Genomic DNA, 226,837 nt, shown 5'->3' with positions numbered 1-226,837 from the left:
GAACAACGGGTCGTCGATCAGTGGCCGGCCATCGCGGACTTCCTGGCTGGCAATGCGCTTGAGCCGGGTGAGCAATGCCTTGTTCTGCGCGATCCCGCCGATGCTGGTGCGCTCGTGGGTCAACAGGTACTTGGCGCAGGTCCAGCCCTCATTCTCCTGCCCGACCCGATTCGCCACCGGCACCCGCACGTTGTCGAAGAACACTTCGTTGACTTCATGCTCGCCATCCAGGGTGATGATCGGCCGCACGGTAATGCCGGGCGTTTTCATGTCGATCAGCAGGAACGAAATGCCCCGTTGCTGACGCGCCTCGGGGTCGGTGCGCACCAGGCAGAACATCCAGTCGGCGAAATGCGCCAGCGTGGTCCAGGTTTTCTGGCCGTTGACCACGTAGTCATCGCCCTCGCGCACCGCACGGGTTTTCAATGACGAAAGATCAGAACCGGCACCCGGTTCGGAGTAGCCCTGGCACCACCAGTCCTCACAGGAAAGAATCCGCGGCAGGAAGTGTGCTTTCTGCTCGGCGGTGCCGAACTTGATGATCACCGGGGCAACCATTTTCAAACCGAAGGAGGATACTTTCGGCGCCCCGGCCGCGAAGCATTCCTCGTCAAAAATATGTTTTTGCACATCACTCCAACCGGTACCGCCGAACTCGACCGGCCAGCCCGGAGCCAACCAGCCTTGCCGGTTGAGCGTGCGCATCCATTGCACCAGATGCGCTTTGCTCAGGCGCTTGCCCAGGGCAATCCGCTCGGCGAATTCAACGGGTAGGTGATCACGAAGAAACGCGCGCACGTCCTCGCGAAACGCGCGCTCGTGCGCAGTGAAATCAATGTCCATCCATCCACTCCAAAAGCATTGGGGCTTACCCACAACCCCTGTAGGAGCGAGCTTGCTCGCGATGGTCGCCAACGATAACGCTGGCTTCCTGACTCCCCGCGGCGTTCTCGGGTTTTTTGCGAGCAAGCTCGCTCCTACAAGGAAATGACGGGGCTTATCAATCGAAAACAATCACCGAACGCGCCAGTTCACCGCGACGCAGCTCATCGAACGCCTCGTTGATCTGGTCCAGACGAATGCGCTGGGAAATCATTTCATCGAGCTTGAGCTTGCCGGCCATGTAGAAGTCGACCAGGCGCGGCATGTCGACCGGGAAGCGGTTGGAACCCATCAACGAACCCTGGATACGGCGTTCGTGCAGCAGTTGCAGCGGGTCCAGTTCGATTTTCAGGCCGGGCTTGAGCATGCCGATCACAGTGGCGGTACCGCCGCGCGCCAACATGGCAAAGGCTTGCTCGGCGGTCTGCTTGAGGCCGATGCATTCGAAGGCGTGGTGCACACCGCCACGGGTCAGCTCCATCACTTGCTTGGCGGCATCGCCGTCCCGGCCGTTGATCAGGTCGGTGGCGCCGAACTGTTTGGCCAGTTCCAGCTTCGAGTCGAGCATGTCGATGGCGATGATCCGCCCTGCTCCGGCCAGTGCCGCGCCGTTGATGGCCGCCAGACCGATGCCACCGCAACCGATCACGGCCACGGTTTCGCCCGGGCGCACTTTGGCGGTGTTGAATACCGCGCCGGTACCCGTCGTTACGGCACAACCGAGCAGCGCCGCACGGTCCAGCGGCATGTCGCGGCGGATCGCCACACAGGCGTTTTCGTGCACCAGCATCTGCTCGGCAAACCCGGACAGGTTGACGAATTGCGGCATCGGTTTGTGCACGTAGGTCAGGCGTGGTTCTTCATCCTTGTCGCGCTTTGTTTCCGGGGAAACGCAACGCGCCAGATGGCCGGTCACGCAGTGTTCGCAATGGCCGCAGAACACCGTCAGACAGGTGACCACATGATCGCCCGGCTTGACCGAGCGCACTTCGGAACCGACCTGTTCGACCACACCGGCAGCTTCATGGCCCAACACCATCGGGCCGGGATACGGAAACGAGCCGTCAATGACGTGCAGGTCCGAGTGGCACACCCCCACGGCTTTGGTGCGGATCAACACTTCACGCGGACCTGGTTTGCTGATGCCCACTTCTTCAATGACCAGCGGGGCTCCAACCTGATGGAATACGGCAGCTTTCATGACAGTTCTCTCGACAATGATGTGGGGTTCAGGCCGGGTTGGCCGCTGTACGCAAAACGGCTTTGGCATGGCTGAAGGTGCGGAAACCGTCGATGCCGTGATAGGCCCCCATGCCGCTCTGGCCGACGCCGCCGAATGGCAGGCCTTCGGTGCTGGCATGGCTCATCACGCCATTGAGGGTCACGCCGCCGGAGCAGGTACGGCTGAGCACCAGGGCTTCTTCGGCGGCATCGTTGCCGAAGTAGTACAAGGCCAGCGGACGCGGCCGCGCATTGATCTGGGCGATGACTTCGCTGAGGGTTTCGTAGGGTTTGATCGGCAGCAGCGGACCGAAGATTTCGTCCTGCATCACCTGCAGGTCGTCGCCGGGGTTGCGCAGCAGCGTCGGTACGATCTTGTTCAGCGGCGACTGGCTGAAGTCTTCAGCGCCGGCATTCAGTTCGATCAGCTCGACACCGGCGGCGCGGGCCTCGCTCAGGTAACCCTGCAAGCGCTCGAAATGACGGGCGTTGATGATGGAGGTGTAGTCGGGGTTGTCCTTGAGCGTCGGGAAGAACTTCGCCACCACGGCCTTGGCCACGCCGATGAAAGCGTCTACCGACTCTTGCGGGACAAACACGTAGTCCGGAGCCACGCACAATTGACCGGCATTGAGCAGCTTGCCGATCACGACCTTGGCCACCGCCTCGTTGAAGTTTGCCGAACGCGAGATGATCGTTGGCGACTTGCCGCCCAGCTCCAGGGTCACCGGCACCAGGTTCTCCGCCGCTGCCCGCAGCACATGCTTGCCGATGCTGGTGGCACCGGTGAACAGCAAATGGTCGAACGGCTGGCCGCAGAACGCCTGCCCGACGTCGGCACCGCCCAGGACCACCGCCACTTCGTCTTCGGCGTAGACCGAACGGATCAGCCGCGCGATCAGCGCCGACGTATGCGGGGTGAATTCCGACGGTTTGATCATCACCCGGTTACCCGCCGCCAATGCGCCGGCCAGCCCGCTGAACACCATGTAGCCAGGTACGTTCCAGGCCGTGACGATGCCCACGACACCCAGCGGCTGGTATTGCACCCAGGCTTCGCCGGCGCGGGCCCGACGTTGTTCCGGGCGCATCCATTCGGCCAGTTCGGCTTTGGTCTGCTGCAATGTCGCCAGTGGCGACAGCACTTCACTGCCCTTGGAGAAACCCGGGCTGCGATGACCGAAATCGGCGGTCAGGGCCTCGATGATGTCCTGTTCGTGATTGACCAGCAAACTGATGGCCCGGTCGAGCAACTCACAGCGCTCTTCAAGGGAATAAGGTTCGCGGTCCTGGAAGGCCGCGCGTTGTTTTTCCAGGGTCGTGCGGATGTCACAGCTCGTCGAACTCTCGATGGCGCTCATCACTACCTCTCTTGTTTTTGTCAGGCCGCGGCCACGGCCGGGCGGCAATGCACTGGGTCTGGCTGCATGGTTGATCATCGCGGACGCCGCGCCGCCACCCGGATCAGGTGGGTGGTATCACGGCGATGGATTCAGGCGAGGATGCCCATGGCCTTGGCGCTGTTGATGGCCTGGGTGCGACGGCAGGCGCCGAGCTTGACGTTGATGTTCTTGGCGTGGGTTTTCACGGTGTTTTCCGAAATGAACAAGCGGCTGCCCACTTCGCGTACCGACATGCCCTCGGCCAGCAACTTGAGCACCGACACCTCGCGAGGGGTCAAGTCGTCCTGGTAATCCGGCACACCAGCACAGAGACGAGTGACAGAGGCCTGGCCGGTTTCAGTGGGCTGTTCACGGGCCAGAATGCGATTTTTCTGCCGGGCAATCGGTGCCTGGTAAAAAGCGCTGTCGATCTTGCCCCACTGCATGCGCCGCTCGGCCTCATGCAGCAGCAGATGAGCCTTTTGTGGGTCGTGGTTGCGCGAGGCAATCTCCGCGAGCAGCAGATAGGCATTGAGTACAAAGGGTGCGCAGCAATCGCGGACCTGTAGCAACCCCGCCTGGATCACCACTTCGGCTTCGCTGCAATGCCCTTGTTGCAGCAGCAACTCGCCGCGCAGGAACAGCAGCCGACCGAGCAACGGATTAGGCTGTGACGGGACCGGGGCCAGCCGATCCAGCTCAGTGCGCAGCAATGCCTGGGCAAAGCCCGATTGTCCCCTGAGCATCATCAGGCGGACCCGGTCGGCATTGACCAGCACTTCCGATTCATGACTGCCCTGGCGTCGCGCCAGCTCCAGCGACTGATCGAGCAAGGTTTGAGCTTGTGCGAGATCGCCTGTATCCATGGCAAGGCGTGCCAGGATGCAATGGCACAACAACACCGACAACCAGTCCTCGCCCCCTAGATAATCAAGGGCTGCACGGCAATGCAGGCGCGCCGGCCCGGTATGTCCCCGCAATGCCTGCAAGGTGCCAAACAACGCCTGCCAGTTCGCCAACAGGCGTTGATTGCGTACCGGGTCGGGCAACGGCAAAAAATGCCCCAGACGTGCTAGACACTCGGCGGCTTCGTCCAGCCGCCCACTGAACAGCAAAGCCTTGGCGCACAGATAGATCAGACGCGGGCTGCTGTGCAGCAACTGCGGCTCGATGCGCTCGCGCCAGTCCATCAGTTTGCTCAAGTGCCGCTCACTGAGGATCCAGCTCAGCCACAGGCGCTCCATGTAATTGGCGGCCACTTCAGGTTGATCGGCACACAGTGCCTGCTCCACCGCGTCGTCGACATGCCCGAGCACACTGAGCAGCTGACAGGCCCGCAAGCGCAGCCGGTTCAACGGCGCACCGCTCAATTGGCTTTGCAGGGCTTGCGCCACCGCGGGTAGCAGGCGGAACCAGCCGGGTTGTTGCTCGATCGGGAACACAAAGGCCTGGCATTGCAACAGACTGTTGAACACCCGGGACGCTTGCCGGCCTTCCCATAACTGTTCGCAGAAGTCCGCACTGACGCGAGACAAATGTGCCAGCCCGCCCATCACTTCGCGCTGCTCTTCACTCAAGCGCGACAGCAGTTCACGTTCCAGGTATTGGCCGAGCAATGGCGATGGCTGGGCATGATCCAGCGAAAGCGACAGGCGAACACCGGCGCACCACCCGCCTGTCTCATGCCAGAGTTTTCCCCTGGCCAGCGCATCGGTGTGTGGCGCAAGGGCGTCAATCAGCGATTCGAACTCATCGGGGCGCAGGGCCAGTTGCCGGGCACCAAACTCCAGCAACTGACCGGTCAGCATCAGACGCGGCAGATTCCAGTCCGGACGCTGGCGACAGGTGACCAGCACCTGCAGTTGCCGGTTGTTGAGGGCCAGGAGTTGGTCGAACCAGTGGTTCAGGTCGGCGGGCATATCCACGGGAAGATCGTCGAACACCAAGCGAATCGGGCTGGATTCGTTTGTTTTTTCTGCCGACAGGAATTCGTTGGCTGCACGGGCCTCTTTGCGGACAAGCCCGCTCCCACAGTTGACCGCGTTCCCCTGTGGGAGCGGGCTTGCTCGCGAAAGCGATAGGTCAGTCGCCGGATTACTGGAATCAAGAAACGCCAATACCCCATCCGGTGCAGTATCAACCGGCAACCCAAGCGCCCCCGCCAACGTTGCAATAAAGCGCTCCAGCGTCTGCCGCTGTCCGCCCAAAGCCATCCAGACCACCGCCCCCTGCGGCGCAATGCCTTGCAAGTACTGTTGCAACAAGGACGTCTTTCCATACCCGGCAGGCGCACAAAGCAGTTGCAAGCGGCACTGCTTGCCCTCAAGTGCATCGATCAGATGCGGCCGTGGCACAAACATGGCGGACCTCGCTGATGGGGAGTAGGCACCATCATTGAGCCCGCCGCCGGATAACGCGCCACCCGCATCAGGTGGTAGGCGCCGCACAACGCACAACGCCCTGCGAACAGGGCGTTGTCTCACGCGGGACAAAGGGTCAGCGAATGCCGTCGTTGCGCAGCGCAGCCGGGGTGAAGTCGGTCATCTTCGCGGTCATGCCGTACGTCGTCGCATGCCTGGACTGGTTGGTCATCGCCAGGACGTTGTAGCGACCGGCAATCAGGTCGTAGATACCGAGCATGGAAAAGTTCGACGAACCGCGCTCGTAATCGTTGACCGCATAACCTTCTGCCACTCGCCACAGCTGACCGCGGCCGTCGTAGTGATCGACCTCGGCCAGTTGCCAGGTGTCCTCGTCGAAGTACATGTCGCGCTTGGCGTAGACGTGGCGTTGACCGGGCTTGAGCGTGGCCTGCACATGCCACACGCGGTGCAACTCGTAACGGGTCAGGTCCTGGTTGATGTGCCCCGGCTTGATGATGTCGTCGTATTTGACCTTCGGCGACTGCAACTTGTAGTTGTTGTACGGGATGTACAGTTCCTGTTTGCCCACCAGTTTCCAGTCATAACGATCCGGCGCGCCGTTCATCATGTCGGTGTTGTCGGCGGTGCGCATGCCATCGGATCCGTTGCCCGGGCCGTCATACGCCACTTGCGGTGCACGGCGCACGCGGCGCTGACCGGCGTTGTAGACCCATGCCAGGCGCGGTTCCTTGACCTGGTCGATGGTCTCGTGGATCAGGATCACGCTGCCGGCCATGCGCGACGGCGCGGTGATTTCCTGTTTGTAGTAGTACAAAACGTTATCGGCCTGCCCGGCATCGACGCCTTCCATCAATTGCGGGAAGGCCAGTTTGTCTTCGTACTCGACGATGGAATAGGAACCGTTGGTTTGCGGTGCCGCCTGGGCCGCGATACGTTCCATGTTGCCGCCGCGATAGCGGTTGGTGTGGTTCCAGTACACCTCCACACCGCTCTTTGGAATCGGGAACGGGTAATAGCGGGTCTGGGTGAAGTTCACCAGGCCGTTGCCGTCGGGGGTCAGCTCGGTGGTCACCGCACTCTTTTTGGCGAGGTCATAGATGTTCTGTGGCGACGCGGCCGTGCGTTGGGTCTTGTACACGGGGATCTTGTAGCTGTCCGGATAGCGCTTGAACATCGCCAGTTGCCCCGGGGTCAGCTTGTCCTTGTACTGCTCGACGTTGGCTGCCGTGATCACGAACTGCGGCTTGTCACTGGCAAACGGATCGCCAAGAAAACCATTGTCGAGCGGCGCCGCACCGGGCTTGAGGCCACCGGTCCAGGCTGGAATGCTGCCGTTGGCATTGGCCTCTTTCTGCGCCCCCAACGGCGTCAGGGTGGTGCCCAGCTGAGCCGCTTCCTGCGGGGTGACAGCGGCCATGACCCCAGTGGCAAGCAACGACAGACTCAGTGCGCCGGCGCGCAGAATTAAACGTGCGTTCATGTTCAGTTTCCTCTGGCAGGGTTGCATCAGAAATTCACGCCGAAACTCAGCGCGGCGTAATCGCGGTCGACGTTGGTATTGAAATCGCCACCGAAGTAGTTGGTGTAACTGAGGCTGGCGGTGTAGGTGTTCTGGTAGTCGGCATCGACACCGAGGCTGACCGCCTTGGAACCTTCATCGAAATTCGGGCCGTAGCCCTGGACGTCGTGGGACCAGGCAAGGTTCGGCGACAGGTTGATACCGGCGATCGCGTTCGGGTAATCGAGCTTGCCGCGCAGGCGATAGCCCCAGCTGCTGCTGGTGTAGAAGCCATCGCTGTTGCACTCCTGCGCCGGGTTGCTGGCGTTGGGCTGGCCCGCTGCGCTGCCACGGCAAGTGGCGGCACCCGCAGCACCCGGCAGTTCGCCGGAACCGAAGGCCGGGCTGCGACCGAAGCGCAGGTCCGTACCGTCCGCCTTGCCCAGGCCGTTGATCTTGTTGTAACCCACCTCGCCCACCAGGGTCAGGCGACTGGCACCGAACACCTGATCGAAGAACTGCGTGGCGGTCACCTGCGCCTGGGTCACCGGCATGCGTTTGTAGCCATTGACCTCGCCACCCAGGGTGCGCCCGGCGAAACCGGTGGTGATCAGGGGCGATGTGGCGCCGAAGGTCGCCGCGGACAACAGGTCGGCGGTGTTCAGTTGCAGCGGCATGTTCGGCCGGTAGCTGAGCTCCCCCCCCAGCGAAACGCCCGCGACGTTGGTCTGGAAGCTCAAGCCATACAGGCGAATGTCTTCCGGATAATCGATGAAGTAGCGGGCACTGCGCGCCGAAGCCACGCCCCCGGCCGGGTTGCTCATCTGGTTGATGCTCAGGTACGGGTTGCGGCTGTGATAGTTCATCGCATAGGCGCCGAACTCGGTGTCGTTCGCTTCCGGCACGTACCAGCGCAGGGCCAGGCCATACTGGCCGCTGTCGCGTGCATCGTTGTCGTTGAGGCGCGGGATAAAGGCGTCATCGGTGCCTGCGGCAATGGCCGCCAAACCACCGGTGTTCTTCGCCACGCCCGGTGGCAGGTCGAGACCGGCGATCACCAGGCGGTCGTCACAGCCTTGCGGTACACCGTCATTGCCAAAGAAGGTGCCGCAGTTGTCCACCACCGACTTGTCCCATTGCAGCTGGTAAAACGCTTCGGCGGTGATGTTGTCGGCCAGGCCCTGGGACACATAGAGCAGGTTGACCGGAATCAGACCTTCCTTGACTTCTGCACCGGGACGACGCAAGGCGGCGACGTCGATCGGGTTGATGCTGTTGATCGAGTTGCCGATGAAGGTACTCTCGCCCCAGCTCACCACTTGCTTGCCCAGGCGCACGTTGCCGACCTGATCGCCAATCGAGTAGTTGTGGTAGACGAAGCTGTCGAGGAACATCGCGCCGGAGGACTTGGCCGCGCGATCACGCCCCGAGTCGTTGATGTCATAGAACGGGCGGCTCTCATCCATCAGCTCGAAGTCATACCAGTACTTACCGCGCACGAAGGCACCGCTGTCACCGTACTTCAGCTCCAGGTCATGCACGCCTTTAAAGATCTTCGAGAAGGTTTCACCCTTCTTGAAATTCAGGCGGTTGTCGTCGGTGGTCCGGGAGGCGGACTCGCCACCTTTTACGCCCTGGGAGTTGAAGTTGGAGATGAATTGCTTGTCTGGATCAGCCGTCGACCAGCTTGCCCCAATCGACAGCGACGAATCGAAATTGCCCTGAATTTCCCCGATGTTGAAATCAACAGCGTGAGCCTGATTGCTCGCACAAGAGGCAACCATCACAGCGACGGCCAGCAGACTCGGCTGGAAGACTCCGCGCATTGTTTTTGTTGTCATGCGGTTTCTCCGGTTAAGGATTTAGTGTTGGAGCACCCATGCTAGTGGGGCTCCGGTCCGTCCCTCACACCCGAACGGGTGATTTGAGGGGGTGTTGGTCGCGAGGTTTCGCGCGGTGTAACAGCCCGGTGCAAGCCGGGCGTTACGCTCGGTGACATTCACCCGGTGAAGCTCGGTACGCGCTTGTCAATAAAGGCCGCCACGGCTTCGCGGTGGTCGGCGGTCTGGTGCGACAGCACCTGGAACGTCGCGGACATTTCCAGCAGCGTGTCGAGTCGGGTGTGCAAGGCTTCGCGCAGCAAACGCTTGGCCAGACGCACGGCGTGAGGCGGGTTGGCAGCAATCGACGCGGCGATTTCCCGTGCCGTGTCCAGCAACTGTTCGGCGGGAACAACGCGGGACACCAGGTTCCATTGCTCGGCCTGGCGAGCGTCGATCATTTGCCCGGTCAGGGTCAGTTCGGTGGCGCGGGACAAACCGATGATCCGTGGCAACAGCCAGGCGCCGCCGTCCCCCGGAATGATCCCCAACTTGACGAAGCTCTCGGCAAACTTCGCCTGTTCGGACGCCACGCGGATGTCGCACATGCACGCTAGATCCAGCCCCGCGCCGATGGCCGCGCCATTGACCGCGGCGATCACCGGGACTTCCAGATTGAACAGCGCCAGGGGCAGGCGCTGAATGCCGGTGCGATATTCCTGACGCAATTGCATGCCCGACATTTGCGCATAGCGGTCCATGTCGCGCACGTTGCCGCCGGAGCAAAACGCAGTGCCGGCGCCGGTGATGATCACTGCACGCACGCTGCTGTCGCGCTCAATGCGCTCGATGGCTTCGAGAAATTCCTGCACGGCACTGTTGCCGGTCAGTGGATTGCGTCGCTCGGGGTCATTCATCGTCAGGGTGACGACATGACCATCCTGTTCGTATTTCAAAAACGGGTTCATGGCTGATTCTCAAGCAGTGGGAAACGGGGTGACGTGACGCACGAATTCGCAGGCCGTGACGTTCGGCTGCGTCAGCAACGCCTGGCCGACAATCCCGTTCCAGTACGTTTCCGAACCTTCGCTGATGCGCCACTCGTGCAGGCGCCGGGTGAACAGTTGCAGGTCCAGTTCTTCGGTCACGCCGATGGCGCCGAACAATGCATGGCCGATGGCCGTGACTTGAGGCACCGCCATGCTGGTCCGCGCCTTGGCAATGGCCGTCGCCATCAACGGCGGCACCTGCAAATCGCCGGCAAACGCCAGTTCAGCGGCGATGCGCGAAGCGGCAACCTGCTCCGCCATCACACTGAGCTGGTGTTGCACCGCCTGGAACTTGCCGATGGCCTTGCCGAACTGCACGCGGTCGTTGCAGTACGCCAGCGTCATGGCGAGTGCCTGCTCCATGGCCCCGGCTATGGCGGCGGCGTGGATGGCGGCGTTGAACACCCGTACTTCCTCGCCGTTATTGCCGATGGCACTGCCGACTGAGTCCTGCGACCAGTACAAGGTGGCGCATTGACTGCCGTGAACGCCCGTGGGCTGACGGCGGGCCAGGCTGCAATCGAGCAGCAACAGCTCGCCTTCCAGATTGACCAGCGCAAAATCGGCCATCAAGCCAAACGCCACCCGTGGCACGCACAACAGGCCATCGGGCTGGCGATGGGCTGTACCGGCCAGGGTCAACATGCCGCTCGGCGGCGCGCTCGGGCAGTCACGCATCAACGCGCGAGCGGCAATGCTTTGCGCCGCCGGGACCGGCAGCGCGCAGCGACCGAAGGCGACAAAAATCGGCAGCAGTGCATTGAGCCCAAGGCCCGCTCCACCGGCGACTTCCGGCGTCAGCAATTCGAGAAAACCGCTGTCTTCCAGGGCGCTCCACAACGTCGTTGCGCTGTCTGCGCTTTCCACAGCACGGACCCGCGCCGGCGTGCACAAGTCGCTGAGGATCTTTTCAATGGCTTCAGTGAACATGAAGTATTTCCTGTTGGAGGTGCATCAACGCAGGCCAAGGCCGCGGGCGATCATGCCGCGCAGGATTTCCCGGGTGCCGCCGCGCAACGAGAAGGTCGGCGCGACCTGGTTCAGGTAGGCGACCGTGCTGTAGAGCGCCTCATCGACCGGTACATCCGGATCGGCGCTGATCGCCGCGGCAATCGCTGCCGGGATCGCCTGCTCGAATTCGGTGCCGATATCCTTGACCAGTGCGGCTTCCACCACCGGGCTTTCACCCCGTGCGAGCAACGCGGTCAGTGCCAGCGACAGGTTGCGCAGGCAGGTGAGCTGGCTGAGAAAACTACCGAGCAACGCAGTCTCCTGGGCCGTCGCGCCCGTGCGCCGCAATGTCTCGGCCCACAGGTCGAGCAACACGATGCTGGAGTAGAAACGCTCCGGCCCGCTGCGCTCGAACGCCAGTTCGGCGTTGACCTGTTTCCAGCCACTGCCCTCCTCGCCCACCAAGGCGTCTTCGCCGAGCAAGACGTCGTCGAAGGCCACTTCAGAGAAATGCGCGTCACCGGCCAGGTCAACGATGGGACGCACGCTGATGCCTGGCTGCTTGAGGTCGATGATGAATTGCGACAGCCCGTTTTGACGGTCCTCGGGCGCACCACTGGTGCGCACCAGGGCGATCATGTAGTCGGCGTGATGGGCGTTGGTGGTCCAGATCTTGCGCCCGCTCAGGCGCCAACCTTCCGGGCAACGGGTGGCACGGCTGCGCACGCTGGCCAGGTCCGAACCCGAGTTCGGTTCGCTCATGCCGATGCAGAAAAACGCCTGGCCGGCGCAGATGCGCGGCAGGAAAAAATCCTTCTGTGCATCGCTGCCGAACTTCAGGATCAACGGTCCGCTCTGGCGGTCGGCGATCCAGTGTGCCGCGACCGGAGCACCGGCAGACAGCAGTTCCTCCACCAGCACGAAACGACTGAACGCATCCAGCCCGGCACCGCCATAAGCAGCTGGCAAGGTCAGGCCGACCCAGCCGCGCTGCGCCAGTTGCCGACTGAAACCTGCATCGAAGCCGGTCCAGCTGCGCGCTCGTACATCCGCCGAAGCCCTTGGCAGATGCTCGGCCAGAAAAGTTTTGACCTCGGCACGAAAGGCTTCTGCGTGTGGCGGCAGCACGGTCAGGCGAAAGGCGTCGAGCAAGCTGCTCACTGGGCACCTCCACTGACTTTGCCGTACAGCGTCACCACGCATGCGCCGCCCAGCCCGAGGTTATGGGCCATGGCCAGGCGCGCACCATCGACCTGACGCTGCTCGGCGTTGCCGCGCAGTTGCTGGGTCAGCTCGTAGCACTGCGCCAAACCCGTCGCGCCCAATGGATGCCCCTTGGAAAGCAGACCGCCGGACGGATTGATCACGATCTGCCCGCCGTAGGTGTTATCGCCGTCCATGACGAACTTCTCGGCCCCGCCCTCGGGGCAGAATCCCAGCGACTCGTAGCAGATCACTTCGTTCTGGGCGAAGCAGTCGTGCAGTTCGCAGACGTCGATGTCCTGTGGACCGACGCCAGCCTTCTCGTACACCTGGCCCACGGCGGCGTGGGTCATGTGGGTGCCGACCCAATCGAGCATCGACGGTTTTTCGAAGTTGAAGGATTCAGGGGTATCGGTGGTCATGGCCTGGGCGACGATTTCCACGTCGCGGCGCAGGCCATGTTTTTTCGCAAAACGCTCGGACACCAGGATCGCCGCCGCGCCGCCACAGGTCGGCGGGCAGGCCATCAGTCGGGTCATCACGCCTGGCAGAATCACCGGGTCGTTCATCACGTCTTCGACGCTGAGCACCTTGCGAAACAATGCAAGCGGGTTGTTGGCGGCATGACGGCTGGCCTTGGCGCGCACAGCGGCGAAGGTTTCCATTTTCATACCGTATTTCTGTATGTACTCGCGCCCGGCACCACCGAAGGTACGGATGGCCTGAGCCATGCCATCCATATCGGCGGTGAGACCACGCAGGATCGGCAGGAAACGTTCACGGGTCGGCGGGCGGTCGTCCCAATGGGACTTCAACGCACCGGCCTGCATCTGTTCGAAACCCACCGCCAGTACGCAATCGGCCGAGCCGGATTCGATGGCCTTGCGCGCCAGGTACAACGCGGTTGAGCCGGTGGAGCAGTTGTTGTTGACGTTGACCACCGGGATCCCGGTCATGCCGACTTCGTAGAGCACGGTCTGGCCGCAAGTAGAATCGCCGTAGACGTAACCGGCGTAAGCCTCCTGGACCAGGTTGTAATCGATCGCCGCATCGGCCAGGGCGCGACGCACCGCTTCGGCACCCATCTGCACATAGGTCGGGCTGTCGCTGGGCTTGCGGAACGGGATCATGCCGACGCCGGCAACCAGTACTTTTTCGCTCATGGTGTCACCTGAAAAAATGCGGGGAAAGGAATCACAACTGGCGCGCGATGAGTTCGCGCAGCACTTCGCTGGTGCCACCGAAGACACGCGTCACGCGCATGTCGACGAAGGCGCGGGCGATCGGGTACTCCATCATGTAGCCGTAGCCGCCATGCAGCTGGACCATGTCGTCGATGCACTTCCACAGTGTTTCGGTGGCGAAGAGCTTGGCGATGGCCGACTCCTGCACCGTGAGGCGACGACGCATGTGCTCACTGATGTAGTGGTCGATGGTCAGGCGCACGGCCGTGGCCTGGGCCTTGATGTCCGCGAGCTTGAATTTGGTGTTCTGGAAGTCCCAGACGGTCTGGTTGAACGCCTTGCGGTCCTTCACGTACTCGACGGTCTGCTCCAGCAGGCGTTCGAGCTTGGCGGCGCAATACAGGGCAATCACCAGACGCTCTTGCGGCAACTCCTCCATCAGATGCATGAAGCCCTTGTTTTCTTCACCGAGCAGGTTTCCCACCGGCACACGGACATCGTCGAAGAACAACTCGGCGGTGTCGGCAGCGTGCTGGCCGACCTTGTCCAGCTTGCGGCCACGGCGGAAACCCTCGCGATTGCACTCGACCATGATCAGGCTGCAGCCCTTGGCCCCGGCACTCGGGTCGGTCTTGCACACGACCACCACCATGTCGCAGGTCAGGCCGTTGCTGATGAAGGTCTTGCTGCCGTTGATCACCCACTCGTCTCCGTCACGCACGGCAGTGGTGCGGATCGCCTTGAGGTCGGAACCGGTGCCCGGCTCGGTCATCGCGACGGCCAGTACGGTTTCGCCGGTGCAGATTTTCGGCAGCCATTTCTGCTTCTGCTCTTCGGTGCCCAGACGCACGATATAGGGCGCGACGATGTCCGAATGCACGCCCAGGCTCCAGCCCGAAACCCCGGCGCGGTACAGCTCTTCGATCAACACCGCCGAGTGCCCGAAATCACCACCGCCACCGCCATATTCGGTCGGCACGGTGAGGCACAACAGGTTATGGCGGCCAGCCTTGAGCCAGGTTTCCCGGTCGACCTGCCCGGCCTCATCCCACTGCGCCTGTTTGGGCAGGCACTCACGCTCGAAGAAACGCCGCGCGGTGTCGCGCAGCATTTCGTGGTCTTCACGGTAGACGGTACGGTTGATATGCATCGGGATCTCCAGTGGGTTGCCAGGCAAGGCTTGCGCCTGGTTCGTGAGTCCACTGTATTGACGCGGGTGGGTGGTGAAGCCACCCGGATCGGGTAGCGAATTGAAGGTGGTTGAACAGTGAAGTTCGGGGATGCAAAACGGCCCCCTGTGGGAGCGGGCTTGCTCGCGAAAGCAGTGTGTCAGTCGACGCAGATCTTGAATGTGGGTCCGCCTTCGCGAGCAAGCCCGCTCCCACAGGGTCTTGGTGGTGCAGTTATGGGGGTTACTTGCGCAGTTCGCGCTTGAGGACTTTGCCAGCGGCCGACAGCGGCAGTTCGTCGCGAAACTCAACGGTTTTCGGGCATTTGTAGGGGGCGATGAATTCGCGGCAGTACCTGCGTAATTGCTCGGCATCGACCTGGGCACCGGGTTTGCGCACCACCACCGCGTGCACCGCCTCGCCCCACTGTTCATGGGGAACGCCGATCACCGCGCACAGCGCCACGGCCGGGTGTCGCGCGAGGATGTTTTCGACTTCCGCCGAGTAAACATTTTCGCCACCGCTGACGATCATGTCCTTCAAGCGGTCGACGATGAACAGGTAACCCTGCTCGTCCATGTAAGCTCCGTCGCCGGTGAACAGCCAGCCATCGCGCAATGCCTTGGCGGTTTCCTCGGGCTTGTTCCAGTAACCCTGCATGATGTTCGGCCCGCGCACGATGATCTCGCCCACCGTGCCACGCGCAACTTCCTGACCTTGCGGGTCGACGATCTTCACGTTGACGCCCAGCCCGCCGCGCCCGACCGAACGCGACAGACCACTCTTGCGTGCCTGCGGCGTGTGATTGCACGGCAGATTGCTCGACACCACCGGGCAGGCTTCGGTGAGCCCGTAGGAATGAGAAAGCTCGAGATCCGGAAGCCGGGCCAATACCTGCTCCACCATTTCGCCAGCGCTGGGTGACGCACCGTAGGTCAGGCGTTTCAGGCTACTGAGGTCATGGCGATCGAAGTCCGGATGGGCCAGCAGCGCGAGGATCATGGTCGGCACCAACAGCGTCTCGGTGATCCGTTCCCGCTCGATCACCTGCAGCACCTGGGCCGCATCGAAACTCGACAGCAGCACATGGCTTTCACCGGCCATGAACTGAATCAGTGCCCGAGCCATGCCGGCGACGTGGAACAGCGGCGCCACGTGCAACAGTCGACCGTCACGGATCGGCGGCATGTCGACCATGCGCGGCATGCACGCCGACCACAGGTTCAAGTGCGACTGCATCACGCCCTTGGGAAACCCGGTGGTGCCGCCGGTGTACATGATGCAGGCGAGGTCTTCACCGCCACGCCCGGCATCCTCGACCGGCGCTGTCTGGCCAATCAATTGCTCGAAACCCAGCATGCCCACCGGCACTTCGCCCTCGCCTGCATAGATAAACCGTGGCGCATGGCGGGCACTCCTGCGGATCTGCTCGGCCAGTGGTGCAAAGTGTTCATCGACGATAAGGATGCCGGTACTGCAATCGTCCAGCGAATAGACGATCTCAGGCACGCTCCAGCGGATGTTCACCGGGTTGAGCACCCCTCCGCCCCACCACACGCCCATGATGTATTCCAGGTAGCGGTCGGAGTTGAGCGCCAGCATGCCGACCCGATCGCCAGCCGCCATGCCCAGATTCTGCAAGGCACCCGCCAGGCGAGCGACGCGGTCACCAAACTGGCGATAGGTCCGACGGCGATCACCGAAAACCGTCGCGAGCTGATCCGGATTTTGTTGCAGTGTGCGTTGCAGGCATTGGGTCATGTACATGGCATCTGGCCCTTCCAGGGGGTGAAGACGCCGTTGGCACGTAACACCAGGCGCTCGCCGACCTTCAACAGGCAGCTGGCGTTGATGAAGGTGCCGCCGCTCTTGAGCACTTGCACATGCGCCTCCAGCCAGTCGCCTTCGCGCACCGGACCGAGGTAATCGACGTTCAGATTGACCGTCACTGCCACCGACTGCGACACCGAATGGCGCCGCAAAATGACGCCGAACGCGCTGTCCGCCACCGTGGCGAGAAAGCCGCCGTGGGCGATGCGCACGTAATTGAGATGCTGCGGTTCGAGGCGCACCGCCAGGATCGGCAGCTCTTGATGCACATAAAAGTCGCCGCAACAGCGCAAAAAACCCGAGCGTTGTTCCAGCGCACAGAAGCCCTCGGGAATCAATGCGCCACCGTTCACTTGTGGCATCAGCTGACACCCCGATCCTTGCCGGCCCAAAACGGTTCGCGCAGATCGCGCTTGAGCACCTTGCCAGCACCAGACAGCGGCAACGCGGTGCGGAACTCGACCGACTTCGGCGTCTTGTAGCCCGCGATCTGCCGCCGGCAATGCTCGATGATCGCGGCGCCCGCGGCTTCGTGATCGGGCTTGAGCACGATCACCGCATGCACCGCTTCGCCCCACTGCGCGCAGGGAATGCCGATCACTGCGCAGGCGGCGACGGCCGGGTGACTGGAAATCGCGCTTTCGACTTCACCCGAATAAACGTTTTCGCCACCGCTGACGATCATGTCCTTGAAGCGGTCGACAATGTAGATATAGCCGTCGTCGTCCATGTAGGCGCCGTCGCCGGTGTGCATCCAGCCGCCACGCAGGGCCTGGGCGGTTTCTTCGGGTTTGTTCCAGTAGCCGAGCATGATGTTCGGGCCACGGACCAGCACTTCGCCGACCGTGCCGCGCGGCACCTCGTTGTCGTGTTCGTCGACGATGCGCACGGTCACGCCCAGCCCTGGCCGCCCGGCCGAGCGCAGGCGACCATTGGCAATGCCTTCGGCGCTATGGTTTTCCGGACCGTTGGCGCTGATCGGCGGCGCCGCTTCGGTCATGCCGTAGCCCTGGGTGAACTCGACGTTGGGCAACGCCTTGAGCGCCAGCTCCAGCAAGGGCACGGCAATCGGCGAGGCGCCGTAGGTGAGGCTGCGCAGGCAGCTCAGGTCATGTCTGGCGAATTCCGGGTGCATGATCAATACCTGAAGCATGGTCGGCACGATCAGGATGTCGGTGATGCGCTCGCGCTCGATGGTACGCATCACGTCCAGGGCATCGAAGGTCGGAACGAAAATGCTCGGCAGACCAAGCAGCGAGATCAGGATGACCCGCGACAGCGCCGCCAGGTGGAACATCGGCGCGATGTGCAGGGTCAGGGCATCCGCCGGCACCGGCACATCGGCCGCACGGGCCACGGCAGCGGTCCACAGATTCATGTGCGACTGCATCACGCCCTTCGGCCGGCCGGTCGTGCCGCCGGTGTACATGATGCTCGCCAGGTCATCACCGCCGCGAAAGGCGTCGTCCACCGGCGTAGCTTCACGAATCAGTTGCTCATAGGACAGCATGCCTTGGGGCAATGGCCCGTCGCCGATGTGAATCAGCAATGGCCGTACCTTGGCGCTGCCGGCGATGTCTTCGGCCATGGGCAGGAAGGTGTCGTCGATCAGCAGGATGCGCGTGTCACAGTCGTCCAGCGAGTAGACGATTTCCGGCACGCTCCAGCGAATATTAACCGGGTTGGCCACGCCGCCGCCCCACCAGGTCGCCAGGAAATACTCAAGGAATCGGTCGGAGTTCAGGCCCAACAGGCCGACGCGGTCGCCGGTCTGCATCCCCAGTTGCTGCAAGGCCCCGGCCAGGCGAGCCACCCGCTCGGCCAGTTCGGCATAGGTGCGGCGGCGGTCGCGAAAGACCGTCGCCACGGCATGGGGACGTTGCTGCAACACGCGGTGCAGGCCTTGGGTCAAATACATGGGGTTCTCCTGTGAATTATTGTTGTCAGGGCAGGACGAATGCGGCGCTTGCCTGTTGCGTCAGGTGCCGGTGTACTTCGGTGAACGCTGCTCGGCCTGGGCCATGCGCCCTTCGGCGTGATCTTCGCTGTCGCGCAGTAACCCCCAGTGCAGATGGGCCTGGGTGACGAAATCCCGGGGGGCGAGGTGGGCGGTCTGCAAGGCCAGGCGCTTGATCGACTGCACCGCCAGCGGGCCGTTGGCGGCAATGCGTCCGGCCAGGTCCAGCGCCGCTGGCAGCAGACGCTCCTGGGGCAGCAGCTCTATGATCAAACCGATGTCCAAAGCCTCCTGCGCGCCAATCGACTCTCCGGTCAGGGCCATTTTCATCGCGTGTGCCGCCGGGATCGCACGCAGCAGGTACTGCACGCCGCCGGCCGCTGGAATGGTCGCGTCGCACACTTCAGGCAAGCCGAAGGTAGCGCCGCACGAAGCGATGCGCAGATCGCATTGCAACGCCAGCTCAAGACCGCCTCCCAGGCAGGCACCATTAATGGCGGCAACCACCGGTTTCCAGATGTCCAGGTCGCTGAGGTCGAACAGTCGGCTGTAGCCGCCCTCCTCGGCTTCGGTCTCGCGACTCTTGAGGGTGCCGGCGACGAAACCCGAAGCGGCCAGCAGCGACTCCTTGTGGCTCGCGCCGCTGCAAAATGCACGCTCGCCGGCACCGGTCAGGACGATGACCCGCACCTGTTCGTCATCCTGGCAGGCGCCCAGGGTCTTGCGCAGGTGCATCAAATCGCTGAGGGTCAGCGCGTTGTTCGACTGTTGCGCATCGAGCGTGACAAGTGCCACGTGATCGATGATCTTGAACTGAATGGCCATGGATGACTCCTGCGCTGCACGGATCTTTATGTTTTTTCGGGGCGCACGCGTTCAGGCGCACCATCCCAGACCCAGCGCACGCAAGCGCTCGATGGCCGCTGTGTCGTAGCCCCAGTCGCGCAGTGCGTCGCCGCCGTGTTCGCCACGCTCGGGAGCGGGTTGCGGTTGCGCCGATGGCGTGCCCAGGAAACGCGGAGCCGGGACCGGTTGCACCACCCCGTCGACCTCGATGAAGCTGCCACGGGCAACGCCGTGGGGATGCCGGGCGGCTTCGACAAGCCCCAGCACCGGTGCAACGCAAGCGTCGCTGCCTTCGAACGCGGCCACCCACTGCTCGCGGGTGCGGCCCAGGAACGCAGCGGTGAATGCCTCACGCAGCCTCGGCCAGCCAGCCTGGTCGTGCTGATTGGGCAAGTCGGCGTTGGACAGTCCGAGAATTTCCAGCATCTGCGCATAGAAGCGCGACTCGATCGGCCCAATTGCCATGTACTGGCCGTCGCGGGTTTCGTAGGTGTCGTACCAGGGCGCACCGCCGTCGAGCAGGTTGCTGCCGCGCTGTTCTTTCCAGTGCCCGCCGGCGAGCAGGCCCCAGATCACCGAACCCAGTTGCGCCGCACCTTCGGTCATGGCCGCGTCGACCACCTGGCCGGCGCCGCCGCGCTGCACGTTGACCAGCGCCGCCAGCACGCCCATCGCCAGCAGCATGCCGCCACCGCCGTAGTCGCCCACCAGGTTCAGCGGCGGCACCGGTCGCCCTCCGGCCGGGCCGATGCTCGACAACACACCTGACAAGGCGATGTAGTTCAGGTCATGCCCGGCGCGGTCGGCCATCGGGCCGGTCTGCCCCCAACCGGTCATCCGCGCGTAGACCAGGCGTGGATTGCGCTTGAACGCGATGTCAGGGCCAAGACCCAGGCGCTCCATCGTGCCGGGGCGAAACCCTTCAATCACCACATCGGCACGTTCGATCAGTTCCAGCGCAGCGGCGACACTGTCCGGGTGTTTCAAATCGAGGGTGACCGAACGCCGATTGCGCCCGGTAATATCGGCACGTTTGCCTTCCAGCTTCGGCCCCAGGTCACTGGCCTTCTGCGGGCGGTCGATGCGCACCACGTCGGCGCCCATATCGGCCAACAGCATGGTGCCAAACGGCGCCGGCCCGATTGCCTCAAACTCCACCACCCGAATGCCACTCAGTACGCCCATTGCCAACGCTCCACTGTTCTGACGGAGCGCCACAGCACTCCTATTCTTGTGCCTTCCAGTAGATCAATCCGTTCATCGACGACCACCACCCACATCGGGTGGTGGCCGCCAAAGACAGGGTCATGCCACCCATGCTCTGGGTTACACTCGATGAGATTCGACGCACTCACAAAACAAAAAAGAATCGGACAGCCCCATGGATAAACACCGCAAGTCCAATGCATCGGACCCCCATGCCAGCCAGGTCTTCAATCCGGTTCAGTCCCCGATCGTCAGCACCAAACTGATTCCGCCGCGCAGCACCGGGCGCCTGATTTCCCGCGAACGCCTGCAGGATCAAATGCTCAAGGCCCGACGCCTGCGCTGCATCGTGCTCAAGGGGCCGGCCGGCTGCGGCAAGACCTCGACCCTGATCGCCTGGCGCCAGGCGCTGTTGCCGTTGGGGTTCGACGTGGCGTGGCTGACGTTGTCGGCGGACGACAACGAACTGACGCGTGTTCTTGACTACCTGCTGGCGAGCCTCGGCCAAATCGACCCGGGCCTGGTGCGGGACGCGACTCAACTGGAAGGTCGCGGCATCGACAGCGAAGCCGTTGAGCGCACCGTCATCACCCTGGTGCGCAGCATTGCCAGCCGTGGCCGTGAACTGGTGCTGGTACTCGACGACCTGCACCACCTGACCGACGTGGGCATTCACCAGGCCCTGCAATGGCTGATCGACTACGCCCCGGCCAACCTGCATCTGGCGCTGGTGTCGCGCAGTGCCGTGCCTTTGTCCCTGGCGCGGTTGCGCAGCCAGGAACTGGTGCTCGAGCTGAACCTGCGGGACTTGCGCTTCACGGCAGTCGAGTCAGAACAGTTCCTCAAGGCGCAGTTGGGCGAGGTCAATGCCCGTGACGCCAGGATGATGCATGAGCTGACCGATGGTTGGGTCGCCGGCCTGCAACTGCTCGCTGTCAGCCGCAAAAAGAACCGCCCGCCTGCCACCCCGGACGCCACGTCAGTGCACCCGCAGCTGCGGGACGATCAAGCCTTCGCCAAATTTTTCGAAGTCGAAGTGCTGTCTCACTTGTCGCCGACCGACCTCGACCTGCTGCTGCTCATGGCCGTGTGCAACCGATTCTGCGCCTCGTTGTGCGCCGCTCTCAGCGGCCACCCGCAGGCAGTTGCCGAAGCGAATGCGCTACTGACGCGCATGGAGCGGGACAACCTGTTCCTGATCCCGGTGGACAGCGCCGAACGTGAAACCTGGTATCGCCTGCACCCGCTGTTGCGCGAAACCCTGCTCAAGTATTTCGACTCCCGCAGCCAGGCCGAGCAACATGCGGTGCACGTGCGGGCGTGGCACTGGTTCCGTGACCATAATCACCTGGATGAAGCGGTGCACCATGCGGTCATGGGCGGCGACCCGGCTGCCGCCGCCGACCTGGTGGAGCAACACGCCGAGGCGCTCTACGCCCATGGCGACCTGCGCATGTTGATCGAGCTGGTACGGCTGTTGCCGGTCGAACAGGTACAGGCCCGGGTCAAGCTGCGCATCCTCAAGGCGCGGATGCAGCTGTATGCCCGGGATTTCGTGGCCTGCAGCGCCAGTCTCGAACAACTGTTTCGCGACGTTCCCGAGAGCGAAGTCCATGACCACTTCATGATCTCGCTGCTGCGTGCCTCCCTGGCTCTGCAACGGGATGACACCGACGCGGCCATGACGGTCCTGCCGCAACTGCTCAACCCGCCGCCGGGCAGCAACAGCGTGGCCATCGGCTCCTGCGCCAATATCCTGTCCTGGTTGTACATGCACCGCGGCGAATACGAAAAGGCCCGGCAGGTACAACTCGACCGGCCGAACCTGCTGATCAATGGCGAACCGCTGCTGGGGACCACGGCGGGCAGTCTTCAGGGCCGTTGCATGATTGGCTTGAGCCTGGCCCTTGAAGGCCAGATGACTCAGGCGGAAAGGGTTTACCGCGACGTGCTGCATGAGGCCGGCCAATGTGGCAAGGCCGGTGCCGACGCGACTTATCTCTCCGCCGCGCTGCTCGGCGAGGTGCTGTACGAAACCAACGATGTCGACGCCGCATTCAAAATGCTCTCGGGCTGGATCGACCTGCTCGAACGGATTTCGATTCCCGATTCCGTCCTGCGTGTGCTGCAAGTGTTATGGAACGTGCAGTGGCTGGCAGGTAACCATCAAGAAGCCCTGGCGTTTGTCGAGCGGCTGGATGAGTACGCGATCAAACTCGGTCTGGAGCGCCTGCAAGCCTACTGTCTGACCTGGCAGGTGCGCTGGTTGTTGATTCTCGGGGAGACGGCACAAGCCCAGGCCAAACTGGCGCGCCTGGAAGCCATCGATGCGCGTCACCCGGATGCCGGGCACACGGCCCTGAAGGAAATCCACATCCTGGCCGAGAATGCCCGCGCTCGCTGGCAACTGGTCCAGGGTGATCTGGACGGGGCTTGCGATCGCATAGAGCGATTGATCGAAACCTGCGACCGGCATCGTCGCCAACTCGGGGCAACGCGCCTGCTGGTGCTCAGCGCCGTGATCGAGTCCGAACGCGGCAACCATGAACGGGCACGGATCAAAATCATCGAAGCCTTGCGCCGAGGTCAACGCTTTGGCCTGGTGCGCAGCCTCCTCGACGCCCATCCGGATGGCTTGAAACTGATCTGCGATATCGCCGCCCGCGAAGTCCTGGACCCGGTGCTGGCGTTTTATGTCGAGCGCTTGCAGGCGGCCGAGGCCACGACCCCGGCGATCTCGAAGACCAAACCTGCGACAACGGCCACCAGCAAACCGTTGACGGCCGGGATCGAACCGTTGAGCGAGCGGGAAATCGAAGTCGTGCGCCTGCTGGCCCAGGCCCTGCCCAACAAGAAAATCGCCCGCGCCCTGGGCCTGTCCCCGGAAACCGTGAAATGGCACCTGAGCCATATCTACAGCAAGCTCGGCGTCAGCAGCCGCGATGAAGCGGTGGCCCGGGTGCGGGATCTGGAATCCCAGGATGGCAGCAACGTCCACCCCTGAAACCCTGTAGGAGCTGCCGCAGGCTGCGATCTTTTGACTTTGTTTTTTAAGAACAAGATCAAAAGATCGCAGCCTGCGGCAGCTCCTACATGGATTATGTGGCACCCCTCGGTCGCGTTTTTTGTCCCTGCCACCCGGCTCGGGTGGCGTTCGGGCCACGGGCCCCACCTATCGTAACCCTCAGATCACAGGCGCAGTCCGCGCCTTGCGTAAGCGCTCGGCCCAAGGCCGGCCTGCCATGTTTGAGGAGACTTGCGTGCACATCGCCCGAACCGTTTTCCGCGACGACCATGAGATGTTCCGCACCACCGTGCGGCGCTTTTTCGAACGCGAATGCCTGCCGCGCCAGGCCGCCTGGGACAAGGCCGGCCAGGTCGACCGCGAGACCTGGCTCAAGGCCGGCCGCGAAGGCTTGCTCGGCATCACCCTGCCCATCGAATACGGTGGCGGCGGCGGTGATTTCGGTCACTGCGCGGTGTTCAACGAGGAGTTCGCCCGGGCCGGCGTGAGTGGCGCCTACTTCGGCATGCATTCGGACGTCATCGCCCCGTACATCAATCGCTGCGGTAACGAAGAACAGAAACAGAAGTGGCTGCCGGGCATTTGCTCTGGCGAGACCATCCTGGCCATCGCCATGACCGAGCCCGGTACCGGCAGCGACCTCAAGGCCGTGCGCACCACTGCCGTGCGCGATGGCGACGAATACGTGATCAACGGCAGCAAGACCTTCATCAGCAACGGCCTGACCGCCGACCTGGTCATTGTCGTGTGCAAGACCGACCCGGCTGCCGGCGCCAAGGGCATCAGCCTGATCGCCGTGGAAGCCAGCCGTGCCGGTTTCAAGCGCGGGCGCAAACTGGAGAAAGTCGGCCAGGCCGCCGCCGATACTTCCGAACTGTTCTTCGACAACGTCCGCGTGCCCGTCGGCAACCGCCTCGGCGAGGAAGGCCTGGGCTTTACCTATCTGATGGGCGAACTGCCCCAGGAGCGCTTCTCGATTGCGGTGTCCGCCGCCGCGAAGCTGGAGCGCCTGCTGGAGCAGACCCTCGAATACGTGAAGGACCGCAAGGCTTTCAACCAGACCGTCTGGGACTTCCAGAACAGCAAATTCAAGCTCGCCGACATCAAGGCCCAGGCCACCGCCATGCGGGTGATGGTCGACTACTACCTGGGCGAGCACATGCGCCGGCGCCTGACCCTGGAAGAAGCGGCCATCGCCAAGCTCTTCACCACCGAGACCCTGTGGAAATGCATCGACGACATGGTCCAGCTGCACGGTGGCTACGGCTACATGATGGAGTACCCGATCGCCCGCGCTTTCGTCGACTCACGGGTCAATCGCATCTACGGCGGCACCAGTGAAGTCATGCGCGAAATGATCGCGCGCAAGCTCTGACCCTCTCAAACAACAAGGAAAACAACGATGAGCAATAAAGTGTTCGTTGCTGGCGTCGGCATGATCCAGTTCAAGAAACCGGGGACCAACGAGCCCTACGACGTCATGGGTGAACAGGCGATCCGCCAGGCCCTGGCCGATTCGGGTGTGGATTTCAATGACATCCAGCAGGCCTACGCCGGTTATGTCTACGGCGACTCCACCTGCGGCCAGAAAGCCTTGTACCGCGTGGGCATGACCGGCATTCCGCTGATCAACGTCAACAATAACTGCGCCACCGGCTCCAGCGCCCTGTTCCTCGCTCGCCAGGCGGTACAAAGCGGCGCGGTGGACTGTGCCCTGGCGTTTGGCTTCGAACACATGAACCCGGGTGCCTTGAAATCCGCCTGGACCGATCGCGCACCGGCCACCGAACGTGCCCTGGTGCTGGCCAACGAACTGATCGGCATGCCCGACCTGCCCAATGCCATCCGCCAGTTCGGCGGCGCCGGCTACGCGCACATGCACAAGTACGGCACCCGACTGGAAACCTTCGCCAGGATCCGCGCCAAAGCCAGCCGTCACGCCGCCAATAACCCGCTGGCGGTGTTCCGCAATGTGGTGAGCACTGATGAAGTCATGGCCGCCCCGATGTTGTGGGAAGGCGTGATGACCCGACTGATGGCCTGCCCGCCAACCTGTGGCGCTGCCGCGGCCATCGTGGTGTCCGAAGCGTTCGCGAAAAAGCACGGCCTGCGCACCGACGTATTGATGGCAGGCCAGGCGCTGACCACTGACCTGCCGAGCACTTACGACGCCAGGGACATGATCCGCGTGGTCGGTTTCGACATGACGCGCATGGCGGCGGATATCGCCTACAACCAGGCCGGCATCGGCCCGCAGGACATCGACGTCATCGAGCTGCACGACTGCTTTGCACAGAACGAACTGCTGACCTACGAAGGCCTGGGCCTGTGCGCCGAAGGCGGCGGCGAGCGACTGGTCAACGATGGCGACAACACCTATGGCGGTAAATGGGTGACCAACCCGTCCGGCGGCCTGCTCTCCAAGGGCCACCCGCTGGGCGCCACCGGCCTGGCCCAGTGCTTTGAACTGACCCACCAATTGCGCGGCACCGCCGAACAACGCCAGGTGCAGGACGCGCGCATTGCGGTGCAGCACAACCTCGGCCTGGGCGGCGCCTGTGTGGTCACCGTTTACCAGAAAAACTGACGTGCCCGCAGAGCTTAGGAGCCATTCAGATGATCGACAAAAAACACATTGGCAGACAGCTGCCTACGTTCCTCGTGACCGCCGAAGCCGGGCAACTGCGCTTCTTCGCCAAGGCCACCGGTGAAACCAACCCGGTTTACTTTGACGAACAGGCCGCACGCGATGCCGGGTATCCCAACCTGCCGCTGCCGCCGACCTTTCTGTTCTCGCTGGAGTTCCAGATCCCTTCGAACGCCTGGCGTGACGAACTGGGCATCGTCACCGCGCGCATTTTGCACGGCGAAGAATCCTTCCGTTATCACCGCATGGCCCATGCCGGCGACACGTTGCGCTTCGATGTGCGCATCGCCGACATCTACGACAAGAAAGGCGGCGCCCTGGAATTCGTGGTGCGCGAAACCCGGGTCACCAATCAGCACGGTGAGCACGTTGCGGACCTGCGCAGCGTGCTTGTGCAGCGCAACAGCTGAAGCGGAGAACACTGATGAATGCGATTAGCCTGGAAAAAATCAACGTCGGCGACACCCTGCCACCACTGGCCCTGCCGCCGATCAACCGCACCACCCTGGCCCTGTTCGCCGGTGCATCGGGTGATCACAACGCCATCCACATCGACACCGATTACGCCCGCCGGGCCGGCATGCCCGACGTGTTCGCCCACGGCATGCTGTCGATGGCCTACCTCGGTCGCCTGCTGACCCAGTGGGTCGATCAGCGCCAGTTGCGCGAGTTCGGCGTGCGCTTTCTCGGCATCACTCACCTGGGTCACCAGATCACCTGCACCGGCACGGTCGTCGAGCGTTTCGAGGTCGAGGGCGAGCAACGGATCAAGGTCGAAGTGCGCACCACCAATCAATACGGCGAGACCAAGATCGTTGGCGACGCCGTGATCGCTCTGTAAACAAAACTGATCACTGAGGAGCAACACCCCATGGCAAAACTCGAAGGCAAAGTCGCACTGGTCACCGGTTCCGGTCGTGGCATCGGTCAACAGATCGCCCTGAAACTGGCGAGCGAAGGCGCGCGCATCGTGATCAACGACCTGGACGCCGATCCGGCCCACGAGACCGCTGAAATGATCCGCAAGCTGGGTGGCGAAGCCGCCGTCTGCCACGGCAACGTCAGCGCCCCGGACTTCGGCGACCGCTACGTCAAGACCGCGATGGACAACTTCGGCGCCATCGACATCATCGTCAACAACGCCGGCTACACCTGGGACGACGTGATCCAGAAGATGAGCGACGAGCAGTGGTACGCCATTCTCGACTGCCACATGACCGCGCCGTTCCGCATCCTGCGGGCGGCCTACCCGATCATCAAGGCCCAGGCCCAGGCCGATGCGGCGGCAGAGCGCGAGGTGTTCCGCAAAGTGGTGAACATTTCTTCGGTGTCGGCCCTCAACGGCAACGCCGGGCAGATGAACTACTCCTCGGCCAAGGCCGGCGTCATCGGCATGACCCGTGCGCTGGCGCGCGAATGGGGTCGTTTCAAGGTCAACGTCAATGCCGTGGCTTTCGGTTTCATCGAAACCCGCATGACCAAGGCCGACGCCCATGCCGGCGCCACGGTGAACATCGAAGGTCGTGACATCCGTGTCGGGATCAGCCCGGAAGCCGCCAAGTCGTTCGCCCAACGCAACCCGCTGGGTCGTCCGGGCACCGTGCAGGAAGCGGCGGACGCGGTGTACCTGTTCTGCTCGCCGGAGTCGAACTACATCACGGCGCAGACCATCGCTGTCGCTGGCAATCTGCAATAAGCGAAACCGTAGGAGCGAGCTTGTGGTGGGAGCGAGCCTGCTCGCGATGGACGTCAACGATAACGCGCTTCATCTGATTGACTGGCGTTGTCGGGGCATTTTTCGCGAGCAGGCTCGCTCCCACAACAGCTCCATCGCCACACAATCCGTGTTTGAGTTTTGATGACCGCAGGATCACTCCCATGAACATGACTGAAAGCAACATCCGCCTGGCCGCCATCAAACTGATCTCGCGCAACGGCTTCGGCTCGATGAGCCTGCGCCAGCTCGCCACTGAAGCAGGCATCAACGCCTCGACGCTGTACCTCTACTACAAAGGCAAAAACGAACTGCTGCTGGAGCTGATTCTCGAGTATTTCCAAGGTGTGTCTCGGGAGTGGGCACGGCGTCGCCCCAAAAAATCCGCGACCGCCGATACCAAACTGCTCGCCTTCATCGCCTGCCACGTGCGTTATCACCTGGAACACCAGGACGAGGCCATGCTCGGCAACCTGGAGTTCAGAAGCCTCGCCGAAGAGGATCTGGAGCAGGTCCGCCAAGTCCGGCGCCAGTACCTGAGCGCCCTGCAGGAACTGCTCGAGCAAGGGGTCAAGGAAGGTTCGCTGAGCTGCGCCGAACCCAAACTGATGGCCCGCACCCTGTTCAACATGCTCACCCATGCCTGCGTCTGGTACCAGGCCGATGGTCGCTGGAGCATCGATGCCGTCATCCGCCATTACTCGGAACTGGTGTTGAAAATGCTCGGCGCCGCGCCTGTTCTGTCGCCCGGGATACCTGTCCCACGAGCCCTGATCACCCGCCGTCCGATGCCCGCGGAGGTACGTCCATGAGCGATCCCATGCAGCCGTTTTCCATGGCCGGCAAGACCGTCCTGGTGGCCGATGCCAGCACCCGACTGGGCGCGCATTTCGCCCGTCTGATCAGCCACGCCGGAGCCCGTGTAGCCCTCGGCGGCCAGCACCCTTCGCAGTTGGAGCAACTGGCGGCCGACCTGCATTGGGAAGGTGGCGAAGTCATGGTCGTCAGCCTCGACAGCGCCCGCAGACCGAGCATAGAAGCCGCACTGGACACCGTGCAGCAACGATTCGGCAGCGTCGATGTGCTGATCAACAACAGCGCCGAGCGCGAGCATGTTGCCCTGAACAATCACATCGTCCACTGCACCAGCCTGCACATGATACGGGCCGAACGCGGTGGCAGCATCGTCAACATCGACCCGCCGCCGCGCCCCATCAGCGAGCCGAACCCGTGCCTGCGCGCCAATAGCAGCCTGATCCGCATGAGCCGCGCCATGGCCCAGTCGCTGACGCCGCACCGCATTCGCGTCAACGTCATCGCGGCCGGTCGAGGCAAGGACGCCGTCCTGCAAGAACTCAACGGCCCCTTGTTACTGCTGGCCAGCGGTGCCGGCGCCAGCGTCACCGGCGCGGTGCTGCATATCGACGGCCACGCCACCTGATACGGGTGGCGTGTTGTTTCTGGCACCCCTTGAATATCGGAACCTGTCGCCCTGCGCGACGCCCGTCAACAAGGAGCCAGTCAGATGACTCGCATAAAAAAGTGGCTGCCGAAACTCGCCCTGGTGGCGACAACGGTCATGGCAATGGCGGCGAATGCCGCTGACAAACCCAACATTCTGGTAATTTTCGGCGATGACATCGGCCAGACCAACATCAGCGCCTATTCCATGGGCGTGGTCGGCTACAAGACGCCGAACATCGACCGCATCGCCCACGAAGGCATGCTGTTCACCGACTACTACGCGGAGAACAGTTGCACCGCCGGGCGCTCGTCGTTCATCACCGGCCAGTCACCGCTGCGCACCGGCCTGACCAAGGTGGGCGTGCCGGGCGCACCGATCGGCCTGCAAAAACGTGACATCACCATCGCCCAGGCGCTCAAGTCCCAGGGCTACGCCACCGGCCAGTTCGGCAAGAATCACCTGGGCGACAAGGACGAATTCCTGCCGACCAACCACGGTTTCGACGAGTTCTTCGGCAATCTCTATCACCTCAACGCCGAAGAGGAACCCGAGCGCCCTTACTGGCCCAAGGATGACCCGGACTTCGTCAAGTCCAGGACGCCGCGCGGCGTGATCCACAGCTACGCCGACGGCAAGATCGAAGACACCGGCGCGCTGACCGCCAAGCGCATGGAAACCATCGACGATGAAACTACCGCTGCGGCGCAAGCGTTCATCGAAAAGCAGGCCAAGGCGGACAAACCGTTCTTCGTCTGGATGAACACCACGCGCATGCATCTGTTCACCCATGTACGCGACTCGATGAAGGGCCAGAGCGGCATGCCCGGCAACGATTACGCCGATGGCATGCTGGAGCACGACGGCGACGTCGGCAAACTGCTGAAGACCCTCGACGACCTGAAAATCGCCGACAACACCATCGTCGTCTACACCACCGACAACGGCCCGAACCAGTTCTCCTGGCCGGACGCAGCGACCACGCCGTTCCGTAACGAGAAGAACTCCAACTGGGAAGGCGCCTACCGCGTGCCGGCGATCATCCGCTGGCCGGGTAAGATCAAGCCGGGCGAAGTGTCCAACGAGATGTTCTCGGGCATGGACTGGTTCCCGACCTTGCTGGCAGCCGCGGGCGAAACCGACGTGAAGGAAAAGCTGCTCAAGGGGTGGGCACCGACCTCGGGTGGCAACAGCTTCAAAGTGCACCTGGACGGCTACAACCAGTTGCCGTACCTGACCGGTCAACAGCCTAAAGGCGAGCGCCGCGAGTTCTACTACTTCAACGACGACGGCGTGCTGGTTTCCATGCGCTTCGACAACTGGAAAGTGGTCTTCGCCGAACAGCGCGAACCCGGTGGCTTTGCGGTGTGGAGCAGCCCGTTCGTGCCACTGCGTGTGCCGAAGCTGTTCAACCTGCGCATGGACCCGTATGAGCGGGCTGACCTGGTCTCGGATCAGTACAACGACTGGCTGGTGAAAAACTCCTACCTGATGGCCGCGGGTGTGGCCAAGGCGGCGCGCTTCCTGCAGACCTTCATCGAGTACCCACCGAGCCAGAAGCCTGCCAGTTTCAGCGTTGACCAGATTCGCGCGGCAGTCGATGCGAAAATCGAAGAGAAGCTGAAAAACCAGGCCAAACCCTAGGCGTATCGAGACCGCCTGAATGCCAACGGCCAACCCGCCCAGGTGAAATTAAGCTTGGGCTAAGGTTGCTTGTTTAGTCTTCGAGGCTTTCAGGTAGTCGAGCATTTCGAAGATGGCCCGTGTCGATACAAGCGCCAAACCGCCGTTCAGCATCGTGTTGGTGAACTACAAAACCCTCGATCTGACCAGGATCTGCCTGGACCTTTTGCGTGAGCCTGCACGCAAAGCCGGCATACCCGTCTGGGTGGTGGACAACGATTCGGCGGACGCCAGCGTCGAGTATCTGCGCTCACTGGACTGGATCAACCTGATCGAACGCGATGCCCCCACCAAAGAGCCGGGCCATATCGCCCATGGCAAGGCACTGGACATGGCGCTGGCCAGGATCAATACCGACCATCTGTTCCTGATGCACACCGACACCTTCGTCTTCGATGCCAACATCTTTGCGCTGATGATGGAGCACTGCGCCAGGGACCAAAACGTCATCGCGGTCGGCTGCACCGAGCAACTCAATCGCGGGTTACCAAGGACTGTCTGGCGCTTCACCTCACGCTTCGCAAAGCACCATTTTCGCCGCCTGAAACTGTCCCTGGGCCTGCGCTCAAGAGAGCCGAAGCCCTACACCGAGACTTACCTGAAAAGCTTTTGCACCCTGTGGAATTGCAGGCTGATGAAGCAGCAGGGTCTGCATTTCCAGATCGATGACCGGGTGCCCGGTTATGAGCTGCAGGACCGCGCGATCGGCCTCGGCTACAAGGTGGTTTTTCTGTCCCCCGGCAAAATCTTCAAGTACCTGGACCATGTCCAGGCCGGCACCGTCGCCGCCGCGGGCACTTATGGCCAGGGCCATCGCCGCACCCGGATGTACGAAAACATCCTCAAGCGTTTCAATTCAGCGAATACCTCCGCGTCCTGACGCGGGCCCAAAAAAGGTTCTCCACGCATTCCCGGGAAACTGTAGGAGCCAGCCTGCTGGCGATGGCCTCAAGCGCGCCGCGTTTATCCAGCTCACACGCGTAATCGTTAACGACCATCGCTGGCAAGCCAGCTCCCACAAAAGACCATGCCCACGCTGAAAATGGCGTGACCTCCAAACCAACGAAAGCCAAAAAAAAAACCCACTGACCGTCGCCGGTTCAGTGGGCTTTTTTTGATCCGGCGTCTAGTTACAGAGCCATATCACTCGCAGCACTAGCCTTCGGTGCCTTCGCATCCGTGTCGACAGTCACTGGCTTCACAGCCGGTGCAATCACCGCTGGTGGCGGAGTCAGTTCCAGCACCTTGGCGGTGTAGGCCCACTCTTGAGCAACCTTCTCGGGGTTGTTGTTCAGCTGGGTGCCGTAGCTCGGCACGATCTGGTGCAGTTTTGCCTGCCACTCAGGGCTCGCGACCTTGTCCTTGAACACTTTCTGCAGCACGGTCAGCATGATCGGTGCGGCGGTCGATGCGCCTGGGGAGGCGCCCAGCAGGCCGGCGATGCTGCCGTCTTGCGAAGCGACGATTTCGGTGCCCAGTTTCAGCACGCCACCGGCGGCTTCGTCACGCTTGATGATCTGCACGCGCTGGCCGGCTTGCCACAGGCGCCAGTCTTCAGCCTTGGCGTTCGGGAAGTATTCCTTCAGGGCGTTGAGGCGGTCTTCGTCAGACAGCATCAGCTGGCCGGCGAGGTACTCGACCAGCGGGTATTCCTTGATGCCGACCTTGGTCATTGGCCACACGTTGTGGGTGGTCGTGGTGGTCAGCAGGTCCAGGTAGGAGCCTTCCTTGAGGAACTTGGTGCTGAAGGTCGCGAACGGGCCAAACAGGATCACGCGCTTGCCGTCCAGCACGCGGGTGTCCAGGTGCGGAACCGACATCGGCGGTGCGCCCACCGAAGCCTTGCCGTAGGCCTTGGCCAGGTGTTGTTCGGCGATGGTCGGGTTCTCGGTCACCAGGAACGAGCCGCCTACCGGGAAGCCTGCGTATTCCCGGGCCTCAGGAATGCCGGACTTCTGCAGCAGGTGCAGGGCACCGCCGCCGGCGCCGATGAACACGAACTTGGCGTCGGTTTCGGTCTTGCTGCCGTCTTTGAGGTTCTTGTAGCTGACGCGCCAGCTGCCGTCTTCGTTGCGGGTGATGTCCTGCACTTCGCTGGACAGCTTCAAGTCGAACTTCGGCGTGGTTTGCAGGTGTGCAACGAACTGACGCGTGATTTCACCGAAGTTCACGTCAGTACCCAGCGGGCTCCAGGTGGCCGCGACCTTCTGGCTCGGGTCACGCCCTTCCATCATCAGCGGCACCCACTGCTTGATCACAGCCGGGTCTTCGGAGTACTGCATGCCGGCGAACAGCGGGCTCGCCTGCAGGGCGTCGTAGCGTTTTTTCAGGAACTTGATGTTGTCATCGCCCCACACGAAGCTCATGTGCGGCGTGGAATTGATGAACGAACGCGGGTTCTTCAGCACGCCTTGCTGAACCTGCCAGGCCCAGAACTGACGGGAGATCTGGAAGGCTTCGTTGATTTCAACGGCCTTCGGGATCGAGACCTTGCCGTTCTCGTCTTCCGGGGTGTAGTTCAGCTCGGCCAGGGCGGAGTGACCGGTACCGGCGTTGTTCCAGCCGTTGGAGCTTTCCTGGGCGACGCCGTCGAGGCGCTCGATCATTTCCATCGAAGTGCCAGGTTCCAGCTCGTTGAGCCAGACACCCAGGGTCGCGCTCATGATGCCGCCGCCAATGAGCAGTACGTCGACTTTCTTGGCTTCTTCAGCCTGGGCTGTCGTCATCCCCAACGACAAGGCCAGCCCCAGCAGGGCTGTGTTCACTTTCTTAAACATCTGTAGCACCTATGATAAAACGCCATCCACCCCTCCATCCTCATGCGCACAGCCCCGTGTTTCACGGCAGTCACGGATGCGGCACTCAAGGATTGCAGGGTGGGCACACAAGGCCGATGAACCGCATCGACCCCAGTTTTTTGTCCCTTCTGAACTGACTTTTTATCTTTATTGGCTTCAGCTACTTGAGCGACAGTGATTCGTTCGCCCGTCGCGAGGACAGGTAAACAGAATAGGTCAAACCAAGTTGTTGCGAAGAATATCACGACAAGGCTAACCCGCGCGTCTGTTCGCGACTGCGTGGTCCGGCATCAAAAGATCGCAGCCTTCGGCAGCTCCTACAGGGATCTTTGCCTGTCCGCGATATCTGACCACTGTAGGAGCTGCCGAAGGCTGCGATCTTTTGCTCTTCGGGAGGGGAACTATACTCACTGGGCTTTTTCCGCTGAGGCTTGAGGTGTTGTCATGAGCGATAAAGACGATCTGCGCAAATATTCATCCCAAGTGATCGACGGCGTCGAAGCCGCGCCCGCCCGGGCCATGCTGCGGGCCGTGGGCTTTACCGATGCAGACTTCAAAAAGCCGCAGATCGGCATCGCGTCCACCTGGGCCATGGTCACGCCCTGCAACATGCACATCGACAAGCTGGCGCTCGAGGCCGAAAAAGGCGCGAATGCTGCGGGCGCCAAGGGCGTGATCTTCAACACCATCACTATTTCCGACGGCATCGCCAATGGCACCGAAGGCATGAAGTATTCGCTGGTATCGCGCGAGGTGATTGCCGACTCCATTGAAGTGGTCACCGGTTGCGAGGGTTTCGACGGCCTGGTGACCATCGGCGGCTGCGACAAGAACATGCCGGGCTGCCTGATCGGCATGGCGCGGCTCAATCGCCCATCGATTTTTGTCTATGGCGGCACCATCCAGCCGGGGGCCGGGCATACCGACATCATTTCCGTGTTCGAGGCCGTGGGCCAGCACGCGCGGGGCGACATCAGCGAGATCCAGGTCAAGCAGATCGAGGAAGTGGCGATTCCCGGTCCCGGCTCCTGTGGCGGCATGTACACCGCCAACACCATGGCCTCGGCCATCGAGGCGCTGGGCATGAGCCTGCCCGGGTCCAGCTCCCAGGACGCCATTGGCGGCGACAAGGCCTCGGACAGTTTCCGCGCCGGCCAACAGGTGATGGAGCTGCTCAAGCTCGACCTCAAGCCCCGGGACATCATGACCCGCAAAGCCTTCGAGAATGCGATACGCGTGGTGATCGCCCTCGCCGGCTCGACCAACGCCGTGCTGCATCTGCTGGCCATGGCCAACGCGGTGGATGTCGAGCTGACCCTGGATGACTTCGTCGAGCTGGGCAAGATCTCCCCGGTGGTCGCCGACCTGCGCCCCAGCGGCAAGTACATGATGAGCGAACTGGTAGCCATCGGCGGCATTCAACCGCTGATGAAGCGCATGCTCGATGCCGGCATGCTGCACGGCGATGTGCTGACCGTCACCGGCCAGACCCTGGCGCAAAACCTCGCCGGCGTGCCCGACTACCCGGCCGGCCAGGACGTGATCCGGCCGTTCGACCAGCCGATCAAGAAGGACTCGCACCTGGTCATCCTGCGCGGCAACCTCTCGCCCACCGGCGCCGTGGCCAAGATCACCGGCAAGGAAGGCCTGCGCTTCGAAGGCACGGCGCGGGTCTATCACGGCGAGGAGGGTGCGCTGGCCGGCATTCTCAATGGCGAAGTGCAGCCCGGCGAAGTGATCGTGATCCGTTACGAAGGGCCCAAGGGCGGGCCGGGCATGCGCGAAATGCTCTCGCCGACCTCGGCGGTCATGGGCAAGGGCCTGGGCAAGGAGGTGGCGCTGATCACCGACGGGCGTTTTTCCGGGGGCTCCCACGGTTTCGTGGTCGGTCACATCACGCCGGAAGCCTTTGAAGGCGGGCCGATTGCGCTGGTCGAGAATGGCGACAGGATCATCATCGATGCGCAAACCCGGCAGATTACCGTTGATGTGTCCGATGCCGTGCTGGCCGAGCGCAAGTCGCGCTGGGTGCGGCCGCCATCCAAATACACGCGCGGGGTGTTGGCCAAGTATGCGAAGACCGTGTCCAGTGCTTCGGAGGGGGCAGTGACGGATAAGTATCTTTAGGCCATTGGTCCAGCGTTGTCTGGACTATTGCCATCGCGAGCAAGCTCGCTCCCACAGAGGATCTCCTTATGACGAAGATCCCTTGTGGGAGCGAGCTTGCTCGCGATGGCGTCCTGTCAGGAAACCTCTACCTCAAAGCCTGAACCGATCCACCGACTGCGACAACTGCCCCGCCAGGCTCGACAACTCATCCGTGGTCGAAGCCGTCTGCCCGATCACCTTGCTGTTGCCTTCGGACATGCCGGCAATCATCTCCACCTGATGGGCGATCTCGTTGCTGGCCAGGCTTTGCTCGCCGATGCAGCGTGGCGTCGAGGATCTCGCGGATGGCACTCTCGAAGAGGTTATCGACGGGGCCGCGCAGCCATTGAAGCCTATCCCCACAGATTGTGTTTTTTGCGACATGCAGCCGTCGCCGGTTGCTTTTGCAGCATGCCGCGCAGGGACACCAGCAACAGACTGGCAAACGCACCGGCGACCGCGATGGCCATGTCCTTTTGCGAATCCCACGGATCGTTTTGCGCGCCGACGAAAGCCTTCGCCGTGTCATTGCCCAGGAAGGTACCGCCGATCCACTCCACCAGTTCGTATACGGCGGAGGTCGACAGCATGATGTTCAGGGTCACGAAAAACAGCCAGAACCCGCGCAGCGGCGTCAGTCGCCACAGGACTTCGCGCACGGGATAAGCCAGCAGCAGCCCGTAGCTCAGATGCACCAGCCGGTCGTAGTGATTGCGGTGAACACCTGCCGCCTGGTCGAAACTGAAGCCCAACCACGCCGAAGACCAACGATCGTAAGGCACCAGGGAATAGGTGTAATGGGCGCCCAGTTCATGCACGCACAGAAAGGCAAACACCAGGGTGACGGACATTGTCGACAAACGAAACCGCCGAGAAACCGCGACCAAGGTTCCCACCAGCAACAGCACCAGCATGTTTTCCAGCGCCCAATCCACCCGGCTGCGGGGAGAAAAACCCGACACCACGACTATCACCACAAACACCATGAGCAACGTCAGGTCGTGCCGTATACGTTGGTTCGGCTGCATGGCTGGAATACCTCGAAGTCAGGACATCGCCCTTTTAACTTCGAGGCAAGGTCGCCGGGCAAGTTCGCTTTCTCCCTCCAGCGCATGATAAGTTGTACGATGACTGATGAATGCTCCTCCAGTCCTAGCGTATTCCCTACAACAACAAGGAAACACTCATGAAAAAAGCAAAAGTGCTGATTGGTTTTCTGTGCCTGTTCACCGGCTACGTCACCGCCACCCCGGCTGCCTCGGACAAGGACGTGGCCCAGGCCGTCGACCACCTGACCCAGGCCATGCTGCACAAGGACATCCCGGAACTGAACGCATTGACCGCCGAGAACCTGACCTACGGGCATTCCAGCGGCAAGATCCAGGACAAGCAGACCTTCATCGCCGACATCGAAACCGGCAAAAGCGCGTTCAAGACCCTTGAGATGCAGAACCAGACCATCACCGTCTCCGGCGATGTCGCGCTGGTCCGTCACCATTTCTCGGCGCAAGCGCTCAAAGGCACCGAAGTGGTGCCCACTGAAATAGAGAACTTCCAGATCTGGCAAAAGCAGGACGGTAAATGGCTGTTGGTGGGACGGCAGGCGTTCAAGTTCTGATATTCGCGTAAGAAGCTGCACCGCTGGACCTGTGGGAGCGGGCTTGCTCGCGAAGGCGGAGTCTCAGACACCCATGATGTCGACTGACATGCCGCTTTCGCGAGCAAGCCCGCTCCCACAAGGGGCTTTATGTCGTACCCGGAATTTGTGCACAGCAACATTCAACTGTGGGAGCGGGCTTGCCCGCGAAAGCGCTGGGTCAGTCAACACTTGTGCAAGCTGACACTCCGCCTTCGCGAGCAAGTTCGCTCCCACAGGGGATTTGCGGTGGTCAGCTGCCCTTCCACTCCCGCGGGCTCAGCCCGGTCTTGCGCCGGAACGCCCGGGCCAACGCCGAGGGGCTTTCGTAGCCGACTTCCTCGGCAATCAGCGCTATCGGCCGGCCCTCGCGCAGGCGTTTCTGCGCCAGGCTGATGCGCCAGCTCACCAGGTAATCCACCGGCGTCTGCCCGACAACCCGGCGAAAGTGTTCGGCGAAACTGGCCCGCGACATGTTGGCGGCGACCGAGAGTTCGGCCACGCTCCAGGCCTTGGCCGGGCTTTGATGCATAAGGCTCAGGGGCCGTGCCAGGCGCGCATCGGCAAGGCCGGCCATCATGCCCGGTTGCTGGCCCGTGGTGCTCAGGATGTGCCGCAGCAACAGAATCACCAGCAGCTCGAACAGGCGATCCATCACCGCTTCACGCCCGCAGGTACCGTCGAACGCCTCGTTGAACAGCCATTCCAGGGTCCCGGCCAGGGTCGGGATTTCATCGAGCTTGAGCACCAGGTAATCCGGCAGGGCCGCCGCCAGGGCATTGCCCGCACCGCCGTCGAAATCCAGGGTCGCGCACACCAGTTGCGTGCCGGATGCTTCAGACGCAAACAGACGATGTCGATAGGGCCGGGGGAAAAAGATCAGACTCGGCTCGGTCAGTTGCAGGTCCGGCTGGTCGCCCATTTTGAGCAGCAACTCGCCCGCCTGGAGCAGGTGCAAATGACCGCTGGCCTGTTGGCCGTCGTAGGCGACGGTGCCGCAGAACATACCGCTATGGAAAGTACCGGCATTGACGCCGAAATGGGTGAGCAACGTGGACAAGCGATCCATGACAAGGCTCCCGCAGGCAGTTCTGGACGATCTGTCGCATATCCTCGACGATTTGCATCCAATACACCAGACCTTCTCCCTAACATGAGCTCCGTACCCAGCGCATTCCGCGCCTCACACCACGGAGTATCACCATGACCCGCATTGCCCCGATCAGCCTGGAACACGCCACCGATGCCACCCGTCCGCTGCTGGAAGGCGTGCAGAAGAAAATCGGTTTTCTGCCCAACGTCTTCAAAGTCCTGGCCCACGCACCGGCCGTGCTGGCCTCATACCTGCAAAACTCGGCCGCACTGGGCAAGACGTCCCTGAGCGCCACGGAAAAGGAAGCGGTGTTCCTCGCCACTTCGCAAGTCAACGGCTGCGACTACTGCCTGGCCGCTCACACACTGTTTGCCGGCAAGGCCGGGCTGTCGAAGCAGGAGATCCTCAGCGCACGACACGGCGAGCTCAACGCCATTGCCACCCTCGCCCGCCAGGTCACCGAAAGCCGTGGGCACCTGAGCGTCGAGCAGATCGCCGCTGCCCGTAATGCCGGTATCGACGACGGCAAGATCATCGAAGTGATCGCCCATGTGGCTTCGCAAACGTTGACCAACTACCTGAACAACGCAGCCCTGACCGACATCGACTTCCCGGCCATCGACGCCTGAACCCATCTAGCGTAAATCCTGTCTGAAACATTCTGTCGGAGCGAACCGAAACCTGTGGGAGCGAGCTTGCTCGCGATCGCGGTGGTCCATTCAACATCAATGTCGTCTGGCCTGACGCTATCGCGAGCAAGCTCGCTCCCACAGTGATTTTGCTCAAGCGACAGATGTGCGCATGACGTAGCGATCAGGTATTGGTTTTCAGCTTGGTCCACAAGCGGGTGCTGAGGCGGGCGATGGCCGCGGGCAAGTCCTCGACGGTGAACAGCTTGTCCATCACGGTTTTCGGTGGGTAGATCGCCAGGTCCTGCTTCACCGCCGGGTCGACGAAGGCATCCGCCGCGCTGTTGGGGTTGGCGTAGTGGATGCTGTTGCTGATGTTGGCAATCACCTTCGGCTCCAGCAGGTAGTTCATGTAGGCGTAGCCGTTCTTCTCGTGTGGCGCGCTCTTGGGCATGACCACCATGTCCAGCCACAGGGTGGAGCCCTCGTCCGGGATCGAGTAGGCAATATCGATTCCGTTCTTCGCTTCCTTGGCGCTGGCGGCCGCCTGCACGATGTCGCCGTTGAAACCGATCACCACGCAGACGTTACCGTTGGCCAGGTCGCTGATGTACTTGGACGCGTGGAAATACTGGACGTAAGGCCGAATCTTTAGCAGTGCCTGCTCGGCTTTCTTGTAGTCGGCCGGTTCATGGCTATGTGGCGGCAGCCCCAGGTAGTTGAGGGTGATCGGCAGGATCTGCGTCGGGTTGTCGATGATCGCCACGCCGCACTCGCTGAGTTTCTTGATGTTGTTCTCGTCGAAGAACAGCTTCCAGGAATGGGTGACGTCGGTATTGCCGAAGATCGCCTTGATTTTCTCGACGTTGTAGCCGATGCCCGCCGTGCCCCACATGTAAGGGAAGCCGTACTGGTTGCCCGGGTCGTTGACCTCAAGCTTCTTCATCAGCGCCGGGTCGAGGTTTTTCCAGTTGGGCAACTGGCTCCTGTCGAGTTTCTGGATCGCGCCGGCCTTGATCAGGCGCGACAGGAAGTGGTTCGACGGGCTGACCACGTCATAACCGGTATTGCCAGTCATCAGTTTCGATTCCAGCACTTCATTGCTGTCGTGGATGTCGTAGGTCGCCTTGATCCCGGTTGCCTTGGTGAAGTCGGGCAAGGTGTCGTCGGCGATGTAACCGTTCCAGTTGGAAATATTGACCGTTTCGTCGGCGCAGGCGACAGCGGAAAAGGTCGAGATCAGGGCCACAAGGGAAAGCGTATTGACGCGCATGTTGAATCACCTTCGATGGGAAGTGCTGTTGTTCTTGTTGTGAAGTTCGTGTTGTTCAGACTTCGCTTCTGGCCCGGACCGTTTCCACACGCATACGCAGCATGGCACCGATGTCGAGCAACGGCTTGGGCGGCAGCCAGCCGGGTTGTGCCCGCGAGATGACCGATTGCAGCAGCGGTGAATCACCGCCCGAGGCCCACTCCGCGAGCAAGCGCCCCCACAATGTGCCCCGCGCCACGCCGGAACCGTTGCACCCGGCCACGGCGAACACGCCCTCCTCGACCTTGGTAAAGTACGGTTGTCCGGAGCGCGAAGCGCTGAGATGACCGGTCCAGGTGTATTCGATGTCCTGCTCGCCGAGCATCGGGAAACGTCGTTGCAACCCCAGCACGTGGTGTTGGCGACGAGTCGACAGCTCGCTCAATGACAAATCCCGGGAGCGGTATTCCGCCGTGTTGCGGATCATCACCCGGCGATCCGGCGTCAGGCGCACCGTGGCGCCCAATGGCCGGGTCGACAGCACACCCCAGGAAGCTGGCGCCCCCAGGGCTTGAAACTCTTGGTCGCTGAGGGGCCGCGTGAGGCTGGCGCTGAGCTCCATCGCGAAGGTGCCGCTGTCGTCTATCCCAGAACGAGGAATGAAGGCGTTCAGGCAGACCAACACCTGTTTGGCCTCAACGCAGCCGTCTTGGCCCCGGGCACGGATCCGGCCGTCGCCGAGGCGCTCAAGTCCTGCGATATCGCTGTTCTCATAGACCGTCACTGTCGGCAGCAAGGCATCGAGCAGGCCCTTCACGTACTTGGCCGGTTGCAGCAGCGCATTGCCATTGCCGCACCAGATTCCGGCACGGTAGTGGCGGGTGCCGAGTTTCTCGATCAGTTGCTCGCCTTGCAGGAACTGTGCGCTGGCGCCAACGGTCCGCAAGGTCTGCAACTTGGCCTCGACGTGGCTCAGCTTGCGTGGATCGCTGACGGCAAAGAAATAGCCCGATTCCCTGAGGTCGCATTCGATGCCCAGCCGGGCGATCTGCTTGCGCACTTCATCGGCGGCGGCGCGGCCGATCGCCGTATCCACTTGATAACCGGCGAACCCGGCGCTGCCCAACAGCTCGCCGGCGACGGGATGTTCGTGGGCCACCACAAACCCGGAATTACGCGCCGATGCCCCCTGCGCAGCCCGCTGGCGGTCGACGACCACAATGCGTGCCTGGGGGTGCATGTGCGCCAGGGCGTGCGCCGCACTGAGGCCGGTAATGCCGGCGCCGATCACCAGCCAGTCGGCGTGCTGCGTGCCTTTGAGCGGGTCGCGCAACGGAGAACTCCCCGCTTGCGCAATCCAGCCACAGATATTTTCCATGCGTCACCTCAGGTTCTTGTTCTGCGAACCGTCTCGATCAGCGCTTTATGCAAGATTCGCATAATTGGTTTTCGTGAACGGCGTCAATGACTAGAATCTAAAGGCTGATAACCCGGACAACCAACGTTATTAAATCATCGAGGCATTCTGAAAACGCATGGATAAACTACGCCACGTGCCTTCGCTGCAGGGCTTGCAGGCCCTGGTCGAGGTCGCCGGGTCGGGCAGCTTCACCCAGGCGGCGCAAAAGCTCTGCCTGACCCAAAGCGCCGTGAGCCGACAGATCCAGCAACTGGAGAGCCACTTCGGTGTCGCGCTGTTCGTGCGCAGCAGCCGCAGCCTGCAACTGACCCCGGAAGGCGACCAGGTGCTGGCCAGCGCTCGCACCATCCTTGAACAATTGAGGTCGCTCGAAGACCGGCTCGCGCCAAAGCAACGCCCGTTCCGCATTCGCATGCACGTGTCACTGGCGGTGCGCTGGCTGCTGCCCAAACTGAGCGATTTCTACCGGCATCACCCGGACATCTCCCTGTCCATTGAAACCGTGGCCACGGAAGTCGTGGAACCTGCCAGTGACAGCGACGCCTACATTCTCTATCTGCCTGAACCAACCACGGCGCCCGATTGCCTGACGCTGTTCGAGGAAGCCCTGGTGCCGGTGTGCGCGCCTGGGCTGGGCAACCCGACCCGGCCATTGGCTTCGCTGGAAGATCTGTCGGGGTTCGCGTTGCTGCACCGCTCCTGCGATCAACATGACTGGCAGGTATGGCTGTCGGCCAATGGCGGCAAGGCGTTGCAGGACTATCGGCATATCCCCTTCAACCTCGACGAACTGGCACTCGATGCCGCCGCACGAGGGCTGGGGGTGGCGATGACTGACATGACGCTGGCTGGCGAGTCGATCCAGCGCGGTGAACTGGTGATTCCGTTTGGTGAGCCCTTGAAGACCCGGGGGATTTACTCGTTGTGCCTGCAACCTTCGGCAGCCTCACATCCGGCGTGCGCACCGGTCATGCAGTGGTTCACTGCACAGACCACTGCATGACCCTGTGGGAGCGGGTGTACGCAGTATTCGTGAACAACCAAAATACTGTGGGAGCGAGCCTGCTCGCGAAGGCGTCGGGTCAGTCAACTTATCTGTTGAATGACACACCGCTTTCGCGAGCAAGCCCGCTCCCACAGGGTTAGCGGGTGTACGCAGTATTCGTGGACAACCAAAATTACTGTGGGAGCGGGCTTGCCCGCGAAGGCGTCGGGTCAGGTGACCATTATTTCTCTGACACTCCGTCTTCGCGAGCAGGCTCGCTCCTACAGTCAATCATCCTCATGCAACTTGATCCCGCGTTTATGCAACACATAAGGCACCACCAGCACCAGCAGCGTCAGGGCGAGAAAGAACGCCGAGATCGGTTGCGTGACGAACACCGTCCAATCGCCCTCGCCGATGGACAAGGCGTTGCGCAGTTGTTTCTCGGCCATCGGCCCCAGCAGCATGCCGACGATCACCGGAGCGACGGGGAAGTCGAACCGCCGCATCAGCACCCCGCCCCAGCCAATCGCCAACATCAGCAGCAGGTCGAAGGATGAGTGGCGCATGCCATACACGCCGATGGTGGCGAATACCAGGATGCCGGCGTTCAGGTACGGCCTGGGGATCTGCAGCAGTTTGACCCACAGCCCCACCAGCGGCAGGTTCAACACCAGCAGGATGACGTTGCCGATGTACAGCGAGGCCACCAGCGTCCAGACCAGGTCGGCGGAGGTTTCGAACAGCATCGGCCCCGGTTGCAGGTTGTAGTTCTGGAACGCGGCCAGGAGGATCGCCGCGGTGGCGGACGTCGGGATGCCCAGGGTCAGCAACGGCACCAGGGATCCGGTCGCGCTGGCATTGTTGGCCGCTTCGGGACCGGCGACACCTTCGATGGCGCCCTCGCCCTTGTTGGCGGAAAACTCCTTGGGGTACTTGCTGAGCTTGCGCTCGGTGGAATAGGACAGAAAGGTCGGAATCTCCGCGCCGCCGGCCGGAATCGAACCAAACGGAAAGCCGATCAGCGTGCCGCGAAACCAGGCAGGCACCGAACGTTTCCAGTCGGCGCGGCTCATCCATAACGAGGTCAGGCGATGCCGCCCTTCGTTCGATGGCGTTTGATAGAGCAAGCTGTACAAGGCCTCGCCCACCGCAAACAAACCGACCGCCACCAGTACCACCTCGATACCGTCCACCAGTTCGGGAACGCCCAGGGTGTAGCGGGCAATGCCCGAGGTCGAGTCCAGGCCGATCAAACCGATGGTCAGCCCGACGCCCAGCGAAGCAAACCCTCGCAGCATCGAGGCGCCGAGCACCGCCGACACGGTGGTGAACGACAGCACCAGGATCGCGAAATATTCGGTCGGACCGAAATTCAGCGCCAGCCTGGCCACAACCGGCGCAAACAGCGTCAGCAGAACCGTGGCGATGGTGCCCGCGACGAAGGAGCCTATCGCCGCCGTTGCCAACGCAGGGCCGGCGCGGCCGTTGCGGGCCATCTGGTTGCCCTCCAGGGCCGTGACCATGGAAGACGATTCACCCGGGGTGTTGAGCAGGATCGAGGTGGTGGAACCGCCGAACTGCGCACCGTAGTAAATACCGGCGAACATGATCAGTGCGCCTGTGGGGTCGACCTTGGCGGTGATCGGCAACAGCAGGGCCACCGTCAGCGCCGGACCGATCCCCGGCAGCACGCCGATGGCGGTGCCGAGCAGGCAGCCGATGAACCCCCACATCAGGTTGATCGGGGTCAGTGCCGAGGAAAACCCCATCGCCAGGCTTGAAAGAATGTCCACGGTGTCTATCTCCTTTCAAAGCCAGATGTTGATCAGCGACGGCAGGGAAACCCCCAGCCCGGCGTTAAACAGCCAGTAGATCGGCAGGGTCAGGGCAATACCGATGGCCAGGTCCCGCAGCGGATGACGGCTGCCAAAACCCCGCGCCGAACAGGCGAACAACAACCCGGCGGCCAGCACAAAACCGATGAGGTTGATCAGCAGCGCCACCCCGACAAGCCCGGCGGTCACCCAGGCGGCGCCGGTTTTTCCTCCGGGCACCGTGCCCGTGTCGTCGTTATCCAGCTCGCGAAAACCGCCGCTGAGCGCTTGATAGCTCAGCAACAGACCCACAGCGCCGAGAAACGCCGCCACGATATAGGGGTAAACGTAGGCCGGGAGGATGACGAAACCCATTTCGGGAGGAAACCGGTAGGCACCCAACGCCAACATGACGCTGATGGCGATCAGGCCGATGCCGACCGCCAATTGCGTCGGCACCACTGCGCGCAGTGTGGCCATCTCAAAGCAGCCCGACCTTGACCAGCATGGCGCGCAACCGCACGTGTTCTTCCTCGACGAATTTGCCGAACTCATCGCCGGTCAACACGCTGGGCGTCCAGGCGTTGGCCTGGATATTGTCCTGCCAGACCTTGCTGTTGGTAGCGGCCACCACAGCGTCGATCACCTCTTTGCGCTGCTGCGGGGTAAGGCCCGCCGCACCGTAAACGCCGCGCCAGTTGCCGATCGTCACGTCATAGCCGCTCTCCTTGAGGGTCGGTGCGTCAATGCCGGGAACACGCTCCGGCGCGCCGATGGCCAGGACACGGAACTGACCGCTCTTGATGTACTGGCCCAGTTCGGCGAAACCGCCGGTGATTACCTTGAGCTGGCCGCCCAGCGCCTGGGCAACCACCTCGCCACCGCCACCAAACGCCACGTAGTTCACCTTGTTGACCGGCACGTCCAGCTTGCCCGCCAGCTCGGCAATGCCGATGTGATCCACCGAGCCCTTGGAGCCGCCGCCCCAGGTGATGCTCGTCGGCTTGTCCTTGAAGGCTTTGATCAGGTCATCGAGGGTCTTGTATTCCGATTCCTTGCGCACGGCGATCACGTTGTACTCGGTGAATAACCGGGCAATGGGCGTCACATCCTTCAGGCTGATCTGCGGTTTGTTCTGTTCGATGCCCGCGACCATGATCGCCCCGACCACCAGCAACGCATTCGGATCGCCCTTGGTGCTGTTGGCAAATTGCGCCAACCCCAGGGTCCCGCCCGCCCCACCCTTGTTCTCGAAGGTCACGGCCTTGGCCGTATTGGCTTCGACCATGGCCTTGCCCAGCACACGGGCGGTCTGGTCATAACCACCGCCCACCGAGCCCGGGGCCATGAATTTCACGGTATCGAGGGCGAAGGCCGGTGCGACAAGCACGGCAGCGGTCAAACCGGCGGCCATGCAGCGACTGAAACGACGGATCAAAGCGGACATGGGCATCTCCTGATTGCGTTGTTTTTATAGGTGCCGCTTGCCCATCGAGGTGTTCGAAGAGCATGGGCCTGCAAACAAGCTTAGGCCATGGATCCGCGGGTTGCTGCGCCCCCCTGTGGGAGCGAGCTTGCTCGCGATGGTCGTTAACGAATACACGGGGCATCTGTATAAACGCGGTGCCTTTGCGTCCATCGCGAGCAAGCTCGCTCCCACAGGGGATTGCGGTGTTGCAGGGGCGTTTCATTACAACTTTGTAATCGAGTTGTTGGTCAGCTGTCCGGATCACACCGTTAGCCTGAACTCACTGCCAGGCCAACCACCGGCAGCCACCTCAACCCTGAAAAGAGAGATTCGTCATGAAACTGTTGATCGCCGGCTTTGCCGCCCTGCTCGCCACCGGTTCGGCGTTTGCCGCCACCCAGTCCACCTCGCCAATCATCCACGACCAGGACGGCTTCTATGTCCCGGTGGAAGTGGCCAAAGTGCTGTCCATGACCGACCTCAACGGCAAGTGCGGCATCGTGCCCGCGCAGTTCAACTACCTCGACCACCAGGGCCGCGAGCATCAACTGAACTATCAGGTTCAGGGTGTGAACTGCCTTGGCGAGAACTGAGCGGATGCCTGCCATCACCGCCGACCGGGCTACACTTGCGCCATTGATGCGCCCTCGTAGCCCGACCGAACCAGGCGGATTTTCCATGAACATCCTCGTAGTCGAAGACGAACCCAAGGCCGGCAATTACCTGCTCAACGGCCTGCAGGAACTCGGATACACCGTGAACCTGGCGCGCGACGGCGTCGATGGCCTGCACCTGGCCCTGGAACACGACTTCGATGTAATCGTGCTGGACGTCATGATGCCGAAGATGGATGGCTGGGAAGTCCTGCGCCGCCTACGCAAGGAAGCCGACACACCGGTGCTGTTCCTCACCGCCCGGGATGACATCGCCGACCGCATCAAAGGCCTGGAACTGGGCGCCGACGATTACCTGATCAAACCCTTTTCCTTCGCCGAACTGGTGGCGCGCCTGCGTACCCTGACCCGCCGTGGCCCTACCCGGGAAGACGAACACCTGCATGTCGACGACCTGCAGATCGACGTGCTCAAGCGTCGCGTCAGCCGCGCCGGCAACCGCATCACCCTGACCAACAAGGAATTTGCCCTGCTGCACCTGTTCGCCACGCATCAGGGCGAAGTGCTGTCACGCTCGATGATCGCCTCGCGGGTCTGGGACATGAATTTCGACAGCGACACCAATGTCGTCGATGTCGCGGTGCGCCGCCTGCGCCTGAAAATCGACGATCCGTTCCAGCTCAAGCTGATCCACAGCGTGCGCGGCATCGGCTATCGCTTCGACACTCAACCTTGAATGCCCCCATGAATGCCATGACGCCGCTGCGATCCGCCTCTCGTCTGAGCCACTCCCTGACCCTGCGCCTGGCGCTGGTGTTTGCCCTGCTGGCGTTTGTCTCGCTGGCGCTGCTGGGCGTGGCGCTGTACCGCGACCTGGAGCGCGAGTTGATCCATCGCGACGACATTGCCCTGATCACCCGCATCGACCAGTTGCGCACCTTCCTCAACGACAGCAACACCCTGGACCTGATCAAGGCCAAACCCGCGCTGTTCCAGAACATGATGGGCAACCGCGAGGCCCTGCTGACCATCGGCACCCCGGGGCAACCGCCGTTGCTGGTGGTCAACCCGGGCAACCTGAAAATGCCGGTGCTGACCCCGGTGGCGATGGATCATCGACTGACCCTGGACGACGTGCAGCATTTGCCCAACGTCAACGGCGTGCCGTTTTCCGCCCTGGCGGCGACCATCGACTCCGGGGACCTGGGCAGCCTGCAAGTGGTGACCGGGCGCCTGATGACCGAACGCACCGCCGTGCTCGCCGATTACCGGCTCAACGTCTACCTGTTCGCCACCCTGGCCGCGATTCTGCTGGCGTTGTCCGGGTACGTGCTGGTGCATCGCGGCCTGCTGCCGGTGCGGCGCCTGGCCCGCCATACCCAGAGCATCGACGTCGGCAACCTCAACGAACGCCTCGACAGCCAGGGCGCACCGCTGGAGCTGCTGCCGATGATCGACGCCTTCAACGCCATGCTCGACCGCCTGGACAAAGGCTTTGTGCAATTGGGGCAGGTATCGACCGACATGGCCCACGAGCTGCGCACGCCGATCAACAACCTGCTCGGCGAAACCCAGGTGGCCTTGCAGCAGAACCGCAGCACCGACGCCTATCAGCAGTTGCTGGCCTCCAATGTCGAAGAACTTGAACGCCTGGCGCGCATGCTCGACAACATGCTGTTCCTGGCCCGCACCGATCCGCGCAGCGCCTTGCGCCAGCGTCAGGAACTGGATGCCGCCGACGAAATGCAACGCATGGCCGATTATTTCGAAGGCCCGGCGACCGACGTTGGCATCAGCATCAAAGCCCACGGCAGCGGCCTGATCTGGGCCGAGCCCATGTTGCTGCGTCGTGCCCTGGCCAACCTGTGCGCCAACGCCATCAAGTACGGCGCACCGCATTCCGAGCTGTGCATTCACGCCAACCCGACCGCCAATGGCATCCAGGTGCAAGTGCGCAACCACGGCCAGACCATCCCGGCGCAGCATCTGTCACGGCTGTTCGAGCGCTTCTACCGGGTCGATGAATCCCGCGAACGCTCGGCCCAATCCAATGGCCTGGGCCTGTCGATCGTGGCGACGATCATGCAACTGCACAACGGCGCCTGCCATGTCAGCAGTGCCGACGGCATCACCTGCTTCGAACTGTTTTTCCCGGCGCGGCAACAGCATGAGTAGCGCCCGGGCGAAAACCGGCCGGGCACTTTCGACAAAACATCGCTCAAGGGTGCGAGTCATGGCCTAACCTCATTGGCTAAGTGACTAACAACCCGTCGAGCTCGCCGATGTTCAATGTATGGAAGTCAATGATTTACGTCGCCTTCGCACTGCTGGCGGCGAGCCCGGGATGGCTGTCGGCGGCGCCCATGGCCGACACCCTTGCTCCCACCCCCACAGCCCCGGTCATCAGCATCTCCGACAGCGAATTGCTGGGGTTGCAAAACCAGCTGAACAGCCTCAAGCAGCAGGTTTCCCAGGCCAGCACCTACACCCAGCTGGAAAGCTCACAGGACATGGTGCTGGCGCTGATCCAGGATATTGAACGCCTTTCCACATCGCTGCTGCCAGGACAGGCGCAGTTGCAGGCGCAACTCAACGTGCTGGGGCCAGTGCCGCTCGACGAGAGCCCACAGGTGACATCTGGCATTACCACCCAACGAGACACCCTCGGCGAGCAAAAAGACAGGATCGACAACCAGCTCAAGACCCTGGCCGCGCTGAAAGTCAGTGCCGCCGAGCTGATCACCCAGATTGCCAGTATTCGCCGCAGCCTGCTGGAGGCGGAGGTGACCCAGCAGACCGCCAGCATCCTGAACCCGCGATTCTGGTCGCCATTGTTCAATCTTCCGCTCGATGACCGCCAACGTTTCAGCACCCTCGTCCAGCAACTCAAGGTCATGCACCAGGCGGCCTGGCAACCCGGTCAACGCGCAATCACCGCCTCCCTGCTGGTTCTGGCCCTGGTCATCTGGAGCCTGGGGCGAAAACTCGCCGGTCGGGGTCTGGCGTGGTTGTGCATTCATCGAATGCCCGAAGGCCGGTTACGGCGCAGCTCCCTTGCATTGGCCTCGGTACTGGCGACGGTGCTGAGCGCCGGCATCGCCCTGCAATTGCTGCACTTTGCCGCGACCCGGCAATTGCCCTACACCCCGTTGCTGGCCGACCTGGCGCAATACCTGGAAAAGCTGGCCTATACCTGCGTGATGATCACCGGGTTGAGCCGCGCGTTGCTGTCGACCAAACATCCTTCGTGGCGCCTGCCCGATATCGCCGACCCGGTGGCGCTGGCGATGGAGCCCTACCCCAGGCTGCTGGCAAGCCTGCTGCTAGTGCTGGTGACACTGGTGCAGATGAGCAACGTCACCGGCATGAGCGCCGAAGTGGTGTTGTTCGGCCGGGGAATCGTAGCGTTGGTCGTGGCACTGGTGATCGGCGCGCTGCTGTTGCGCGTCAGCAAGACCCGACGGGCGCTGATCGTTGCCGGTGAGACTCCCGAAGGCGTCACCACATCCGCCGGCCTGATTTATGTGTTTGCCGGCGTTGCCGTGGTGGTGTCCCTGTTCGCCCTGGTGATCGGCTACGTGACGATGGCCCGGTTCATCACCTATGAAATGGTGTGGATTTTCATCGTCTTCGCCGCGTTCTACCTGCTCACGCAGGTGTACCAGGACACCTGCGAATCGCTTTTTTCACCCAGGCAACCAACCGGCAAGGCGATCAAACAGCTGCTGGGCATCGGCAATCCACGCCTGGAGCAGATATGCACCGTGTTTTCCGGGGCGGGCCGCGCCATCCTGATGCTGGTCGGCGTCATTGCGTTGTTTGTCGGCGGCGTAGGTACGACATTCGGGCAACTGGTCACCAGCACCGCGGCCATTCTCGGTGGCGAAGGGCTGCGCAAGCTGAACATCGTCCCGGACAACTTGATGCGTGCCTTCCTGACACTGCTGATCGGTGTCTACCTGATTCGCACGCTACGCCGCTGGCTGGACGGCGAGTTCCTGCCGAAGACCGAGATGGACCCGGGCATGTGCGCCTCGCTGAGCACCCTGTTCGCCAACATCGGATACGCGTCGATCGTGCTGCTCACGCTGTCGTCGCTGGGGATCAAGTGGACCAACCTGGCCTGGATTGTCAGCGCCCTGTCAGTGGGCATCGGCTTCGGCCTGCAGGAGATCGTGAAGAATTTCATCTCCGGCCTGATCCTGCTGACCGAGCGCCCGGTGAAGGTCGGCGACCTGATCAGCATCAGTGGCGTCGAAGGCGACATACGACGGATCAACGTACGGGCCACGGAAATACAACTGGCCGACCGTTCGATCATGATCGTGCCCAACTCGCACCTGATTTCGCAGAACCTGCGCAACGTCACCCTCGGCGGCAGCGCCCAGGGCGTGGTGATACTCGAGCTGATGTTCCCGCTGGATATCGATCCGGAACTGGTGCAAAACCTGCTGATGGACAGCTACACCGAGCACGAATCCATCCTGGATAAACCGGCGCCGTTTTTGCGCTTCAGCCAACTGAAGCCGGAAGGCATCACCTTGACCATCACCGGCTACGTCGGCAGCCCGCGCACGGTCGGGGCGATCAAGAGCGAGCTGCTGTTTGAAATTCTCAAGCGGCTGGGTGCCGCCGGCATTGAACTGGCGAAACCGCCACCGGCAGCGAGTTGATCAAGGCCATGCGCGCCCAGGGCATCGCGATCGATGACGGGATGACCGCAGGAACGATGGACTCGCCGACGGCAAATCAGTAACGTAACCGGTGCTGCTTTCGACCCCACCAAAGCGAAAAGGGAGTTTGCATCGTGACCGAAGAGACAAAACCCAAAGGACCGGCTTCGTACTTCCCGTCAATCGAGAAGAAGTATGGGCAGCCGATCAGCCATTGGCTGGACCTGCTTAAAACCCTCAGCGACAAGAAACACATGGAACTGGTGGCCTGGCTCAAGACCGAACACGGCATGGGGCATGGCCACGCCAACGCGCTGGTTGCCTATCATTTGGCAACGGCCAAATAGCGCCGGACAACGCCATGCCCGCCCCCGAATCCACCCTCCTCGACAGCTGGCACCACAATGCCCGGGCCTGGATCGACGCCATCCGCACGGGCACCATCGAAAGCCGTCAGAAGGTCACCGACCAGGCCATCCTGCTGGCGGTGCTGGGGCGCCAGCCCGAACGGGTGCTCGACCTGGGTTGCGGCGAAGGCTGGCTGTTGCGTGCGCTGACGGACCGGGCCATCGAGGCGGTCGGTGTGGATGGCGATGCGACGCTGGTGGAGGCGGCGCGGGCGGCGGGCGCTGCACCGGTGCATCTGGCGAGCTATGAACAGCTGGCAGAGGCAGCCGTCGACATCGGCCGCGACTACAACCTGATCTGCGCCAACTTCGCCCTGCTGCATCAGGACATCATCCCCCTGCTCGGCGCCATGAACAGCCTGCTCGCCCTTGGCGGCGCGCTGGTGATCCAGACGCTGCACCCGTGGGCCGCTGCGGCGGGCGACTATCAGGATGGCTGGCGGCAAGAGACCTTTGCCGGATTCAAGGGCCAGTGGCAGCCCATGCCGTGGTACTTCCGTACCCTGTCCAGTTGGCTCAACGCGCTGGACATGGCCGGTTTCGTACTGGCCGGCTTGCAGGAACCGCAGCACCCGCAAAGCCCTGTGCCGCAGTCGTTGCTGCTGGTGGCCGAGCCGCGGCTGTAGGAGCGAAGAGGCCCGCACATTCGACATCAATGTTGCCTGACACTCCGCCTTCGCGAGCAAGCCCGCTCCCACAGGTTAAGGGGCTGTACGCAAAATCTGAGAACTAACCAGGTCACTGTGGGAGCGAGCCTGCTCGCGAAGGCGGCATGACAGACACCGGTGTAGTGACTGCCAGACCGCTATCGCGAGCAGGCTCGCTCCCACAGGTTCAGGGCTGTACGCAAAATCTGCGAACTACCCAGGTCACTGTGGGAGCGAGCCTGCTCGCGAAAGCGGACTGGCAGTCACTAAACCGGTGTCTGTTATGCCGCCTTCGCGAGCAAGCCCGCTCCCACAGGTTTCAGTGGTGCATCCAGCAAAGCGTCAGGCCCATTCTTTACGCAACTGACGCGCAGCGTTGACCATGTGCACCAGTGCCGCTTCGGTTTCCGGCCAGCCGCGGGTTTTCAGGCCGCAGTCCGGGTTGACCCACAGGCGTTCGGCGGGAATGCGCCTGGCGGCCTTGCGCAACAGGTTGGCCATTTCCGAGGAGTCCGGTACGCGTGGCGAGTGGATGTCGTACACGCCGGGGCCGATGTCGTTCGGGTAGGCGAAGGCTTCGAACGCGTCCAGCAACTCCATGTCCGAGCGCGAGGTTTCGATGGTGATCACGTCGGCATCCATGGCGGCGATGGACTCGATCACATCGTTGAACTCGCTGTAGCACATGTGGGTGTGGATCTGGGTTTCGTCCCGCACACCCGAGGCGCACAGGCGGAACACTTCGGTCGCCCAGTTCAGGTACTGCTGCCACTGCGCCTGGCGCAACGGCAAGCCTTCGCGGAACGCCGCTTCGTCGATCTGCACGATCCTGATCCCGGCGGCTTCCAGGTCCACCACTTCGTCGCGAATGGCCAGGGCCAGTTGACGGGCCTGCACTTCACGGGTCACGTCTTCGCGCGGGAACGACCACATCAGCATGGTCACGGGACCGGTCAGCATGCCCTTCATCACTTTGTCGGTGAGGCCTTGGGCGTAGCGGATCCACTCCACGGTCATGGCTTTGGGGCGGCTCAGGTCGCCGAAGATCACCGCCGGTTTCACGCAGCGCGAACCGTAGCTCTGCACCCAGCCAAAACGCGTGAAAGCATAGCCGTCGAGTTGCTCAGCGAAGTATTCGACCATGTCGTTGCGCTCGGCTTCACCGTGCACCAGCACGTCCAGGCCCAGGCACTCCTGCACTTGCACGGCGTGGCGAATCTCGCTGTGCATCGCTTCGGTGTATTCGGCCTCGGTCAGCTTGCCTTGCTTGAACGACTGGCGCGCCAGACGGATCGACGCGGTTTGCGGGAACGATCCAATGGTGGTGGTCGGGAACAGTGGCAGGTTCAGGCCGGCGCGTTGCCTGGCGATGCGCTGGGCAAACAGCGATTGACGCTGGCTGTCTTTGGCAGTGATCGCAGCCACACGCGCCTGAACAGCCGGCTTGTGGATGCGTGGCGATGCAGCCCGGGCAGCCTGAACGGCGCGGCTTTGGCTCAGCGCCTGGAGTACGTTCGGCGCCTCGGGCTCGTTGACCGCCTGAGCCAACAGAGCGACTTCTTCACACTTCTGCACGGCAAACGCCAGCCAGCTTTTCAGCTCGGCATCGAGCATGTCTTCGCGGCCCAGATCAACCGGGCTGTGCAGCAGCGAGCAGGACGGCGCGACCCACAGGCGATCACCCAGGCGTTCGTGAGCGTGCTGCAGGGTCGCCAGGGCGTTTTCCAAGTCGCAGCGCCAGACGTTACGACCGTTGACCACACCCAGCGACAGCACTTTATAGGCCGGCAGGCGGTCGAGAATGGTCGGGTACTGTTCAGGCGCACGCACCAGATCGATGTGCAGGCCATCCACCGGCAGGTTGGCGGCCAGGCCCAGGTTCTCTTCCAGGCCACCGAAGTAAGTGGCGACCAGCTTCTTCAGCGGGTCGCGCTGGATCAGGTTGTAGGCGCGTTCGAAGGCGTTTTTCCATTCTTGTGGAAGGTCGAGGACCAGGATCGGCTCGTCGATTTGCACCCACTCGACGCCCTGCGCCGCCAGGCGCTGGAAGATCTGGCCGTATAGCGGCAGCAGGCGCTCGAGCAATTCGAGCTTGTCGAACCCGGCGCCCTTGGCCTTGCCCAGCCACAGGTAGGTCAGCGGGCCGATGATGACGGGCTTGACGTTATGCCCCAGTGCGCGGGCTTCTTCGACTTCTTCGAACAGTTGATCCCAGCCAAGCTGGAACTGCTGGTCGGCGCTGAATTCCGGGACCAGGTAGTGATAGTTGGTGTCGAACCACTTGGTCATTTCCTGGGCGTGGGCGCCGCCGCAGCAGCTGTCGCTCACACCGCGCGCCATGCCGAACAGGGTCTGCAGGCTGGCCTTGCCATCGTGCGGGCGGAAACGCTCAGGGATCACACCGAACATCAACGAGTGGGTCAGGACCTGGTCGTACCAGGCGAAGTCGCCAACCGGCAGCAGTTCGATGCCGGCCTTTTTCTGCAAGTCCCAGTGGGTCTTGCGCAGGTCACGGCCAACGGCGCGCAGAGCGGCTTCATCGAGCTCGCCCTTCCAGAACGCCTCTTGGGCCTTTTTCAGTTCACGGTCGCGACCAATGCGCGGAAATCCAAGGGAATGGGCCACAGCCATGTCAAATAACTCCAATGCGTTCAATGGGGCCATTGTCGACAGTGCCAATGAGTGAGACAAACTCATTTTAATCGTGATGATCACAAGTTCTTCTCATGATCGGTAGCGCTGCGCAACCGGCGCTGGATGGACACCGGGTTCAACGCGCTCGTCCCCAGTGTGCGTAAGCCGGGCGTCGATGGCATCATCACCCGCTACGAAGTTTTCGATGTCCGCCCTCTCTGATCGACCAAGGAATAGTCGCGATGCGTATCAAAACACGGCTGGCCTGTGCAACGGTGCTCTACCCGCACGCCACAGCACAGACCACCGGGATCAATCCATGACGGCCATTTTCCGGCCGCGTCCGACCTTGATCTGTTTACTGCTGTTGCTGGTGCTGGTGTTCTGGCTGTGCCTGGCCCTCGGGCCGGTGAGCCTGCCGCTGGGCGATACCTTGCTGGCCGGGATGCGCCTGCTGGGGTTGCCGCTTGACGGGGGTGACACGCAGCAGGCGGAGCTGATCCTCGGTCAGATCCGCCTGCCGCGCAGCCTGCTCGGCATCGCCGTGGGCTCGGTTCTGGCGTTGTCCGGGGTGGCGATGCAGGGGTTGTTCCGCAACCCCTTGGCGGACCCGGGCCTGGTCGGCGTGTCCGGCGGTGCCGCGCTGGGTGCCGCCCTCGCCATCGTCGGCGGCAGCCTGCTGGGTGGCGTGCCACCGGTCATCGAGCCTTATCTGCTGTCGGTCAGCGCCTTCGCCGGTGGCTTGATCGTCACGGCGGTGGTGTATCGCTTCGGCCGCCGCAACGGGCAAACCGACGTTGCCACCCTGCTGTTGGCGGGTGTGGCGATGACGGCCATGGCCGGTGCCGGCGTGGGTCTGTTCACCTACCTGGCCGATGACGCGACCCTGCGCACCCTGACGTTCTGGAACCTGGGCAGCCTCAACGGCGCCAGCTATCCGCGCCTGTGGCCGTTGCTGATCGTCACCCTGGGCGTGGCGCTGTGGCTGCCACGTCGTGCGGCGGCACTCAATGCCATGCTGCTGGGCGAGTCGGAGGCACGCCACCTGGGCTTCGACATCGAGCGCATCAAGCTTGAGCTGGTGTTGTGCACGGCGCTCGGCGTCGGCGCGGCCGTCGCGGCGGCCGGCCTGATCGGCTTCATCGGCCTGGTGGTGCCGCACCTGATGCGCCTGCTGGTCGGCCCGGATCACCGGGTGTTGCTGCCCGCGTCGTTGCTGGCCGGTGCCAGCCTGCTGTTGCTGGCCGACCTGGCCGCACGCCTGCTGTTGGCGCCGGCCGAATTGCCGATCGGCATCGTGACCGCACTGATCGGCGCGCCGTTCTTTCTTTATCTGCTGGTACGAGGGCGTTCCTGATGCTGCGGGCAAACAACTTGCTGGTACGTCGTGGCAACCGCACGGTACTGGCGGACATCGATATCCAATTGCGCCCCGGTGAAGTGCTCGGCGTGCTGGGACCGAACGGCGCCGGCAAAAGCACCCTGCTCGGCGCCTTGTGCGGTGAACTGCCAACCAGCGAAGGCAGGGTCAGCCTCGACGAGCGTCCACTCGCCGACTGGCCGGGCCAGGAACGGGCCAGGCGCCTGGCCGTACTGCCGCAGAGTTCGAGCCTGAACTTTGCGTTCTCGGTCAATGAAGTCGTGGGCATGGGGCGCCTGCCTCACGCCAGCGGCCGCGTGCGCGATGGCGAAATCGTCGCCGAGGCGCTTTCAGCGGCCGATGCGCTTCATCTTGCCGGGCGCAGTTATCTGGCGCTGTCCGGCGGTGAACGCCAGCGCGTGCATCTGGCGCGGGTGCTCGCTCAACTCTGGCCGGGGGCCGAAGGGCAAACCCTGCTGCTCGATGAACCGACGTCGATGCTCGATCCGCTGCACCAGCACACCATTTTGCAAGCCGTGCGCGACTTCGCCGAGCGCGGTGCAGCGGTGCTGGTGATTCTGCACGACCTCAATCTGGCCGCACGCTACTGCGATCAACTGCTGTTGTTGCAACAGGGTCTGCCCCACGCCTACGGTCCACCGGCACAGGTGCTGACCGCCGAGGCGCTGGCGACGGTATATGGCCTGGAGGTGCTGATTCACCAACACCCGGAACGCGGCCACCCATTGATCATCGCGCGCTGATACCGTCCCCGTCCTTCGTTGATCGAGGGGGCTGCTGTCTATTCAAGGAGAACCGATGCGCTTTCTGTTGCTGTGTGCGTTCAGCCTGTTGGCTGCCTGCCAAACCCATTCTGTAACGCCGCCCCCGGCGCCGATTGCCCCGCAAGGGCGCGATCACGCCGATCTTGGCGTCATCCGCGAACTGGCCAGCGGTCGCACGCTGACCCCGCAGGAACTGGTCGAACGCCTGGCCGTTGCGCCGCGGGTTCTGGTCGGTGAACAGCACGACAACCCGGACCACCACGCCCTGCAACTGTGGTTGCTGCGCGAGCTGGCGGCACAGCGTGCCCAGGGCAGTCTGCTGATGGAGATGCTCAATCCCGATCAACAGTCCAAAGTCGATGCCGCGCAAGCCGCGACCCGCGCCGGCGAGCCGCCGGCCGATGCGTTCAAGGCGCTGGCCTGGCAGGCCAATTGGGACTGGAGCGTCTATGGTGCCCTCGTCACCTACGCGCTGCGTCAACCCTATCCGCTGCTGGCGGCAAATCTGGATCGCGCGCAGATCATGCAGATCTACCGACAGCGCCCTGAGTTGAATGGCGAAGCATCCACCACCCGACAGGTGCAGGCGACCTTGCTGGACGACATCCGCCAATCCCATTGCGGTCTGCTGCCCGAATCACAGATGCCGGCCATGCTCGCCGTGCAGCAACAACGCGACCGGCGCATGGCCGAGCACCTGATGGCCGCGCCGACGCCGGCGTTGCTGCTGGCCGGGGCCTTTCACGTGCGCAAGGATCTCGGGGTGCCGCTGCACTTGAAAGACCTCGGTGCCGGTGAAGGCAACGCCGTGCTGATCCTCGCCGAAGCGGGCAAGACCGTGACGGCCGAGAGCGCGGATTACGTGTGGTACACGGCCGCACAGCCGGAACAGGATCATTGCGCGAAGCTGCGTCGTTAATTGTGGTGAGGGGGCTTGCCTTCAACCTCCGGCGCGACACTATGTCACGCCTCTGCGCCGGCCCAATGGTCGTATCCACCCCGCCGCTACCGGCACAGTTTGTTAAGATCCCCACGTTTTTTTCGTCTGTACAGTCACCACGCTGTCAGTTTCAGCCTGTTCAACAGGATGCTTTTTTCCATGAGTACTTTGTATACCCGCCGAACTGTCCTGCAAGGCATGGGCCTGTTGAGCCTGGGCCTGCTCGCCGGTTGCGACGACAGCAGCAAGCTGTCGTTCAAGTACGGCAAAGACCTCAGCGACAAGATCATGGGGCGTAACTTCAAGCTCACGAACGCCGAAGGCGAAACCAGGATGCTGGGCAGCTATCGCGGCCTGATGCCGATGGTGTTCTTCGGTTTCACCCAGTGCCCGGCCGTGTGCCCCACCACGCTGGCCCGTGCCGCCCAGGCCAAAAAGCTGATGGGCCGCGATGGCGAAAGGTTGCAGGTGATCTTCATCACCCTGGACCCGGAGCGCGACACGCCAGAACTGCTCGACAAATACGTCAAGGCCTTCGACCCGAGTTTCGAAGCGCTGTACGGCACCCTGGAACAAACCGCCGCCACCGCCAAGGAATTCGGCGTGTTCTTTGAAAAAGTCCCGAGCGGCGATACCTATACCCTCTCCCATACCGCGACCAGTTATGTCTTCGACTCCCGGGGCAATCTGCGCCTGGGGCTGTCCGCGTCCCTGACGGCCAAAGAGTGTGCAGAGGACCTGCTCACCGTGATGGAGGTTTGCTGATATGAATGCCCCGCAGGCTAAGAACCGTTTCGCGCAACGCTGCAAGCAACTGGCACTGGGCTTGTCCCTGGTCGGCCTGGCCTTTCAGGTGTCGGCACAAACCCGGGTCGATGACGCCTGGGTCCGCGCCACCGTAGCCGGCCAGCCATCGAGCGGCGCCTTCATGACCGTCACCGCGAGCAGCGACAGCAAACTGTTGAGCGTGCAAACGCCAGTGGCAGCTCTGGTGCAGATTCATGCAATGAGCATGAAAGACGACGTGATGAAAATGCAGCAGGTGGACGCCGTGGCACTGCCGGCCGGTAAAGCGGTGAGCCTGGACCCCAATGGCTACCACATCATGCTCATGAACCTGACGGGCCAGATCAAGGAAGGCGACAAGGTGCCGCTGACCCTGACCGTCGAAGACGCCAAGGGCGAGAAAGAGTCGATCCAGGTTGAAGCCGTCGCCAAGGCGATTGGTACCATGGATCACGGCAACATGGCGCATGATCACAGCAAGATGAATTGATTTTCCCGTAGCGCCGCAACGTCAAAAAGATCGCACATTGCAGTTCAGGTAAAACACAGTACCTGTGGGAGCGAGCTTGCTCGCGATTTACGGCGGGTCAGTCAACATTGATGTTGAATGGTACGCCGCCATCGCGAGCAAGCTCGCTCCCACAGGAGTTGCCCAAAAAACATCCCGTGGAAATCCACCGTCACCGACAATTTCAATGCCCTCGGCTCACCCTGGGTCAGGTCATTGTTGGCGGCGAGCTTTTCACGTCAACTCAAACGAGCTTGAGCACGACGTTGATGTTGTTGCGCGTGGCTTTCGAGTACGGGCAGTACTGGTGCCCGGTGTCGACGATTTTCTGTGCGGTCTCACGGTCCAGCCCCGGCAGGCTGACATTGAGCCGCGCCTGGAGCAGGTAGCCGCCTTCATTAGTGCCCAGGTCGACTTCCGCATCGACAGCCACATCCTTGGGCAACGCCACTTTCAATTCCCTGGCTGCCACTTGCATGGCGCCGATAAAGCAGGCTGACCACCCGGCAGCGAACAATTGCTCGGGGTTAGTACCGCCACCGCCCGCACCTGGCGAAGAAAGCTTCACATCGAGGATGCCGTCGGAACTGCGGGAGGCGCCGTCACGCCCGCCGGTGGTGTGGGTCTTGGCGGTGTACAACACTTTATCGATCTGGTTCATGTTGACCTCCTGATTGAGTTGTAGAAAACCGGTTTAACACCCCATTCGATCGCCGGGATGGTCAATCAATATAGACGTCACCGGCCCGCCCTGCAGTCGATCCGACCGGCGCCCGCTTCTTCATTATTTGCGCGCCAACTTGTACCTGACGCAGTCCTCATAAAAGCTTTGCCGCACGGCAGTCGGCTTCAATCGCGACGAACTGTCATAAGTTTGCTCTGTAATACCAAGTGCCATCATGCGCATCCATGTTTTGGAGAACTTGTAGGCCTGGATTTTCTGCCGCGCGGCGTACAGAGAAACCCCTGAAAGCTTTAGTTCCTGTGCCCTTGCAGCAGTGCCCGCGCCCCAACTGCACATGTATTGATCCTGGGTGGCCAGTTCTTTGGCTTGCGTCGAATTGCTGATACCCGCAACAACTAGCGGAATTAACGCGATCCATATCTTGCGCATCTTGACCTATCTAACTAGTTGAAAATGAAGTAATTTTGCGGGGGATTTTTAAACTTGGGGGCCAGCATCGTGCCTTTTTTGCAAATGAGTGCAAAAAACGAGATGGCTAAGGCCATTTCTTGCGAGTTTTCAATCCTTTGCTATAGCTAAGACTCTCAATCGCCAACTAAGTGAGGCAACGGAATGTCAGTCGCAAAAAAAATGAGTGTGGGGCAACTGACAATGTTGACCGCAGTCAACATGTTGGGCTCAGGCATTGTGCTACTACCGACGAAACTAGCGGAAGTCGGTGCAATTTCGATTCTTTCCTGGCTGGTGACGGCCACCGGCTCCCTGGCTCTGGCCTACGCCTTTGCGCGATGCGGGATGCTCAGCCGCAAGACCGGCGGCATGGGCGGCTATGCCGAATACACGTTCGGTAAAGCCGGTAACTACATCACCAACTACACCTACGGCCTCTCACTGTTGATTGCCAACGTGGCGATCAGTATTACCGCGGTCGGCTATATACAGACGCTGTTCGGAATAAAACTTGATTCACTGCAAGTCGGTCTCGCGACCATTGCCTTGTTGTGGATCACCACCTTCGCCAACTTTGGCGGCGCGAGCATTACCGGCCGGATCGGCGCGATCACCGTCTGGGGGGTGATTGCACCGGTGGTGCTGGTGTCCACGGTGGGCTGGTTCTATTTCGACAGCAGCGTCTACGCCGCTGGCTGGAACCCTCATGACAAAGGCTGGTTCGAAGCGGCCGGTGCCTCGGTGGCGATCACCCTGTGGGCCTTCCTTGGCCTGGAATCGGCTTGCGCCAACACCGACGCGGTGGAAAACCCTGAGCGCAACGTACCGATTGCCGTGCTGGGCGGCACCCTGGGTGCGGCGGTGATCTACATCGTCTCCACCAACGTCATCTTCGGCATCGTCGGCAACGAAGAACTGGTCGCGTCCACCGCGCCGTTCGGCCTGGTGTTCGCCAAGATGTTCACCCCGATGATCGGTGACATCGTGATGGCGGCCATGGTGCTTGCCTGCATCGGCTCTTTGCTGGGTTGGCAGTTCACCATCGCTCAGGTGTACAAAAGCTCGGCAGACACCGGTTACTTCCTGTCGATCTTCGCCAAGGCCAACAAGGCGGGCACCCCGATTGTCGGCATGCTGGTGCTGCTCGCCGCACAGACCGCACTGGCCCTGCTCACCATCAGTCCCGACCTTAGCAAGCAGTTCGACACCCTGGTCAACCTCGCCGTAGTGACCAACCTGGTGCCGTACATCCTGTCCATGGCCGCGCTGATGACCATGCAGAAAGTCTCCAACGTGCCGGAAGGCAAGGCCCTGGCCACCAACGTCATTGCGCTGATCGCGGCGGCCTACAGCTACCTGGCGCTGTACAGTTCCGGTGAGCAGGCCCTGATGCTCGGTGGCGTCGCCACGATCTTCGGCTACACCCTGTTCGGCTTCGTCAACAACCGCCTGATTCGCCTCGAAGCACTCAACAACAGCGTACCGACGCAAACCGTCAGCGCGCAGCACCTCACTGCCGAGCCAGTGCCGGTGAACAATCTGAATAAAGCCACTCTGGAGATTCAAGCATGACGGACTATAAACACTCGCTGGGCATGCTGGCGCTACTGGTCAGCAGCCCACCGGACAAACGAACGGTGTTTGGCCGCGCCCTGGATCATCTGGTCAACGATGTAGAGGGACGTGGCGTCAGTGTTCTGGCTTCGGAAAGCCTCTCGGACGCCGCATCGATCCTGCGGTCGGACCCTGCCGTTCAGTGCGTGCTCATCCGCTGGGAAATGGACACCAGCGAAGGCCACGCCGACTGCATCAAACTGCTGGTCAAACTGCGCGAGCGCAACACCCGGGTGCCGGTGTTCCTGATCAGTGACCGTACCACCGCGTCGAGCATTCCGTTGCTGGTCATGCAACACGCCGACGACTTCATCTGGCTGCCTGAAGACACCACCGGTTTCCTCAGCGGGCGCATCCTGGCCGCCATCGAACGCTATCGTCAGGCGGCCTTGCCGCCGATGTTCGGCGCGCTGGTGAAGTTTGCCCGCACCTATGAATACTCCTGGCACACCCCAGGCCATGCCGGCGGCACCGCGTTTCTCAAGAGCACTGCCGGGCGCGCCTTCTACGAGTTCTTCGGTGAAAACCTGCTGCGTTCCGACCTGTCGATCTCGGTCGGCGAACTGGGCTCCCTGCTCGATCACAGCGGCCCCATCGGCCAGGGCGAACGTTATGCCGCCAAGGTCTTCGGCGCACACCGCACGTACTACGTGACCAACGGTTCGTCGATGTCCAACCGCGTCATTCTCATGGCCAGCGTCACGCGCAACCAGATCGCCCTGTGCGACCGCAATTGCCACAAGTCCGCCGAGCATGCGATGACCCTGTCCGGGGCGATTCCGACCTACCTGGTGCCGACCCGCAACCGCTACGGCATCATCGGCCCGATCCTGCCGCAGACCCTGAGCGCCGAAGGCGTGAAAGCCGCCATCGCCAACAATCCGCTGGTCAAGAAAGGCATCGACCCGACGCCGGTGCACGCGATTGTCACCAACTCGACCTACGACGGCCTGACCTACAACGTCACCCGCGTCGAAGAGTTGCTGGGCGAAAGCGTCGACCGCCTGCACTTCGACGAAGCCTGGTACGGTTATGCGCGCTTCAACCCGCTGTACAGCGGACGCCATGCCATGCACGGCAATCCGGCCGATCACGACAAGTCCAAGCCGACCGTGTTCGCCACCCAGTCGACCCACAAGTTGCTGGCCGCCCTGTCCCAGGCCTCGATGATCCACGTGCGCGACGGCCGTAACCCGATTGAACATGCGCGCTTCAACGAGTCATACATGATGCACGCCTCGACCTCGCCGAACTACGCGATCATGGCGTCCTGCGACGTCAGCTCGGCGATGATGGAAGCGCCGAGCGGGCAGATCCTCACCAGCGAGTCGATCGAAGAAGCCATCAGCTTCCGCCAGGTTCTCTCGCGCATGCACAACGAGATGCTGAGCAAGGACGACTGGTTCTTCACCTGCTGGCAGCCGCCGACCGTACAGGTGGGCGCCGCGACCGTGCCCTTCCATGAGGTCGATCCGGCTACGCTCAAAACCGACCCGAACTGCTGGGTCCTGCACCCGAATGCGGTATGGCACGGTTTCGGTGACATCGAAGACGGCTACTGCATGCTCGACCCGATCAAGGTGTCGGTACTTGCCCCGGGCATGGGCGACGACGGCAACCTGCTCGCCTCCGGTATCCCGGCCTGTGTGATCACGGCGTACCTGGGCCGCCAGGGTATCGTGGTCGAGAAAACCACCGATTTCACCATCCTGTTCCTGTTCTCCATCGGTATCACCAAAGGCAAGTGGGGCACGCTGCTCAACGCCCTGCTCGACTTCAAGCGCGACTACGACGATAACGCCGAACTGGAGCTGTGCCTGCCCGACCTGTACAACGCCAACCAGCGACGCTATGCCGGCATGGGCCTCAAGGATCTGGCCGACGAAATCTTCGCCGCCATGAAGAAACACAAGACCACCGCCAACATGTCCCAGGCCTTCGGCACCTTGCCAAAAGCCGAATTCAGCCCGGTGGAGGCTTACGAGAAACTGGTGCGCAACGACATCGAACTGGTCACCCTCGAGCAGGCCGCCGGACGCCTCGCCGCCACCGGTATCGTGCCGTACCCGCCAGGCATCCCGTTGCTCATGCCAGGTGAGAACGCAGGCCCCGCGGACGGTCCGCTGCTGGCGTATCTTAAGGCACTGGAAGCCTTCGACAAATCCTTCCCAGGCTTCACCCATGACACCCATGGGATCGAAGTCGAAGACGGCGTTTATCGGATGCTGGTACTGAAGTAAGTCCAGCAGGCTCACCGCAACCCCCTGTGGGAGCGGGCTTGCTCGCGAAGGCGTAGTGTCAGTCGACGCAATTGTCGAATGACAGGACGCTTTCGCGAGCAAGCCCGCTCCCACATTTTTTTAGATCGTCTTCACGCCAAAATCCCTATGGGCAAACTCAATCACCGCGCTCTATGATTGATCCCCATGACCACCACCGCTCCAATTCGCTCACCCTGCCCGCCCGGCGCCTGCGACTGCGGGCGTGACCCGCTGCTGGAAACACCGGGGGCCGACCTGCGCATCCTGTTTCTGACCCGCAACGAAGAAAAACGCCTGATCGAACGCCTGGAAAATCTGCAGAGCCTGAGCGATCTGGAGCACCTGCAACGGCGTATGCTCGAACAGTTGGGCATCCGCGTGGACATCGCCCCCGGGTTCAATGAGGTGCGCACCATGCGCGGCATCGGCATCCAGATCGGCGAACTGCCGGGGCTGTGCCGCAAGACCCGCGCCAACATCCCGGCCGCCATTCGCCGAGCCATGGAAAAGCGCCCGGAGATTGCCTACGAGCTGCTCAATGCCAACGACCTGTTGCGTGACGCCTGATGAAGCCCATTCTCGAATTCCCCCTCACCGACGAGATTCTCACCTCGTTCGCCCTGGCCATCGGCGCCGACTTGCAGGGCTACCGCAACCACATTTACCGGGTGCTGAATTTCCATGCGGCCCTCAGCGGTACCGAAGGCTTGCCCTCGGATGCCGTACAGATCGCAGCGGCGTTTCATGACCTGGGTATCTGGACCGATGACACCCTTGACTACCTGCCGCCCTCCATTGCACTGGCCACTGAATATCTCGACAGCCGACAACGCCCGCAACTCAAAGATGAAGTCAGTGCGTTGATACTCGAGCACCACAAGCTGCGCCGGTATCGCGGCGCCTGTGCCGACAGCGTCGAACCCTTCCGCCGGGCCGATCTGGTGGATGTGTCCCTGGGCCTGGTCCGCTTCGGCCTGCCCCGACGCTTCATCAAAACCGTGCAATCGACCTTTCCCGATCACGGTTTTCACTCGATGCTGATGAAGCTTTCAGCCCGCCAATTGCTCCGCTCGCCGCTGCGGCCGCTGCCCATGTTTCGCTGGTGAAACAGGCGTCTGTCAGCCAAGCGCTTTTGCGAACGGTCATTTCTGGCAAACGCCCTGAAGCACTCACTTTCTGACTATCCACTACTGGATATTTTGTAATTCAAACCTACGCTCTTGGCGGGGGAATACTAATTTCAATGACGGTTGGGGGCTCGTCTCGAAGTACTCACGCAAGTACGCAGGAGCTCTAAATGAACCGGACAACCTTATCCTCGATGTTTGCGGTACCGCTGTTGCTGTCTGCAATGGCGATTCCCGGCCTGACCCTGGCCGCCGACAAAGCCCCCAACATCCTGGTAATCATGGGCGACGATATCGGCTGGTCGAATATCGGCGTCTACAACCAGGGCATGATGGCTGGCAGAACACCCAACCTCGACCAGCTCGCCGCTGAAGGCATGCGCTTCACCGACTATTACGCCGAGGCCAGTTGCACGGCCGGGCGCGCCAATTTCATCACCGGCGAACTGCCGATTCGCACCGGCATGACCACCGTCGGCCAGGCCGGTTCGCCCGTGGGTATTCCCGCCGAAGCCGTCACCATCGCGACCGCGCTCAAGGCCATGGGGTATGCCACCGGCCAGTTCGGCAAGAATCACTTGGGCGACCTGAACGAGTTCCTGCCCACCGTGCACGGCTTCGACGAATTCTTCGGCTACCTCTACCACCTCGACGCCATGGAAGACCCGGCGCACCCCAACTATCCGCAAGAACTGCTCGCCACCGTTGGCCCGCGCAACATGGTCCACAGCTGGGCCACCACCACCGATGACACGACCGTGATGCCGCGCTGGGGCAAGGTCGGCAAGCAGAAAATCGAAGATGCCGGCACGCTCTATCCGGAGCGGATGAAAACCGTCGACGACGAAATTCGCGACAAGGCCTTCTCGTTCATCGACAAGGCCAAGCAGGACAACAAACCGTTCTTTGTCTGGCTCAACCCGACCCGCATGCACATCGTCACCCACCTGTCCGACAAGTACGAAGCCATGCGCAACTCGCAGAATGGCTGGTCGGAACAGGAAGCCGGCATGGCGCAGCTCGATGACATCGTTGGCGACGTGCTGGCGAAGCTGAAAAAAGACGGCATGGACGACAACACCATCGTCATTTTCACCACCGACAATGGTGCGGAAAACTTCACCTGGCCGGACGGCGGCACCACTCCGTTCGCCATGGGCAAAGGCACGGTCATGGAAGGCGGCTTCCGGGTGCCGGCAATCATTCGCTGGCCGGGCAAGGTACCGGCCAACCAGGTCGCCAACGGCATCATGTCCGGCCTGGACTGGTTCCCGACCCTGGTCGCAGCGGCGGGTAACCCGAACATCTCGGCGGAACTGCTCAAGGGCAAACAATTGGGTGATACCACCTACAAAGTTCACCTGGACGGCTATGATCAAACACCAATGATCACCGGCAAAGGCCCGTCGAACCGACATGAAATCTTCTACTTTGGAGAGAGTGCCCTGGGTGCAGTGCGCATAGACGACTACAAATATCGCTTCATTGACCAACCGGGTGGATGGATGGGGGCTAAAGTTGCTGTGGACGTGCCGATCCTGACCAACCTTCGACTCGACCCGTTCGAGCGCATGGGTTGGCCGGAAAATCAGGCCGCGCAGGGCTCGCAACAATACTTCGACTGGTTCAAGTACCAGTTCTGGCGCTTCGTATTCGTGCAGCAACAAGTCGCCAAACTGGCTGAAACAGCGATCGAGTTCCCGCCGATGCAAAAAGGTGCGAGCTTCAACCTTGACTCGGTGAAAGCCAAGATCGCAGCAGCGCGGGCCGAGATGGCCAAGTAAACAGCCGAATCCACGGGTGGCCGATACCGTCCACCCGTGTTTGAAATGGACATTTGCTGAGGTAGATACATGCCGACCAGAACACTTGCCCGATCTGCATCCGCACTACTCGCCCTGTGCTGCCAGCAAGCCTGGGCCGGCGGCCTGATGCTTTACGAAATCGGCACCGATAACACTGGCCTGGCCAACGCCGGCGCCGCGGCCCGCGCCCAAGGCCCCTCGACCATCGCCAGCAACCCGGCGGGCATGAGCTACCTGCCAGGCACGCAAATCACCGCCGGCTTGCAGGTGCTGTACGGCGACCTGAGCTTCGACCGCGACGCCGGCACCAACACCCCGGGCAGCGGCAGTGGCAACGCCCTCGACCCGATTCCCGGCGGCAGTTTTTTCATCAGCCATGAACTGGACGAGCACTGGAGCGTCGGCTTCGGCCAATACGCCGACTTCGGTCTGGCGGTCAATTACGACAACGACTGGTCCGGGCGCTACTTCGCGCAGAACGCCAGCCTCGGTGGTTTGTCGTTGGTGCCGAGCGTGGCTTACCGCTTCAACGAGCAATGGTCGGTGGGTCTGGGCGTCAAGGCCATGTACGGCATGCTGCAAGCCCAGACCGCGATTGACCGCTCGCCGTTCGGCTTTACCGACCGCACCGACGGCCAATTCAAGTACAAGGACCAGGATTGGGGCTTCGGTGCGAATGTCGGCGTGATCTACGCCCCGCAAGCCGGCACGCGCATTGGCCTGACCTACACCAGCCAGGTCGATCTGGACTTCGAGGACCGGCTGGACGTGAACGGCGATGGCCGACTGCTCGAGCGCGTCAACAACACCAAGACCGAACTCGATGTGAAGGTGCCGCAAACCGTCACCCTGAGCCTGGTCCAGCAACTGGACCGGCAATGGGCCTTGCTGGCCTCGGTCAACTGGCAGGACTGGTCAGAGTTCGGCGACATCGGCGTACAGGTCGACACCACGGCGGTCGGTGCGCAATCGACAACGGTCGACGCCAACTTCAAGGATACCTGGCACCTGTCCCTCGGTGCGCAATACCAGGCCACCGAGCAATGGCTGTGGAACGTTGGCGTGGCGTACGACAGCAGCGCCGTGTCGGACGGCAACCGCAGTGTGATCGTGCCGATGAACGAATCCTGGCGCCTTGCGACAGGGGCCACCTATGCGCTGAACAAGGACACCGATATCAACGTCAGTTGGGCCATGGTCTGGCTCGGCGACATGCCGGTTGACCAGACCAAGTCCGTATCCGGCAATCAGATTTCCGGTGAGTTCGACAATGCCTGGATTCAAGCCCTGAGCGGGAATATGACCTGGCGATTTTGATGTCTTGTAAACGAAAGAACGACGATTTTATCCAAGGAGTAGACACCACTATGAATCTGTCCCGAAAACTGCTGGTCGGCGCTGCGCTGGCAAGTCTGTTGCTAGGCGGTTGCACCTCGAAAGTGACTGAGAAGGAACAGTACTCAGGCTTCCTGTCCAACTACAACAACCTGCAGGAAGTCGAAACGCCGAGCGGCGGCACCGCGATGCGCTGGGTCAGCCCTTCGTGGAACCCGAATGCGTATGACACCGTGGTGTTCAACAAGCTGGAACTGTACCCGGCGCCCAAACCCGATGAGCGGGTCAACCAGCAGACGCTGACCGACATTCAGAACTACATGACCAGTAAGGCCAAGGCCACGCTGGGTCAGCGGTACCGTGTCGTGTCGTCCCCCTCAGCCGCTCCGGCGGGCTCCCGGCCCCTGATCATGCGCGCGGCAATTACCGGGGTGAACGCCGAGAACGAAGGCATGAAGTGGTATGAAGTGGTCCCCATCGCGGCCGTAGTCGGGGCAACCCAGGCAGCCACCGGTCACCGTGACCAGGACACCACCTTGTTCATCGAAGCCGAGTTCATCGACGCCAAGAGCAATCAGACCGTGGCCAAAGTGGTGCGCAAGGTGTTTGGCACTACCCTGGAAAATGAAAGCCAGAAGATTACCGCCAAGGACTTCAAGGCGGCGATCGATAAACTGGGTACCGACTTCCAGGCGTTCCTCAAGTAAGAACAGGTTGCTCGCGTAGGAGCTGCCGCAGGCTGCGATCCTTTGATCTTCAGGTTTTTGAAACCATAAAAAAGATCGCAGCCTCCAGCAGCGCCTATCGGCACAGGTCACTTCTTCATCCCCACCCGCCTGCGCATTTCGGCAGTGATCGCCTGCCGGGTCTTGCGCATGTCCGCCCAGGGCTCATCGCCGACTTCAGCCAGGCGTTCAAGCGCGTTGTGCAGGTTCCACTGATTGCCGCCCTTGAGCTCGGCAACCTCTTGGCGAAAGATCGGCATCGACACCGGCAGGCCCTCACGGGTGCGGACGGCGTAGGCGCAGATGGTGGTCGCACCCAGGCCGTTGCGCAGGTAATCGATGAAGATCCGTCCGACCCGGTTCTTCGGTCCCGACACCGCCGAAAAACGCTCGGGCAACAGCCTGGCCATGTGGCTGACAATGGCATGGCTGAAGTCCTTGACCTCATCCCAGCCGAGCTTGCGGCTCAGCGGTACCACCACATGGATGCCCTTGCCGCCGCTGGTTTTCAGAAACGCCTTGAGCCCCAGCTCATCCAGCACCGACAGCGTCAACTCGGTGGCCTCGATCATGCGTTTCCATGGCAGCGCCGGGTCCGGGTCAAGGTCGAGGATAAAACGGTCCGGCTTGTCGAAGTTGGCCGACGTGGCGTTCCAGGTATGTAACTCCACGGTACTCATCTGCACCGCGCCGATCAGCGCCTCGGCATTGTTGATCAGCATCATCGGCTGACCGGTGAGCTGCTTGTCCAGCGTGGCGATGCCGGGGATCGCCAGGTGCTCGGCATTCTTCTGGAAAAACAGCTCGCCGGCGATGCCGTCCGGCGCACGCACCAGTGCCACCGGGCGATCCTTGAGTTCCGGCAGGATCCACTCGGCGACACTCGCGTAGTACTGCGCCAGTTGCAGCTTGGTGGTGCCGCTGCCGGGGTCGATCACCCGGTCCGGGTGAGTGATGCGCACCTGCCCCGCTTCCAGGCCGACTTGCGAGGGTGCGGGGTCGGGCTTCTTTTGTGTGGCAGCGGTTTTTTTCGCAGTGGAGGTTTTCACGGTGTTCGCGCGCTCCTCGGTGATGTCGTGTGCCGGTTTGTCATTGCGCAGGCCATGGAACACGGCATGGCGCACCGAACCGTCCCGGGTCATTTCAGCGAAAGCCACTTCTGCCAGCAGCCTGGATTTGAGCCAATGCACATCCCTGGCCTCGGCACCGCCGGGTGGATTGACCACCGACGGTTTTTTCACCTGCAATGGCTTGAGCTGCTCATGGAGACTGCGCAGCGTCGCCTCGTTGAACCCGGTGCCGACTTTGCCGGCATAGCGCAAATCGCCAGTGTCGCGGTCATGCAGCCCCAGCAGCAGCGCGCCGAAGGCATGGCGCGAGCCTTTCGGCTCGGTGAATCCGACGATGACGAACTCCTGCCGATGCTGACATTTGAGCTTGATCCAGTCGCTACTGCGCCGGGAGACATAGGGCGACCCAAGACGCTTGCCGATCAAGCCTTCCATGCGCATCCGGCAGGCGCTGTCGAACAAGGCTTGCGGCTCCTCGCCAAACGACTGGGAGAAGCGCAGCAGCGGCTGGTCATTGGCCTTGAGCACAGTCGCCAGCGCCGCCCGACGTTCTTCGACCGGCACTTCGCGCAAGTCCACGCCATTGAGGTACGGCAGGTCGAACAGGTAGTAGAGAATGCCGTCGCTGCGCTGCGCCTCGAAGGCGTTTTGCAGCGCCTGAAAGTCCGGCACACCCTGGTCGTCGGCCACCACCATTTCACCATCGAGCCACGCCGATTCCAGGCCAAGCGCGACCAGGGCCTGGGCCTGTCCTGGCAGTTTGTGGGTCCAGTCGTGGCCATTGCGGGTGAGCAGCCTGACGTCACCGTGGTCGATGCGAGCCATGATCCGGTAGCCGTCGAACTTGATTTCGTAACTCCACGAGCCGTCCGGGACCCTGTCCACCAGCGTCGCCAGTTCCGGCTTGAGCAGGTTCGGCAACCTGGCTTTGCAGGCGCCGGTCAGTGGCGATGATTTTTCCTTGCTCGAGCGCTTGCCGGCTGGCTCGCCAGTCGCCGAAAAATCGCGCCTGTTATCGAGGTTGCGGGGCATGGCTCACCTGCTTCGCGCCAGGACGTCGGATGCAAACGTCTCTTAACCAAGCAGAGCCGGCGAGCGGCGCAATAATTCAATCGGCGTTGAAAAGCCCCGGACGGACGGGCTTGTGGCGCGGGGTGCGGCCGCGCTCCCACAATGACTTTCAGAGTACACAGCCTCTGCGCTCGGCGCGGATCAACCTGTGGGAGCGAGCTTGCTCGCGAGGCGGTGGCTCAGGCGCCAAGGATGTTGGCTGTGACGACCGCTTCGCGAGCAGGCTCGCTCCCACAGGGATTTTCAGCGCACGCAGAATCTGCGTTCGGCGCGGACCAACCTGTGGGAGCGAGCCTGCTCGCGAAGCTTTAGGCAGTACGCCTGGCCTGCTGCTCCAGACGCAATTGCAACTCTGGCTCAATCTGCAATGCCGCGGCCAGTGCATCCAGATAGTCGCGCTCGGCGTCCTGCTGGTCGTCCACCAGCATCACGCTGGCCAGGTACATCTCCGAGGCCATGCCGGGGTCGGTGGCCGACTGCGCCACTTCACTGGGGTCCAGCGGCTTGGCGACTTCATCGTCCAGCCATTGCTGCAATTGCGGGTCGTCGGTGTGACGGCCGATTTCAGTGCTGATCATGTGCTTTTCGGACTCATCGATCCGGCCATCGGCCTTGGCCGCCGCAATCAATGCCCGCAGGATCGCATGGCTGTGTTCCTCGGCTTCCGGGCCGGCGAGCAAGTCCACGGTGCGCGGCGCCTCCTGCGGTGCCGACGCCTGACTGCGTTGCCAAGCCTGGTACGCCTGGAACGCCATCATGCCGAGGGACGCCAGCGCCGCATAATTGGTGCCGCCACCGGAGCGGCTTTGGGGTGCCCCGCCCATCGGCGAACCGCCGCCCAGCAAACCACCGAGCAAACCGCCCAACCCTGCACCACCGCCACCCGCACCAGCACCGGCGCCACCGCCCAACAACCCGCCGAGCAATCCGCCCAGGTCGCCGAGCCCGCCCTGGGCCGACGCGCCACTGCCCCTCTGTTGCGCCATCGAGCCCTGGCCGGCGCGCAATAACTGTTCGAGCAGATCGCTGGTGTTCATGACGCTTGTCCTCTTGGAAAGAGTTCTATCCAGACAGGCAACGATAGACCTCGCAGACGAATGTGCCAACGCCGTTGGGCCGACGCACCCGCATCACTGCGGATTGTCCGGGGTATTTTTTTTAGCACGGCTAAGATTGATAGGTGGTGAACCTTATCCGCGGATACCCGGTCGATACCTGCAACCCGACCCGGTTTGCCAGCGCCCCCTTACGCGGGGCGTCAACTGGCTTGCTTCATTCACTGGAGAACGCCCCTGTGATTTCAACCCTGTACATCGCCAGACTCAAAGCATGGGGCGCCCATGGTTTTACGGCCACCGGCGTGGTCACCGCTTTCCTCGCCACGCTGTCCCTGCTGGATAACCAGCCGACCCATTGCCTGCTTTGGCTGGGTGTCGCACTGATCGTAGACGGACTGGACGGCGCACTGGCGCGCAAGGTCAACGTGCAGACGGTGTTGCCGAGCTTCGATGGCTCGATCCTCGACCTGGTGATCGATTACCTGACGTATGTGTTTATACCGGCGCTGTTCATCTATCGCTACATCCCGTTGCCGGATTACACCCTGTTGCTGAGCGTGTCGCTGATTCTGGTGTCGTCGCTGTTCTGCTTCTGCAATGTCAACATGAAGAGCAAGGACAACTATTTCCAGGGCTTCCCCGCCGCCTGGAACGTGGTTGCCCTGTGTCTGTACATCATCGCCCCGTCGCCGTGGATCACCTTCCTGACCATCATTGGCCTGGCCCTGCTGACCGTGACCCGGATGAAATTCCTGCACCCGTTCCGCGTGCGCCGGTTCATGCCGATCAACATTGCGGTGACGGCCATCTGGTTGCTGTGCAGCTTGTCGCTGGTGCTCAACCATCCAGTGATCAACCCGATGGTGATGGGACTCTGGCTGCTGATGTCGGCGTATTTCCTCGGTATCTGCTTCTGGCGCACGGCGCTGGAGTGGTTCGACGAATCGCGGCTCAAGTAGCCATGGCAGTCCATATCGTTCAACTGGGTTCGCCGCGTCGCCCCGACGAAGGCTTGCGCCTGGGCACGGTGCGCCGCCCTCCCCGTGGTGTACCGAAAGCCGAATTCGCCAGCCGGGATTTCTATGATGTCTGGCAGCCCTTGCTGTCACCCAGCGCGGAACTGGTGGCCGAGGCCAAGGCTGCGCAGGATGCCAAGGCCTGGGAGGTCTTCCGGCGCAAGTTCAAGGCCGAGATGAACCAGCCCGCCGCCAGCCAGATGCTGGACCTGCTGGCCGCGCTGTCTCACAGCACGTCCCTGGCCGTGGGCTGTTATTGCGAGGATGAGGCGCATTGTCATCGGTCGGTGTTGCGCGAGTTGCTGGAGGCGCGGGGGGCAGAAGTGATTTAAATGCCAAGACCACCACACAATCCCTGTGGGAGCGAGCTTGCTCGCGATGGCGGTCTTCCAGTCGCAGATGCTCTGACTGATACACCGCCATCGCGATCAGCCCCAAACAAAAACAGCACCTTTCGGTGCCGTTTTTGCGTCTTTTGCTTCAATGACAACCTGGAGATTCGCCCATCGCGTTATCTGAGTTCGAGTAGCACGTAGGTAATGGCCATCCAAATCAGGGTAGCGATCGTCATCACCACGTTGATCATCAGAAGACGCTTCAGCCGAGGTGGGAAGTTTTCGATATCGCCTGGGTCCACATCACCGAGGCGTATATATGCCCTCGGTCGCACTACCATCCCGGCAATTTTAGTAATCAGTACAAATCCCCCAAACCAGCCCTGCCCGCGCCATCCAGGGCCCCAAATGAAAATGTAGCGACTGTTTTTCAAGGCCTCCATCATGGCGTCCAGATGGCGGTGGCTCAGGTATAAGCAGTAAGCGATGTTCACAGCGCCCAGCATAATTGGACCGCCAGCAACAATAATTGCAATCCACGGATTCCAAGTACCGATGCTGGTCATGGCTGTGTTACTTCAAATATTTTCTCACCTATGAACTCGCCCCCCATGCTACCTGCTTCTGTCCCCACCCATGCGCTAATCCCTACGAAGGCCCCACCGCAGATAACACCACCTATTACCGTCGTAACTCCAAGTGCAAGGCAAATAGTGCCACTAATCAAAGGAGCTCCTGCTCCACCCGCTATCCCACCAATGGTCGACCCAACAAATTTCCCTCCTTCAGTAAATTTGACCTTCTCACAAGCGGTTCCAGAGTCACCAACACAAACTTCTTGAATAGCCAGCAACGACGAAACTCCACCAATACCAATCCCTATGTACCCCCCCGCCTGCATGTACTTCGCGGCCCGACTGGTCGCATCCACATGGGTCGCATAACCCGGTATCTGCCCTGGCGCACCGGCTTTGTCCCAGTGGTGCACCATACTGCGGCTGAAGATGCCGAGTATCGTTTTTAGCTTGGGGGGATCGCCCATAAACCTACTCAAATTTCATCAGCACATATCCTGCTAATGCCCAAGTTGCGCTACCAAAAAGCATCACCGCGTCGATTTGCAGAAGTCGTTTGAGATGAGGAGGGAAGTTTGCGACATCGATAGGGTCCACATCTCCAATGCGGATATACGCCCTCGGCCACATCATCATGCCGGCAATCTTGCTAATCAATATGAAGCCCCCAAACCAACCCTGATTCCGCAGGCCCGGCCCCCAAATGTAGATGTAGCGACTGTTCTGCAAGGCCTCCAACATGGAATCCAGATGATGACGGCTCAGATACAGAGTAAATGCAATACTTACACAGCCCAGCAAGATTGGGCCGGCCAGAAGCCAGAAAGCAAACCAAGACGACCAAAAATCCTCACTCATCATGGCTGTGTTTTTTCGTACAAGATCTCACCAACTTTCTCACCGCCTTCACCTAAGCCAGTCGTACCCATCCGTGCGCCAATCCCTATCACGGTCGCAACGCAGGCAACCGCACCAACTCCTGTAACCCCAAGCGCCAGGCAGATTGGACCGCTGGCAGATTGGGCTATCCTTGCACCTAGAGCGCCACCAACGGTAGATCCAACAAACTTTCCTCCCTCTGTAAATCGGACCCTCTCGCAAGCCGCTCCAGAGTCACCAACACAAACCTCCTGAACAGCCAGCAGCGAAGAAACCCCGCCAATCCCAATCCCGATGCCCCCCCAGCCTTCATGTACTTCGCCGCCCGACTGGTTGTCTCCACATGGGTTGCATACCCCAGTATCCTCCCCGGCGCACCAACCTTTTATCATTGGTGCACCAGGGTACGGTTGGAAATGCCGAGGGCCGTTTTTGGCTCAGAGTATTCGTCCGTCCGGTTACCTGAATTTCACTAGCAAAGTTGCAATCAATAGCCAAATGCCGCTACCAACCAACATCACTGCTTTGATTTGCAGAAGCCGTTTGAGATGCGGAGGGAAGTTTTTAATATCCACGGGGTCCAGCTCACCAATGCGGATTGATGCCTTGGGCATCATCACCATCCCGGCGATTTTTGCTACCAGCATGAGGCACCCACCCCCCCCCTGATTCCGCAGGCCCGGCCCCCAGATGTAGATATGACGACTGTTTTTCAGGGCTTCCATCATGGCATCCAAGTGACGGCCTAAGTATAGGGAGTACGCGATACCCACACCCCCCAGTAGGAGTGGTCCCCCAACAACAATTATGGCAACCCAAGGCGGCTACGTGTCGATCATGGCGGCGAGCCTCCGAACAATTTCTCCCCTACTAACTCCCCTGCAATACCACCACCGGTTGTACCCACCCATGCGCCAACGCCTATCAGGGTCGCGGCACAAACAGCGCCTACACTGCCTGTAGTTACGAACTTCATGCTGATATGGATCGCAATACTAAATGTGCAGTTGTTTGTCTGCCCGTTGCGTATTTCATGGACGCGCCCAATCCGTGATGCATTGTTTCAGGCGATCCGAATCCGTGCCGCTGCCTTCGCGGTGATCAATATCGCCGTTGGCATCAAGGTAGATGTCCGTATTTGGCCACTTTGGGGTTATGTTGACGCAGTGAGGACGCACGTTTTTGCTCCACCAAGAGATTTCCATAAAAAAATCATCGTCAGGAAACAGGAAGCCGTTATCGACTGCGCCTCCGCCGGGTTGCATCCCTCCCTTGTATATCCGGTGCTGGACATTCCAGATATACCTGAGCTCTTCCCTTCCATTTTCGGAGTAATGAACGGTTACGGTCGGAAGTGCAATATCCCAGTAGCTAATAGCCAAATACATACATGGAATCCATAACCACCTTCTATACCTTGGACCTGTTTTACGTACAGGTATGGACACGGATTCCATCCCCCCAATTTTCGGGTGCGACTGCAAGCACTTCGGCCATGATGATTTTAGCTGTCACCCCACCACCTGAATGTCGATTAGCGAGTTTCACACCAATACTAATCGCCACTCTATCGGCTATATCGTCAAATGCCCGTAGCCCATCAGATAGATTCGCCGTTAGATGCGGCCCGGGATTCTTCTTACGGTCTTCTAACCACCTTTTTGTGTCCGAACCTATTTGTTCAACTCCCGCGCCATCCAACAATACGCTTTCTGAAAACCCTCCTGCGATGCCGACGTACCCATAATGGATGTTCGACCAGATATCGTAGTAGTACTCGTACTTCCCCTGCTTGTGTCGAACGACACCGTTGTACATCGCCAGTAGCTTCGGCTTGTGATCCCACTCCATGTTTTGACCCACTTGTTTAGTCCAGATCGCCATCGCCTCAAGCTTCTTCGCCAACGCGATAGCGTTGAAATTCGGTGGCCCAGCCAGTCTGGCATACCACGGTAGTTCCAGAAATTTCCTTGCCGTCGCGCTACTGTCGTAGCTGATCAGCTCTTTCATTTGCAACACTGCGGGATGGTGGATGTTTCGATTCATCTCTCCAGCGATGTAGGCAGCAAGCTCTTCCATTTGATCTGGATGGTCACAGCCTTCGGTTGCACCGAGGTTGCCGAGTGGTGAGGGGGCTTTCCTTGCAGGATTCGGATCAGCCGGATTGAATTTTGTCGTCTCAGCTCTATCGGAATGACTTGCTGGCTGAACAGCGGCCCTTGGAGCACTCCGCACGGGGCTTGGGGTATTTTTATAGCTGGCCGTAAACACCGAGGGAATCAGTTGGGCCTTGCAGGGACAATTACTGCGACTATCAAGCGTCCCCGCCATAGCTCTACCATGGCTGATCTTGTGTGAAATTCCACCGACAATCCGATAAGTCTTGCCGTCCTTGCCACAGGTGACCCGATCACCTTCGCACGCATGGGCGACACCAAACATCATGACCCGAGTGTCACCATCCAGCACTTTGCCGCCGCAGGTGGTCTTGTCATCCAGGCCGATGAAATATCCTTTCTCCATTAGTTCTCTACTCCCTCTATGGAGGGCAGAAAATCCGCTCCCATGGGCACGCCTTCACGCACCACGTACATGCAAATGCCTTGGGATGTATTGATGATCTCGTCGCCATTACACAGACGACTACCGACCAGCGCCAGATGGCTATTCTCTTCGCCTGCTGTCGTTACGATCTGCGCTGTCCTGCCATCGGCATACACGACGAAATCGCCCTTCTGCGCTCCACGTACTTTTTGACCGCTGTCCAATATGAACTCAAGGGGCGACGTCGCTTGCTGGATCACCCCGCCGTCGCGGGTCTGACTGCCCTCGGATGCGACTCGGTAAATAGCGCGAGGTGGATGTGTTTCAACGTAAGCACGCTGTTGATCAATGATCGCCCGGGCGTCCTCGGCAAATTGCGCAAGTTGCTCCTCGGTGAAAGGTGAGTTGTCCAGACTGCGGAGAGTTTCAGGAGAGACTTCGTTGGTATACAAGGTGTACAGAGGTGCATTCATTTACAACGTCCTTATTGCCATCGATTGGAGTTGCCTTCCCTCTCGTCTAGGCAGAAGCGCTGAGCAGAGAGAAATTGGGCGACGACGAATAAGACGGTGGAACATATGCTGAAAGCAATCCAATGGCATAGCCAAATGAACGAATAGGAAATTTCGCAAAAGCACACAAACCATTTCCTACAGTGGTAGTTCCAAAAATTGATTTTTCGCGCGGTGGGCCAATGTCATGACCATGGATTTGGCGGATCATACGGAAGGTCCCAGGCGCAACGCCCTACTCGGCATTGCGCAAGTCATCATGCTGGGCGAGCTGGCGGTGAACCGCGCGCTGGACCAGCTTGACCCACCTGAATAACCGCTGCTGCCTTTGACCGACTCGCTTGACCTGATTTTCTGATCTCCGGTTACAGGAACAGGCACGAACAAAGAGGGCACCTTCGGGCGCCGTTTTTTGCGTGTAGGAGCGAGCTTGCTCGCGATGGACTCGAAAACACCGTGCGCATCCAGAAATCACGCGTAATCGTTATCGACCATCGCGAGCAAGCTCGCTCCTACAAGGACTTATGCAAGGCCATTAACGCCGCGTGATCACTACCTCCAGGTATTCACTCGGCACCACCAGCGACTTGTCACCCGCCCGGTTCATCCGGTTGATCAGCTCGGTCAGGTCCGCTTCCAGCGCCTTGGCGCCGTCCGCGGGCAGTGCGGCGAAGGCTTTGTGCACCGGTCCGTACCACTGGCGGAAGGTGTCGATGAAATGCGCTGCAGAGCGATAGCGGAAATTGAACGTGCGGCGCGTCACCTGCAGCAGAAATTCCCGCTCGTCGAAATGCTCGTGCAGCCAGGCTTCGGTGCCCCAGCGCGAGGGCGGATTCGCTCCCGGCGGCGGTGGCAGGTGCTGGCCCAGGGTCTTGAACATCTGGCCGACGAAACCTTCCGGCGTCCAGTTGGCCAGGCCGATCCGCCCGCCCGGGCGGCAGACTCGCGCCAGCTCCGCGGCGGCTTTGGGCTGGTCCGGCGTGAACATCACACCGAAAGTCGAAAGCACGGCGTCGAAGCTGTCGTCGGCAAAGGGCAAGGCTTCGGCATCGGCGACCTGGAAGGAGACGTTCAGGCGTTCTGCCCGGGCCCGCTCTTCGCCGCGCTCCAGCAAGGCGGCGACATAGTCGGTGGACGTAACCTTGCAGCCACGGCGCGCAGCCGCGAGGGTCGCGTTGCCGTTACCGGCGGCGACGTCGAGCACGCGCTCATCGCACAACAGGTCGCAGGCTTCGGCCAGTTGCTCGCCGACGATTTGCAGGGTAGTGCCGATCACGGCGTAGTCGCCGCTGGCCCAGGAGGCCATTTGACGGTTTTTCAAGGCAGTCAGATCAATGGGTGTACTCATGGAGGTAGTCTCTGGGTTGAAACACGAATCGGGCCTGATCGCGGTTACTCCGCAGTCGTCGGGTCGATGATGTTCATGACCTGGGAAATGCGGTTGGCGGGAAAACCACTGATCCTGGCATGCTCCTGGATCTGCGCCTCGTTCGGCGAGATGTACACGCAGTAGAGCTTGTCACCGGTGACATAGCTCTGCAGCCACTGCACCTCTGGCAACTCACGCAACGCCCGGCAGGACTTTTGCGAAGCGGCTTTCAAATCCCTTTCCGACAGAGCTCCGGCGCCCTGGATCTCACGTTCAATGACGAACTTAGGCATGGCAACCTCTCTTTGTTGTTCTGGATGACAGGGCGGCTCTCACCCTGTGATCAAACTATCGTCCTGACGGGCGCTGGCGTCCTGCCCGATCGTCGCCCAAGCCTGCCCGATCGTCCGGAGATTCCACACGGCGCGCCGACGCGTTCACAATCAGGAATCCTGTCACGGGGAAATCCCTATGGACGCTCTGTCACAGACCCTGCGGGTGGTGCACCTGGTCGGCGCGATCTTCATCAACGCCCGGTTCACCGCGCCCTGGTGCTACCAGTCGCCCAGCGCCGACACGGCCGCGCCGTTCCTGGAGCCCGATGCGGAACGAGTGGTGATCTTTCACCTGATCACCGATGGCGAGTGCTACGTCGAGCTGGGCGATGACCCGCCGCTGCTGCTGAGCGCCGGCGACGTGGTGATCTTCCCTCAGGGCGACGCCCATCGCATGTGCTCCCGACCCGGATTGCCCCCGGCCACGGGTGCGCGACTGGATGCGGTGCTGGCACGCCGGCCACGCCAACTGAGCTATGGCGGCGGTGGCGCGGTCACCCGCCTGGTGTGCGGCTACCTGGCGTGCGACACGCGCCTGGCGGGCATGTTGCTCAAGGGCTTGCCACCCGTGGTGCGGGTCAACGTGCGCGGTTCGAGTGCCGGTATCTGGCTGGAATCCTCCGTGCGCTACGCCCTCGCCGAAGCCCGCTCGCCCCGCCCCGGCGGCGAAGGGGTCCTGGCCAAACTCGCCGAAGTGCTGTTCATCGAAGTGCTGCGCCTGTACATGAACGAACAGGGCGAAGGTCGCACCGGCTGGCTGGCCGGTGTACGCGACCGCATCGTCGGCGCCGCCCTCAACGCCTTGCACAAAAAACCCTGCCACGCCTGGACGCTGGACGAACTGGCGCGCACCGCCAGTACTTCAAGATCGGTGTTGGCCGAGCGCTTCCAGCAACTGGTGGGGGTGTCGCCGATGCAGTACCTGACGCAATGGCGGATGTTGCTCGCCGCCAACCTGTTGCGCAGCAGCAACAACTCATTGACGCGCATCGCCGAGGAAGTCGGCTACCAGACCGATACCGCCTTCAGCCGCGCCTTTCGTCGCGAGTTCGGTGCACCGCCGGCGGCGTGGCGACGTGGTCAGGCGGCCTCGAGCCAATTGAGCGGTCACTAAACCAATGGGGGCGACAGTCCTGTCCGAGCCCGCTACTCTCGCTACCCTGCGACTGAACTTGAAAGGACTCATCACATGGCACCCCGCCTGGACTGGCTTGCTCGACATAGGCAGCACAGCAACACATTCGCTTCGTGGATCCACCGGCAGTTCCACTACGAATACGCCGGACAGCCCCTGCCCGACTGGCAACGGGAGTTCGCCGAAGGCCAAGACAACGGCGACTGGAAGTGCCTGATCGCCCTCGACCACAACGAACTGTTGGGCGGTGCAGCGCTGGCCAGGGCCGACCTGGCCCATCGCCCGGATCTGGGGCCTTGGCTCGCTTGCGTGTTCATCACTCCCGAGGCACGCGGCAAGGGCTTGGCGGAGCGTTTGATCGAAGGGATTTGCGCGCAAGCCAAAGCCAACGGCGAGAAGAGGATCTACCTGCACACCCAGGACCAGAGCGCTTATTACGCCAGGCGCGGCTGGGTGGTGCTGGAGCGTTTTCAGGCGTGGGAAAAAGATCAATGGCTCATGGCGCGGGACCTGTGAGCCATTGATCAAACGGTTCAAGCCGCTGGCGCGCTGGCCTTGGCCTCCTCCAGCAACTGCTGGATCACTTTCTCCTGCGTGTCGTAGCTGCCTTCACCGAAGTGGGTGTAACGCACCTGCCCCTTGGCATCGATGATGTAGTGCGCCGGCCAGTACTGGTTGTCGAAGTTGCGCCAGATCTCGTAGTTATTGTCGATCGCCACCGGGTAGGTGATGCCGTATTCCTTCACCTTGTCCCTGACGTTGTCGATGATGCGTTCAAAGCCGTATTCAGGCGTGTGCACGCCGATCACCAGCAGTCCGTCCTTTTCATATTTCTTCGCCCAGTCCTTCACGTACGGCAGGGTGCGCTTGCAGTTGATGCAGTCGAAGGTCCAGAAGTCCACCAGCACCACCTTGCCTTTAAGGGCTTCGTTGGTCAGTGCCGGTGAGTTGATCCAGTCCACCGCGCCGGACAACGACGGCATTGCGCCCTGGGCGTTGCCCATGGTGCTGTCGGCCTTGACCTTGCTGACCAGGTAATCGACGACTTTCGGCACGGTCTCCAGCACGTTTTTCTCGACACGGCTGACACCTTCCGATGAAGTGTTGGCCAGCAACAGGTCGTTGGCCCCCGTTGCGATCACCGCCGTACCGGCCAGCACCGCAACCCCCGCGCCCCGGCGCAGCCAGCCAGTGACCGGAATCGACGGTTTCAAGCGATTGACCAGGCCACGCCCGGCAAAGATCAAGACGCCCAGGGACAACGCACTGCCCGCGCCATAGGCCACCAACAACAGACTGGTACCGGCGTTCGCGCCCTGCAGCATGGCGCTGGTGAGAATCACCCCGAGGATCGGCCCGGCGCAGGGTGCCCAGAGCAGCCCGGTGGCGACACCGATCATGATCGACGCCAGCGGCCCGGACATCTTGCGCGAATTCGGGTCGATGCGATTGCCCAGCAACACGAAGGGGCGCGCCAGCCAGTCACCGACCCGGGCGGAAATCAGCGACAGGGCGAACAGCACCATGACGAACAGGGCGACGTGGCGGCCGGTGTTGCTGGCCTGTATCACCCACTCACTGCTGACCACCGCCAGGCTGGAGACCATGGCGAAGGTCAGGACCATGCCGCCGAGGGTCAGCAGGATCGAGGCGCGTGTGCGGTCGGCCCCGGCGAACAAAAATGGCACGACCGGCAGGATGCACGGGCTGAGGACGGTCAATATGCCGCCCAGGAAAGCGATGAGTAACATGGGATCACCTAATACAATTCAGAGGGCGACACACGATCATTGTGGGAGCGGGCTTGCTCGCGAAAGCGTACATTCAGCCAGCGATGATGCGGCTGACACGCCGCCTTCGCGAGCAAGCCCGCTCCCACATTTGAACGGTGATGTTTGGCTTCAAGCTGTCTGTTCATCCAGCAACTGTCCCTGAGGCGTGCGGCTGGCACCGTCTTGTGCCAGCAAGCCCTGGGTGCCCTGCTCTGCCACTGGCGTCAGCTGGAAGCAGGTGTTGCTGGCGCAGGCGCTCTGCTCGACAGCGGCGTTGGCATGAGCCGCAGCACCGGCGACGGAAAAGGCGATGGCGGTGAGAAAGCGGGAAACGTTTTTCATGATTTCCTTCCTGATTCAATGGGATTAAGCGGTCGTTGATCGCAGCACTCAGTTTTCCGAGTTGCAGTTGTCGGCGAACTTGCTGTAATCCAGCACCTGGGTTTTCGACTGGGAGTCGAGGTACGTCAGCCGTGCATTGACCACACCGCAGGAAGGCGTAGCGTCCTCGGTCAGCGAAACCACTTTCCTGATGTCAAGATGGCTGCCGTAGGTGTAGGTTTTTGGCGCAACATCGGCTTCGGCGCGGGCCGACAGGGTGCAGATGTTCAGGGCGGCAAACAGGCAAGCGGCATAGATGGCTTTGGTGTTCATGGCGAGTTCCTCAAGGTTTCAACAGGTCGTTGGATCATTGGGCCGAGGCGGTCTGGTTTGCCTCGATGGAACCTATTAAAAGCCTGCGAGGTATCTCGTCTGTGTCGGGAATCGGCGTGAATCAATCGGTACGTATCAGAACCGCTTGCAGATACAGAGCAATACAAAAGCCCCGGAAATCGGCTTTTTTGCCTTCGTGTGTATCCGCAGGCAGGCCGGATACACTGCAATACAAAGGGCCACAGGCGACCCCGCCCAGGCTCGATAGACTGTGTGGCATTCCCCATTTACCAGAGGTCTGGCCCAATGGATCACGTTGATCACATCCTCATCGTTGACGATGACCGCGAAATCCGCGAGCTGGTAGGCAACTACCTGAAGAAGAACGGCCTGCGCACCACCGTCGTGGCGGATGGGCGGCAGATGCGCGCGTTTCTGGAAACCACCCCGGTGGACCTGATCGTGCTGGACATCATGATGCCGGGGGACGATGGCCTGCTGCTCTGCCGCGAATTGCGCGCCGGCAAACACAAGACCACGCCGGTCCTGATGCTCACCGCGCGCAACGATGAAACCGACCGTATCCTCGGCCTGGAAATGGGCGCCGACGACTACCTGGTCAAACCCTTCGCTGCCCGTGAACTGCTGGCGCGGATCAACGCGGTGCTGCGACGCACTCGCATGCTGCCGCCGAACCTGGTGGTCACCGAAGCCAGCCGCCTGCTGGCCTTCGGCCGTTGGCGCCTGGACACCTCGGCCCGCCACCTGCTCGATGAAGACGGCACCATGGTCGCCCTGAGCGGCGCCGAATATCGATTGCTGCGGGTGTTTCTCGACCATCCGCAACGGGTGCTCAACCGCGATCAATTGCTCAACCTGACCCAGGGCCGCGACGCCGACCTGTTCGACCGTTCCATCGATCTGTTGGTCAGTCGCCTGCGCCAGCGCCTGCTCGACGACGCCCGCGAACCGGCCTACATCAAGACCGTGCGCAGCGAAGGCTATGTGTTTTCCCTGCCGGTGGAAATCCTGGGCGACCCATCATGACGCAGGCGCTGCATTGGCCGCGGACCCTGGCTTCGCGGCTGTCGCTGATTTTCCTGATCGGCCTGATCCTCGCTCAGGCATTGTCCTTCGGAGCGCAGTACTACGAACGCTACGAATCCTCGAAAAACACCATGCTCGGCAACCTGGAAACCGATGTTTCCACCTCCGTTGCCATCCTCGACCGCTTGCCCGCCGATGAACGAGCCGCCTGGCTCAAACAACTGGAGCGGCGCAACTACAGTTACCTGCTCAACGAGGGTTCGCCGGGCACGCCCATCCGCACCGACATGCCCGATGCGCCCATTGCCATCGCCTCGATCAAGGACGCCATCGGCCACGATTACCCGATGACCTTTACTGAGATTCCCGGGCCGAAAAAACACTTCCAGGTGCACCTGAACCTGGCGGATGGCAGCCCGCTGACCATCGACCTCCGCCCGGCAATGGTGCCGCTGTCGCCCTGGCTGCCCTTCGTGTTGCTCGGGCAACTGGCACTGATGCTCGCCTGTTCCTGGCTGGCGGTCAGAATTGCCATCCGCCCCCTCACCCGCCTCGCCGAGGCCGTCGAAACTCTGGACCCCAACGCCCACCCCGTACTCCTGGACGAAAAAGGCCCGACCGAAGTCGCCCACGCCGCCAAGGCCTTCAACGCGATGCAGGCACGCATCGCGGCGTACCTGAAGGAACGCATGCAATTGCTCGCAGCGATCTCCCACGACCTGCAAACCCCGATCACCCGCATGAAACTGCGCGCCGAGTTCATGGACGACTCCAGCGAAAAAGACAAACTGTGGAACGACCTGGGCGAGATGGAACACCTGGTGCGCGAAGGCGTCGCCTACGCCCGCAGCATCCACGGCGCCACCGAAGAAAGCCGCCGCACCGACCTCGACTCGTTCCTCGACAGCCTGGTGTTCGACTACCAGGACATGGGCAAGGACGTTCAACTCACAGGCAAGAGCTCCACCGTCATCGACACCCGCCCCCACGCCCTGCGCCGGGTACTGGTCAACCTGACGGACAACGCCTTGAAATTTGCCGGCGCTGCCGAGTTGCGCGTGGAAAAACAGGCCGACGGCAAACTGTCGATCAAAATCCTCGACCGCGGCCCGGGAATTGCCGAAGAAGAACTCAAGCACGTGATGGAACCCTTCTACCGCGTGGAAAACTCCCGCAACCGCAGCACCGGCGGCACCGGGTTGGGGTTGGCGATTGCCCAGCAACTGGCGATAGCGATTGGAGGGGCGTTGACCTTGAGCAATCGGGAAGGTGGGGGGTTGTGTGCGGAGCTGAGATTGCCGGGGTAGAGGGATTGGCTTGGGGGTGAGGATGTTGGGCCAGCTGTAGAAAATGTTCGGCTGCAAGGCCGCCTTCGCGGGCAAGCCCGCTCCCACAGTGGTTCGGCGTATGTCTGAGAGAGATTGGTCGATTGGCAGGCCGCCATCGCTGGCAAGCCAGCTCCTACCTTTGATTTTTGACAATGTCGAAAGGACGGAAGATCAAGATCAAAAGATCGCAGCCTTCGGCAGCTCCTACAGTGGGTCGGCGTACACAAACGCTTTTCACCACTCAACAGGCCGAGCGTTAGCTCGCCTGCAGCTCTTGATCTACCCGCCCCCTCGGCAGGCTGAGCGCAGGTGTTCATCCGGGGATGGGCGCGCAGCGCCGTTCGACGCAGTCGAACTCATTGCATGCAGGTCGAAGCGAAGCCGACCGGAGGGCAATGCCCCCGGATGAATGCCGCAGCGAAGGAACCCCGAGCCTCAGCGAGGGGCCGTACGTAAGGGGCGAGCGCTTTTGGTTACTTTTAAGGCGCTTGTTAAAAGTGACTCGCCGTAAGGGCGAAACCGCCAGCCGCCGTTACCGAAGAAACGGATATGTACTCAATCAACAACCCCCAAAACCCCCTCCCCATGCATCTGCCGCAACAACACCAACCCACCCTCGAGAAACTCCGAAGACCCCACCGCCCCAGCCTCCACCGCCAACCCCTGCAACAGCTCACGCCCGGTCAACTCGGGAAACTCGCCAACAAGCAGCAACAACCGCCACGCCAACGGACTCAACTCGGAAAACTTCACACCCCAGTCCTCGGCGCGACGCACCAGCAACAACGTCGGCTGAGCCGGCAAAACGTCCGGCTGATAATCCGGCCCCACCCGTTGCACCGGCCAGGCATACGCCAACGGCCAGGCCAGCGGCGACACCTGCAACGGTCGATCCAGCAACAACGCCGCGTCACCCGCAGCCAAAGGCTCGGCGTCGGACTGTTGCAGCGCCATTTCCACCCACTCGTAATGCGCCAGCTCCACCATGAACGGCGGCCACGGCCCATCGACCAACGCCAGAGGTTCACTGGCAAGAAACTCGACAAACTCCTGGGCGATCTCACCGAATTTCGGCGTGCGGGCGCGGTAGTCCCGCAGAAAAATCCGCACCAGCGAACGCCAGTGTTCATCGCCCAGAATCTTCACCAGGACCGGAAAGGTTCCGCTGAGCAATGAAGACAGATTGGCGAACACCAGATCGCGATAAACCTGTGCCCGCGCCGGGTCCATTTCGGTGGGTGGTGCGTTGTGCTCAGGGTCGCGCAGATACAGGCCCATGGTGGTTTGTTGCTGCACAAGGCTCGACTTATCCACGGTTCATCCCCTCCTGCTGCAGGCGGCGAATGGTCTGCAGTTCCGCCACCAGTTCGGCGAATGCCGGAAAATTGAAATCGCGCTCCAGCAAGGTCGGCTGCGCACCGAACCGGGCGTAGGCCCGGGCCAGCAACGACCACACCGCCGGTTTCACCGAAGCGCCATGGGTATCGATTTTCAAGGTATCGGACTCATCGAAATGCCCGGCGATATGCATGGCCACCACCCGTCCCGCATCGATACCGGCGAGAAACGCCTGGGGATCGAAACCGTGGTTGATCGAGTTGACGTAGACGTTGTTGACGTCCAGCAACAGGTCGCAATCGGCCTCGCGCAACACCGCATTGGTGAACGTCACCTCGTCCATGTCCTGTTGGGGCGCGGCGTAGTAAGAAACGTTTTCCACTGCCAGGCGCCGACCGAGGATGTCCTGGGCCTGGCGGATGCGCGCGGCGACGTGGTGCACCGCTTCTTCGGTAAACGGCAGCGGCAACAGGTCGTACAGGTGACCGTCATCGCTGCAGTAACTCAGGTGCTCGCTGTACAGCGGCACGTGGTAGTGATCGAGAAAACCCCGGACTTCCTGCAGAAAATCGACGTCCAGCGGCGACGGCCCGCCCAGGGACAGGGACAGTCCGTGACAGGACAACGGATAACGCTCGGCCAGTGCCCGCAGCGCCGCACCATGGGCGCCGCCAATGCCGATCCAGTTTTCCGGCGCGACCTCCAGAAAATCGAAATGACCGGCCGGGGCCGCTTGCAGGTCTTTGAGTAAACCGCGGCGCAGGCCAAGCCCGGCGCTGGCTTTGGCTACAGGGGGAATGGATGTCTGCATGGTATCGATCTCGCATGTGTCCAATGGCGCGGACCGGTGCCCGCCTTGAGACACAGTTAATCGAAGGGGTGTATCGGGACTGTGTTTGGCTGGGGCTGGAATAAGAGGTCATTGTGTCAAGAAGGGGTCTGGATACAGTGGGATACACACGATCCTTGCAGGCTCCGCTGATCCTGTGGGAGCGGGCTTGCCCGCGAAGAGGCCGGCACATTCAGAAGCGATGTTGGCCGAGCCACCGCTTTCGCGAGCAAGCCCGCTCCCACAGGGGTTTAGTGTCAATCATGAGGACTTTCGTCGCTCCAGACAGCAGTACACACGCCCCGGACTAGACTTAACGCACACAGGACCCGCTTGGTGCCCTGCACATCCCCACGACCACCGCCCAGCGGCGCATGCCTCGCCAAACGATGCCTCTGGACCGTGATCCTGCCAAAGGAGCACACGTGATGGACGAGGCCAGACTCAACGATTTCATGGGCAAACTGGTGAATGACATGGGCGGCGCGGCGATGCTCGCCAACGTCATCCTCGGCGAAGAGCTCGGCCTGTACCGGGCGATGGCCGACAGCCAGCCCATCACCCCCGAAACCCTCGCCGAGAGAACCGGCTGCAACACCCGCCTGCTGCGCGAATGGCTCAGCGCCCACGCTGCCTCCGGCTACATGGAACACCAGGACGGCCAGTTCCGCCTTCCGGAGGAGCAAGCCCTGGCCCTGGCCATCGAAGACTCACCGGTCTATATCGCCGGAGGCATAGGCGTGGTCGCGTCGTTTTTCCACGACAAGGACAAGCTGGTCAACGCCATGCGCGGCAACGGCGCCCTGCCATGGGGCGAGCATCACCCGTGCATGTTCAGCGGCACCGAGCGTTTCTTCCGCCCCGGCTACAAAGCCCATTTGATCGCCGAATGGTTGCCGGCCCTCGACGGTGTGGTGGCCAAACTGGAAGCCGGGGCCAAAGTGGCGGACATCGGCTGTGGTCACGGCGCCTCGACGGTGATCATGGCCCAGGCATTTCCCGATTCGCGCTTCGTCGGCTTCGACTACCACGCGCCCTCCATTACCGTCGCCACCCAACGGGCCGAAGAAGGCGGTGTGTCCGGCCGGGCCAAGTTCTTCCAGGGCACGGCAAAAAGCTACCCCGGCAACGACTATGACCTGGTCTGCTACTTCGACTGCCTGCACGACATGGGCGATCCGGTGGGCGCGGCCAGACATGCCTATGAATCGTTGAAGGAGGACGGCACGGTGCTGCTGGTCGAGCCCTACGCCAATGACTTGCTCGACGACAACGTCAACCCGGTCGGACGCCTGTTCTACGCTGCCTCGACCTTCATTTGCACGCCGAACTCGCTGTCCCAGGAAGTCGGCCTCGGGCTGGGTGCCCAGGCCGGTGAAGCGCGGTTGCGCAAGGTGTTCAGCGAGGCCGGGTTCAGCCGTTTTCGTCGGGCCACGGAGACGCCGTTCAACCTGATTCTGGAGGCACGTAAATAACCCCCGAGGGTTGTAGGAGCTGCCGAAGGCTGCGATCTTTTGACTTTGCTTCATAAAAACAAGATCAAGAGATCGCAGCCTTCGGCAGCTCCTACAAAAGGCCGTGCCAATCTGCGTCCCCAGAGTGCTGAAAATGCTCGACAGCCTGATCCACGAACAACTCGACCGCCTCCATCAACGCATGGCCAACGCGCCGTTTGCAGTGCTGACGGGTGCCGGCATCAGCACGCCGTCGGGCATCCCCGATTATCGTGACAACCAGGGCGTGCGACGGGGCCGGCAGCCGATGATGTACCAGGAGTTTCTCTCAGCCCCCGAGTCCCGGCGACGCTATTGGGCGCGGGCGATGCTCGGCTGGCCACGGGTGCGCCTGGCGCAGCCGAACGTGGCCCACGACACCCTGGCCCGGCTGCAGGGCACGCGACAGATCAGCGGGTTGATCACCCAGAACGTCGACACCCTGCATGACCAGGCCGGCAGCCATGACGTGATCGAACTCCACGGCAGTTTGCACCGGGTGTTGTGCCTCGATTGCGGCAGGCTTTGCGAGCGCGACTCGATCCAGCGCTTGATGGAAACCCGCAACCCCTACCTGGCCGGCGTCGACGCGGTACAGGCGCCGGATGGCGACACCCTGCTCGACGCGGCCTTCGAGGCCCGTTTCCAGGTCCCGCATTGCCCCCATTGCGCCGGGGAACGGATGAAGCCGGATGTGGTGTTTTTTGGTGAAAACGTCGCGCAAGCCACGGCGGCCAAGGCGATGGCGGCCATTGAACAAGCGGCCGGGTTGTTGGTGATCGGGTCTTCGTTGATGGCCTATTCGGCGTTTCGCCTGTGCCGGGCGGTGGTGGATCAGGGCAAGCCGTTGATCGCGATCAACCTGGGCAAGACCCGGGCGGATGACATTCTGGATATGAAGATCGAGGGGTCGTGCGAGCAGCTCTTGCCCTTGTTGGCCCAACGCCTGTCTTCCTGATCAACCCAGAAAACTGTGGGAGCGGGCTTGCTCGCGAAAGCGGTGGGTCAAACCACATTGATGTAGCTGACACTCCGCCTTCGCGAGCAAGCCCGCTCCCACAGGGGCCGGCGCTCATGTCAGAGAAGCTTTTCCCCAAATTTTTCCTCTTTCAGCACATCAAACAACGCCTGCGCCGCCGCCGACAGCTCCCCCCCCGGCAACGTCAACACGCCAAGCGCCCGCTCCACCACCGGATCGCGCAAGGTAATGCAGCGCGCCCCCAGCTCACGCATCTGTCCGGCACACAAGGCCGGCACCGCGCTCACGCCCAGGCCGCTGGCGACCATGCGCCCGACCGTCGCCAGTTGATGGCTTTCAAACTCCACCGACAGCTTCATGCCGCGGGCCTGCAGGTGCTCTTCAAGCATCACCCGCACGGTGGAAGGTCGCTGCAAGGTAATGAACGGCTCCTTGAGCAGGGTCTGCCAATCGATGTCATCGAGTTCGGCCAGCGCTGAATCCAGGGGCACCACCGCCACGAATCGATCGATGTACAACGGGGTGAATTGCAGTGGCGAACTCTGGGTCGGCTCGAAGGCCACCCCCAGTTCAACCTGGCGGTCACGGACCATTTCCAGCACCTGCTCGTTGATCACGTCATTGACCGTCACGTTGACGTTCGGGTAGCGGGCGCGGAAGGTCTTGAGAATCGGCGGCAGCAGGTTGCCAGCGAACGATGGCATCGCCGCCAGGGTCACGCGACCGCGCTGCAGGGTGAAGCGTTGACGCAGCTCGTCCTCGACATTGTCCCAGTCGGCGATCAACCGGCGCGCCAGCGGCACCAGGGATTCGCCTTCGGCGGTGAGCGCCACGTTGCGCGTGTTGCGGGTGAACAGGCGCCCGCCGAGCCCCTCCTCCAGCGCCTTGATGGTCAGGCTCAGGGCCGATTGCGACAGGTGCAGGCGTTCACAGGCCACGGCAAAGCTCAGGCTCTGGGCCACGGCGAGAAAGGCGCGGATCTGTTTGACGGTCATACTCGGTCCCTCCAGGGTCTTGTAGGAGCTGCCGAAGGCTGCGATCTTTTGATTTTGATCTTGCCCCCCAAAAACAGGATCAAAAGATCGCAGCCTTCGGCAGCTCCTACACATTGTTGAGTTTTATATATTAATCGACCTTAAAAATCAACTTAACAAATGAATACTTCGGCGAGACACTCCATCCCATTCGGCTAGCCAGCCGCCCACAAAGAATAAAAGAGGTGCATATGGCAGGTTTCGACAAGCGCGTCAGTTCCTATGAGCAAGCGTTGGCAGGTCTTGAAGACGGCATGACCGTGATCGCTGGCGGCTTCGGCCTGTGCGGCATCCCGGAAAACCTGATCGCCGAGATCAAGCGCAAGGGCACTCGCGACCTCACCGTGGTCTCCAACAACTGCGGCGTCGACGGTTTCGGCCTCGGCGTACTGCTGACCGACCGCCAGATCAGCAAAGTGGTGGCGTCCTACGTCGGCGAAAACAAGCTGTTCGAAGAGCAACTGCTCAAGGGCGAAATCGAAGTCATCCTGACCCCGCAAGGCACCCTCGCCGAGAAAATGCGCGCGGGCGGCGCCGGCATTCCGGCCTTCTTCACCGCCACCGGCGTCGGCACTCCGGTTGCCGAAGGCAAGGAAGTGCGCGAATTCCATGGCCGCAAGTACCTGATGGAAGAGTCCATCACCGGCGACTTCGCCATCGTCAAAGGCTGGAAAGCCGACCATTTCGGTAACGTGATCTATCGCCACACCGCCCAGAACTTCAACCCGCTGGCCGCCACCGCCGGCAAGATCACCGTGGTCGAAGTCGAAGAAATCGTCGAACCCGGCGAGCTGGACCCGGCGCAGATCCACACCCCTGGCATCTACGTCGACCGGATCATCTGCGGCACGTTCGAGAAGCGCATCGAACAGCGCACCGTGCGTAAGTGATCCCCTGCCCCCGGACCGAATGAAGGAATAACGACAATGGCACTTTCCCGCGAACAAATGGCTCAACGCGTCGCCCGCGAAATGCAGGACGGCTTCTACGTGAACCTGGGCATCGGCATTCCGACCCTGGTCGCCAACTACATCCCTGAAGGCATGGAAGTCATGCTGCAGTCGGAAAACGGCCTGCTGGGCATGGGTCCGTTCCCGACTGAAGAAACCATCGATGCCGACATGATCAACGCCGGCAAACAAACGGTGACCGCGCGCATCGGCGCTTCGATCTTTTCCTCGGCCGAGTCCTTCGCGATGATCCGCGGTGGTCATGTCGACCTGACCGTACTGGGCGCCTTCGAAGTGGACGTGCAAGGCAACATCGCCTCGTGGATGATCCCCGGCAAGCTGGTCAAGGGCATGGGCGGCGCGATGGACCTGGTGGCCGGCGCAGACAACATCATCGTCATCATGACCCACGCGTCCAAGGACGGTGAGTCCAAGCTCCTGTCGCAATGCAGCCTGCCGCTGACCGGCGCCGGTTGCATCAAGCGCGTGCTGACCGACCTCGCCTACCTGGAAATCGAAAATGGCGCATTTGTCCTCAAGGAACGCGCACCTGGCGTCAGCGTCGAGGAAATCGTCGCCAAGACCGCTGGTAAACTGATCGTCCCGGACCACGTTCCGGAAATGCAGTTCGCTGCCCAGTGAGGAATCATTCCATGCAAGAAGTCGTCATTGTTGCCGCCACGCGCACCGCGATCGGCAGTTTCCAGGGTTCCCTGGCCAATGTTTCTGCCGTTGACCTGGGCGCTGCGGTGATCCGCCAGTTGATGGCGCAAACCGGCCTGGACCCTGCGCAAGTCGATGAAGTGATCATGGGCCAGGTGCTGACCGCCGGCGCCGGGCAGAACCCTGCGCGCCAGGCCGCGATCAAGGCCGGCCTGCCCTTCGCCGTACCGGCCATGACCCTGAACAAGGTCTGCGGTTCGGGCCTCAAGGCCCTGCACCTGGGCGCCCAGGCAATTCGCTGCGGCGATGCCGAGGTGATCATCGCCGGCGGCCAGGAAAACATGAGCCTGGCCAACTACGTCATGCCCGGTGCGCGCACCGGCCTGCGCATGGGCCACGCGCAGATCGTCGACACCATGATCAGCGATGGCCTGTGGGACGCGTTCAACGACTACCACATGGGTATCACCGCCGAGAACCTGGCCGAGAAGTACAGCCTGACTCGCGAGCAGCAGGACGCGTTCGCCGCCGCCTCGCAACAGAAAGCCGTGGCCGCCATCGAAGCCGGGCGCTTCGTCGATGAAATCACCCCGATCCTGATCCCGCAGCGCAAGGGCGATCCGCTGTCCTTCGCCACCGACGAGCAGCCACGGGCCGGCACCACCGCCGAATCCCTGGGCAAGCTCAAGCCGGCCTTCAAGAAGGACGGTTCGGTGACCGCCGGCAACGCTTCGTCACTGAACGACGGTGCCGCCGCCGTGATCCTGATGAGCGCCGACAAGGCCAAGGCCCTGGGCCTGCCGGTACTGGCGAAAATCGCGGCCTACGCCAACGCAGGCGTTGACCCGGCGATCATGGGCATCGGCCCGGTGTCGGCCACCCGTCGTTGCCTGGACAAGGCCGGCTGGAACATCGACCAGCTTGACCTGGTTGAAGCCAACGAAGCCTTCGCCGCGCAATCTTTGGCGGTGGCCAAGGACCTGGAATGGGACTTGAACAAGGTCAACGTCAACGGCGGCGCCATCGCCCTGGGCCACCCGATCGGTGCTTCGGGTTGCCGCGTGCTGGTGACCCTGCTGCATGAAATGCTCAAGCGTGACGCCAAAAAAGGCCTCGCCACCCTGTGCATCGGTGGCGGTCAGGGCGTGGCACTGGCGCTCGAACGGGCTTAAAGCGTTCAACAGACGGCGCGGGGACCCACGAAGATCTGTCGCCGTCTGGACAACTGTGGCGAGGGGGCTTGCCCCCGTTGGGTTGCGCAGCAGCCCCAGAATCTCGGCAATAGTCGAGTACTTTGGGAGTGCTTCGCACTCCAACGGGGGCAAGCCCCCTCGCCACATCCTGGTTTTTTTATCCCCGTTTTTTCAGGTGGACCGAGTCATCGTTCTTCGCGAGCAAGCCCGCTCCCACAGTGGACCGCGCTCGTCTGGACAACTCGGTCAAATGTGGGAGCGGGCTTGCTCGCGAAGGGGCCCGACGAGTCACCCCAAAAACTGCAGAATCAACCCACTGTCCGCCCCCACTGATCACCACAAAGCAAAGTCTACGCAGCCATGCCCAGCATCTGCTGCCCTGGAAGCCTGGCAGCTCAACATTACAAGCAGCCACAGACCATGGCGCAGCGGTGGTTCATGGCAGGTTGGCCTCCTCGCAGATGCCCAGGAAACGTAGGCGCAAAAGATCCTTTCGTACAAATTACGAAGCCTGCATGTATACAAAATCCGCACACAGATAAAGCAATCTAGCCGATGCAATGTTACCGTAGCCACCTCACAGAGGTCGGAGACATGCGCGTGTTGATCCTCAAACTGCTGGTAATCCCAGGCTTCCTGCTGCTGATTTCCCTGGCTGGCAAACGCTGGGGACCGAGCGTGGCCGGATGGTTGTCGGGATTGCCGGTGGTGGTCGGACCGATCCTGTTGTTCCTTGCCCTTGAGCAAGGCCAGGCGTTCGCTGCGCAATCGGCCACGGCGGCGCTGTCAGCCATGTTCGCGATGATTGCGTTTTGCGTGACCTACGCCCAGGTCGCACAACGGGCCGGATGGCCCCTGGCGTTGATGATCTCGCTGGTGGTCTGGACGCTGGTGGCGGTTGCCCTGTCGCTGATCCCGGGATCCCTGGTGTTCTCGCTGTGCGCCGCCGCGACCGCGCTGCTCGCCGCGCCTTATCTGTTCCCCGCCGTGCAACCGGTGCTCAGTGGCCCGGGGCCGAAATCCGACAAGCTTGTGCTGCGCATGGTGGCCGGTGCATTGCTCACCTTGGTCGTGACGCTGCTGGCCAGCACCGTCGGCGACCGCTGGAGCGGCCTGCTGGCGGTGTTCCCGGTATTGGGCAGCGTGATGGCGGTGTTCTCCCAGCAAACCCGTGGCCCGGCCTTTACCGCCGCGCTGTTGCGCGCCACGGCCACCGGCATGTACTCGTTCGCCGCGTTTTGCCTGGTATTGGCCCTGGCCCTGCCGTCGATGGGGATGAACGCTTTTGTCCTGGGCGTCGCGGTGTCGGTGGCCATGCTGGGGGTGACCAAACGCTTGCTGGCGCGGCCGGTTGGCCCGACGACGGGCGCTGGAGGAACCGTCAAAGCACCGAAACACGTTCGATGAGGTACGTCTGAAAGAATGCAGGGGGCCGCTCGCGGCCTAGAGGGACGGTGCGGCGTTCCGACAAGCCCCCTCGCCACAGGAAAGCGACCTCACCGCAAGTGACCGCTCGGTAGAGCACTCTGGAATGCAGCACAACCTCCATGGGATGATCACGCCCCACCGCGCGCCCATCCCTGGAGATTCCGATGTTTTTGTTGAGTAAAAAAGCCCTTGTCCTGCTGCTGGCAGCCGCTACCGGCCTGGGGGCTTTGAATGCGCAGGCCGCCAAGGCCACTTCCAGCGATGCGCCAGCCCGGAAAGTCTCGATGCTCGGCAGCAAGTTCACCTTCAACCTGCCCAAGGGTTTCATCGCCAACCCGCTGCCGGCCAGCCCGGACGGTGCCAGCGGCACCCTGTACAGCAATGAAACCACCAAGACCGTGGTGATCGCCGCTGAAAACACCCTGCCCAACGGTATCAGCGTCAAGGACAACGACGGCGGCTTCCTCGACGGTACCGTGGCCGACTTCGATGCGGCGCAACACAAATCCCTGCCCGACTACAACAAGCTCAGCGAGAAAACCCTGACCCAGAAATCCGGGCTGGGCCTGCGCCAGATCGACGGCACTGCCACGCAAGGCGGTGGCATGACCCTCACCACCACACTGATGGCCGCCTCCGGCACCCGTATGGCGGTGATCCAGGTGATTTCCCGCCCCGGCGACATGGCGGCCCATGAAACCCTGATCAAACAGATCGTCAGCGGAAAATAAGGCTCAGGGGTTAAGACGCTGCAACCAGGCGCTCAAGTCCTGGATCTCTTCGGTGCTGATGCTGTGGCCGACACCAGGGTAGCCGTGAAACTCGGGGTCGAGTGACACGCTCTGCAACAGGCTGTTGGCTTCAGTGCCGTCGCTGTAGGGAAGACGTTTGTCCTGCTCGCCATGACCAATGAAAATCGCCAGCGACTGACGCTTTTCATCCGGTTTGAGCTCGGACTTGAGCACCGGCAGAATCCGCCCGCTCAACGCAGCGATCCCGCCGAGCGCTTCGGGATGCCGCAAGCCCACTTCGTAAGACATGATCGCGCCCTGGCTGAAACCGACCAGGAACACCTTCTCGGGCTCGGTGTGATATTTCTTCGCGGCCTGTGCGACGAAGTCCAGCAACAACTGGCCGCTGGACTGCAAATCATCGGTGTCGCCGTTATAGGCCCCTTCGCCCTTCTTGCGGAACCACTGATAGCTGCCCGCCTCCATCACCAAAGGTGCCCGTACCGACAGGTAGGTGTAGGACGCGGGCAAGTTGTCCTTGATGCCGAACAGGTCCTGCTCGTTACTGCCGTAACCGTGTAGGAAAATCACCAGGGGTTGAGGGTTCGAATCGGTAGTGGCCTGCGCCAGGTACTTGAGTGGCAGGTCGGTTTGCAGCGGGGTTTGGGCGTGGACGGCAGTGGATGCCAACAGCGTGAGCAGCGCGAGAATCTTCAACATGGGTCTTCCTTCACGGAATGCAGGATTCGCGCAAGAGCCTAACACTGTGCAGTAGGCAGGAACATCTCGGGTGTGGCTGATGCCGCCTTCGCGAGCAAGCCCGCTCCCACACTGGACCTGTGGCGTTCACAAAACCTGTGGGAGCGGGCTTGCCCGCGAAGAGGCCCGAGCAGCCTGCAAAAATCTTCGGCTCAGTCGTTGATCAGCTTCCCCACCCGAATCGGTTCGCGCCCGGCGACTTTAGCCTGCCAGGTACCAGGTTGGGTGTAGCGCCCACGATCGATGGCGAACAGCACGCCACTGGTGCCGGCCTGCACGGTGGTGACCTTGTCGTTCAACGGGTCAACCACCTCGAACAGCGCATCGCCCTTCTCCACCCATTCCCCGGCTTCACGCAGGAAACTGACCACGCCGTGATGCGGTGCGAACAGGTATTGGGTGCCTTCGAACGGCATGCCTTCACAACAGTCGGCCGGTGCCGCCGGCCAGGTGCCGGAGATGAAACCCTGCTCGGCGAGGAAGCCGAGAATGGCCTCGCAATTGGCCCGGGCCTGGTCGACCCGAGTGTCCCCCATGCTGCCCAACTCCAGCGTGGTCGCCAGGTTGGCCGGGGGAATCGCCGCCGCCGGGAATGCCCGGGCCAGGCGTAACCAGGGCGAAGAACAGGACTCGTCGAACGAGCTGCCGCCGGAGTCCTCACACAACAGCGCCACGCCAGCTTGCAAGCGCGCCGCCAGGGATCGCCATTGTGGCCAGTGCTGCGGCAACGCATAAATGTGGATCGCCGCTTCGAAATCGCAATGCAGGTCGAGGGTGATGTCGGCGTCGCAGGCATGGCGCAGCAACAGGCGGTGCATGGCTTCCAACTGTGATGTCGCTGCCGGCAAGTCGTCGAGCACCTGGCCCATGGTCTGGCGAATCAACGCGATGTTGGCCTGGGCATCGCTGCCGAAGCGATCACCGACCCGCTCGGCCACCGGCGCGCTGAGTTCGACGAACGAGCGGTTGAAGTTCTTGCCGCTGCCCAGCTCGAAACGCCCCATGTGGCTGCCTTGCAGGTGCTGGTCCAGGCCAATGGGATTGGCCACCGGCACCAGTTCGATCACACCGTTCAACTGTCCCTGTTGCTCAAGTTCGGTCAGGCGCGTCTTCAACTCCCAGGCCGTGCGCATGCCCGGCAATTCGTCGGCATGCAGGCTGGCCTGGATGTACACCTTGCGCGGCCCCGCGCCATAACGAAACACGCTGAGGGTGCGCTCAGTGCCCAGGTGGCTCCAGGGAAGTTTGTGATCGATGCGTTGCATGGACGGACTCCTGATGTCTGCACGGTGAAATCACCTGTGGGAGCGAGCCTGCTCGCGAATGCGTCAAGCCAGCCAACATGGATGTTGAATGTACCGGCGCCTTCGCGAGCAGGCTCGCTCCCACAGGGATCTTTGTGCTGAAAATGATTGCACAAAAAAAATGGCAGCCGCGTCAACGGCTGCCACTTTCTCGAACGGCTGGATTACTCGCCGTAAACGTCAAACTTGAAGTACTTGTCCTGCACTTGCTTGTACTTGCCGTTGGCGCGGATCTCGGTGATGGCTTTGTTGAACTGCTCGGCCAGGGCGGTATCGCCCTTGCGCACGGCAATGCCGGCGCCGCCACCGAAGTATTTCGGATCGTTGTACTCAGGACCAACGAAGACAAAACCCTTGCCGGCGTCGGTTTTCAGGAAACCGTCGTCCAGGTTGACCGAGTCGGCCAGCAGCGCGTCAACGCGGCCGGAGACCATGTCCAGGTTGGCTTCCTGCTGGGAGCCGTAGCGCACCAGGACAATCCCCGCCGGTTGCAGCACTTCAGTGGCGAAGCGGTCGTGGGTACTGGCACGCAGAACACCGACTTTCTTGCCCTTGAGTTCGGTCAGCGGGTCCTTGACGTCGCTGCCTTCCTTCATCACGAAGCGCGCCGGGGTGTGGTAGTACTTGATGGTGAAATCGACGTTCTTCTTGCGGTCGTCAGTGATGGTCATGGACGACAGGATGGCGTCGATTTTCTTGACCTTCAGCGCAGGGATCAGGCCGTCGAACTCTTGCTCGACCCAGGTGCACTTGACCTTCATCTGCTCGCACAGGGCGTCGCCGATGTCCACGTCGAAACCGGTGAGTTTGCCGTCAGGGGTTTTCATCGAGAATGGCGGGTAGCCGGCTTCGATGCCGATACGGATCGGCTTGGCATCGTCAGCCACGGCGGTCAGGGACAACATCGACAGTGCCAGGGCACCGAACATCACTAGCTTCTTCATTTATAACTCCTGTGTACGGAGGCTTTTATTGGCAGCTTCGATTGGCAGCATTCGGTCCTCGTTTTGTAAGCGGAAACCGAAGTGGCCGGCAGTCTAGAGCGGCTACAGGAGGGCAAATTACGCCAGGACGACAAAAACTTATAAAAAAGTGGCACCGTGATCGAGTCATTGCGGTGAACGCGCCATGAAGGCGCAACGTCTGTCGGACAGATCGCATTTGCAGACCAGACCTACAGGCTTTTCGACGCCATCAGACGCAACGGGCCGGCTGGCGATACCGGGTGTTTTACGGCACATTGAGCGCCCTTGAGTCCCATCGAGAGTAGCGCGATGCCCACGTTGAACCTGATCCAGCACCACCCCGCCGAAGGCCCGGGGGCCATCGCCTTTTGGGCCGAGTCCCGAGGGCTGACGCTGAAGGTGTTTCGCGCCGACCTGGGGCAGTTGCCGCCCGTCAGCGCCGATCCGGTGATCCTGCTGGGCGGGCCTTATGAATCCAACGCCGGCCCGACCTGGCTTGCGGCCGAACGGCAATGGCTCAAAGGCAGTCTGGATCTGGGTGGGGCCGTGTTCGCCATATGCCTGGGGGCTCAGTTGCTGGCGTTGAGTCTGGGCGGCAATGTACGGCGCATGGACCGCAGCGAAACCGGATGGACCACGGTGAGCTTTATCGATGGGCAAGCGCTGAAGGTACTCGAGTGGCACGAAGACGCCATCGACCTGCCGCCTGGCGCGCAGTTGTTGGCCAGCAGCGAGCACTGTGTGCAGCAGATGTACCGCGCCGGGCCGGCGCGGCTGGGGTTGCAGTTTCATCCGGAGTGGAACGCCGAGTCGGTGGCCACGCTCAATGCGCATTTTGGCGATGAGTCGCCATTGCCACGGGGGGTGCAGGACGGTGCGGCCTATGCCGAGGTGATGGCGTGGTTGCAGGCGACGCTGGATGAGTGGTGGGCGGCCGCTGCCTGTCGCTGATCCAGATCAAAGCACATTCCTGTGGCGAGGGGGCTTGCCCCCGTTGGGTTGCGCAGCACCCCCCAGAATCTCACTAATAGTCGAGAGTTTTGGGAGCGCTTCGCACTCCAACGGGGGCAAGCCCCCTCGCCACAATGATCATTGGTGTTTGGGTATCAGCATTCGCAACCGATCACTTTACGGGCCGGCCGCTGCTCGGTGGCACTCAACTCAAACCCTTCATCCAGCCACCCGGTCACGCCGCCGATCATCTCCTTGACCGGATAACCCAGGGCCGCCAGCTTCACCGCCGCCTTGTTGGCGCCGTTGCAGTGAGGCCCGGCGCAATAGACCACGAACAACGTGTTTTTCGGATAACCGGCCAAACCTTTGGCGGTCAACAAGCGCCCGGGAATGTTGATCGCTCCCGGTACATGCCCGCGCTCGAACGCCAGCGGGCCGCGCACATCCACCAGAATGAAATCGACTTCGCCAGCCTGCTGGCTGCCGTAGACGTCGGAACAATCGGTTTCGAACGTCAGACGGTTGCTGAAATGCATCAGGGCGATGGCCGATGGGGCGGCGGGAATTTCGCGAACCAGACTGGTCATGGGCTGTACTCCAAAGAGGCGGTGGGTGTGAGGAGACTTTATCCGCCCGGCATTTGCGGCTAAAGTGGCGCACAAGACACCGATCGGGAATTTTCCGCCAAATGCATCCCAACCCGGCAATGGTCGCGATTCTGGCCTACGACGGCCTCTGCACATTCGAGTTCGGCATCGCCGTGGAGATCTTCGGCCTGCCACGCCCTGAGTTCGATTTCCCGTGGTACGAACATCGTATCGTCGCCGTCGATCAAGGCCCGATGCGTGCCATGGGTGGCATCCAGGTCCTGGCCGACGGCGGCATGGAATTGCTCGCCGATGCCCGCACCATCATCATTCCCGGCTGGCGCGACCGCAGCGCCGCGGTCCCCGCAGAGCTCATCGACGCCCTGCGCCAGGCCCATGCGCGTGGCGCACGGTTACTGTCGATCTGCTCTGGGGTGTTCGTCCTCGCCGCCACCGGGTTGCTCGACGGGCACGGTGCGACCACGCACTGGCGCTACACCTCGGAACTGGCCGAGCGGTTTCCCGGCATCCTGGTGGACCCGGACGTGCTGTATGTCGATTCCGGCCAATTGATCACCTCCGCCGGCAGCGCGGCAGGCATCGACGCCTGCCTGCATCTGGTGGCCCGGGACTTCGGCACGCAAGTGGCCAATTCCGTGGCCCGCCGCCTGGTCATGTCGCCGCAACGCAGCGGTGGCCAGGCGCAATTCATTCCGACGCCGGTCAGTCCTACACCGCGCAGTGATCTCTCCCGCGTCATGCAGTGGGCACGTGAGCGCTTGCACGAACCGCTGGAAGTGCGCGACCTGGCCAGCGAAGCCGCCATGAGCGAACGCACCTTCCTGCGCCGCTTCACCGAAGCCAGCGGCCAGTCACCGAAAACCTGGTTGCAGCAGCAACGTCTGGGACGCGCCCGCGAACTGCTGGAAAGCAGCGACCAGAACACCGAGCAGATTGCCGAACGTTGCGGTTATCGCTCGGTGGAAAGCTTCCGGGTGGCCTTCCGAACCGTGGTTGGCGTGCCGCCATCGGTGTATCGGGAGCGGTTTGGGCGTGGGGGCAGTGCTGGTTTTTGAGGTGCTTTCAAGGGCCTCTTCGCGGGCAAGCCCGCTCCCACAGGTTTTGTGTTGTTCACACCATCCCTGTGGGAGCGGGCTTGCTCGCGAAGGGGCCAGACCGGGTTAGCCAACTCTCAAGGCTTGCGCAACAAATAGGTATCCATGATCCAGCCATTGGCCAGCCGCGCCGCCTTGCGCACCCGTTCGATTTCATCCGCCACATCCTTGAGCTTGCCACTGATCAGGATTTCATCCGGCGTCCCCAGATAGGCCCCCCAGTAAATCTCGGTGTCCTGATCCGCCACCTGATGGTAGGCATCCTGAGCATCGAGCATCACCACCAGGCTGTCGGCATCGCTCACCTGCCCTGCCGCCAACCGCCGGCCCGTGGTGATTTCAACTGAGCGGCCAATCTGGTTCAGCGCCACCTTGTGCTGTGCCGCCAGGGCCTGGACGCTGGTAATGCCGGGGATCACCTCGAACTCGAATTCACAGGCGCCCGAGGCCTGAATCGCCTGAAGGATACGGATTGTGCTGTCGTACAGCGCGGGGTCGCCCCACACCAGGAAACCACCACACTGGTCGTCGGACAGTTCTTCATTGATCAGCCGTTCGAAGGTCTGTTGTTTGGCCAGGTTCAAGTCGTCGACACTGCTCCTGTAGTCCACCTCACCGCGCTCGCGCTCGGGGCTGTGGGCCTGGACAAAACGGTAAGCGTGGTCGGTGATGTAGCGTTCGCAGATTTCGCGCCGCAAGTCGATGAGCTTGTCTTTGCTCTCCCCCTTGTCCATGAGGAAAAAAACATCGACCTGATTCAGCGCCTTCACCGCTTGCATCGTGATGTAGTCGGGATTGCCGGCGCCGATGCCGATGATCAGGAGTCTTTTCATCACAGCAGGTCCTCGGGGTCGGTGCTCGGCAAGCGCAACCGCCAGCGGCCATGGAACCTCAGCTCCACCGCCGACAGGGGTTCGACGTCGATCAGGCTGGACGATGCGCCCTGTAACACGTGCGTCAGCGCGGCGCGAATGACAAAGGGATGGGTAATGGCAACGATGTGCCCCGGCGTCGACTGCAACGCGGTCAACCACGCACCCACCCGTTCGCCCAATTGCACCAGCGACTCGCCACCGTGGGGGGCCGAAGCCGGATCTTCCAGCCAATGCTCGAGCGCCCCGGGGTCGTTTTTTTGCAGAGCGCCGATGCGCTCACCACCCCAACGCCCGAAGTCGCAATCTTTCAGTGCATCGACAACTTCCGGTGCGCTGCTGAAAAGCTCAGCGGTTTGCCGGGTGCGCAGTTCCGGACCGCAGACAAGGCGTGGAACGCCCTTGAACTGATTGCAACGCGAAAGCCTGAGCGCTTGCCAATCCATCTCCAGAGGTTCGTCCAATGGAAAACGCGCCAGTTTCTGTGCGACGGTTCGAGCGTGACAAATCAGGGTTAAACGGGTCGCCTGCACCAGCAATCACTCCAGGGATGGAAAGGAACAACGGCGTCAGGGGGAGCGCCATCGTGCAATTGTGCCGCAAGCGAGCAGGCCTTGGGGGTAATGCCGATCAGTTAAGCCCCGGACATTGTGGGAGCGAGCTTGCTCGCGATGGCAGACTGTCAGGCACCCCTTGTTTGACTGTCCAGCCGTCATCGCGAGCAAGCTCGCTCCCACAAGGTTTGCGGTGATCAAACGCTTAACTGACTGGCATTAGGCCTTGGGGGCGTTTAATTTTCCTGTTTGACGCGGGCTCCGTCAGGCATTTCCCGGCAGACTTTCTGTTATCGCTGACTGCAACCAAGGCAATTGCCTACAAGACTTTGCGACATCGGCGTAGCCCCTTGCTGCTAGCACTTCGCCCCTTTTTCGGGCACGGTCGGACCATGCGAAAATTAACTAGACAGGCAGCACGCGATAATTAAATACTCTTTTCAACGGACTGTTAAAACATGTGCCACGCTCATCCAGCAGGAGCCCGGATGCCCTTTCTCCAACACCCTATCAATGTGCCAGGCCCGGCAACACCAGCGGCCGAACCGTCCGTTCCTCGTTTAATGCAGGCAATCCAAGGAAGCATCTGACAAGAAAAAAGTGGCGCCTGACAACGATCAGATGTCCACCGAATAAATGTGTGGAAAAACCGACAGTGATAGTCAGGTTCGGCTCAAACCGCCGGATCGTTTGATACAGGAGTGTCTCCATGCTGGTCTTGCGTCCAGTCGAGTTGGCCGACCTGCCAAGGTTGCAGAAGCTGGCTCGTGAAAGCCTGGTGGGCGTCACATCCCTGCCCGACGATAGCGAACGGTTGCGCGAAAAAATTCTCGATTCCTGTGCCTCGTTCGAGAAAGACGTCGAGGGTCATGGCCCGGAAAACTATTTCTTTGTCCTCGAAGACCCGACGACGCAGCACCTGGTCGGCTGTTCGGAAATCCTCGCCACGGCGGGGTACGGCGAGCCGTTCTACAGCCTGCGCAACCGGCACTTCACCAGCGCCTCGCGGGAACTGAACATCGAGCACGGTGTACCGGCCTTGTCGTTGTGTCACGACCTCAGTGGCCACACCTTGCTGCGCGGCTTCCATATCGATGCCGCACGGGTACGCACCGCCCATTCCGAACTGCTGTCGCGGGCGCGCCTGTTGTTCATCGCGGCCCACCCCCGGCGTTTTTCCGCAACGGTGATCACCGAAATCGTTGGCTACAGCAGTGAGGAAGGGCACTCGCCATTCTGGGATGCGGTGGGCAAGCATTTCTTCGACCTGCCCTACGTCGAGGCCGAACGGCTTTGCGGCCTGCAAAGCCGCACCTTTCTCGCCGAACTGATGCCGCAGTATCCGATTTACGTGCCCATGCTGCCCAAAGCGGCACAGGACTGCATCGGCAGCATCCACCCCGATGGCCAGGAGGCCTTCGATATCCTCGAGCGTGAAGGTTTCGAAACCAACAGCTACATCGATCTGTTCGATGGCGGCCCGACGCTCTATGCGCGCACCTCGGGCATTCGGTCGATCACCCACAGCCAGTGCGGCCTCACGCAGCCTGGCCCGGTGATTGATGCCCGGGGCAGCTATCTGGTGAGCAACGAGTCCTTGACGGATTATCGGGCCATCGTCGCCGATCTCGATTACATCGCCGGGCAACCCGTCACGCTGGACACGGCCATGTGCACGGCGTTGAAGGTCACCGAAGGCAGCCCGGTCAGGCTGATCGCCCTGTGAGTGCCCGCCTGGGTCAACGCCAACGCCCGAACAACCATGAACAAGGAACAGCCGCATGATTGTCCGACCGGTCCAGATCACCGACCTGCCCGCCTTGTTCACGCTGGTGCGCCAGGCCAGCCCCGGACTCACCAGCCTGCCGGCCGACGAAGAACGCCTGGCCTACCGGATCCGCTGGGCCCAACGTACCTTCGCCGGGCAGGTCGATCGGGCCGATGCCGATTACCTGTTCGTGCTCGAGGACGACGAGCAGCAGGTGGTGGGCGTCAGCGCCCTGACGGGTGGAATCGGTCTGCGCGAGCCCTGGTACAACTACCGGGTCGGGCTGACGGTCAATGCTTGCGCGGACCTGGGTATCCAGCGCCAGATCCCGACCCTGTTCCTGAGCAACGAATTGACCGGGCAATCGGAAGTCTGCTCGTTGTACCTGCGCCCGGATCAACGCCAGGGAAGCAACGGCCGTTTGCTTTCGCTCGGGCGTTTGTTGTTCGTGGCCGAGTTTACGCAGCTGTTCGGCAACCGGCTGATCGCCGAATTACGCGGCAGTACCGACGAACGAGGCGGCTCACCGTTCTGGGACAGCCTCGGCCGGCATTTTTTCAAGATGGATTTCAGCCATGCCGACCACTTGTCCGGGCTGGGCAACAAATCGTTCATCGCCGAACTCATGCCACGCCAGCCGCTGTACACCTGCCTGCTCACCGAACAGGCCCAGGCGGTGATCGGCAAGGCCCACCCGAACACCGAGCCGGCCCTGAAAATCCTCAGCGCCGAAGGTTTTGCCCACAACGGCCATATCGATATCTTCGACGGCGGACCGGTCATCGAGGCCCCGGTTTCCGGGATCCGCACCGTGTGCGACAGTCGACCGCTGCAACTGGCCATCGGCTCGCCGGACGCTAACGATCCGCTCTGGCTGATTCACAATCGGCGCCTGGAAAACTGCCGCATTACCTGCGTCCCGGCCCGACTGGCGGGCAACAGCCTGGTGGTCGATCGCCTGACCGCCAAGCGCTTGCAGCTGCAGCCCGGCGACTCGGTGCGCGCCGTGCCGCTGCTCAACCAGCGGCACCAGGCCGCAGCGGCGTGACCTATCAGCTTCCTGTCTCAGGCGTCAATCTGGCTTACCCGGCAAATTCGTCATCATTCTGCCCCTGCGCGCGTGATAGCCTTTTATCTCTTCGGCGTTGACACTTTTGCTCAAGCCCTTCCATTCCATTGGTGGAACTCATATGTCCAGGCTTTCCCATCAAGATTTGCGCCGCAATTTTCGCCAACTGTTCGCCTCCAACACCTGCTACCACACGGCCTCGGTGTTCGACCCGATGTCGGCGCGCATCGCCGCCGACCTGGGCTTCGAAGTCGGGATCCTGGGTGGCTCAGTCGCCTCGCTGCAGGTGCTGGGCGCCCCTGACTTTGCCCTGATCACCCTCAGCGAGTTCGCTGAACAGGCCACCCGCATCGGCCGCGTTGCCCAGTTGCCGGTGATTGCCGATGCCGACCACGGCTACGGCAATGCGCTCAACGTCATGCGCACCATCGTCGAGCTCGAGCGGGCCGGCGTCGCCGCGCTGACCATCGAAGACACCCTGCTACCCGCGCAGTTCGGCCGCAAATCCACCGACCTGATCACGGTCGCCGAAGGCGTCGGCAAGATCCGCGCGGCACTGGAAGCGCGCTGCGATAAGGAAATGGCGATCATCGCCCGCACCCACGCCGGGATTCTGCCGGTGCAGGAAATCATCAGCCGCACCCGGCAATACCAGCAAGCCGGGGCCGACGGGATCTGCATGGTGGGCGTCAAGGACTTCGACCATCTGGAGCAGATCGCCGAGCACCTGAGCGTGCCGCTGATGCTGGTGACCTACGGCAACCCGCTGCTGCGCGACGACAAGCGCCTGGCCGAACTGGGTGTGCGCGTGACCATCGACGGCCATGGCGCCTACTTCGCCGCGATCAAGGCGACCTACGACAGCCTGCGCGAACAGCGCCAGATCCTCACCCAGACGTCGGACCTGAGCGCGACCGAACTGACTCACACCTACACGCAACCTGAGGAATATATCCGCTACGCGGAAGAGTTCATGAGCGTGAAGGAATGACGGTTTAACCCGATACACCGCCTTCGCGAGCAGGCTCGCTCCCACAGTGGATCTGCGGTGAACACATCATTTGCATCCACCAGTGATCATTTGTGGGAGCGAGCCTGCTCGCGAAGAGGCCATCACAGCCAACATCCATGCCGCCTGACACTCCGCCTTCGCGGGCAAGCCCGCTCCCACAGGTCACGCCGAGTCGAGCAGTTCGCGATGGGGTTTGCCATTGCCGCAACAGATCACGCGGTTACGCCCGGTGGTCTTGGCTTCGTACAGCGCATGATCGGCGTCGTTGAGCCAAAGCGTGGCATCGGTATGCGTCGGGTCGAATGACGCCAGGCCAATGCTCAGGCTGACTTTCAGCGCCGGACTCTGCTCGTAGCCCAAGGTGGCGAAGCGATCACGCAGGGCATCCATGACCATGGCGGCGCGGTTCAGGGGCAGGTCCGGAAGGATCACGCAGAACTCGTCACCGCCGTAGCGCCCGGCCACATCGGTCGCTCGCAGGTTCTGCCTGAGCATTTTGCTCAACTGACGCAGGACGATGTCACCGGCAACATGGCCGTAGGTGTCGTTGATGGCCTTGAAATGGTCGATGTCGATCAGGGCAATCGCCCCGCCTTTTTGCTGGCGTTTGCAGCGCTGGAACTCGACTTCCAGCTGGTCCTTCCAGGTGCCATGGTTGAACAGCCCCGTCAGGCTGTCGGTGCGGCTCAGAGCCAGCAGTTCACGCTTCTGACGGCCGAGGGTATGGGCCTGGCGGAAGCAGATCCAGCCCAGCGCCAACGGATACAGACACAGCAAGGGCAAACAGGCATAGAGCTGCAGCGGGCTGGTCGCTGGAATGAACGCCGGGGCGAAAATCTGCAAACCGACACCGATGCCCAGCACTTGCGCGGCCGTCCCGGCCAACAGGAAGCGCATGCCACCGATGGCCACGTTGTTCATGGCCATCATGGAAATGGTGGTCGCGCTGGGCAGTGGGTTGAAATGCATCGCGGCAATCCAGAAGCCGCCGAGAAAGGCATCGATCAGCAGATTGCGGTGTTCGGCGTGATAAGGCCTTTTCGCCCGACGCGCCCATTGGTAAGCCACGTGCGGCCAGACCAGGCCATTGAACCACATGAAACCCCATACCCAGGGCGCCGGATCGAGTGGATACATCGCCGCGCTCACGCACACCAATCCCAGGGCCAACCCCAGGATTCGCGATGTATAGAGCCTCCTGGCCAATGAGAACGCCTTTCCTCCCGCTTTTTCCATAAGGCCTCTGTGCCACTCGACGAAATGCGATAACAGCCTGTGCCTGTGCGCTGGAGTCTATCAGGGCGAGATTAAATAGCCATCACCGGCTGGCGGGCTGAATATCGCGACATCACCCTCGCATAAAAGCAAAAGCCTCACCCCAGAAACGGCTATACATGAAAGAAGGGGTTGATCAATGACCATAAGAGGAGGCCCATTGCAGACCTTTCAAGTATTGATCATCGGCAGCGGGTTTGGCGGCCAATGTGCAGCAATCAATTTGCTCAAGGCCGGCATCGACGATTTTCGCCTGCTGGAGCGGCGGGATTTCTTCGGCGGCACCTGGTGCCAGAACACCTACCCCGGCGCGGCCGTCGACGTGCCTTCGCCGCTGTATTCGTTGTCTTTCGCGCCCTATCGCTGGACGCAGATGTTCGCCGAACAGGCCGAGCTGCATCGCTACACCCGCCACGTGGTGGAACACTTCGGCCTGCGCGACAAGGTGGAACTGGACGCGAATGTCGAACGCATCGAATGGGACGACACCAGCAAGCGCTGGACCGTCTACACCGCCGGCAAGGGCACGTATTGCGCGCAGTTCCTGATCAACGCGACCGGGCCGCTGAGCCAACCGGTGGTGCCGCGCTTCGAGGGACAGGAGCGTTTTCAAGGTAAAACGTTTCACACCAACAACTGGGATCACGGCTACGACTATCGGCAAAAACGCGTGGCCATCGTCGGCAGCGGCGCCAGTGCGGCCCAGGTGATTCCGGCCATTGCCCCGGATGTCGGGCACTTGCATGTGTTCCAGCGCACGCCCCACTGGGTGTTGCCCCGGGCTGACCGCAGCTTTGGCCGTTTCCAGCGCTGGCTGCTGGGACTCAAGCCGGCCTACAAACTGCTGCGCTGGGGGATCTACTGGCAGTTCGAAACCCGGGTGATTGCCTTCAAGTATTCGAAGCCGGCGATACACATGGTCCAGCGCCAGGCCCTGCGCTTTCTCAAACGCCAAGTGCCGGACGCCGAACTGCGGCGTCAACTGACGCCGGACTACACCATCGGCTGCAAACGGGTGATCCTGTCCAGCACGCTGTACCCGGCACTGGCGCGGCGCAACGTGACGCTGCATAGCCGCGAGCAAGGCATCGCCGCCATCGACGAAACCGGCATCGTCACCCTGGATGGCCAGCACATCGACCTGGACCTGATCGTCTGGTCCACCGGTTACGACGCCACCGACGGGGTGATTTCCTACCCGGTCACGGGAAAAAACGGCACCCGCCTCAAGGAGGTCTGGGCGCAATACCCTCGGGCCTACCTCGGCACCGCCCTGCCCGACTTTCCCAACCTGTTTATCGTCACCGGGCCGAACACCGGGATCGGCCACACCTCGGCGCTGTTCATCATCGAATCGCAGATGAATTACATCCTCGACTGCATTCGCACCTTGCAGGCTCAAGGTTTACGCAGCATCGAAGTTCGCCATGAGGCGGAACGTACCTACACTGAAATGATCCACCGGGAAATGGAACGTACCGTGTGGAAGTCCGGTGGTTGCCACAGTTGGTATCAAAGCAAGAGCGGTCATGTGATTGCGATGTTTCCGGGGTTCAGTTTCAGCTTTCATCGCTTGACCCGAGCACTGAAACCCGCCGATCACATTTTGTCCTGAGCAGATAGAAGGGAGACGCGTGATGCTTTTGTTGTTCGTGGTTCTCGCAGTGTTCGTCGCCTGGAGCTGGCTGACCTACCCGGCCATCGGCTACTGGCTCTATGACTTGAGCATGGCGGCCGAGGCCAAGCTGTACCGGCTGCATAAAATCGTCGTGCCCATCCCCGAGATGACCGTCTCGACCTGGCAAGGCGGGCCGTACGAGGCCACCAGCAGTGTGCTGATGCTCCATGGTTTCAGCGCCGACAAGAACCTCTGGCTGCGTTTCGCCCGGCACTTTGTCGGCAGCCACCGGGTGATCATCCCGGACATCGCCGGCCATGGCGAAACCGGCTTCAAGGCCGGCGGCGGCTACGACATCCCGCTGCAGGCCAAGCGCATGATCCAGCTGCTGGATGTGTGCGGTGTCGAGAAAGTCCATGTCATTGGCAACTCCATGGGTGGCTACATGGCGGCATGGCTCGCGGCCAATTACCCGGAGCGCATTGTGTCCCTGGCCCTGATCGACCCGGCCGGGGTCACCTCGCCCGAGCCCAGTGACCTGGAGCGGCATTTGGCCAAGGGCCACAACCCGTTTCTGATTCATTCGCGGGAAGAATTCCGGCGTTTCTACGCCATGACCATGGCGTCCCCGCCCTGGGTGCCGAAGCTCGTGCTCGATGCCGTGGCCCAGCGCTATGAACAGTCCCGCGAGGAGCTGGAAGAAATCTTCCGCGATTTCCGCGCCAGCCCGCCGATGGAGCCCCGCCTGCCCGACATCACCGTCCCGGCGCTGTTGCTGTGGGGGCGCAAGGACCGGCTGATCGACGTCAGCAGCGTGGCGGTCTGGAGCAAGGGCATCGCCGACCTGCGCGTGCATATCTGGGACGCCATCGGGCACATGCCCATGGTGGAAGCGCCCTCCGGTTCGGCGCGCCTGTATCGGGATTTTTTGGCATCACTGCGCTCGGAGAGTCCACAGGATCAACGGCTCCACTAGGTTTGTAGTCGTTTGCAGTCGTTTGCAGAATGAAGTTCGTCAGAAACTTCGTTTGTCGGCGTCGTTCAAGGCTGCGATCTTTTGACCATCCTTTACGTCACCGCGCCAGGAATCCTGTTCATGAACCACCCGAACTTCGTCAGCCCTGACCTGATCCGCCAACGCTTCTCCAAAGCGATGTCCGACATGTACCGCGAGGAAGTGCCGTTGTACGGCGCGTTGATGGAACTGGTGGAGCAGACTAATCGTCACGTGCTGCAAAGCGATCCGCAGATCCTGCAACAGCTCACCAGCACCGGCGAAATCGAGCGCCTGGACCTGGAGCGCCATGGGGCGATCCGCGTCGGTACGGCCGATGAGCTGGCGACCCTCGCCCGCCTGTTTGCGGTGATGGGTATGCAACCGGTGGGTTACTACGACCTGACACCGGCCGGCGTACCGGTGCATTCCACGGCGTTTCGCGCAGTGCATGAAGCGTCCTTGCAGATCAGTCCGTTCCGGGTATTCACTTCGCTGCTGCGCCTGGAGTTGATCGAAGACCTGGAACTGCGAGCGTTCGCCCAGTCGATGCTCGACCGGCGCTCGATCTTCACCGCCCAAGCCCTCACGCTCATCGAGCGTGCCGAATCCGAGGGTGGCCTGACCGAACCGCAAGCCCTGGAATTCGTCGAACAGGCCCTGGAAACCTTCCGCTGGCACCACAGCGCCACCGTCACCGCCGAGCAGTATCAGAAGCTCAGCGCCCAGCATCGGCTGATCGCCGACGTGGTGGCGTTCAAGGGCCCGCACATCAACCACCTGACGCCACGGACCCTGGACATCGACATCGTCCAGGCGCAAATGCCCGCCCACGGCATTACCCCCAAAGCGGTGATCGAAGGTCCGCCCCGCCGCCAGTGTCCGATCCTGCTGCGCCAGACCAGTTTCAAGGCCCTCGACGAGCCGATTGCCTTCACCGATCAGAACGAAGCTCGCGGCAGCCACAGTGCCCGTTTCGGCGAGATCGAACAGCGCGGAGCCGCCCTCACGCCAAAAGGCCGCGCACTGTACGACCGCTTGCTCAATGCCGCGCGGGACGAACTCAAGGACTTCCCTAACGAAGCCAACGCCGCGCGCTATAACGCCCTGATGGCGCAGCATTTCAGCGAGTTTCCCGACACCTGGGAAGGCATGCGCCAACAGGGCCTGGCTTACTTCCGCTACTTTGTGACGGAAAAAGGCCTGGCGGCGGGCAACCTGAAAAATGCCGCCCTGGAAGACCTGCTCGGCAGCGGTTACCTGCGAGTTGAACCGTTGGTGTACGAAGACTTCCTGCCGGTCAGCGCGGCGGGGATTTTTCAGTCAAACCTGGGGGACGCGGCGCAAACCCGTCACGGCGTGCACTCCAATCAGCAGGCGTTCGAAAAGGCCCTTGGGCGTTCGACGATCGATGAGTTGGCGTTGTATGCCGAGAGCCAGCGGCGTTCGATCGAACAGTGTTTCGCGGCGTTGGCCGATGTTGTTCCAGCCGATGAAAAAGGCTCTTCACGCAATCCCGGGCAACACCGATAACGCAATACCTGTAGGAGCCAGCTTGCTGGCGATGGACTCCAATGCGCCGCGTTCATCCAGTCCAAACGCGTTATCGTTGACGACCATCGCAGGCAAGCCAGCTCCCACAAAGGACCGTGCCCACGCTGAAACTGTAGGAGCCAGCCTGCTGGCGATGGACTCCAGTGCGCCGCGTTCATCCAGTCCAAACGCGTAATCGTTAACGACCATCGCTGGCAAGCCAGCTCCCACAAGGGACCGCGCCTACGCTGAAACTGTAGGAGCCAGCCTGCTGGCGATGGACTCAAGTACGCCGCGTTCATCCAGTCCAAACGCGTTATCGTTAACGACCATCGCAGGCAAGCCAGCTCCCACAAGGGACCGCGCCTACGCTGAAACTGAAACTGTAGGAGCCAGCTTGCTGGCGATGGACTCCAGTGCACCGCGTTTATCCAGATCGCCCGCGTTATCGTTAACGACCATCGCTGGCAAGCCAGCTCCTACAGGGGACCGCGTTCATCCAGCCCAAACGCGTAATCGTTAACGACCATCGCTGGCAAGCCAGCTCCCACAAGGGACCATGCCCACGCTGAAACTCCAAACAAAAACGGGCGACCCGCAGGTCGCCCGTTTTTTTTTATATCCGAAACTTTCAATACAACCAATAAAGTGTTCGCCCAGTGCGATGGCCTCGGCAATCCATGCACTGGTAAAGAGCCGTACACTGGGCGAACGGAAAGCATTTTAGTAGATGAGAATCAATATGTCCGCACTGCAAAGATGAAATTTATCGACACAATGTTTAAGGAAATGTCGACTTGAATACGAGGCTGCACAGCGCTTTAAACGCGCCAGTTAAACGCTATGAGCTGATTATTCCTGTACAAGACTTTTACAAAAACAATCAGCCCATATAACTCAATCTCAATGCTTGCTGGTCACCGTCAATATGTCGGTGTAAACCACGTTTACGCTTTGTCCGACTTTCAAGTCCTTGAGTTTGGCCTGGACTTCAGGTCGCTTGACGTCAACCGTCTTGGACTTGCCTTCCGGGTTTTCAAAAGTCACCTGGTGTTTTTTCAGGTCGATGTGGGTGATTTTCAGCTGCACTTTCACCTGACGGTAAGCTTCGCCGCCGGGGTTGTCGCTACCGGGTGCTGCGCGCACTTCGCCAGTGGCTTCGGCAGTGCCCGGCAAGCCTTTGTCGACATCGGTGTCGAGGAAGGCGGCAACGGCGCTGGTCACCCTGATGTCAACCGTGTCGCCGGCCTTGAGGTTGTCGAGGTTTTTCGCCTTTTCGGTCAGTTGCACAGGGAATTCATTACCCTGCGGGCCTTTGAGGACCACGATACGGTTTGCGGTATCGACCGAAACGACTTGGGTGGCGACCTGATCGACCACTACAACTTCAGACAACGGGAGTTCGGCGGCAACCGCACCGAAACTGGCGGCAGACAGCAAGGTTGCGAGGGTGATGGCTTTGGTCAGTGCGTGGCGTTTCATAGGCAGAACTTTCCCTGTGATGAATGACAACAGACGGCGTTGACGCAAAGCGCAATGCCATGTGTGCGATGAGCATAGACGCTGTTCAGCGAGTGGTCGCAGCAGGCCGCTGATTTTCTAATACCCGGTCATTTCCAGATAGCCGTTCCCTGCATGACTGCCACTGAGGCGCACCGGGCCTTCCCAGTACGGTATGCGCAAGTCCATCCACGCCTGAGGATTGAGCGCGCTGATGGTGATATCGAGGTGTCTGGAGGGGATTTTGATCGACCAGCGCACGGGCATCTCGCGCCCGGCCACGCTGGCCCTGTCTTGCGGTGTGAGGCTGATGTCGCTGGCGTGCAGCAACTGTGTCTGCCCCCGGGCGTCGATCCAGGTGCCAGTGAGGTAAGGCTCGCCGTCCTTTTGCCGCATGCGATACAGCATCACCTGCTCGCCGCTGTCCAGGTGCAGGGAGAACCAGTCCCAACCGCTCTGGTTGGCCGTCAGGGGCTGGCTGCTCCACTCACGGTCGAGCCAGGCCGGGCCACTGACCTGAAAGGTCTGGCCGTCGATTTCCAGGGCGCCGCTGGCCTGGAAAAACGGCTGACTGTAGTAATAAGAGGCCTGACCCTGTTCGGACTTCTGGCTGAACCCCTTGTCCCCTTGCAGCACCAGCGGACCTGTCGAGGTCAACCGCAGCCTGTAGCTGAAACGCTTGTCGCGGGCGCTGAGCAGCAGGTCGGCCAACGGATCGTCGGCTGTCGCCTGGCTGCTCAACTGCCAGTCGTCGATCCATGCATTGAACGGTGCAACGCTGACACCGGCCTGACCGACGCCGCCACGGGCATAGCGCTCAGCCGCGTGATGCACCGTCGCCGACGTCACCGCCGCGTGACCGAGCCAGATCGTCTGGTTCTGCCAGCCGGCTATCTCGGGGATAGCTTTCAAGGCACTGCGGAACAGCGTCCATTGCGCGCCGAACTCATGCCCCTGAGCGTCCTTCAGATTGGCGGTGATGTACCACCATTCGATGCGAAAGCCATCGTGGGGGCCGTGATCCGCCGGGAAGCTGAACACCCGACCGGGCACCACCTTGGTAAACGCAGCGGCCTGGTTGCCCAGCCCGGCAAAACCTTTTTCTACCGGCGCCGGTTGATCGCAGCCATTCAACAGCAGCGCCAGCAGCACCAGGAGCAAGACGCCGAGATTAATTTTCATGGGTAAAGGTGCGCAGCAAGTCCGCCGGCTGCGTGCGGTACAAACGCAACAACGGCCAGGCCGAAGCCAGCAATGTCGCCACCAGCGCCAGGCCCATCAATTGCAACAGTTGCAACGGAAACACCCGCAACGGCAGGCGCCAGCCAAAGGCCTGCACATTGATCACCGTGTCCAGGCACCACGCCAGGGCGATGCCCAACGGCAACGCCAGCACCAGGGTCAGCAGGGCCAGCAACCAGGTTTGCCCGAGGTTTAGCAACATCAGATGCCGGCGCGTCACACCCAGCGCCCACAGCGGCGCCAACTGCCCGAGACGGCTCTGGCTTTGAGTCAACAGGCTGATGAACAGCGCCACGCCGGCCACGCACAACGTCAGGCTATTGAGCGCAGCGGTGGCGGCGAAGGTGCGTTCGAAGACTTGCGTGGACCAGCCCTTGAGCCGCGCCTGATCGACGATGCGGCTGTCGTCCAGGGTAAAACGGGCCTGCAGCGCCGTGACGAACGCCGGGATCGACGCCGGTTCGATGCGCAGGTTGAAGCGGTTCGGTGTCAGTTGCGGCCAGCCGCGCAACAGGTGTCGGATGTTGACCAGAATGTGACCCTTGGGATTGCCGTAGTCGGCGTAGATCCCGACGATCCGTGGCGACCACGGGCCAGTGGGAGTCGGCAGCGTCAGGTGGTCGCCCGGTTGCACGCGCAGGCGCCGGGCCAGTTGTTCGCTGAGCATCACCGCATCGTCCTTGGCCAGTCGTTCCCAAGGATTGTCGCCCAGGGCTTCGAGCAACGGCCAGTGCTGGCGGTAGGTCGGGTGGTCGATGATCCCGGACAGGTCCGTCGGCCAACCCTGCAACTGGATCGACACCTGCCAGTTGGGCAGCACCGCTGCCAGTTGCGGCTGCTGGTCGAGCCAGCTGTGCAGCTCCCTGGCCTGGGCCGGGTTCTGTGGGTTGAGGTAAAGCTCGGCCGTCAGCCGTTGCTCGAGCCAGTCGCTGAAGGTCTGACGAAAGCCTGCGGTCATGCTGCCGGCACCGATATTGGCGGCCATGGCCAACAGCAGCGCCATCAACGCCAGGCTCAACGCCGGAAGTTGCTGGCGGCAATCGGCGACAAACCATTGGCCCAGTACCGAGCGACTGCGTTGTGAAGCGAGACTGAGCAGCGAACTGAGCACCACCGGCAACGCCAGTGCGGCGCCGATCAACAGCGCCGCCATCAGCACGAAGCCACTGACCAGGCTGTCGCCGAAGATCAGCGCCAGCAGCGCGATCATCCCGGCCATTGCCGCCACCCAAGCCTGACGTCGCAACCAGCGTGCATGGGCCTGATGCCAGGCCTGCGGGTCGGCCAGCGCCAGCAATGGCAAACGCGCCGCCCGCAGCAGACTGTTGACACCGGCCAGCAACGCGCCGATCAGACTCAGACCGATACCACTGAACCACCATGACAGGCCGAGGTTCAACTGCCCCGCCACTTCGGCACCATACAAGCCACGCAGGCTGGCGGCGACATCCGGCAACAGCACGGCGGCCAGCAGGTAGCCGCTGACCACCCCGGCCACACCGCCGACCAGGGCCAATCCACCCAATTCGACGGTGAGACAGGCGATCAGCATGCGCGCACTCACCCCACAGGCACGCAGCGTGCGCAGCAAACCCCGACGTTGCTCCAGCGCCAGCCCGATGGCGGCATGCACGATAAACAGACCAACCACGAACGACAGCACCCCCAGGGCCGCAAGGTTCAGGTGAAAGCTTTCGGTCAGGCGTGTGAGGTTGTTTTCTTCGCCAGCGCTCTTGAGTTGCAGTTGGCCCTGGAAGGCGTGCGGCAGCGGCGCAGTGAAATCCTTCGGTAGCAGCAGTCGCGACAGTTGATCCGGCATCCCGAGAATCTGCTGGGCAAAACCGATGTCCACCAGCAGCACACCGGGCGCCATATCGGCCTGCACCTGCACCTGCAGCGGCGGCAGTGCCACGCCCGCCAGGTTCAGTGGCCGGTCACCTTCGCGCAAGCCCAGTGCCTGCAAGGTTTGCAACGATATCCAGGTACTGCCCGGCGGGCTGAAAAAACCGACCACCTGCTCAATCGCCAAGGCCTGCCCCGCCACCGCCGCGCCCGCCGGCAGCGACACCGGCTCGATGCCCATCAACTGCAGGCGCTGTTCTTCATGCCCCTTGAGCGTGACCCGCCCTTGCAGCACTGGTGACACGGGCCAGCCCGCGCGGCGCAGATCGACAAACCATTGCTGCGCGAAGGTGCCGCCACCAGGAGCACCGAGACTGGCCTGAGGCTCGCCGCCAATCAACTGACTGGCGCGGGCATAGCTGTCGCGGGCCTGGCTGTTGAGTGCCTGGACGCCGGTCAACAGGCCAGTGGCCAGCCACAACCCGGTCAGCACACTGAAAAACTGCACCGGATGCTGGCGCCAGTGGCTGAGCAGCGCGCGCAGGGTCTGGCCAAAGATGCCCATGTCAGCGCTCGCCCACAGCGGCCAGGCGACCACCGCACAGCAAGGCCTTTTCCGCCAGCCGCGCCGCCACGCCGGGACTGTGGGTGACCATCAGCAGGCTGGTGGGACTGTCGTCGAGCAGTTCCAGCAGTAACTGCAACACCTCGGCGCCGGTGGTTTCATCGAGGCTGCCGGTGGGTTCGTCGGCCAACAACAATGGCGGGCGCGACGCCAGCGCCCGGCCCAGCGCGACCCGTTGCTGCTGGCCGCCGGACAGTTGCTCCGGGTAGCGCCGCAGCAGCTCGCCCAGGCCCAGGCGCCGCACCAGATGGGCTTGCCAGCGTGGGTCATGACGCCCGGCCAGACGCGCCTGAATCGCCAGGTTGTCTTCGACCCGCAGGCTGCCGATCAAGTTGAATTGCTGAAACACCAGGCCGATTTCCGTACGGCGCCAGTTCGCCAGTTGCCCTTCATTCATCTGTTCCAGGCGATGCCCGCCACTGCGGATGCTGCCGCTGTCGACCTTGTCCAGCCCGGCGATCAGGTGCAGCAAGGTGCTTTTGCCACTGCCTGACTCGCCCATCAGCGCCAGGCTGCTGCCGGGCCTGAGCGTCAGGTCGACGCCTTGCAGCACCGGCAGCGGCCCCTGCGGTGTGGCGTAGCTTTTGAAAACGCCATGGACTTCAAGCATGGGTCAACCTGCTGGGTATGCGTGGCTCAAGGATAGCGGCCCTGAATGTTTTTTGTCCGTTGCCGATGATCGCCCTGCCCGTGCCCCGCCCTACCCTCGAAGCTGGTCTAGCCATAACGATAAAAAACGGAGACGCCATGCCTCGTTTCACCTTGAGCCCTCGTGGGCTGCTCGCTTGCCTGATCACTGCCTGCCTGGCGCAACCGGTGGTCGCCGCCGATGCACCGGTCGCGGCCAGCCCGCAAACCACAGCCAGTAACGCTGCCGTGCTGAAACAACTGCCCTTTACCGACCGCACCGATTACGAGTCGGTCACCAAGGGGCTGATCGCGCCCTTCAAGGGCCAGGTCAAGGACGCCTCAGGCAAGGTCATCTGGGACATCCAGGCCTATGACTTCCTCGCCAAAGACCAGGCCCCGGAGTCGGTCAACCCGAGCCTCTGGCGCCTGGCCCAACTCAGCGCCCATGCCGGTCTGTTCGAAGTCAGCCCTCGGCTGTATCAGGTGCGCGGCCTCGATCTCGCAAACATGACCATCATCGAAGGCGACGACGGGCTGATCATCATCGACCCGTTGACCATGGCCGAAACCGCCAAGGCAGCACTGGAGCTGTACTACCAGAACCGCCCGCACAAACCGGTGGTGGCGGTGATCTACAGCCACACCCACGTTGACCACTTCGGTGGCGTGCGCGGGGTCATCGACGAAGCCGACGTCAAGGCCGGCAAGGTCAAGGTGTTCGCCCCCGCCGGGTTCATGGAACACGTGATGAGCGAGAACGTCTACGCCGGCAACGCCATGAGCCGCCGTGCGCAGTTCCAGTTCGGCAGCCTGCTGCCCCGTGGCGAAAAAGGCCAGGTCGATGCCGGCCTGGGCAAGAGCACACCGAGCGGCGGCACCGTCACCCTGATCCCGCCCACCGACCTGATCGACAAGGCACTGCAGACCCGCACCATCGCCGGCCTCGAGGTGGAATTCCAGTTGACCCCGGGCACCGAGGCGCCCGCGGAAATGAACCTGTACCTGCCGCAGTTACGCGCCTTGTGCATGGCGGAAAACGCCACGCAAATGATGCACAACATCCTCACCCCGCGCGGCGCGCAAGTGCGGGACGCCAAGGCCTGGGCCGAGTACCTGGACGGCAGCCTGGCGCGATATGGCGATAAGAGCGACGTGTTGTTTGCCCAGCACAACTGGCCGACCTGGGGCGGCGAACGCATCCGCACCTTCCTCGCCGACCAGCGCGACATGTACGCCTTCCTCAATGACCGCACCCTGCACCTGCTGAACCAGGGCCTGACGCCGCTGGAAATCGCCGACTCGATCAAGAAACTGCCCGGCAGCCTGGACCAGAAGTGGTACACCCGCGGCTACTACGGCTCGCTGAGCTTCAACACCCGTGCGGTGTATCAGCGCTACATGGGTTTCTATGACGGCAACCCGGCCAACCTCAATCCACTGCCACCTGTGGAAACGGCGAAGTACACGGTCGAGGCCATGGGTGGCGAAGCGGCGGTACTGGAGAAAATGCGCGCGGCCATCAACAAGGGTGAGTACCGCTGGGCCGCGCAACTGGGCAATCAATTGCTGTTCGCCAACCCGGACAACGGCGACGCGCGCAAAGCCCAGGCCGAGGCGCTGGAGCAGATGGGCTATCAAAGCGAAAACGCCACCTGGCGCAACATGTACCTGACCGGCGCCATGGAACTGCGCAATGGCGTGCCACCCCATGCCGGCACTTCGGTGTCGGTCGACATGGTGCGGGCGATGAGCCCGCAGATGTTCTTCGACTTCCTGGCCGTGCGCCTGGACAGCGAAAAGGCCGCAGGCCATGACCTGACCCTTAACTGGACCTTCGAGGACCTGAACAAGGACTTCAACCTGACCTTGCGCAACGGCGTACTGACCCACCGCGCCGGCCTCAATGCCCAGGCGGATGCCAGCGTGACCATGAGCAAGGCCACCCTGGAACAGATCAGCCTCAAGCAACTGGACATCCCCACGGCAATCCAGAAAGGCCTGATCAAGCTGCAAGGCAATGGCAAGAAGCTTGGGGAGTTGATGACCAGCCTCGATACGTTTGCGCCGCAGTTCAATATCGTTACCCCGTAAACACAGATCCCCTGTAGGAGCGAGCTTGCTCGCGATGGAGGCCAACGATGACGCGGGGAGCCTGACACCCCCGCGTTGCTCTCAGGTTTCTCGTCGGAACGCCGCCCGGAGCAAGCTCGCTCCTACAGGGTCAGTTCAGAGCGGCGCCACGCCTTCGACAATGATGACCTCAGCCAAAGCCACTCCCTCACGATACCCCCGCGCCTCCTGATACAGCGCCGAGTGATAGCACGCCACCGCCTGCTCGTAGGAATCAAACTCGATCACCACACTGCGCTGCGGCGTCGCCCGACCTTCCATCGCCTCGCTACGCCCTCCCCGCGCCAGAATCCGACCGCCATACAGAGCAAACGCCTGTGGCGCCCGCCGGGTGTATTGGCTGTACTGATCAGAGTCAGTGACATCCACATGAGCAATCCAGTACGCCTTCATAGTGACCTCTCGGTTTATTTTGTATTATGGTATACCACATTACCCATCCCACAAACACTGAGACTCCAGCATGGCCTTCAACAGCATCGAAGAAATCATCGAAGACTACCGCCTCGGCAAAATGGTCCTGCTGGTCGACGATGAAGACCGGGAAAACGAAGGCGACCTGTTGCTGGCCGCCGACTGCTGCACACCCGAGGCAATCAGCTTCATGGCCCGTGAAGCCCGTGGCCTGATCTGCCTGACCTTGACCGACGAACACTGCAAACGCCTGGGCCTGGAGCAAATGGTGCCGAGCAACGGCAGCGTGTTCAGCACCGCGTTTACCGTGTCCATCGAGGCCGCCGTCGGCGTGACCACCGGTATCTCCGCCGCCGATCGTGCCTGCACCGTGGCCGCCGCCGTCGCCGCCAACGCAGGTCCCGCCGACATCGTGCAACCGGGCCACATCTTCCCGCTGCGCGCCCGGGAAGGCGGCGTGCTGACCCGCGCCGGCCACACCGAAGCCGGTTGCGACCTGGCCCGCCTGGCCGGCCATACGCCCGCCTCGGTGATCGTCGAAGTGATGAACGACGACGGCACCATGGCCCGCCGCCCGGACCTGGAAGTGTTCGCGCGCAAGCACGGGATCAAGATCGGCACCATCGCCGACCTGATCCACTACCGCCTGAGCACCGAACACACCATCGTGCGTATCGGTGAACGTGACTTGCCGACGGTGCACGGCACCTTCCGTCTGATCACCTTTGAGGATCGCATCGAAGGCGGTGTCCACATGGCCATGGTCATGGGCGATCTGCGCCGCGATGAGCCGACGCTGGTGCGCGTGCATGTGATCGATCCGTTGCGCGACCTGGTTGGCGCCGAATACAGCGGGCCGACCAACTGGACCTTATGGGCCGCCTTGCAGCGTGTCGCCGCCGAAGGCCATGGCGTGGTGGTGGTGCTGGCCAATCACGAATCCTCCCAGGCGCTTCTGGAACGCGTGCCGCAATTGACCCAGTCGCCCCGGCAGTTCAGCCGTTCGCAGTCGCGGATTTATTCGGAGGTGGGCACCGGCGCGCAGATCCTGCAAAACCTGGGTGTCGGCAAGCTGCGCCATCTCGGTCCGCCGTTGAAATATGCGGGTTTGACCGGGTATGACCTGGAGGTGGTGGAGAGCATTGCGTTCACCGAGTGATCCTCGGCTGAATGCAATCCCCTGTGGGAGCGGGCTTGCTCGCGAAGAGGGAGTGTCAGTCGGCCCAAAGTTGTCTGACACACCGCTTTCGCGAGCAAGCCCGCTCCCACAGGGGGAATGTGTCGACACTGAAAAACCACTTTTGGCTGATAGCCGGTACGGCAAAGTGCTTGCACAAAGTTTGGAATACCATAATATGATATTCCATAGACCGGACAGTCAGCACTGACTCGACGGACCTACTGCTCCCGATAGGCGGGCACTCGAAAGCCCCGCTCATAAACACAACAATGAGGGCGTGAAAATGGTGTTGAACAAACGTGCGACCGCAGTTCTTTTTGCGGGACTGCTGAGTGTGACCAGCCAGGCATTGCTGGCGGCCGAAAGCGTCAACTTCGTGAGTTGGGGCGGCAGCACCCAGGATGCGCAGAAGCAGGCCTGGGCCGATCCGTTCAGCAAGGCCAGCGGCATCACCGTGGTGCAGGATGGCCCGACCGACTACGGCAAGCTCAAGGCCATGGTCGAAAGCGGCAACGTGCAATGGGACGTGGTCGATGTCGAAGCCGACTTCGCCCTGCGCGCCGCCGCCGAAGGCTTGCTCGAACCCCTCGATTTCAAAGTCATTGATCGCGACAAGATCGACCCGCGCTTCGTCAGCGATCACGGCGTCGGCTCGTTCTTCTTCTCCTTCGTCCTCGGTTACAACGAAGGCAAGCTCGGCGCCAACAAGCCTCAGGACTGGTCCGCGCTGTTCGACACCAAGACCTACCCCGGCAAACGCGCCCTCTACAAATGGCCAAGCCCTGGCGTGCTCGAACTGGCCCTGCTGGCCGACGGTGTAGCGCCAGACAAGCTCTATCCGCTGGACCTGGACCGTGCGTTCAAGAAACTCGACACCATCAAGAAAGACATCGTCTGGTGGGGCGGCGGCGCGCAGTCGCAGCAACTGCTGGCCTCCGGTGAAGCGAGCATGGGCCAGTTCTGGAACGGCCGGATTCATGCCCTGCAGGAAGACGGCGCCCCGGTCGGCGTAAGCTGGAAGCAGAACCTGGTCATGGCCGACATCCTGGTCATTCCCAAGGGTTCGAAAAACAAGGACGCGGCGATGAAGTTCCTGGCCAACGCCAGCAGTGCCAAGGGCCAGGCCGACTTCTCCAACCTGACCGCCTACGCCCCGGTCAACGTCGACAGCGTGGCGCGCCTGGACTCGGCGCTGGCCCCGAACCTGCCGACGGCCTACGCAAAGGATCAGATCACTCTTGATTTCGCATACTGGGCCAAGAACGGTCCGGCCATTGCGACACGGTGGAACGAATGGCTGGTCAAATGAAAATGACGGCAACCGCGCCTCGTCCTTCCACGGCCTCCGGGAGCGCCATTGGCGCTGCCGGTTCGGCAGTCGGCCAGACCCTTGCAAAGCAACCCTCGCCGTCGCTGAAACAGCGTTGGCGTGGCGCCAGCAACCTGATCCCCGCCCTGCTGTTTCTCGGCCTGTTCTTTCTCGCGCCGCTGATTGGCCTGCTGCTGCGCGGCGTGCTGGAACCGGTGCCGGGCCTGGGCAACTACGAGCAACTGTTCGCCAACTCGGCCTATGCGCGGGTCCTGCTCAACACCTTCTCGGTGGCGGGCCTGGTGACGCTGTTCAGCCTGTTGCTGGGCTTCCCGCTGGCCTGGGCTATCACCCTGGTGCCCCGTGGCTGGGGGCGCTGGATCCTCAACATCGTGCTGTTGTCGATGTGGACCAGCCTGCTCGCCCGCACCTACTCCTGGCTGGTGTTGCTGCAAGCCTCCGGGGTGATCAACAAGGCGTTGATGGCGATGGGCATCATCGATCAACCACTGGAGATGGTGCACAACCTCACCGGTGTGGTGATCGGCATGAGCTACATCATGATCCCGTTCATCGTGTTGCCGTTGCAGGCGACCATGCAGGCCATCGACCCGATGATCCTGCAGGCCGGTTCGATCTGCGGCGCCAGCCCCTGGACCAACTTCTTCCGGGTGTTCCTGCCGCTGTGCCGGCCGGGGCTGTTCTCCGGCGGTCTGATGGTGTTCGTGATGTCCCTCGGTTACTACGTGACCCCGGCGCTGCTGGGCGGTGCGCAGAACATGATGCTGCCCGAGTTCATCATTCAGCAGGTTCAGTCGTTCCTCAACTGGGGCCTGGCCAGCGCCGGCGCCGCGTTGTTGATCGTGATCACGCTGGTGCTGTTCTACTTCTACCTGAAGCTCCAGCCGGAATCCCCGGTTGGCGCCAGCAACGCGAGGTAAGCCGTCATGCTCCTGACCCCCAATGCCATGAGCCGCCGGATGCGCTTCGGCCTCTATGCCACCACCGGGCTGATCGGTCTGTTCCTGCTGCTGCCGATCGTGTTCATCGTGCTGCTGTCGTTCGGCTCGTCGCAATGGCTGGTGTTCCCGCCGCCGGGCTGGACGCTGAAATGGTACGGCCAGTTCTTCTCCAACGCCGACTGGATGAACGCGGCCATGGCCAGCCTCAAGGTCGCGGTGCTGACGACGTTCTTTGCCGTCGCGCTGGGCCTGCCAACCGCGTTCGCCCTGGTGCGCGGTCGCTTCCCTGGCCGGGAAATGCTCTACGGCCTGTTCACCCTGCCGATGATCGTGCCCCTGGTGATCATCGCCGTGGCGGTGTACGCGCTGTTCCTGAAACTGGGCTACACCGGGACCATGTTCGCCTTCGTGGTCAGCCATGTGATCGTGGCATTGCCGTTCACCATCATCTCGATCATCAACTCGCTGAAGCTGTTCGATCAGTCGATCGAGGATGCGGCGGTGATCTGCGGCGCCTCGCGCCTGCAAGCGGTGTTCAAGGTGACCTTCCCGGCGATCCGCCCGGGCATGGTTGCCGGCGCCCTCTTCGCCTTTCTCGTCTCGTGGGATGAAGTGGTGCTGAGCGTGATGATGGCCAGCCCGACCCTGCAAACCCTTCCCGTGAAAATGTGGACCACCCTGCGCCAGGACCTGACGCCCGTGATCGCCGTCGCCTCGACGCTGCTGATCGGCCTCTCGGTACTGGTCATGGTGATCGCCGCCGCTCTGCGCCGGCGCAACGAAATCAGCGCTTGAGCGCCAGGAGTACGACATGAGTGCAGTGATCAAAGATTCCGCGCAGCAAAATGACAAACCCCTGGTCAGCCTGCGCAACCTGAACAAGCACTACGGCGACTTCGCCGCCGTGGACAACATCTCGCTGGACATCAAGGACGGTGAATTCCTCACCTTCCTCGGCTCCAGCGGCTCGGGCAAAAGCACCACGCTGTCGATGCTCGCCGGCTTCGAAACGCCGAGCAGCGGTGAGATCCTGGTCAACGGCCAGTCGCTGGTCAACGTGCCGCCGCACAAGCGCGACATCGGCATGGTGTTCCAGCGCTACTCGTTGTTCCCGCACCTGTCGGTACGCGACAACATCGCCTTCCCGCTGACCATCCGCAAACTGGCTGCCGCCGAGCGCGAACGCCGGGTCGATGCGATGCTCAAGCTGGTGCAGCTTGAGCAATTCGCCCATCGCCGCCCTTCGCAACTGTCCGGTGGCCAGCAGCAACGCGTCGCTATAGCCCGCGCACTGGTTTACGAGCCACGCATCCTGCTGATGGACGAACCCCTCGGCGCGCTGGACAAGAAACTGCGCGAAGACTTGCAGGATGAACTGCGCCAGCTGCATCGGCGCCTGGGCATCACCATCGTATACGTGACCCATGATCAGGAAGAAGCCATGCGCCTGTCCCAGCGCATCGCGATTTTCAGCCACGGCAAGATCGTTGGCCTGGGCAGCGGTTATGACCTGTACCAGAACCCGCCGAACGCCTTTGTCGCCTCGTTCCTGGGCAACTCCAACTTCCTCAAGCTCAAGGCCCAGGGTAATGCGGTGGCGACCTTCGAGGGGCAACCGCTGTCGATCCGACTCACCGCCGGCCTGCAAACCGACCAGGACGTGCTGCTGATGGTACGCCCGGAAAAAGCCCTGGCCTTGAGCAATGAGCAAGCCCTCGCCGAACCGCTGACCGCCGGCTGGAACGAAGTCTCGGCCAAGGTCGTGGAAGTGTTGTTCCTCGGCGAAAGCCAGACCTGCAGCGTGATCACTGCCGGCGGCACCTCGATGACGGTCAAGGCACTCTCCGCCGCCGGCATGCCGCTCAAGGCCGGCGACCCGGTACGAGTGCGCTGGGCCACCGCGGATGCCTGCGTCTACACCGAATGGGCCGAAAGCGACCTGAACAAGGCTGCCGGCGCTCACTGATCCATTGGCCTGCGCGCGCGGGCCACTATAATGCGTCACCCTCGGGCCACCACAACGTCGGGTTGTGGTGGCCTTTTTTCTGTCGCCTGTAAGATAAATTGGACAACGGATTCCTAAAATCCCGGTTTAATGCTAAATAGTGCTCAGTATTTTTAACACCCGACCCTGTCGTGCCACACAGTGCAACGAGAATAACGATATGAAAGTCCATTTCGAGAAAAGTGAAGTGTTTGGGACCCTCCACCTGCAAGCAGCGGTGGCAGCATGATCGAAGTTACCGAAGTTTCCATTGCCGAGCTGCGCGCCGCGCTCGAATCCGGCCAGACCACCTCGGTTGAACTGGTCCAGGCCTATCTCGCGCGGATCGACGCCTATGACGGCCCCGAGACGCCCACGGCACTGAACGCGGTGGTGGTGCGCAACCCCGAGGCTCTCGCCGAAGCACAGGCCGCCGACGCCCGTCGCGCCAAGGGCCAGACGCTGGGTCCGCTGGACGGCATCCCTTACACCGCCAAGGACAGTTATCTGGTCAAGGGCCTCACCGCCGCTTCCGGCAGCCCGGCCTTCAAGGACCTGATCGCCTATCGCGATGCGTTCACCATCGAACGCCTGCGCGCCGCCGGGGCGATCTGCCTGGGCAAGACCAACATGCCGCCGATGGCCAACGGCGGGATGCAGCGCGGCGTCTACGGCCGTGCCGAGAGCCCGTACAACGCTGACTACCTCACCGCCCCTTTCGCCTCCGGTTCGTCGAACGGTGCCGGCACGGCCACCGCGGCCAGTTTCGCCGCTTTCGGTCTGGCGGAAGAAACCTGGTCGAGTGGTCGCGGGCCGGCTTCGAACAACGGTTTGTGCGCCTACACCCCGTCGCGCGGCGTGATCTCGGTACGCGGCAACTGGCCGCTGACCCCGACCATGGACGTGGTCGTGCCGTTTGCCCGGACCATGGCCGACCTGCTCGAAGTGCTCGACGTGGTGGTAGCCGATGACGCGGATACCCGCGGTGACCTGTGGCGCTTGCAGCCTTGGGTGCCCATTCCGAAATCGTCCGAGGTACGCCCGCAATCCTATGCCGCGCTGGCGGCGAACAGCGAAGCGCTCAAAGGCAAGAAGTTCGGCATTCCGCGCATGTACATCAACGCCGACCCTGAAGCAGGCACCAGCGAAGCGCCGGGCATCGGTGGCCCGACCGGCCAGCGCATCAACACCCGTCCTTCGGTGATCGGTCTCTGGGAACAGGCGCGCAAGGCCCTCGAAGACGCCGGTGCGCAAGTGATCGACGTGGACTTCCCGCTGGTCTCCAATTGCGAAGGCGATCGCCCTGGCGCGCCGACCGTGTTCAATCGCGGCATCGTCTCCAAGGAATTCCTGCACCATGAACTGTGGGACCTGACCGCCTGGGCGTTCGATGACTTCCTGCAGGCCAACGGCGATCCGAAATTGAATCGCCTGGCCGATGTCGACGGCCCGCTGATCTTCCCGCACGACCCGGGCACCCTGCCCAACCGCGAGGGCGACCTGGTCGCCGGCATGGACGAATACGTGCGCATGGCCGAGCGCGGCATCACGCCGTGGGACCAGATCAGCACAGTGCCCGACGGCCTGCGCGGGCTTGAGAAGACCCGCAAGATCGATCTGGAAGACTGGATGGATCGCCTGGGCCTCGACGCGGTGCTGTTCCCGACGGTCGCCGATGTAGCGCCTGCGAATGCCGATGTCGATCCGCAGTCGGCGGATATCGCCTGGAGCAACGGTATATGGGTCGCCAACGGCAACCTCGCCATCCGCCACCTCGGCGTGCCAACGGTCACCGTGCCGATGGGCGTGATGCCGGACATCGGCATGCCGGTCGGCCTGACCTTTGCCGGACGCGCCTATGACGACTCGTCACTGCTGCACCTGGCATCGGCGTTCGAGTCCACCGGCAGCAAACGCATGATCCCGCCGCGCACCCCGCCATTGGCGGCTGGCAAGCGCTGATACAGAAGCTGGCTTGCCAGCGATGGTCGTCAACGATTACGCGTGTGTGCTGGATAAACGCGGTCCTTTGTAGGAGCTGGCCTGCCAGCGATGGTCGTCAACGATAACGCGTGTGAACTGGATGTACGCCGCGTCCTCGAGTCCTTCGCCAGCAAGCTGGCTCCTACAGGTTCCCGGGATTTTCAGGGATCGACCTGAGCCATCAGTTCCGGAATCGATTCCGGCCGATTGGCAAAACGCTGCGCCAGCACCGCACAGACCATCAGTTGAATCTGATGGAACAGCATCAACGGCAGGATCAACACGCCAATGGTGCTACCGGCAAACAACACCTGCGCCATCGGCACACCGGTTGCCAGGCTTTTCTTCGAACCGCAGAAAAGAATGGTGATGCGGTCTTCCTGATTGAAGCCGAACGCCTTGCCCAGTGCGGTCGAGGCCACCAACACCAGCGCCAGGACCACGCAGCACGCCACCACCAGCCCGACCAGGTCCAGCAACGGAATCTGGTGCCAGAGGCCTTCGATCACCGCCTCGCTGAACGCGCCGTAGACCACCAGCAAAATCGAACCCTGATCGACGAACCTCAGCCAACTCTTGTTGCGCGCCACCCAGTTGCCGATCCAGCGCCGCGCGATCTGCCCGGCAATGAACGGCAGCAGCAACTGCACGCTGATCTTGAGGATGGCGTCGAGGGTCGAGGCGCCTTCGCCGTGCACATTGAGCAGCAGGGTCACCAGCAAGGGTGTGAGGAAAATCCCGAACAGGCTCGACGCCGCCGCGCTGCAGATCGCCGCCGGGATGTTGCCCCGCGCCAGCGAAGTAAAGGCAATCGCCGACTGCACTGTGGCGGGCAGCGCACACAGGTACAGCATGCCCATGTACAGGTCGTTGCCGATCAGCGGTGACAGCAGCGGTTTGAGCGCCAGACCGAGCAGCGGGAACAGTACGAAGGTCAGGCTGAACACCAGCAAATGCAGGCGCCAGTGCCCGGCACCGGCAATGATCGACTCGCGGGACAGCTTGGCGCCATGCAGGAAAAACAGCAGCGCGATGGCGATGTTGGTCAGCCAGCCAAAACCGACCGCGACCTGACCGCTGGCAGGCAGCAGGCTGGCGAGCGCGACCACGCCAATCAGGGTCAGGGTGAAGTTGTCGGGTAACAAACGGGGGCGCGTCATGGGTTGATCATCCGGGGGTTGCCAGTACGTGAAAGCGACTCTAACGTGACTGGATATTACCGACTAACGCCGATGAGCCTACCGATGCCGCCTAAAGGACATGACAAAAGTATCCGGCGCAGTATTCCCGGGCTGTCCAGCCTGCCTCGGCCGCTCTACGGGCGTACCGAATCGCTGCCCAATCGTGCCCTGACCCGGCGCCACAGCCACCCGTGGGTGCAGTTGTCCTATGCGATCCAGGGCGTGCTCGAAATCCAGACCGGCATCGGGCGCTTCGTCGCCCCGCCGGAGCGTGCGGTGTGGATTCCGGCGGGCATGCCGCACCGGGTGTTCAGTTCGCCGCGCACGGAAATGCGCAGCCTGTACATCGATTGCAGCGTCTCGACCTGGGCGCCGCCGGGCTGTCATGTGTTGGCAGTCAGCGATCTGTTGCGCGAGTTGATCCGTGCCTTCAGTCAGATTCCGGTGGAATACGACCAGGACGGTGCGCACGGTCGGTTGGCCCAGGTGATTCTCGATCAGTTGGCTGAGGCACCCCAGATCGACCTGATGCTGCCGCTGCCCCAGGACAGCCGATTGCGGCAAATCGCGCAAAGCCTGGAGTCGCACCCCGAGCAACAAACCACCCTCAGTCACTGGAGCGACCAGTTCGGTGTCACCGAGAAAACCCTCAGTCGCCTGTTCCTGCGCGACACCGGCCTGACCTTTCGCGCCTGGCGCCAGCGTTTGCGTCTGCTCGGCGCTCTGACACCGCTGGAACAGGGCGAGCGAGTGACCGACGTCGCACTGGCCTGCGGCTACGACTCGACGTCGGCGTTTATCGCGGCGTTTCGTCAGCAGTTTGGTGAAACGCCGGGGGAGTTCTTCCGCTAGGCCTGCACCGTACAACCTGTGTGAGCGGGCATGGGATTTGTGCTCGACATCAATCAAATGTGGGAGCGGGCTTGCTCGCGAATGCGGAGTGTCAGTCGACACATTCTTGACTGACACTCCGCATTCGCGAGCAAGCCCGCTCCCACAATGGATGTTCGTCGCCCGCAGGATTTGTGTTCGACTCTCGGTGTTACTGATCGGACTTGATGCTGGTCCACACCCGCGTGCGCACCCGCTCGAGCTTTTGCGGCAATGGCTGCACGACGTACAGCGTCTTCAATGCCTCACTGGTCGGTGTCAGGTTCGGGTTGCCGGTGATGTCCTTGTTGATCAGCGCCAGCGAGTCCTTGTTGGCATTCGGATAACCGAGGAAGTCGCTGATGGGCGCGATGACTTTCGGGTCCAGCAGGTTGTTGAGGAATTCGTGGGCCTCGGCGACATTCTTTGCGCTTTTCGGGATGGCGAAGGTGTCGAACCAGATCGGCGCGCCCTCTTTCGGCAGGCGCCAGTCGACGACCACACCGTTGCCCGCCTCTTTGGCGCGGTTGCCGAACTGATAGAAGCTGCCGGAATACCCGATGGCCACGCAGATATCGCCGTTGGCGATGTCGGTCATGTACTTGGCGGAGTTGAAGTAGGTGACGTAAGGACGGACCTTGAGCATCAGCGCCTTGGCTTTTTCGTAGTCATCCGGGTTCTGGCTGTTCGGGTCCAGCCCCAGGTAATGCAGAGCCAGCGGCAGGATTTCCGATGGCGAGTCGAGCATCGCAACGCCACAGGCCTTGAGCTTCTCCATGTTCTCGGGCTTGAACACCAGGTCCCAGCTGTCCACCGGCGCATTCTCGCCCAGCGCCGCCTTGACCTTGGCCGGGTTGAAACCGATCAGCACGGTGCCGTACATGTAGGGCACGCCGTACTGGTTGCCCGGGTCGTTCTTGTCCAGCAGCTTGAGCAACGCCGGGTCCTGGTGCGACCAGTTCGGCAGTTTGGACTTGTCGAGTTTCTGGAACACGCCGGCCTTGATCTGGGTTTCGATGAACTGGTTCGAGGGCACCACCAGGTCGTAGCCCGAGTTGCCGGTGAGCAGCTTGGCTTCCAGGGACTCGTTGGTGTCGAAGGTGTCCCAGGTCACCTTGATCCCGGTGTCCTTGGCAAAATCCTTGGGTACGGACGGCAGGATGTAGTCTGCCCAGTTGTACACCCGCAATTCGCGCGTTTCGGCGTGCACCGCGCTGGCCAGCAGCGACAGTCCGCAAACGGTGGCGCCCAGTATGCGTTTCATTGAGTCCATGGATCATTTCCCCAAGTGTGGCGTGAGTTCGATGGTTTTTATGTTCTGTACACGGCAGCGGCCTTGAAAATAGCCAAGGGCAAGGAAGTCAGCTTCTGGTTGTGATTCTTGCCGAGGGCGGGGCCGGTTCACAGCGTGAGTCAGGCCAAAAGGAGATCGAAACGGCCAAAATACCTGTCCGCATTGATCAGCGTCGCGAGGCGTTTCACCGACAGTGCGGCGGTCAGCCCATACATCGCTCCCACATGGGCGCGAAGTCGCAGGTGTATTGCCCGGCTGGCTATTATCTATCAAACGCGGTGAAAGTCGTTTTCGTAGAGGGATACGGCTTGTCGCGCAGGGGTATGGACGATCACTGTTTTTGAATATCGGTGCGGCGGATTTTCATCATACTGACCTCATCGGCAGTGTTCACTGGCTGCCTGTGTGCACTCAAGGAGCAATGCCCATGAACGATCGGATAGAGCTCTTCGGCGCCAATACCGGCAACAGTCTGCGGGCCGCGATCGCCCTGGAAGAGTCGGGCATCGCCTACACGGCACGCAAGCTCGACCTGTATGCACAGGAGCACCGCGGGCCGGACTTCCTGGCGCTTAACCCGGCCGGGAAAGTGCCGACCCTGATCGATCACGGCACGACACCGCCGCTGGTCATCAACCAGTCCAACGCCATCATCCAGTACGCCGACTCCATTGCCCCCGGAAAGCTGGCACCGGCGCAGCCGGGACCTGTGCGCACCCGGGTGATCGACCGCTATTTCTTTTTCGTGACCGATGTCATCGCCCCCAGCCATGCCGCGTTTTTTCTGCACCAGGCAGGGCAGGACAAAGCGGCGGCAATCATCGATCTGCGGGTGATCGAACAACTGACCTACTCGGAAAGTTTTCTGACCGGCGAATTCATGGCCGGCGAACAGTTTTCCATGGCCGACATTTCGGCGTTCACCATCGCCATGGCATTCCGTGACCGGCTGGACTGGAAGCTGCTTCCACAGCTATCGCGCTGGTTCAACTCGGTTGAAGCCAGGCCGGCAGTACAACGCGGCCTGAATGTGTTCAAGCATTCCTGAGCGATCAGCGAACACAAAAATGCCCGACACGCCGCCGGGCATTTTCAATCGCACACCGAACGGTTTTGCCTCAGTCGGTATAGCCGAACTTCACCGCACGGTTTTCCTGCGCCTGGCTGCGCGTAGCGAGGCAGTAATACAACGGGCATGTCACCACCAGCCCCACCAGCCACGACAGGTCCGCGCCGTCTACCAGATTGGCGTATGGCCCGACATACAGTGAAGTGTTGGCGAATGGCAACTGCACGATGATGCCGATGAAGTAGGCGATGATCGCGTGCAGGTTGAAACGCCCGTAGATGCCGCCGTCTGCGCGGAAGATCGAGGCGATGTCGTAGCGGCGACGCTTGATCAGGTAGAAGTCGATCAGGTTGATCGACGCCCAGGGCACCAGCACCAGCAACAGCGCCAGAATCAGGCCGATGAACTGCGAAATGAAGTTCGCCGAGGCACCCAGCGCCACCACGCAGCAACCCGCCAGGATGATACCCGACAACACGACGCGCACCTTGATGCTCGGTGTCCACTGGCTGGCGAAGGTCTGGATCGAGGTGATGATCGACAGCACCGCGCCATACAGATTCAGGGCGTTGTGGCTGATGATGTTGAGCAGGAACAGCACCATCAGGATCGGCCCCAGCCAACCGGTGGACTGCTTGACCGCCGCCATCGCCTCGGTGCCTTCGGGCGTCGCCAGTACCGCCACGGCACCGAAGGCGAACGACAGGATCGTGCCCAGGGTCGCCCCCAGGTAAGTGGCGAAGAACGGCCGGGTGATGCCGATGTCCGCCGGCAGGTAGCGCGAGTAGTCCGACACATACGGCGAGAAGCTGATCTGCCAGATGATGCCCAGCGAGACCGTGGCCAGCCAGCCCGACAGGTTGAACCCGCCGCGAGTGAAAAAGTCCGCCGGCAGGTCATGGGCGAATATGTAGAGGAAACCGGCGAGCAACGCGCTGCCCATGACCCAGGTGCCGATGCGGTTGAGGGTGTGGATGAAGCGATAACCGATCACCCCGATGGCCGTGGCGCTGAGTGCGCCGATCAGAATGCTCGCCGGTACCGGAACCGACGGCGCAATGCCGACAATCGATTTGCCAGCCAACACGATGTTGGAAATGAAGAAACCGATGTAGATCAATGCGGCGAAGAACACGATCAGCAGCGCGCCATAGCGGCCGAACTGACCACGACTCTGGACCATTTGCGGAATGCCCATGCACGGCCCCTGGGCCGACGCCAGCGCAATCACCACGCCGCCGACCATGTGCCCGAGGGCAATCGCCAGCAGGCCCCAGAACAGGTTGAGGTGGAACACCTGGACCACCATGGCACCGGTGACGATGGGCAGTGGCGCGATGTTGGTGCTGAACCACAGGGTGAAAAGATCGCGGGCCTTCCCATGGCGCTCTGCGAGTGGAACGTAATCGACCGTATGGTTCTCGATCAACGGATCTTGCCGGGACATCTGGGACATGTGCATGAACTCGAGTTTGTCTGTTCTTATCTTTGTATGAAGCCAAACCGGGGGGACTCTCTGGTCGCCCCTCAGATGCGGACCATATTATGGTATTCCAAACTTTAAACAAGACTGATCCGGTCTTTGAACAAGCATCTGAACCGGCATCCTGCCCGATTCACGCCCACACTGGCTAGCCGATAGCCCCGTATCCATTGGGTTTGCGACGCCAGCCGTACGTTTATCGGTTCACTCAAAAAGACCTTGCAATCGATGTATTACGGTATACCATCAGACCTACAAACACATAAAAACGCGTCACACCACCCGAGGACCGTCCAATGATCGATGCCGCCATCTACAAACAAGTCATGGGCTCGTTCCCTTCCGGAGTGACCGTGATCACTACGCTCGATGAAGATGGGCAAATCGTCGGCCTGACTGCCAGCGCCTTCAGTTCGTTGTCGATGGACCCGGCCCTGGTGCTGTTCTGCCCCAACTACAGCTCCGACTCCTATCCTGTCCTGATCAAGAACAAGCGTTTTGCGATCCACGTGCTTTCCGGCGGTCAGCAAAGCGAAGCCTATGCCTTCGCGCGCAAAGGCAAGGACAAGGCCCAGGGGATCGAGTGGACGCTCAGCGAGTTGGGCAACCCGATCCTGGCCAACGCCACGGCGGTCATCGAATGCGAGTTGTGGCGCGAATATGAAGGCGGCGACCACGCCATCATGGTCGGCGCGGTGAAGAACCTGATCGTGCCCCGGCAGAGCAGCGGGCCACTGGTGTATTGCCACGGCAAGATGGGCGCCCTGCCTGTTCTGGCCTGAACCCTCTGATATCACCGCATCCCCCTGTGGGAGCGGGCTTGCTCGCGAAGACGGAGTGTCAGTCAACACATATGCCGCCTGGAAGTTCGCTTTGGCGAGCAAGCCCGCTCCCACACTGGTTAGCGTTAGCCGCGAAGATAAGTCATTTGCGGAAATCATGTATTATGGTATACCAATAACCATCAGGCCCGCAGTCGACAGGCCAACAACAAAAGATCCGAGGTAAGCGTCATGAAGTTTTCCCTGTTCGTACACATGGAACGTTGGGACGAAAGCGTCAGCCACCGCCAGCTTTTCGAAGACCTGACCGAACTGACGCTGATGGCCGAAGCCGGTGGTTTCAGCACCGTCTGGATCGGCGAACACCACTCCATGGAGTACACCATTTCGCCAAGCCCGATGCCGTTGCTGGCTTATCTGGCGGGCAAGACCACCACCATTCACCTGGGTGCCGGCACCATCATCGCGCCGTTCTGGCATCCGCTGCGGGTGGCCGGTGAATGCGCATTGCTCGACGTGATCAGCAACGGCCGCATGGAAGTCGGTTTGGCCCGTGGGGCCTACCAGATCGAATTCGACCGCATGGCCGGCGGCATGCCAGCCTCCTCCGGCGGCCAGGCATTGCGGGAAATGGTTCCGGTGGTGCGGGCCTTGTGGAACGGCGACTACGCCCATGACGGCGATATCTGGAAATTCCCCACCTCCACCAGCGTGCCCAAGCCGATCCAGCAACCGAACCCGCCGATGTGGATCGCCGCCCGCGACCCGGACTCGCACAACTTCGCGGTGGCCAACGGCTGCAACGTCATGGTCACGCCGCTGATGAAAGGCGACGAGGAAGTCCTCGACCTGAAGAACAAATTCCAGGCCGCCCTGGACAACAATCCGGGCGTGCCGCGCCCGCAACTGATGGTGCTGCGACACACCCACGTGCACACCGCCGACGATCCGCAAGGTTGGGAAGTCGGGGCCAAGGCGATCTCGAAGTTCTATCGCACCTTCGATGCCTGGTTCGGCAACAAGACCACCCCGGTCAACGGCTTCCTTGCGCCGAGTCCGGAAGAGAAATTCGCCGGGCGCCCCGAGTTCGAACTCGAGAGCCTGCACAAGACTGCCATGATCGGCACCCCGGAAGAAATCATTCCGCGCATCAAGTACTACCAGGAACTGGGCGTGGACGAATTCAGCTTCTGGTGCGATAACAGCCTGCCCCACGCGGAAAAGAAAAAATCCCTGGAGCTGTTTATCAAGCATGTGGTGCCAGCGTTTCGCTGATTACGCCGCCCTGCGACATCAACTGTAGGAGCGAGCCTGTGGCGAGGGGGCTTGCCCCCGTTGGGCTGCGGAGCAGCCCTGCAGCCTGTGACCACGGTGTGTCAGACGTACCGCAAGTATTGGTTTTACGACTGCTTCGCAGTCGAACGGGGGCAAGCCCCCTCGCCACAGGTTCGCTCCTACAGGGGGGTCGATTTCCATGTTCACTGATCGTCTCCCATCACTCGCCCTTCCCTCCGGCGCCGCGCGGGCTTACCTGCGCGGTGAATGGACCGCCTCGCACCTGCATTTCAAGCGTCTGCGCGCCAGCGTTTCGGCCAAGCAGAACGGCTTCTGGCAAATAGTTCACTGAGCCCAACCGAACAGCCAATCACGCACCCCGCGTCTCGCCATGGCCTGGCGCGTGCGGTGTCTTGTATTCGCCTTTGATCAGGTTTGCCCAATGAACAATAACAACGCGCTGTTGATCATCGACATGCAGCAGGAGGACGGCTTCGTCCTGGAGAACCTCGACAGGGTGGTCGCCCATACCGCCGCTCTGCTCGATACCGCCCGCCATCAGCGGATGCCTGTCATCTATACCCGCCACATCAATCAGGCCGACGGCAGTGACCTGCCCCACGGTGAACCCCTGGCCGCCGACGGTGGCCCCGGCGGTTACCGCGCCGGCACCCGGCAGGTGGAAATCATCGAGTCGCTGACGCCGCAGTCCGGTGAATGGATCATCGACAAGGGCCGGTACAGTGCCTTCCACCGCACCGACCTCGATGCCCGACTCAAGGCAATGGAGGTCGACACGCTGATCATCTGCGGCGTGTTGACCGACGTCTGCGTACTGACCAGCGTGTTCGATGCCTTTGCCCTGGGCTATCGCGTGCGCCTGGTCAGCGATGCCTGCACCACGACCACCGAGGCAGGGCATTACTCGGCCCTGTTGATCATGGCCAACTGGGTCTACTCGCTGGAAATCCTTACCGCGACCGAATGCCTGCGCGCTCTGGAACAGCGCGACTACCTGAGCCTGATCCCCGAGCGTCCGGACCTGTTTGCCCACCAGCCCCATGAGCTGCCCGGCACCATCGCCCGTCTGCAATCCCGTCTCGTCCGGACTCAGGAGTGATCGCCATGCAAGTCGAAAAAAGAAGCATCGATTTCATCCCCGAAACCGAACGCCACGGCAAGCCAGGTTCGCTGTTCTATATCTGGTTCGGCGCCAACATGAACATCACCACCATCGCCTCCGGCGTGTTGCCGGTGGTGATGGGGCTCAACCTGTTCTGGAGTGCGCTGGCGATCATCGTCGGATCGTTGCTGGGGGCGATTTTCATGGCCTCCCACTCGGCCCAGGGACCGAAGCTGGGCATTCCGCAAATGATCCAGAGCCGGGCACAATTCGGCGTATTGGGGGCGGTGTTGCCGCTGCTGTTCGTGATGCTGATTTACCTGGGTTTCTTCGTCAGCAACACCCTGCTAGCGGCCCAGGCGCTGGAGTCCGTCAGCCCGTTGCCGATGTCCGGCAACATCTACCTGATCGGCGCGTTGTGCTTCGTCGTCGCCCTCTATGGCTATCGGTTGATTCACCGTTTGCAGAAGCTGCTGTCGATCCTGTCGCTGGTGGTGTTCATGGCCGCCACGGTGCTCGCCTTGCAGTTGCCGATCCCGGCCGAACAATGGCTGCCGACCGGCTTCTCGTTGTCGAAGTTCCTGGTGGCGGTGAGCATCGCCGTGACCTGGCAACTGTCCTACGCGCCTTACGTCGCCGACTACTCGCGCTACCTGCCGAGTAATACGCCGACCGCCCAGGTGTTCTGGTACAGCTACGCCGGCACGGTCAGCGGCGGTGCGTGGATGATGATTCTCGGGGCGATCCTGAGCGTCGGCATCGGCGACTTTTCCAGCAACGTCGGCGGGCATGTCGCCGGTCTGTTCGGCACTGGTGCGGTGCTGCTGTTCGCCTTCATCGTCTATGGCCAGGTGTCGATCAACGTGTTCAACCTGTACGGCGCGTTCATGTCGACCATCACCGTGATCGAGCCTTTCGCCCGACTCAAGGTGACGCCGCGGGTGCGCGGTGTGTTCATGCTGCTGATCAGCCTGGTGGCCACGGCCCTGTGCACCATCAGTCAGGACGACTTCATCAACTTCTTCCTCAACTTCATCTTCTTCATGAGCTACTTCCTGATCCCGTGGACGGCGATCAATCTGGTGGACTACTACTGCCTGCGCAAAGGGCAGTACCGGATTGACGATATCTTCGACCCGGACGGGATCTACGGGCGGGTCAACCGGATTGCCTGCGGCAGTTTCCTGCTGGCGATCGCCCTGGAAATTCCGTTCATGAACACCACGCTGTACGTCGGCCCGGTGGCCACGGCGCTGGATGGGGTGGATCTGGCGTGGGTGGTCGGGTTGCTGGTTCCGGCGTTGAGTTATTACTGGCTGATGAAAATGACCGCACGCGCCAGCGTACCTGCTTAGTCATCAGCATTTGACGGCAAAAAGATCGCAGCCTGCGGCAGCTCCTACAAAGGTGAGACGTACATCCCTGTAGGAGCTGCCGCAGGCTGCGATCTTTTGATTCTCAACGGCCGACCAAATTGCAGGCAAAAAAAATCCCGGGCAGCTGATGGACGCCCGGGACTTAAAAATGCATAAACCGTGGTGGTGAACGCGGCGCGGATATTACGGAATATTTCGGCCTGTAACAAGATATTTTTTATTCACCATCCAGTTACTAAACGCTCTAACCCCTTATATATCCACATGTTTTCTATGGGCGACTACAAGAACCAGCGGTACTCACGCGCGCTGATGTCATGCAGAAATGCCAGATGATCCTGCCGTTTGTTTTCGCAATAGACGTCCACAAACTCCGCCCCCAAGCCTTCGCGCACGGCTGAATGATGTTGCATGGACTGCACCGCTTCGAGCATTTCCAACGGGAAATCGATGCCACTGCTGCGGTCTTCGTTGAGCGGTGCAATCGGCTCGCGCTCCCCTTCCAGGCCCTGCTCCAACCCCACCAGGATCGCCGCCAGCGCCAGATACGGATTGGCATCGGCGCCCGCCAGGCGATGTTCGATGCGCAGGTTTTTGACGTCCGACTCCGGAATACGCAAGCACGCATCGCGGTCCTCGAAGCCCCAACTGGCGAGGGACGCCACGTTCACCGTGCCACTCAAGCGACGCATGGCATTGTGGTTCGGGGCAAAGATCGGCATGCAGTGCGGCAACACCTCCAGACACCCGGCCACGGCATGGCGCAGCGCCCGCTGGCCGTTCGCCGCCAGCAGGTTGTTGCCGGCCTGGTCATACAGGCTGACGTGCACGTGCATGCCGCTGCCAGGGTGTTGCAGGTAAGGTTTGGCCATGAAACTGGCGCGCAGGTTGTGCTTGAGCGCCACGCCCCGGGTGCTGCGGCAGAACAGCGCGGCCCAGTCGGCGGCACGCAGGCCGTCATCGCAATGGCCGAAATTGATTTCGAACTGGCCCGGGCCGAGTTCGGCGGTGATCACCGTGGCATCGATGCCTTGGGCTCGCGCGGTCTCGACCATTTCATCGAGCACCGGGGCGAAGCGCGACAAGCGTTCGATGTGCATGTTCGGCTGATCGTCGGCGTCGCCGGTCAGCTCATCACGGGGGAACTGCGGCAGGCCGTCCTTCAAGCGGCTGTCGAACAGGTAGAACTCCAGCTCGAAGGCCACCACCGGGAAAATGCCTTTACGGTGCAGGCGGTTCAGCACCTGGGCCAACACTTCACGGGGTTCGAATTCGATGGGTTTTTCCGTGCCGTCGGAGGTGATCAGCATCTGGCCCAAGGGCTGCTTTTCCCAGGTCACCAGCTTCAAGGTGCCAGGCACCAACCGCCGCAGTGCATCGGGGTCACCATCGTTGAAGCAGTAGTCGCCAATCTTGAACAGCCCGCCCTGGGTGCCGAGCAGCACGCAGTTTTGCGGCAGTTTCAGTGCACTGCCGGCAGCGACTTTCTCCAGCATTTCGATCGGGTAGCGCTTGCCGTAGAAATGCCCCGGAATGTCCAGGGAGATCAGGTCGACATAACGCACTTCGGGGTGGCAGTGGCGGAAGTTGCGAACTTCGGCCAGCAGTTCAGAGCACACGGCATCCATCGTTTTGGTCCTTGTTGTTATCAGGTGTAAACCCAAAGCACGCGGGTCAGTTGGTCGGTCAGGTTGCCGTAGCGGCAGTGCGCATGGCTGGCCAGTTGAAAGCTGTCGCCGGGATGCAGGGTCACCGGTTCATTGTCGTCGAGCCACAGGGTCAGCTGCCCTTCGAGGACATAACCGCCCTGCTCCGAGCTGTCCTTCATGTGCCGGTCGCCGCTGCTGGCGCCGGGTTCGAGCTGGCTTTCAAGCATCGAGAACGACGCACGCATTTTTGGCGAAACGAGGATGTCGGTGATGCCGTCGGCGTAGTACAGCGTGCGACGCTCGTCCGGGCGGGTGACCCAGGACAACGCCATGGGTTTGGGCAGGCTGTAGAAATAGGTGGTGGGAACACCGAGGGTTTCGCTGATCGCGGTCAGGTCCGCCACCGTCGGGCGCGACAGGCCGCGCTCGACCTGGGACAGAAAACCGACGGAGCGGCCGATTTTGTCCGCCAGTTCCTTCAGGGTGTACTTCTTGTGCTTGCGCAGGTCCTGGATCAGGATCGCCAGCGCCGAGATTTCTTCTTGCATGTCCATCTTGAGGCTTCCAGAAAGTGTCGCTTCAAATGCTGTCGCGCAGTCGATACCAGGCCTTGCCGATGGCTTCCAGCGGCGCGGCCAGGTATTTGCCGCCGGGGAAACTGCCGTTGTTCAGGCCCTGGTACAGGGACAGTTCGTCGGGCTGACCGAGGATCGCGTCGGACACCGCCCGCGCCGCGGCCAGTGTCGGCAGCACGCCATGCCCGGAATAGCCCTGCATCCAGTACAGATCGCCGCGCCGCCCGATATCCGGCGTGCGCTTGAGGGTCAGGTCGATGTGTCCGCCCCAGGCAAACTCCAGCGCCACGCCCGTGAGTTGCGGGAACACCCGCTCCAGGAACGGCCGGGTCGCCGCGGCGATGTCCTTGGGCATCCCGCCCAGGTAAGTGCAACCGCCACCGAACAGCAGGCGGTTATCCGGGGTGCGGCGGAAATAATCGAGCACGAACTGATTGTCGGTCACGCACACGTTGCTCGGCAGCAGCGCAGTGGCCTGATCCTTGGTGAGCGGCGCGGTAGCGACCTGATAGGTGCCGACCGGCAACACGCAACTGGCCAGTTGCGGGTCGAGCCGATCGAGGTAGGCGTTGCACGCCAGCACCAGCACATCGGCGCGAATACGACCGCGCTCGGTCGTCACCACAAAACCTTCGCCCTCCTCGCCATAACTCAGCGCCTTGCTTTGCTCGTAGATACGGCCGCCAGCCCGCTCAACCGCATCCGCAAGACCCAGCGCCAGTTTCAGCGGGTTCAAATGCCCGCCCTCGGGGTCGAACAGGCCGGCCTGATAACGCTCGCTGGCCACCCATTCCGGCAGCTGTTGCCGGGGGATGAATTGCAGTTTATCGTGACCCCACTTGTGGCTGGCCTCGTGCTGCCACTCGGTCAGCAGCCCCACTCGCCGCGGCATCACCGAAGTCCAGAGATGGCCGGCGCGATAGTCGCAATCGAACTCATGGCGGCCGGGCAGATCACGCAATTCGCGCGCGGCCCAGCGCATGCCGTCCCACAATCGCCGCGCCCGCTCGTATCCCAGCGCTGCTTCCAGCGGTGGCATATCGCACGACCAGCCGAGAATCGCCTGCCCGCCATTACGCCCGGACGCGGCCCAGGCCACCCGGCTGGCCTCGAGCAAGGTCACACGCTTGCCGGCCAGCGCCAGGCGCAACGCCGTGTGCAATCCACTGAAACCGGCCCCGATGATCAGCACTTCGGTGTCTTGCTCACCTTCCAGTGCGGTCCGATTGACCAGTCGATCGGCGCAGCTATGGGCGTAGTAACTGGCGACATGCCGGGTGGATTGCTGAAACATACGGCCTCGTGAAATTTTGTATTTTTAATTTCATGAAAAAATACACGATTAATTTCACGCAGGCAATGTTTCAAGGCGTAAAAGAAAAGATTCTGCAATAGGTGCGGGACTCGGCTTGAGCTCCGAATCCTCCCCCAGGGCTACCCCCTTTTGCCCTCGCCGAGAAAGATCTGCGCCGGCAGCTTGAAGTCGCGCAACTTGAGCAATGCCAGCGGCCCTGCGCCCAGTTCGGTGCGCAGGTGCCAGGTCAGGTCGAGGCCATCCGGTGCCCTGAGCTGCACGCGGTACTGGCTGTCGGTGTCGTTCAGCGCGGTGACTTTCGCTTGTTCCAGCAGGCGGATCAGGCCCCAGGTTCCTTCGTAGTCGCCGAACAGCCGTTCATTGGCCAGCACACTAATCCACAACAAACGCGTGCCCGGATGCTGGCTGAAGCCCGGCCAGCTGAAGCGCTGCCAGCGTTCCTTCTGGTTGAAGTACTCATGTTTTTCGCCATTGAGAATGAAGGTGGTCTGCACCACGTCACGCACCGGTTTGCCCCGCAGCTCGAAGCTCAGGCCCATGCCGCCATCGGTGTAGAGCACGTCGGCGAGGTGGCTGAGCTGGTTGATCGCGCTGAGGAACTGCGGATTGAAACGCAGACCCTGGCTGTGCCGGGCATCGGCCACCCAGCGGCTGCCTTCCTTGCGCAGCACGCCCCCCAGTTGCTGTTGCAGAAACTGTTCGATGCGCCCGGAGTCGGCGCGGATCATTTGCCCGAGCATCGGCAGCGAGGCATCGCTGCTGGTGGCGGCAAAGGGGTAGCGACCGGCGAAAGCGCCGTGCCAGTCCTTGACGATCGCTCGCTGCCACTGGCTGTTGAGGCCCGCCGTCGAGGGTTGCAGCACCCGTTGCCAGGCCTGCTCCAGCGGCTGCACGAACAGGGTCTGGCCGATCCCGTCCCATTCGGCGCCGAGGCTGGCGGCGAGCAGGTTGCCGTAGGCCCGGGTGTCGGTGAGGTCGACGCTATGCCCCTGGAACACGCTCTGCGCCAGGGCCTGAGTCATGGCCTGCGGGTTCGGCGCGTTGCTCACTTGCTGCAGCTTCAGGCGCACCCGCGTGACCCGGTTGAGGAAAGCTTGCAGGCTCAGGCGCTCGCTGTCGTTGTTACGCTCGGCGTCCTTGCCCAGCAGACTCAGCAACGGCCCGAAGGTGGCGTCCAGCGGACCACCCGGACCGCCGAGCGACTGCTCGATCGGCGGCACGCTGTCCTGGGCGATCAGCTTCTGCGCCGACTTGATCAACGACTCACCCAGGGCCTGGCCGCGCGTGCCGGCCTGCCCCTGCCAGGCCAAGGTATTCATCAGCGCGATCAGGGGCGACTGGCGCACGTCGCTCATCAGCGCCAGTTGATCGATCACCTCGCCCAGGCTGTCGACCGGTTGCCAGCGCAGGTGGTTGAGGAAGTCCAGCCAGGCGTTGGCGTAGTCCTGGAAGTAGCGCTCGGTCAGGCGCTCGCGCAGTTGCTCCGGGCTCAATTCGACGGCGAGGCTGGCGGGATTGTCGCTGAGCACCCAATCGATCTCCTCGCGACGAGCCTCGGCGATAGCGGCGATGGCCGGCCGCACCTGGCCTTCCCAGGCCTGGCGGGTGAACACGCCGGGCACTTCGGCCGATGTGGAGAACAGCGCCGTCGCCTCGGTGTCGCCGACCATCTGCTGCAGATTCAACGCCGGCGCGTGATGGGCCGCGCTGTCGAGAACGCTCTGGTACAGGCTGGTTTCGCCATTGCGCTGGCCGAGTTGGCCGAGCAGTACTTGGCGGGCCTGGGCCACCAGCCGGGGGTCGGCTTCGATGCGCCACTGTGGATGGCGCGCCAGTTGCTGCGCGTAGAACTGCCACAGGGTCGGCGACAGGCCCTGCCAGAGTCCCGGCGAGAACCCGGCGCGTTGCGGCTCGGCGTCGCTCAGCGTCTGGGCCAGGAACGCCGGATCGGATTTTTCCGGGCGCGCCAGCATCAGGTAGGCCTTGAGTTGCGCGTAGGCCACACCGGCACGCTTGCTGCGCTCGGGGCTGTCCGGCGGCAGTTTGACCAGCGCGTTGAGTTGTTGTTGCAAAGTGGCCGCGACCGGATCGCGCATCAGGCGATTGTTGGCCTCGACGTAACGCGGCCACAGTGCGGCCAGCAGCGCATCGTTTTGATTCAGGCCAAAACGCTGATACCACGGCGTGCCATGCTCGGCGCGGTAATCCAGGCGCCCGAGCTCGCGCACCAGTTCGTTGAACGCGAGGAATTGCTCATCGGCGCTTTGCGATTGTTCGAGGGTGGTCAACACGGTCTGCACCTGCGCGATCTGCACGCGGTTGGTGGCGAACGACAGCAGCAGGCCGGCGCCCCAGATCACTGCCAGACCCAGCACCGCTGCGTAGCCGATGCGCACGGCGCCCCAGCCCAGACGGCGACGGTGCACGGCTTTGTCGCCGAGCACGCCCTCCCAAGGCGGCGTAACATGCCACAGACACCCGGCATCTTCCGCGCCGCCCGTCAACGGCAGGCTGAACCACAAACCGCGCAACGGCACGCTCCGGGCAAAGATACGGAACATCGGCGCCAACGCCTGACGCCAGCGGGCAATGCCCTCGACCTGCAGATCGCGGGCCAGGCGCACCAGAAAATCGTTACCCATCGAGTCTTGCATCTGCCCCCAGCCGGCGTTGCGCAGGGGCTGTACCAGGTTGTCCAGAGCCCCTTCCACCGCCTGCGGCGTCACGGGGATGGGCAGCAGGCAACCGACCGGTTGGGTCGGGCGCTGGTCCTGTTTCCACTGGCTGTCGCAGACCTGCCACAGGTGCAGCGGTAGCTGCCAGCGCAGCTTGCGTGCCAGGGTTTGCAGGTGGCGTATGCCGTGGTCCATGGCGCGGGGGTCGGCGCTTTGTGGTTTGTTGAGGGCCCAGATGACGCCGTCGAGGGCACGCCAGCGGCTCAGCCATTGGCACAGGTTCAGTACCCTGTCGCTGGCAACAGTTTGCGTACTGCCGCCCCAGAGCAGGACGATGTCGTGACCTTCCAGCCAATGATGCTTGGCCAGGTCGGGGGCGATGGCGTTGATCTGCTCGGGTTCGCCGACGACCAGGAATACACGAACCTTGAACCGCCAGAGCAGGCCGTGTTGCTCGCGCAGGTGGTCATTGATCGCCGTGATGGTTCGTGCCACCTGGGACTCGACAGACTCCTCGAGGGAGACTGGCGCAGCCTGGCGAGCATCATCCCCCTCGAGCTGAAGATAATCGGCGCGCCCCAGTTGACGCCCCAGCCAATGGTAGCCACCCCGAAACATCACCCCGAGGGTGAGGACCGATGTCACCGCCAGCCAGATCCTGTGCCGGTCACTGCCGGCGGCAATCCCCAGCCATTCGGGATGGAGCCAGAGCACTCCCCCCAAGACCAGACCGGTGAGCAACATTCCACCGATCAGCACACCGATCCCTACAGAGCGTCGAAACTGCATTCGAGACTTCCTATATCGAAAGTGGAGACACCGGCATCAGCACCGTGCTCCAAAGCCCGGCCGTGGCAGCGCCACCACCACTGAAAATGAATTGCGGCCCAGCGCCGCGCTGAATCGTCTGTGTCGCAGCGGCGATCGCCAGCCAAGGCGACGCAACTCCTGGATGCCCCGGCAATGCATCGAGGTTGCACACACCTTCCGACGAATTGATTAACAGGGGGACTTCAGCCAGCACAGTGTTAATGGCGGCATATCGTTGCGCATCGATCCCCGCCCGCCAGACCCGTTCGACCGCCTGCGCTTGCAGGGGTACCCAGTCGAGGGCCTGGCGCGTAGCGTAGAGCAGGTCGGCGTCGGTCGGCTCGCGCTCTTGCTCTGGACGGTGGAGGTAGGCGATGGGTGCCAGAGTGGATTGCGTCAGGCGGTTGCCCAGCAACAAACCGACGGCAACCTCTGCCGTACCTTCGGGCGCTTGCGGGGTAAACTGCAGGGCCATTATCAGCAGCAAGGCCTGATCGTTGATGCGTTGATCAAGCCAGTGATCCACCGCCGCCAATCCACTGCCCTCGACGGGTGTAGTTGATTGGCGGATGCCGGAATTACGCCATGCCTGGTGCCACGCCGGACGCCACTGCGCTGGTGGTAAGCTGCAATCGACCTCCAGTAACAGGGCCAAAGGCTTATCGTCAGGCAATTGGTTAAGGATCGGTGCCAGGTCAGCAAGCCCCTGGGTTAATACAGTCAGCAATACCGCTTCCGGATCTTCATCTGAGTCATCAAACGAACGGCTGTGACTTGACTGCGCCTGAGCAGACTCGGTCCCACTCAGCAAAGCATTCAGAGGTGAAACCGGTTCCGCCGCAGGATCTTGCAAAGAGGTGTACAAGTTCGCTGCCAACACTTGCTGCGAACGTCGCCCCTGACGAATTCTGCGGATCATGTCCTCTTCGCGCGCTTCATCCCAACCATCGGCAGCAGACTGCCCACCGACATGCAGCAGCATTCGGCTGAAAGCCAATGCACACCATACGAGGAACGGAAAACCCAAGGCCCAGTTCCAGAAATCAACTGTCTGTTGGCGCAAGGGTTGATCGGCGAATAAAAGACTCCCGCCTACGCCCAGCAACAAGCACAGCAACAGCAAACCGAGCCAAAGCCAAATACGAGGTCGTGCAGGACGTGCGGCAAGAGCGGGCACCTTATCCAGTCGAACGGGCATGACTAACTCGCTCCCACTTCAGGCAAGGAGGAAATCAACGCGCAACCACAGATGCATAAATGACCGTCAAAGGCGACTGGAATGCCTTGGTCTTTAAACACAGGGTGCCCCACGGCAATCACCGTGCAGCCATGGCCAGGAATCGGACACAGCACTGGGTCTCCTTGGCGAGCCACGCCGATACCGGTAAATTTCATCGCGAGCGAACCAGAGAGGACCGTACCGCCGCCGGTTGTTTTGTCACCGATACGGATAATGTTTTTCATGTTTTATCCTTAATCAAGAAATTTAATTTCATCCGTGTTTGTTTGTTGAGTGCTGCTAGACGAACCTAATTTCGCCATACTCACGACCAGAAAAGAATGCATTGAAACCTCAGCACCTTAAACACTTAGCCATGACGCCTGCCAAAATCAACTAATTTTACTTGCCTAATTTTTATACTCATTAACGCTTACCCTACACTGAGGGGGCATAAAAAAAGCCGAGACGATTCAAATCGTGTAGGGCAGTCAATGTATTCTGAAAGCTTGTTTACACGTTCGTAAGTTTGATCAATCAAGCATATGTATTTACTGATCGCACTTCCGCTATTACCTTTTTCGGCCTCTGCCATGAAGTCGCACTCCTTATCACGAAACGTAATCCACTGCCGCTGAGCTTGTTTAAGCGCATTAAGACGCCTTTCAGTACGTTCATGCGACTCAACTCTAAAATTTTCATCAAAGCTAATTACCATGCTGTGATACCGCTTGTTTAGTATGGCGTCGGAAACTGAGTACTCTTTTTTAAGGCATACTATTATTTTTTCAGCATGGTCTCCCCAGTGCTTTAGGACGTAATTGAAGCAATTATTAATATTTTTGTTGATCTCCTTTTTGCTAAAAATCTTTTCGCCTTCGCCTGCTTCTTCAGAAAAGCCCATGACTGGTAGAAAAGCCAAAATCATTATGCCAAGCATTTTATGCATGGCTTGTTTTGTTAAGAACTGCATGTGCAATAACCCTCTTTAAGATTGACACTTTCATTACAAAAAAGTGATCTACTAGCTTATGAGAAAACATCGCTTAACAGAACACAATTGTTTCACCTACACCAGGAGCGCGGTCACTCAGATTTGAAATCTTATTATTATCATAAAACCTATATACTCGCTTCCTCTAAAATATTTTCTACAAATAACTTTCTATGAGTCACTTCATTTAGAATGCAGTTTTCTGTTAAGAGCCCCCCTCGCTGACCTCCTAACTCATTGTATGTATCGCAAAGTTTTTTAATATACATATTCCATAGTTGCTGGCTTTCAGTGATCAACTTCACTAATCCCCTCATAGAAGGATCTTTGCTAGCAGCACTAATGCTAATTTCGATACTTTTTTTTCGCCTCCCTATTTCCGACTGCACACATGAAACTAATTCTGAGTGGATCGCTTGGGCCTCAACAATACAACGGGCATACTCTTGAGGCCTCTCTATTGCCACCGAATAAAGTTCACCACCATTAACAAAGCCAACAAAAAAACAACTTATCGCAAATAGCACACCTCGTACTGCGAAAGCGTTATTCAACTTCAGCATCAGTTATCTCCAGCTCTAATAATTTTCTTTTCTCATCCACCGCCCTAGCGAGCAGCCCTGGCTGCAATGTAGGTGAGCTTGCGAAAAGACGAGAATTGTTAGCAACTTTATAATCTTGAACCGCACATATGATGTCTTCCACCGACATTGAAGACAGCGTCGATCCTTGCAAGGCTCGCTTGATCAATTTAGTTTGCGGGCCAAATTGGACACTCGTAGACCAGACCATATCATGTAGCGCTGCGATTTTATTGGAAATGGGAAATCCAATCCCACTCAATATGACATTCACCTGCACATCATAATGTGTCTTTTTTATGTAGTTGTGCTGTGCCTCTCTAAACTGTTCAGGATAATTTCTTGCAGTGCTTTTCCACTTTTCATTAAATTCACTAGTTCCGGCCTCCAACCCAGAAAACGCCTCGACATAAGCAGACTTTTCAATAAAATCCTGAACAACACCCATTTTTGAGGACATTTGGTAGACCCCATAAGAAACCCCTCCGTGATCACCACTTCCTGTTGAAACTACGCCCGGACCTCGACCTCCTGACTCGTAACGTTCAGAAGTGGTCCCTAGCATCCACAGGCTGCTTTTTTTCCGAGCAAACAATCCAACTAACCCCAACGGATGAAAATGATAAGGCCGCCCCCAAGGCGGCAACCCCACTCTCTCCGCCACTTCACTCCACCAGCCCATCTGCTCGATCCGCTGTTTCTCTGCCACCCAGTTCAAATGCGGCGTCGAGCCGCTGTGGCCGAGCAGTTCATCCAATGCATCCCACTTTTGCTCCTTGTAAAACCACTCGCTCTCCTTACGCAGGACCAGCTGCGAGATCGCCTGTGCCTTGGCGGGCAGGCGCAGGGCCGCTTGCAGTTCGTCGGCGGTCATTTTGCCGTCGCAGTTGCGGTGGATGATGTCGCACAGCCGGATCTTCATTCGGCCCTTTTGGTCTCTTTCCGCCAGGTGGCTAAAGCGCTCGTGCTGAGCGTCGCTGAAGCGATTGACGGCGCTGAAAAACGAAGCCATGGCGTGTTTCGGCAGGCTGTAGTCGAAAATGACTTCATAGCCTTCCCACGACCAGGAGCTGAGCCAGGGCGTGAGGCCGACTTCCTCACGCACCCAGCCGTTGAGCAGCTTGTCGTCCGCGTCATGAAGCAGGCCATCGAGACGGTACCAGTTGTAGGTTTTCCCGCTGGCACCAGTAGGCACCCGAATTTTCCGCTCGGGTGGCAAGCCATCCAGCAAGCTCTTGGGCACCAGCAGGTCGGCATCACTGCAGGGGTTGTCGCTGCTCCAGATGGGCAAAAGGCTGGCGCTAATGTGATCCTGATGCGCCGCCACGGGCGTGCCCCTGGCAAGCTTCAGCCAGGTCTTGTCCTTGTCCGGCAGGCGCTGGGCCCAGGCGCGGCTGTCCTCGAAGAACTCATCGATGTCATCGCCACTGAACACTTCCAGGTGCAGCTTCTGTTCGGACCGGTCCGCGCCGCTGTCCTGATAATCGCCAAGGTGACCGATCAGGTCCCCAGCCTTGATCGGCACCGGCTGCTCGAGCACCACGATCCGATCTACCGCCTGCGGTTCCTGCAGGCTTTCCAGCGAGTTGAAATGCACATACTGGTTGACCCGTTCCAGCTTGCGGAACGGGCCCTCGCCACTGACCGTGACGACGGTGCCGGTCGGCAGTTCCATCAGAATCTCGCACGGATCTTTCGGTTCGGCGCGAACGCGGACCAACTCTTTCGACGACTTGATGCGGTGCTGGTTGCCTCCAACCGGCTGCAGAATGCTGGCGGCGATGTAGCCCGCCAGCGAACCATCGGCTTTGACGAGTTTGGCGGGGCCGAGACGGTCTTCCAGCATGCGATAACGCCATTTGCCGCTGACCGTCACCACTGCACCGCGCGGCAGGAGGTCGATCACCTTGCCTCCGTCTTCATGACGCACGTTCAGGCCCGGCTCTGGCTGGCCCGCAAGAACGTCGTTCACCGTCTGCTTGACGCGCAGGGCCGTGCTCTGCGGCCAGTAGGCTGGACGTGGGAGGGTGGAGTCTTCATGGTATTTCGCCCAGTCCCGCAGGTGCATGTACAGGCTGTAGAAAGTCAGGCTCGGTGGCGTATCCGCACTGCCCTGGATTTTCGGGGGCTGCAAGCGGTGCCGCACCAGCACGAAATTGCGCGCGAAGGGTTTGTCGACGGTGAGGGTGTCGATGAAGTAGCGCGTCTTGGGCGAGTGCGTATCGACGCGGAAGGCCACCACTTCACCGTCGGCCAGGCAATGCACCGCTTGTTCCTGGGGGATGCCGGTGCCACTGTCGAAATGCACGCCGCCGTGAAACAGACCGCTGCGACCGATCGGATAGTAACCGGCCGCAGCGTTGGCCAGGTGGGTCAGTTGTGCCAGCGGGCCTTGTGTGTCCTTGAACGGATGGCACCAGTTCTTCAGCGGCGCTGGCGTCTCGGATGGCGGTGGCGTGTGGATGGGCCGGGTATCGCGCGTCGGCAGGATGATCGGCGCGCTCGGCCGATCGAATCGCGCGTCCCTGTGGTTGCGGTGAAGTCCGAAAAGTCGGGCAAGTAAACTGGCCATGTTGAGTGTCGCTCCTTGTTGTGCAAAGGGATCAGGCAGAGAAATCCGACAGTCTCACAGACTTGGTTTGGTGCTCGGATAACCTGGAAAGCGTGGGCATTTCCAGCGTTTGCCTGGCTGGGCCGCTGTATTCGAAATTTGCGGCTTTGATGTTGTGGTCGCCCCTCGTACCGGATTCGATACCGCCCTCATCCAGGCTGAAATAGCTGCCACCGCCATTAAGGATGATTTTTTTCTTGGCGGTGATGTGGACTTCGTCCTCGGTGCTGGTGATCTCCAGGCCATGGCGGGCGATCAGTTCCAGCTGGTCGTTTTGCGCTTGGACGCTTATCGGGCCCTGATTGGCGATCAACTTGATCCCCAGCTTGCGCACAAACAGGCTCAGCCCCTGCCCTACGCCGATGAACAGGCGCTTGACCACGCTGAGGTCGGCTTCACCGCCGGCGTTGAGCATCAGGTTGTGTTGCGCTGCCAGTTGCAGGTGCTTTCCGCTGGTCAAGGCGATGCCTTGCGGCGCGCTGAGCAGCAGGACTTGTGACTTGAGCTGTTCGAGGTCCTGGCGCAGCAGGTTCAACTGCGCGGCCACGTCTGCCGGTTCGGCATGGGCGGCCTGGGCGTCGACCGAGAGCTTTTGCAGCTGTTCGCCGGCCTGTTGCAGGCGGCCGACGGCAGCGTCCATGTCCAGCACCGGGCCCTGCGCCTTGGCCTGTGCATCGGCACTGATGAACAGGCCCTTGCCGCCACGAATCGCCCCCCATCCATCCGTCCTCAGCTCAAACCCTTCCCCCCGCTTCTGCTTCCTGGCATCCACCAGATGCCCCAGATTCAACTGGCTCTTGCCCCCAAACTCGGTACTGAGCTTGACGTGCTCTTCCCCGCGCCGGTCTTCCATGCGCAGCTTGTTGTTGGCCGGGGTGCGCAGCACGTTGCGGGTGTAGTCGCGTTTGCCCAGGGTCACGTGGTCGGGGTGCTGGTCGTCGTGCAGGGCGTGGGCGATGTAGGGTTTGTCCGGGTCGCCCTGTTCGAAGGCGATGGCCACTTCGGTGCCGCAGATCAGCGGCAGGTGCAGGCCGTGGGTGTCGCCGGCGTAGGCGCGGGCCTGGCGCAGCCATTTGCTGTCCTGGCCGGGTTTGCGGGTGTCGCGGTCGAAGAGGAATCTGACCCGGTAGCGGCCTTCCAGATCGATGTCGGCGTAGGGGTCGTGGGCCTTGGGGCTGGTGACCCGCGCCGGCAGGGTGCCGGCGATTTGCGGTTTGGGCGCGAGCGGTGGGCGGAAGCACAGGCGTTCGGCGTAGGGCATGGCTTCGAAATGGCATTCGAAGCTGCGGTCGCGGGCGGCGTGGGTGGTGAGGCCGGTGAGCACCGCGCCGCGCGCGAAGGCCTGGGGCGCGCCGCCGCTGATGTTCAGTACCTGGCCGGGGGCCAGGGTGGCGCTGCTGCTGGTGCCGCTGAGGTGGGTCTGTTGGTTGAGGTAGCGCTCGTGGCGCAGGCGCGCGTAGAAGTAGCCGCTTTCGCTGAGCAGGTCTTCGTCCTGGTGGTAGGCGTTGCCGAGCACGCTGTAGGGTTCGGCGTAGTGGTAGGCCTCGCCGTAGGTGTGGGGTGCGCCATGGGTGGCCGGCTCGCCGCGGGTCTGGTCGACTTCGCCGTCGAGGTAGGCGCGGGCGTCGCGGGGGTGGTAGGCGCGCACGCTGACTTGCTGTTCCACCATCTGGTGGCGGGTTTGCAGGGCCCAGACGGCGTCCTCGCCGCTGCTGCTCAGGCCGGAGGGCGAGCGCATCGGCAAGGCGACGTCGAACTGGTAGCCACGCTGGTCGTCGCAGAACTCGACGACGTCGATGCTCAGGCGTTCGTCGCTGGTGCAGCGGTACCAGATGCCGACGTCGGCCAGCAGGCGGGTGATGAAGTCCAGGTCGCTTTCGTTGTATTGCATCACCTGTTCGCGGCGCGGGTACTCGCGGTGCAGGCGGAAGAAGAAGTCCTGGCCGAGAAAACCGTGGCGGCTGCGCAGGATGCTCTCGACGATTTCCGGGACGGATTGCTGCAGGTAGAGGCGCGTTTGCCGGCCACGGGCGAGCCGTCCCAGGCGCGGTTGCAGGGTGATTTCGTAGCGCGCTTCGTCGACCGAGCCGGACAGGCGCTGGCAGCCGCTGATCACGCCGTAAAACGTGCGCAGCGGTTTGACTGGTTTGGGTACTTCCCACGCCATCAGGGGCAGGGTTGACGGCGCGGCGTGCAGGCTGAACTGGGCGTACTGGCCGAGCAGTTTTTCGGCGCCGAGGTCGAGGTGGCTGGCGGTGAATTCGACGGTGTAGGTGAACGGCTGGCTGAGGTGTTCTTCGCCCCTGAAGGTGAGGACGTCGAGGGTGGTGTCGAGGCCGTCGACCTGGAGTTTGTGGCGGCTGTGGTCGAAGAAGGTGCGCAGTGCGGTGCTCATGGTCAGGCCTTCCTGGTCTGAGGGGGGGACGTGCAGGAAAGGCTGTGCTTTCACCCGAGTCCTGGGGGGGCGAAAGCATTCAAGAGGTTGGCTGGAATGAAAATCAGGTATTTCTGGCAATTGCGTAGGACGCTTCCGCATTTTGGAAGTGCATGTCGATACGCATGGCTGTTACAAGGAATGAAACATTGAGCGGGGTTAGCGCAATAGCGAGTATTTTTCATGCTTATGTAGATCAACCACGTCTTTCCCGGTAATCCGTGAGTAATCAAAAAATCCCGCCCAGGCTGACCTTGGCGGGATTTTTTCGAACTACGTTATTCAATCAACGCGGTTGACGACTCAGGCCACAGGAATCATCGGATCCGCCGAAGCCAGTGCGATGGCACGATCTGCCGCCGGTGGGTAGATCCACTGGGTGTTGATCTGGGTCTTCAGTGCCTTGGCCTCTTGCTTGATCAACTTGACCTGACGGTCCCAACCCTCGGTGTAGACCGCGCCCCAGGCGCCGAGGTCCAGGCAGGTCACGTATTTGGGCTGGCTGTACGGCGTCGGGTCGACACCGAGGATCTGCGCCGCCACGTTGTTGCCGGCATGACGACCCAGCGAAATCGCGTGCTGACAGGTCATCAGGGCGTAGTTGCCGATCTCGTCACTGGCTGCGTAGGCCACGTCGCCGGTGGCGAAGATGTCGTCCTGGCCAATCACTTTCAGGTGGGCGTCGACATGCAGGCGGCCCAGGCGATCGCGTTCGGCCGGGATCTGTTCGGTCAGGGAGCTGGCGCGAACGCCGGTGGTCCAGACCACGGTCTTGGCATCGATACGCGCACCGTCGGACAGAGTGACGCCGTTGGCATCGACCGACACAACCGAGGCTTTCAGGTGCCATTTCACGCCGGTCGCCACACTGGCCTCGACGATCGATTCAGCGATTTCCTCGCCCATCGAGCCGCCGATTTTATCGCCACGGTCAACGATGATCACATTGATGTCGGCTCGGTCGCCGAGGATGGCCCGCAGGCGGGTCGGCATTTCAGTCGCCGTTTCGATCCCGGTGAAACCGCCACCAGCCACCACCACCGTGTTGCGCGCGTTGCTTTCGGGTTGATTGGCCAGCGCCTTGAGGTGGTTTTCCAGGCGCACGGCCTGTTCGATCTGGTCGACGTCGAACGCATGTTCGGCCACGCCCGGAATGTTTGGCGAAGCCAGGCCGCTGCCGGTGGCCAGAACGAGTTTGTCGTAGCTGCAGACCTGTCGGGCACCGGCGGCATCGACATAGCCGACCTGCTTTTGCTCGACATCGATGGTTTGCGCCGCGCCCTTGATGAACTTGACCCCGACAACATCGAACAGATCGCCGATCGGCGCAGCCAGTTGGTGGGCGTTCGGTTCGTAGAAGCGCGGGCGCACACGCAGCTCGGCCTGGGGCGCCAGCACGGTTACCTCAACGTCGTTGTGGCCGTGAATGTCGAACAGGCGCGTGGCGCTCAAAGCTGTCCACATGCCACCGAAACCTGCGCCGATCACCAGAATGTGCTGTTTCATTTTTAACTCCAGGGGATAAACAAGGGTTGTGAGTCACGCTCATCGGGAGCAAGCATGAGGTCGGTGTTTTTCGAGAGTCGTCGACCTATGCCGCTCGAACAACTACGACTCTATTGATCCGAGTTAAATCCTGCAACCCGTTTTTTTTGATGGCAGCCATCGAACGCGTCGATGCCTGCGCAGAAAAGCCTCAAGAACGTACATGACAAGGGTTTTTCGAGCTGAAAAAGAAAATTCAGGACACGACGATTCGTTGCCTGGCTTAGGCTCGGCTGCTAGAATTGGCGACTAATCAAGTCGGAGATCTGTATGTCTCTTTACAGCGCAGGTGTCGAGTACGGCATCCACTGCCTGCTTTTTCTCGTCGGCAACGGCGGCGATTCGCGCGAAGCGAGTGTCCGCGACCTTGCCGAACTGCAAGGCGTTCCCCTGGACTATCTGGCGAAAATCTTCACCAAGCTGGCCAAAAGCAAGCTGGTGGTCGCCACCGAAGGCATGCGCGGAGGCTTCAAGCTGGCCCGGCCCGCCGACGAAATAACCCTGCTGGATATCGTCAACGCCATCGACGGCCGCAAGTCGATCTTCGATTGTCGGGAGATCCGCGGCCGTTGCGCAGTGTTTGACGGCACCCCGCCGGCCTGGGCACTGGACGGTCCGTGCGCGGTCCATGGGGCGATGATGGTTGCGCAAAAACGCATGGAAGAGGCCCTCGCCCAACAAACCATCCTCGACATCGCCAGGAAATTCGGGCGCAAGGCCCCGGCAGAATTCGGCGTCAAGGTGGAGAGCTGGATGAACGAGCGTCGGGAAAGGAAAAGCAGCGCCCAGGCCAATGAGCAGATCATTCCTGCGACCAACCTTTCAGACTGCCCCCCATAAAAAAACCGGATGCACGCCAGGCATCCGGTTTTTCTCGGTTCAGGCGAAAAACGGTGGGTGACCGATTTTCACCCTCTCGCACTTACAGGCAGTCGCGCACGATTTTGCGCAGGTCGCCGGATTTGGCCCAAGGTGGCCCCTGATACAACGAAACCCGGCTGCCGTCCTTGTGTTTCACGATATCCAGCACTTCATCGGCCGTTATCACGCTCGGTGCGGTGATCCGGTAGCCGTTGGAAATCGAAATCTGGGTCGTATTCGATACTTCCGTCTGCCAGGCGGGCAAAACGCACGCCGCATACTCTTTTGGCGTCTTCTCGCTGTGCTTGCTGACATTCGGCTCGCCCGGTACCAGCGACGCCGGCAACGAACATCCGCCCAGCAATGCCAGCGCGACTCCCCCCATCAACATCCGCATGCTGCTTCCTTAAATTCGAAAAGAGAAAATGTAGCTTGCCGTCGACCGTACATCCATCCCGACGATTCGGCGAGTCATTGATATCACTTCGCCCAATTAGTTCCTTGCAGGCTGTCATTTGACATTGTCCTGCCGTGAACCAGAGCAGACAGCGCATTTTCCCGTTCGCTTTTCCCGACCAAAGGAAACCTCGCTGATTCAGATGAACACAACATCCGCTCCGGTAAACGGGTCTAAAATTGCGGAATGCAGCGTTCAGGAGGTCATCATGTGGCTTAACGAATCGGAACAGCAACTTCGGCGTGATCTGCAAGGGCTTGCGTCAGATTTGCGCTGGTCGGCGGTGGAGCTTTTGCGCATAGAACAGCAGTTGCGCCAGCTCGGCAGCGAAGTCGACGCGCAAGCCGTGCAAAGACTGTGTGCCTTGTTTCAGGGTGATGAAGAAAAACTGTCCGGCTATGCCGAGGAAGTGAAAGCCAAGGTCATTAGCCGCAACAAGGCTCAATAGCGGGGGCGCTGCCATGAACAGGCCACTATTGACGCTGGTCGTCGCACTGACCGCGTTGGCAGGCTGCAGCACCAACTCGATCTATCAGAACCAGCCGCTGGTGGCGAAAGTCGACACCGGCATGACCCACGAGCAAGTCCGGCAAATCGGCGGCCAGCCCCTGGCGGTCACCGATCGTACCGTTGAACCCGGTACCTGCTTTGACTACAAACTGACTCACGAAGGCCATCAGCAGGCGTACAACGTCAGTTTCGATGGCCGCGGCATGGTCGACCACAAGGGCTTCATGACCTGCGCGCAATGGAGTCACACGCAGCAAAAGGCCCGGGAACCCTCCCGCCCCAGTGGAGGCGGTGGCTATTAACACTGTAGGAGCGAGCTTGCTCGCGATAAACGTCCGGACAACGCGTTCATTCAGACAGGGCGCGTCATCGTTGACGTCCATCGCGAGCAAGCTCGCTCCTACAGGAGATTGACGTCATTTTGTTTGATGACGGACGGCGCGCGCCCTGTAGCCGGGCAGTGACGCGGCAAACGCCAGTGCCTCCTCTCGACTGTTGAACGAGCCAAGCCGGTCACTCCGGGTGCATACCCGCCAGGGGCCGTTGTTCACGCTGAGTACGTCATAGCCGTTCATATGCATCTTGTTCAGCATCGAAACGTTCATGGTCACCTCCTCCTGGGCAGTGCTATCAGGTCGACTTGTTCACCTTACACCCGCCCTTCTCCAAAATACCGACCAGACGTCGCCATGGAAATTCCCTTGCCATCCCTGGATGCGTTGTAGCCCCTAGGGGGCGTTAGCCAACGCCGTCGCAGCCCTGTCGATCAAGGCCGCCACTTCGGCGGGCATCGACGCCAATGACGCATGGCTGGCGTTCAGGGTCAGAATCTCCCGGGCGTTGAGCCGCGCGGCCATCCATTGCTGGTTCTGTGGCGCGATCATCCGGTCGGCGGTCGAGATCTGATACCAGGATGGCTTGTTCTTCCAGGCCACCGTGCCAATGGTGTCGCCGAAGGTAGTCGCCAGCGGCGCTTTCTGGGTAAGGCCCATGACCAACCCTTCGGTCGCCGGCAGGTCCTGACAGAAGCTCTCGTGGTAGAGCTCGGGCTTGACCCACAGATAACCGTCGCTATCGGGCGTCAGGTTGGCCGCTGCCGCAGGCAGGTGCCGTTGCGTGATACCGCCGGGGCTTTCACCGGCGTCCGGGGCGAACGCGGCGATGTACACCAGCCCGACCACATTCGGCAAATCACCCGCTTCAGTGATGACTGCGCCGCCATAGGAATGCCCCACCAGCAGCACCGGACCGGACACCTGGGCGACCATCTTGCGCGTACGCTCGGCATCCTCGGCCAGGGACGTCAGCGGTAACTCGACAGCACGAATGTGCGTGTCGCCCCGGCTGAGCAATTTGACGATGACCTTGTTCCAGTGGGCGGCACCGCCCCAGAAACCATGGACCAGCACGATCGTGGGTTTGTCACTCATCACCATGACTCCGTTTGCCGATGGGGTTGTTCGTCGCTCGCGTCAGCCCTGATCGCCGCCGCCCACGGGCATGATCATGCCGGTGATATAGGACGCTTCGTCGCTGGCCAGAAACAGAATAGCCCCCGCCTGCTCATCCAGGGTGCCGTAGCGTTTCATCAAACTGCTGTCGAGGGTCTGGTCGACGATCTGCTGGTACCAGAGTTTTTCCTGCTCGCTTTGCTCGGCACCATTGCGGGGTATGCGTCGCGGCGGTGCTTCAGTGCCGCCAGGCGCCGTGGCGTTGACCCGCACGCCACGACCGGCGGTTTCGAACGCCAGACAGGCGGTCAAGGCATTGACCCCACCCTTTGCCGCACCGTAGGGCACGCGATTGAGGCTGCGGGTGGCGATGGAAGAGACGTTGACGATCGCCCCGCTGCCCTGCTCCAGCATGAACGGCAGCGCGGCGTGGCAACACCACAAGGTCGGGAACAGCGAACGACGGACCTCGGCCTCGATCTGCGATGCCTCGTAGTGCTCGAACGGTTTGGCCCAGATGGTGCCGCCGACGTTGTTGACCAGCACATCGAGGCGCCCGAAGCGCTCGACGGCGGTTTGCATCACCCGGCTGCATTCGTCGTATTGCTCAAGGTCGGCGGTCAGGGCCAATACCTGAGTGGTCGCGGCCAGTTGTTGCTGCACTTCGAACACCAGCTCGGAACGATCCACCAGGATCAGCTTCGCCCCTTCGGCTGCCATGCGCTCGGCCACCCGCTGCCCGATGCCTTGGGCAGCGCCGGTGATCAGCGCGACTTTTTCGTGAAATCTGTTCATATGTACCTCATCGGTCAATGACGATGTATCGGGCGATACCCAATCCTGTGGGAGCGAGCTTGCTCGCGATTGCTGACTCACAGGCAACCTGGATGCTGAATGTTCCGGCCCCTTCGCGGGCAAGCCCGCTCCCACAATGGATCTGTGTCGTGCACAGAATCAGCGGCCGCCCCCCATTAACTGTGGGAGCGGGCTTGCCCGCGAAAGCGGACTTACAGACGACATCAATGCTGAATGTTCCAGCCTCTTCGCGATCAAGTCGAATCGCCGCACCGCCGCTCCCACATTGGGTCGGCTCACGCCGCGCTGGCAGCAAACTTTTCGTAGTAGAAGTTCGCAGGCGCGATGCCTTGCTCGCCAATGAACTGGCTGACGGCCTCGACCATCGGCGGCGGACCGCACAGGTAGACGTCGACGTCCCCCTCGTTCAAATGCTTTGGCTCGATGTGCTGGGTCACGTAGCCCTTGAGCGGATGCTGGCTCTCGGGGCTGGCGACGCAGGCGCTGAAGGTGAAGTTGGGGATGCGCGCGGCAAACGCTTCGAGGCGGTCGATTTCCACCAGGTCGAAATCGTGGGTCACGCCGTAGATCAGATGCAGCGGATGATCGCTGCCCTGCTCGGCGATCTTCTCCAGCATCGCGGTGAACGGCGCCAGCCCGGTGCCACCGGCCAGCAGCAACAGCGGCCGACGGATGTCACGCAAGTAGAAACTGCCCAAGGGGCCTGCCAGGCTCATGCAATCGCCGGCCTTGGCCATGCCGGTGAGGAAACTGCTCATCAAGCCACCGGGCACGTTGCGGATCAGGAAGCTGACTTCGCCATCGCGCTGCAGCGAGCTGAACGAGTAGGCGCGGGTCTGTTCGCTGCCGGGGATTCCCAGGTTCACATACTGCCCAGGCAGGAACGCCAGTTTGCTCAGGGCTTCGCCCTTGATCGACAGTGCAATGGTGCTGTCGGACAGCTGGCGCACGGCGCTGATGGTCGCGTCGTAGCTGGCCTGACGGGTGCGGCAGACCTCGGAGGACGTCGGCACCCGCACCACGCAATCGCTCTGGGCGCGCATCTGGCAGGTCAGGACAAAACCCTGCGCGGCCTCTTCAGGGCTGAGGGCGTCTTCGATGTACTCCTCGCCCAAATCGTACTGACCGGCTTCGGCAAAACACTTGCAAGTGCCACAGGCGCCGTCGCGGCAGTCCAGCGGGATGTTGATGCCCTGGCGGTAAGCGGCATCGGCCACGGTCTCGCCCACGTTGGCGTCGATGAAACGGGTGACGCCGTCTTCGAAATTGAACGCAATGGAATGGGTCATGACGCCAGCCTCACAAGTGGTAAACATCGATGACCTGACGAACGTAGTCGTTCTTCAGGATCACTTTCTTGGCCTTGATCAACGGGTTTTCACCGCGCATGTCGAGGGTGTAGAAACTGCTGCCGAAATAGCTGTCGACGGTCTTGTAGCGAAAGCTCAGGGTGTGCCAGTTGAAGCGCACCTTGCACAAACCGTCGGCCTGTTCGAGCAGCTCGATGTTGCTGATGTTGTGGGAGGTGCGGGTGTCCGGCACGCTGGCGCTGGAGCGCTCGGTCTTGATGCGGAAGACGCGGTCTTCCAGGCCGGTGCGGTTGCCGTACCAGATCAGCGAGATTTCCCGTTGTGGGTCCTCGGTCAACTCGTCGTTGTCGTCCCAGGACGGCATCCAGAAGGTCGCGTCCGGGGCGTACAGTTCCAGCCACTGGTCCCACTGGCGGTCGTCCAGGTAACGCGCTTCGCGGTAGAGAAAGTCGCGCACGCTGTCGTAGGTGATGGTCATTGCACGTCCTCCACGGCGATCAGTTTCGACTGCTCAAAGGCCAGGGCCTTGAGCATGGTCTGCTGCCAGTATTTGTGTTGCAGCACGAACAGACCTTCGTCTTCGGTGCGCACACCACTGAGCAGCGGGTGCAGGTCGATCTCTTTGGCGGCTTCGTCAGCGCCTTCGATCCAGTGCTCGGCACCACGGGACATGTCGTTCCAGGTGGTGACGCTGCCCTGGTAGCTGGTCTGGCAGGAACGGAATTCCTCCAGATCGTCCGGCGTGGCCATGCCGCTGACGTTGAAGAAGTCCTCGTACTGACGAATCCGGCTGGACCGGGCGTGGTCGCTCTCGCCTTTGGGGGCGATGCAGTAGATGGTGATCTCCGTACGGTTGACCGAGATCGGCCGGGCGATGCGGATCTGCGAGCTGAACTGGTCCATCAGGTACACGTTGGGGTACAGGCACAGGTTGCGCGAGTTCTCGATCATCCAGTCGGCGCGAGCCTTGCCGAAATCCTGCGCCAGCTCATCGCGGCGCTCGTACAGCGGACGGTCCTCGGGGTTGGCCCAGCGGGTCCAGAGCAGCATGTGGCCCTTGTCGAAGGAATAGAAACCACCGCCCTGCTTGGCCCAGCTACCGGCGCTCATGGTCGGGTTGGTGTCACCGGCTTCACGCTGCTTGCGCTGGTTCTGGGTGGCCGCGTAGTTCCAGTGCACGGAGCTGACGTGGTAGCCGTCGGCGCCGTTTTCGGCAGTGAGTTTCCAGTTGCCTTCGTAGATGTAGCTGGAAGAGCCCCGCAGCACTTCCAGGCCATCGGCGGACTGGTCGACGATCATGTCGATGATCTTCGCCGACTCGCCCAGGTGCTCGACCAGTGGCACAACATCGGCCTTGAGGCTGCCGAACAGGAAGCCGCGATAGGACTCGAACCGCGCGACGCGGGTCAGGTCGTGGGAGCCTTCGCAGTTGAAGCTCGCGGGATAACCGGCGTTGGCCGGATCCTTGACCTTGAGCAGCTTGCCGGAGTTGTTGAAGGTCCAGCCGTGGAACGGACAGGTGTAGGAGCTTTTGTTGCCAGACTTGTGCCGGCACAGGGTCGCGCCACGGTGGCTGCAGGCGTTGATGAAGGCGTTGAGCACACCGTCCTTGTTGCGCGCGATGAAGATCGACTGGCGCCCCATGGTCGTGGTGTAGAAGTCGTTGATGTTGGGGATCTGGCTTTCGTGGGCCAGGTACAGCCAGTTGCCTTCGAAGATGTGTTCCATCTCCAGATCGAACAGACGCGGGTCGGTGAACATCTCGCGCTTGCAGCGATAGAGGCCCTGCTCGGGATCGTCTTCAAGCAGGGAATGCAAATATTCGGGTCGCAGGGTCATGGCCGCCGCCTCCATTGTTATTGTTCAGGCAGGGGTCATGCTAGGACGGTGGATCAGGCGGGAGTATCCGCGGGGTGCAGACCTTTGTCCGTTTTGTGCAGATAACCCTGTAGGAGCTGCCGCAGGCTGCGATCTTTTGATTTTGTTTTTTAAGACAAGATCAAAAGATCGCAGCCTTCGGCAGCTCCTACAGGGGGTGTGCGTGATTTCAGTAGCGGCGCTTGAGGGTATCGGACGGCAATTCGCCGAACTGCTTGCGGTAGCTGTCGGAGAACCGTCCCAGGTGCAGGAAGCCGTAGTCCATGGCCACTTCGGTGATGTTGCGCACGTTGCATGTGGGGTCGCTGAGGCAGGCGTTGATGGACTCGAGGCGCTTGCGGCGGATGTAGTTCTTCGGCGTGTCACCGGCATTGCGTTCGAACAACCCGTACAACGAACGCAAGCTCATGTGGGCCTGGCGCGCAAGTTCTTCGCTGTCGATGTCCTGCTTGAGGTTATTGGCGATGTAATCGGCAATCGCTTCGAACGTGGCCGCCTGCGAGCCCGGATCTAGGCGACTGACGTTGGTCTTCATCAGGCTGAGCATCTTGCTGACGATGATCTGCGTGTAATGCTCCTGCACCCTGGGGATCTGCTCGGTGGATTCGGCCTCCTGGCAGATCATCGCCAACAGGTTGACGAAACCTTCCAGTTCATTGAGCTGATAACGGTTTTCCAGAAACCGCACGCCCTGCTCCGGATAGCGCCAGCGCTGCTCATCGCAGACCGTTTCAAACAAACGGGTCGGGACCTTGAGGATGAATTTCTCGCAATCGGCGGAGTACGTCAGGTCCACCGGATCGTCGGGGTTGATCAGCAGCAATTCGCCGGGGGCGAAGTAATGCTCCTGGCCGTGTCCACGCCACAGGCAGTTGCCGCGCAGCAGCACTTGCAGGTGATAAATGCTGTCCAGCGCACCGGACGTCACGCGCACACTGGCACCGTAGCTGATGCGGCACAGGTCGAGGCTGGCGAATTTGCGATGATCAAGGCTGGCCAGCGGGCTGCCGGCACGGGGCATGAGAATGCAGTGGTTACCGACGTGCTGATTGACGTAGCCCGACACGGCGTAAGGGTCGGCATGGTCGAATACCCGGCTGCGCTGACTCAACAGTTGCGCTTGCATCATCAGGTCACTCTCGTTGTTGTTATGAGTTGCGTCGGTCCATTCTAGAGCCGAACCCCTGTAGGAGCGAGCTTGCTCGCGATGGACTTGAGGACGCCGCGGGACATCAGGCACCCAGCGTCATCGTTGACGACCATCGCGAGCAAGCTCGCTCCTACAGGGGGCGGGGGTGATCAGTCTTCCAGTGCGCGGACCCGCTCGTGGCGCTGCTGTTCTTCAGGTTGTGCAGACGACTGCAAGGTGAAGTCAAATTCGATTTCGGCAAAGCGACCGCTCACGCCATGGGCCGCTGCGCGCTGCTGATCGTCGCTGAAGGTGATCTTGGCGATCAGTTCGTCGCGGGTGGCGTAGGCGAAATCGTCGTGCAGGTATTGATCGCCGTCGAGGTTGATCTGGGTGGTCAGGTGGCGATGGTCCGGCGCGGAAATGAAGAAGTGCACGTGGGCCGGACGCTGGCCATGACGGCCCAGTTGATCGAGCAGTTGCTGGGTCGGACCGTCCGGCGGGCAGCCATAGCCCGACGGCACGATGCTACGGAAACGGTAGCGGCCTTCAGCGTCGGTCACGATACGGCGACGCAGGTTGAATTCCGACTGCGAGGCATCGAAGTACGAGTAGGTGCCGCCGGTGTTGGCGTGCCAGACGTCCACCACAGCCCCGGCCAAGGGTTCGCCGGCGGTATTGAACACGCGACCTTGCATGAACAGGGTCACGCCTGGATCGACGCCGTCATCCAGGCGCGCCTCGCCTTCGGACAACGGCGCACCGGCCACGTACAGCGGGCCTTCGATGGTGCGCGGGGTGCCGCCGGTCTTGCCGGCCTGCTCGTCTTCGGCATCCATCAACAGGTCGAGGTAGTGCTCCAGGCCAATACCGGCCACCAGCAACCCGGCTTCCTGGCGCGCGCCCAGCACGTTGAGGTAGTTGACGGCTTTCCAGAACTCTTCCGGGGTCACGGCCAGGTCTTCGATGATGTTCACCGAATCACGCAGGATGCGGTAGACCAGTGCCTTGGTCCGTGGATTGCCGGCGTCGTTGAGCAGGCCGCTGGCTTCTTCGAGAAATTTCTGGACTTCGGCAGTGTGGGAAATTTTGACGTTCATTTTTCAGGGTTCCTCATCTTGTAATTATTAGCGTAGCGCTGAGCAGGCAGGGCTCAGCGGTCATCGTCACGGATGGAAGACGGATGCCGGCACATCGCGTCGATTTCGATGGCCATGTAGGGAAACAATGGCAATTGCATCAGCAGGTCATGCAGTTCCTGAACGCTGTCGACATCGAACACGCTGTAGTTGGCGTAGTGCCCGGCGATGCGCCACAGGTGACGCCACTTGCCCTGCTCTTGCAGGCGCTGGGCCAGGGCTTTTTCGTCAGCCTTGAGTCTGGCTGCCGCCTCCGGATTCATGTCGACCGGCAGGTTCACGGTCATTTTTACGTGAAACAGCATAATGCTCTCCTCAGGCTTGATGAGTGGTCTTGTCGCGACGGAAGAACGCCAGGCGCTCCTCATCCAGGCTCAGGCCAAGGCCCTGTGTTTTCGGCACGTGCAGTTCAAAATCGCGATACACCAGCGGCTCGCTGAGAATGTCTTCGGTCAGCAGCAACGGGCCGAACAGTTCGGTGTCCCACGCCAGTTTGTTCAGGGTGACGAAGGCATGGGCCGACGCCATCGTGCCCAGGCCGCCTTCGAGCATGGTGCCGCCGTACAGGGCGATACCGGCCGCTTCGGCGATGCAGGCGGTACGCAACACGGCGCGCGGGCCGCCGTTCTTGGCGATCTTCAGGGCGAATACCGAGGCCGCGCCTTCGCGGGCCAGGTTGAACGCATCTTCCACGCATTCGATGGATTCGTCGGCCATGATCGGCGCCGGGCTCATGGCGTTCAGGCGGGCCATGCCGGCGCGGTTGTTGCGCGAGATCGGCTGTTCGATCAGGTCGATGCCGTTGCTGCCGAGAATTCGGCAGGCACGTATCGCGACGGCTTCGTCCCACGCCTGGTTGACGTCGACACGCACGCTGGCGCGGTCACCCAGGGCTTTCTTGATGGCGATGACGTGGGCCAGGTCGCGGTTGACCTCGCCGGCACCGATCTTCAGCTTGAAGATGCGATGGCGGCGCAGGTCGAGCATTTTTTCCGCTTCGGCGATGTCTTTTTCCGTGTCACCGCTGGCCAAGGTCCAGGCGACGGGGAGCGCATCACGCACGCGGCCGCCGAGCAATTCACTGACCGGCAGGCCAAGGCGTTTGCCCTGGGCATCGAGCAGCGCGGTTTCGATACCGGATTTGGCGAAGGTGTTGCCACGGATGCTGCGCTCCAGGCGCAACATGGCGGCATTGACGTTGCCGCTGTCCTGGCCGATCAACAAGGGTGCGAAGTGCGTATCGATGTTGGTCTTGATGCTGTCCGGGCTTTCATTGCCGTAGGCCAGGCCACCGATGGTGGTGGATTCGCCGATGCCTTCGATGCCGTCGGCGCAACGCACGCGAACGATCACCAGGGTCTGGTTCTGCATGGTGTGCATGGCCAGCTTGTGCGGGCGGATAGTCGGCAGATCGACGATGATCGTCTCGATCGACTCAATGGCGGTTGCAAGCATTTCGATACCCGTCAGGTTCTTGAAGTTCTGAGTCGGATTCTCATACGGCTTTTTCCGGGCGGCCAATATAGAATTGGTCTGGCTTGATACCTTAAAGGTATTCAATTGAAAATCCGGAGGCCCCATGGAACTGCGGCACCTGCGTTACTTCCAGGTATTGGCTCAAACCCTCAACTTCACCCGCGCCGCCGAGCGCCTGCACATCGCCCAACCACCGTTGAGCCGGCAGATCCAGCAACTGGAGGACGAACTGGGGGTGATGTTGCTGGAGCGCGGCCGCCCGCTGAAGTTGACCGACGCCGGGCGGTTTTTCCATGAGCACTCCACCGCCCTGCTCGAACAACTGAACAAGGTCTGCGACAACACACGGCGTATTGGCCTGGGTGAAAAGACCTGGCTGGGTATCGGCTTTGCGCCATCGACACTGTATGGCGTGCTGCCGGAGCTGATCCGCCGGTTACGCAGTGGCGAACCGCTGGAGCTGGAATTGGGTCTGTCGGAAATGACCACCCTGCAACAGGTGCAGGCATTGAAGGCCGGGCGTATCGACATCGGTTTTGGGCGGATCCGCATCGACGACCCGGCCATCGTCCAGACCGTGCTCACCGAAGACCGCCTGGTCGCCGCCCTGCCCGCCGGCCATCCGTTGCTCGCCGGCCCCATCAGCCTGCGGGAACTGGCCAGGGAACCCTTTGTGCTGTACCCCGGCAATCCACGGCCGAGTTACGCCGACCATGTGATCGCGCTGTTTGAGTCCTATGGCGTGAGCATCCACATCGCGCAGTGGACCAACGAACTGCAAACGGCGATCGGTCTGGTGGGGGCGGGAATCGGGGTCACGCTGGTACCGGCCTCGGTGCAGTTGCTGCACCGCGACGACATCGGTTTCACACCCTTGCTGGAAGACAACGCGACCTCGCCGATCATCCTCAGCCGACGGGTGGGCGATGTTTCGCCGGGGTTGAGCCATTGTTTGCGGATGATTGATGAGCTGCTGCCGCCGGCAGAGTAAGACGACGATCATTTGTGGCGAGGGGGCTTGCCCCCGTTGGGGTGCGAAGCGCCCCTCAAAAAAAGATGGTCCTTACGTTCATCTCCGAGAAACCGGGTAACGGCTTTTAGGGCCGCTACGCAGCCCAACGGGGGCAAGCCCCCTCGCCACAGGACGGTGGTTACATTCGATCAGCCGGCAAAAGCCCGGCGTCCGGCCTTCATCTCGGTACGCAACTCGCCGATAAAATCAGAGATGGCGCGCACGCTGGTCAGTTCGGCTGTCGAGACACCGCTGATCAGCAGCTCCACCCGCCGGGTGACGGGGTCGTAGACTTCGATGCTCAGCAGCCCGAGATTCTCGGTGCACTCGCACGACAGTGGCTCGAAACCGGACTCTACGATGTTGCAAAGCACTGAAATCGGAAGCATGGCCGGTCCCTCGGGCAATATTCAGTTCGATTGGATCCGTTTCAGCATAGTTACACTTTGCCGATTCTGCGCCAGTAAATTGCCGTCAATTTTGTTATGCCCCTCGCATTTCCGACAACTCAGTGAGAATTACCACCCCAGATCCAGTTCCAGAACCCCGGCAACTCGACCGGCTGCGAGCCATCGCGCACGGTTCGAGCCATGGCCGCCCGCTGTAGCGCAGCCTGTTCGTCGTAAAACGGCTTGTCCGCGGTTTTCACGCCGGTCTCCCGGGCGCTGTCGAGCAGAATCTGCAGGTATTCACGGGTATGCCGGGCGGTATAGCGGTTGAGGTCGTGAAACGTCACCACGATCGGTATCACCCCGTCGACCACCGGCAATTCGCCACGAGCGATGCGTTCGCGCACTTCAGACATCGAGCGCAGCATGTGCGAACGGCGCCGGGGGCTGGCGTTGAAGCCCCAGATCTTACCGTCATTGGCGCTCAAGTCCGTGAGCAGCACGTGCAGGCCATGCTGTTGATAAGCGGCGAAGGTGCGCTTGTCGTAGTTCCAGAATGGCGGGCGCAGCAGGGTTGGGGGGGCACCGGTGATCGCCGCGATGTCGGCGCTGCCATCGGTCAGGGCCTGCTCCAGTTCTTGCGGCTCCAGCGAGCGATGATTGGTGTGCCAGGGCGTTGCCGTGTGGAAGCCCAGAATGTGACCTTCGGCGTGTTCGCGCCGCATGATGTCCCGGCCCAATTCGCTGCCACCGGCGCGCGGCGCGCGGGTTTGCACGAAGAACACGGCTTTGATCCCCGGCTGCAGCGGGTTTTGCGCCAGGCTCTCAAGCACCGTGATGGTCGGATTCCACCAGCTCGATGCACTGGGACCGTCATCGAACGTCAGCAGAAAACGGATGGGCGGTTGCGCCTGCAAACGCTTTTCGGTCTGCGGCGTCATTGCAATGGGTGCGGCGATGCAACCCAGCAAGCCAACTGCCAGGGCGCACACCGTTAAACACTTGAACCACTGTTTCATCTTTTGCCTTGGGCCAGACCATCACGATTGAAATACAAGTTGGCAGGAATCCTTCGCCCGGGACGCCGGGCCGAGGTTGGATAAGGTACACAGGGTTTGGTTCCGGCGCTTGCCAAGCCTGTTTCGTCGCCAGCTACTAAACTGAAAAAACGCTCAACCAGAGTGTCAGGCCATGTGCGGACGACTGTCGCAATACCGCGGGATTCACGACTTCGTGGCGGTGCTGAGCATCCCCGACGCGCTGGTCAATCACGTCGGCAACGAACCCCTGGCGCACTATAACGCCGCGCCCACCACGCAACTTGCCCTGTTGCACCTGGAGAACGAGCGGCTGCACGCCGACGCCGTGCGCTGGGGTTGGCGGCCGCACTGGGCAACGGATCGCACGGAGCCGATCAATGCCCGGGTCGAGAAAGTCGCCCACGGCCCGTACTTCCGGGCCATCTGGCCGCATCGCGCGCGCTGTCCGATCGATAACTGGTTTGAATGGGTGGATGCCGGTGACGGCAACAAACAACCCTGGTTGATCCGGCGACGGGACCGGACGCCGGCTTTCTGCGCGGCCATCGGCCAGTACCCCATCGGCGGAGCCCCGCACAGGGAACACGACGGTTTCGTCATCCTCACGGCGGACAGCGCAGGCGGCCTGCTTGACGTGCATGACCGGCGGCCGGTGGTGTTCTCGCCCGAGCTGGCACGGGAATGGCTGGACCCGGCCACGCCCAAGGAAAGAGCCGAGGAAATGGCGTTATCCCAGGGCGAGATCAGTGATGCATTTGAGTGGTACAAGGTGGACAAGGCCGTTGGCAATGTCAGGAACCAGGGCGCCGCGTTAATTGAACAAGTGCCATGAACTTATCAATAACGACAGAGCCCCACTCAATGGCGTAATGCTGCTCAGTTAAGGAAATTGTAGGAGCGAGCTTGCTCGCGATGGACTCAAGAGCGCCGCGTTCAGCCAGTAAACACGCGTTATCGTTAACGACCATCGTCGGATCGCCGCCCGGAGCAAGCTCGCTCCTACAATGGCGGGGCTTTGTCGTTTGGGGTGATCAGAACTTGCGGTCAGGCTCTGACAGTTCCTTACCGTCGTCAGGATGCTTCCAGTCCGGCATCGACCGCTTCTGCTGCTCAATCTCTTCTTCCGTGGGTTCGTCCACGTCTTCTTCCGGGTCCGGACGCTTGGGTTCATTGGCCATGTTCACCTCACTTCCCGAAGGGATCGGTCTTCCACTTAAAGCTTAGATCAGTTCCCCTGCTCCGCTCAGAGCCACCAGCGCAGCAAAAAGAAAAAGCCCATGCTCAACAGCATGCTGAGCAATGTATTGCGCGTGTAAAGCACCAGCCCCACCGCCACCAGCGAGCTGATCAGATAGGGGTTGTCCCAGTGTAGATTCAGCTGTTTTTCCGGCATGAACACAATCGGCCCACAGATAGCCGTCAACATGCCCGGTACGGCAAACCCGAGGAATTGCCGGGCATTGCTGCTCAGGCGCACCGGCAGGCGCGGTTCGAGAAAAACGTAGCGGTTGAGGAACACCAATACGCCCATTCCGACAATCACAGCCCAGACCATCATGTGCGTCCACCGTAGAATTTATTGCAGACAAACCCGGCGGTCATCCCCGCCAGCCCCGACAGCACTAGCGCTGAACCCCATTGCCAGTAGCTGAACAGCACCGAGCAAAACAGCGACACCGCCACGCACACCACGGTCGGCACGTTGCGTACCACCGGGGTGATCAGGGCAATGAAGGTGGCCGCGATGGAGAAATCCAGGCCCAGGTGTTCAAGGCCCGGAATGCTGCTGCCGAGCACAATGCCCGCCAGGGTGAAGAGGTTCCAGGCGATGTAGAACGTCAGGCCCACGCCCAGGGCGTACCAGCGGTTGAATTGCTGCTTGTCGTGCTGGCTGGTCAGGGCGAACAGCTCGTCAGTGAGCAAAAACCCCAGGCCCGCACGCCAGCGCCCCGGCAATGGCGAAATCACCGAGCGCATGCTCATCCCGTAAAGCAAATGCTGGGAGGTCAGCAGCAAGGTGGTGAGCAAGATCGAAAAGATCCCGGCACCGCCCTTGAGCATGCCGATGGCCACCAGTTGCGCCGCACCGGCAAACACAATGCTCGACAGGCCCTGGCCTTGCAGGGGCGTGAGGTTGGCTTCGATGGCCATGGAACCGGCCAGCAAGCCCCAGGGCGCGGTGGCCAGGGACAGCGGCATGATCGCCGCAGCCCCGCGCAGAAAGGCGCTGCGCGGCATGAGTGAGTTGGGCATGACGTTCTACAGACAGGGAAAGACCTGAGACTTTGCCAGCTGTGGCGGCCAATGGCTTGAACAATCTTGCTCACTGAGACGCCCGCGTGCCATTCATCGGCTGCCCGCTTGATTCGCCAAAGTGCTAACAACATGATGGCCCTGCATTTTTCATCGAGGCAGGCCCTTCATGAGTTCAGTCGAAACCGACCGCGACGTTTACAAAACCCTGCTTGAGTCGACCAAAGCCATTCCCTGGCGCATCGACTGGAAAACCATGACCTTCAGCTACATCGGGCCACAGATCGAAGAATTGCTGGGCTGGAAGCAGCACAGCTGGGCCTCGGTCAATGACTGGGTCGAGCGCATGCACCCGGATGACCGCGACTACGTGATGGACTTCTGTGTCTCGCAATCGCGGGCCGGCATCGATCACGAGGCCGACTATCGCGCACTGACCGAAAGCGGCGAGTACGTGTGGATCCGCGATGTGGTGCACGTGGTGCGCAAGGACGGCGAAGTCGAGGCGCTGGTGGGGTTCATGTTCGATATCAGCGAGCGCAAGAAAACCGAAGAACACCTGATCCGCCTGCAAAAACAACTGGAAGAGTATTCCTTCCAGGACGGCCTGACCGGTATCGCTAACCGCCGCATGTTCGACACCGTGCTGGAACGCGAGTGGAACACGGCCCAGCGCACCGCGTTGCCGTTATCGGTGATCGTGCTGGATATCGACTACTTCAAGCAGTACAACGACCATTACGGCCACATCAAGGGCGACGAATGCCTGCGCCGCGTCGCGCAAACCTTGTCCCTGGCGGCGAACCGGCCACGGGATTTCATCGCCCGGATCGGCGGTGAAGAGTTTGTCTGGCTGCTGCCGGAAACCGATGCCGAATCCGCACGGCTGGTGGCGCACAAGTGCCTGCACCTGATTCGCCAGCAGCAGATCCCCCATGAATTCTCGAACGTGTCGAAGCTGTTGAGTATCAGCCTCGGCGTCGGCACCACCCTGGCATCGATGCATGCCACGGCCCTGGAATTCATCGAGCAGGTCGATCATCAGCTCTACAAGGCCAAGCACAATGGCCGGATGCGCGCCGAGTTCGCTGATTTTCGTGATTGACAAAAGGCGCGCCGGCTTTTAAAACTGGGCGCCTCACTCAGGGTGTAAGCAAGTATGTCCGCAACCTTCAACCTCAACACTTCCGTCATTGGCTTGATTGCCAAGGCGCAAGGTTGCGTTGCGCACGCCCTCAAATCGAAGAAACAGTCGCTCATGTGACCGGGGCGCGCTGTCCCGTCAGATGAGCTGACAGGACATTGAGCGCGACGGACCACACTCCCCTTGCTTACTCTCCTTCCATGCCCCTGACGGTGACGAAATCGGTCAACCATCAGGAGAAAAAAGCATGTCAGCGTTTCAGGGTATCTGGGTTCCACTGGTCACACCTTTCCACAACGGCGCCATCGATTTCGTCGGCTTGCGCCGGCTGGTCAGCCACCTGCTGGAAAAAGGTGTCGACGGCCTCGTCGTTTGCGGCACCACCGGCGAGCCGGCGGCGATGGGCAAACATGAGCAACTGGCAGTGCTGGATGCGGTGCTGGAGCTGGTGCCGGCGCAACGGGTGGTCATGGGCCTGGCCGGCAACAACCTGACCGAGTTGTTGCAGTTCCAGAGCGAGATCCTCAAGCGCCCGGTGGCGGGCCTGCTGGTGCCGGCGCCGTATTACATCCGCCCGTCCCAGGCCGGCCTCGAAGTGTTTTTCCGCACGGTCGCCGATGCCTCCAGCGTGCCACTGATTCTCTACGACATCCCCTACCGAACCGGCGTGGCCTTCGAACAGTCGACCCTGCTCAACATCGTCGCCCACGAGCGGATCGTCGCGATCAAGGATTGCGGCGGTAACTTTTCCAACACCCTCGCCTTGCTCGATAGCGGCCATGTCGACGTGCTGTGTGGCGAAGACAACCAGATCTTCAATGCCCTGTGCCTGGGCGCCAAAGGCGCGATTGCCGCGTCGGCGCATATCCATCCGGAACTGTTCGTGCAGTTGCACCGGCAGATCCGCGACAACCAATTGGCTGAAGGCCGCGCCACGTTTTTCCGATTGCTGCCACTGATCAACAGCCTGTTCCTGGAGCCCAACCCGGCCCCGGTGAAAACCGCGCTGGCCCTGCAAGGCTTGATCGGTGACGAACTGCGCGCGCCGATGCAACGCAGCAGTGAATCGATGACCGAGCGTTTAAAGGGTGTGCTCAGCGCATTGGGCCGCGACAATCGATAGAGCGTCGGCCTGCGGCCCGAGTACCATGGAGCGATTCGATCAGCCTTCAGGGGCACCGACATGCTGTACCGAATCGCCGCCGACGGGCTGATGCTGTTTCACCTGTCGTTCATTGTGTTTGTCGTGTTCGGCGGGCTGCTGATACTCAAATGGCGCCACCTGATCTGGTGGCATCCGCCCGCTGCGCTGTGGGGGATGGCGGTGGAGTTCTTCCACCTGCCCTGCCCGCTGACCGACTGGGAAAACCACATGCGCCATGGAGCCGGGCAAACTGGCTATGGCGGTGGGTTCATCGAGCATTACATTTGGCCGGTGATTTACCCGGCGGGCCTTACGCCGACCATTCAACTGGGTTTGGGTAGCGTGGTGTTGGTGATCAATGTGTTGGTCTATCTTCGATTGATCAGGCAGTGGCGATTGCGGCGGGCCACCTGAAACCAGGATCAAAAGATCGCAGCCTGCGGCAGCTCCTACACAGGGAACGGACCGGTTTGCCTGACGCCTGAGCCTCAGTTGGCAATCACACTCATATTGCGCCCACTGGCCTTGGCCACGTACAGCGCCTTGTCCGCCGCACCGATCAGGTCTTCGGAGCGAACCTGGGACGCACCATTGCTCGCACACACGCCAACGCTGACGGTGACGGCGCCTTCCGGGCTGTCGCTGTGGGCAATTGCGGCCTGTAGCACCGCGCGACGGATTTTCTCCGCCACCAGGAATGCCCCCACGTAGTCGTTGCCGGGCAGCACCACTGCAAACTCCTCGCCACCATAACGGGCGGCCAGATCACCGGGGCGCTTGATGTTGTCGGTGATGATCGCACCGACCTTGCGCAAACACTCATCACCGGCCAGGTGACCGTAGCGGTCATTGAACGGTTTGAAATGATCGACATCGATCATCAGCAGCGCCAACTCGCTCTGGCTACGCCGGGCACGGCCCATTTCGGCATCGATGAAAGCGTCGAGCTGACGCCGGTTGGCCAGCCCCGTCAGCGCATCCTTGAGGGCCAGGCCTTCGAGGTTGCGATTGACCTCCAGGAGCTTGTCCTGGGTGTCCAGCAACTCGACCTGCGCCAGGTTCTGCTGCTTCATCAGTTTGATCAGCCGGACCCCCAATACCCCGAGAACACCAAGCAAAAGCGTGACGATGCCGGCGCTGAGCAGCGTTTCCTTGCGCCAACTGGCCAGCACTTCATCCTTGTTCAGCGCGGCAAACACGATCAGCGGATAACCCTCGACCCGGCGGTACCCCGTCACCCGCTCGACACCGTCGACGACCGACGTGATCGTGGCCGTGCCCGCATCGGCCTTTGGCAACAACCGGGTGAACAACGGGCTCTTGGCGAGACTGCTGCCGATATCCGACTCCTTGAAGGGTCGGCGAATGACAATGCTGGCGTTGTCGGCGATCAGGGTGATCACGCCGTTGCTGCCCATGTCGATGCTGTCGTAGAGCTGCAGGAAATGACTGAGGTAGATCGTCGCCAGTGCCACGCCGGCAAAACTGCCGTCGGGATGATTGAGCCGACGTGAAACCGTCATGATCCACTCGCCGCTCGAACGGCTCTTGATCGACGGCCCGATGTGCGGCCCTCGGCTGGGGTTGTCGCGATGGAAGATGAAGTATTCGCGGTCGGAATTGTTGACGCCGGTTTGGCCGGCGCCATTGGAATTGGCGAGCCACTGCCCTTTTTCGTCGAAAACGAACAAGCCATGGAGCTGGCTCAACTCACTGCGCTGGGCATTGAGCAATGCCGGCAGCCGGGATTGATCCACGCCGTCGTGTTCCAGACGATCGACCAACGTGAACAGCAGCGTATCGGCCTGCTTGATCGTTGCCTGTGCTTGCGAAGCCAGCGTCTGCGCAAGGTTGGACATCACCACTTCCTTGTCATGCAGGTGGTACTGGCGTGAGCTCCAGGCTTCCCAGATCACGATAGCCACCATCGACAGGCACACCGCCATCAGCAAGGTCACCGCCGAGCGGACCTTGAGCCTTGGCACGGCTGACCGAAGCATTTGAATTTGATCGTTGATCAATGGATGTCCCATGGTGCTCCCTGTGTCGATGACGGACGAACCTTCCTGATCGCCGTTTTTGCTCACTATGCCCGAGCCGGGCTCGCAATGATGTTAGCGCGGCGCCTGCTTGACCGCCTCCAGCCACGCCGGATCCAGCCGTGTCTGTTGGATTTCGATGCCCTGCGCTTGCATCCGTTCCTTGTGCTGGTCCATTTCGCGGATCAACTGGCCATGGTCACTGGAGTTTCCATCGAGTTGATGCATCTGGTTCAAGCCCAAATGGTAGAAACGCAACAGCTTCATCGCAACCGGATCACCCCGTTCCACGGCCGCCGTTACATGATGCATGACATTGGTGATGCTCATCAGGCTGCGCTTGAGCTGCCAACTGTAGACCGCAGGCGCCATCCACGCCTGGCGCCAGAACACCTTGCGCATCAGCACGACCATCGCCAGCACGGCAACAAACACGCCACCGACGTTGAAACGCAGATTGTCGCCCCCGGGCGTGCCGAACAGCGCCACCGCCGCCGTGGACAGCAGCATCGCCAGCGCCAGGAAGATCAGGGCAATGATGACCGTACTGCGCCGCGTCTGTTGCCGGTAGGTGTCAGCGTTCATCGGCTGGATTTCGAACATTGCGTCGGTTTTTCCTGAGCTGAAAGGGTAAAAAGGGGTCTGAGGCAAAAAGTCAGCGGGCCATTATCGCCTCTGCGAGGGATTTAGCTATGCTGGAGCTCCTTTTCATCTTTTCATCGTCAATCGGGGGACATGGCGAGACCGCGCAGTTCGTGCCATCTTCTTTCATGAATACACATCATTCGGATGCCATTCGTAGTTGCTGTGTGAATGACATCGTTTTAAGGATCATTGAATGACCCAACGCCAAGTTATCAACGCCTCCGTCAGTCCCAAAGGCAGCCTGGAAACGCTCTCGCAACGGGAAGTCCAGCAATTGAGCGAAGCCGGTTCCGGCAGTATCTACAGCCTCTTCCGCCAGTGCGCCCTGGCCATCCTCAACACCGGCGCCCATGTCGACAACGCCAAGACCATTCTGGAAGCCTACAAGGATTTCGAGATCCGCATTCACCAGCAGGACCGCGGCGTACGCCTGGAACTGCTGAACGCTCCGGCCGACGCCTTCGTCGACGGCGAAATGATCGCCAGCACCCGGGAAATGCTCTTCAGCGCCCTGCGTGACATCGTCTACACCGAAAACGAACTCGACAGCCAGCGCATCGACCTGAGCAACTCCCAGGGCATCAGCGACTACGTCTTCCACCTGCTGCGCAACGCCCGCACCCTGCGCCCCGGCGTCGAGCCGAAGATCGTGGTGTGCTGGGGCGGGCACTCGATCAACACCGAAGAGTACAAATACACCAAGAAAGTCGGCCACGAACTGGGCTTGCGCAGCCTGGACATCTGCACCGGATGCGGCCCCGGCGTGATGAAAGGCCCGATGAAGGGCGCGACCATCGCCCACGCCAAGCAACGCATCCACGGCGGTCGCTACCTGGGCCTGACCGAACCCGGCATCATCGCCGCCGAAGCGCCGAACCCGATCGTCAACGAACTGGTGATCCTGCCGGACATCGAAAAACGCCTGGAAGCCTTCGTCCGCGTCGGTCACGGCATCATCATCTTCCCGGGCGGCGCCGGTACGGCCGAAGAATTCCTGTACCTGCTGGGCATCCTGATGCACCCGGACAACGCAGGCCTGCCCTTCCCGGTCGTCCTCACCGGGCCCAAACATGCCGCGCCGTACCTGGAGCAACTGGACGCGTTCGTAGGCGCCACCCTGGGCGACGCCGCCAAGCAGCACTACCAGATCATCATCGATAACCCGGCCGAAGTGGCTCGCCAGATGACCCAGGGCCTCAAGGCGGTCAAGCAGTTCCGCCGCGAGCGCAACGATGCGTTCCACTTCAACTGGCTGCTGAAAATCGACGAAGGCTTCCAGCGCCCGTTCGACCCGACCCACGAAAACATGGCCAACCTGAAACTGAGCCTCGACCTGCCCTCCCACGAACTGGCGGCCAACCTGCGCCGCGCGTTCTCCGGCATCGTCGCCGGCAACGTCAAGGACAAGGGCATCCGCCTGATCGAAGAGCACGGGCCCTACCAGATCCGTGGCGACGCGGCGATCATGCAACCGCTGGACCTGCTGCTCAAAGCCTTCGTCGCCCAGCACCGCATGAAACTGCCGGGCGGCGCGGCGTATGTGCCGTGTTATCGGGTGGTGGCTTAACCCTTTCGGTCTAATAACGCCGACATGAGCTTTACCGTCGCAAGCCGCAGTGAAAGCTGCGGTTCGCGGCACTCTATGGAAAGAAAAAAATGCGCCAACGTAATTCCGCCAGACTGCTGGTGATCAATCCCTCGCAACAGGTTCTGCTGTTTCACTTCCAGCACAAAGGCGATGCCCTCGACGGCCAAAGCCACTGGGCGACACCCGGTGGCGGGCTTGAGCCGGGTGAATCCTTTGAGGCTGCGGCGGTTCGTGAACTGTTTGAAGAAACCGGGCTGAATATCGCTGCCGTGGGAGCCTGCGTTGCAGAGCGCAGTTTTCCGATGATGCTGCCAAGCGGCGAAACGGTGCTGTCGGTTGAGCGGTATTTTGTGGTTCATACCGACAGTGAACGCCTGTCCCGTGAGGGATGGACGGCTCACGAAGCCCGGGTAATGGCGGACCATAAGTGGTGGTCCGTAGCCGAACTGCGAGAGACCCGAGAAACAGTGTGGCCTGAGGAATTGATCAAGATGCTGGAAAGCGCCTGATGCATACAAGCGAACACAACCCCTGTGGCGAGGGGCTCGCCCCCTTTCGGCTGCGCAGCAGTCGCAAATCCATACAGCGCGGTCAGCCTGAAAAACCCATTGCCTGATTTTGGGGCCGCAGCGCAGCCCAACGGGGCGGTGCGGCGGTCCGACAAGCCCCCTCGCCACAAAGGTTCAGTGACTAGTCCAATGGGGCAACGTTATCCAGTGCACGGTTGACCGCCAGGTCCGCCAGCATGATCACCTGCTGGATCCCCAGCAACATGCTGCGCTGAGGGCCGTCCAGAAACGTGGCGAAATCACTGGCCATGACGCTCGCCGAGGCCAGCGATTCGCAGGCGTGGGCCAACAGGCTTTCGGTGTCGATGTTTGGCGCGATGATGAACATTGTGCTGGGGTTGTGGGGCGCGTTGTTTTTGAGGATGGCGGGTTTGAGGTGGAGAGTTAATGCACTCCGGGTGGTATCGGCTTCTGATTCGGGGGGATTGGGTGTGGGTTTGAACATGGTGGAGCTCCTGTAGAAACTGGAACCACCAAGACCTGTCGCTAAACAAGTAAGGGTGGCGACTGTACGAAGGTTAGCGAACCGGTTACAGGCAAACCCGGCAGACCCGAAGGTCTCCGACGCACAGCCGCCATAATCAAATTGCAGGCATAGAAACGAATGCAATCAAGACTGGAGTGCTGGTGTCCCTGTATCTGTTCGGATCGCTAAATCCGGTCGCTGAATTTGCAGCGACCCGACAACGATAGAGTCAGGGTCCAAGGCCCACAAGCCGGCGGATTCTGGCGTAGTTGTAGGCAACGACGCAAGGCGGTGTAGCCTCACTCCTGATCCTACAGCCTTGCCTGACATCCATAATTTCTGGCCATTTTGCTGGTGTGAGGCAGAGGATTTTCGTTGGCTGCAAGGCCGTCTTCGCGAGCAGACTCGCTCCCACAGTTGGGCTGGGTACATTCGAAAGAAATTGGTTGGCTGGCAGGTCGCCTTCGCGAGCAAGCTCGCTCCCACAGAAGAGCAAAAGCAGAGCGGCGTACACCTTCGCTCTTCACCAATCAACAGGCCGAGCGTTAGCTCGCCTGCAGCTTTTGATCTTGCTCCACCCGCCCCCTCGGAAGGCTGAGTGGAGGCGTTCATCCGGGGGTAGGCGCGCAGCGCCGTTCGACGCAGTCGAACACATCGAGAGGAGGTCGAAGCGAAGCCGACCGGAGGCGATGCCCCCGGATGAAGGCCGGAGCGAAGGAACCCCGAGCCTAAGCGAGGGGCCGTACGTAAGGGGCGAGACCTTTTGGTTCCTTTTGGGGCGTTTGCCAAAAGGGACTCGCCGTAAGGGCGAAACCATAAGCCGCCGTTACCAAAAAAACGGATATGTACACAGTCAACAAAAGACAGGTCGGCTGTCAGGCCGCCTTCGCGAGCAAGCCCGCTCCCACAATTGGACCAGGTACATTTGGCGCAAATGTGCTGGCTGTTAAAACCCGCTCCCGAGGTTCAAGGCTGCAATGCCTGGGGCGCGGTGGACTGTTCTTTGGGCAGCCCCTCGGTGCCATCGAGGACAACTTTCTCGGCCACGAACTGCCAATCCTTGTAGCTGGCCATGCCTTTGAAGTCCGACCACTCGCTGGGAAAGTTCTCTTGTTTGAGCGGCTTCTGCTCGGACGGGCAGTACACACCGCTGATCCGTCCGTCGATACCGCGCATCAGCTCCCATTCGCCCCCCGTCATCGGCTCCGGGTACAACTGGCGGATATGGTGCCTGGCCGACGGGAAGCGCTCGTCCTGCAACAGGTCCGCGAGCTCTTTCGGGTACATGGCGACGCCGGGCGAACTGCGGTAATAGCTGCGCAGCGCCTGGGCATACTGCGTACCGACCCAGAGCAACTGGTGTTCGCGATCCCGGCGTGAAGCGGTGGCCCACAACTCGCCGGCACTGGCCAGGCCCATGCCGATCACGACAATCAGAAACAGCACACCCAGGTAGGTGAAGCCGTCCTGACCCGAAGGCTTACCACTCGGAATAAAGGCTGCCATCACGCGCCCTCCCGCTGGCGCCACTCTTGATATCGGCCACCCCGCCCGCCACGCCATCCGGTGGCGCGACCACGACCCAGGTGTCCTTGCGCTCGGCAATCGGGTCCAGCGGCTGGTTACGCAGGTAGCGCAGTTCGACCAGTTGTTCGATGGAGTCGGGATAACGCCCGGTGTCGCCGTAGTAATGATCCAGCGCCTCGCGCATGGACGACAGGCTCTGGCGCAGGGTGGTCTCTTTCGAGGCTTCCAGGCTGGTGAAGTAGCGTGGCATGGCGATCGTCATCAGGGTCGCGATGATTGCCATGACCACCATCAGTTCCAACAGGGTAAAACCCTTTTGCCGACGCATATGCTCACCACTCACGATAGGCGATACCGTTGAGACCTTTGCCCCGGGCCTTGGAGTAAACGTCAAAGACGTCCTGGCCCTCGCGCGGGTTCTCAGCCGAACTGTCATAGGCACGCAGGCCCCAGCCGCCCTCGTCGTCACGCTTGACGGTGGCCAGGGGATCACGGGGGATGCGCCGCAGGAAGTAGAACTTGGCCCCCTTGGCGCTGCGCACGTCACGTACACCCTCGACCAGCACTTTCAGGTTCGGCGGGTAGCCGTTGCTGTCGAGCGATTTCTCGATGTAGCCGGCGTCGAAGGCGCGTTTGTAGGCGTCGATGCCATCGCGGATCTGGTACAGCGCGGTTCGCAGTTCCTGCTCTTTGCCACGGCGCACCACCGTCTCGGTCAGCGGTGCGGCCATGCCGGCCAACAGGCCGACCAGGGCCAGCGTCACCACGACTTCGACCAGGGTAAAACCGCGTTGCGAGGCGCTCATGATCAAGGCTTCCCGACAGTAACCGTGGTGGCGATCGGTGCGCTCATGGGGCCGGTCTGAACCGTCGTGCTCATCGAACGGTCAGGGGCCTGGATGTGCATGCTGGTTTCGGTGCCGGTCGAGAATTCCATGTCCGACGGGCTCTGGTATGGCAGGTTGCGCACGATCCGCGGGGTGATCGACAGCACCAGTTCGGATTTGCTGATGTCGTCTTTGTTGCTGCCGAACAGGCGGCCCAGGCCAGGAATGTCGCCAAGGCCAGGGATCTTGTTACCGCTGCTGCCATGGTCGTTGCGCACCAGACCGGCGAGGATCTGGGTTTCGCCATCATGCAGACGCAAGGTGGTCTGGGCGTTGCGGGTATCGACCTGGACCGGAATGGTGCCCTGAGCGGTCGGCGCCAGCGGCGTGGCGTTACTGACTTCCAGCGCGACCTTGATCGCCACTTCGTTGTTCAGGTGCACGATGGGCTGCACTTCAAGCTTCAGACCGACGTCGAGGTAAGTCACGCTTTCGGTGATCACCGGCCCCTGGGTCGAAGGCACCGAGGTGGCGCTGATGATGGGCACGCGCTGACCGATGTGGATGCGCGCCTGTTCGCGGTTGCTCACCCGGATCACCGGGCTGGCCAGGGTATTGATGTCCTTGTCCTGGGCGTTGATCTTGGCCTGCGGCGCCGGGCTGATGGAAATCCGGCTGGAGTCGATGCCTTTGAGCTGGTCAAGGATGGACACTGGCGAGCCGTCGCTGTTGATCACACCGAAGGTGTTGGGCCATTGCAGGCCGAGGTCGAGAATGCGCTGACGGGCCACTTCCATCACTTCCACTTCCAGCACCACTTCGGGGTTGGACTGGTCCTGCGATTGCAGCAGTTTTTCCGCCATGCGGATGGCGTCGCCCGTGTCGCGCATGGTCAGGGTATTGAGGCGTTCATCGACGAACACGTCGCGGGTCTTGAGCATGGTCTTGATCATGTTCAGCGCGGTGTTGGCATCGATGCTGGTCAGGTAGAAGGTGCGCATCACCAGTTCCTGATAATCCTTGAGCTTCTGCGGCGAGTCCGGGTAGATCAGCAAGGTGTTTTCATTCACCACTTTCTGATGCAACTGGTTCTGTTGCAGCAGCAAATCCACGGCGTCTTCGATGCGCACATCACGTACGAAGATCGTGGCTTTCATGTCCGGGCGCAGGTCCTTGTCGAAGATGAAATTCAGGCCGGCGACCTGGGACAGCACTTCGAAAATGGTCTTGAGGTTGGCGTCGCGAAACTCCAGGGTCACCGGCCGGTCCAGGCGCGTGCGCAGCTGCGGGTACTGCACCACGTTGCGGCTCTGCACCAGGCGGATGCTGTCTTGCAGTTCCCGGGCACCCTCGTTCTGCGGGTCCAGTTCGAGAATCTGCTTGACCTGGCGGTCGGCACCGTAGATGTCACCGCGACGCAGGTCGCCACGGGCCATTTCGAGTTTCTCGTCCATGCTGCGCAGGTAGTCGAGTTGACGCAGGGAGTCCTGGGCACGACGGTTGTTCGGCTCGATGCTCAGGACCCGGCTGTAGCCCATGCGGGCCCCGGCGAAATTACGCTGGGCGCGGTCCATGTCGGCCTGGGTCAGCAGTGCCGTCACGGCGCGGGCCCGGCCGCTATTGAGTGCTATGTGCAGATCGGTATCGCGAGGGTTCTCGCGCAATCCCTGTTCGATGCGAGCCAGACCGGCTTCGTACTGGCCTGATTCCATCAGGGCGGAAGCTTCGTCCTTGGCGATCTGCGCCGAACTGCATGCAGCCAGCCCTGCGCAGAGACAAAGGCTCATCAGCAAACGGGATTTGTTCATTCCGTACTCCCCACAGACAGAGTCTGAGCCAAACGCAAAGGCAGGTAGACCAGGCTCAGTTCCTTATCGGAAATGCGCTCGAGCCGCCAGGTTTCGTCGATGACATCCCCTTTGCGCACGACGTATATTTTTTCGCCGCTCTGCAAGAACACCTGCAGATCGGAACGGTCACCCAGCCTGCCGACAAACTGGAAGGGCAACGGCGGTGCAGTGGGGACCTGCACCTCTGGAGTCACGACTACCGGTTGTTCAATGACGGTGCCGAGGACCGGCTCCGCATTCCAGCTGCGGGCGGCGAACAGGTCGCCTGCAGGGCTCAGGTCCTTGATCGGCACTACCGCCGCGGCGCTCGATGCAGCCGCCGCTGCGCCCGGGGCCTTGCCTTTGGCTGACGTGGCCACGGCGGCCACCGCAGGGTCGCTGTCGTCAGCCTGCTTGAAGTACTCGGGGAACCAGGCGAGCGCTGCCGCTACACCGAAGAACGCCACCCAGCCCGCCACTCGTTTGGTATTCATCATGACCTCGACAGATAAAGGGTCATGCGGATCCGCCCGGTCAGGTCGGTATCGGCGATATTCTTGCGCTGAAGCTCCACATCCTCGAGCACCACCGCCGGCAACTGGCCGAGCAAGGCGTGCAGGAAACGCCGCAGTTGCGGATAGCTGCCACGTACCGGCAGCAGAATCTGATAACGGGCCAGGTGCGTCTTGGGGTCCACGCCCAGGGAGTATTCCCCCCGGGACAAGGTGATGCGCTCCTGGGCGGCCAGGGCGTAGATCTTGTCGATGGCCACGGTGGCCTGGGACTGGGACGGCAACTTGCTGCGAAAATCGTCGAGCTGGCGTTGCGGCACCACCGGTGCAGCCACTGTGCCGTCTTCGACCCTGGCCAGGTACTCGGTGGCTTCGCGGGTCTGCTGGCTGAGGCTTTGCAGCGACTGCCAGTCCGGCAGCAATCCGGCCAGGCCATAGCTCAGCGCCAGCACCAGCATGGCCAACCCTGCCAGCCCCGGAGCCCCCAGGCCTTGCAGGTATTCGTGGACGATCAATTTATGGATTTGCATCGCCGATCTCCCAGGTAGCCGACAGGTTGAACTGCACCGGGTGTTCCGGCACGTTGGCGACAATTTCGTGGCTCAGCAGCGACACGTCAGACAGTTCGTCGCTGGCTTCGAGGCGGCGGTGGAAATCGAGCATGGCATCCAGGTCCATCGCCTCGGCGCTGATCCGGACCTGGCCTTTACGGGCGTCCGGGGTCAGGGTCAGCAGGGCAATGTTGTCCCGCGGCATGGCTTCCAGCGTGGCGAACAGACGTTCCCAAGGCCGGCGCAACTGCTGGGAGACCTTGCGCATTTCGGCCAGGTTCTGCGCCTGCTCGCGAGTTTCCGCCGGGGTCAGGCCGGGCTTGCTGCCGTTGTCGCCGGTGAGCACCCGCTGGGTAGTTTGCAGGTGGCCCTGCTGTTGTTCGGCCTCGTTGCTCAGGTGCTGCTGCACCAGAGCGCAAGTCAGTGTCAGCACCACGCCACCGGCCAGCAGGCTCCAGCCCAGGGGACCTGCACGGCGGCGCGGCTGAAAGTCGAGCATCAGGGGGCGCATGTCAGGCCACCGCCCGGGACATGACGTACAGGCAATCGCGTACGGCTGTCCGGTCTTCTTCGAGGGTGCGCAGATGCACACCGGGTACATCAGGGTGCGAGTCGATACGCGCCGGCGCATGCAGGTAGACCGTCAGCGGCCGCTCGCTGGTGGACGCCTGCAACTGGTTCTCACGGCCGATCAGCGCCGTCAGGGCCGCATCACTGTCGCTGCTGCCCACCGAGCGCACCGAAGCCCAGCGCCCCTCCCGGGCCAGCAACAACACACTGCGTACCGGTTCGGCGACCACGAACAGGAAGTCCCCGGCATCAAGGCTTTTATCGAAATGGTTGAACGCCGCCATCAGGTACGGCTGCACCGAACGCAGGCGCAAGCCACGCGCGCTGACCAGGGTGCGCAGGCGGTCGAGCAAGTCCTGGGGCAGCGCGGTGGCGATGCGGTCATAACCGGCAGGTTCGGCCGACAGCACCAGGCTCCAGGGTTGCGTCGGTGCACCGTAGAGGTCTTCGAAACACAGTTGGGCGAAGCCGAGCAATTCGGCCGGGCTGCTGATCTGATCGCTCCAGGGCACCAGGCAATAGCGGCTGAAGTGTCCGGAGACCACCACCGTCAGTTCCGCCCTGGCAACGGCGTGCTCGGCCAGCAAACGGTCGAGGGTGTCGAGGGCCACCGCCCAGGCCTGGAAACCTTCGTCGATGTAGCCGACGCTGCCCAGCCAGCGGGTTGCACTGCCTTGCCGATACCCCAGGCCTACGCCGCTGGCGCCGAGCACGGCGACAAATTGCTCACGAGATAAAAGTGACACGATTGATCTCCTCGAGAGTGGTCCGGCCTTGTTCCACCATCTCCAGCGCCGACTCGCGCAACAGGCGCAATCCACGTTTGCAGGCATGGGCCTTGATTTTCGAGATGGGTTGGCGCTCGACGATCATTTGCCGCAGTTCGTCATCCAGGTGCAGCAACTCGGCAATCGCACTGCGCCCGCGATACCCGGTGCCCCGGCAATGCCCGCAACCCTTGCCGTGGACGAACCGATAGTGAGCGACCTTTTGCGGATCGAGCCCCGAGACCTCCAGCTCTTCTTCTGTCGGGCTGTAAGGAGCGCTGCAACTGGTGCAGACCAGACGGATCAAACGCTGGGCCAGTACCGCATTGAGTGCCGAGACCAGGCTGTAGGGATCGATTTCCATCTGGGTGAATCGGCCAATCACGTCGAACACGTTGTTGGCGTGGATGGTGGTGAACACCAGGTGACCGGTGAGCGCCGATTGCACGGCGATCTGTGCGGTGTCCGGGTCGCGGATTTCACCGACCATGATCTTGTCCGGGTCATGACGCAGGATCGAGCGCAGGCCCCGGGCGAAGGTCAGGCCCTTTTTCTCGTTGACGGGGATTTGCAGTACGCCCGGCAGTTGATATTCCACCGGGTCTTCAATGGTGATGATCTTGTCCACACCGTGGTTGATCTCGGTGATCATCGCGTACAGGGTGGTGGTCTTGCCGCTACCGGTAGGCCCGGTCACCAGCACCATGCCGTAAGGTTCGGCGGCCAGCCGGCGCAACTGGCGCAGGGTATCTTCTTCAAAGCCCAGGGCTTGCAGTTGCACGCCACTGACTTTATCGGCAAGGTCCTGTTTGTCGAGCACCCGCAGCACCGCGTCTTCGCCGAAAATGCTCGGCATGATCGACACCCGGAAGTCGATCTGCCGGCCGCTGATGCCGATCTTGAAACGACCGTCCTGGGGCACGCGCTTTTCGCCGATGTCCAGTTCAGCCATGACCTTGACCCGGGAAATCACTTGCTCGGCGAACTCGCTGCCCTGGATCTTGCTGATGTTGTTGAGCACACCGTCGATCCGGTACTTGATCACCAGGCCGCTGCCGGTGGTGCCCAGATGGATGTCGCTGGCGTGCATTTTCAGCGCGTCGTACAGCGTCGAGTTGACCAGCTTGACCACCACGCTGGCGTCTTCGCTGATGCTGGTCAGGGACAGGCTTTGCAGGGTGTCGATCTCGGTTGCGCCCTCGGCATGGGCGTTGAGCGATTCCACCGCGTGGAAACTTTCTTCGTGACGCGCCAGGTAGGCCTTCAGGTCGTTGGCATGCACCAGGTACAGCGGTGCGCCATGCAGGCATTCGTCGATCCAGGCCAGGCGTGCGCTGTCGAAGGGGTCGGCGAACACGCCGATGACCGCATCGTCGTGACGCAGCAGGATGAATTCTCGCTTGAGGCATTGGGCCAGGGTCACCCGGTCGAACACCGGGGTGGCACTGAACAGGCTGTCGGTGTCGAGCACCGGGTAGTGCAGGGTTACACCCAGGCACTGGATGAAAGGCATGGGAGCCAGTTCACTCAACTCCCCGAGGGTGTCCAGCATCCGCTCGCCGGAACTGGTGGCCAGGGCGCGGGCCTGGGCCAGTTGTTCACTGGTGAAACGAGTCGGTACACCTTCCACTTGCGCCGGTTCTACGGCAAGGGATAGACGGTCCATGGCTTGCTCTCCAACGCCCGGGGCTTTGAACCCTGTCAGCGCGGCGAGCCATTTCGGCACGGGCCGGAACGTCTTGTCGCGCCACTACTCCCCGGTGAGCAATTGTTCGTCGTCTGGCGCCATGGAAGCCGATGTATTTTTTCGGCGATCTGCAAGCACCCAACTACCGTCGTACAACTGCAGCGGGAAACTCTCGGTCCTGCTCTGGCGTCGTTCGACGAATCCTTCGGAGGTGCTCACACCCGGCCTGGGCTCGCGCCGCCTGTCCAGAAGATCAAGCACTGCACGGGCCAATTCCGCCAACGGAAAGGGCTTGAACAGGATATGGCTGACTCCCAGTAGCCGGGCCCGCTCGCAAACTTCCGCGGTTGGATGCCCTGTGATCAGCACAAAATGGCACTTCCTGTTCTGGCGGACGGCATCGAGCACCTGAAAGCCTTCCATATCGGGCAAGCGGTAATCGAACACCATCACATCGGGTGCGAAATCGTCTGCTTCGGCGATTCCATGTGCACCGTCGTGAGCAATCCGGACTTCCAGCGCTTGCGCCTGCAGGTAATCCTGGAGGTTTTGTGCCAGCAGCTGTTCGTCATCAACAACCAGTACTTTGTTCAACAAGGTCGACTCCTTGAAACCGCAGGTCCGGGTTTTGAACCTGGCGGAGCGCGTGCCCTGAGAGGACTAACGCACACTTCATGCCAGACTGAGCGCCGGTAATTTCAGGCATTCATGTCCTTGAATTTAAAAACAATGCCTTTTTTGTACAGCAATCCCATCCCCCAAAAACGGGGAAAGCGATCGGATTGGCATTGAAGTTTTTCCCCCACTGTTGGGGAACGCCCCCTAGTCATCGTCAATCCGCTCGATCCGATGGTGCGAGTGGCTGATGGCCCCCGGTGCCAGGGCAAACGCTGCAGCCTCGAACTGCGGCACCCTCCGTCCACGGGGAAAGTAACCCAGGTGACCCCCTTCGCAGGCCGACGCCTCTTCGGACCCGCTACGGGCAACGTGGCCGAAATCGGCCCCGGCAACGATGGGGGCCCTGATCGCAGTTAAGCGTAGACCCGCGGCCTCGACTGTGGAAGCGTCAGCACCGGGCGCTATCTTGACCAGGGTATGTCGGGCCCGCAGGACCGGCAAAGTGTCGAGTTTCATGATCGGCCTCCGGTCAGGGCGTGGCAGCGACAGGTTTATAGGGGGCGACCAGATAGAATCGCTGGTCCGGCAGATCCACCGTGACGATATGGGCACCGCTCAAGCCCAGGCGTCGGCCTGGACCAAAGCTCATCAGGGGCGTCAGCCCGGTATCGAAGTCATGCAGGCCTTCCAGGGCACTGACCAGCTTTTCGCGGCTGGCATCCCGCCCGGCCTGCTTCATGCCTTCGCTGAGCAGCATCATCGAACTGAACGCGCCCACTTGCAGTATCGCGTGCTGGCCACCGAGGCCCTGGTGTTCGCGCAACTGAGTCAGGGCCAGGCGCCCGGCCAGGGTCCAGTCGCTGGGCACGAACGGATAGGCCAGGAACACCCGCCGGGAAAATCCGCTGGGCACCTGGGTCAGATTGCCCGCCACCTGGTTCGAGGTGGCGAACAGGTAAGGCACCTGCCCCGCCGTTTGCAGGCGCTCGGCCAATCGGCTGAAGCCGCTGCTTGTGCCTAGGTAAAACACCGAGCGCGAGCCCAGGGGCAAGTCGTCCCCGCTCGGGTCGTAGGCTTGCAGGCGCACCTTTTGCCAGGCGCGCCCCTGCAAGTACCGGCTGAGTTCCTGTGCCGCCAGCCGTTGGCCGGATTCGTCCGGATAGGCGATCAACGTCGGCCCCTGAAGCACCCGCAGGCTGGCACTGGCGTAATCGGCCAGGGCGATCAATTGCTCGCGAAGCCCCGGTAGTGGTTCGAATATCTGCGGGCTGGCGTGGGGCGTGCCCTGCAAGGACAGCGGCCCGATCAGCGGAATGCCGGCCCGTTCCAGGTGCACGCCGAGGTCCATGTCCAATGCCGGCGCCAGCGGAGCGATCAGGGCGAACACCTGCTCTTCATCAATCAACCGGTTCAGCGCCTTTTCGGCACTGGCGCGATCGGTACCGGGGTCGAGGATGGTCAGGCGCAACTGCCGGCCGTGAATGCCCCCCGCCTCGTTGATACGCGTCACGCAGCCCTTGAGCACCGCCGCCACCGTGACGCTCTCCTCGCTCAATGGCCCGGTGCCCGGCAGCAACGTGCCCAGGTGCAGACTGTCGGGGGTCAGGCCCGGATCGCGGTCTTCGGCCAGGCGTTTGAGGTACGCCGTGAGATTGCGTTGATCGTTCATCGACAACACGAATCGTGGCATCGACGGATCGAGCCGGTTATTGCCGGGGTCGCGCCCCTCCTGCACCGCCTGCGCCAGGGTGCTGTCGCTGTAGGCCGGGTAACTGCGGCCGTTGATGTGCTGCTGGCCATGGCTGCCGGCCAGCCGCGACCAGTTCAGGTCCGGTGGGCGCACCCCGCCTTCCGGGCGCCCGAGGCCGTCGTCGCCATGACATTTGGCGCACGGCAGGCTGGTGGCCGGCAGCAGCATGTTCGATGCGCCGACCCGGACCATGATCGGCTCGCCGCTGGCCGATATACCTTCGCGGTACAGGCGCTTGCCGGCACTTTCGCTGAGGTTCAGCGGCAGCGCCTGGACGCTGAGCGTGAGGCCGCCAAAGAGCAGCAGGCCAAGGACGAGGGCAGTATTGATGGCCATGGCTAGCGTCCGGCCACGGGCATTGTCAGCAACTGCAGGCGCTGGGCAATGGCGACCGCCGGGGCATCGGGACTGATTTTGCTCCAGCGATTGTTCGCCACGTCACCGACGATCAAGTGGGTGGAGTGCTGCTCGGGGGTCGGCACGATCTGACCGATACGACCCAGTACAAGGTCCATTTGCGCCTTGTCGCCGGTAAGAAAAAACCAGTGGGGCCCATCGATGCCCTGTTTCAAGGTGTAAGCCTTGAGTACCGCCGGGGTGTCCCGCAGCGGATCACTGGTAAGGGAGATAAAGGTGATGCCGTCGGCCTTGTCGCCGAGCACTTCACGCACTTCTTTGAGCTTGCGGGTAATCAGCGGGCAAGCATCGTCGCAACGGGTGAAAATCACATTGAGCAGCACCACACGGTCCTTCAATGCGTCGCTGTAGAAGCGCAGCGTGTTGCCGTTCTGGTCCTGCAACGGCGTGTCGGTGAACCAGGTTTTCGCATCGTGGGTGCCGCTGGACGGTTGCGCAGCGGACACCACAGGCGCGGTCTGCTCATGCCCTTCGTGGGCAAACGCCACTGAACTGAAAATGCAGTAGCAGATGCCCAGGGTGAAGCAGTCGATGGCTCTCATGGCTGTCGCTCCATGGCAATGGCAGTGTGCTTGACGTGGGTATTGCGTTCACCACTGAGCTTCTCGACGGCCCGGGCCAGTTCCGTCGGGTCGGTGAAACCGTAATAGCGGGTCCAGAGGCGGCTGTTGCCGTCGCCCACCAGAATCAGCGGCGAGTGGTTCTGGAAGTCACCGCTGTAGGCACCCAGGCCCTTGAGGGTGGCATCGACCGACTGCGGCGAACCGGTCAGCCAGCTCCAGCCCGGTCCCTGCTGGAAGGTGCGGGCGTAGTCGTTCAGGCGTTGGGGATCGTCACGCTGCGGGTCGATGCTGATCGACACCAGTTGCACCTCGTTGCCGACCCGCGCACCCAGCCGTTTCTGCACCTTGCCCATGATCGAGGACACCACCGGGCAGACCGTGGTGCAGTTGGTATAGATGAAACCCATGACCACGATCTTGTTGTTCACCAGGTCTTTTTCCAGGCTGACGACCTTGCCGTTCTGGTCCAGCAAGGCCACGTCGGCAATCCTGATCCGGGCGGTCTCCTGGCCGGCCTTCCTGGCTGCCATGTCGTGCCCGGCGTGCTCGTCCGTCGAATGAGCCGGCACCTGGTCGATACCGAAGGCCAACAGGCAGAACGTCAGCATTGCGCGATGCGCGAATCGGTTCATGTCAGTTTCCTCTCAGTGGGTATCGCCTGGTTCGCCCCGAACACACAAAGCGTCACCGGACAAGGGTTGGCCCGAGGCTTTGTCCATCACACAAAATTGCACGTCGGCGGGGTAGGCCAGCAGGTTCTGCAGATTGATGGTCAGGCAATCGTCGGCAGCCACCCGCTGCAAATTAATCAAGGACAAAGCGCGGGATATGCCGATCATGGACTCGGACCTCGCTGCGGGTTATCGGGGAAAACTTCTCGATAAATCGTCTGGAGCAATCCGCATGCCAATAAAAATACGTTATTAATCAGCATGTTATAATCACGACTTGATAAGCCGGGGGATATTCCCCACCCAATCCCCCACTTTCCGACTGGGGCCACCATTCCCCACTATTGGGGAAAATCGCCCCCCCGGGGTTTCGATCACAGCGGCGCATCCGCGGACAAACCCTGCAAACGCCGATACTGCTTCAGCACGTTGGGCACATAACGCTGGGTTTCGGCGAACGGCGGGACCACGTTGCCACGGCTGAGCACCGCTTGCGGGCCGGCGTTGTAGGCCGCCACGGCGAGGCGGATATCGTTGTCGAACATCGTCATCAGGCGTTTGAGATAGCGGGCGCCGCCCTGGATGTTGGCCTTGGGGTCGTAGACGTTGGTCACGCCCATTTCGCGGGCGGTGTCGGGCATCAACTGCATCAGTCCGCCAGCGCCCTTGGGTGACGTAGCGCGGGCGTTGTAGCTCGATTCGGTCTTGATCACCGCATGCAGCAGCGCCGCCGGCAGTTCGTTGGCCGTGGCCGCCGCCGCCACCAGTTCGGCGTAGGGTTGCGCGGCGATCATCTGCGGCTGCTGGTCGAGGCTGACGACCGGCGCATCAGGTTCTCGGATCACCCGTTCATAGTGGCGTCCGGGGCGGTGGACATTGGACAGGACGTAGCTGCCATTGGCGTCTATGGAAACAAACACATCGGCCTGGGCGGCGCCGGTCAACACCAGCAGACCCAGCAACCCGGTGGTGAGTAACTTCATTGTCAGACCTCCCCTCCCGGCCCCGAAAAATGGGGGTATTGCCCCAATGGCCAGTCGTGCAACAGCCATACGCAAGCACTGTGCCGTAAGTGAGAAGGCGTATGGCACGGGGGGTGCAGAAGGATCACCGATCATGAGCATGGCAATTGCATGCAACTGCATGGCAACACTGCTGCCTATCGTGCGAGGTCATCATGAATCAGCATCTGCGTTATGCCCGGCGAACCCAAAGCGGGTTCACCCTGCTCGAACTGTTGGTGGTGCTGGTGGTGCTGGGGCTGTTGGCCGGCATCGTGGCGCCGAAGTATTTCGCCCAGTTGGGCCGTTCCGAAGTGAAAGTGGCCAAGGCACAAATAGAAGGCTTGAGCAAAGCCCTGGACATTTATCGGCTGGAGGTCGGCCATTACCCCTCGACCGAACAGGGATTGCAGGCGCTGGTCACGGCCCCCGCCGACGAACCGCGCTGGACCGGCCCGTACCTGCAGAAAAAACTCCCCCAAGACCCTTGGGGCCGCAACTACAGCTATCGCTATCCCGGTGAAAACAGCGAGTACGACCTGTTGTCCATGGGCAAGGACGGGCAACCCGGCGGCGAAGGTGAGAACGCCGAAGTCACCAACTGGAACTGACGGATATGGCGACCATGCGCTTTCATCTCAAAGCCGTCGGCAAGGCCGGTGTCGTCTCAATGACCGTCGATGCGCCGGGGCAAAGCGAAGCCAGGCGCATCGCCGAAGACCAGGGCCTGCGGGTTCTCAGCCTGCATGCCGAGCGACATTGGCGCGCGCTGCGCCTGCAAAGGCGCGAGACGTTCAACCTGGTGTTGTTCAGCCAGGAGCTGACCACCTTGCTCAACGCCGGCCTGCCGTTGATCGATGCGCTGGAAAGCCTGGCGGAAAAGGAAAACGCGCCACAAGCCCGCAAAACCCTGAGCGAGCTGGTGCGCCTGCTTTACGAGGGCAAATCGTTTTCCCAGGCCCTGGGCCAGTTGGCGGCCGTTTTCCCGCCTTTGTACGTGGCGCTGGTGCAGTCCAGCGAGAAGACCGGTGCCGTCGGCGATGCCCTGGGCCGATATGTCAGCTATCGACAGCGCATGGACGAGGTTCGCCAGAAGATCATCAGCGCGTCCATCTACCCCATGCTGTTGCTGGTAGTGGGTGGCGGCGTGGTGTTGTTCCTGATGGGCTACGTCGTGCCGCGTTTCAGCCTGGTGTTCGAAGGGCTGGGGTCGAACCTGCCGTGGTTATCGCAGATCCTGATGAGCAGCGGCATGTTCCTTCACGCCCACCAGGGCGAATTCTTCGGTGGCTTGCTGGCCATCATCGTCGCCCTCGTCCTGCTGCAGCGCCAACCGGCGTTTCGGCGGGGACTGGACCGCGTGATCGAAAAACTCCCCGCGGTGCACCAGCGCATCTTCATGTATGAACTGGCACGCTTCTACCGTTCCCTGGGCATTCTGCTGCAAGGCGGCATTCCCCTCGTCACCGCCATGGGCATGGTCCGCAACCTGCTCACCGTCGCCTCCCGCAGCCGCCTGGACCAGGCCTGCGAACGGGTGCGCGAAGGGCAATCGTTGTCCACCGCGCTGGAGCTCAATCAACTGGTGACCCCCGTTTCCCTGCGCCTGCTGCGCGCTGGCGAACAGTCCGGCAACCTCGGGCAGATGATGGAGCGCAGCGCCGATTTCTACGACGAAGAAATCAGCCGCTGGATCGAATGGTTCGTACGGCTGTTCGAACCCTTGCTCATGACCTTCATCGGCCTGTTGATCGGGGTGATCGTGATCCTGATGTACATCCCGATTTTCGAACTGGCCTCGAGTATTCGCTGACCTTTGGAACAAGGCCGCGCTGTCCGTTGCATTTCTTCAACCACCCAACTGAATAAATCAGCCCGCCGAGGTGTTTAACAGGCTCCCATGGGAAAAAAGCAGCACGTTGCAGGGTTCATCAACGTTCCAGGCTCAAACAAGAAGACGGAGAACGACATGCAGATCAGTAAGCTTTTACTGGCAGTAGCTATTGGCGCGGTTCTGTCGGCGTCTACCGTACTGATTCCGGACAGCCTGTCCGGGGTATCCAGTGCTCAGGCCAAGGATGGGGGTAGTGGTGGTGGCGGCGGGGGTGGTGGCGGTAGTGGTGGAGGCGGTGGTGGCAATGGAGGTGGCGGTGGCAATGGAGGTGGCGGCGGCGGCAATGGAGGCGGCGGAGGCGGCGGAGGCGGCAGTCACGGCGGCGGCGGTAATGGAGGCAGCGGTGGCGGCAGTCACGGCGGCGGCAATGGAGGCAGCGGTGGCGGCAGTCACGGCGGAAGCGGCAGTGGCGGCAACAGCGGCAGTGGCCATAGCGGCGACCACGGCAGCAACAGCGGCCATGGCAGTGCCAACAGCGGTTCGAGCCACTCCGGAACGGCCTCGTCCTCAGGACGCAGCGGCACCCATGATGAAGCCGGGGATGACCATGGCGTCCATGCCAATGGCGAGCCGGGCGATGACCGTGGCGTCCATGCCAATGGCGAACCCGGCGATGACCGAGGCGTCCATGCCAATGGCGAGCCCGGCGATGACCGTGGTGTCCATGCCGAACCCGGTGATGACAAAAGGAGCTGATTCCTACTGATTCCCATGCAACACAAAACCCTGTGGGAGCGGGCTTGCTCGCGAAGGCGGTGTGTCAGTCGACATCAATGTCCCATGACCCACCGCCTTCGCGAGCAAGCCCGCTCCCACAGTAGATTGTGTGAACCCTATCCTTACAACCCACCCTCGGACTGATCCAGCGCCTCGCGCAAGAACTCAACCAGCACCTGCACCGGCCGCGAGCTCTGACGATGCTGCGGATACACCGCCGACAATGTCAGCGGCTCCGGCCGCAAATCCTCCAGTACCTCCACCAGCCGTCCATCCTTCAACGCCGAGCCGACGATGAACGCCGGCAAATACGTGATCCCCAGGCTGGCGATAGCCGCATCCCTGAGCACCTCGCCGTTGTTGACCCGCATCCGCCCCGTGACGTTGACCGTCTGCGGCTTGCCCTGCCCCGCAAAACGCCATTGCACCTGTCGACCATGGCCGTACGGCAGACAGTCATGACCGTGCAAATCCTCAGGTTTGAGCGGCGTGCCGCGCTCAGCCAGGTACGCCGGGCTTGCGCAGTACACCCGCTGGATCGACGCGATCCGCCGGGCAATCAAGGTCGAATCCTCGAGCGTGCCGATGCGCAACGCCAGGTCGTATCCCTCACCCAGCAAATCCACAGGCCGATCGCTCAGATCCATCTCCACCGTCACGTCGCGATAGCGCTGCAAAAACACCGGCAACAGGCAGCCCAGATGCGCCAGTGCGAACGACAGCGGAGCGCTCACACGAATGGTCCCGCGTGGCTCGGTGGTCTGGCCGGCAATGCCCTGCTCCACTTGTTCGACTTCGCTGAGCAGGCGCAAGGCTGACTCGTAATAACTTTGCCCCAGCGGCGTGACATCCAGTCGCCGGGTCGAGCGATTGAGCAGGCGCACGCCCAGGCGCTCTTCGAGTTGCATCAAGCGACGACTGACAAACTGCTTGGACAGCCCCAGTTGATCGGCGGCAGCGGTGAAGCTTCCAGACTCCATCACCTGGCAAAAAATACGCATATCTTCGAAGGGGTTCATTGTCACTTCCTGGTTGACAGTCAAACACTTTATAGCCGCTATTTCCCTTTCAGGCACCCTATTACTCTGTGTTCACGGTGTTGAATTCACCCCCACCACAAAGTGCCTCTGCGCTCTTCAGATCTACGCACACCGGAGCAGCCCCATGTCATACATTTTCTCCCACCTGCTTTCCCTGAGTTCCCTGCTGTTGGCCATCGACGCCCTGCTCTGGCACCTCGCGCCATTCAAGCATCGCGTCAGCCGGGTCGGTGTGCGCCTGGCGCTGTTTCTGCTGTTCAGCGCGGTGCTCATCAATGCCGGCGTCAGCCCGTTGCAGGCGCCGTTGTTTGCCGATGATCGCGTGGCACAACTGGGGGCCACGGCGCTGGGAATTCTCTGGTGGTTGTACGCGGCGCGGGTGCTCACCGAAGTGATCGGCCTGGCCCTGATGCGGCGCATTGGCCACAGCGGCCGGCTGTTGCAGGATGTCATCGGCGCACTGGTGTTCCTGATTGCGGTGGTGGCCGGCGCCGGCTACGTGCTGGAACTGCCAGTGAAAGGTTTGCTGGCGACCTCCGGCGTCGTCGCCATCGTGGTGGGCCTGGCATTGCAGAGCACCTTGAGCGACGTCTTCTCCGGCATCGTGCTCAACACCACCAAGCCCTACCAGGTCGATGACCGGGTTTCCATCGACGGTATCGAGGGCAAGGTGCTGGACATCGACTGGCGTGCCACCCACCTGCTGACCAGCGCCGGCAGCACCGCGGTGGTGCCGAACTCGGTGGCGGCCAAGGCGAAGATCGTCAACCTCAGCCGCCCGTTCAACATGCACGGCGTGTCGATCAGCATTCAGGTACCCAACCACATTCGCCCGCGTCGGGTACTCGATGCCCTGGACCGTACTCTTCAGGGCAGCAGCAGCCTGCTCCTCGATCCGGCGCCGAAAGCCGTGCTCAAGGAAGCCGGCGAAACCATGTCCGAATACGTGGCCAGCGGCTTCATCGCCGAATTGGGCAAAAAGGGTGAAGTGCGCAATCAACTGTTCGACCTGGCTCATCGGCACCTCGAAGCGGCAGGCATTTCCCGGCAACCCGATGGCGTGATCGAGCCGTCGACCCGCGCACGGGCCTTGCTCGATGAAGTGAAAATCTTCCGTTCCCTGAGCGCCGAGGAACGGGATCGCCTGGCCCAGAACATGGTGGCGCAGCAATACGCAGCCGGTGATGTGGTGCTGGACCTGGAGGAAGTACCGGACAGTCTGTTCGTCATCGCCACCGGCGTAGTCAGCGCCACCGTCCCCGACGGCAGCACGCAGATCGAAGCCGGGCGCATGGGGCCCAGTGAAGTCATGGGCGAACAAAGCATCCTCGCCGATACGCCTTCCCAGGCACGGTTCACCGCCATGACCTCAAGCATCATCTACCGCCTCGACAAATCCCTGACCCGCGACTGCATGGCGCAACGACGGGAGGTCGACCGGGCGTTGAACAAGCTGCAAGCGGTGCGCCAGCAGAACAGTCGGATGGCGTTGATGGCCAAACCGGTGGCGGTCAGGAAAGGTGGGTTTTTGGGGTGGCTGCAGAGTCGCTGATCCACGGCTGACACAAAACACTGTGGGAGCGAGCTTGCTCGCGATAGCTTTCTGTCAGTCAACACATGTGTCGACTGATACGCCGCCATCGCGAGCAAGCTCGCTCCCACAGGTGTACGTCTTACTTGGCCGTGAACTTCATGTAGCTGTTGATCAGGTTGCGATAGTTCGGCAGGCGCTCGGACAGCAGGTTGGCCAGGCCTTCCATATCGTTGCGCCAGTCGCCTTGCAGCTCGCAGGCCACAGAGAACCAGTTCAGCAGGTGCGCACCGGCGGCCGACATGCGTGCCCAGGCCGCTTGTTGCACGGTGGTGTTGAAAGTGCCGGAAGCGTCGGTCACGACAAACACCTCATAGCCTTCGGCAATGGCCGACAGGGTCGGGAACGCCACGCACACGTCGGTCACCACACCGGCGATGATCAGTTGCTTGCGACCGGTGGCCTTGATCGCCTTGACGAAGTCTTCGTTGTCCCAGGCGTTGATCTGGCCCGGGCGGGCAATGAACGGCGCGTCCGGGAACTGCGCCTTGAGCTCCGGCACGATCGGCCCGTTCGGACCGCTGTCGAAACTGGTGGTGAGGATGGTCGGCAGTTTGAAGAACTTGGCGATGTCGCCCAGCGCCAGCACGTTGTTCTTGAACTCGTTGGGCGAGAAATCCTGCACCAGCGAGATCAGACCGGTCTGGTGGTCGACCAGCAATACCACGGCATCGTCTTTGTTCAGGCGTTTGTACGGAACGTTGCTCATTGGAAGCTCCTTGATGGATGGTTGTTGCATACCGCGCCGCCCTGTTGGGTCGGCGCTTTTTTGAATGCGTCAGAAGGCAAAACACGAGCAGCCAAAGGCGCCCCAGAAACCGGCGAAATCGCTGACCGGCGCGTTCGACAGGCGTGCCCGTTCATGGCTGTGGGAATGCACCGCACAGGGTCCGCTGCATTGGTGAACCTGGGCCTGCATCGGCGACGTCGGGCGCCAGTGGCCCGGCACCTTCACCACCGGCGACCAGTCCGGCAGCACCGGCACGCTGGCCGGCCCGAGTTTCTCGAAGTCACCGGCGCCGTACACCACCTTGCCGCCGACCACGGTCAGCACCGACTCGATCCACTTGATCGCCTCTTCATCGACGCTGAAGAAGTCCGCGCTGAGGGCGGCGACGTCGGCCAGTTGCCCGACCTTGATCTGGCCTTTCTTGCCTTGCTCCGACGAGAACCAGGCGCTGCCGTGGGTGAACAGTTCCAGCGCCGTCAGGCGCGACAGCCCTTCGGCGTGCAACTCCATGCCGCCGACGGTGCGGCCGCTGACCATCCAGTACAACGAAGTCCACGGGTTGTAACTCGATACCCGCGTGGCGTCGGTGCCGGCACCGACCGGTACACCCTCGGCCAGCATGCGCTTGATCGGAGGCGTGGCTTCGGCAGCTTTCGCGCCGTACCGCTCGACGAAATATTCGCCCTGGAAGGCCATGCGATCCTGAATCGCAATGCCGCCACCCAGCGCCCTCACCCGCTCGATGTTCTGCGGGGTGATGGTTTCGGCGTGATCGAAAAACCACGGCAAGCCGTTGAACGGAATGTCGCGGTTGACCTTCTCGAACACGTCGAGCATGCGGCTGATGGATTCGTTGTAGGTCGCGTGCAAACGGAACGGCCAGCGTTGCTCGACCAGATGGCGCACCACCGGTTCCAGTTCGGCTTCCATGGTTTGCGGCAGGTCCGGGCGCGGTTCGAGGAAGTCTTCGAAGTCCGCCGCCGAGAACACCAGCATTTCCCCGGCGCCGTTGTGGCGCAGGTAATCGTCACCCTGGTGCAGCTTCACGCTGCCGGTCCAGTTCTTGAAATCGGTCAACTCTTCCTTGGGTTTCTGGGTGAACAGGTTGTAGGCGATGCGCACGGTCAGTTGCTCATCCTTCGCCAACTGCTCGATCACCTGGTAATCGTCCGGATAATTCTGGAAACCACCGCCGGCATCGATGGCGCTGGTCAGACCCAGGCGATTGAGTTCGCGCATGAACTGGCGGGTCGAGTTGACCTGATACTCCAGCGGCAGCTTCGGCCCCTTGGCCAGGGTCGAGTACAGGATCATCGCGTTGGGCCGCGCCACCAACATGCCGGTCGGCTCGCCATTGGCGTCGCGCACGATCTCGCCACCCGGCGGGTTCGGCGTGTCGCGGGTGTAACCGGCTACACGCAACGCCGCGCGGTTGAGCAAGGCGCGGTCGTACAGGTGCAACACGAATACCGGGGTGTCCGGTGCGGCCTGGTTGAGCTCGGCCAGGGTCGGCATGCGCTTCTCGGCGAACTGGAATTCGTTCCAGCCACCGACCACCCGCACCCACTGCGGCGTCGGCGTGCGGTCGGCCTGATCCTTGAGCATGCGCAAGGCATCGGCCAGGGACGGCACACCTTCCCAGCGCAGTTCCAGGTTGTAGTTCAAGCCACCGCGGATCAGGTGCAAGTGCGAGTCGTTGAGCCCGGGAATCACACAGCGGCCCTTGAGGTCGATCACCTGGGTGTTCGAGCCACGCAGGGCCATGGCCTGGGCATCACTGCCCACCACGACAAAGCGACCGTCGCTGATCGCCACCGCACTGGCGAGCGGGTTTTCGCGGTCAACGGTATGAAATTGACCATTGAACAGAATCAGATCGGCGTTCATCAGGGTTCCTCGTGCAATGTGGCAGGAGACAGCCAGGGCGCGAACAGACGCGTCGCCATGGGCATGAAGATGTAAACCACCGAGAGCACGATGGTCAGGGTGATCAGGAACGTGGCCACCACATAGTTGGAGAGCAAGGCGTTGAGCCGTAGCAGCGGCCCCCAGAGCAGCGGCACCAACAAGGTGTGCGGCAGGATCACCAGCAACGTCACCACGGCCTGCTTCCAGCGCGGCGGTGGCGTACCGGCTTCGGCCTGGGGCGAAAACCAGAACTCGTTGACCGGATTGACTTCGGTCTGGTCGCCATCGGCCAGCATCGGCGCGGCTTCGTCGACCAACGCCTGGCGCTGCGGCGAATCGAGCCAGTTCTGCATCGCCTCGGTCGAGCAAAAGCGCAGCACGCAGGTATAGGTGTCGAGGCCGGCGTTTTTACCGCGCACCACATCAACGCCCAGGTGCCCGACATTCTGCGCGGCCACCTTGACGATGTTGCGCAGCCAGGCTTCATAAGGCGCTTCGAAACCGGCCTTGACCCGGTGCTTGACGATCAGCGTCACCACCTCATCAGGCCCGGGACTTGCCGGCTCACGGCGATTGAGATCAGACATAACGCAAGGCTCCGGCAAGACGGACATTGAGCGCCAGCCGTCCCGGCCCGGCGATGAGAATGCTGGTGAACACGATCAACAACAGCCAGGCGACGATCAGCAGCGGGCACACCACCTCGGCGAAGATCGCCACCATCAGCGTCAGGTTCGCGCCCACGTGGAAAGGATCTTCGATGCTCTGCAACTCGGCACTGTAGTAAAGCAGCTTGGGCAAACCATGCACCCACAACACAAACAAACCGCCGCTGACCCGCAGGAACAGCAGCCCCCAGTCATGCGCCCGATCATCACGTCGCGAAGTGTCCATGGCCCACCTGCACAAATGAAAAACCACCGGCGTCGATGCGCCGGGACAGGATTCGATAGTGCCGGGACGGGAGGAGGAAAAATTGAATGTACGTGCTCTGTTTGCAGGAAGACCGAGAGCGACCAAACGACATAGTTCCCTGTGGGAGCGAGCTTGCTCGCGATTGCGGCACAACATTCAACATTGATGTTGGCTGATCCACCGCCATCGCGAGCAAGCTCGCTCCCACAGGTTTATTTGTTGTTGCTTCTACCGGGTTACTCCTGCGGATCGAGATTATCCAGCGCCCTATTCACCGCCAGCTCACCCAACATGATGATCTGCGCAATCCCAAGCAGCGCGTTGCGATGCGGGCTCTGCAGAAAGCCTGCAAGACCACTGGCCATGATGCTGGCCGAGGCCAGGGATTCGCAGGCGTGGGCCAACAGAGTTTCGGTGTTGATGTCGGGGGTGATGACAAACATTGTGCTGGGATTGCGCGGTGAGGCGGGGGGATTCGGGGTGGGTTTGAACATGGTGGAACTCCTTGATCAATGGAGCCGCCACAGGTCGCTGCTAAACGAATTGGGTGGCGGCTGTACGCGGGTTAGCAGACCAGGGATCAAGGAACCCGGCGCACCGAAGTGCCCCACGCACAGCCACCATCATGCAGACCAAAATGATCTTGAGGTGACACTGGCGAGCCTTGAAATTTACCGAGCTGCTAAACCCGATCGCTGCATGGACAGCGATGCGGAGAACGTTAGAGATCAGGGCCAAGACGCACAAGCCGGCGGATTCTGGCGTAGTTGTAGACAACGACGCAAGGCGGCGTGGTTTTCAGGAATAGAGGCTGACGGCTTTTAAACAGAGCTGCCGAAACACTGCGCATTCCCTGTGGGAGCGGGCTTGCTCGCGAAAGCGGTGGGTCAGTCAACATCAATGCTAACTGTCATGACGCCTTCGCGAGCAAGCCCACAGGTTGATTTGCATGTATCTGCGAGAGATTGGTTGGCTGGCAGTCCGCCATCGCGGGCAAGCCCGCTCCCACAGGGATTGGGGACATCTGCAAAAATCAGGTCGGCTGGCAGACCGCCTTCGCGAGCAGGCTCGCTCCCACAGTTGGGCTGGGTACATTCGAAAGAAATTGGTTGGCTGGCAGACCGCCTTCGCGAGCAAGCTCGCTCCCACAGAAGAGCAAAAGCAGAGCAGCCCACACCGCGCCGCTTCTCACCACTCATCAGGCCGAGCGTTAGCTCGCCTGCAGCTCTTGATCTTGATCCACCCGCCCCCTCGGCAGGCTGAGCGCAGGTGTTCATCCGGGGACGGGCGCGCAGCGCCGTTCGACGCAGTCGAACTCATTGCATGCAGGTCGAAGCGAAGCCGACCGGAGGGCAATGCCCCCGGATGAATGCCGGAGCGAAGGAACGCCGAGCCTAAGCGAGGGGCCGTACGTAAGGGGCGAGACCTTTGGTTACTTTGGGGCGTTTGCCAAAGTGACCCGCTGTAAGAGCGGAACCATAAGCCGCCGTTACCGCAGCAACGGATATGTACTCAATCAACCAAGAGCCTGGTCGGCCCAGAGGCCGCCAAGGTCAACACCTAAGAAACATCCAAAGCCAAAGACATGAACTGCCCAATCCGCGCCCGCAACCACCGCTCCGCCGGATCATTGTCATGCACCCCGCTCCAGGCCATCGACAACTGCGCCGCCTCAATCTCGAACGGCGGATCCTCAGCCCGCAACCCACACCCCTCGACCAGCGCACAGGCCGCATAATCCGGCACGGTGGCGATCATCTCCGTCCCCGCCAGCAACGCCCGCAACCCACTGAACTGCGGCACGCCAAGCACCACGCGACGACTGCGCCCGACCTTCGCCAGATCCAGATCGATATTGCCGCTCAAGTCACCGGAAAACGACACCATCGCATGGGGCCGTTCGCAGTACTCATCCAGGGTCAGCGGCCCCGGCCGGGTATCACCGCGCAGCACTTTGCAGGGAATATCGCGCAGCTTCTTGCGCTTGGCATTGGCCGGCAGATCCGTGGTGTAGCTCACGCCCACCGAGATCTCCCCCGACGCCAGCAACGCCGGCATCAACAGGTAATTGGCCCGCCGCACGACCACAACGATGCCCGGCGCTTCCTCTTGCAACTGACGCAGCAACGGCGGAAACAAACCGAACTCGGCATCGTCCGACAGCCCGATGCGGAACACATCGCAACTGGTCGCCGGATCGAATTCCCTGGCCCGGCTGACCGCACCGGAAATGGTATCCATCGCCGGCTGCAGCTCCCTGAGAATCGCCAGCGCCCGCGCCGTCGGTTCCATGCCGCGCCCGTTGCGCAGCAGCAACGGGTCGTCGAACAGATCACGCAGACGCCCCAGCGCGGCGCTCACCGCCGGTTGGCCCATGAACAGTTTTTCCGCGACGCGGGTCAGGTTCTTTTCGAACATCAACGCCTCGAAAATCACCAGCAGGTTCATGTCGACGCGACGCAGATCGTTACGGTTCATAAGCACGGTTCCCTTGTGTGTTCGGCCAGGCGCGAGGTTGAGAAGTGTGTCTGACTTTACCCGGGACGTCCCGCGCTTAACGAGGAATTAACAACGATTAACTCGCAAGCCAGAGCCTTCGGGTCCAAGAATGAAGCCTACCGACACGGACATTCACCATGGCCCACGTTCAGCAAAATGCCGCGCCCGCGCCATTCACGCCTGTGCCAAAGAAAAGCACCGGCGGCCTCAGCCCGCAGCGCGAACGGCTGGTTAAACAACTGATCCTCGAGCGCCTCGGCGACAGCCTGGAAGTCACTGAACTGGCACAGGCCTGCGCCCTCTCGCGCAGTCACTTCTCCCGCGCCTTCAAGTGCAGCACCGGACTCTCGCCGCAGGACTGGATTCGCCGGCAACGCATAATCCTGGCCAAGCAATTGATCCAGTACACCGACATGAGCCTTACGCAGATCAGCCTCGAATGCGGCTTCTGCGATCAGGCGCACTTCTGCCACCTCTTCACCCGCAGCGAAGGCATCAATCCGTTTGCCTGGCGCTGTCAGATGGTGCATGGCCTTAAAAGCAAAAGATCGCAGCCTTCGGCCATGCACGCTAGCGTTTAGGCGCTGGCGAAGCCTGCGATCTTTTGATCTGGCTTTTTAACCTTTCAAGAACGCCAACAGGTCAGCGTTGAGCTGATCCTTGTGGGTGTCCGTCAGCCCGTGAGGGGCGCCCGGGTAGATCTTCAGGGTCGAGCCTTTGACCAGTCTGGCCGAGGAGACACCTGCCGCCTCGTAAGGCACGACCTGATCCGCGTCGCCATGCACCACCAGCGTCGGCACGTCGAACTTCTTCAAGTCTTCGGTGAAGTCGGTTTCCGAGAACGCCTTGATGCAGTCATGGGCGTTCTTGTGGCCGGCCATCATGCCTTGCATCCAGAACCAGTCGATCATGCCCTGGGACGGTTTCGCGCCGGGCTTGTTGAAGCCGAAAAACGGCCCGCTGGCGAGGTCGATGTAGAGCTGCGAGCGGTCGGCCAGCGAGGCCTGGCGGATGCCGTCGAACACGTCGAGCGGCAGGCCGCCGGGGTTGGCTTCGGTCTTGAGCATCAACGGCGGCACCGCGGAAATCAGCCCGGCCTTGGCCACGCGGCCGGTGCCGTGGCGACCGATGTAACGCGCCACCTCGCCACCGCCGGTGGAGAAGCCGAACAGCACCGCGTCTTGCAGGTCGAGCAGCTCGATCAACTGCGCCAGATCGTCGGCGTAATGGTCCATGTCATTGCCCGACCACGGCTGGCTGGAACGCCCATGGCCTCGACGGTCGTGGGCGATGACCCGATACCCGTTGGAGGCCAGGAAAATCATCTGCGACTCCCAACTGTCGGCGTTCAGCGGCCAGCCGTGGCTGAAGACAATCGGCTGACCGGTGCCCCAGTCCTTGTAGTAAATCTCGACGCCGTCGCGGGTAGTGAAAGTGCTCATGGGTGATGCCTCCTTAACGAGGGTTGGGGGTGAATCAAATCGCAAGTGGGTTCAGGCGATCGGCCAGGCGCGCCACCCGCTCGCCCAGGTGCGCGGCGGTGCAGCGATCCTCGGGGGGCGGTGCATCGTCGGGGGATTGCTCGACATTCGACTGGGCCATGGCGCCCAGTGAGCTGCCCAGGCGATTGAGTTGACCGTTGAACGCGCCGGTGCCGGAACGCGCCGGTAGCAGGTCGAGGCCGACCCAGATCATCGAGTGCTGCGCGGCGAACACCGCCATCTGCAGCAAGGTGTTGAGTTTGTCGCCGCACAGGCAACCGGAATTGGTGAAGCCCGCCGCGAGCTTGTCGCGCCAGGGCTGGGTCAGGTAGAACGCCGACGTGGCCTCCATGAACGCCTTGAAGGCCGCCGAGGCGCTGCCCATGTAGGTCGGCGCGCCGAAGATGATGGCGTCGGCGTTGTGCAACCGCGCCCAGTGCTCGTCCACTTCCTCGACCGGGATCAACTGGCAAGTGCTGCCCAGGTGCCGCTCCACACCCGCGGCCACGGCTTCGGCCATGACCCGGGTGTGCCCGTAGCCACTGTGATAGACCACCACCACGTTGCTCATTGCTCTGTCCTTTGTGGGAGCGAGCCTGCTCGCGAAAGCGCTGTGTCAGTCACCGCATAGACTAAATGTGACACCGCCTTCGCGAGCAGGCTCGCTCCCACATCGAGCTGCTCGCGGCTTACTGACATTTCATCCCTGCCTTCAGTGGAAGTTGAAGACGGAGAGTTTTGGGCGTAGACCGGACGCGCGACGAGTTAAACGTTGTTAATTTTCCTTGGCGCGCAAAAAGCCCCGGCCTGTCCCGCCCATCTGTCGCACCCAATGTTTTCGGGACCGACAGCAGTTGGTCGATACGCTAGAGTCAATGCCTGCCCTTTCAGTCACCGGGGCAGCACATTGCGCTGCGTAAAAAACCTGAGGAATATGCTCGTAAACCGCGAACCAGACGGCTGCAGCAGGAGCGACTCGTTGACCCTTTCCCCCGAACAGGCTGTGCATTTCGGCCCCTACCGGGTCTACCCCGGACAACGCCTGGTGATGGAGGCCGACCAGCCCTTGCGCCTGGGCCGGCGCGCCATGGACATCCTGTTGATCCTGCTGGAACACGCCGGCAACGTGGTCAGCAAGCAGCAATTGATCGCCCGGGTCTGGCCCGACAGCGTGGTCGAAGACATCAACCTGCGGGTGCACATGGCCGCGTTGCGCAAGGCGCTCGGCGACGGTCAGGCCGGTCAGCGCTACATCGTCACCGTGGCCCAGCGCGGGTACAGCTTCGTCGCACCACACTCACGGGAGCAGGTCGAACAACCGTCTGCGCCCATGGCTTGCGCGCCGAGCCGGCATAACCTGCCGATGCGCCGCACACGCATGATCGGCCGGCGGACGCTGGTCGACAATCTGGTGGTGCAACTGCCGCACCAGCGCTTCATCACCCTTGTCGGCCCCGGCGGCATCGGCAAGACCACCGTGGCCTTGCGAGTCGCCGAACAAATGATCGGTCGCTACCGGGACGGCATCCGCCTGCTGGACCTGGCCCCGATCAACTGCCCGCTGATGATCGACGGCCACCTGGCGACGTTGCTCGAACTGGCCCTGCACGATGACGAGCCCCTGAGCGGCCTTGCCGACTGTCTGCGCGACAGGCAAATGCTGTTGGTCATCGACAACTGCGAACACCTGGTCGACGCCATCGCCCAGCTCTGCGAAAACATTCTGCGCAGTGCGCCGCACGTGCACATTCTCGCCACCAGCCGCGAGAGCCTGCGGGCCGAAGGCGAGTTCGTCCAGCGCCTGGCATCACTCGACTGCCCGCCGCCCATCGCCGTCCTCGACCGTGCCCAGGCCATGACCTTTTCCGCCCTGCAACTGTTTGTCGAGCGGGCCATGGCCAGCCATGACAGCTTTGAACTGACGGACGATGAACTGCCGCTGTTGATCGACATCTGCCACCGACTGGACGGCATTCCGCTGGCCATCGAACTGGCGGCGGCGCAAGTGGGCAACTTCGGATTAGCCGGCTTGCTGGCGCAATTGCAAAGCAGTTTCCGGGTGTTGACCCAGCCCTGTCAGACGCCCCCGGCACGCCATCAGACCCTGCGCGCGACACTGGACTGGAGCTTCGAGCTGCTCAACGCCTGCGAAAAGACCTGCCTGCGCCGACTGAGCGTGTTTCGCGGCGGCTTCACCCTGGAGTCCGCAGCGGCGGTGATTGTCGGCGAACACATCGAACCTCGCGAAGTGTTCGGTTCGATCACCCAGCTGGTCGCCAAGTCCCTGTTGAATGTGGAGGTGGGCGATGAGGATGTCTACTACCGTCTGCTCGATACCACCCGCAGCCATGCTTTGGAAAAACTCACGCAAAGCCCCGACCTGCCCGGCACGCGGGTGCGCCATGCCGAGCGTTGCCTGGCGCTGATGCAACAGGCGCAGGACGAATGGGAGAAAACCTCGACCGGCCTGTGGCTCGAGCGCTATGGCCGGACCCTGGAGGACATCCGCGCGGCCCTCGACTGGGGTTTGCACGGGCAAGGGCCGCAGGCGCTGGCGATACGCCTGGCGGCGACGTCCACGCCCCTGTGGCAGGAGCTGTCACTGCTCAAGGAACACGGCGGTTATGTGCGCAAGGCCCTGGCCCTGCTCGAGCAGTCTGCCGAGCCGTGCCCGCGTTTGCAGATGACCCTCAAGCTGGCTCTGGGCAGTGCCTGTTACCACGCTCAAGGCGCGAGCGCCGAAACCGTTGGCGCCTTTGTCAGTGCCAGAACCCTGGCCAGACGACTCAACGATGTGGCCGGTCAACTGCGGGCGATTTCCGGTCACCTGGCGGTCAATCTCAGTTGCGGCCAATACCAGATGGCCCTGCAACAAAGCCGGCAATTCGATCAACTGGGACTGCATGACGACGCCCTGTTATCCCTGAGCACCCATCGATTGCGGGTGCTTGCCCTGCATTTTTCCGGCGACCAGCAACAGGCCGGGGAGCATGCCGAACAGGTACTGCAACGCATGGCCCACAGTGGCCATCTCAACCGTTTCACCCATGGCTTCGGCGTGCAATACGACCAGAGTGTCGCGGCGCTGACCATCCAGGCGCGCATCCTCTGGCTGCGAGGCCAACCGGAACAGGCCTGGCGCGCAGCCCGGCAGGCGCTGGACATCGCGTTGCAGATCAACCACGGCACGTCGATCTGCTACACCCTGGCGCTCGCCGGCTGCCTGATCGCCTACTACAACGGTGACACCCGCAGCGCCCGCGAACTCCTGCGCCTGCTGTTGCAACAGGCACAGAAACACTCAGTCCTGCTGTTCCATACCTGGGCGCAACACTACGCGCAGGTGATCGGCGGCGTCGATGTCGCCCCCGCCACGCAACGAAGTGTCGGATTGATCAAGGACATCATGGTCACGCTGGATTCCACCTGCGTCGATGACGACTTGCTCGAACGTGCGCAAAACGGCGCGTCGGGCTGGAGCACGGCAGAGATTCTACGGGCCAGGGCCGAGACGCTGCTGGCAATGGATTGTCCGGCCAACGCCGCGATGGCTGAAACCTTGTTGCTCAAGGCGCTCGACGTGGCAAGAATCCAGGGCGCCCTGACCTGGGAGCTGCGCAGCGCCACCTCGCTGGCGCAATTGTGGCAGCGACAGGGCCACCATCAACGGGCGCATGCATTGCTGGCGCCGGTCTACCAGCGCTTCACCGAAGGTTTTGCCACGCCGGACCTTAAGGCCGTGCGCCACTTACTCGGTGAGTTGCATTGCCACTTGCCGGCCTGAAAGCCGGGGCGTTTGACTGACGTAACCGGCATAACGCATTTCAAGGGTGCGCAGCTCACCACTGAGTTCGAGCTTTTCCAGGGCGTAGGTGCGGGTGGTGTTGAGGAAGCGGTAACGGATCACCCCGCCGCCCTGCTCCAGGGACAGCAATGATTTGAGCGCGAGGTTGTCCAGCACCTCGATCAGCTCGGCGGCCGGTAACGCGTCGCCGCTGATCGAGCCTATTGCAGCGTCCTGGGTGAAGGCCATCTTGAATACCGCCAAACGCTGCAACACGGATTGCTCCAGCGGACTCAACCGTTCGTAGCTCCAGTCCAGTGCAGCCTTGAGCGTCTGGTGCCGGGGTACGGCCGTGCGGCGGCCCTGGGACAACAACTGAAAACAGTTATCGAGTTGCGCCTGCAACCCCACCAGCGCCAGCGCATCGATTTGCGCCGCCGCCAATTCAATCGCCAGCGGCAGGCCGTCGAGGCGCCGACAGATTTCGCGCACGACCTTGAGGTCTTGTTCGCGCAAGGTGAAGCCTTGCTGACGGGCCCGGGCACGGCTGACGAACAACTGCACCGCCGAATAGCCCATGACCTCGGCAACGCTGCGCAGCGCTGACGCCGGCGGCACCGCCAGCGGTGGCAGACGCAATACGGTTTCGCCCGCGGCCTTGAGTGGCTCGCGGCTGGTGGCGAGGATCGACAATCGCGGCATCGATTGCAGCAAAGTCTCGACCAACGTCTGGCAGCGTTCGAGCAGGTGTTCGCAGTTGTCCAGGACCAACAAGGCATGCCGCTGCGCCAGCGCCTCCAGCGTGATGCCGACCTCCAGCCCAAGGGTTCGCGTGAGATGATCGGTCACTTGCGCCGGGTCATCGATCGCCGCCAGGTCCACCAGCCACACGCCGTGCCGATAGTGTTGCAACAGCAGTTCGGCCACACGCAAGGCCACGGTGGTCTTGCCGATCCCGCAAGGTCCGACCAGGGTCATGAATCGGCGCACCGGTAGCTGCCGCACCAGGCTGCCGACAACCGCATCGCGCCCGGTGATCGACGTGAGCCGCGCCGGCAAGTTGTGCAGGGGCTTTTTCACGGACTGGCTCGGGAACGCTACAGGCTGCGACGCATGCTGTACCGGGGCGACAAAACTGTAGCCGCGCTGGGGAATGTTGACGATGTAGCTCTGACCGTTCTGTCCGTCGCCCAAGGCCCGACGCAGGGCAGCAATGTGCACGCGCAGGTTGATCTCTTCGACCACAGAGCGCGGCCAGACCTGCGCAATCAACTCGTCCTTGCTGACCACCGAGCCTGCGTGTTCGACCAGCACCTGCAACACGTCTAGGGCACGGCCGCCCAGGCGCAGCGGTCGATCGCCCTCCAGCACCAGTCGCTGACTGAGGTGGAAAGCGTAGGGTCCGAATTGCAGCACCGCTTCGTTGCTGACATCTCTGAGGCTGTTCATGGGCAGTCACCCGCAGGAAACCTGATCTGGCACGTGAGTCCATCCAGGCTCCGCACCTTCCTTGCAATGAGTTACCTCGTATCTTGGCAGCCCTCTGTGACGGTACAACCGCCACGGGGGGAGCGTCACGGCCATTGCGGTGCGCGCAACGGACACGCGCGCTAGCTGAACTGCTCGCGGTATTGAGTCGGGGTCAGGCCAAGCTTTTCACTGAACAGAAAACGCATGTGCCGCACGCTGCCGAAGCCGCTTTTGAAGGCCACGGTCTTGAGCGGCAACTCGCTGGTTTCCAGCAGGTTCCTGGCGCAATCGATGCGCGCGCTTTGCAGAAACTCCATCGGCGTCATGTCCACCTCCCGGGCGAACACCCTGGCGAAATGCCGCGGGCTCATATTGGCCAGGCTCGCCATGCGCTCGATGCTGAAGGGCTCGTCGAGGTGCTCGAGCACATGGTTCTGCACGCGGGTAATCGGCGTTTCGTGAGGCGCCACCGCCGCCATCAACGGGCTGAACTGTGCTTGCCCGCCCTGACGCTTCATCACCACCAGCAAGACCTTGGCCACGTCCTGGGCGACTTTTTTCCCGTGGTCTTGCGCCACCACCGACAACGCCAGGTCGATCCCGGCGGTGACACCACCGGAGGTGATCAGGTTGCGGTCCTGGACAAAGATCTGGTCGGTCTCGACGGTCGCCTTCGGAAAACCCTTGATCAGCCGCTCGGTGTAGTGCCAGTGGGTGGTGACGCGATAGCCGTCGAGCAAACCCGCATGCCCCAACACGAACGCTCCGGTGCAGATCGAGCCGTAACCGGCGGACCGGCTGACGTTGTGCCTGAACCACTCGAGCAACGGCGGATGCTTTTCGTTGTAGGCACCGGGACCACCGGGCACCAGCAGCAAATCAAAACCTTCGCAGGCCTGATCGATGTGCCGGTCGGCCTGCACGCTCACGCCATTGGACGCCCGCAATGCGCCGGGCTCGGTGCCGATGGTCGACAGCACATAGTGATCGTCGGGTTTCAGATAACGATTGGCGATGGAAAACACTTCCATGGGCCCGGCCATATCGAGCAGGAGAAAGTCGGGAAACAACACCATTGCCACGGTTTTCATGGATTGGAATTCACTGGATTAATTGAGTCGGTACACATCCCTTGTGGGAGCGGGCTTGCTCGCGAATGCGGAGGATCAGTCAACATCCATGCTGACTGATCCTCCGCATTCGCGAGCAAGCCCGCTCCCACAAAAGACATGCCATTCATCAGGGCCGAATATCGAAACAGAATAGCTGGTTTGCGCTCATAAACTGTCAACCCTAACGAGACAGTATTTCAATTTACACCTACTTATTGAATCAGATGGTAAACATTAACCTTCTCCTCACTCGGACGAATTCACGTCCCCACAGGAGATTTCATCATGCTGACTCTTCGCAAAGCCTCGGATCGTGGTCTGGCCAATCACGGCTGGTTGAAGTCGTTCCACACCTTTTCCTTCGCCAACTACCGCAATCCGAAAGAGCAGGGTTTTTCCGACCTGTTGGTGATCAACGACGACCGCGTCGCCGCCGGCAAAGGCTTCGGCCAGCACCCGCACCGCGACATGGAGATCTTCTCCTATGTGCTTGAAGGTGCTCTGGAACACAAGGACACCCTGGGCACCGGGTCGGTGATCCGCCCCGGCGATGTGCAACTGATGAGCGCTGGCAGCGGCGTGGCCCACAGTGAGTTCAACCACTCCAGCACACGGCCGGTGCACTTTCTGCAGATCTGGATCGTGCCCGACGTCAGCGGCGCCAAACCGCGCTATCAGCAGGAGCACTTCAGCCCCCGGAAAAAACGCGGGCGCCTGCAACTGATCATCTCGCCGGACGGCGCCAAGGGTTCGCTGAAGGTGCGTCAGGATGCACGGGTGTATGCCGGCCTGATCGACGGCAAGGAAAGCGCCACCCTGGAGCTGGCCGCCAACCGTTATGCCTACGCGCACGTGGCCCGGGGCAGCGTCGAACTTAATGGCGTGTTGTTGCAGGAAGGCGACGGTGTGCGGGTCCGTGATGAACAGGCGCTGACCTTGAGCAACGGCGTGGACGCTGAAGTATTGGTCTTCGACCTGCGCCCGCAGGAACTGCCGGAAATGCCATGACGGATCCCTGTGGGAGCGGGCTTGCTCGCGAAGGCGGAGTGTCAGACGACATCACTGTTGAATGACCTGTCGCTTTCGCGAGCAGGCTCGCTCCCACAGTCCCCCTGATAACGGGCCCGATAGCGCCCCGGACTCTCCCCGGTCCACTTCTTGAACGCCCGATGGAAGGCGCTGGGCTCCTGGAAGCCCAGTTGCTCGGCGATATCGCTGATGCTCGCGTCGCTCTGACGCAATTGTTCAAAGGCCACACCGCGGCGTACTTCGTCCTTGATCTCCTGATAGGAACAGCCTTCACGCTCCAGTTTGCGGCGGAAGGTGCTGGGGCTCAGGTGCTGTTCCAGGGCAAAGGCCTGCAACGTCGGCCATTGACTGTAGTGACTGCCACGCAAGCGCTGATGAACCTGCGAGGCCAGGCCATGCTGGTTACGGAAGCGGATCACCAGCCATTGCGGTGCGGTGCGCAAAAACACTTTCAGCGACGCCAGGTCCTGAACCACCGGCAGGCGCAGGTAATGGCTGGCAAATTCGATTTCAGTGCGCTCGGCACCGAAGGTCAGGTTGGGCCCCCAAAGCAGGCGGTCGTCACTCAGCGACAGGCGCGAATGGCGGAAGTCCGCACGGTCAATGGGAATGCGCCGCCCACCCAGCCAGCACAGCAGACTGATCATCAACACCAGGAAGGTTTCTTCACCAAACCGGCTGGCATCATTGTCCTCCGAACGGGTTTGCAGGCTGATGACCGCACGCTTGCCCCGCACGGCCAGCGAGCCACGAAAGTCGCGCAGGAACAGCCCGAAGTTGGCCAGGCACTGACGCATGGCCTTGTGCAGATCGGGCTCCTGAATCAGGGCGCGGCAAATCAGGGCGAAACTGCCCGGCGGCATGCCATGGGAATCTAGCCCGAAAAACTCGTCGTCGAGCTCGCGGATCTGAATCAGCCACAACGCCGCAAACGCATTGGCCGGCACCCGCGCCGTGGGTTGTTGCATGACCGCCGGATCAATGCCCGCCTGTTCGAGCACGGCCGTCACGCGCTGCGGATCGTCCCTCAGCCCATGGATCATGGCCTGCACGAAATAGGCGGCAACCGAGTCCTTTTCCCGCATTGGTTCGCTTCTCTCTCATCACTCGAATGGCAAAAAACATCAGTGCCGTTGAACAGTTTTGGCATAGGACAACCGCCCTGCCGGCTCTAGACTCGCGGCAATAGTACGCCTTCGGTCGCATTCGCGGCCAAGGTATCGCAGGGTTTGATCGAAGGACGGAAAATGAATCTGCAAAACATCGGTGTAATCGGCGCAGGCACCATGGGCAACGGCATCGCACAAGTCTGTGCCATGGCCGGTTTCAACGTGACCCTGCTCGACATCTCTGAAAGCGCGTTGCAAAAAGCCGTCGCGACGGTCGGGAAAAATCTTGACCGGCAGATCGCCAAGCAAACCCTGACGCCAGAGCAGAAACAGGCCACCCTCGACAAAATCCGCACCAGCACCGATTACAGCGTCCTGCGTGACGCGCAACTGGTCATCGAAGCGGCCACTGAGAATCTCGACCTGAAACTGCGTGTGCTGCAACAGATCGCCGCGCAAGTCGGCAGCGAATGCGTCATCGCCTCCAATACCTCGTCGCTGTCGATCACCCAACTGGCCGCCAGTGTCAGCCAGCCAGAGCGCTTCATCGGCCTGCATTTCTTCAACCCGGTGCCGGTGATGGGCCTGATCGAAGTCATCCGTGGCCTGCAAACCAGTGACGCGACCCACCAATTGGCGCTGGACATGGCGACCACCCTCGGCAAAACCGCGATCACCGCCGGCAACCGTCCGGGCTTCGTGGTCAACCGGATCCTGGTGCCGATGATCAACGAGGCGATCCTGGTGTTCCAGGAAGGCCTGGCCAGCGCCGAAGACATCGACGCCGGCATGCGCCTGGGCTGCAACCAGCCTATCGGCCCGCTGGCCCTCGCGGACCTGATTGGCCTGGATACCCTGTTGTCGATCCTCGAAGCTTTCTATGACGGATTCAACGACAGCAAATATCGCCCGGCGCCGTTGCTCAAGGAAATGGTCGCTGCCGGTTACCTGGGGCGCAAGACGGGGCGCGGCTTCCATGCCTATGCCTGAGCGTTGCTCGCGCTTTGCCGAGTACCGGGACAAGGTCCTGGAGCTGTTTGCCTGCAAGGGGTTCGGCCAGGTCGGCATGCGTGAGCTCGCGACGTGCCTGGGGCTCTCTCCAGGCTCGCTGTACCACCATTACCCCAGCAAACAGCATCTGCTGCTGGACCTGATCGAGGAGTTCTACGAGGAACTGCTGGCCACTCTGGGGCGCATCCAGCAAAAAACGCCCGGCAAACGCGACAAACTCAACAGCCTGATCCGCGCCCATCTGAATCTGCACCGGGAGATGCCTTGGCATTTCCGTCTGGTGGAGCGCGACAGCGGTTGCCTGAACGAAGAGCAGCAGGCTCGGGTTCAACAATTGCGCGAGCAATACGAACGCACGTTGCTGAAGATGCTGGGCGCGAAGTCCCGCTTCAGCGAGCAAGGCCTGCTGGCCGCCGGGCATGCCATTGGCGCGCTGCTCAACAGTGCCCCCAGTTGGCTGACGCCCCATGTGCTGGACGAGCAGGAACGTGAGGAGCTGCTGGAAAGCATGGTTAGCGGCGCCATCGAACGTGTGCTGGCGCCGCGGCGTGTGCCGGAGGCGATAAGCCTCGCCCGGCCTATGGAAAAAACATCTAAAGAAACACAAGCTCCGACAAGGATTTAGCGCTTTGCTTGTCGGCTCGACACAATCGGAATTCGCCGAAAAAACCGGCGTCCAAACCGATGTATGCACTCGAGCACCTGGAGCCGAACATGAAAATCAATCCCTACCTTATCTTCAACGGCGACTGCAAAGCCGCCTTCACGTTCTACGCGAAGTGCCTGCAAGGCCAGATCGAAGCCATGTTGACCTTTGGTGAAACCCCTGCCGGTGAACACTTCCCCAAGGATCTGCACAACCTGATCATCCATACCCGCCTGATCGTGGGCGATCAGGCGATCATGGGGTCGGACACCACACCGGATCGCCCCGTCGATAAAATGAGTGCCTGCTCGATTTCACTCAACGTCGACAGCATTGCCCAGGCCGAGCGGGTGTTCAATGCACTGGCGGACGGTGGCACTGTGCAAATGCCCCTGGAGACCACGTTCTGGGCGTCGCGCTTCGGCATGCTCGTCGACCGTTTTGGTGTGTCGTGGATGGTCAATTGCGAAAAGGATCAGTGAACGGCCTTTATCAATCGACAGAAATGAAGGCACAAGAAAGCCCAGCCTGAAACGGTTGGGCTTTCTGGCAACTCCCGGCCTGTCTGCTACCGTCAACTTGCCACATCGATAGCTGCGAACCAGAGGAGCAAACCCACTATGCCAGCCCATGACCTGTCCTGGCCCACCCGTTTCAAACTCTTGCTCCTGGAGCCTATGCCAACGGAGCGCTGTGGGCTCGCGACGTGACGACCATCGAGGGACGCAGACTCAAAGGCATCGTGATCAAGTACCGGTAGATTTCTCCCCGCGGAAGGCAGCGTCAACGGAGATTGAATTTGAATGACCTGGTGATCGCCCTCATCGTTTTCGCCTGCCTGTCCGCCAGCGCACTGCTGGGTTCGTACGTGAGGGAGCGGTTACCGAGCCATCATCTGAGCGATGACTCCGTAGCGGTGTTGAAGCTGGCCACCGGCCTCATCGCAACGATGTCGGCGCTAGTCCTCGGCCTGCTCGTTTCCTCAGCCAAAAACACCTTCGATACGGCCAATGCCGAGCTGGAGGGCGCGGCGGCGAAAGTGATTCAATTCGACCGTTTGCTGGCCCGCTATGGCCCCGATACCCAGAGCATCCGTACCGAGCTCAAGCACAACTACGCCGAAATCACCCAAGTGCTCGCGACCCGCGATCGCCGTCAGATTGCAAAACTCGACAGCCCCGAAGTGATCCGTCGTTCCGAAGGCCTGCAACGCCAGGTTGAGTCACTGACGCCTGGCAACGATGATCAGCGCTCACTCAAAGCCAAGGCATTGCAAGACATGGACGCCGTGTTTGCTGCCCGCTGGCTGACCCTGTTGCAGTCCAATCAATCGATTCCACCGGTGATGCTGGTGATTCTGGTGACGTGGCTGGGGATTATCTTCGGCTCGTTCGGGCTGTTTGCACCACGCAACGGGACCATTGTCGTCGTCTTGCTGATGTGTGCCCTGTCGACGGGGGCAACCATCTTGCTGGTGGAGGAACTCAATCGACCGCTTGATGGTTTTATCTGTGTGTCGCTGCAAGCGCTGGAGCACACACTGGAGCGGTTGGGGCAGTAGTTTGAATTTGCTGCGGACAAAAACAAAACCCCAACTGCTTTCGCAATTGGGGTTTCGGAATTTAATCTTGACGATGACCTACTCTCACATGGGGAAACCCCACACTACCATCGGCGATGCATCGTTTCACTTCTGAGTTCGGGATGGGATCAGGTGGTTCCAACGCTCTATGGTCGTCAAGAAATTCGGGTACTGAGTCGTGACCAGTTGGCCTCGCTTCAGCAAATTGGGTATGTGATAGCTTCGGTGTTTTGTGAGTCTTTCGAACTTTCGGTTCGTTTCGTCTTCACACACCGCAATCTGGTTGCTCTGGATTAGAGAGCCGACGCAAATTGCTTGGGTGTTATATGGTCAAGCCTCACGGGCAATTAGTATTGGTTAGCTCAACGCCTCACAGCGCTTACACACCCAACCTATCAACGTCGTAGTCTTCGACGGCCCTTCAGGGGACTCAAGGTCCCAGTGAGATCTCATCTTGAGGCAAGTTTCCCGCTTAGATGCTTTCAGCGGTTATCTTTTCCGAACATAGCTACCCGGCAATGCCACTGGCGTGACAACCGGAACACCAGAGGTTCGTCCACTCCGGTCCTCTCGTACTAGGAGCAGCCCCTCTCAAATCTCAAACGTCCACGGCAGATAGGGACCGAACTGTCTCACGACGTTCTAAACCCAGCTCGCGTACCACTTTAAATGGCGAACAGCCATACCCTTGGGACCGGCTTCAGCCCCAGGATGTGATGAGCCGACATCGAGGTGCCAAACACCGCCGTCGATATGAACTCTTGGGCGGTATCAGCCTGTTATCCCCGGAGTACCTTTTATCCGTTGAGCGATGGCCCTTCCATACAGAACCACCGGATCACTAAGACCTACTTTCGTACCTGCTCGACGTGTCTGTCTCGCAGTCAAGCGCGCTTTTGCCTTTATACTCTACGACCGATTTCCGACCGGTCTGAGCGCACCTTCGTACTCCTCCGTTACTCTTTAGGAGGAGACCGCCCCAGTCAAACTACCCACCATACACTGTCCTCGATCCGGATAACGGACCTGAGTTAGAACCTCAAAGTTGCCAGGGTGGTATTTCAAGGATGGCTCCACGCGAACTGGCGTCCACGCTTCAAAGCCTCCCACCTATCCTACACAAGCAAATTCAAAGTCCAGTGCAAAGCTATAGTAAAGGTTCACGGGGTCTTTCCGTCTAGCCGCGGATACACTGCATCTTCACAGCGATTTCAATTTCACTGAGTCTCGGGTGGAGACAGCGCCGCCATCGTTACGCCATTCGTGCAGGTCGGAACTTACCCGACAAGGAATTTCGCTACCTTAGGACCGTTATAGTTACGGCCGCCGTTTACCGGGGCTTCGATCAAGAGCTTCGCGTTAGCTAACCCCATCAATTAACCTTCCGGCACCGGGCAGGCGTCACACCCTATACGTCCACTTTCGTGTTTGCAGAGTGCTGTGTTTTTAATAAACAGTCGCAGCGGCCTGGTATCTTCGACCGGCGTGGGCTTACGGAGCAAGTCCTTCACCCTCACCGGCGCACCTTCTCCCGAAGTTACGGTGCCATTTTGCCTAGTTCCTTCACCCGAGTTCTCTCAAGCGCCTTGGTATTCTCTACCCAACCACCTGTGTCGGTTTGGGGTACGGTTCCTGGTTATCTGAAGCTTAGAAGCTTTTCTTGGAAGCATGGCATCAACCACTTCGTCACCCAAAGGGTAACTCGTCATCAGCTCTCGGCCTTAAGATCCCGGATTTACCTAAGATCTCAGCCTACCACCTTAAACTTGGACAACCAACGCCAAGCTGGCCTAGCCTTCTCCGTCCCTCCATCGCAATAACCAGAAGTACAGGAATATTAACCTGTTTTCCATCGACTACGCTTTTCAGCCTCGCCTTAGGGACCGACTAACCCTGCGTCGATTAACGTTGCGCAGGAAACCTTGGTCTTTCGGCGTGGGTGTTTTTCACACCCATTGTCGTTACTCATGTCAGCATTCGCACTTCTGATACCTCCAGCAAGCTTCTCAACTCACCTTCACAGGCTTACAGAACGCTCCTCTACCGCATCACCCGAAGGTGATACCCGTAGCTTCGGTGTATGGTTTGAGCCCCGTTACATCTTCCGCGCAGGCCGACTCGACTAGTGAGCTATTACGCTTTCTTTAAAGGGTGGCTGCTTCTAAGCCAACCTCCTAGCTGTCTAAGCCTTCCCACATCGTTTCCCACTTAACCATAACTTTGGGACCTTAGCTGACGGTCTGGGTTGTTTCCCTTTTCACGACGGACGTTAGCACCCGCCGTGTGTCTCCCATGCTCGGCACTTGTAGGTATTCGGAGTTTGCATCGGTTTGGTAAGTCGGGATGACCCCCTAGCCGAAACAGTGCTCTACCCCCTACAGTGATACATGAGGCGCTACCTAAATAGCTTTCGAGGAGAACCAGCTATCTCCGAGCTTGATTAGCCTTTCACTCCGATCCACAGGTCATCCGCTAACTTTTCAACGGTAGTCGGTTCGGTCCTCCAGTCAGTGTTACCTAACCTTCAACCTGCCCATGGATAGATCGCCCGGTTTCGGGTCTATTCCCAGCGACTAGACGCCCTATTAAGACTCGCTTTCGCTACGCCTCCCCTATTCGGTTAAGCTCGCCACTGAAAATAAGTCGCTGACCCATTATACAAAAGGTACGCAGTCACCTAACAAAGTAGGCTCCCACTGCTTGTACGCATACGGTTTCAGGATCTATTTCACTCCCCTCTCCGGGGTTCTTTTCGCCTTTCCCTCACGGTACTAGTTCACTATCGGTCAGTCAGTAGTATTTAGCCTTGGAGGATGGTCCCCCCATATTCAGACAAAGTTTCTCGTGCTCCGTCCTACTCGATTTCATGACTAAGAGATTTTCGCGTACAGGGCTATCACCCACTATGGCCGCACTTTCCAGAGCGTTCCGCTAATCTCAAAGCCACTTAAGGGCTAGTCCCCGTTCGCTCGCCACTACTAAGGGAATCTCGGTTGATTTCTTTTCCTCAGGGTACTTAGATGTTTCAGTTCCCCTGGTTCGCCTCTTGCACCTATGTATTCAGTACAAGATAACCATCTTATGATGGCTGGGTTCCCCCATTCAGACATCTCCGGATCAAAGTCTGTTTGCCGACTCCCCGAAGCTTTTCGCAGGCTACCACGTCTTTCATCGCCTCTGACTGCCAAGGCATCCACCGTATGCGCTTCTTCACTTGACCATATAACCCCAAGCAATCTGGTTATACTATGAAGACGACATTCGCCGAAAATTCGAATTTCTCAACTAAGAGAACTCACAAATTTTACCTTAGCCTGATCCGTTACCAGTGAAAGTAACGTTCAGTCTATCTTTCTATCACATACCCAAATTTTTAAAGAACGAACTAGTCAAAGACTAGAAATCAACATTCACCATCGAACCGATGGAATGCTCATTTCTAAGCTTTATACAATCAGAAGCAGTAGTGGTGGAGCCAAACGGGATCGAACCGTTGACCTCCTGCGTGCAAGGCAGGCGCTCTCCCAGCTGAGCTATGGCCCCGTATTTCTACAGGCGTTTCCCACACAAAATTGGTGGGTCTGGGCAGATTCGAACTGCCGACCTCACCCTTATCAGGGGTGCGCTCTAACCAACTGAGCTACAGACCCAATTTCGAGCTGCTAAGGCCGACCTCACCCTGCTCTTAACCACAGAGCATTGGGTGCGCTCTAACCAACTAAGCTACAACCCCAAGGCTGCTTCTTATCGTCTTCTTCAATGAATCAAGCAATTCGTGTGGGAACTTATGGAGCAGCTGAGTCGTCGATTAAGGAGGTGATCCAGCCGCAGGTTCCCCTACGGCTACCTTGTTACGACTTCACCCCAGTCATGAATCACACCGTGGTAACCGTCCTCCCGAAGGTTAGACTAGCTACTTCTGGTGCAACCCACTCCCATGGTGTGACGGGCGGTGTGTACAAGGCCCGGGAACGTATTCACCGCGACATTCTGATTCGCGATTACTAGCGATTCCGACTTCACGCAGTCGAGTTGCAGACTGCGATCCGGACTACGATCGGTTTTGTGGGATTAGCTCCACCTCGCGGCTTGGCAACCCTCTGTACCGACCATTGTAGCACGTGTGTAGCCCAGGCCGTAAGGGCCATGATGACTTGACGTCATCCCCACCTTCCTCCGGTTTGTCACCGGCAGTCTCCTTAGAGTGCCCACCATAACGTGCTGGTAACTAAGGACAAGGGTTGCGCTCGTTACGGGACTTAACCCAACATCTCACGACACGAGCTGACGACAGCCATGCAGCACCTGTCTCAATGTTCCCGAAGGCACCAATCCATCTCTGGAAAGTTCATTGGATGTCAAGGCCTGGTAAGGTTCTTCGCGTTGCTTCGAATTAAACCACATGCTCCACCGCTTGTGCGGGCCCCCGTCAATTCATTTGAGTTTTAACCTTGCGGCCGTACTCCCCAGGCGGTCAACTTAATGCGTTAGCTGCGCCACTAAGAGCTCAAGGCTCCCAACGGCTAGTTGACATCGTTTACGGCGTGGACTACCAGGGTATCTAATCCTGTTTGCTCCCCACGCTTTCGCACCTCAGTGTCAGTATCAGTCCAGGTGGTCGCCTTCGCCACTGGTGTTCCTTCCTATATCTACGCATTTCACCGCTACACAGGAAATTCCACCACCCTCTACCATACTCTAGCTTGTCAGTTTTGAATGCAGTTCCCAGGTTGAGCCCGGGGCTTTCACATCCAACTTAACAAACCACCTACGCGCGCTTTACGCCCAGTAATTCCGATTAACGCTTGCACCCTCTGTATTACCGCGGCTGCTGGCACAGAGTTAGCCGGTGCTTATTCTGTCGGTAACGTCAAAACACTAACGTATTAGGTTAATGCCCTTCCTCCCAACTTAAAGTGCTTTACAATCCGAAGACCTTCTTCACACACGCGGCATGGCTGGATCAGGCTTTCGCCCATTGTCCAATATTCCCCACTGCTGCCTCCCGTAGGAGTCTGGACCGTGTCTCAGTTCCAGTGTGACTGATCATCCTCTCAGACCAGTTACGGATCGTCGCCTTGGTGAGCCATTACCTCACCAACTAGCTAATCCGACCTAGGCTCATCTGATAGCGCAAGGCCCGAAGGTCCCCTGCTTTCTCCCGTAGGACGTATGCGGTATTAGCGTTCCTTTCGAAACGTTGTCCCCCACTACCAGGCAGATTCCTAGGCATTACTCACCCGTCCGCCGCTGAATCAGAGAGCAAGCTCTCTTCATCCGCTCGACTTGCATGTGTTAGGCCTGCCGCCAGCGTTCAATCTGAGCCATGATCAAACTCTTCAGTTCAAACATCTTTGGGTTTTGAGAAAACCCTAAACTTGGCTCAGCAATCGTTGGTTACATCTTTGATTTCTCGCGGAGTAACTTGTGATGCTGATAATCTGTTGACTAGCAGTCTGACCCCACAAGCACCCACACGAATTGCTTGATTCAGTTGTTAAAGAGCGGTTGGTTAAGATCTTTCGTCTCAACCGAGGCGCGCATTCTACAGCAGCCTCATTTACTGTCAAGTGATTTTTTAAGAAGTTCCCAAGGAATCCTTAACAACTTCAACCACTTGCGCCTTCGATCTCTCGTCAGCGGGAGGCGAATTCTACAGCGTTACTCGCTGCTGTCAACACCTCTTTTTCAACTTCCTTTATGCTTCGATGACCTGAAGCAACCTGCTGCCGAAAACTGCGTAACTCTTTGTTTATCAAGGAGTTTTCCGTTTCGACTGCGCCGGAAGTGGGGCGAATTATAGACATCTGAAATCTGCCGTCAAGCACTGATTCAGGTTTTCTATCAATAACTTACAGAAGGCGCTAAAACGCCCCGAAGGAAGCCTGAAAGGAGTGGAAAAATGCGCCCTCTATATAGAAGAGCTTCCTCAACGCCAGCCGCTGCCCAGGTCATGGCCGAATAGCGAGCCCCCCCGCACACGGAAAATTGTGCTGGCCACCAAAAAACAAAAAAGCACCCAAGGTGCTTTTTTGTCAGCGCTTTCAGCTGAATAACGTCGCCACTCCGGCCCGCGCCGTATGTAGCTTCTTATAGCTGTCGATCAGACGAAGGTGCCTGTCGAGGCCTTCCAGTTTCATGCTCGTCGGTGTCAGGCCATAGAAACGTACGCTGCCATCGACCGACCCTATCGCCGCATCCATCCGCTCGTCACCGAACATCCGGCGGAAGTTGACCTCGTAGTCGCTCAGTTCCAGATCATCGTCCAGCTGCATTTCCAGCACGACGTTCACCGCTTGATAAAACAGGCCGCGTTCGACGGTGTTGTCGTTGTACTGCAAGAAGGCTTCCACCAGATCCTTGGCCTGATCAAACTTCTGCAAGGCAAGATAAATCAGCAGCCTCAGCTCCAGGATCGTCAGCTTGCCCCAGGGCGTGTTGTCGTCGAATTCGATGCCGATCAAGGTGGTGATGTCGGTGTAATCATCCAGCTCGCTGCTTTCCAACCCCTGGGCCAGCGTTCTCAGGCCGACTTTGCTCAGGCTGTGCAGATTCAGGATGTCGGCGCGGAACTGCAGCGCCTTGTTGGTGTTATCCCAGATCAAATCTTCCACCGGATAAATTTCCGAGTAATCCGGCACCAGAATGCGGCAGGCCTTGGCGCCGATATGCTCATAGACCGCCATGTACACTTCTTTGCCCATGTCTTCGAGAATGCCGAACAGGGTCGCGGCCTCTTCGGCATTGGAGTTTTCGCCTTGACCGGAGAAATCCCACTCAACGAATTCGAAATCCGGCTTGGCACTGAAGAAGCGCCACGAGACCACACCGCTGGAGTCGATAAAGTGCTCGACGAAGTTATTCGGTTCAGTCACCGCCTGCCCTTCGAAAGTCGGCTGCGGCAGATCGTTCAGGCCTTCGAAACTGCGACCCTGCAGCAGTTCCGTCAGGCTGCGTTCCAGCGCCACTTCCAGGCTTGGGTGCGCACCGAACGAGGCAAATACGCCACCGGTACGCGGGTTCATCAAGGTGACGCACATCACCGGGAACTCCCCGCCCAGCGACGCATCCTTGACCAGCACCGGGAAGCCCTGCTCTTCCAGGGCCTGGATACCGGCCAGGATGCCCGGGTATTTCGCCAATACTTCCTGCGGCACATCCGGCAGGGCCATTTCGCCTTCGAGGATTTCGCGTTTGACCGCGCGCTCGAAGATCTCCGACAGGCACTGCACCTGGGCTTCGGCCAGCGTGTTGCCGGCGCTCATGCCATTGCTCAGGAACAGGTTTTCAATCAGGTTGGACGGGAAGTACACCACCTCATTGTCCGACTGGCGCACGAACGGTAGCGAACATATGCCGCGCTGGGTGTTGCCGGAGTTGGTGTCGTACAGATGCGAACCACGCAACTCACCTTCCCGGTCGTAAACCTTCAGGCAGTACTCGTCGAGGATTTCAGTCGGCAGTTCGTCCTTCGGGCCCGGCTTGAACCAGCGCTCGTCCGGGTAATGCACAAACGCTGCGTTGGCGATGTCCTCTCCCCAGAACTGATCGTTATAGAAGAAGTTGCAGTTGAGCCGCTCGATAAACTCGCCCAGCGCCGACGCCAGCGCGCCTTCCTTGGTCGCGCCTTTGCCATTGGTAAAACACATCGGCGAGTGCGCATCGCGAATGTGCAGCGACCATACATTGGGAACGATATTGCGCCACGAAGCGATTTCAATCTTCATGCCCAGGTCGGCCAGGATGCCCGACATGTTGGCGATGGTTTGCTCCAGCGGCAGGTCCTTGCCCACAATGTAAGTGCCCGCCTCGGAGGTCGAGTGCGGCATCAGCAGCGCCTGGGCATCGGCGTCGAGGCTTTCGACCTCTTCAATCACGAACTCGGGCCCGGTTTGCACCACCTTCTTTACCGTGCAGCGGTCAATGGAGCGCAAGATCCCCTGGCGGTCCTTGGCGGAGATGTCTGCCGGCAATTCGACCTGAATCTTGAAAATCTGGTTGTAGCGGTTTTCCGGGTCAACGATGTTGTTCTGCGACAGGCGGATATTTTCGGTGGGGATATTGCGAGTCTCGCAATACAACTTCACGAAGTACGCCGCACACAACGCCGACGAAGCCAGGAAATAATCGAACGGCCCCGGCGCCGAGCCATCACCCTTGTAGCGAATGGGTTGATCGGCGATCACCGTGAAGTCGTCGAACTTGGCCTCAAGTCGAAGGTTGTCGAGAAAGTTGACCTTGATTTCCATGTGCGATTACCAGAATAACGAGCTAAACGATTTGGCCGCCATTATCCGGTTTTTCAGCGCAGACCGTTAACTTTCCACTATTTATCGATCAACGCGACACCACGCTCCTCCAGCAAGCGCACAAACATCGTGAGGCTCTGCGACACCGTCCCCCTTCGCCACACCAGCCAGGTGCGCAGATAGCGGAACGACTCCGACAACGGCCAGACGCTGACCGTCGTACACCCCGGCATGCTTTCGAGCATGCTGCGTGGCATCAGCGCCAGGCCGGCCCCGGCGCTGACGCAGGCCAGCATGCCGTGATAGGACTCCATTTCGAATATCTTGCCGGGCACCGCCGCGCCATTGGCAAACCAGCTTTCGAAATGATGGCGATAGGAGCAGTTGGAGCGGAAGGCATAGATGTTTTCGCCATTCACATCCTTGGCCCGATGAATCGGCTCATGATTGAGCGGTGCGATCAGGACCATCTCCTCCTCGAACGCCGGTACGCCTTCCAGCGCCGGATGCAACACCGGCCCATCGACAAATGCCGCGGCCAGCCGCCCCGACAGCACCCCGTCGATCATGGTCCCGGAGGGACCGGTGGACAGGTCCAGCTCGACCTTCGCATGTTTCTGGTTATAGGCGGCCAATAGCTCTGGAATTCGTACCGCTGCAGTGCTTTCCAGCGAACCCAGGGCGAAGGCGCCTTGCGGTTCTTCACCCGCTACGGTGGCCCGCGCCTCTTGAACCAGGTCGAGAATGCGTCGAGCGTAATCCAGGAAACTCCAGCCGGCTGGCGACAAGCGCAGGCGACTCTTCTCGCGGATAAACAGATCCACACCCAGGTCCTGCTCAAGCTGCTTGATTCGGGTGGTGAGATTCGATGGAACCCGGTGAATATGCTGGGCGGCAACGCTGATGCTGCCGTGCTCGGCGACAGCCTTGAAAATTTCGAGCTGAACCAGATCCAAGTCATTCTCCAAACGTGAACGTTATGCTCAGTATTATTCAGTTTCCATAAAACATATACCCCCATAACCTGAGCACATTCCTACCCAGCAGGACGGTGCCATGACCCACGTATCCAGCCTTACCCATGCCATTTCGATCAACCCGACCACGGGCGAGCAGATCGGCCAGTACCCTTTCGAATCCGATTCGGCATTACAGGCCGCGCTGGCGCGGGCCACTACCGGGTTTCGCACCTGGCGCGGCAAACCGGTAGAGCAACGCGCGCAGCTGTTGATCAACCTCGGCCAGGCCTTGCGCAGCAATGCAGAGGCCATGGCCAGCATGATCACCCTGGAAATGGGCAAGCCGATTGCTCAGGCCCGTGGCGAAATTGAAAAATGCGCACAGCTCTGCGAGTGGTACGCCGAACAGGG

The 226,837-nt window shown here is 61.1% G+C and carries 207 protein-coding genes, 2 tRNA genes, 3 rRNA genes and 3 pseudogenes (2 of these 215 running past the window's edge); 90 read left to right on the top strand and 125 right to left on the bottom strand.

Annotation, left to right across the window (positions count from 1 at the left end; genetic code table 11):
* From KSS91_RS11375 to KSS91_RS11300, 16 genes and pseudogenes are all read right to left on the bottom strand, one after another.
* Positions 1–843: the 5' portion of an acyl-CoA dehydrogenase family protein gene (locus KSS91_RS11375; protein ID WP_217837976.1), read on the bottom strand. It extends 351 nt beyond the left edge of the window; 843 of the gene's 1,194 nt are visible here — the first part of the coding sequence; its start codon is at positions 841–843; its stop codon lies off the left edge, out of view.
* Between the two features lie 157 nt (positions 844–1,000).
* Complete coding sequence (locus KSS91_RS11370) at positions 1,001–2,083, bottom strand: Zn-dependent alcohol dehydrogenase (RefSeq protein ID WP_015094637.1); 1,083 nt, start codon at positions 2,081–2,083, stop codon at positions 1,001–1,003.
* A gap of 28 nt (positions 2,084–2,111) precedes the next feature.
* Positions 2,112–3,464 (bottom strand): coniferyl aldehyde dehydrogenase, encoded by a 1,353-nt coding sequence (locus KSS91_RS11365; RefSeq protein ID WP_217837975.1) that lies wholly within the window; start codon positions 3,462–3,464, stop codon positions 2,112–2,114.
* A gap of 131 nt (positions 3,465–3,595) precedes the next feature.
* A complete protein-coding gene (locus KSS91_RS11360) occupies positions 3,596–5,404 on the bottom strand; it encodes a LuxR C-terminal-related transcriptional regulator (protein ID WP_225923759.1) in 1,809 nt (602 codons plus the stop codon).
* 577 nt (positions 5,405–5,981) lie between these two features.
* Positions 5,982–7,349, bottom strand: coding sequence for a DUF1329 domain-containing protein (locus KSS91_RS11355; RefSeq protein ID WP_217837973.1), 1,368 nt, complete (start codon positions 7,347–7,349; stop codon positions 5,982–5,984).
* A 26-nt stretch (positions 7,350–7,375) separates the two neighbouring features.
* The gene (locus KSS91_RS11350) at positions 7,376–9,208 is read right to left on the bottom strand and encodes a DUF1302 domain-containing protein (RefSeq protein ID WP_217837972.1); all 1,833 of its coding nucleotides are present in this window, start codon (positions 9,206–9,208) and stop codon (positions 7,376–7,378) included.
* Between the two features lie 158 nt (positions 9,209–9,366).
* Entirely contained in the window at positions 9,367–10,155 is a 789-nt protein-coding gene (locus KSS91_RS11345; RefSeq protein WP_217837971.1) for a crotonase/enoyl-CoA hydratase family protein, read from the bottom strand.
* 9 nt (positions 10,156–10,164) lie between these two features.
* Positions 10,165–11,166, bottom strand: a complete 1,002-nt coding sequence (locus KSS91_RS11340) for an acyl-CoA dehydrogenase family protein (protein ID WP_217837970.1) — start codon at positions 11,164–11,166, stop codon at positions 10,165–10,167.
* Between the two features lie 24 nt (positions 11,167–11,190).
* Positions 11,191–12,348, bottom strand: coding sequence for an acyl-CoA dehydrogenase family protein (locus KSS91_RS11335; protein WP_217837969.1), 1,158 nt, complete (start codon positions 12,346–12,348; stop codon positions 11,191–11,193).
* Positions 12,345–13,553: a lipid-transfer protein gene (locus tag KSS91_RS11330; protein WP_217837968.1), complete on the bottom strand. Its 1,209-nt coding sequence runs from the start codon at positions 13,551–13,553 to the stop codon at positions 12,345–12,347. The genes KSS91_RS11335 and KSS91_RS11330 overlap by 4 nt, the downstream gene beginning before the upstream one ends.
* A gap of 31 nt (positions 13,554–13,584) precedes the next feature.
* Positions 13,585–14,724, bottom strand: coding sequence for an acyl-CoA dehydrogenase family protein (locus KSS91_RS11325; protein ID WP_217837967.1), 1,140 nt, complete (start codon positions 14,722–14,724; stop codon positions 13,585–13,587).
* A gap of 262 nt (positions 14,725–14,986) precedes the next feature.
* Entirely contained in the window at positions 14,987–16,510 is a 1,524-nt protein-coding gene (locus tag KSS91_RS11320; RefSeq protein WP_217837966.1) for a long-chain-fatty-acid--CoA ligase, read from the bottom strand.
* Positions 16,501–16,935, bottom strand: a complete 435-nt coding sequence (locus KSS91_RS11315) for a PaaI family thioesterase (protein ID WP_015094626.1) — start codon at positions 16,933–16,935, stop codon at positions 16,501–16,503. Before KSS91_RS11315 ends, KSS91_RS11320 begins: the two co-directional genes overlap by 10 nt.
* Positions 16,935–18,494 (bottom strand): annotated as a pseudogene (locus KSS91_RS11310) (acyl-CoA synthetase); the annotation flags it as partial. The gene KSS91_RS11315 and the pseudogene KSS91_RS11310, both read right to left, overlap by 1 nt.
* Before the next feature lie 57 nt (positions 18,495–18,551).
* Positions 18,552–19,355: an enoyl-CoA hydratase/isomerase family protein gene (locus tag KSS91_RS11305; RefSeq protein WP_217837964.1), complete on the bottom strand. Its 804-nt coding sequence runs from the start codon at positions 19,353–19,355 to the stop codon at positions 18,552–18,554.
* 51 nt (positions 19,356–19,406) lie between these two features.
* Entirely contained in the window at positions 19,407–20,561 is a 1,155-nt protein-coding gene (locus tag KSS91_RS11300) for a CaiB/BaiF CoA transferase family protein (protein ID WP_217837963.1), read from the bottom strand.
* Between the two features lie 196 nt (positions 20,562–20,757).
* On the opposite strand from KSS91_RS11300, the gene KSS91_RS11295 reads away from it, so the two are divergent.
* The 10 genes from KSS91_RS11295 (at position 20,758) to KSS91_RS11250 (ending at position 31,993) form a co-directional block, all read left to right on the top strand.
* Positions 20,758–23,586: a winged helix-turn-helix domain-containing protein gene (locus KSS91_RS11295; protein WP_217837962.1), complete on the top strand. Its 2,829-nt coding sequence runs from the start codon at positions 20,758–20,760 to the stop codon at positions 23,584–23,586.
* Between the two features lie 238 nt (positions 23,587–23,824).
* On the top strand, positions 23,825–24,982 hold the full coding sequence (locus KSS91_RS11290; RefSeq protein WP_225923737.1) for an acyl-CoA dehydrogenase family protein: 1,158 nt from the start codon (positions 23,825–23,827) through the stop codon (positions 24,980–24,982).
* A gap of 27 nt (positions 24,983–25,009) precedes the next feature.
* Positions 25,010–26,194, top strand: coding sequence for a lipid-transfer protein (locus tag KSS91_RS11285; protein ID WP_217837961.1), 1,185 nt, complete (start codon positions 25,010–25,012; stop codon positions 26,192–26,194).
* A gap of 29 nt (positions 26,195–26,223) precedes the next feature.
* Positions 26,224–26,664 (top strand): MaoC family dehydratase N-terminal domain-containing protein, encoded by a 441-nt coding sequence (locus tag KSS91_RS11280; RefSeq protein ID WP_015094619.1) that lies wholly within the window; start codon positions 26,224–26,226, stop codon positions 26,662–26,664.
* Between the two features lie 14 nt (positions 26,665–26,678).
* Positions 26,679–27,095 carry a MaoC family dehydratase gene (locus KSS91_RS11275; RefSeq protein ID WP_217837960.1) on the top strand — a complete coding sequence of 139 codons (417 nt, stop codon included), beginning with the start codon at positions 26,679–26,681 and terminating at the stop codon, positions 27,093–27,095.
* 30 nt (positions 27,096–27,125) lie between these two features.
* Positions 27,126–27,950 (top strand): SDR family NAD(P)-dependent oxidoreductase, encoded by an 825-nt coding sequence (locus tag KSS91_RS11270; RefSeq protein ID WP_007974186.1) that lies wholly within the window; start codon positions 27,126–27,128, stop codon positions 27,948–27,950.
* A 182-nt stretch (positions 27,951–28,132) separates the two neighbouring features.
* Positions 28,133–28,780: a TetR/AcrR family transcriptional regulator gene (locus tag KSS91_RS11265; RefSeq protein ID WP_217837959.1), complete on the top strand. Its 648-nt coding sequence runs from the start codon at positions 28,133–28,135 to the stop codon at positions 28,778–28,780.
* Entirely contained in the window at positions 28,777–29,409 is a 633-nt protein-coding gene (locus KSS91_RS11260; RefSeq protein WP_217837958.1) for an SDR family NAD(P)-dependent oxidoreductase, read from the top strand. Before KSS91_RS11265 ends, KSS91_RS11260 begins: the two co-directional genes overlap by 4 nt.
* 84 nt (positions 29,410–29,493) lie before the next feature.
* Positions 29,494–31,074: an arylsulfatase gene (locus tag KSS91_RS11255; protein ID WP_217837957.1), complete on the top strand. Its 1,581-nt coding sequence runs from the start codon at positions 29,494–29,496 to the stop codon at positions 31,072–31,074.
* 112 nt (positions 31,075–31,186) lie between these two features.
* Positions 31,187–31,993: a glycosyltransferase family 2 protein gene (locus KSS91_RS11250; RefSeq protein ID WP_217837956.1), complete on the top strand. Its 807-nt coding sequence runs from the start codon at positions 31,187–31,189 to the stop codon at positions 31,991–31,993.
* 250 nt (positions 31,994–32,243) lie between these two features.
* Here KSS91_RS11250 and mqo read toward each other — a convergent pair whose 3' ends face one another.
* Entirely contained in the window at positions 32,244–33,890 is a 1,647-nt protein-coding gene (gene mqo, locus KSS91_RS11245) for a malate dehydrogenase (quinone) (RefSeq protein ID WP_217837955.1), read from the bottom strand.
* 465 nt (positions 33,891–34,355) lie between these two features.
* Here mqo and ilvD point away from each other — a divergent pair, with 465 nt between their 5' ends.
* Positions 34,356–36,038: a dihydroxy-acid dehydratase gene (ilvD, locus tag KSS91_RS11240; protein WP_217837954.1), complete on the top strand. Its 1,683-nt coding sequence runs from the start codon at positions 34,356–34,358 to the stop codon at positions 36,036–36,038.
* 132 nt (positions 36,039–36,170) lie between these two features.
* Here ilvD and KSS91_RS11235 read toward each other — a convergent pair.
* Together KSS91_RS11235 and KSS91_RS11230 are read right to left on the bottom strand one after the other, a co-directional pair.
* A pseudogene (locus KSS91_RS11235) lies at positions 36,171–36,344 on the bottom strand (methyl-accepting chemotaxis protein); the annotation flags it as partial.
* A 68-nt stretch (positions 36,345–36,412) separates the two neighbouring features.
* On the bottom strand, positions 36,413–37,087 hold the full coding sequence (locus KSS91_RS11230; protein WP_217837953.1) for a DUF2238 domain-containing protein: 675 nt from the start codon (positions 37,085–37,087) through the stop codon (positions 36,413–36,415).
* A 158-nt stretch (positions 37,088–37,245) separates the two neighbouring features.
* Between KSS91_RS11230 and KSS91_RS11225 the strand changes: the two genes are divergently transcribed.
* Positions 37,246–37,677 (top strand): nuclear transport factor 2 family protein, encoded by a 432-nt coding sequence (locus KSS91_RS11225; protein WP_217837952.1) that lies wholly within the window; start codon positions 37,246–37,248, stop codon positions 37,675–37,677.
* Positions 37,678–37,948: 271 nt separating this feature from the next.
* On the opposite strand, the gene KSS91_RS11220 is transcribed toward KSS91_RS11225, so the two are convergent.
* Positions 37,949–38,764, bottom strand: coding sequence for an AraC family transcriptional regulator (locus KSS91_RS11220; protein ID WP_217837951.1), 816 nt, complete (start codon positions 38,762–38,764; stop codon positions 37,949–37,951).
* A gap of 134 nt (positions 38,765–38,898) precedes the next feature.
* Here KSS91_RS11220 and KSS91_RS11215 point away from each other — a divergent pair, with 134 nt between their 5' ends.
* Complete coding sequence (locus tag KSS91_RS11215; protein WP_217837950.1) at positions 38,899–39,417, top strand: carboxymuconolactone decarboxylase family protein; 519 nt, start codon at positions 38,899–38,901, stop codon at positions 39,415–39,417.
* 184 nt (positions 39,418–39,601) lie between these two features.
* Here KSS91_RS11215 and KSS91_RS11210 read toward each other — a convergent pair whose 3' ends face one another.
* Complete coding sequence (locus tag KSS91_RS11210) at positions 39,602–40,690, bottom strand: polyamine ABC transporter substrate-binding protein (protein ID WP_217837949.1); 1,089 nt, start codon at positions 40,688–40,690, stop codon at positions 39,602–39,604.
* 55 nt (positions 40,691–40,745) lie between these two features.
* The gene (locus KSS91_RS11205) at positions 40,746–42,047 is read right to left on the bottom strand and encodes an NAD(P)/FAD-dependent oxidoreductase (RefSeq protein WP_217837948.1); all 1,302 of its coding nucleotides are present in this window, start codon (positions 42,045–42,047) and stop codon (positions 40,746–40,748) included.
* 157 nt (positions 42,048–42,204) lie between these two features.
* Here KSS91_RS11205 and KSS91_RS11200 point away from each other — a divergent pair, with 157 nt between their 5' ends.
* The gene (locus KSS91_RS11200) at positions 42,205–43,092 is read left to right on the top strand and encodes a LysR substrate-binding domain-containing protein (protein ID WP_217837947.1); all 888 of its coding nucleotides are present in this window, start codon (positions 42,205–42,207) and stop codon (positions 43,090–43,092) included.
* Between the two features lie 269 nt (positions 43,093–43,361).
* Here the strand turns inward: KSS91_RS11200 and KSS91_RS11195 are convergent, their stop codons facing one another.
* From KSS91_RS11195 to KSS91_RS11185, 3 genes are read right to left on the bottom strand one after another with little or no spacing between them, the layout of a single operon-like run.
* Positions 43,362–44,870 carry a tripartite tricarboxylate transporter permease gene (locus KSS91_RS11195; RefSeq protein WP_095967237.1) on the bottom strand — a complete coding sequence of 503 codons (1,509 nt, stop codon included), beginning with the start codon at positions 44,868–44,870 and terminating at the stop codon, positions 43,362–43,364.
* Between the two features lie 15 nt (positions 44,871–44,885).
* Positions 44,886–45,371, bottom strand: coding sequence for a tripartite tricarboxylate transporter TctB family protein (locus tag KSS91_RS11190; protein WP_015094605.1), 486 nt, complete (start codon positions 45,369–45,371; stop codon positions 44,886–44,888).
* A gap of 1 nt (position 45,372) precedes the next feature.
* Complete coding sequence (locus tag KSS91_RS11185) at positions 45,373–46,338, bottom strand: Bug family tripartite tricarboxylate transporter substrate binding protein (protein WP_015094604.1); 966 nt, start codon at positions 46,336–46,338, stop codon at positions 45,373–45,375.
* A 356-nt stretch (positions 46,339–46,694) separates the two neighbouring features.
* On the opposite strand from KSS91_RS11185, the gene KSS91_RS11180 reads away from it, so the two are divergent.
* The 6 genes from KSS91_RS11180 to KSS91_RS11155 all read left to right on the top strand — a co-directional run bounded on the left by KSS91_RS11180 (position 46,695) and on the right by KSS91_RS11155 (position 52,679).
* On the top strand, positions 46,695–46,952 hold the full coding sequence (locus tag KSS91_RS11180; protein ID WP_126045370.1) for a DUF2790 domain-containing protein: 258 nt from the start codon (positions 46,695–46,697) through the stop codon (positions 46,950–46,952).
* 85 nt (positions 46,953–47,037) lie between these two features.
* Positions 47,038–47,709, top strand: a complete 672-nt coding sequence (locus KSS91_RS11175; protein WP_007979096.1) for a heavy metal response regulator transcription factor — start codon at positions 47,038–47,040, stop codon at positions 47,707–47,709.
* A gap of 8 nt (positions 47,710–47,717) precedes the next feature.
* On the top strand, positions 47,718–49,148 hold the full coding sequence (locus KSS91_RS11170; RefSeq protein ID WP_217837946.1) for a heavy metal sensor histidine kinase: 1,431 nt from the start codon (positions 47,718–47,720) through the stop codon (positions 49,146–49,148).
* Between the two features lie 107 nt (positions 49,149–49,255).
* A complete protein-coding gene (locus KSS91_RS11165; protein WP_217837945.1) occupies positions 49,256–51,646 on the top strand; it encodes a DUF3772 domain-containing protein in 2,391 nt (796 codons plus the stop codon).
* A 134-nt stretch (positions 51,647–51,780) separates the two neighbouring features.
* The gene (locus KSS91_RS11160; RefSeq protein ID WP_217837944.1) at positions 51,781–51,993 is read left to right on the top strand and encodes a DUF4287 domain-containing protein; all 213 of its coding nucleotides are present in this window, start codon (positions 51,781–51,783) and stop codon (positions 51,991–51,993) included.
* A gap of 14 nt (positions 51,994–52,007) precedes the next feature.
* A complete protein-coding gene (locus KSS91_RS11155; RefSeq protein WP_217837943.1) occupies positions 52,008–52,679 on the top strand; it encodes a class I SAM-dependent methyltransferase in 672 nt (223 codons plus the stop codon).
* Between the two features lie 363 nt (positions 52,680–53,042).
* Here KSS91_RS11155 and metE read toward each other — a convergent pair whose 3' ends face one another.
* Positions 53,043–55,331: a 5-methyltetrahydropteroyltriglutamate--homocysteine S-methyltransferase gene (metE, locus tag KSS91_RS11150; RefSeq protein ID WP_217837942.1), complete on the bottom strand. Its 2,289-nt coding sequence runs from the start codon at positions 55,329–55,331 to the stop codon at positions 53,043–53,045.
* A gap of 376 nt (positions 55,332–55,707) precedes the next feature.
* Here metE and KSS91_RS11145 point away from each other — a divergent pair, with 376 nt between their 5' ends.
* The 5 genes from KSS91_RS11145 to KSS91_RS11125 all read left to right on the top strand — a co-directional run bounded on the left by KSS91_RS11145 (position 55,708) and on the right by KSS91_RS11125 (position 59,695).
* On the top strand, positions 55,708–56,691 hold the full coding sequence (locus tag KSS91_RS11145) for a FecCD family ABC transporter permease (RefSeq protein WP_217838386.1): 984 nt from the start codon (positions 55,708–55,710) through the stop codon (positions 56,689–56,691).
* Positions 56,691–57,458 (top strand): heme ABC transporter ATP-binding protein, encoded by a 768-nt coding sequence (locus tag KSS91_RS11140; protein ID WP_217837941.1) that lies wholly within the window; start codon positions 56,691–56,693, stop codon positions 57,456–57,458. The genes KSS91_RS11145 and KSS91_RS11140 overlap by 1 nt, the downstream gene beginning before the upstream one ends.
* Positions 57,459–57,513: 55 nt before the next feature.
* A complete protein-coding gene (locus KSS91_RS11135; protein ID WP_217837940.1) occupies positions 57,514–58,398 on the top strand; it encodes a ChaN family lipoprotein in 885 nt (294 codons plus the stop codon).
* A gap of 180 nt (positions 58,399–58,578) precedes the next feature.
* Entirely contained in the window at positions 58,579–59,184 is a 606-nt protein-coding gene (locus KSS91_RS11130; protein ID WP_015094590.1) for an SCO family protein, read from the top strand.
* Between the two features lies 1 nt (position 59,185).
* Positions 59,186–59,695, top strand: a complete 510-nt coding sequence (locus KSS91_RS11125) for a copper chaperone PCu(A)C (RefSeq protein WP_007978088.1) — start codon at positions 59,186–59,188, stop codon at positions 59,693–59,695.
* A 262-nt stretch (positions 59,696–59,957) separates the two neighbouring features.
* On the opposite strand, the gene KSS91_RS11120 is transcribed toward KSS91_RS11125, so the two are convergent.
* Together KSS91_RS11120 and KSS91_RS11115 are read right to left on the bottom strand one after the other, a co-directional pair.
* Positions 59,958–60,374, bottom strand: a complete 417-nt coding sequence (locus KSS91_RS11120) for an organic hydroperoxide resistance protein (RefSeq protein WP_217837939.1) — start codon at positions 60,372–60,374, stop codon at positions 59,958–59,960.
* 123 nt (positions 60,375–60,497) lie between these two features.
* Positions 60,498–60,827 carry a hypothetical protein gene (locus KSS91_RS11115; RefSeq protein WP_015094587.1) on the bottom strand — a complete coding sequence of 110 codons (330 nt, stop codon included), beginning with the start codon at positions 60,825–60,827 and terminating at the stop codon, positions 60,498–60,500.
* Between the two features lie 183 nt (positions 60,828–61,010).
* Here KSS91_RS11115 and potE point away from each other — a divergent pair, with 183 nt between their 5' ends.
* From potE to KSS91_RS11080, 7 genes are all read left to right on the top strand, one after another.
* Positions 61,011–62,420, top strand: coding sequence for a putrescine-ornithine antiporter (potE, locus tag KSS91_RS11110; protein ID WP_217837938.1), 1,410 nt, complete (start codon positions 61,011–61,013; stop codon positions 62,418–62,420).
* The gene (locus KSS91_RS11105; RefSeq protein WP_217837937.1) at positions 62,417–64,702 is read left to right on the top strand and encodes an Orn/Lys/Arg family decarboxylase; all 2,286 of its coding nucleotides are present in this window, start codon (positions 62,417–62,419) and stop codon (positions 64,700–64,702) included. Before potE ends, KSS91_RS11105 begins: the two co-directional genes overlap by 4 nt.
* 186 nt (positions 64,703–64,888) lie before the next feature.
* Entirely contained in the window at positions 64,889–65,290 is a 402-nt protein-coding gene (locus KSS91_RS11100; RefSeq protein ID WP_015094584.1) for a hypothetical protein, read from the top strand.
* The gene (locus KSS91_RS11095; protein ID WP_015094583.1) at positions 65,290–65,829 is read left to right on the top strand and encodes an HD domain-containing protein; all 540 of its coding nucleotides are present in this window, start codon (positions 65,290–65,292) and stop codon (positions 65,827–65,829) included. The genes KSS91_RS11100 and KSS91_RS11095 overlap by 1 nt, the downstream gene beginning before the upstream one ends.
* A gap of 191 nt (positions 65,830–66,020) precedes the next feature.
* Complete coding sequence (locus tag KSS91_RS11090) at positions 66,021–67,634, top strand: arylsulfatase (protein ID WP_217837936.1); 1,614 nt, start codon at positions 66,021–66,023, stop codon at positions 67,632–67,634.
* 69 nt (positions 67,635–67,703) lie between these two features.
* Positions 67,704–68,972 carry an OmpP1/FadL family transporter gene (locus tag KSS91_RS11085; RefSeq protein WP_217837935.1) on the top strand — a complete coding sequence of 423 codons (1,269 nt, stop codon included), beginning with the start codon at positions 67,704–67,706 and terminating at the stop codon, positions 68,970–68,972.
* Between the two features lie 50 nt (positions 68,973–69,022).
* Positions 69,023–69,697 (top strand): DUF3313 domain-containing protein, encoded by a 675-nt coding sequence (locus tag KSS91_RS11080; RefSeq protein WP_015094579.1) that lies wholly within the window; start codon positions 69,023–69,025, stop codon positions 69,695–69,697.
* A 107-nt stretch (positions 69,698–69,804) separates the two neighbouring features.
* On the opposite strand, the gene ligD is transcribed toward KSS91_RS11080, so the two are convergent.
* Entirely contained in the window at positions 69,805–71,817 is a 2,013-nt protein-coding gene (ligD, locus tag KSS91_RS11075) for a DNA ligase D (protein WP_217837934.1), read from the bottom strand.
* A gap of 347 nt (positions 71,818–72,164) precedes the next feature.
* The gene (locus tag KSS91_RS11070; protein ID WP_217837933.1) at positions 72,165–72,893 is read right to left on the bottom strand and encodes a tellurite resistance TerB family protein; all 729 of its coding nucleotides are present in this window, start codon (positions 72,891–72,893) and stop codon (positions 72,165–72,167) included.
* A 257-nt stretch (positions 72,894–73,150) separates the two neighbouring features.
* Here KSS91_RS11070 and pcsA point away from each other — a divergent pair, with 257 nt between their 5' ends.
* Together pcsA and KSS91_RS11060 are read left to right on the top strand one after the other, a co-directional pair.
* Complete coding sequence (gene pcsA / locus KSS91_RS11065) at positions 73,151–73,873, top strand: phosphatidylcholine synthase (protein WP_126045334.1); 723 nt, start codon at positions 73,151–73,153, stop codon at positions 73,871–73,873.
* 2 nt (positions 73,874–73,875) lie between these two features.
* Positions 73,876–74,262 carry a DUF488 domain-containing protein gene (locus tag KSS91_RS11060; RefSeq protein WP_015094575.1) on the top strand — a complete coding sequence of 129 codons (387 nt, stop codon included), beginning with the start codon at positions 73,876–73,878 and terminating at the stop codon, positions 74,260–74,262.
* 179 nt (positions 74,263–74,441) lie between these two features.
* On the opposite strand, the gene KSS91_RS11055 is transcribed toward KSS91_RS11060, so the two are convergent.
* The 7 genes from KSS91_RS11055 to KSS91_RS11020 all read right to left on the bottom strand — a co-directional run bounded on the left by KSS91_RS11055 (position 74,442) and on the right by KSS91_RS11020 (position 78,736).
* A complete protein-coding gene (locus KSS91_RS11055; protein ID WP_126045332.1) occupies positions 74,442–74,831 on the bottom strand; it encodes a hypothetical protein in 390 nt (129 codons plus the stop codon).
* Positions 74,828–75,307, bottom strand: a complete 480-nt coding sequence (locus tag KSS91_RS11050) for a hypothetical protein (RefSeq protein ID WP_225923736.1) — start codon at positions 75,305–75,307, stop codon at positions 74,828–74,830. Before KSS91_RS11050 ends, KSS91_RS11055 begins: the two co-directional genes overlap by 4 nt.
* Positions 75,308–75,311: 4 nt before the next feature.
* On the bottom strand, positions 75,312–75,701 hold the full coding sequence (locus KSS91_RS11045) for a hypothetical protein (protein WP_015094572.1): 390 nt from the start codon (positions 75,699–75,701) through the stop codon (positions 75,312–75,314).
* Positions 75,702–76,177: 476 nt separating this feature from the next.
* Positions 76,178–76,444: a hypothetical protein gene (locus KSS91_RS11040; protein WP_367617154.1), complete on the bottom strand. Its 267-nt coding sequence runs from the start codon at positions 76,442–76,444 to the stop codon at positions 76,178–76,180.
* A 306-nt stretch (positions 76,445–76,750) separates the two neighbouring features.
* A complete protein-coding gene (locus KSS91_RS11035; protein ID WP_217837932.1) occupies positions 76,751–77,107 on the bottom strand; it encodes a hypothetical protein in 357 nt (118 codons plus the stop codon).
* Between the two features lie 40 nt (positions 77,108–77,147).
* Positions 77,148–78,242: a polymorphic toxin type 44 domain-containing protein gene (locus KSS91_RS28180; RefSeq protein ID WP_225923735.1), complete on the bottom strand. Its 1,095-nt coding sequence runs from the start codon at positions 78,240–78,242 to the stop codon at positions 77,148–77,150.
* Complete coding sequence (locus KSS91_RS11020; protein ID WP_217837931.1) at positions 78,242–78,736, bottom strand: hypothetical protein; 495 nt, start codon at positions 78,734–78,736, stop codon at positions 78,242–78,244. The genes KSS91_RS28180 and KSS91_RS11020 overlap by 1 nt, the downstream gene beginning before the upstream one ends.
* 217 nt (positions 78,737–78,953) lie before the next feature.
* On the opposite strand from KSS91_RS11020, the pseudogene KSS91_RS28490 reads away from it, so the two are divergent.
* Positions 78,954–79,091 (top strand): annotated as a pseudogene (locus tag KSS91_RS28490) (DUF6124 family protein); the annotation flags it as partial.
* Positions 79,092–79,310: 219 nt separating this feature from the next.
* Here the strand turns inward: KSS91_RS28490 and KSS91_RS11015 are convergent.
* The gene (locus KSS91_RS11015; protein ID WP_217837930.1) at positions 79,311–80,123 is read right to left on the bottom strand and encodes a class I SAM-dependent methyltransferase; all 813 of its coding nucleotides are present in this window, start codon (positions 80,121–80,123) and stop codon (positions 79,311–79,313) included.
* 44 nt (positions 80,124–80,167) lie between these two features.
* On the bottom strand, positions 80,168–80,437 hold the full coding sequence (locus KSS91_RS11010) for a DUF4242 domain-containing protein (protein ID WP_015094567.1): 270 nt from the start codon (positions 80,435–80,437) through the stop codon (positions 80,168–80,170).
* Between the two features lie 178 nt (positions 80,438–80,615).
* On the opposite strand from KSS91_RS11010, the gene KSS91_RS11005 reads away from it, so the two are divergent.
* The gene (locus KSS91_RS11005; protein WP_015094566.1) at positions 80,616–81,593 is read left to right on the top strand and encodes an AraC family transcriptional regulator; all 978 of its coding nucleotides are present in this window, start codon (positions 80,616–80,618) and stop codon (positions 81,591–81,593) included.
* A gap of 75 nt (positions 81,594–81,668) precedes the next feature.
* Positions 81,669–82,130, top strand: a complete 462-nt coding sequence (locus KSS91_RS11000) for a GNAT family N-acetyltransferase (RefSeq protein ID WP_217837929.1) — start codon at positions 81,669–81,671, stop codon at positions 82,128–82,130.
* 17 nt (positions 82,131–82,147) lie between these two features.
* On the opposite strand, the gene KSS91_RS10995 is transcribed toward KSS91_RS11000, so the two are convergent.
* From KSS91_RS10995 to KSS91_RS10985, 3 genes are all read right to left on the bottom strand, one after another.
* Entirely contained in the window at positions 82,148–83,365 is a 1,218-nt protein-coding gene (locus KSS91_RS10995; protein WP_217837928.1) for a cytochrome c biogenesis protein DipZ, read from the bottom strand.
* A 150-nt stretch (positions 83,366–83,515) separates the two neighbouring features.
* Complete coding sequence (locus KSS91_RS10990; protein ID WP_217837927.1) at positions 83,516–83,728, bottom strand: hypothetical protein; 213 nt, start codon at positions 83,726–83,728, stop codon at positions 83,516–83,518.
* 48 nt (positions 83,729–83,776) lie between these two features.
* Positions 83,777–84,040 carry a DUF2790 domain-containing protein gene (locus KSS91_RS10985; protein WP_217837926.1) on the bottom strand — a complete coding sequence of 88 codons (264 nt, stop codon included), beginning with the start codon at positions 84,038–84,040 and terminating at the stop codon, positions 83,777–83,779.
* Positions 84,041–84,346: 306 nt separating this feature from the next.
* Between KSS91_RS10985 and KSS91_RS10980 the strand changes: the two genes are divergently transcribed.
* Positions 84,347–85,087, top strand: coding sequence for a response regulator (locus KSS91_RS10980; RefSeq protein WP_015094561.1), 741 nt, complete (start codon positions 84,347–84,349; stop codon positions 85,085–85,087).
* The gene (locus KSS91_RS10975) at positions 85,084–86,394 is read left to right on the top strand and encodes an ATP-binding protein (protein WP_217837925.1); all 1,311 of its coding nucleotides are present in this window, start codon (positions 85,084–85,086) and stop codon (positions 86,392–86,394) included. The genes KSS91_RS10980 and KSS91_RS10975 overlap by 4 nt, the downstream gene beginning before the upstream one ends.
* A gap of 576 nt (positions 86,395–86,970) precedes the next feature.
* On the opposite strand, the gene KSS91_RS10970 is transcribed toward KSS91_RS10975, so the two are convergent.
* Together KSS91_RS10970 and KSS91_RS10965 are read right to left on the bottom strand one after the other, a co-directional pair.
* Positions 86,971–87,729: an HvfC family RiPP maturation protein gene (locus KSS91_RS10970; protein ID WP_217837924.1), complete on the bottom strand. Its 759-nt coding sequence runs from the start codon at positions 87,727–87,729 to the stop codon at positions 86,971–86,973.
* Positions 87,722–88,564: an HvfB family MNIO-type RiPP peptide maturase gene (locus tag KSS91_RS10965; protein ID WP_217837923.1), complete on the bottom strand. Its 843-nt coding sequence runs from the start codon at positions 88,562–88,564 to the stop codon at positions 87,722–87,724. The genes KSS91_RS10970 and KSS91_RS10965 overlap by 8 nt, the downstream gene beginning before the upstream one ends.
* 446 nt (positions 88,565–89,010) lie before the next feature.
* On the opposite strand from KSS91_RS10965, the gene KSS91_RS10960 reads away from it, so the two are divergent.
* Both KSS91_RS10960 and KSS91_RS10955 read left to right on the top strand, forming a co-directional pair.
* On the top strand, positions 89,011–90,057 hold the full coding sequence (locus KSS91_RS10960) for a class I SAM-dependent methyltransferase (RefSeq protein WP_217837922.1): 1,047 nt from the start codon (positions 89,011–89,013) through the stop codon (positions 90,055–90,057).
* Between the two features lie 133 nt (positions 90,058–90,190).
* Positions 90,191–91,033, top strand: a complete 843-nt coding sequence (locus tag KSS91_RS10955; RefSeq protein WP_217837921.1) for an NAD-dependent protein deacetylase — start codon at positions 90,191–90,193, stop codon at positions 91,031–91,033.
* Between the two features lie 119 nt (positions 91,034–91,152).
* Here KSS91_RS10955 and KSS91_RS10950 read toward each other — a convergent pair whose 3' ends face one another.
* Positions 91,153–92,049 carry a LysR family transcriptional regulator gene (locus KSS91_RS10950; protein WP_102700493.1) on the bottom strand — a complete coding sequence of 299 codons (897 nt, stop codon included), beginning with the start codon at positions 92,047–92,049 and terminating at the stop codon, positions 91,153–91,155.
* A 230-nt stretch (positions 92,050–92,279) separates the two neighbouring features.
* Between KSS91_RS10950 and KSS91_RS10945 the strand changes: the two genes are divergently transcribed.
* From KSS91_RS10945 to KSS91_RS10925, 5 genes are all read left to right on the top strand, one after another.
* The gene (locus KSS91_RS10945; RefSeq protein ID WP_015094554.1) at positions 92,280–92,978 is read left to right on the top strand and encodes a CoA transferase subunit A; all 699 of its coding nucleotides are present in this window, start codon (positions 92,280–92,282) and stop codon (positions 92,976–92,978) included.
* A gap of 36 nt (positions 92,979–93,014) precedes the next feature.
* Positions 93,015–93,680 carry a CoA transferase subunit B gene (locus KSS91_RS10940; protein WP_007975748.1) on the top strand — a complete coding sequence of 222 codons (666 nt, stop codon included), beginning with the start codon at positions 93,015–93,017 and terminating at the stop codon, positions 93,678–93,680.
* 11 nt (positions 93,681–93,691) lie between these two features.
* On the top strand, positions 93,692–94,873 hold the full coding sequence (locus KSS91_RS10935; protein ID WP_217837920.1) for an acetyl-CoA C-acetyltransferase: 1,182 nt from the start codon (positions 93,692–93,694) through the stop codon (positions 94,871–94,873).
* Between the two features lie 621 nt (positions 94,874–95,494).
* On the top strand, positions 95,495–96,301 hold the full coding sequence (locus KSS91_RS10930; RefSeq protein ID WP_217838384.1) for a hypothetical protein: 807 nt from the start codon (positions 95,495–95,497) through the stop codon (positions 96,299–96,301).
* 185 nt (positions 96,302–96,486) lie between these two features.
* Positions 96,487–97,053: a DcrB/PsbP domain-containing protein gene (locus KSS91_RS10925; RefSeq protein WP_015095671.1), complete on the top strand. Its 567-nt coding sequence runs from the start codon at positions 96,487–96,489 to the stop codon at positions 97,051–97,053.
* 3 nt (positions 97,054–97,056) lie between these two features.
* Here the strand turns inward: KSS91_RS10925 and KSS91_RS10920 are convergent, their stop codons facing one another.
* From KSS91_RS10920 to KSS91_RS10910, 3 genes are all read right to left on the bottom strand, one after another.
* A complete protein-coding gene (locus KSS91_RS10920) occupies positions 97,057–97,773 on the bottom strand; it encodes an alpha/beta hydrolase (RefSeq protein ID WP_217837919.1) in 717 nt (238 codons plus the stop codon).
* Positions 97,774–97,964: 191 nt separating this feature from the next.
* Positions 97,965–99,077 carry a succinylglutamate desuccinylase/aspartoacylase family protein gene (locus KSS91_RS10915; protein WP_217837918.1) on the bottom strand — a complete coding sequence of 371 codons (1,113 nt, stop codon included), beginning with the start codon at positions 99,075–99,077 and terminating at the stop codon, positions 97,965–97,967.
* A 203-nt stretch (positions 99,078–99,280) separates the two neighbouring features.
* Positions 99,281–100,060 carry an ABC transporter substrate-binding protein gene (locus KSS91_RS10910; RefSeq protein WP_217837917.1) on the bottom strand — a complete coding sequence of 260 codons (780 nt, stop codon included), beginning with the start codon at positions 100,058–100,060 and terminating at the stop codon, positions 99,281–99,283.
* Positions 100,061–100,390: 330 nt separating this feature from the next.
* Here KSS91_RS10910 and KSS91_RS10905 point away from each other — a divergent pair, with 330 nt between their 5' ends.
* Positions 100,391–101,032 (top strand): type 1 glutamine amidotransferase, encoded by a 642-nt coding sequence (locus KSS91_RS10905; RefSeq protein WP_217837916.1) that lies wholly within the window; start codon positions 100,391–100,393, stop codon positions 101,030–101,032.
* Between the two features lie 155 nt (positions 101,033–101,187).
* Here KSS91_RS10905 and KSS91_RS10900 read toward each other — a convergent pair whose 3' ends face one another.
* Complete coding sequence (locus tag KSS91_RS10900) at positions 101,188–101,622, bottom strand: rhodanese-like domain-containing protein (protein ID WP_217837915.1); 435 nt, start codon at positions 101,620–101,622, stop codon at positions 101,188–101,190.
* A 101-nt stretch (positions 101,623–101,723) separates the two neighbouring features.
* Here KSS91_RS10900 and ftrA point away from each other — a divergent pair, with 101 nt between their 5' ends.
* Entirely contained in the window at positions 101,724–102,698 is a 975-nt protein-coding gene (ftrA, locus tag KSS91_RS10895; protein WP_217837914.1) for a transcriptional regulator FtrA, read from the top strand.
* A 116-nt stretch (positions 102,699–102,814) separates the two neighbouring features.
* Here ftrA and cobF read toward each other — a convergent pair whose 3' ends face one another.
* Both cobF and KSS91_RS10885 read right to left on the bottom strand, forming a co-directional pair.
* Positions 102,815–103,570, bottom strand: coding sequence for a precorrin-6A synthase (deacetylating) (gene cobF, locus KSS91_RS10890; protein WP_217837913.1), 756 nt, complete (start codon positions 103,568–103,570; stop codon positions 102,815–102,817).
* Positions 103,570–104,142 carry a histidine phosphatase family protein gene (locus tag KSS91_RS10885; RefSeq protein ID WP_217837912.1) on the bottom strand — a complete coding sequence of 191 codons (573 nt, stop codon included), beginning with the start codon at positions 104,140–104,142 and terminating at the stop codon, positions 103,570–103,572. Before KSS91_RS10885 ends, cobF begins: the two co-directional genes overlap by 1 nt.
* A 730-nt stretch (positions 104,143–104,872) precedes the next feature.
* Between KSS91_RS10885 and KSS91_RS10880 the strand changes: the two genes are divergently transcribed.
* From KSS91_RS10880 to KSS91_RS10870, 3 genes are all read left to right on the top strand, one after another.
* On the top strand, positions 104,873–105,889 hold the full coding sequence (locus tag KSS91_RS10880; protein WP_217837911.1) for an arginine N-succinyltransferase: 1,017 nt from the start codon (positions 104,873–104,875) through the stop codon (positions 105,887–105,889).
* 55 nt (positions 105,890–105,944) lie between these two features.
* Positions 105,945–106,979: an arginine N-succinyltransferase gene (gene astA, locus KSS91_RS10875; RefSeq protein WP_102702763.1), complete on the top strand. Its 1,035-nt coding sequence runs from the start codon at positions 105,945–105,947 to the stop codon at positions 106,977–106,979.
* Between the two features lie 142 nt (positions 106,980–107,121).
* Positions 107,122–107,991 (top strand): isocitrate lyase/PEP mutase family protein, encoded by an 870-nt coding sequence (locus KSS91_RS10870; protein ID WP_007975765.1) that lies wholly within the window; start codon positions 107,122–107,124, stop codon positions 107,989–107,991.
* Positions 107,992–108,174: 183 nt separating this feature from the next.
* Here the strand turns inward: KSS91_RS10870 and KSS91_RS10865 are convergent, their stop codons facing one another.
* Positions 108,175–109,248 carry a diguanylate cyclase gene (locus KSS91_RS10865; RefSeq protein ID WP_217837910.1) on the bottom strand — a complete coding sequence of 358 codons (1,074 nt, stop codon included), beginning with the start codon at positions 109,246–109,248 and terminating at the stop codon, positions 108,175–108,177.
* A gap of 199 nt (positions 109,249–109,447) precedes the next feature.
* Here KSS91_RS10865 and KSS91_RS10860 point away from each other — a divergent pair, with 199 nt between their 5' ends.
* From KSS91_RS10860 to hglS, 3 genes are all read left to right on the top strand, one after another.
* Entirely contained in the window at positions 109,448–110,902 is a 1,455-nt protein-coding gene (locus KSS91_RS10860) for a flavin-containing monooxygenase (protein ID WP_217837909.1), read from the top strand.
* Positions 110,903–110,924: 22 nt separating this feature from the next.
* Positions 110,925–111,881 carry an alpha/beta fold hydrolase gene (locus KSS91_RS10855; RefSeq protein WP_217837908.1) on the top strand — a complete coding sequence of 319 codons (957 nt, stop codon included), beginning with the start codon at positions 110,925–110,927 and terminating at the stop codon, positions 111,879–111,881.
* 120 nt (positions 111,882–112,001) lie between these two features.
* Positions 112,002–113,432, top strand: coding sequence for a 2-oxoadipate dioxygenase/decarboxylase HglS (hglS, locus tag KSS91_RS10850; protein WP_217837907.1), 1,431 nt, complete (start codon positions 112,002–112,004; stop codon positions 113,430–113,432).
* Between the two features lie 903 nt (positions 113,433–114,335).
* On the opposite strand, the gene KSS91_RS10845 is transcribed toward hglS, so the two are convergent.
* The 4 genes from KSS91_RS10845 to KSS91_RS10830 form a co-directional block, all read right to left on the bottom strand.
* Positions 114,336–114,914: a hypothetical protein gene (locus KSS91_RS10845; protein WP_217837906.1), complete on the bottom strand. Its 579-nt coding sequence runs from the start codon at positions 114,912–114,914 to the stop codon at positions 114,336–114,338.
* Positions 114,915–115,031: 117 nt separating this feature from the next.
* Complete coding sequence (locus tag KSS91_RS10840; protein ID WP_217837905.1) at positions 115,032–116,114, bottom strand: lipocalin-like domain-containing protein; 1,083 nt, start codon at positions 116,112–116,114, stop codon at positions 115,032–115,034.
* Positions 116,104–118,581, bottom strand: coding sequence for an ABC transporter permease (locus tag KSS91_RS10835; RefSeq protein WP_217837904.1), 2,478 nt, complete (start codon positions 118,579–118,581; stop codon positions 116,104–116,106). Before KSS91_RS10835 ends, KSS91_RS10840 begins: the two co-directional genes overlap by 11 nt.
* Position 118,582: 1 nt before the next feature.
* Complete coding sequence (locus KSS91_RS10830) at positions 118,583–119,251, bottom strand: ABC transporter ATP-binding protein (RefSeq protein ID WP_217837903.1); 669 nt, start codon at positions 119,249–119,251, stop codon at positions 118,583–118,585.
* Between the two features lie 137 nt (positions 119,252–119,388).
* On the opposite strand from KSS91_RS10830, the gene KSS91_RS10825 reads away from it, so the two are divergent.
* Positions 119,389–121,362, top strand: a complete 1,974-nt coding sequence (locus KSS91_RS10825) for an alkyl/aryl-sulfatase (RefSeq protein ID WP_217837902.1) — start codon at positions 119,389–119,391, stop codon at positions 121,360–121,362.
* 135 nt (positions 121,363–121,497) lie between these two features.
* On the opposite strand, the gene KSS91_RS10820 is transcribed toward KSS91_RS10825, so the two are convergent.
* The gene (locus KSS91_RS10820; RefSeq protein WP_126045299.1) at positions 121,498–121,794 is read right to left on the bottom strand and encodes a DUF1330 domain-containing protein; all 297 of its coding nucleotides are present in this window, start codon (positions 121,792–121,794) and stop codon (positions 121,498–121,500) included.
* Between the two features lie 70 nt (positions 121,795–121,864).
* Between KSS91_RS10820 and ribBA the strand changes: the two genes are divergently transcribed.
* From ribBA to KSS91_RS10790, 6 genes are all read left to right on the top strand, one after another.
* A complete protein-coding gene (gene ribBA / locus KSS91_RS10815) occupies positions 121,865–122,974 on the top strand; it encodes a bifunctional 3,4-dihydroxy-2-butanone-4-phosphate synthase/GTP cyclohydrolase II (protein WP_126045298.1) in 1,110 nt (369 codons plus the stop codon).
* Between the two features lie 304 nt (positions 122,975–123,278).
* Positions 123,279–124,304, top strand: coding sequence for an ABC transporter substrate-binding protein (locus KSS91_RS10810; RefSeq protein WP_217837901.1), 1,026 nt, complete (start codon positions 123,279–123,281; stop codon positions 124,302–124,304).
* Positions 124,301–125,245 (top strand): ABC transporter permease, encoded by a 945-nt coding sequence (locus KSS91_RS10805; RefSeq protein ID WP_217837900.1) that lies wholly within the window; start codon positions 124,301–124,303, stop codon positions 125,243–125,245. The genes KSS91_RS10810 and KSS91_RS10805 overlap by 4 nt, the downstream gene beginning before the upstream one ends.
* A gap of 6 nt (positions 125,246–125,251) precedes the next feature.
* The gene (locus KSS91_RS10800; RefSeq protein WP_007976227.1) at positions 125,252–126,061 is read left to right on the top strand and encodes an ABC transporter permease; all 810 of its coding nucleotides are present in this window, start codon (positions 125,252–125,254) and stop codon (positions 126,059–126,061) included.
* Between the two features lie 16 nt (positions 126,062–126,077).
* Entirely contained in the window at positions 126,078–127,232 is a 1,155-nt protein-coding gene (locus tag KSS91_RS10795; protein ID WP_217837899.1) for an ABC transporter ATP-binding protein, read from the top strand.
* A 264-nt stretch (positions 127,233–127,496) separates the two neighbouring features.
* Positions 127,497–129,212 (top strand): amidase, encoded by a 1,716-nt coding sequence (locus KSS91_RS10790; RefSeq protein ID WP_217837898.1) that lies wholly within the window; start codon positions 127,497–127,499, stop codon positions 129,210–129,212.
* A 182-nt stretch (positions 129,213–129,394) separates the two neighbouring features.
* On the opposite strand, the gene KSS91_RS10785 is transcribed toward KSS91_RS10790, so the two are convergent.
* On the bottom strand, positions 129,395–130,393 hold the full coding sequence (locus KSS91_RS10785) for a bile acid:sodium symporter family protein (protein WP_217837897.1): 999 nt from the start codon (positions 130,391–130,393) through the stop codon (positions 129,395–129,397).
* An 84-nt stretch (positions 130,394–130,477) separates the two neighbouring features.
* On the opposite strand from KSS91_RS10785, the gene KSS91_RS10780 reads away from it, so the two are divergent.
* A complete protein-coding gene (locus KSS91_RS10780; protein WP_015095699.1) occupies positions 130,478–131,266 on the top strand; it encodes an AraC family transcriptional regulator in 789 nt (262 codons plus the stop codon).
* 190 nt (positions 131,267–131,456) lie between these two features.
* Here KSS91_RS10780 and KSS91_RS10775 read toward each other — a convergent pair whose 3' ends face one another.
* Positions 131,457–132,557: a polyamine ABC transporter substrate-binding protein gene (locus KSS91_RS10775; RefSeq protein ID WP_217837896.1), complete on the bottom strand. Its 1,101-nt coding sequence runs from the start codon at positions 132,555–132,557 to the stop codon at positions 131,457–131,459.
* 448 nt (positions 132,558–133,005) lie between these two features.
* Here KSS91_RS10775 and KSS91_RS10770 point away from each other — a divergent pair, with 448 nt between their 5' ends.
* Positions 133,006–133,626: a glutathione S-transferase family protein gene (locus KSS91_RS10770; RefSeq protein WP_126050723.1), complete on the top strand. Its 621-nt coding sequence runs from the start codon at positions 133,006–133,008 to the stop codon at positions 133,624–133,626.
* 70 nt (positions 133,627–133,696) lie between these two features.
* Here the strand turns inward: KSS91_RS10770 and KSS91_RS10765 are convergent, their stop codons facing one another.
* Complete coding sequence (locus KSS91_RS10765) at positions 133,697–135,103, bottom strand: purine-cytosine permease family protein (protein WP_217837895.1); 1,407 nt, start codon at positions 135,101–135,103, stop codon at positions 133,697–133,699.
* Positions 135,104–135,426: 323 nt separating this feature from the next.
* Here KSS91_RS10765 and KSS91_RS10760 point away from each other — a divergent pair, with 323 nt between their 5' ends.
* From KSS91_RS10760 to KSS91_RS10740, 5 genes are all read left to right on the top strand, one after another.
* Positions 135,427–135,912, top strand: a complete 486-nt coding sequence (locus KSS91_RS10760; protein ID WP_217837894.1) for a flavin reductase family protein — start codon at positions 135,427–135,429, stop codon at positions 135,910–135,912.
* 231 nt (positions 135,913–136,143) lie between these two features.
* Complete coding sequence (locus KSS91_RS10755) at positions 136,144–137,187, top strand: LLM class flavin-dependent oxidoreductase (protein ID WP_007982502.1); 1,044 nt, start codon at positions 136,144–136,146, stop codon at positions 137,185–137,187.
* A gap of 199 nt (positions 137,188–137,386) precedes the next feature.
* Positions 137,387–137,539 (top strand): hypothetical protein, encoded by a 153-nt coding sequence (locus tag KSS91_RS10750; RefSeq protein ID WP_007976201.1) that lies wholly within the window; start codon positions 137,387–137,389, stop codon positions 137,537–137,539.
* 90 nt (positions 137,540–137,629) lie between these two features.
* On the top strand, positions 137,630–138,307 hold the full coding sequence (locus KSS91_RS10745; protein ID WP_217837893.1) for a cysteine hydrolase family protein: 678 nt from the start codon (positions 137,630–137,632) through the stop codon (positions 138,305–138,307).
* Positions 138,308–138,312: 5 nt separating this feature from the next.
* Positions 138,313–139,665, top strand: a complete 1,353-nt coding sequence (locus KSS91_RS10740; protein WP_217837892.1) for a purine-cytosine permease family protein — start codon at positions 138,313–138,315, stop codon at positions 139,663–139,665.
* 302 nt (positions 139,666–139,967) lie between these two features.
* Here the strand turns inward: KSS91_RS10740 and KSS91_RS10735 are convergent, their stop codons facing one another.
* The 11 genes from KSS91_RS10735 to KSS91_RS10685 form a co-directional block, all read right to left on the bottom strand.
* Positions 139,968–141,314: a glutamine synthetase family protein gene (locus KSS91_RS10735; RefSeq protein ID WP_217837891.1), complete on the bottom strand. Its 1,347-nt coding sequence runs from the start codon at positions 141,312–141,314 to the stop codon at positions 139,968–139,970.
* 20 nt (positions 141,315–141,334) lie between these two features.
* Complete coding sequence (locus KSS91_RS10730) at positions 141,335–141,889, bottom strand: helix-turn-helix domain-containing protein (RefSeq protein WP_217837890.1); 555 nt, start codon at positions 141,887–141,889, stop codon at positions 141,335–141,337.
* A 25-nt stretch (positions 141,890–141,914) separates the two neighbouring features.
* Complete coding sequence (locus tag KSS91_RS10725) at positions 141,915–143,204, bottom strand: NAD(P)/FAD-dependent oxidoreductase (protein ID WP_015095709.1); 1,290 nt, start codon at positions 143,202–143,204, stop codon at positions 141,915–141,917.
* A 140-nt stretch (positions 143,205–143,344) separates the two neighbouring features.
* Positions 143,345–146,689, bottom strand: coding sequence for an ImcF-related family protein (locus tag KSS91_RS10720; protein ID WP_217837889.1), 3,345 nt, complete (start codon positions 146,687–146,689; stop codon positions 143,345–143,347).
* Between the two features lie 10 nt (positions 146,690–146,699).
* Entirely contained in the window at positions 146,700–147,908 is a 1,209-nt protein-coding gene (locus tag KSS91_RS10715) for a KPHS_23130 family T6SS system protein (RefSeq protein WP_217837888.1), read from the bottom strand.
* Positions 147,909–147,910: 2 nt separating this feature from the next.
* Complete coding sequence (locus KSS91_RS10710) at positions 147,911–148,174, bottom strand: PAAR domain-containing protein (protein ID WP_217837887.1); 264 nt, start codon at positions 148,172–148,174, stop codon at positions 147,911–147,913.
* A 188-nt stretch (positions 148,175–148,362) separates the two neighbouring features.
* Entirely contained in the window at positions 148,363–148,902 is a 540-nt protein-coding gene (locus KSS91_RS10705) for a lysozyme inhibitor LprI family protein (RefSeq protein WP_217837886.1), read from the bottom strand.
* A gap of 149 nt (positions 148,903–149,051) precedes the next feature.
* Entirely contained in the window at positions 149,052–149,486 is a 435-nt protein-coding gene (locus tag KSS91_RS10700; RefSeq protein WP_217837885.1) for a hypothetical protein, read from the bottom strand.
* Positions 149,470–152,076 carry a VgrG-related protein gene (locus KSS91_RS10695; protein WP_217837884.1) on the bottom strand — a complete coding sequence of 869 codons (2,607 nt, stop codon included), beginning with the start codon at positions 152,074–152,076 and terminating at the stop codon, positions 149,470–149,472. The genes KSS91_RS10700 and KSS91_RS10695 overlap by 17 nt, the downstream gene beginning before the upstream one ends.
* A gap of 31 nt (positions 152,077–152,107) precedes the next feature.
* On the bottom strand, positions 152,108–154,510 hold the full coding sequence (locus KSS91_RS10690) for a type VI secretion system Vgr family protein (RefSeq protein WP_217837883.1): 2,403 nt from the start codon (positions 154,508–154,510) through the stop codon (positions 152,108–152,110).
* Between the two features lie 342 nt (positions 154,511–154,852).
* A complete protein-coding gene (locus KSS91_RS10685) occupies positions 154,853–156,055 on the bottom strand; it encodes an NAD(P)/FAD-dependent oxidoreductase (protein WP_217837882.1) in 1,203 nt (400 codons plus the stop codon).
* A 309-nt stretch (positions 156,056–156,364) separates the two neighbouring features.
* Here KSS91_RS10685 and KSS91_RS10680 point away from each other — a divergent pair, with 309 nt between their 5' ends.
* Positions 156,365–156,934 carry an RrF2 family transcriptional regulator gene (locus KSS91_RS10680; protein ID WP_217837881.1) on the top strand — a complete coding sequence of 190 codons (570 nt, stop codon included), beginning with the start codon at positions 156,365–156,367 and terminating at the stop codon, positions 156,932–156,934.
* 82 nt (positions 156,935–157,016) lie between these two features.
* On the opposite strand, the gene KSS91_RS10675 is transcribed toward KSS91_RS10680, so the two are convergent.
* Complete coding sequence (locus tag KSS91_RS10675; RefSeq protein ID WP_217837880.1) at positions 157,017–157,352, bottom strand: hypothetical protein; 336 nt, start codon at positions 157,350–157,352, stop codon at positions 157,017–157,019.
* Positions 157,353–157,620: 268 nt separating this feature from the next.
* Between KSS91_RS10675 and KSS91_RS10670 the strand changes: the two genes are divergently transcribed.
* Both KSS91_RS10670 and osmE read left to right on the top strand, forming a co-directional pair.
* A complete protein-coding gene (locus tag KSS91_RS10670; protein ID WP_095967696.1) occupies positions 157,621–157,860 on the top strand; it encodes a hypothetical protein in 240 nt (79 codons plus the stop codon).
* Positions 157,861–157,873: 13 nt separating this feature from the next.
* Entirely contained in the window at positions 157,874–158,224 is a 351-nt protein-coding gene (osmE, locus tag KSS91_RS10665) for an osmotically-inducible lipoprotein OsmE (RefSeq protein WP_217837879.1), read from the top strand.
* Between the two features lie 114 nt (positions 158,225–158,338).
* On the opposite strand, the gene KSS91_RS10660 is transcribed toward osmE, so the two are convergent.
* The 10 genes from KSS91_RS10660 to KSS91_RS10615 form a co-directional block, all read right to left on the bottom strand.
* Positions 158,339–158,527, bottom strand: coding sequence for an SPOR domain-containing protein (locus tag KSS91_RS10660; RefSeq protein ID WP_015095715.1), 189 nt, complete (start codon positions 158,525–158,527; stop codon positions 158,339–158,341).
* Between the two features lie 123 nt (positions 158,528–158,650).
* Complete coding sequence (locus tag KSS91_RS10655; RefSeq protein ID WP_217837878.1) at positions 158,651–159,352, bottom strand: alpha/beta hydrolase; 702 nt, start codon at positions 159,350–159,352, stop codon at positions 158,651–158,653.
* Between the two features lie 42 nt (positions 159,353–159,394).
* Positions 159,395–160,168 carry a 1,6-dihydroxycyclohexa-2,4-diene-1-carboxylate dehydrogenase gene (locus tag KSS91_RS10650; protein WP_217837877.1) on the bottom strand — a complete coding sequence of 258 codons (774 nt, stop codon included), beginning with the start codon at positions 160,166–160,168 and terminating at the stop codon, positions 159,395–159,397.
* Between the two features lie 296 nt (positions 160,169–160,464).
* Positions 160,465–161,478 (bottom strand): benzoate 1,2-dioxygenase electron transfer component BenC, encoded by a 1,014-nt coding sequence (benC, locus tag KSS91_RS10645; RefSeq protein WP_217837876.1) that lies wholly within the window; start codon positions 161,476–161,478, stop codon positions 160,465–160,467.
* Between the two features lie 10 nt (positions 161,479–161,488).
* On the bottom strand, positions 161,489–161,977 hold the full coding sequence (benB, locus tag KSS91_RS10640) for a benzoate 1,2-dioxygenase small subunit (protein ID WP_217837875.1): 489 nt from the start codon (positions 161,975–161,977) through the stop codon (positions 161,489–161,491).
* The gene (gene benA, locus KSS91_RS10635; protein WP_217837874.1) at positions 161,974–163,338 is read right to left on the bottom strand and encodes a benzoate 1,2-dioxygenase large subunit; all 1,365 of its coding nucleotides are present in this window, start codon (positions 163,336–163,338) and stop codon (positions 161,974–161,976) included. Before benA ends, benB begins: the two co-directional genes overlap by 4 nt.
* 208 nt (positions 163,339–163,546) lie before the next feature.
* Positions 163,547–164,506, bottom strand: a complete 960-nt coding sequence (locus tag KSS91_RS10630) for an AraC family transcriptional regulator (protein ID WP_302470003.1) — start codon at positions 164,504–164,506, stop codon at positions 163,547–163,549.
* 170 nt (positions 164,507–164,676) lie between these two features.
* A complete protein-coding gene (catA, locus tag KSS91_RS10625; protein WP_116582624.1) occupies positions 164,677–165,606 on the bottom strand; it encodes a catechol 1,2-dioxygenase in 930 nt (309 codons plus the stop codon).
* Positions 165,607–165,659: 53 nt separating this feature from the next.
* Entirely contained in the window at positions 165,660–165,950 is a 291-nt protein-coding gene (gene catC / locus KSS91_RS10620) for a muconolactone Delta-isomerase (protein WP_007978984.1), read from the bottom strand.
* A 10-nt stretch (positions 165,951–165,960) separates the two neighbouring features.
* A complete protein-coding gene (locus KSS91_RS10615; protein WP_217837873.1) occupies positions 165,961–167,100 on the bottom strand; it encodes a muconate cycloisomerase family protein in 1,140 nt (379 codons plus the stop codon).
* 124 nt (positions 167,101–167,224) lie between these two features.
* Here KSS91_RS10615 and KSS91_RS10610 point away from each other — a divergent pair, with 124 nt between their 5' ends.
* A complete protein-coding gene (locus KSS91_RS10610; RefSeq protein ID WP_217837872.1) occupies positions 167,225–168,112 on the top strand; it encodes a LysR family transcriptional regulator in 888 nt (295 codons plus the stop codon).
* 170 nt (positions 168,113–168,282) lie between these two features.
* Here the strand turns inward: KSS91_RS10610 and KSS91_RS10605 are convergent, their stop codons facing one another.
* Both KSS91_RS10605 and KSS91_RS10600 read right to left on the bottom strand, forming a co-directional pair.
* Entirely contained in the window at positions 168,283–168,522 is a 240-nt protein-coding gene (locus KSS91_RS10605) for a DUF1652 domain-containing protein (RefSeq protein WP_217837871.1), read from the bottom strand.
* 119 nt (positions 168,523–168,641) lie between these two features.
* Entirely contained in the window at positions 168,642–169,541 is a 900-nt protein-coding gene (locus KSS91_RS10600) for a polysaccharide deacetylase family protein (protein ID WP_217837870.1), read from the bottom strand.
* A gap of 172 nt (positions 169,542–169,713) precedes the next feature.
* On the opposite strand from KSS91_RS10600, the gene KSS91_RS10595 reads away from it, so the two are divergent.
* Complete coding sequence (locus KSS91_RS10595; RefSeq protein ID WP_217837869.1) at positions 169,714–170,394, top strand: SOS response-associated peptidase family protein; 681 nt, start codon at positions 169,714–169,716, stop codon at positions 170,392–170,394.
* 199 nt (positions 170,395–170,593) lie between these two features.
* Here the strand turns inward: KSS91_RS10595 and KSS91_RS10590 are convergent, their stop codons facing one another.
* From KSS91_RS10590 to KSS91_RS10580, 3 genes are all read right to left on the bottom strand, one after another.
* Entirely contained in the window at positions 170,594–170,740 is a 147-nt protein-coding gene (locus KSS91_RS10590) for a hypothetical protein (RefSeq protein ID WP_167399513.1), read from the bottom strand.
* Positions 170,741–170,805: 65 nt separating this feature from the next.
* On the bottom strand, positions 170,806–171,117 hold the full coding sequence (locus tag KSS91_RS10585; protein ID WP_015095729.1) for an AzlD domain-containing protein: 312 nt from the start codon (positions 171,115–171,117) through the stop codon (positions 170,806–170,808).
* Positions 171,117–171,815, bottom strand: coding sequence for an AzlC family ABC transporter permease (locus KSS91_RS10580; RefSeq protein ID WP_041474903.1), 699 nt, complete (start codon positions 171,813–171,815; stop codon positions 171,117–171,119). Before KSS91_RS10580 ends, KSS91_RS10585 begins: the two co-directional genes overlap by 1 nt.
* Before the next feature lie 169 nt (positions 171,816–171,984).
* Here KSS91_RS10580 and KSS91_RS10575 point away from each other — a divergent pair, with 169 nt between their 5' ends.
* From KSS91_RS10575 to KSS91_RS10565, 3 genes are all read left to right on the top strand, one after another.
* The gene (locus KSS91_RS10575) at positions 171,985–172,920 is read left to right on the top strand and encodes a sensor domain-containing diguanylate cyclase (RefSeq protein WP_217837868.1); all 936 of its coding nucleotides are present in this window, start codon (positions 171,985–171,987) and stop codon (positions 172,918–172,920) included.
* Between the two features lie 286 nt (positions 172,921–173,206).
* A complete protein-coding gene (gene dapA / locus KSS91_RS10570; protein ID WP_217837867.1) occupies positions 173,207–174,082 on the top strand; it encodes a 4-hydroxy-tetrahydrodipicolinate synthase in 876 nt (291 codons plus the stop codon).
* Between the two features lie 60 nt (positions 174,083–174,142).
* Positions 174,143–174,517, top strand: coding sequence for a DUF2784 domain-containing protein (locus KSS91_RS10565; protein ID WP_217837866.1), 375 nt, complete (start codon positions 174,143–174,145; stop codon positions 174,515–174,517).
* Positions 174,518–174,591: 74 nt separating this feature from the next.
* Here KSS91_RS10565 and KSS91_RS10560 read toward each other — a convergent pair whose 3' ends face one another.
* Both KSS91_RS10560 and KSS91_RS10555 read right to left on the bottom strand, forming a co-directional pair.
* Complete coding sequence (locus KSS91_RS10560) at positions 174,592–176,136, bottom strand: sensor domain-containing diguanylate cyclase (protein ID WP_217837865.1); 1,545 nt, start codon at positions 176,134–176,136, stop codon at positions 174,592–174,594.
* An 81-nt stretch (positions 176,137–176,217) separates the two neighbouring features.
* Entirely contained in the window at positions 176,218–176,745 is a 528-nt protein-coding gene (locus KSS91_RS10555; protein WP_217837864.1) for a DUF3087 domain-containing protein, read from the bottom strand.
* A gap of 235 nt (positions 176,746–176,980) precedes the next feature.
* On the opposite strand from KSS91_RS10555, the gene ppnN reads away from it, so the two are divergent.
* Together ppnN and KSS91_RS10545 are read left to right on the top strand one after the other, a co-directional pair.
* On the top strand, positions 176,981–178,354 hold the full coding sequence (gene ppnN / locus KSS91_RS10550; protein ID WP_217837863.1) for a nucleotide 5'-monophosphate nucleosidase PpnN: 1,374 nt from the start codon (positions 176,981–176,983) through the stop codon (positions 178,352–178,354).
* A gap of 89 nt (positions 178,355–178,443) precedes the next feature.
* Positions 178,444–178,884 (top strand): NUDIX hydrolase, encoded by a 441-nt coding sequence (locus tag KSS91_RS10545; RefSeq protein WP_217837862.1) that lies wholly within the window; start codon positions 178,444–178,446, stop codon positions 178,882–178,884.
* Between the two features lie 181 nt (positions 178,885–179,065).
* On the opposite strand, the gene KSS91_RS10540 is transcribed toward KSS91_RS10545, so the two are convergent.
* The 17 genes from KSS91_RS10540 to KSS91_RS10460 form a co-directional block, all read right to left on the bottom strand.
* The gene (locus KSS91_RS10540) at positions 179,066–179,389 is read right to left on the bottom strand and encodes a DUF6124 family protein (protein WP_217837861.1); all 324 of its coding nucleotides are present in this window, start codon (positions 179,387–179,389) and stop codon (positions 179,066–179,068) included.
* Between the two features lie 987 nt (positions 179,390–180,376).
* Positions 180,377–180,916 carry a type II secretion system protein gene (locus KSS91_RS10535; RefSeq protein ID WP_015095745.1) on the bottom strand — a complete coding sequence of 180 codons (540 nt, stop codon included), beginning with the start codon at positions 180,914–180,916 and terminating at the stop codon, positions 180,377–180,379.
* A complete protein-coding gene (locus KSS91_RS10530; RefSeq protein WP_015095746.1) occupies positions 180,891–181,265 on the bottom strand; it encodes a type II secretion system protein in 375 nt (124 codons plus the stop codon). Before KSS91_RS10530 ends, KSS91_RS10535 begins: the two co-directional genes overlap by 26 nt.
* Before the next feature lie 4 nt (positions 181,266–181,269).
* Positions 181,270–181,743, bottom strand: coding sequence for a type II secretion system protein (locus KSS91_RS10525; RefSeq protein WP_015095747.1), 474 nt, complete (start codon positions 181,741–181,743; stop codon positions 181,270–181,272).
* Between the two features lie 2 nt (positions 181,744–181,745).
* The gene (locus KSS91_RS10520; protein WP_217837860.1) at positions 181,746–183,572 is read right to left on the bottom strand and encodes a secretin GspD/PilQ domain-containing protein; all 1,827 of its coding nucleotides are present in this window, start codon (positions 183,570–183,572) and stop codon (positions 181,746–181,748) included.
* On the bottom strand, positions 183,569–184,087 hold the full coding sequence (locus KSS91_RS10515) for a hypothetical protein (RefSeq protein ID WP_217837859.1): 519 nt from the start codon (positions 184,085–184,087) through the stop codon (positions 183,569–183,571). Before KSS91_RS10515 ends, KSS91_RS10520 begins: the two co-directional genes overlap by 4 nt.
* On the bottom strand, positions 184,087–184,635 hold the full coding sequence (locus KSS91_RS10510; protein ID WP_217837858.1) for a GspMb/PilO family protein: 549 nt from the start codon (positions 184,633–184,635) through the stop codon (positions 184,087–184,089). Before KSS91_RS10510 ends, KSS91_RS10515 begins: the two co-directional genes overlap by 1 nt.
* Positions 184,622–185,167 carry a PilN domain-containing protein gene (locus KSS91_RS10505; protein WP_007977236.1) on the bottom strand — a complete coding sequence of 182 codons (546 nt, stop codon included), beginning with the start codon at positions 185,165–185,167 and terminating at the stop codon, positions 184,622–184,624. Before KSS91_RS10505 ends, KSS91_RS10510 begins: the two co-directional genes overlap by 14 nt.
* A gap of 1 nt (position 185,168) precedes the next feature.
* Positions 185,169–185,972, bottom strand: coding sequence for a hypothetical protein (locus KSS91_RS10500; RefSeq protein ID WP_217837857.1), 804 nt, complete (start codon positions 185,970–185,972; stop codon positions 185,169–185,171).
* Positions 185,953–187,659 carry a GspE/PulE family protein gene (locus KSS91_RS10495; protein ID WP_217837856.1) on the bottom strand — a complete coding sequence of 569 codons (1,707 nt, stop codon included), beginning with the start codon at positions 187,657–187,659 and terminating at the stop codon, positions 185,953–185,955. The genes KSS91_RS10500 and KSS91_RS10495 overlap by 20 nt, the downstream gene beginning before the upstream one ends.
* Before the next feature lie 84 nt (positions 187,660–187,743).
* Positions 187,744–188,277: a response regulator gene (locus tag KSS91_RS10490; RefSeq protein ID WP_041474905.1), complete on the bottom strand. Its 534-nt coding sequence runs from the start codon at positions 188,275–188,277 to the stop codon at positions 187,744–187,746.
* A gap of 225 nt (positions 188,278–188,502) precedes the next feature.
* Positions 188,503–188,814, bottom strand: a complete 312-nt coding sequence (locus tag KSS91_RS10485; RefSeq protein ID WP_217837855.1) for a peptidylprolyl isomerase — start codon at positions 188,812–188,814, stop codon at positions 188,503–188,505.
* A 13-nt stretch (positions 188,815–188,827) separates the two neighbouring features.
* Positions 188,828–190,378 (bottom strand): cytochrome c/ABC transporter substrate-binding protein, encoded by a 1,551-nt coding sequence (locus tag KSS91_RS10480; protein ID WP_217838382.1) that lies wholly within the window; start codon positions 190,376–190,378, stop codon positions 188,828–188,830.
* Between the two features lie 8 nt (positions 190,379–190,386).
* A complete protein-coding gene (locus tag KSS91_RS10475) occupies positions 190,387–191,007 on the bottom strand; it encodes an SCO family protein (RefSeq protein WP_217837854.1) in 621 nt (206 codons plus the stop codon).
* On the bottom strand, positions 191,004–191,660 hold the full coding sequence (locus tag KSS91_RS10470; protein ID WP_217837853.1) for an SCO family protein: 657 nt from the start codon (positions 191,658–191,660) through the stop codon (positions 191,004–191,006). Before KSS91_RS10470 ends, KSS91_RS10475 begins: the two co-directional genes overlap by 4 nt.
* Positions 191,661–191,672: 12 nt before the next feature.
* Positions 191,673–191,867, bottom strand: coding sequence for a hypothetical protein (locus KSS91_RS10465; protein WP_217838488.1), 195 nt, complete (start codon positions 191,865–191,867; stop codon positions 191,673–191,675).
* Between the two features lie 206 nt (positions 191,868–192,073).
* Positions 192,074–192,682: a lytic transglycosylase domain-containing protein gene (locus tag KSS91_RS10460; RefSeq protein ID WP_015095759.1), complete on the bottom strand. Its 609-nt coding sequence runs from the start codon at positions 192,680–192,682 to the stop codon at positions 192,074–192,076.
* 194 nt (positions 192,683–192,876) lie between these two features.
* On the opposite strand from KSS91_RS10460, the gene gspG reads away from it, so the two are divergent.
* The 3 genes from gspG (at position 192,877) to KSS91_RS28485 (ending at position 195,290) form a co-directional block, all read left to right on the top strand.
* Complete coding sequence (gene gspG / locus KSS91_RS10455) at positions 192,877–193,311, top strand: type II secretion system major pseudopilin GspG (protein ID WP_015095760.1); 435 nt, start codon at positions 192,877–192,879, stop codon at positions 193,309–193,311.
* 14 nt (positions 193,312–193,325) lie between these two features.
* Positions 193,326–194,513, top strand: coding sequence for a type II secretion system F family protein (locus KSS91_RS10450; protein WP_217837852.1), 1,188 nt, complete (start codon positions 193,326–193,328; stop codon positions 194,511–194,513).
* A 156-nt stretch (positions 194,514–194,669) separates the two neighbouring features.
* Positions 194,670–195,290: a hypothetical protein gene (locus KSS91_RS28485; RefSeq protein ID WP_217837851.1), complete on the top strand. Its 621-nt coding sequence runs from the start codon at positions 194,670–194,672 to the stop codon at positions 195,288–195,290.
* A 143-nt stretch (positions 195,291–195,433) separates the two neighbouring features.
* On the opposite strand, the gene KSS91_RS10440 is transcribed toward KSS91_RS28485, so the two are convergent.
* Positions 195,434–196,330, bottom strand: a complete 897-nt coding sequence (locus KSS91_RS10440; RefSeq protein ID WP_217837850.1) for a LysR family transcriptional regulator — start codon at positions 196,328–196,330, stop codon at positions 195,434–195,436.
* Between the two features lie 145 nt (positions 196,331–196,475).
* Here KSS91_RS10440 and KSS91_RS10435 point away from each other — a divergent pair, with 145 nt between their 5' ends.
* Positions 196,476–197,903, top strand: a complete 1,428-nt coding sequence (locus tag KSS91_RS10435; RefSeq protein WP_217837849.1) for a mechanosensitive ion channel family protein — start codon at positions 196,476–196,478, stop codon at positions 197,901–197,903.
* A gap of 121 nt (positions 197,904–198,024) precedes the next feature.
* Here KSS91_RS10435 and ycaC read toward each other — a convergent pair whose 3' ends face one another.
* The 6 genes from ycaC to KSS91_RS10405 all read right to left on the bottom strand — a co-directional run bounded on the left by ycaC (position 198,025) and on the right by KSS91_RS10405 (position 203,973).
* The gene (gene ycaC, locus KSS91_RS10430) at positions 198,025–198,651 is read right to left on the bottom strand and encodes an isochorismate family cysteine hydrolase YcaC (protein WP_102674533.1); all 627 of its coding nucleotides are present in this window, start codon (positions 198,649–198,651) and stop codon (positions 198,025–198,027) included.
* A gap of 69 nt (positions 198,652–198,720) precedes the next feature.
* Positions 198,721–200,559: an amidohydrolase gene (locus KSS91_RS10425; protein ID WP_217837848.1), complete on the bottom strand. Its 1,839-nt coding sequence runs from the start codon at positions 200,557–200,559 to the stop codon at positions 198,721–198,723.
* A complete protein-coding gene (locus KSS91_RS10420; RefSeq protein ID WP_102674535.1) occupies positions 200,559–201,167 on the bottom strand; it encodes an antibiotic biosynthesis monooxygenase in 609 nt (202 codons plus the stop codon). The genes KSS91_RS10425 and KSS91_RS10420 overlap by 1 nt, the downstream gene beginning before the upstream one ends.
* A complete protein-coding gene (locus KSS91_RS10415) occupies positions 201,160–201,474 on the bottom strand; it encodes a DoxX family membrane protein (RefSeq protein ID WP_217837847.1) in 315 nt (104 codons plus the stop codon). The genes KSS91_RS10420 and KSS91_RS10415 overlap by 8 nt, the downstream gene beginning before the upstream one ends.
* A gap of 257 nt (positions 201,475–201,731) precedes the next feature.
* Complete coding sequence (locus KSS91_RS10410) at positions 201,732–201,989, bottom strand: DUF6124 family protein (protein ID WP_217837846.1); 258 nt, start codon at positions 201,987–201,989, stop codon at positions 201,732–201,734.
* Between the two features lie 1,066 nt (positions 201,990–203,055).
* On the bottom strand, positions 203,056–203,973 hold the full coding sequence (locus KSS91_RS10405; protein WP_217837845.1) for a LysR family transcriptional regulator: 918 nt from the start codon (positions 203,971–203,973) through the stop codon (positions 203,056–203,058).
* A gap of 158 nt (positions 203,974–204,131) precedes the next feature.
* Here KSS91_RS10405 and KSS91_RS10400 point away from each other — a divergent pair, with 158 nt between their 5' ends.
* Positions 204,132–204,575 carry a helix-turn-helix domain-containing protein gene (locus KSS91_RS10400; RefSeq protein WP_217837844.1) on the top strand — a complete coding sequence of 148 codons (444 nt, stop codon included), beginning with the start codon at positions 204,132–204,134 and terminating at the stop codon, positions 204,573–204,575.
* A 36-nt stretch (positions 204,576–204,611) separates the two neighbouring features.
* Here the strand turns inward: KSS91_RS10400 and KSS91_RS10395 are convergent, their stop codons facing one another.
* The gene (locus tag KSS91_RS10395) at positions 204,612–205,436 is read right to left on the bottom strand and encodes an alpha/beta fold hydrolase (protein WP_217837843.1); all 825 of its coding nucleotides are present in this window, start codon (positions 205,434–205,436) and stop codon (positions 204,612–204,614) included.
* Between the two features lie 34 nt (positions 205,437–205,470).
* Positions 205,471–206,046 carry a flavodoxin family protein gene (locus KSS91_RS10390; protein WP_217837842.1) on the bottom strand — a complete coding sequence of 192 codons (576 nt, stop codon included), beginning with the start codon at positions 206,044–206,046 and terminating at the stop codon, positions 205,471–205,473.
* Between the two features lie 408 nt (positions 206,047–206,454).
* On the opposite strand from KSS91_RS10390, the gene KSS91_RS10385 reads away from it, so the two are divergent.
* Positions 206,455–209,259 (top strand): ATP-binding protein, encoded by a 2,805-nt coding sequence (locus KSS91_RS10385; protein WP_217837841.1) that lies wholly within the window; start codon positions 206,455–206,457, stop codon positions 209,257–209,259.
* On the opposite strand, the gene KSS91_RS10380 is transcribed toward KSS91_RS10385, so the two are convergent.
* Positions 209,224–210,708 (bottom strand): ATP-binding protein, encoded by a 1,485-nt coding sequence (locus KSS91_RS10380; RefSeq protein ID WP_217837840.1) that lies wholly within the window; start codon positions 210,706–210,708, stop codon positions 209,224–209,226. The two genes, KSS91_RS10385 and KSS91_RS10380, sit on opposite strands and share 36 nt — an antisense overlap.
* Before the next feature lie 161 nt (positions 210,709–210,869).
* The gene (locus KSS91_RS10375) at positions 210,870–211,820 is read right to left on the bottom strand and encodes a GlxA family transcriptional regulator (RefSeq protein WP_217837839.1); all 951 of its coding nucleotides are present in this window, start codon (positions 211,818–211,820) and stop codon (positions 210,870–210,872) included.
* A gap of 306 nt (positions 211,821–212,126) precedes the next feature.
* Here KSS91_RS10375 and KSS91_RS10370 point away from each other — a divergent pair, with 306 nt between their 5' ends.
* Positions 212,127–212,849, top strand: coding sequence for a pirin family protein (locus tag KSS91_RS10370; protein WP_217837838.1), 723 nt, complete (start codon positions 212,127–212,129; stop codon positions 212,847–212,849).
* Between the two features lie 41 nt (positions 212,850–212,890).
* Here KSS91_RS10370 and KSS91_RS10365 read toward each other — a convergent pair whose 3' ends face one another.
* Positions 212,891–213,955 (bottom strand): AraC family transcriptional regulator, encoded by a 1,065-nt coding sequence (locus tag KSS91_RS10365; protein WP_217837837.1) that lies wholly within the window; start codon positions 213,953–213,955, stop codon positions 212,891–212,893.
* Between the two features lie 162 nt (positions 213,956–214,117).
* On the opposite strand from KSS91_RS10365, the gene KSS91_RS10360 reads away from it, so the two are divergent.
* The 4 genes from KSS91_RS10360 (at position 214,118) to KSS91_RS10345 (ending at position 217,197) form a co-directional block, all read left to right on the top strand.
* Entirely contained in the window at positions 214,118–214,969 is an 852-nt protein-coding gene (locus tag KSS91_RS10360) for a 3-hydroxybutyryl-CoA dehydrogenase (protein ID WP_217837836.1), read from the top strand.
* Positions 214,956–215,615: a TetR/AcrR family transcriptional regulator gene (locus tag KSS91_RS10355; RefSeq protein ID WP_217837835.1), complete on the top strand. Its 660-nt coding sequence runs from the start codon at positions 214,956–214,958 to the stop codon at positions 215,613–215,615. The genes KSS91_RS10360 and KSS91_RS10355 overlap by 14 nt, the downstream gene beginning before the upstream one ends.
* A gap of 89 nt (positions 215,616–215,704) precedes the next feature.
* Positions 215,705–216,118, top strand: coding sequence for a VOC family protein (locus KSS91_RS10350; RefSeq protein ID WP_217837834.1), 414 nt, complete (start codon positions 215,705–215,707; stop codon positions 216,116–216,118).
* A gap of 317 nt (positions 216,119–216,435) precedes the next feature.
* Complete coding sequence (locus KSS91_RS10345) at positions 216,436–217,197, top strand: bestrophin-like domain (protein ID WP_217837833.1); 762 nt, start codon at positions 216,436–216,438, stop codon at positions 217,195–217,197.
* 65 nt (positions 217,198–217,262) lie between these two features.
* Here KSS91_RS10345 and rrf read toward each other — a convergent pair.
* The 7 genes from rrf to ptrR form a co-directional block, all read right to left on the bottom strand.
* A 5S ribosomal RNA gene (gene rrf, locus KSS91_RS10340) occupies positions 217,263–217,378 on the bottom strand.
* A 166-nt stretch (positions 217,379–217,544) separates the two neighbouring features.
* A 23S ribosomal RNA gene (locus KSS91_RS10335) occupies positions 217,545–220,438 on the bottom strand.
* A 247-nt stretch (positions 220,439–220,685) separates the two neighbouring features.
* Positions 220,686–220,761, bottom strand: a tRNA-Ala gene (locus KSS91_RS10330).
* Positions 220,762–220,791: 30 nt separating this feature from the next.
* A tRNA-Ile gene (locus tag KSS91_RS10325) sits at positions 220,792–220,868 on the bottom strand.
* A 159-nt stretch (positions 220,869–221,027) separates the two neighbouring features.
* A 16S ribosomal RNA gene (locus KSS91_RS10320) occupies positions 221,028–222,564 on the bottom strand.
* Together the 16S, 23S and 5S rRNA genes with 2 tRNA genes alongside form the textbook arrangement of a ribosomal RNA operon.
* Before the next feature lie 698 nt (positions 222,565–223,262).
* A complete protein-coding gene (locus KSS91_RS10315; protein ID WP_217837832.1) occupies positions 223,263–225,467 on the bottom strand; it encodes an OsmC domain/YcaO domain-containing protein in 2,205 nt (734 codons plus the stop codon).
* Between the two features lie 77 nt (positions 225,468–225,544).
* A complete protein-coding gene (gene ptrR, locus KSS91_RS10310) occupies positions 225,545–226,423 on the bottom strand; it encodes a putrescine utilization regulator PtrR (RefSeq protein ID WP_007980886.1) in 879 nt (292 codons plus the stop codon).
* 100 nt (positions 226,424–226,523) lie between these two features.
* Between ptrR and KSS91_RS10305 the strand changes: the two genes are divergently transcribed.
* A protein-coding gene (locus tag KSS91_RS10305) for an aldehyde dehydrogenase family protein (RefSeq protein WP_217837831.1) crosses the window boundary here: on the top strand, positions 226,524–226,837 show its 5' end (the start). The gene runs 1,078 nt beyond the window's last position; 314 of the gene's 1,392 nt are visible here — the first part of the coding sequence; it begins with the start codon at positions 226,524–226,526; the stop codon falls past the right edge of the window.

The sequence above is a fragment of the Pseudomonas azerbaijanorientalis genome (genome assembly GCF_019139795.1).
Lineage (GTDB): Bacteria > Pseudomonadota > Gammaproteobacteria > Pseudomonadales > Pseudomonadaceae > Aquipseudomonas > Aquipseudomonas laurylsulfatiphila.
This window is presented reverse-complemented; position numbering and strand designations above follow the sequence as displayed.

Excerpts from the sequence above, each read along its gene's own strand:
- KSS91_RS10705 (WP_217837886.1), bottom strand. The coding sequence starts at position 148,902 with ATGCAGTTCTTAACAAAACAAGCCATGCATAAAATGCTTGGCATAATG.
- KSS91_RS11180 (WP_126045370.1), top strand. The coding sequence starts at position 46,695 with ATGAAACTGTTGATCGCCGGCTTTGCCGCCCTGCTCGCCACCGGTTCG.
- benA (WP_217837874.1), bottom strand. The coding sequence starts at position 163,338 with ATGACCCTGCGACCCGAATATTTGCATTCCCTGCTTGAAGACGATCCC.
- KSS91_RS11340 (WP_217837970.1), bottom strand. The coding sequence starts at position 11,166 with ATGTTCACTGAAGCCATTGAAAAGATCCTCAGCGACTTGTGCACGCCG.
- KSS91_RS11140 (WP_217837941.1), top strand. The coding sequence starts at position 56,691 with ATGCTGCGGGCAAACAACTTGCTGGTACGTCGTGGCAACCGCACGGTA.
- gspG (WP_015095760.1), top strand. The coding sequence starts at position 192,877 with ATGAATCAGCATCTGCGTTATGCCCGGCGAACCCAAAGCGGGTTCACC.
- KSS91_RS10725 (WP_015095709.1), bottom strand. The coding sequence starts at position 143,204 with ATGTTTCAGCAATCCACCCGGCATGTCGCCAGTTACTACGCCCATAGC.
- KSS91_RS10510 (WP_217837858.1), bottom strand. The coding sequence starts at position 184,635 with ATGCAAATCCATAAATTGATCGTCCACGAATACCTGCAAGGCCTGGGG.
- KSS91_RS11000 (WP_217837929.1), top strand. The coding sequence starts at position 81,669 with ATGGCACCCCGCCTGGACTGGCTTGCTCGACATAGGCAGCACAGCAAC.
- potE (WP_217837938.1), top strand. The coding sequence starts at position 61,011 with ATGTCAGTCGCAAAAAAAATGAGTGTGGGGCAACTGACAATGTTGACC.
- KSS91_RS10425 (WP_217837848.1), bottom strand. The coding sequence starts at position 200,559 with ATGAACGCCGATCTGATTCTGTTCAATGGTCAATTTCATACCGTTGAC.
- ribBA (WP_126045298.1), top strand. The coding sequence starts at position 121,865 with ATGGCCTTCAACAGCATCGAAGAAATCATCGAAGACTACCGCCTCGGC.
- ycaC (WP_102674533.1), bottom strand. The coding sequence starts at position 198,651 with ATGAGCAACGTTCCGTACAAACGCCTGAACAAAGACGATGCCGTGGTA.
- astA (WP_102702763.1), top strand. The coding sequence starts at position 105,945 with ATGATTGTCCGACCGGTCCAGATCACCGACCTGCCCGCCTTGTTCACG.
- KSS91_RS10910 (WP_217837917.1), bottom strand. The coding sequence starts at position 100,060 with ATGAAGAAGCTAGTGATGTTCGGTGCCCTGGCACTGTCGATGTTGTCC.
- KSS91_RS11215 (WP_217837950.1), top strand. The coding sequence starts at position 38,899 with ATGACCCGCATTGCCCCGATCAGCCTGGAACACGCCACCGATGCCACC.
- KSS91_RS10865 (WP_217837910.1), bottom strand. The coding sequence starts at position 109,248 with ATGGAAAAAGCGGGAGGAAAGGCGTTCTCATTGGCCAGGAGGCTCTAT.
- KSS91_RS10810 (WP_217837901.1), top strand. The coding sequence starts at position 123,279 with ATGGTGTTGAACAAACGTGCGACCGCAGTTCTTTTTGCGGGACTGCTG.
- KSS91_RS10955 (WP_217837921.1), top strand. The coding sequence starts at position 90,191 with ATGCTCGACAGCCTGATCCACGAACAACTCGACCGCCTCCATCAACGC.
- KSS91_RS10670 (WP_095967696.1), top strand. The coding sequence starts at position 157,621 with ATGTGGCTTAACGAATCGGAACAGCAACTTCGGCGTGATCTGCAAGGG.
- KSS91_RS10680 (WP_217837881.1), top strand. The coding sequence starts at position 156,365 with ATGTCTCTTTACAGCGCAGGTGTCGAGTACGGCATCCACTGCCTGCTT.
- ftrA (WP_217837914.1), top strand. The coding sequence starts at position 101,724 with ATGCATCCCAACCCGGCAATGGTCGCGATTCTGGCCTACGACGGCCTC.
- KSS91_RS11020 (WP_217837931.1), bottom strand. The coding sequence starts at position 78,736 with ATGAATGCACCTCTGTACACCTTGTATACCAACGAAGTCTCTCCTGAA.
- KSS91_RS10535 (WP_015095745.1), bottom strand. The coding sequence starts at position 180,916 with ATGGCAGCCTTTATTCCGAGTGGTAAGCCTTCGGGTCAGGACGGCTTC.
- KSS91_RS10630 (WP_302470003.1), bottom strand. The coding sequence starts at position 164,506 with ATGATGCAAGCGCAACTGTTGAGTCAGCGCAGCCGGGTATTCGACCAT.
- KSS91_RS11225 (WP_217837952.1), top strand. The coding sequence starts at position 37,246 with ATGAAAAAAGCAAAAGTGCTGATTGGTTTTCTGTGCCTGTTCACCGGC.
- KSS91_RS10545 (WP_217837862.1), top strand. The coding sequence starts at position 178,444 with ATGCGCCAACGTAATTCCGCCAGACTGCTGGTGATCAATCCCTCGCAA.
- KSS91_RS10400 (WP_217837844.1), top strand. The coding sequence starts at position 204,132 with ATGGCCCACGTTCAGCAAAATGCCGCGCCCGCGCCATTCACGCCTGTG.
- ppnN (WP_217837863.1), top strand. The coding sequence starts at position 176,981 with ATGACCCAACGCCAAGTTATCAACGCCTCCGTCAGTCCCAAAGGCAGC.
- KSS91_RS10960 (WP_217837922.1), top strand. The coding sequence starts at position 89,011 with ATGGACGAGGCCAGACTCAACGATTTCATGGGCAAACTGGTGAATGAC.
- KSS91_RS10965 (WP_217837923.1), bottom strand. The coding sequence starts at position 88,564 with ATGCAGACATCCATTCCCCCTGTAGCCAAAGCCAGCGCCGGGCTTGGC.
- KSS91_RS10765 (WP_217837895.1), bottom strand. The coding sequence starts at position 135,103 with ATGTCCCAGATGTCCCGGCAAGATCCGTTGATCGAGAACCATACGGTC.
- KSS91_RS10360 (WP_217837836.1), top strand. The coding sequence starts at position 214,118 with ATGAATCTGCAAAACATCGGTGTAATCGGCGCAGGCACCATGGGCAAC.
- KSS91_RS10580 (WP_041474903.1), bottom strand. The coding sequence starts at position 171,815 with ATGCCCAACTCACTCATGCCGCGCAGCGCCTTTCTGCGCGGGGCTGCG.
- KSS91_RS28180 (WP_225923735.1), bottom strand. The coding sequence starts at position 78,242 with ATGGAGAAAGGATATTTCATCGGCCTGGATGACAAGACCACCTGCGGC.
- KSS91_RS11300 (WP_217837963.1), bottom strand. The coding sequence starts at position 20,561 with ATGGGCGTACTGAGTGGCATTCGGGTGGTGGAGTTTGAGGCAATCGGG.
- KSS91_RS10650 (WP_217837877.1), bottom strand. The coding sequence starts at position 160,168 with ATGAACAGATTTCACGAAAAAGTCGCGCTGATCACCGGCGCTGCCCAA.
- KSS91_RS11360 (WP_225923759.1), bottom strand. The coding sequence starts at position 5,404 with ATGCCCGCCGACCTGAACCACTGGTTCGACCAACTCCTGGCCCTCAAC.
- KSS91_RS10530 (WP_015095746.1), bottom strand. The coding sequence starts at position 181,265 with ATGCGTCGGCAAAAGGGTTTTACCCTGTTGGAACTGATGGTGGTCATG.
- KSS91_RS11370 (WP_015094637.1), bottom strand. The coding sequence starts at position 2,083 with ATGAAAGCTGCCGTATTCCATCAGGTTGGAGCCCCGCTGGTCATTGAA.
- KSS91_RS11205 (WP_217837948.1), bottom strand. The coding sequence starts at position 42,047 with ATGGAAAATATCTGTGGCTGGATTGCGCAAGCGGGGAGTTCTCCGTTG.
- KSS91_RS10610 (WP_217837872.1), top strand. The coding sequence starts at position 167,225 with ATGGAACTGCGGCACCTGCGTTACTTCCAGGTATTGGCTCAAACCCTC.
- KSS91_RS10940 (WP_007975748.1), top strand. The coding sequence starts at position 93,015 with ATGGCACTTTCCCGCGAACAAATGGCTCAACGCGTCGCCCGCGAAATG.
- KSS91_RS11055 (WP_126045332.1), bottom strand. The coding sequence starts at position 74,831 with ATGACCAGCATCGGTACTTGGAATCCGTGGATTGCAATTATTGTTGCT.
- KSS91_RS11015 (WP_217837930.1), bottom strand. The coding sequence starts at position 80,123 with ATGAGTACACCCATTGATCTGACTGCCTTGAAAAACCGTCAAATGGCC.
- KSS91_RS11275 (WP_217837960.1), top strand. The coding sequence starts at position 26,679 with ATGAATGCGATTAGCCTGGAAAAAATCAACGTCGGCGACACCCTGCCA.
- KSS91_RS10920 (WP_217837919.1), bottom strand. The coding sequence starts at position 97,773 with ATGTTGAAGATTCTCGCGCTGCTCACGCTGTTGGCATCCACTGCCGTC.
- KSS91_RS11325 (WP_217837967.1), bottom strand. The coding sequence starts at position 14,724 with ATGCATATCAACCGTACCGTCTACCGTGAAGACCACGAAATGCTGCGC.
- KSS91_RS10730 (WP_217837890.1), bottom strand. The coding sequence starts at position 141,889 with ATGGACATGCAAGAAGAAATCTCGGCGCTGGCGATCCTGATCCAGGAC.
- KSS91_RS10505 (WP_007977236.1), bottom strand. The coding sequence starts at position 185,167 with ATGCGCCCCCTGATGCTCGACTTTCAGCCGCGCCGCCGTGCAGGTCCC.
- KSS91_RS28485 (WP_217837851.1), top strand. The coding sequence starts at position 194,670 with ATGCAGATCAGTAAGCTTTTACTGGCAGTAGCTATTGGCGCGGTTCTG.
- KSS91_RS11010 (WP_015094567.1), bottom strand. The coding sequence starts at position 80,437 with ATGCCTAAGTTCGTCATTGAACGTGAGATCCAGGGCGCCGGAGCTCTG.
- KSS91_RS11035 (WP_217837932.1), bottom strand. The coding sequence starts at position 77,107 with ATGTATTTGGCTATTAGCTACTGGGATATTGCACTTCCGACCGTAACC.
- KSS91_RS10925 (WP_015095671.1), top strand. The coding sequence starts at position 96,487 with ATGTTTTTGTTGAGTAAAAAAGCCCTTGTCCTGCTGCTGGCAGCCGCT.
- KSS91_RS10790 (WP_217837898.1), top strand. The coding sequence starts at position 127,497 with ATGATCGAAGTTACCGAAGTTTCCATTGCCGAGCTGCGCGCCGCGCTC.
- KSS91_RS10740 (WP_217837892.1), top strand. The coding sequence starts at position 138,313 with ATGCAAGTCGAAAAAAGAAGCATCGATTTCATCCCCGAAACCGAACGC.
- KSS91_RS10410 (WP_217837846.1), bottom strand. The coding sequence starts at position 201,989 with ATGTTCAAACCCACCCCGAATCCCCCCGCCTCACCGCGCAATCCCAGC.
- KSS91_RS10770 (WP_126050723.1), top strand. The coding sequence starts at position 133,006 with ATGAACGATCGGATAGAGCTCTTCGGCGCCAATACCGGCAACAGTCTG.
- KSS91_RS11255 (WP_217837957.1), top strand. The coding sequence starts at position 29,494 with ATGACTCGCATAAAAAAGTGGCTGCCGAAACTCGCCCTGGTGGCGACA.
- KSS91_RS10375 (WP_217837839.1), bottom strand. The coding sequence starts at position 211,820 with ATGAAAACCGTGGCAATGGTGTTGTTTCCCGACTTTCTCCTGCTCGAT.
- KSS91_RS10405 (WP_217837845.1), bottom strand. The coding sequence starts at position 203,973 with ATGAACCGTAACGATCTGCGTCGCGTCGACATGAACCTGCTGGTGATT.
- KSS91_RS11260 (WP_217837958.1), top strand. The coding sequence starts at position 28,777 with ATGAGCGATCCCATGCAGCCGTTTTCCATGGCCGGCAAGACCGTCCTG.
- ligD (WP_217837934.1), bottom strand. The coding sequence starts at position 71,817 with ATGCCCCGCAACCTCGATAACAGGCGCGATTTTTCGGCGACTGGCGAG.
- KSS91_RS10780 (WP_015095699.1), top strand. The coding sequence starts at position 130,478 with ATGCCGCCTAAAGGACATGACAAAAGTATCCGGCGCAGTATTCCCGGG.
- KSS91_RS11345 (WP_217837971.1), bottom strand. The coding sequence starts at position 10,155 with ATGAACCCGTTTTTGAAATACGAACAGGATGGTCATGTCGTCACCCTG.
- KSS91_RS10750 (WP_007976201.1), top strand. The coding sequence starts at position 137,387 with ATGTTCACTGATCGTCTCCCATCACTCGCCCTTCCCTCCGGCGCCGCG.
- KSS91_RS10760 (WP_217837894.1), top strand. The coding sequence starts at position 135,427 with ATGATCGATGCCGCCATCTACAAACAAGTCATGGGCTCGTTCCCTTCC.
- KSS91_RS10565 (WP_217837866.1), top strand. The coding sequence starts at position 174,143 with ATGCTGTACCGAATCGCCGCCGACGGGCTGATGCTGTTTCACCTGTCG.
- KSS91_RS11210 (WP_217837949.1), bottom strand. The coding sequence starts at position 40,690 with ATGCGCGTCAATACGCTTTCCCTTGTGGCCCTGATCTCGACCTTTTCC.
- KSS91_RS11355 (WP_217837973.1), bottom strand. The coding sequence starts at position 7,349 with ATGAACGCACGTTTAATTCTGCGCGCCGGCGCACTGAGTCTGTCGTTG.
- KSS91_RS11130 (WP_015094590.1), top strand. The coding sequence starts at position 58,579 with ATGAGTACTTTGTATACCCGCCGAACTGTCCTGCAAGGCATGGGCCTG.
- KSS91_RS10840 (WP_217837905.1), bottom strand. The coding sequence starts at position 116,114 with ATGAAAATTAATCTCGGCGTCTTGCTCCTGGTGCTGCTGGCGCTGCTG.
- catA (WP_116582624.1), bottom strand. The coding sequence starts at position 165,606 with ATGAACGTCAAAATTTCCCACACTGCCGAAGTCCAGAAATTTCTCGAA.
- KSS91_RS10805 (WP_217837900.1), top strand. The coding sequence starts at position 124,301 with ATGAAAATGACGGCAACCGCGCCTCGTCCTTCCACGGCCTCCGGGAGC.
- KSS91_RS11125 (WP_007978088.1), top strand. The coding sequence starts at position 59,186 with ATGAATGCCCCGCAGGCTAAGAACCGTTTCGCGCAACGCTGCAAGCAA.
- KSS91_RS11200 (WP_217837947.1), top strand. The coding sequence starts at position 42,205 with ATGGATAAACTACGCCACGTGCCTTCGCTGCAGGGCTTGCAGGCCCTG.
- KSS91_RS11050 (WP_225923736.1), bottom strand. The coding sequence starts at position 75,307 with ATGGGCGATCCCCCCAAGCTAAAAACGATACTCGGCATCTTCAGCCGC.
- KSS91_RS10720 (WP_217837889.1), bottom strand. The coding sequence starts at position 146,689 with ATGCAGTTTCGACGCTCTGTAGGGATCGGTGTGCTGATCGGTGGAATG.
- KSS91_RS11170 (WP_217837946.1), top strand. The coding sequence starts at position 47,718 with ATGAATGCCATGACGCCGCTGCGATCCGCCTCTCGTCTGAGCCACTCC.
- KSS91_RS11090 (WP_217837936.1), top strand. The coding sequence starts at position 66,021 with ATGAACCGGACAACCTTATCCTCGATGTTTGCGGTACCGCTGTTGCTG.
- KSS91_RS10525 (WP_015095747.1), bottom strand. The coding sequence starts at position 181,743 with ATGAGCGCCTCGCAACGCGGTTTTACCCTGGTCGAAGTCGTGGTGACG.
- KSS91_RS10685 (WP_217837882.1), bottom strand. The coding sequence starts at position 156,055 with ATGAAACAGCACATTCTGGTGATCGGCGCAGGTTTCGGTGGCATGTGG.
- KSS91_RS11070 (WP_217837933.1), bottom strand. The coding sequence starts at position 72,893 with ATGAACACCAGCGATCTGCTCGAACAGTTATTGCGCGCCGGCCAGGGC.
- ilvD (WP_217837954.1), top strand. The coding sequence starts at position 34,356 with ATGAGCGATAAAGACGATCTGCGCAAATATTCATCCCAAGTGATCGAC.
- KSS91_RS10485 (WP_217837855.1), bottom strand. The coding sequence starts at position 188,814 with ATGAAACTCGACACTTTGCCGGTCCTGCGGGCCCGACATACCCTGGTC.
- KSS91_RS11305 (WP_217837964.1), bottom strand. The coding sequence starts at position 19,355 with ATGGCCATTCAGTTCAAGATCATCGATCACGTGGCACTTGTCACGCTC.
- KSS91_RS10605 (WP_217837871.1), bottom strand. The coding sequence starts at position 168,522 with ATGCTTCCGATTTCAGTGCTTTGCAACATCGTAGAGTCCGGTTTCGAG.
- KSS91_RS10975 (WP_217837925.1), top strand. The coding sequence starts at position 85,084 with ATGACGCAGGCGCTGCATTGGCCGCGGACCCTGGCTTCGCGGCTGTCG.
- KSS91_RS10755 (WP_007982502.1), top strand. The coding sequence starts at position 136,144 with ATGAAGTTTTCCCTGTTCGTACACATGGAACGTTGGGACGAAAGCGTC.
- KSS91_RS11095 (WP_015094583.1), top strand. The coding sequence starts at position 65,290 with ATGAAGCCCATTCTCGAATTCCCCCTCACCGACGAGATTCTCACCTCG.
- KSS91_RS10880 (WP_217837911.1), top strand. The coding sequence starts at position 104,873 with ATGCTGGTCTTGCGTCCAGTCGAGTTGGCCGACCTGCCAAGGTTGCAG.
- KSS91_RS10825 (WP_217837902.1), top strand. The coding sequence starts at position 119,389 with ATGCCTCGTTTCACCTTGAGCCCTCGTGGGCTGCTCGCTTGCCTGATC.
- KSS91_RS11265 (WP_217837959.1), top strand. The coding sequence starts at position 28,133 with ATGAACATGACTGAAAGCAACATCCGCCTGGCCGCCATCAAACTGATC.
- KSS91_RS11295 (WP_217837962.1), top strand. The coding sequence starts at position 20,758 with ATGGATAAACACCGCAAGTCCAATGCATCGGACCCCCATGCCAGCCAG.
- KSS91_RS10710 (WP_217837887.1), bottom strand. The coding sequence starts at position 148,174 with ATGAAAAACATTATCCGTATCGGTGACAAAACAACCGGCGGCGGTACG.
- KSS91_RS10595 (WP_217837869.1), top strand. The coding sequence starts at position 169,714 with ATGTGCGGACGACTGTCGCAATACCGCGGGATTCACGACTTCGTGGCG.
- KSS91_RS11365 (WP_217837975.1), bottom strand. The coding sequence starts at position 3,464 with ATGAGCGCCATCGAGAGTTCGACGAGCTGTGACATCCGCACGACCCTG.
- KSS91_RS10515 (WP_217837859.1), bottom strand. The coding sequence starts at position 184,087 with ATGAATACCAAACGAGTGGCGGGCTGGGTGGCGTTCTTCGGTGTAGCG.
- KSS91_RS11060 (WP_015094575.1), top strand. The coding sequence starts at position 73,876 with ATGGCAGTCCATATCGTTCAACTGGGTTCGCCGCGTCGCCCCGACGAA.
- KSS91_RS11250 (WP_217837956.1), top strand. The coding sequence starts at position 31,187 with ATGGCCCGTGTCGATACAAGCGCCAAACCGCCGTTCAGCATCGTGTTG.
- catC (WP_007978984.1), bottom strand. The coding sequence starts at position 165,950 with ATGCTGTTTCACGTAAAAATGACCGTGAACCTGCCGGTCGACATGAAT.
- KSS91_RS10470 (WP_217837853.1), bottom strand. The coding sequence starts at position 191,660 with ATGAACCGATTCGCGCATCGCGCAATGCTGACGTTCTGCCTGTTGGCC.
- KSS91_RS11040 (WP_367617154.1), bottom strand. The coding sequence starts at position 76,444 with ATGGAAGCCCTGAAAAACAGTCGTCATATCTACATCTGGGGGCCGGGC.
- KSS91_RS10315 (WP_217837832.1), bottom strand. The coding sequence starts at position 225,467 with ATGGAAATCAAGGTCAACTTTCTCGACAACCTTCGACTTGAGGCCAAG.
- KSS91_RS11175 (WP_007979096.1), top strand. The coding sequence starts at position 47,038 with ATGAACATCCTCGTAGTCGAAGACGAACCCAAGGCCGGCAATTACCTG.
- KSS91_RS10735 (WP_217837891.1), bottom strand. The coding sequence starts at position 141,314 with ATGGATGCCGTGTGCTCTGAACTGCTGGCCGAAGTTCGCAACTTCCGC.
- KSS91_RS10715 (WP_217837888.1), bottom strand. The coding sequence starts at position 147,908 with ATGCCCGTTCGACTGGATAAGGTGCCCGCTCTTGCCGCACGTCCTGCA.
- KSS91_RS11115 (WP_015094587.1), bottom strand. The coding sequence starts at position 60,827 with ATGCGCAAGATATGGATCGCGTTAATTCCGCTAGTTGTTGCGGGTATC.
- KSS91_RS11230 (WP_217837953.1), bottom strand. The coding sequence starts at position 37,087 with ATGCAGCCGAACCAACGTATACGGCACGACCTGACGTTGCTCATGGTG.
- KSS91_RS10775 (WP_217837896.1), bottom strand. The coding sequence starts at position 132,557 with ATGGACTCAATGAAACGCATACTGGGCGCCACCGTTTGCGGACTGTCG.
- KSS91_RS10905 (WP_217837916.1), top strand. The coding sequence starts at position 100,391 with ATGCCCACGTTGAACCTGATCCAGCACCACCCCGCCGAAGGCCCGGGG.
- benC (WP_217837876.1), bottom strand. The coding sequence starts at position 161,478 with ATGACCCATTCCATTGCGTTCAATTTCGAAGACGGCGTCACCCGTTTC.
- KSS91_RS10700 (WP_217837885.1), bottom strand. The coding sequence starts at position 149,486 with ATGCTGAAGTTGAATAACGCTTTCGCAGTACGAGGTGTGCTATTTGCG.
- KSS91_RS10600 (WP_217837870.1), bottom strand. The coding sequence starts at position 169,541 with ATGAAACAGTGGTTCAAGTGTTTAACGGTGTGCGCCCTGGCAGTTGGC.
- KSS91_RS10540 (WP_217837861.1), bottom strand. The coding sequence starts at position 179,389 with ATGTTCAAACCCACACCCAATCCCCCCGAATCAGAAGCCGATACCACC.
- KSS91_RS10900 (WP_217837915.1), bottom strand. The coding sequence starts at position 101,622 with ATGACCAGTCTGGTTCGCGAAATTCCCGCCGCCCCATCGGCCATCGCC.
- KSS91_RS10495 (WP_217837856.1), bottom strand. The coding sequence starts at position 187,659 with ATGGACCGTCTATCCCTTGCCGTAGAACCGGCGCAAGTGGAAGGTGTA.
- KSS91_RS10560 (WP_217837865.1), bottom strand. The coding sequence starts at position 176,136 with ATGGGACATCCATTGATCAACGATCAAATTCAAATGCTTCGGTCAGCC.
- KSS91_RS11100 (WP_015094584.1), top strand. The coding sequence starts at position 64,889 with ATGACCACCACCGCTCCAATTCGCTCACCCTGCCCGCCCGGCGCCTGC.
- KSS91_RS10795 (WP_217837899.1), top strand. The coding sequence starts at position 126,078 with ATGAGTGCAGTGATCAAAGATTCCGCGCAGCAAAATGACAAACCCCTG.
- KSS91_RS11135 (WP_217837940.1), top strand. The coding sequence starts at position 57,514 with ATGCGCTTTCTGTTGCTGTGTGCGTTCAGCCTGTTGGCTGCCTGCCAA.
- KSS91_RS11120 (WP_217837939.1), bottom strand. The coding sequence starts at position 60,374 with ATGAACCAGATCGATAAAGTGTTGTACACCGCCAAGACCCACACCACC.
- KSS91_RS11085 (WP_217837935.1), top strand. The coding sequence starts at position 67,704 with ATGCCGACCAGAACACTTGCCCGATCTGCATCCGCACTACTCGCCCTG.
- KSS91_RS10690 (WP_217837883.1), bottom strand. The coding sequence starts at position 154,510 with ATGAGCACCGCACTGCGCACCTTCTTCGACCACAGCCGCCACAAACTC.
- osmE (WP_217837879.1), top strand. The coding sequence starts at position 157,874 with ATGAACAGGCCACTATTGACGCTGGTCGTCGCACTGACCGCGTTGGCA.
- KSS91_RS10915 (WP_217837918.1), bottom strand. The coding sequence starts at position 99,077 with ATGCAACGCATCGATCACAAACTTCCCTGGAGCCACCTGGGCACTGAG.
- KSS91_RS11005 (WP_015094566.1), top strand. The coding sequence starts at position 80,616 with ATGGACGCTCTGTCACAGACCCTGCGGGTGGTGCACCTGGTCGGCGCG.
- KSS91_RS11270 (WP_007974186.1), top strand. The coding sequence starts at position 27,126 with ATGGCAAAACTCGAAGGCAAAGTCGCACTGGTCACCGGTTCCGGTCGT.
- KSS91_RS10615 (WP_217837873.1), bottom strand. The coding sequence starts at position 167,100 with ATGCTTGCAACCGCCATTGAGTCGATCGAGACGATCATCGTCGATCTG.
- KSS91_RS10460 (WP_015095759.1), bottom strand. The coding sequence starts at position 192,682 with ATGAAGTTACTCACCACCGGGTTGCTGGGTCTGCTGGTGTTGACCGGC.
- KSS91_RS10745 (WP_217837893.1), top strand. The coding sequence starts at position 137,630 with ATGAACAATAACAACGCGCTGTTGATCATCGACATGCAGCAGGAGGAC.
- KSS91_RS10585 (WP_015095729.1), bottom strand. The coding sequence starts at position 171,117 with ATGGTCTGGGCTGTGATTGTCGGAATGGGCGTATTGGTGTTCCTCAAC.
- KSS91_RS10855 (WP_217837908.1), top strand. The coding sequence starts at position 110,925 with ATGCTTTTGTTGTTCGTGGTTCTCGCAGTGTTCGTCGCCTGGAGCTGG.
- KSS91_RS10785 (WP_217837897.1), bottom strand. The coding sequence starts at position 130,393 with ATGACGCGCCCCCGTTTGTTACCCGACAACTTCACCCTGACCCTGATT.
- KSS91_RS10355 (WP_217837835.1), top strand. The coding sequence starts at position 214,956 with ATGCCTATGCCTGAGCGTTGCTCGCGCTTTGCCGAGTACCGGGACAAG.
- KSS91_RS10575 (WP_217837868.1), top strand. The coding sequence starts at position 171,985 with ATGAGTTCAGTCGAAACCGACCGCGACGTTTACAAAACCCTGCTTGAG.
- KSS91_RS11155 (WP_217837943.1), top strand. The coding sequence starts at position 52,008 with ATGCCCGCCCCCGAATCCACCCTCCTCGACAGCTGGCACCACAATGCC.
- KSS91_RS10990 (WP_217837927.1), bottom strand. The coding sequence starts at position 83,728 with ATGAAAAACGTTTCCCGCTTTCTCACCGCCATCGCCTTTTCCGTCGCC.
- KSS91_RS10695 (WP_217837884.1), bottom strand. The coding sequence starts at position 152,076 with ATGGCCAGTTTACTTGCCCGACTTTTCGGACTTCACCGCAACCACAGG.
- KSS91_RS10440 (WP_217837850.1), bottom strand. The coding sequence starts at position 196,330 with ATGAACCCCTTCGAAGATATGCGTATTTTTTGCCAGGTGATGGAGTCT.
- KSS91_RS11165 (WP_217837945.1), top strand. The coding sequence starts at position 49,256 with ATGTTCAATGTATGGAAGTCAATGATTTACGTCGCCTTCGCACTGCTG.
- KSS91_RS10365 (WP_217837837.1), bottom strand. The coding sequence starts at position 213,955 with ATGCGGGAAAAGGACTCGGTTGCCGCCTATTTCGTGCAGGCCATGATC.
- KSS91_RS11320 (WP_217837966.1), bottom strand. The coding sequence starts at position 16,510 with ATGTACATGACCCAATGCCTGCAACGCACACTGCAACAAAATCCGGAT.
- KSS91_RS10835 (WP_217837904.1), bottom strand. The coding sequence starts at position 118,581 with ATGGGCATCTTTGGCCAGACCCTGCGCGCGCTGCTCAGCCACTGGCGC.
- KSS91_RS10435 (WP_217837849.1), top strand. The coding sequence starts at position 196,476 with ATGTCATACATTTTCTCCCACCTGCTTTCCCTGAGTTCCCTGCTGTTG.
- KSS91_RS10820 (WP_126045299.1), bottom strand. The coding sequence starts at position 121,794 with ATGAAGGCGTACTGGATTGCTCATGTGGATGTCACTGACTCTGATCAG.
- hglS (WP_217837907.1), top strand. The coding sequence starts at position 112,002 with ATGAACCACCCGAACTTCGTCAGCCCTGACCTGATCCGCCAACGCTTC.
- benB (WP_217837875.1), bottom strand. The coding sequence starts at position 161,977 with ATGACCATCACCTACGACAGCGTGCGCGACTTTCTCTACCGCGAAGCG.
- metE (WP_217837942.1), bottom strand. The coding sequence starts at position 55,331 with ATGGCTGTGGCCCATTCCCTTGGATTTCCGCGCATTGGTCGCGACCGT.
- KSS91_RS11105 (WP_217837937.1), top strand. The coding sequence starts at position 62,417 with ATGACGGACTATAAACACTCGCTGGGCATGCTGGCGCTACTGGTCAGC.
- KSS91_RS10520 (WP_217837860.1), bottom strand. The coding sequence starts at position 183,572 with ATGAACAAATCCCGTTTGCTGATGAGCCTTTGTCTCTGCGCAGGGCTG.
- mqo (WP_217837955.1), bottom strand. The coding sequence starts at position 33,890 with ATGTTTAAGAAAGTGAACACAGCCCTGCTGGGGCTGGCCTTGTCGTTG.
- KSS91_RS11350 (WP_217837972.1), bottom strand. The coding sequence starts at position 9,208 with ATGACAACAAAAACAATGCGCGGAGTCTTCCAGCCGAGTCTGCTGGCC.
- KSS91_RS11045 (WP_015094572.1), bottom strand. The coding sequence starts at position 75,701 with ATGATGAGTGAGGATTTTTGGTCGTCTTGGTTTGCTTTCTGGCTTCTG.
- KSS91_RS10390 (WP_217837842.1), bottom strand. The coding sequence starts at position 206,046 with ATGAGCAACGTGGTGGTGGTCTATCACAGTGGCTACGGGCACACCCGG.
- dapA (WP_217837867.1), top strand. The coding sequence starts at position 173,207 with ATGTCAGCGTTTCAGGGTATCTGGGTTCCACTGGTCACACCTTTCCAC.
- KSS91_RS10555 (WP_217837864.1), bottom strand. The coding sequence starts at position 176,745 with ATGTTCGAAATCCAGCCGATGAACGCTGACACCTACCGGCAACAGACG.
- KSS91_RS11185 (WP_015094604.1), bottom strand. The coding sequence starts at position 46,338 with ATGTCCGCTTTGATCCGTCGTTTCAGTCGCTGCATGGCCGCCGGTTTG.
- KSS91_RS10450 (WP_217837852.1), top strand. The coding sequence starts at position 193,326 with ATGCGCTTTCATCTCAAAGCCGTCGGCAAGGCCGGTGTCGTCTCAATG.
- KSS91_RS10950 (WP_102700493.1), bottom strand. The coding sequence starts at position 92,049 with ATGACCGTCAAACAGATCCGCGCCTTTCTCGCCGTGGCCCAGAGCCTG.
- KSS91_RS11330 (WP_217837968.1), bottom strand. The coding sequence starts at position 13,553 with ATGAGCGAAAAAGTACTGGTTGCCGGCGTCGGCATGATCCCGTTCCGC.
- KSS91_RS11080 (WP_015094579.1), top strand. The coding sequence starts at position 69,023 with ATGAATCTGTCCCGAAAACTGCTGGTCGGCGCTGCGCTGGCAAGTCTG.
- KSS91_RS10995 (WP_217837928.1), bottom strand. The coding sequence starts at position 83,365 with ATGTTACTCATCGCTTTCCTGGGCGGCATATTGACCGTCCTCAGCCCG.
- KSS91_RS11280 (WP_015094619.1), top strand. The coding sequence starts at position 26,224 with ATGATCGACAAAAAACACATTGGCAGACAGCTGCCTACGTTCCTCGTG.
- KSS91_RS10800 (WP_007976227.1), top strand. The coding sequence starts at position 125,252 with ATGCTCCTGACCCCCAATGCCATGAGCCGCCGGATGCGCTTCGGCCTC.
- KSS91_RS10395 (WP_217837843.1), bottom strand. The coding sequence starts at position 205,436 with ATGAGCACTTTCACTACCCGCGACGGCGTCGAGATTTACTACAAGGAC.
- KSS91_RS10830 (WP_217837903.1), bottom strand. The coding sequence starts at position 119,251 with ATGCTTGAAGTCCATGGCGTTTTCAAAAGCTACGCCACACCGCAGGGG.
- KSS91_RS10675 (WP_217837880.1), bottom strand. The coding sequence starts at position 157,352 with ATGCGGATGTTGATGGGGGGAGTCGCGCTGGCATTGCTGGGCGGATGT.
- KSS91_RS10655 (WP_217837878.1), bottom strand. The coding sequence starts at position 159,352 with ATGAGTGACAAACCCACGATCGTGCTGGTCCATGGTTTCTGGGGCGGT.
- KSS91_RS10420 (WP_102674535.1), bottom strand. The coding sequence starts at position 201,167 with ATGTCTGATCTCAATCGCCGTGAGCCGGCAAGTCCCGGGCCTGATGAG.
- KSS91_RS10660 (WP_015095715.1), bottom strand. The coding sequence starts at position 158,527 with ATGAACGTTTCGATGCTGAACAAGATGCATATGAACGGCTATGACGTA.
- KSS91_RS11220 (WP_217837951.1), bottom strand. The coding sequence starts at position 38,764 with ATGGATCGCTTGTCCACGTTGCTCACCCATTTCGGCGTCAATGCCGGT.
- KSS91_RS10350 (WP_217837834.1), top strand. The coding sequence starts at position 215,705 with ATGAAAATCAATCCCTACCTTATCTTCAACGGCGACTGCAAAGCCGCC.
- KSS91_RS11315 (WP_015094626.1), bottom strand. The coding sequence starts at position 16,935 with ATGCCACAAGTGAACGGTGGCGCATTGATTCCCGAGGGCTTCTGTGCG.
- KSS91_RS11285 (WP_217837961.1), top strand. The coding sequence starts at position 25,010 with ATGAGCAATAAAGTGTTCGTTGCTGGCGTCGGCATGATCCAGTTCAAG.
- KSS91_RS10370 (WP_217837838.1), top strand. The coding sequence starts at position 212,127 with ATGCTGACTCTTCGCAAAGCCTCGGATCGTGGTCTGGCCAATCACGGC.
- KSS91_RS10415 (WP_217837847.1), bottom strand. The coding sequence starts at position 201,474 with ATGGACACTTCGCGACGTGATGATCGGGCGCATGACTGGGGGCTGCTG.
- KSS91_RS10980 (WP_015094561.1), top strand. The coding sequence starts at position 84,347 with ATGGATCACGTTGATCACATCCTCATCGTTGACGATGACCGCGAAATC.
- KSS91_RS10465 (WP_217838488.1), bottom strand. The coding sequence starts at position 191,867 with ATGATCGGCATATCCCGCGCTTTGTCCTTGATTAATTTGCAGCGGGTG.
- KSS91_RS10380 (WP_217837840.1), bottom strand. The coding sequence starts at position 210,708 with ATGAACAGCCTCAGAGATGTCAGCAACGAAGCGGTGCTGCAATTCGGA.
- KSS91_RS10845 (WP_217837906.1), bottom strand. The coding sequence starts at position 114,914 with ATGAAACGCCACGCACTGACCAAAGCCATCACCCTCGCAACCTTGCTG.
- KSS91_RS11190 (WP_015094605.1), bottom strand. The coding sequence starts at position 45,371 with ATGGCCACACTGCGCGCAGTGGTGCCGACGCAATTGGCGGTCGGCATC.
- cobF (WP_217837913.1), bottom strand. The coding sequence starts at position 103,570 with ATGAAAAGACTCCTGATCATCGGCATCGGCGCCGGCAATCCCGACTAC.
- KSS91_RS10870 (WP_007975765.1), top strand. The coding sequence starts at position 107,122 with ATGTCCAGGCTTTCCCATCAAGATTTGCGCCGCAATTTTCGCCAACTG.
- KSS91_RS10590 (WP_167399513.1), bottom strand. The coding sequence starts at position 170,740 with ATGGCCAATGAACCCAAGCGTCCGGACCCGGAAGAAGACGTGGACGAA.
- KSS91_RS10935 (WP_217837920.1), top strand. The coding sequence starts at position 93,692 with ATGCAAGAAGTCGTCATTGTTGCCGCCACGCGCACCGCGATCGGCAGT.
- KSS91_RS10985 (WP_217837926.1), bottom strand. The coding sequence starts at position 84,040 with ATGAACACCAAAGCCATCTATGCCGCTTGCCTGTTTGCCGCCCTGAAC.
- KSS91_RS10945 (WP_015094554.1), top strand. The coding sequence starts at position 92,280 with ATGGCAGGTTTCGACAAGCGCGTCAGTTCCTATGAGCAAGCGTTGGCA.
- KSS91_RS10475 (WP_217837854.1), bottom strand. The coding sequence starts at position 191,007 with ATGAGAGCCATCGACTGCTTCACCCTGGGCATCTGCTACTGCATTTTC.
- KSS91_RS11290 (WP_225923737.1), top strand. The coding sequence starts at position 23,825 with ATGTTTGAGGAGACTTGCGTGCACATCGCCCGAACCGTTTTCCGCGAC.